Source organism: Streptomyces sp. Wb2n-11, assembly GCF_001049855.1.
GTDB lineage: Bacteria > Actinomycetota > Actinomycetes > Streptomycetales > Streptomycetaceae > Streptomyces > Streptomyces altiplanensis.
On sequence record NZ_CVPB01000001.1, the window covers coordinates 6103098 to 6332224 of the forward strand.

The 229127-nt window shown below is 70.8% G+C and carries 200 protein-coding genes, 3 rRNA genes, 17 pseudogenes and 2 riboswitches (2 of these 222 cut by a window edge); of the genes and pseudogenes, 110 read left to right on the plus strand and 110 right to left on the minus strand.

Features of this window, described 5'->3' with window-relative positions:
- The 4 genes in view from BN1555_RS27860 to BN1555_RS27875 are tightly spaced (at most 10 nt apart) and all read left to right on the plus strand, a layout consistent with a single transcriptional unit that may run on beyond the window.
- Positions 1 to 718, plus strand: partial view of a sensor histidine kinase gene (locus tag BN1555_RS27860; protein WP_093801937.1) — the end only. 1979 nt of this gene lie to the left of the window's left edge; the window shows 718 of its 2697 coding nt (coding positions 1980–2697); its start codon lies beyond the left edge, outside the window; its stop codon occupies positions 716 to 718.
- Positions 715 to 1155, plus strand: coding sequence for a roadblock/LC7 domain-containing protein (locus BN1555_RS27865; RefSeq protein WP_093801938.1), 441 nt, complete (start codon positions 715 to 717; stop codon positions 1153 to 1155). Before BN1555_RS27860 ends, BN1555_RS27865 begins: the two co-directional genes overlap by 4 nt.
- A 10-nt stretch (positions 1156 to 1165) precedes the next feature.
- Positions 1166 to 1564 (plus strand): DUF742 domain-containing protein, encoded by a 399-nt coding sequence (locus tag BN1555_RS27870; RefSeq protein ID WP_093801939.1) that lies wholly within the window; start codon positions 1166 to 1168, stop codon positions 1562 to 1564.
- On the plus strand, positions 1545 to 2150 hold the full coding sequence (locus BN1555_RS27875; protein ID WP_093801940.1) for a GTP-binding protein: 606 nt from the start codon (positions 1545 to 1547) through the stop codon (positions 2148 to 2150). The genes BN1555_RS27870 and BN1555_RS27875 overlap by 20 nt, the downstream gene beginning before the upstream one ends.
- A gap of 137 nt (positions 2151 to 2287) precedes the next feature.
- Here BN1555_RS27875 and glpK read toward each other — a convergent pair whose 3' ends face one another.
- The 4 genes and pseudogenes from glpK to BN1555_RS27895 all read right to left on the minus strand — a co-directional run bounded on the left by glpK (position 2288) and on the right by BN1555_RS27895 (position 6205).
- Positions 2288 to 3820 (minus strand): glycerol kinase GlpK, encoded by a 1533-nt coding sequence (glpK, locus tag BN1555_RS27880; RefSeq protein WP_093801941.1) that lies wholly within the window; start codon positions 3818 to 3820, stop codon positions 2288 to 2290.
- Between the two features lie 41 nt (positions 3821 to 3861).
- Positions 3862 to 4584 (minus strand): annotated as a pseudogene (locus tag BN1555_RS27885) (MIP/aquaporin family protein).
- A 339-nt stretch (positions 4585 to 4923) separates the two neighbouring features.
- Positions 4924 to 5271, minus strand: a complete 348-nt coding sequence (locus BN1555_RS27890; protein WP_093801942.1) for an Mpo1-like protein — start codon at positions 5269 to 5271, stop codon at positions 4924 to 4926.
- A gap of 127 nt (positions 5272 to 5398) precedes the next feature.
- The gene (locus tag BN1555_RS27895; protein WP_093801943.1) at positions 5399 to 6205 is read right to left on the minus strand and encodes a M15 family metallopeptidase; all 807 of its coding nucleotides are present in this window, start codon (positions 6203 to 6205) and stop codon (positions 5399 to 5401) included.
- 61 nt (positions 6206 to 6266) lie between these two features.
- Between BN1555_RS27895 and BN1555_RS27900 the strand changes: the two genes are divergently transcribed.
- On the plus strand, positions 6267 to 6800 hold the full coding sequence (locus BN1555_RS27900; protein ID WP_255306203.1) for an NUDIX domain-containing protein: 534 nt from the start codon (positions 6267 to 6269) through the stop codon (positions 6798 to 6800).
- A 20-nt stretch (positions 6801 to 6820) separates the two neighbouring features.
- On the opposite strand, the gene BN1555_RS27905 is transcribed toward BN1555_RS27900, so the two are convergent.
- Positions 6821 to 9178 carry a glycoside hydrolase family 31 protein gene (locus BN1555_RS27905; protein WP_093801945.1) on the minus strand — a complete coding sequence of 786 codons (2358 nt, stop codon included), beginning with the start codon at positions 9176 to 9178 and terminating at the stop codon, positions 6821 to 6823.
- A gap of 216 nt (positions 9179 to 9394) precedes the next feature.
- On the opposite strand from BN1555_RS27905, the gene BN1555_RS27910 reads away from it, so the two are divergent.
- Both BN1555_RS27910 and BN1555_RS27915 read left to right on the plus strand, forming a co-directional pair.
- A complete protein-coding gene (locus tag BN1555_RS27910) occupies positions 9395 to 11371 on the plus strand; it encodes an acetoacetate--CoA ligase (protein ID WP_093801946.1) in 1977 nt (658 codons plus the stop codon).
- Positions 11372 to 11482: 111 nt separating this feature from the next.
- Complete coding sequence (locus BN1555_RS27915; protein ID WP_093801947.1) at positions 11483 to 12382, plus strand: hypothetical protein; 900 nt, start codon at positions 11483 to 11485, stop codon at positions 12380 to 12382.
- 63 nt (positions 12383 to 12445) lie between these two features.
- Here BN1555_RS27915 and ptsP read toward each other — a convergent pair whose 3' ends face one another.
- Positions 12446 to 14116: a phosphoenolpyruvate--protein phosphotransferase gene (ptsP, locus tag BN1555_RS27920; RefSeq protein WP_093801948.1), complete on the minus strand. Its 1671-nt coding sequence runs from the start codon at positions 14114 to 14116 to the stop codon at positions 12446 to 12448.
- 86 nt (positions 14117 to 14202) lie between these two features.
- On the minus strand, positions 14203 to 14652 hold the full coding sequence (locus BN1555_RS27925; RefSeq protein WP_093801949.1) for a PTS sugar transporter subunit IIA: 450 nt from the start codon (positions 14650 to 14652) through the stop codon (positions 14203 to 14205).
- Positions 14653 to 15332: 680 nt separating this feature from the next.
- On the opposite strand from BN1555_RS27925, the gene BN1555_RS27935 reads away from it, so the two are divergent.
- The 13 genes and pseudogenes from BN1555_RS27935 to BN1555_RS27995 all read left to right on the plus strand — a co-directional run bounded on the left by BN1555_RS27935 (position 15333) and on the right by BN1555_RS27995 (position 30702).
- Positions 15333 to 16858 (plus strand): 16S ribosomal RNA (locus tag BN1555_RS27935).
- A 307-nt stretch (positions 16859 to 17165) separates the two neighbouring features.
- Positions 17166 to 20289, plus strand: a 23S ribosomal RNA gene (locus BN1555_RS27940).
- Positions 20290 to 20364: 75 nt separating this feature from the next.
- Positions 20365 to 20481, plus strand: a 5S ribosomal RNA gene (gene rrf, locus BN1555_RS27945).
- The 16S, 23S and 5S rRNA genes sit together here, the layout of an rRNA operon.
- A gap of 142 nt (positions 20482 to 20623) precedes the next feature.
- Complete coding sequence (locus BN1555_RS27950; RefSeq protein ID WP_093801950.1) at positions 20624 to 21232, plus strand: cardiolipin synthase ClsA; 609 nt, start codon at positions 20624 to 20626, stop codon at positions 21230 to 21232.
- Between the two features lie 118 nt (positions 21233 to 21350).
- On the plus strand, positions 21351 to 23846 hold the full coding sequence (locus tag BN1555_RS27955; RefSeq protein WP_093801951.1) for a mannose-1-phosphate guanyltransferase: 2496 nt from the start codon (positions 21351 to 21353) through the stop codon (positions 23844 to 23846).
- Between the two features lie 109 nt (positions 23847 to 23955).
- A pseudogene (locus BN1555_RS27960) lies at positions 23956 to 24875 on the plus strand (DUF881 domain-containing protein).
- Positions 24872 to 25204 (plus strand): small basic family protein, encoded by a 333-nt coding sequence (locus BN1555_RS27965; protein ID WP_023543062.1) that lies wholly within the window; start codon positions 24872 to 24874, stop codon positions 25202 to 25204. Before BN1555_RS27960 ends, BN1555_RS27965 begins: the two are co-directional and overlap by 4 nt.
- Positions 25205 to 25209: 5 nt before the next feature.
- The gene (locus BN1555_RS27970) at positions 25210 to 26001 is read left to right on the plus strand and encodes a DUF881 domain-containing protein (protein ID WP_093801952.1); all 792 of its coding nucleotides are present in this window, start codon (positions 25210 to 25212) and stop codon (positions 25999 to 26001) included.
- Between the two features lie 82 nt (positions 26002 to 26083).
- Complete coding sequence (locus BN1555_RS27975; protein ID WP_093801953.1) at positions 26084 to 27046, plus strand: double zinc ribbon and FHA domain-containing protein; 963 nt, start codon at positions 26084 to 26086, stop codon at positions 27044 to 27046.
- A 17-nt stretch (positions 27047 to 27063) separates the two neighbouring features.
- Positions 27064 to 27807 carry a transcriptional regulator FtsR gene (locus BN1555_RS27980; RefSeq protein ID WP_093801954.1) on the plus strand — a complete coding sequence of 248 codons (744 nt, stop codon included), beginning with the start codon at positions 27064 to 27066 and terminating at the stop codon, positions 27805 to 27807.
- Positions 27808 to 27860: 53 nt separating this feature from the next.
- Positions 27861 to 28334, plus strand: coding sequence for a bifunctional nuclease family protein (locus BN1555_RS27985; RefSeq protein ID WP_006123076.1), 474 nt, complete (start codon positions 27861 to 27863; stop codon positions 28332 to 28334).
- A gap of 167 nt (positions 28335 to 28501) precedes the next feature.
- On the plus strand, positions 28502 to 29122 hold the full coding sequence (locus BN1555_RS27990; protein WP_093801955.1) for a MerR family transcriptional regulator: 621 nt from the start codon (positions 28502 to 28504) through the stop codon (positions 29120 to 29122).
- A gap of 68 nt (positions 29123 to 29190) precedes the next feature.
- Positions 29191 to 30702, plus strand: coding sequence for a DNA polymerase IV (locus BN1555_RS27995; RefSeq protein WP_093803689.1), 1512 nt, complete (start codon positions 29191 to 29193; stop codon positions 30700 to 30702).
- Positions 30703 to 30766: 64 nt separating this feature from the next.
- On the opposite strand, the pseudogene BN1555_RS41690 reads toward BN1555_RS27995, so the two are convergent.
- A pseudogene (locus tag BN1555_RS41690) lies at positions 30767 to 30925 on the minus strand (PRC-barrel domain-containing protein); the annotation flags it as partial.
- Between the two features lie 115 nt (positions 30926 to 31040).
- Positions 31041 to 31137: riboswitch (glycine riboswitch) on the plus strand.
- A gap of 235 nt (positions 31138 to 31372) precedes the next feature.
- Here BN1555_RS41690 and gcvP point away from each other — a divergent pair.
- The gene (gcvP, locus tag BN1555_RS28005) at positions 31373 to 34258 is read left to right on the plus strand and encodes an aminomethyl-transferring glycine dehydrogenase (protein WP_093801956.1); all 2886 of its coding nucleotides are present in this window, start codon (positions 31373 to 31375) and stop codon (positions 34256 to 34258) included.
- Between the two features lie 114 nt (positions 34259 to 34372).
- On the opposite strand, the gene BN1555_RS28010 is transcribed toward gcvP, so the two are convergent.
- Together BN1555_RS28010 and BN1555_RS28015 are read right to left on the minus strand one after the other, a co-directional pair.
- Positions 34373 to 34570, minus strand: a complete 198-nt coding sequence (locus tag BN1555_RS28010) for a DUF5999 family protein (RefSeq protein ID WP_304364471.1) — start codon at positions 34568 to 34570, stop codon at positions 34373 to 34375.
- Between the two features lie 328 nt (positions 34571 to 34898).
- Positions 34899 to 35501 carry a hypothetical protein gene (locus tag BN1555_RS28015; RefSeq protein ID WP_093801958.1) on the minus strand — a complete coding sequence of 201 codons (603 nt, stop codon included), beginning with the start codon at positions 35499 to 35501 and terminating at the stop codon, positions 34899 to 34901.
- 496 nt (positions 35502 to 35997) lie between these two features.
- Between BN1555_RS28015 and BN1555_RS28020 the strand changes: the two genes are divergently transcribed.
- Complete coding sequence (locus BN1555_RS28020) at positions 35998 to 37506, plus strand: glutamate-cysteine ligase family protein (protein WP_093801959.1); 1509 nt, start codon at positions 35998 to 36000, stop codon at positions 37504 to 37506.
- Positions 37507 to 37749: 243 nt separating this feature from the next.
- On the plus strand, positions 37750 to 38550 hold the full coding sequence (locus tag BN1555_RS28025) for a CPBP family intramembrane glutamic endopeptidase (protein ID WP_093803690.1): 801 nt from the start codon (positions 37750 to 37752) through the stop codon (positions 38548 to 38550).
- 79 nt (positions 38551 to 38629) lie between these two features.
- Here BN1555_RS28025 and BN1555_RS28030 read toward each other — a convergent pair.
- Positions 38630 to 39444: pseudogene (locus BN1555_RS28030) on the minus strand (PhzF family phenazine biosynthesis protein).
- A 138-nt stretch (positions 39445 to 39582) separates the two neighbouring features.
- Here BN1555_RS28030 and BN1555_RS28035 point away from each other — a divergent pair.
- From BN1555_RS28035 to BN1555_RS28050, 4 genes are all read left to right on the plus strand, one after another.
- Positions 39583 to 40173: a PadR family transcriptional regulator gene (locus BN1555_RS28035; protein WP_093801960.1), complete on the plus strand. Its 591-nt coding sequence runs from the start codon at positions 39583 to 39585 to the stop codon at positions 40171 to 40173.
- Positions 40174 to 40342: 169 nt separating this feature from the next.
- Positions 40343 to 40873 carry a Clp protease N-terminal domain-containing protein gene (locus BN1555_RS28040; protein ID WP_176710149.1) on the plus strand — a complete coding sequence of 177 codons (531 nt, stop codon included), beginning with the start codon at positions 40343 to 40345 and terminating at the stop codon, positions 40871 to 40873.
- 40 nt (positions 40874 to 40913) lie between these two features.
- The gene (locus BN1555_RS28045) at positions 40914 to 41915 is read left to right on the plus strand and encodes an EamA family transporter (protein WP_093801961.1); all 1002 of its coding nucleotides are present in this window, start codon (positions 40914 to 40916) and stop codon (positions 41913 to 41915) included.
- 161 nt (positions 41916 to 42076) lie between these two features.
- Positions 42077 to 43048 (plus strand): DMT family transporter, encoded by a 972-nt coding sequence (locus BN1555_RS28050; protein WP_255306206.1) that lies wholly within the window; start codon positions 42077 to 42079, stop codon positions 43046 to 43048.
- Positions 43049 to 43209: 161 nt separating this feature from the next.
- Here the strand turns inward: BN1555_RS28050 and BN1555_RS28055 are convergent, their stop codons facing one another.
- Positions 43210 to 43872, minus strand: coding sequence for a pyridoxamine 5'-phosphate oxidase family protein (locus BN1555_RS28055; RefSeq protein ID WP_255306207.1), 663 nt, complete (start codon positions 43870 to 43872; stop codon positions 43210 to 43212).
- A gap of 35 nt (positions 43873 to 43907) precedes the next feature.
- On the opposite strand from BN1555_RS28055, the gene BN1555_RS28060 reads away from it, so the two are divergent.
- Complete coding sequence (locus tag BN1555_RS28060; RefSeq protein WP_093801963.1) at positions 43908 to 45242, plus strand: aminotransferase class I/II-fold pyridoxal phosphate-dependent enzyme; 1335 nt, start codon at positions 43908 to 43910, stop codon at positions 45240 to 45242.
- Here the strand turns inward: BN1555_RS28060 and BN1555_RS28065 are convergent.
- The gene (locus BN1555_RS28065) at positions 45233 to 46234 is read right to left on the minus strand and encodes a DMT family transporter (protein ID WP_093803694.1); all 1002 of its coding nucleotides are present in this window, start codon (positions 46232 to 46234) and stop codon (positions 45233 to 45235) included. The two genes, BN1555_RS28060 and BN1555_RS28065, sit on opposite strands and share 10 nt — an antisense overlap.
- Positions 46235 to 46308: 74 nt before the next feature.
- Between BN1555_RS28065 and BN1555_RS28070 the strand changes: the two genes are divergently transcribed.
- Entirely contained in the window at positions 46309 to 47217 is a 909-nt protein-coding gene (locus BN1555_RS28070) for a LysR family transcriptional regulator (RefSeq protein WP_093801964.1), read from the plus strand.
- Positions 47218 to 47306: 89 nt separating this feature from the next.
- Here BN1555_RS28070 and BN1555_RS28075 read toward each other — a convergent pair whose 3' ends face one another.
- Both BN1555_RS28075 and BN1555_RS28080 read right to left on the minus strand, forming a co-directional pair.
- Positions 47307 to 47771, minus strand: coding sequence for a Rieske (2Fe-2S) protein (locus BN1555_RS28075; protein WP_093801965.1), 465 nt, complete (start codon positions 47769 to 47771; stop codon positions 47307 to 47309).
- Between the two features lie 81 nt (positions 47772 to 47852).
- Positions 47853 to 49979 (minus strand): S9 family peptidase, encoded by a 2127-nt coding sequence (locus tag BN1555_RS28080; RefSeq protein WP_093801966.1) that lies wholly within the window; start codon positions 49977 to 49979, stop codon positions 47853 to 47855.
- Positions 49980 to 50385: 406 nt separating this feature from the next.
- Between BN1555_RS28080 and BN1555_RS28085 the strand changes: the two genes are divergently transcribed.
- On the plus strand, positions 50386 to 51129 hold the full coding sequence (locus tag BN1555_RS28085; protein ID WP_093801967.1) for a class I SAM-dependent methyltransferase: 744 nt from the start codon (positions 50386 to 50388) through the stop codon (positions 51127 to 51129).
- A gap of 662 nt (positions 51130 to 51791) precedes the next feature.
- Here the strand turns inward: BN1555_RS28085 and BN1555_RS28090 are convergent.
- Positions 51792 to 52763, minus strand: coding sequence for a hypothetical protein (locus BN1555_RS28090; protein WP_093801968.1), 972 nt, complete (start codon positions 52761 to 52763; stop codon positions 51792 to 51794).
- Between the two features lie 178 nt (positions 52764 to 52941).
- Here BN1555_RS28090 and BN1555_RS28095 point away from each other — a divergent pair, with 178 nt between their 5' ends.
- The 9 genes from BN1555_RS28095 to BN1555_RS28135 all read left to right on the plus strand — a co-directional run bounded on the left by BN1555_RS28095 (position 52942) and on the right by BN1555_RS28135 (position 61914).
- Entirely contained in the window at positions 52942 to 53160 is a 219-nt protein-coding gene (locus BN1555_RS28095) for a heavy-metal-associated domain-containing protein (protein WP_093801969.1), read from the plus strand.
- A 29-nt stretch (positions 53161 to 53189) separates the two neighbouring features.
- Positions 53190 to 55466, plus strand: coding sequence for a heavy metal translocating P-type ATPase (locus BN1555_RS28100; protein WP_304364472.1), 2277 nt, complete (start codon positions 53190 to 53192; stop codon positions 55464 to 55466).
- A gap of 93 nt (positions 55467 to 55559) precedes the next feature.
- Positions 55560 to 56441 (plus strand): HipA family kinase, encoded by an 882-nt coding sequence (locus BN1555_RS28105; RefSeq protein ID WP_093801970.1) that lies wholly within the window; start codon positions 55560 to 55562, stop codon positions 56439 to 56441.
- Positions 56438 to 56824 carry a DUF3037 domain-containing protein gene (locus tag BN1555_RS28110; protein ID WP_093801971.1) on the plus strand — a complete coding sequence of 129 codons (387 nt, stop codon included), beginning with the start codon at positions 56438 to 56440 and terminating at the stop codon, positions 56822 to 56824. The genes BN1555_RS28105 and BN1555_RS28110 overlap by 4 nt, the downstream gene beginning before the upstream one ends.
- A 164-nt stretch (positions 56825 to 56988) precedes the next feature.
- Positions 56989 to 57750, plus strand: a complete 762-nt coding sequence (gene fabG, locus BN1555_RS28115) for a 3-oxoacyl-ACP reductase FabG (RefSeq protein WP_093801972.1) — start codon at positions 56989 to 56991, stop codon at positions 57748 to 57750.
- 30 nt (positions 57751 to 57780) lie between these two features.
- Positions 57781 to 58548, plus strand: a complete 768-nt coding sequence (locus BN1555_RS28120) for an SDR family oxidoreductase (RefSeq protein WP_093801973.1) — start codon at positions 57781 to 57783, stop codon at positions 58546 to 58548.
- Positions 58549 to 58667: 119 nt separating this feature from the next.
- Complete coding sequence (locus BN1555_RS28125) at positions 58668 to 60248, plus strand: ABC transporter substrate-binding protein (RefSeq protein WP_093801974.1); 1581 nt, start codon at positions 58668 to 58670, stop codon at positions 60246 to 60248.
- A 68-nt stretch (positions 60249 to 60316) separates the two neighbouring features.
- Positions 60317 to 61000, plus strand: coding sequence for a uracil-DNA glycosylase (locus BN1555_RS28130; protein ID WP_093801975.1), 684 nt, complete (start codon positions 60317 to 60319; stop codon positions 60998 to 61000).
- A 440-nt stretch (positions 61001 to 61440) separates the two neighbouring features.
- Positions 61441 to 61914, plus strand: a complete 474-nt coding sequence (locus BN1555_RS28135; RefSeq protein WP_093801976.1) for a hypothetical protein — start codon at positions 61441 to 61443, stop codon at positions 61912 to 61914.
- 55 nt (positions 61915 to 61969) lie between these two features.
- On the opposite strand, the gene BN1555_RS28140 is transcribed toward BN1555_RS28135, so the two are convergent.
- The 3 genes from BN1555_RS28140 to BN1555_RS28150 all read right to left on the minus strand — a co-directional run bounded on the left by BN1555_RS28140 (position 61970) and on the right by BN1555_RS28150 (position 63844).
- Positions 61970 to 62482: a hypothetical protein gene (locus BN1555_RS28140; RefSeq protein WP_255306208.1), complete on the minus strand. Its 513-nt coding sequence runs from the start codon at positions 62480 to 62482 to the stop codon at positions 61970 to 61972.
- 173 nt (positions 62483 to 62655) lie between these two features.
- Positions 62656 to 63168: a DinB family protein gene (locus BN1555_RS28145; protein WP_093803696.1), complete on the minus strand. Its 513-nt coding sequence runs from the start codon at positions 63166 to 63168 to the stop codon at positions 62656 to 62658.
- 40 nt (positions 63169 to 63208) lie between these two features.
- Positions 63209 to 63844, minus strand: a complete 636-nt coding sequence (locus tag BN1555_RS28150) for a TetR/AcrR family transcriptional regulator (protein WP_093801978.1) — start codon at positions 63842 to 63844, stop codon at positions 63209 to 63211.
- Positions 63845 to 63922: 78 nt separating this feature from the next.
- Here BN1555_RS28150 and BN1555_RS28155 point away from each other — a divergent pair, with 78 nt between their 5' ends.
- Positions 63923 to 65179, plus strand: coding sequence for an FAD-dependent monooxygenase (locus BN1555_RS28155; protein WP_093801979.1), 1257 nt, complete (start codon positions 63923 to 63925; stop codon positions 65177 to 65179).
- A gap of 11 nt (positions 65180 to 65190) precedes the next feature.
- Positions 65191 to 66099 (plus strand): Gfo/Idh/MocA family protein, encoded by a 909-nt coding sequence (locus tag BN1555_RS28160; protein WP_093801980.1) that lies wholly within the window; start codon positions 65191 to 65193, stop codon positions 66097 to 66099.
- On the opposite strand, the gene lnt is transcribed toward BN1555_RS28160, so the two are convergent.
- A complete protein-coding gene (lnt, locus tag BN1555_RS28165; RefSeq protein WP_093801981.1) occupies positions 66020 to 67615 on the minus strand; it encodes an apolipoprotein N-acyltransferase in 1596 nt (531 codons plus the stop codon). The genes BN1555_RS28160 and lnt overlap by 80 nt on opposite strands.
- A gap of 134 nt (positions 67616 to 67749) precedes the next feature.
- A complete protein-coding gene (locus tag BN1555_RS28170) occupies positions 67750 to 68229 on the minus strand; it encodes a nuclear transport factor 2 family protein (protein ID WP_093801982.1) in 480 nt (159 codons plus the stop codon).
- A gap of 423 nt (positions 68230 to 68652) precedes the next feature.
- Here BN1555_RS28170 and BN1555_RS28175 point away from each other — a divergent pair.
- The 5 genes and pseudogenes from BN1555_RS28175 to BN1555_RS28200 all read left to right on the plus strand — a co-directional run bounded on the left by BN1555_RS28175 (position 68653) and on the right by BN1555_RS28200 (position 72819).
- Positions 68653 to 69820: pseudogene (locus tag BN1555_RS28175) on the plus strand (IS701 family transposase).
- Between the two features lie 391 nt (positions 69821 to 70211).
- Entirely contained in the window at positions 70212 to 70439 is a 228-nt protein-coding gene (locus BN1555_RS28185; protein ID WP_093801983.1) for a hypervirulence associated TUDOR domain-containing protein, read from the plus strand.
- Positions 70440 to 70445: 6 nt separating this feature from the next.
- Positions 70446 to 70778, plus strand: a complete 333-nt coding sequence (locus BN1555_RS28190; protein ID WP_093801984.1) for a DUF3140 domain-containing protein — start codon at positions 70446 to 70448, stop codon at positions 70776 to 70778.
- A gap of 409 nt (positions 70779 to 71187) precedes the next feature.
- Positions 71188 to 71397: a hypothetical protein gene (locus tag BN1555_RS28195; protein WP_176710150.1), complete on the plus strand. Its 210-nt coding sequence runs from the start codon at positions 71188 to 71190 to the stop codon at positions 71395 to 71397.
- 427 nt (positions 71398 to 71824) lie between these two features.
- Positions 71825 to 72819, plus strand: a pseudogene (locus BN1555_RS28200) (IS5 family transposase).
- Between the two features lie 19 nt (positions 72820 to 72838).
- Here the strand turns inward: BN1555_RS28200 and BN1555_RS39145 are convergent.
- A complete protein-coding gene (locus BN1555_RS39145; RefSeq protein ID WP_176710151.1) occupies positions 72839 to 73012 on the minus strand; it encodes a hypothetical protein in 174 nt (57 codons plus the stop codon).
- A gap of 123 nt (positions 73013 to 73135) precedes the next feature.
- Between BN1555_RS39145 and BN1555_RS28205 the strand changes: the two genes are divergently transcribed.
- Positions 73136 to 74026: a pentapeptide repeat-containing protein gene (locus BN1555_RS28205; protein WP_093801985.1), complete on the plus strand. Its 891-nt coding sequence runs from the start codon at positions 73136 to 73138 to the stop codon at positions 74024 to 74026.
- A 28-nt stretch (positions 74027 to 74054) separates the two neighbouring features.
- Here BN1555_RS28205 and BN1555_RS28210 read toward each other — a convergent pair whose 3' ends face one another.
- Positions 74055 to 74930 (minus strand): undecaprenyl-diphosphate phosphatase, encoded by an 876-nt coding sequence (locus BN1555_RS28210; protein WP_093801986.1) that lies wholly within the window; start codon positions 74928 to 74930, stop codon positions 74055 to 74057.
- 155 nt (positions 74931 to 75085) lie between these two features.
- A complete protein-coding gene (locus BN1555_RS28215) occupies positions 75086 to 75796 on the minus strand; it encodes a TVP38/TMEM64 family protein (RefSeq protein ID WP_093801987.1) in 711 nt (236 codons plus the stop codon).
- 384 nt (positions 75797 to 76180) lie between these two features.
- Between BN1555_RS28215 and tuf the strand changes: the two genes are divergently transcribed.
- Together tuf and BN1555_RS28225 are read left to right on the plus strand one after the other, a co-directional pair.
- Positions 76181 to 77368 (plus strand): elongation factor Tu, encoded by a 1188-nt coding sequence (gene tuf / locus BN1555_RS28220; protein WP_093801988.1) that lies wholly within the window; start codon positions 76181 to 76183, stop codon positions 77366 to 77368.
- 183 nt (positions 77369 to 77551) lie between these two features.
- A complete protein-coding gene (locus tag BN1555_RS28225) occupies positions 77552 to 78397 on the plus strand; it encodes a spermidine synthase (RefSeq protein WP_093801989.1) in 846 nt (281 codons plus the stop codon).
- Here BN1555_RS28225 and BN1555_RS28230 read toward each other — a convergent pair.
- Both BN1555_RS28230 and BN1555_RS28235 read right to left on the minus strand, forming a co-directional pair.
- Positions 78359 to 79696 carry an MFS transporter gene (locus BN1555_RS28230; protein WP_093801990.1) on the minus strand — a complete coding sequence of 446 codons (1338 nt, stop codon included), beginning with the start codon at positions 79694 to 79696 and terminating at the stop codon, positions 78359 to 78361. The genes BN1555_RS28225 and BN1555_RS28230 overlap by 39 nt on opposite strands.
- Before the next feature lie 64 nt (positions 79697 to 79760).
- Positions 79761 to 80753, minus strand: a complete 993-nt coding sequence (locus BN1555_RS28235; RefSeq protein WP_093801991.1) for a DUF8017 domain-containing protein — start codon at positions 80751 to 80753, stop codon at positions 79761 to 79763.
- Positions 80754 to 80846: 93 nt separating this feature from the next.
- Here BN1555_RS28235 and BN1555_RS28240 point away from each other — a divergent pair, with 93 nt between their 5' ends.
- Both BN1555_RS28240 and BN1555_RS28245 read left to right on the plus strand, forming a co-directional pair.
- Entirely contained in the window at positions 80847 to 81299 is a 453-nt protein-coding gene (locus BN1555_RS28240; RefSeq protein WP_255306209.1) for a DUF4442 domain-containing protein, read from the plus strand.
- Between the two features lie 140 nt (positions 81300 to 81439).
- Positions 81440 to 82123, plus strand: a complete 684-nt coding sequence (locus BN1555_RS28245) for a DedA family protein (RefSeq protein WP_093801993.1) — start codon at positions 81440 to 81442, stop codon at positions 82121 to 82123.
- A 16-nt stretch (positions 82124 to 82139) separates the two neighbouring features.
- On the opposite strand, the gene BN1555_RS28250 is transcribed toward BN1555_RS28245, so the two are convergent.
- Positions 82140 to 82670, minus strand: coding sequence for a gamma carbonic anhydrase family protein (locus tag BN1555_RS28250; protein ID WP_093801994.1), 531 nt, complete (start codon positions 82668 to 82670; stop codon positions 82140 to 82142).
- A 143-nt stretch (positions 82671 to 82813) separates the two neighbouring features.
- Here BN1555_RS28250 and BN1555_RS28255 point away from each other — a divergent pair, with 143 nt between their 5' ends.
- Positions 82814 to 83575 (plus strand): acyltransferase, encoded by a 762-nt coding sequence (locus BN1555_RS28255; protein ID WP_093803699.1) that lies wholly within the window; start codon positions 82814 to 82816, stop codon positions 83573 to 83575.
- Positions 83576 to 83597: 22 nt separating this feature from the next.
- On the opposite strand, the gene BN1555_RS28260 is transcribed toward BN1555_RS28255, so the two are convergent.
- Positions 83598 to 84464: a DMT family transporter gene (locus BN1555_RS28260; protein WP_093803700.1), complete on the minus strand. Its 867-nt coding sequence runs from the start codon at positions 84462 to 84464 to the stop codon at positions 83598 to 83600.
- A 94-nt stretch (positions 84465 to 84558) separates the two neighbouring features.
- On the opposite strand from BN1555_RS28260, the gene BN1555_RS28265 reads away from it, so the two are divergent.
- Positions 84559 to 85131: a helix-turn-helix domain-containing protein gene (locus tag BN1555_RS28265; RefSeq protein ID WP_093801995.1), complete on the plus strand. Its 573-nt coding sequence runs from the start codon at positions 84559 to 84561 to the stop codon at positions 85129 to 85131.
- 42 nt (positions 85132 to 85173) lie between these two features.
- On the plus strand, positions 85174 to 85728 hold the full coding sequence (locus tag BN1555_RS28270; protein WP_093801996.1) for a YbaK/EbsC family protein: 555 nt from the start codon (positions 85174 to 85176) through the stop codon (positions 85726 to 85728).
- Positions 85729 to 85758: 30 nt separating this feature from the next.
- On the opposite strand, the gene BN1555_RS28275 is transcribed toward BN1555_RS28270, so the two are convergent.
- Entirely contained in the window at positions 85759 to 86166 is a 408-nt protein-coding gene (locus BN1555_RS28275; RefSeq protein WP_093801997.1) for a CoA-binding protein, read from the minus strand.
- Positions 86167 to 86360: 194 nt separating this feature from the next.
- On the opposite strand from BN1555_RS28275, the gene BN1555_RS28280 reads away from it, so the two are divergent.
- The 4 genes from BN1555_RS28280 to BN1555_RS28295 all read left to right on the plus strand — a co-directional run bounded on the left by BN1555_RS28280 (position 86361) and on the right by BN1555_RS28295 (position 92824).
- Complete coding sequence (locus tag BN1555_RS28280; protein ID WP_093801998.1) at positions 86361 to 86915, plus strand: DoxX family protein; 555 nt, start codon at positions 86361 to 86363, stop codon at positions 86913 to 86915.
- 31 nt (positions 86916 to 86946) lie between these two features.
- On the plus strand, positions 86947 to 87573 hold the full coding sequence (locus BN1555_RS28285) for a YigZ family protein (RefSeq protein WP_093801999.1): 627 nt from the start codon (positions 86947 to 86949) through the stop codon (positions 87571 to 87573).
- An 884-nt stretch (positions 87574 to 88457) separates the two neighbouring features.
- Positions 88458 to 89639, plus strand: a complete 1182-nt coding sequence (locus tag BN1555_RS28290) for an exonuclease SbcCD subunit D (protein WP_093802000.1) — start codon at positions 88458 to 88460, stop codon at positions 89637 to 89639.
- On the plus strand, positions 89636 to 92824 hold the full coding sequence (locus BN1555_RS28295; protein WP_093802001.1) for an AAA family ATPase: 3189 nt from the start codon (positions 89636 to 89638) through the stop codon (positions 92822 to 92824). The genes BN1555_RS28290 and BN1555_RS28295 overlap by 4 nt, the downstream gene beginning before the upstream one ends.
- Here BN1555_RS28295 and BN1555_RS28300 read toward each other — a convergent pair.
- Complete coding sequence (locus BN1555_RS28300; RefSeq protein ID WP_093802002.1) at positions 92785 to 93231, minus strand: Lrp/AsnC family transcriptional regulator; 447 nt, start codon at positions 93229 to 93231, stop codon at positions 92785 to 92787. The genes BN1555_RS28295 and BN1555_RS28300 overlap by 40 nt on opposite strands.
- A gap of 95 nt (positions 93232 to 93326) precedes the next feature.
- Between BN1555_RS28300 and BN1555_RS28305 the strand changes: the two genes are divergently transcribed.
- Both BN1555_RS28305 and BN1555_RS28310 read left to right on the plus strand, forming a co-directional pair.
- The gene (locus BN1555_RS28305; protein WP_093802003.1) at positions 93327 to 93833 is read left to right on the plus strand and encodes a rhodanese-like domain-containing protein; all 507 of its coding nucleotides are present in this window, start codon (positions 93327 to 93329) and stop codon (positions 93831 to 93833) included.
- A gap of 77 nt (positions 93834 to 93910) precedes the next feature.
- A pseudogene (locus tag BN1555_RS28310) lies at positions 93911 to 94506 on the plus strand (SDR family oxidoreductase).
- Between the two features lie 93 nt (positions 94507 to 94599).
- Here BN1555_RS28310 and BN1555_RS28315 read toward each other — a convergent pair.
- Together BN1555_RS28315 and BN1555_RS28320 are read right to left on the minus strand one after the other, a co-directional pair.
- Positions 94600 to 96288 carry a DUF885 domain-containing protein gene (locus BN1555_RS28315; RefSeq protein WP_093802004.1) on the minus strand — a complete coding sequence of 563 codons (1689 nt, stop codon included), beginning with the start codon at positions 96286 to 96288 and terminating at the stop codon, positions 94600 to 94602.
- Between the two features lie 64 nt (positions 96289 to 96352).
- The gene (locus BN1555_RS28320; protein ID WP_093802005.1) at positions 96353 to 96835 is read right to left on the minus strand and encodes an Lrp/AsnC family transcriptional regulator; all 483 of its coding nucleotides are present in this window, start codon (positions 96833 to 96835) and stop codon (positions 96353 to 96355) included.
- 59 nt (positions 96836 to 96894) lie between these two features.
- On the opposite strand from BN1555_RS28320, the gene BN1555_RS28325 reads away from it, so the two are divergent.
- Positions 96895 to 98130: a trans-sulfuration enzyme family protein gene (locus BN1555_RS28325; protein ID WP_093802006.1), complete on the plus strand. Its 1236-nt coding sequence runs from the start codon at positions 96895 to 96897 to the stop codon at positions 98128 to 98130.
- Here BN1555_RS28325 and BN1555_RS28330 read toward each other — a convergent pair.
- Complete coding sequence (locus BN1555_RS28330) at positions 98024 to 99460, minus strand: GNAT family N-acetyltransferase (RefSeq protein WP_093802007.1); 1437 nt, start codon at positions 99458 to 99460, stop codon at positions 98024 to 98026. The genes BN1555_RS28325 and BN1555_RS28330 overlap by 107 nt on opposite strands.
- A 179-nt stretch (positions 99461 to 99639) precedes the next feature.
- Complete coding sequence (locus BN1555_RS28335; protein ID WP_093802008.1) at positions 99640 to 101268, minus strand: alkaline phosphatase D family protein; 1629 nt, start codon at positions 101266 to 101268, stop codon at positions 99640 to 99642.
- A 283-nt stretch (positions 101269 to 101551) separates the two neighbouring features.
- Here BN1555_RS28335 and BN1555_RS28340 point away from each other — a divergent pair, with 283 nt between their 5' ends.
- Positions 101552 to 102433, plus strand: coding sequence for an RNA polymerase sigma-70 factor (locus BN1555_RS28340; RefSeq protein ID WP_093803702.1), 882 nt, complete (start codon positions 101552 to 101554; stop codon positions 102431 to 102433).
- A gap of 136 nt (positions 102434 to 102569) precedes the next feature.
- Positions 102570 to 103340 carry a GntR family transcriptional regulator gene (locus BN1555_RS28345; RefSeq protein WP_093802009.1) on the plus strand — a complete coding sequence of 257 codons (771 nt, stop codon included), beginning with the start codon at positions 102570 to 102572 and terminating at the stop codon, positions 103338 to 103340.
- Positions 103341 to 103392: 52 nt separating this feature from the next.
- Here BN1555_RS28345 and BN1555_RS28350 read toward each other — a convergent pair whose 3' ends face one another.
- From BN1555_RS28350 to BN1555_RS28380, 7 genes and pseudogenes are all read right to left on the minus strand, one after another.
- Positions 103393 to 104550 (minus strand): ROK family transcriptional regulator, encoded by a 1158-nt coding sequence (locus BN1555_RS28350; RefSeq protein WP_093802010.1) that lies wholly within the window; start codon positions 104548 to 104550, stop codon positions 103393 to 103395.
- A gap of 135 nt (positions 104551 to 104685) precedes the next feature.
- Positions 104686 to 105249 carry a G/U mismatch-specific DNA glycosylase gene (mug, locus tag BN1555_RS28355; protein ID WP_093802011.1) on the minus strand — a complete coding sequence of 188 codons (564 nt, stop codon included), beginning with the start codon at positions 105247 to 105249 and terminating at the stop codon, positions 104686 to 104688.
- 10 nt (positions 105250 to 105259) lie between these two features.
- Positions 105260 to 106702, minus strand: a complete 1443-nt coding sequence (gene purB, locus BN1555_RS28360) for an adenylosuccinate lyase (RefSeq protein ID WP_093802012.1) — start codon at positions 106700 to 106702, stop codon at positions 105260 to 105262.
- An 81-nt stretch (positions 106703 to 106783) separates the two neighbouring features.
- Entirely contained in the window at positions 106784 to 107563 is a 780-nt protein-coding gene (locus BN1555_RS28365) for an SGNH/GDSL hydrolase family protein (RefSeq protein ID WP_093802013.1), read from the minus strand.
- A 78-nt stretch (positions 107564 to 107641) separates the two neighbouring features.
- Positions 107642 to 108667, minus strand: a complete 1026-nt coding sequence (locus tag BN1555_RS28370; protein ID WP_093802014.1) for a hemolysin family protein — start codon at positions 108665 to 108667, stop codon at positions 107642 to 107644.
- Positions 108664 to 110042 (minus strand): annotated as a pseudogene (locus BN1555_RS28375) (hemolysin family protein). Before BN1555_RS28375 ends, BN1555_RS28370 begins: the two are co-directional and overlap by 4 nt.
- A gap of 157 nt (positions 110043 to 110199) precedes the next feature.
- On the minus strand, positions 110200 to 110625 hold the full coding sequence (locus BN1555_RS28380; RefSeq protein ID WP_093802015.1) for a GNAT family N-acetyltransferase: 426 nt from the start codon (positions 110623 to 110625) through the stop codon (positions 110200 to 110202).
- A gap of 96 nt (positions 110626 to 110721) precedes the next feature.
- On the opposite strand from BN1555_RS28380, the gene BN1555_RS28385 reads away from it, so the two are divergent.
- Positions 110722 to 110949, plus strand: coding sequence for an antitoxin (locus BN1555_RS28385; RefSeq protein WP_093802016.1), 228 nt, complete (start codon positions 110722 to 110724; stop codon positions 110947 to 110949).
- Positions 110946 to 111317, plus strand: a complete 372-nt coding sequence (locus tag BN1555_RS28390; RefSeq protein ID WP_093802017.1) for a fic family toxin-antitoxin system, toxin component — start codon at positions 110946 to 110948, stop codon at positions 111315 to 111317. The genes BN1555_RS28385 and BN1555_RS28390 overlap by 4 nt, the downstream gene beginning before the upstream one ends.
- A gap of 30 nt (positions 111318 to 111347) precedes the next feature.
- Here the strand turns inward: BN1555_RS28390 and BN1555_RS28395 are convergent.
- From BN1555_RS28395 to bioB, 4 genes and pseudogenes are all read right to left on the minus strand, one after another.
- Positions 111348 to 111818: pseudogene (locus BN1555_RS28395) on the minus strand (class I SAM-dependent methyltransferase); the annotation flags it as partial.
- An 85-nt stretch (positions 111819 to 111903) separates the two neighbouring features.
- Positions 111904 to 112595: pseudogene (gene bioD / locus BN1555_RS28400) on the minus strand (dethiobiotin synthase).
- Between the two features lie 125 nt (positions 112596 to 112720).
- Complete coding sequence (locus tag BN1555_RS28405; protein WP_093802019.1) at positions 112721 to 114016, minus strand: adenosylmethionine--8-amino-7-oxononanoate transaminase; 1296 nt, start codon at positions 114014 to 114016, stop codon at positions 112721 to 112723.
- Positions 114009 to 115144: pseudogene (bioB, locus tag BN1555_RS28410) on the minus strand (biotin synthase BioB). The gene BN1555_RS28405 and the pseudogene bioB overlap by 8 nt, the downstream one beginning before the upstream one ends.
- A gap of 144 nt (positions 115145 to 115288) precedes the next feature.
- Here bioB and BN1555_RS28415 point away from each other — a divergent pair.
- Both BN1555_RS28415 and BN1555_RS28420 read left to right on the plus strand, forming a co-directional pair.
- A complete protein-coding gene (locus tag BN1555_RS28415) occupies positions 115289 to 116446 on the plus strand; it encodes an 8-amino-7-oxononanoate synthase (protein WP_093802020.1) in 1158 nt (385 codons plus the stop codon).
- 378 nt (positions 116447 to 116824) lie between these two features.
- On the plus strand, positions 116825 to 117256 hold the full coding sequence (locus BN1555_RS28420) for an ATP-binding protein (RefSeq protein ID WP_093802021.1): 432 nt from the start codon (positions 116825 to 116827) through the stop codon (positions 117254 to 117256).
- A gap of 3 nt (positions 117257 to 117259) precedes the next feature.
- Here BN1555_RS28420 and BN1555_RS28425 read toward each other — a convergent pair whose 3' ends face one another.
- Positions 117260 to 118174: a LysR family transcriptional regulator gene (locus BN1555_RS28425; RefSeq protein ID WP_093802022.1), complete on the minus strand. Its 915-nt coding sequence runs from the start codon at positions 118172 to 118174 to the stop codon at positions 117260 to 117262.
- 87 nt (positions 118175 to 118261) lie between these two features.
- Here BN1555_RS28425 and BN1555_RS28430 point away from each other — a divergent pair, with 87 nt between their 5' ends.
- Positions 118262 to 118918: a LysE family translocator gene (locus tag BN1555_RS28430; RefSeq protein ID WP_093802023.1), complete on the plus strand. Its 657-nt coding sequence runs from the start codon at positions 118262 to 118264 to the stop codon at positions 118916 to 118918.
- Positions 118919 to 119014: 96 nt separating this feature from the next.
- Here the strand turns inward: BN1555_RS28430 and BN1555_RS28435 are convergent, their stop codons facing one another.
- The 4 genes from BN1555_RS28435 to BN1555_RS28450 all read right to left on the minus strand — a co-directional run bounded on the left by BN1555_RS28435 (position 119015) and on the right by BN1555_RS28450 (position 121355).
- Positions 119015 to 119350, minus strand: a complete 336-nt coding sequence (locus BN1555_RS28435) for a VOC family protein (protein ID WP_093802024.1) — start codon at positions 119348 to 119350, stop codon at positions 119015 to 119017.
- A 60-nt stretch (positions 119351 to 119410) separates the two neighbouring features.
- Positions 119411 to 119884 (minus strand): C40 family peptidase, encoded by a 474-nt coding sequence (locus BN1555_RS28440; protein WP_093802025.1) that lies wholly within the window; start codon positions 119882 to 119884, stop codon positions 119411 to 119413.
- 3 nt (positions 119885 to 119887) lie between these two features.
- A riboswitch (cyclic di-AMP (ydaO/yuaA leader) is annotated at positions 119888 to 120070 on the minus strand.
- Between the two features lie 314 nt (positions 120071 to 120384).
- Positions 120385 to 120693, minus strand: a complete 309-nt coding sequence (locus BN1555_RS28445) for a hypothetical protein (protein ID WP_093802026.1) — start codon at positions 120691 to 120693, stop codon at positions 120385 to 120387.
- An 8-nt stretch (positions 120694 to 120701) separates the two neighbouring features.
- Positions 120702 to 121355 (minus strand): ATP-dependent Clp protease proteolytic subunit, encoded by a 654-nt coding sequence (locus BN1555_RS28450; protein WP_093802027.1) that lies wholly within the window; start codon positions 121353 to 121355, stop codon positions 120702 to 120704.
- Positions 121356 to 121417: 62 nt separating this feature from the next.
- Between BN1555_RS28450 and BN1555_RS28455 the strand changes: the two genes are divergently transcribed.
- The 8 genes from BN1555_RS28455 to BN1555_RS28490 all read left to right on the plus strand — a co-directional run bounded on the left by BN1555_RS28455 (position 121418) and on the right by BN1555_RS28490 (position 128357).
- A complete protein-coding gene (locus BN1555_RS28455) occupies positions 121418 to 121702 on the plus strand; it encodes a type II toxin-antitoxin system Phd/YefM family antitoxin (protein ID WP_093802028.1) in 285 nt (94 codons plus the stop codon).
- Positions 121703 to 122065: 363 nt separating this feature from the next.
- Positions 122066 to 122368 carry an urease subunit gamma gene (locus BN1555_RS28460; protein ID WP_093803703.1) on the plus strand — a complete coding sequence of 101 codons (303 nt, stop codon included), beginning with the start codon at positions 122066 to 122068 and terminating at the stop codon, positions 122366 to 122368.
- A gap of 16 nt (positions 122369 to 122384) precedes the next feature.
- The gene (locus BN1555_RS28465) at positions 122385 to 122696 is read left to right on the plus strand and encodes an urease subunit beta (protein ID WP_093802029.1); all 312 of its coding nucleotides are present in this window, start codon (positions 122385 to 122387) and stop codon (positions 122694 to 122696) included.
- Positions 122689 to 124410, plus strand: coding sequence for an urease subunit alpha (locus tag BN1555_RS28470; RefSeq protein WP_093802030.1), 1722 nt, complete (start codon positions 122689 to 122691; stop codon positions 124408 to 124410). Before BN1555_RS28465 ends, BN1555_RS28470 begins: the two co-directional genes overlap by 8 nt.
- 2 nt (positions 124411 to 124412) lie before the next feature.
- On the plus strand, positions 124413 to 125123 hold the full coding sequence (locus BN1555_RS28475; RefSeq protein ID WP_093802031.1) for an urease accessory protein UreF: 711 nt from the start codon (positions 124413 to 124415) through the stop codon (positions 125121 to 125123).
- A gap of 20 nt (positions 125124 to 125143) precedes the next feature.
- The gene (gene ureG / locus BN1555_RS28480; protein WP_093802032.1) at positions 125144 to 125821 is read left to right on the plus strand and encodes an urease accessory protein UreG; all 678 of its coding nucleotides are present in this window, start codon (positions 125144 to 125146) and stop codon (positions 125819 to 125821) included.
- A complete protein-coding gene (locus tag BN1555_RS28485; protein WP_093802033.1) occupies positions 125818 to 126600 on the plus strand; it encodes an urease accessory protein UreD in 783 nt (260 codons plus the stop codon). The genes ureG and BN1555_RS28485 overlap by 4 nt, the downstream gene beginning before the upstream one ends.
- 179 nt (positions 126601 to 126779) lie before the next feature.
- Positions 126780 to 128357 (plus strand): alpha/beta hydrolase, encoded by a 1578-nt coding sequence (locus BN1555_RS28490; protein ID WP_093802034.1) that lies wholly within the window; start codon positions 126780 to 126782, stop codon positions 128355 to 128357.
- A gap of 76 nt (positions 128358 to 128433) precedes the next feature.
- Here the strand turns inward: BN1555_RS28490 and BN1555_RS28495 are convergent, their stop codons facing one another.
- The 3 genes from BN1555_RS28495 to BN1555_RS28505 all read right to left on the minus strand — a co-directional run bounded on the left by BN1555_RS28495 (position 128434) and on the right by BN1555_RS28505 (position 131001).
- Entirely contained in the window at positions 128434 to 129477 is a 1044-nt protein-coding gene (locus tag BN1555_RS28495; RefSeq protein WP_093802035.1) for an NAD-dependent epimerase/dehydratase family protein, read from the minus strand.
- Positions 129478 to 129539: 62 nt separating this feature from the next.
- On the minus strand, positions 129540 to 130253 hold the full coding sequence (locus BN1555_RS28500; protein ID WP_093802036.1) for a lysophospholipid acyltransferase family protein: 714 nt from the start codon (positions 130251 to 130253) through the stop codon (positions 129540 to 129542).
- Between the two features lie 379 nt (positions 130254 to 130632).
- Positions 130633 to 131001 carry a hypothetical protein gene (locus BN1555_RS28505; RefSeq protein WP_093802037.1) on the minus strand — a complete coding sequence of 123 codons (369 nt, stop codon included), beginning with the start codon at positions 130999 to 131001 and terminating at the stop codon, positions 130633 to 130635.
- Positions 131002 to 131188: 187 nt separating this feature from the next.
- Between BN1555_RS28505 and BN1555_RS40680 the strand changes: the two are divergent.
- The 5 genes and pseudogenes from BN1555_RS40680 to BN1555_RS28530 all read left to right on the plus strand — a co-directional run.
- Positions 131189 to 131528: pseudogene (locus BN1555_RS40680) on the plus strand (lipase maturation factor family protein); the annotation flags it as partial.
- 163 nt (positions 131529 to 131691) lie between these two features.
- Positions 131692 to 132111 (plus strand): Hsp20/alpha crystallin family protein, encoded by a 420-nt coding sequence (locus BN1555_RS28515; protein ID WP_093802038.1) that lies wholly within the window; start codon positions 131692 to 131694, stop codon positions 132109 to 132111.
- A gap of 162 nt (positions 132112 to 132273) precedes the next feature.
- Complete coding sequence (locus BN1555_RS39150; RefSeq protein WP_176710152.1) at positions 132274 to 132438, plus strand: hypothetical protein; 165 nt, start codon at positions 132274 to 132276, stop codon at positions 132436 to 132438.
- 11 nt (positions 132439 to 132449) lie between these two features.
- A pseudogene (locus BN1555_RS28525) lies at positions 132450 to 132821 on the plus strand (arginine-ornithine antiporter); the annotation flags it as partial.
- Positions 132822 to 133026: 205 nt separating this feature from the next.
- Positions 133027 to 134139, plus strand: a pseudogene (locus BN1555_RS28530) (arginine deiminase).
- A gap of 141 nt (positions 134140 to 134280) precedes the next feature.
- Here the strand turns inward: BN1555_RS28530 and BN1555_RS28535 are convergent.
- Positions 134281 to 134766: a DUF1269 domain-containing protein gene (locus BN1555_RS28535; RefSeq protein WP_093802040.1), complete on the minus strand. Its 486-nt coding sequence runs from the start codon at positions 134764 to 134766 to the stop codon at positions 134281 to 134283.
- Between the two features lie 446 nt (positions 134767 to 135212).
- Between BN1555_RS28535 and BN1555_RS28540 the strand changes: the two genes are divergently transcribed.
- The 3 genes from BN1555_RS28540 (at position 135213) to BN1555_RS28550 (ending at position 143786) form a co-directional block, all read left to right on the plus strand.
- Complete coding sequence (locus BN1555_RS28540) at positions 135213 to 136718, plus strand: serine/threonine-protein kinase (protein WP_255306210.1); 1506 nt, start codon at positions 135213 to 135215, stop codon at positions 136716 to 136718.
- A gap of 241 nt (positions 136719 to 136959) precedes the next feature.
- Positions 136960 to 141249 carry a HAMP domain-containing protein gene (locus BN1555_RS28545; RefSeq protein WP_093802041.1) on the plus strand — a complete coding sequence of 1430 codons (4290 nt, stop codon included), beginning with the start codon at positions 136960 to 136962 and terminating at the stop codon, positions 141247 to 141249.
- An 89-nt stretch (positions 141250 to 141338) separates the two neighbouring features.
- Positions 141339 to 143786, plus strand: coding sequence for a SpoIIE family protein phosphatase (locus BN1555_RS28550; RefSeq protein WP_093802042.1), 2448 nt, complete (start codon positions 141339 to 141341; stop codon positions 143784 to 143786).
- A gap of 26 nt (positions 143787 to 143812) precedes the next feature.
- Here the strand turns inward: BN1555_RS28550 and BN1555_RS28555 are convergent, their stop codons facing one another.
- The 3 genes from BN1555_RS28555 to ppk2 all read right to left on the minus strand — a co-directional run bounded on the left by BN1555_RS28555 (position 143813) and on the right by ppk2 (position 145592).
- Positions 143813 to 144205: an STAS domain-containing protein gene (locus BN1555_RS28555; protein WP_255306211.1), complete on the minus strand. Its 393-nt coding sequence runs from the start codon at positions 144203 to 144205 to the stop codon at positions 143813 to 143815.
- Between the two features lie 159 nt (positions 144206 to 144364).
- Positions 144365 to 144535 (minus strand): hydrophobic protein, encoded by a 171-nt coding sequence (locus BN1555_RS28560; protein ID WP_093802044.1) that lies wholly within the window; start codon positions 144533 to 144535, stop codon positions 144365 to 144367.
- Positions 144536 to 144620: 85 nt separating this feature from the next.
- A complete protein-coding gene (ppk2, locus tag BN1555_RS28565; RefSeq protein WP_093802045.1) occupies positions 144621 to 145592 on the minus strand; it encodes a polyphosphate kinase 2 in 972 nt (323 codons plus the stop codon).
- 616 nt (positions 145593 to 146208) lie between these two features.
- Here ppk2 and BN1555_RS28570 point away from each other — a divergent pair.
- Complete coding sequence (locus BN1555_RS28570; protein ID WP_093802046.1) at positions 146209 to 146613, plus strand: SSI family serine proteinase inhibitor; 405 nt, start codon at positions 146209 to 146211, stop codon at positions 146611 to 146613.
- A gap of 82 nt (positions 146614 to 146695) precedes the next feature.
- Here the strand turns inward: BN1555_RS28570 and BN1555_RS39155 are convergent, their stop codons facing one another.
- From BN1555_RS39155 to BN1555_RS28595, 5 genes are all read right to left on the minus strand, one after another.
- A complete protein-coding gene (locus BN1555_RS39155) occupies positions 146696 to 146854 on the minus strand; it encodes a hypothetical protein (protein WP_176710153.1) in 159 nt (52 codons plus the stop codon).
- A gap of 79 nt (positions 146855 to 146933) precedes the next feature.
- Complete coding sequence (locus BN1555_RS28580; RefSeq protein ID WP_093802048.1) at positions 146934 to 147893, minus strand: cytochrome c oxidase assembly protein; 960 nt, start codon at positions 147891 to 147893, stop codon at positions 146934 to 146936.
- A 111-nt stretch (positions 147894 to 148004) separates the two neighbouring features.
- Positions 148005 to 149030: a 6-phosphofructokinase gene (locus BN1555_RS28585; protein WP_093802049.1), complete on the minus strand. Its 1026-nt coding sequence runs from the start codon at positions 149028 to 149030 to the stop codon at positions 148005 to 148007.
- Positions 149031 to 149174: 144 nt separating this feature from the next.
- Positions 149175 to 149903 carry a type 1 glutamine amidotransferase gene (locus tag BN1555_RS28590; protein ID WP_093802050.1) on the minus strand — a complete coding sequence of 243 codons (729 nt, stop codon included), beginning with the start codon at positions 149901 to 149903 and terminating at the stop codon, positions 149175 to 149177.
- Between the two features lie 31 nt (positions 149904 to 149934).
- The gene (locus tag BN1555_RS28595; protein ID WP_093802051.1) at positions 149935 to 151173 is read right to left on the minus strand and encodes a Mur ligase family protein; all 1239 of its coding nucleotides are present in this window, start codon (positions 151171 to 151173) and stop codon (positions 149935 to 149937) included.
- A gap of 149 nt (positions 151174 to 151322) precedes the next feature.
- Between BN1555_RS28595 and def the strand changes: the two genes are divergently transcribed.
- Positions 151323 to 151871, plus strand: a complete 549-nt coding sequence (def, locus tag BN1555_RS28600; protein WP_093803706.1) for a peptide deformylase — start codon at positions 151323 to 151325, stop codon at positions 151869 to 151871.
- Between the two features lie 91 nt (positions 151872 to 151962).
- Here the strand turns inward: def and BN1555_RS28605 are convergent, their stop codons facing one another.
- A complete protein-coding gene (locus BN1555_RS28605; protein WP_093802052.1) occupies positions 151963 to 152610 on the minus strand; it encodes a TetR/AcrR family transcriptional regulator in 648 nt (215 codons plus the stop codon).
- Positions 152611 to 152775: 165 nt separating this feature from the next.
- On the opposite strand from BN1555_RS28605, the gene BN1555_RS28610 reads away from it, so the two are divergent.
- Positions 152776 to 154002 (plus strand): acyl-CoA dehydrogenase family protein, encoded by a 1227-nt coding sequence (locus BN1555_RS28610; RefSeq protein ID WP_093802053.1) that lies wholly within the window; start codon positions 152776 to 152778, stop codon positions 154000 to 154002.
- 81 nt (positions 154003 to 154083) lie between these two features.
- Here BN1555_RS28610 and BN1555_RS28615 read toward each other — a convergent pair whose 3' ends face one another.
- From BN1555_RS28615 to BN1555_RS28630, 4 genes are all read right to left on the minus strand, one after another.
- Positions 154084 to 154572 carry a glutathione peroxidase gene (locus tag BN1555_RS28615; protein ID WP_093802054.1) on the minus strand — a complete coding sequence of 163 codons (489 nt, stop codon included), beginning with the start codon at positions 154570 to 154572 and terminating at the stop codon, positions 154084 to 154086.
- 210 nt (positions 154573 to 154782) lie between these two features.
- A complete protein-coding gene (locus tag BN1555_RS28620) occupies positions 154783 to 155229 on the minus strand; it encodes a VOC family protein (protein ID WP_093802055.1) in 447 nt (148 codons plus the stop codon).
- 412 nt (positions 155230 to 155641) lie between these two features.
- Complete coding sequence (locus BN1555_RS28625) at positions 155642 to 156520, minus strand: acyl-CoA thioesterase (RefSeq protein ID WP_093802056.1); 879 nt, start codon at positions 156518 to 156520, stop codon at positions 155642 to 155644.
- Positions 156521 to 156566: 46 nt separating this feature from the next.
- Positions 156567 to 159080 carry a DEAD/DEAH box helicase gene (locus BN1555_RS28630; RefSeq protein ID WP_093803707.1) on the minus strand — a complete coding sequence of 838 codons (2514 nt, stop codon included), beginning with the start codon at positions 159078 to 159080 and terminating at the stop codon, positions 156567 to 156569.
- 121 nt (positions 159081 to 159201) lie between these two features.
- On the opposite strand from BN1555_RS28630, the gene BN1555_RS28635 reads away from it, so the two are divergent.
- Entirely contained in the window at positions 159202 to 159993 is a 792-nt protein-coding gene (locus BN1555_RS28635) for a metal-dependent hydrolase (RefSeq protein ID WP_093802057.1), read from the plus strand.
- On the opposite strand, the gene BN1555_RS28640 is transcribed toward BN1555_RS28635, so the two are convergent.
- Genes BN1555_RS28640 through BN1555_RS28660 form a run of 5 tightly spaced genes read right to left on the minus strand, consistent with a single transcriptional unit; the run spans position 159986 to position 166563 of the window.
- A complete protein-coding gene (locus tag BN1555_RS28640) occupies positions 159986 to 161236 on the minus strand; it encodes an MDR family MFS transporter (RefSeq protein ID WP_093802058.1) in 1251 nt (416 codons plus the stop codon). The two genes, BN1555_RS28635 and BN1555_RS28640, sit on opposite strands and share 8 nt — an antisense overlap.
- Complete coding sequence (locus tag BN1555_RS28645) at positions 161233 to 161997, minus strand: ATP-binding cassette domain-containing protein (RefSeq protein WP_093802059.1); 765 nt, start codon at positions 161995 to 161997, stop codon at positions 161233 to 161235. The genes BN1555_RS28640 and BN1555_RS28645 overlap by 4 nt, the downstream gene beginning before the upstream one ends.
- Positions 161994 to 162956, minus strand: coding sequence for an ABC transporter ATP-binding protein (locus tag BN1555_RS28650; protein ID WP_093802060.1), 963 nt, complete (start codon positions 162954 to 162956; stop codon positions 161994 to 161996). The genes BN1555_RS28645 and BN1555_RS28650 overlap by 4 nt, the downstream gene beginning before the upstream one ends.
- Positions 162953 to 165076, minus strand: coding sequence for an ABC transporter permease subunit (locus BN1555_RS28655; protein ID WP_093802061.1), 2124 nt, complete (start codon positions 165074 to 165076; stop codon positions 162953 to 162955). The genes BN1555_RS28650 and BN1555_RS28655 overlap by 4 nt, the downstream gene beginning before the upstream one ends.
- Complete coding sequence (locus BN1555_RS28660; protein ID WP_093802062.1) at positions 165073 to 166563, minus strand: ABC transporter substrate-binding protein; 1491 nt, start codon at positions 166561 to 166563, stop codon at positions 165073 to 165075. Before BN1555_RS28660 ends, BN1555_RS28655 begins: the two co-directional genes overlap by 4 nt.
- A gap of 261 nt (positions 166564 to 166824) precedes the next feature.
- On the opposite strand from BN1555_RS28660, the gene BN1555_RS28665 reads away from it, so the two are divergent.
- From BN1555_RS28665 to BN1555_RS28675, 3 genes are all read left to right on the plus strand, one after another.
- A complete protein-coding gene (locus BN1555_RS28665) occupies positions 166825 to 167211 on the plus strand; it encodes a hypothetical protein (RefSeq protein ID WP_141662891.1) in 387 nt (128 codons plus the stop codon).
- Between the two features lie 85 nt (positions 167212 to 167296).
- Positions 167297 to 167911, plus strand: coding sequence for a carbonic anhydrase (locus tag BN1555_RS28670; protein WP_093802064.1), 615 nt, complete (start codon positions 167297 to 167299; stop codon positions 167909 to 167911).
- Positions 167908 to 169440 carry a SulP family inorganic anion transporter gene (locus BN1555_RS28675; protein WP_093802065.1) on the plus strand — a complete coding sequence of 511 codons (1533 nt, stop codon included), beginning with the start codon at positions 167908 to 167910 and terminating at the stop codon, positions 169438 to 169440. The genes BN1555_RS28670 and BN1555_RS28675 overlap by 4 nt, the downstream gene beginning before the upstream one ends.
- A 227-nt stretch (positions 169441 to 169667) precedes the next feature.
- Here BN1555_RS28675 and BN1555_RS28680 read toward each other — a convergent pair whose 3' ends face one another.
- Entirely contained in the window at positions 169668 to 170489 is an 822-nt protein-coding gene (locus BN1555_RS28680) for an SDR family NAD(P)-dependent oxidoreductase (protein ID WP_093802066.1), read from the minus strand.
- Between the two features lie 115 nt (positions 170490 to 170604).
- Here BN1555_RS28680 and BN1555_RS28685 point away from each other — a divergent pair.
- Positions 170605 to 171203: pseudogene (locus BN1555_RS28685) on the plus strand (TetR/AcrR family transcriptional regulator).
- 539 nt (positions 171204 to 171742) lie between these two features.
- Here the strand turns inward: BN1555_RS28685 and BN1555_RS28690 are convergent.
- Positions 171743 to 173524, minus strand: coding sequence for an ABC transporter ATP-binding protein (locus BN1555_RS28690; RefSeq protein ID WP_093802067.1), 1782 nt, complete (start codon positions 173522 to 173524; stop codon positions 171743 to 171745).
- The gene (locus BN1555_RS28695; protein WP_093802068.1) at positions 173521 to 175374 is read right to left on the minus strand and encodes an ABC transporter transmembrane domain-containing protein; all 1854 of its coding nucleotides are present in this window, start codon (positions 175372 to 175374) and stop codon (positions 173521 to 173523) included. The genes BN1555_RS28690 and BN1555_RS28695 overlap by 4 nt, the downstream gene beginning before the upstream one ends.
- A gap of 158 nt (positions 175375 to 175532) precedes the next feature.
- On the opposite strand from BN1555_RS28695, the pseudogene BN1555_RS28700 reads away from it, so the two are divergent.
- A pseudogene (locus BN1555_RS28700) lies at positions 175533 to 176375 on the plus strand (peptide-N4-asparagine amidase); the annotation flags it as partial.
- Between the two features lie 196 nt (positions 176376 to 176571).
- On the opposite strand, the gene BN1555_RS28705 reads toward BN1555_RS28700, so the two are convergent.
- The 3 genes from BN1555_RS28705 to BN1555_RS28715 all read right to left on the minus strand — a co-directional run bounded on the left by BN1555_RS28705 (position 176572) and on the right by BN1555_RS28715 (position 178979).
- A complete protein-coding gene (locus BN1555_RS28705; RefSeq protein ID WP_093802070.1) occupies positions 176572 to 177855 on the minus strand; it encodes a tyrosine-type recombinase/integrase in 1284 nt (427 codons plus the stop codon).
- The gene (locus BN1555_RS28710) at positions 177852 to 178208 is read right to left on the minus strand and encodes a helix-turn-helix transcriptional regulator (protein WP_093802071.1); all 357 of its coding nucleotides are present in this window, start codon (positions 178206 to 178208) and stop codon (positions 177852 to 177854) included. Before BN1555_RS28710 ends, BN1555_RS28705 begins: the two co-directional genes overlap by 4 nt.
- A 420-nt stretch (positions 178209 to 178628) precedes the next feature.
- A complete protein-coding gene (locus BN1555_RS28715; RefSeq protein WP_093802072.1) occupies positions 178629 to 178979 on the minus strand; it encodes a MerR family transcriptional regulator in 351 nt (116 codons plus the stop codon).
- 441 nt (positions 178980 to 179420) lie between these two features.
- Between BN1555_RS28715 and BN1555_RS28720 the strand changes: the two genes are divergently transcribed.
- Together BN1555_RS28720 and BN1555_RS28725 are read left to right on the plus strand one after the other, a co-directional pair.
- Positions 179421 to 180185, plus strand: coding sequence for a GDSL-type esterase/lipase family protein (locus tag BN1555_RS28720; RefSeq protein WP_093802073.1), 765 nt, complete (start codon positions 179421 to 179423; stop codon positions 180183 to 180185).
- A gap of 402 nt (positions 180186 to 180587) precedes the next feature.
- Complete coding sequence (locus BN1555_RS28725; protein WP_093802074.1) at positions 180588 to 181481, plus strand: glycosyltransferase family 2 protein; 894 nt, start codon at positions 180588 to 180590, stop codon at positions 181479 to 181481.
- Positions 181482 to 181506: 25 nt separating this feature from the next.
- Here the strand turns inward: BN1555_RS28725 and BN1555_RS28730 are convergent, their stop codons facing one another.
- Positions 181507 to 182793, minus strand: coding sequence for an NsdA family TPR-like regulatory protein (locus tag BN1555_RS28730; RefSeq protein ID WP_176710154.1), 1287 nt, complete (start codon positions 182791 to 182793; stop codon positions 181507 to 181509).
- Between the two features lie 231 nt (positions 182794 to 183024).
- On the opposite strand from BN1555_RS28730, the gene BN1555_RS28735 reads away from it, so the two are divergent.
- The 7 genes and pseudogenes from BN1555_RS28735 to BN1555_RS28765 all read left to right on the plus strand — a co-directional run bounded on the left by BN1555_RS28735 (position 183025) and on the right by BN1555_RS28765 (position 190473).
- A complete protein-coding gene (locus BN1555_RS28735; RefSeq protein ID WP_093802076.1) occupies positions 183025 to 183999 on the plus strand; it encodes a class I SAM-dependent methyltransferase in 975 nt (324 codons plus the stop codon).
- A gap of 30 nt (positions 184000 to 184029) precedes the next feature.
- Entirely contained in the window at positions 184030 to 185946 is a 1917-nt protein-coding gene (locus tag BN1555_RS40685; RefSeq protein WP_255306212.1) for an NAD-dependent epimerase/dehydratase family protein, read from the plus strand.
- 224 nt (positions 185947 to 186170) lie between these two features.
- Positions 186171 to 186917, plus strand: a complete 747-nt coding sequence (locus tag BN1555_RS28750) for a hypothetical protein (RefSeq protein ID WP_255306213.1) — start codon at positions 186171 to 186173, stop codon at positions 186915 to 186917.
- A 14-nt stretch (positions 186918 to 186931) separates the two neighbouring features.
- A complete protein-coding gene (locus tag BN1555_RS28755; protein ID WP_255306214.1) occupies positions 186932 to 188320 on the plus strand; it encodes a hypothetical protein in 1389 nt (462 codons plus the stop codon).
- A gap of 31 nt (positions 188321 to 188351) precedes the next feature.
- Positions 188352 to 189035 (plus strand): annotated as a pseudogene (locus tag BN1555_RS39160) (NAD-dependent epimerase/dehydratase family protein); the annotation flags it as partial.
- Between the two features lie 194 nt (positions 189036 to 189229).
- Positions 189230 to 189955 (plus strand): NsdA family TPR-like regulatory protein, encoded by a 726-nt coding sequence (locus BN1555_RS40690; RefSeq protein WP_255306487.1) that lies wholly within the window; start codon positions 189230 to 189232, stop codon positions 189953 to 189955.
- Positions 189952 to 190473, plus strand: coding sequence for a GNAT family N-acetyltransferase (locus BN1555_RS28765; RefSeq protein WP_093802078.1), 522 nt, complete (start codon positions 189952 to 189954; stop codon positions 190471 to 190473). Before BN1555_RS40690 ends, BN1555_RS28765 begins: the two co-directional genes overlap by 4 nt.
- Here BN1555_RS28765 and BN1555_RS28770 read toward each other — a convergent pair.
- From BN1555_RS28770 to BN1555_RS28800, 7 genes are all read right to left on the minus strand, one after another.
- Entirely contained in the window at positions 190462 to 191247 is a 786-nt protein-coding gene (locus BN1555_RS28770) for a PIG-L deacetylase family protein (RefSeq protein WP_093802079.1), read from the minus strand. The two genes, BN1555_RS28765 and BN1555_RS28770, sit on opposite strands and share 12 nt — an antisense overlap.
- 51 nt (positions 191248 to 191298) lie before the next feature.
- A complete protein-coding gene (locus BN1555_RS28775) occupies positions 191299 to 192456 on the minus strand; it encodes a bifunctional class I SAM-dependent methyltransferase/NUDIX hydrolase (protein ID WP_255306215.1) in 1158 nt (385 codons plus the stop codon).
- Positions 192457 to 192488: 32 nt separating this feature from the next.
- Positions 192489 to 193064: a class I SAM-dependent methyltransferase gene (locus BN1555_RS28780; RefSeq protein WP_093802081.1), complete on the minus strand. Its 576-nt coding sequence runs from the start codon at positions 193062 to 193064 to the stop codon at positions 192489 to 192491.
- Positions 193061 to 194284: an MFS transporter gene (locus BN1555_RS28785; protein WP_255306216.1), complete on the minus strand. Its 1224-nt coding sequence runs from the start codon at positions 194282 to 194284 to the stop codon at positions 193061 to 193063. Before BN1555_RS28785 ends, BN1555_RS28780 begins: the two co-directional genes overlap by 4 nt.
- A gap of 55 nt (positions 194285 to 194339) precedes the next feature.
- Positions 194340 to 194813, minus strand: a complete 474-nt coding sequence (locus BN1555_RS28790) for an NUDIX domain-containing protein (protein ID WP_255306217.1) — start codon at positions 194811 to 194813, stop codon at positions 194340 to 194342.
- Positions 194810 to 195691 (minus strand): phosphotransferase, encoded by an 882-nt coding sequence (locus BN1555_RS28795; protein ID WP_093802083.1) that lies wholly within the window; start codon positions 195689 to 195691, stop codon positions 194810 to 194812. Before BN1555_RS28795 ends, BN1555_RS28790 begins: the two co-directional genes overlap by 4 nt.
- A 204-nt stretch (positions 195692 to 195895) precedes the next feature.
- Positions 195896 to 197860 (minus strand): ATP-binding cassette domain-containing protein, encoded by a 1965-nt coding sequence (locus tag BN1555_RS28800; RefSeq protein WP_255306218.1) that lies wholly within the window; start codon positions 197858 to 197860, stop codon positions 195896 to 195898.
- 344 nt (positions 197861 to 198204) lie between these two features.
- On the opposite strand from BN1555_RS28800, the gene BN1555_RS40695 reads away from it, so the two are divergent.
- The 4 genes from BN1555_RS40695 (at position 198205) to BN1555_RS38565 (ending at position 202433) form a co-directional block, all read left to right on the plus strand.
- The gene (locus tag BN1555_RS40695) at positions 198205 to 198651 is read left to right on the plus strand and encodes an NUDIX hydrolase (RefSeq protein WP_255306219.1); all 447 of its coding nucleotides are present in this window, start codon (positions 198205 to 198207) and stop codon (positions 198649 to 198651) included.
- 31 nt (positions 198652 to 198682) lie between these two features.
- Positions 198683 to 199768, plus strand: a complete 1086-nt coding sequence (locus BN1555_RS28815; RefSeq protein WP_369689037.1) for a site-specific integrase — start codon at positions 198683 to 198685, stop codon at positions 199766 to 199768.
- Complete coding sequence (locus BN1555_RS28820) at positions 199765 to 200100, plus strand: helix-turn-helix domain-containing protein (protein ID WP_093802085.1); 336 nt, start codon at positions 199765 to 199767, stop codon at positions 200098 to 200100. The genes BN1555_RS28815 and BN1555_RS28820 overlap by 4 nt, the downstream gene beginning before the upstream one ends.
- Before the next feature lie 164 nt (positions 200101 to 200264).
- On the plus strand, positions 200265 to 202433 hold the full coding sequence (locus BN1555_RS38565; protein ID WP_141662892.1) for a hypothetical protein: 2169 nt from the start codon (positions 200265 to 200267) through the stop codon (positions 202431 to 202433).
- Between the two features lie 87 nt (positions 202434 to 202520).
- Here the strand turns inward: BN1555_RS38565 and BN1555_RS28830 are convergent, their stop codons facing one another.
- Complete coding sequence (locus BN1555_RS28830; RefSeq protein WP_093802087.1) at positions 202521 to 203423, minus strand: aminoglycoside phosphotransferase family protein; 903 nt, start codon at positions 203421 to 203423, stop codon at positions 202521 to 202523.
- 215 nt (positions 203424 to 203638) lie between these two features.
- Between BN1555_RS28830 and BN1555_RS28835 the strand changes: the two genes are divergently transcribed.
- Together BN1555_RS28835 and BN1555_RS28840 are read left to right on the plus strand one after the other, a co-directional pair.
- Entirely contained in the window at positions 203639 to 204022 is a 384-nt protein-coding gene (locus BN1555_RS28835; protein WP_255306220.1) for an NUDIX domain-containing protein, read from the plus strand.
- Between the two features lie 236 nt (positions 204023 to 204258).
- Entirely contained in the window at positions 204259 to 204780 is a 522-nt protein-coding gene (locus tag BN1555_RS28840; protein WP_093802089.1) for an NUDIX hydrolase, read from the plus strand.
- 172 nt (positions 204781 to 204952) lie between these two features.
- Here the strand turns inward: BN1555_RS28840 and BN1555_RS28845 are convergent, their stop codons facing one another.
- The gene (locus BN1555_RS28845) at positions 204953 to 206197 is read right to left on the minus strand and encodes a phosphotransferase enzyme family protein (RefSeq protein ID WP_255306221.1); all 1245 of its coding nucleotides are present in this window, start codon (positions 206195 to 206197) and stop codon (positions 204953 to 204955) included.
- Positions 206198 to 206577: 380 nt separating this feature from the next.
- Between BN1555_RS28845 and BN1555_RS28850 the strand changes: the two genes are divergently transcribed.
- Positions 206578 to 206967 (plus strand): hypothetical protein, encoded by a 390-nt coding sequence (locus BN1555_RS28850; RefSeq protein ID WP_093802090.1) that lies wholly within the window; start codon positions 206578 to 206580, stop codon positions 206965 to 206967.
- A 65-nt stretch (positions 206968 to 207032) separates the two neighbouring features.
- Here the strand turns inward: BN1555_RS28850 and BN1555_RS28855 are convergent, their stop codons facing one another.
- From BN1555_RS28855 to BN1555_RS28885, 7 genes are all read right to left on the minus strand, one after another.
- Entirely contained in the window at positions 207033 to 208034 is a 1002-nt protein-coding gene (locus BN1555_RS28855; RefSeq protein WP_093802091.1) for a thioesterase domain-containing protein, read from the minus strand.
- Positions 208031 to 209044 carry a beta-ketoacyl synthase N-terminal-like domain-containing protein gene (locus BN1555_RS28860; RefSeq protein ID WP_093802092.1) on the minus strand — a complete coding sequence of 338 codons (1014 nt, stop codon included), beginning with the start codon at positions 209042 to 209044 and terminating at the stop codon, positions 208031 to 208033. Before BN1555_RS28860 ends, BN1555_RS28855 begins: the two co-directional genes overlap by 4 nt.
- A complete protein-coding gene (locus BN1555_RS28865) occupies positions 209041 to 210177 on the minus strand; it encodes a beta-ketoacyl synthase N-terminal-like domain-containing protein (RefSeq protein ID WP_093802093.1) in 1137 nt (378 codons plus the stop codon). The genes BN1555_RS28860 and BN1555_RS28865 overlap by 4 nt, the downstream gene beginning before the upstream one ends.
- Complete coding sequence (locus BN1555_RS28870; protein ID WP_255306222.1) at positions 210174 to 211952, minus strand: AMP-binding protein; 1779 nt, start codon at positions 211950 to 211952, stop codon at positions 210174 to 210176. The genes BN1555_RS28865 and BN1555_RS28870 overlap by 4 nt, the downstream gene beginning before the upstream one ends.
- Positions 211953 to 212028: 76 nt before the next feature.
- Positions 212029 to 212805, minus strand: a complete 777-nt coding sequence (locus BN1555_RS28875; protein ID WP_141662893.1) for a nucleoside 2-deoxyribosyltransferase — start codon at positions 212803 to 212805, stop codon at positions 212029 to 212031.
- A 60-nt stretch (positions 212806 to 212865) separates the two neighbouring features.
- The gene (locus BN1555_RS28880) at positions 212866 to 213615 is read right to left on the minus strand and encodes a uracil-DNA glycosylase family protein (protein ID WP_218058206.1); all 750 of its coding nucleotides are present in this window, start codon (positions 213613 to 213615) and stop codon (positions 212866 to 212868) included.
- A gap of 84 nt (positions 213616 to 213699) precedes the next feature.
- Complete coding sequence (locus BN1555_RS28885) at positions 213700 to 215094, minus strand: class I SAM-dependent methyltransferase (RefSeq protein WP_141662894.1); 1395 nt, start codon at positions 215092 to 215094, stop codon at positions 213700 to 213702.
- 122 nt (positions 215095 to 215216) lie between these two features.
- On the opposite strand from BN1555_RS28885, the gene BN1555_RS28890 reads away from it, so the two are divergent.
- Complete coding sequence (locus BN1555_RS28890) at positions 215217 to 216683, plus strand: peptide deformylase (protein WP_093802096.1); 1467 nt, start codon at positions 215217 to 215219, stop codon at positions 216681 to 216683.
- A 532-nt stretch (positions 216684 to 217215) separates the two neighbouring features.
- Here BN1555_RS28890 and BN1555_RS28895 read toward each other — a convergent pair.
- The 15 genes from BN1555_RS28895 to BN1555_RS28965 all read right to left on the minus strand — a co-directional run.
- Entirely contained in the window at positions 217216 to 217659 is a 444-nt protein-coding gene (locus BN1555_RS28895) for a hypothetical protein (protein ID WP_093802097.1), read from the minus strand.
- Positions 217660 to 217716: 57 nt separating this feature from the next.
- Entirely contained in the window at positions 217717 to 218223 is a 507-nt protein-coding gene (locus tag BN1555_RS28900) for a hypothetical protein (RefSeq protein ID WP_093802098.1), read from the minus strand.
- Positions 218220 to 219149, minus strand: a complete 930-nt coding sequence (locus tag BN1555_RS28905) for a Scr1 family TA system antitoxin-like transcriptional regulator (protein ID WP_093802099.1) — start codon at positions 219147 to 219149, stop codon at positions 218220 to 218222. The genes BN1555_RS28900 and BN1555_RS28905 overlap by 4 nt, the downstream gene beginning before the upstream one ends.
- A 338-nt stretch (positions 219150 to 219487) precedes the next feature.
- Positions 219488 to 220114, minus strand: coding sequence for a hypothetical protein (locus BN1555_RS28910; RefSeq protein ID WP_255306223.1), 627 nt, complete (start codon positions 220112 to 220114; stop codon positions 219488 to 219490).
- Between the two features lie 5 nt (positions 220115 to 220119).
- Positions 220120 to 220620, minus strand: a complete 501-nt coding sequence (locus tag BN1555_RS28915) for a LuxR C-terminal-related transcriptional regulator (protein ID WP_093802101.1) — start codon at positions 220618 to 220620, stop codon at positions 220120 to 220122.
- Between the two features lie 76 nt (positions 220621 to 220696).
- Entirely contained in the window at positions 220697 to 221905 is a 1209-nt protein-coding gene (locus BN1555_RS28920) for an acyl-CoA dehydrogenase family protein (protein ID WP_093802102.1), read from the minus strand.
- Positions 221906 to 221962: 57 nt separating this feature from the next.
- Complete coding sequence (locus tag BN1555_RS28925) at positions 221963 to 222490, minus strand: GAF domain-containing protein (protein ID WP_093802103.1); 528 nt, start codon at positions 222488 to 222490, stop codon at positions 221963 to 221965.
- Positions 222487 to 223104 carry a GTP-binding protein gene (locus BN1555_RS28930; protein ID WP_093802104.1) on the minus strand — a complete coding sequence of 206 codons (618 nt, stop codon included), beginning with the start codon at positions 223102 to 223104 and terminating at the stop codon, positions 222487 to 222489. The genes BN1555_RS28925 and BN1555_RS28930 overlap by 4 nt, the downstream gene beginning before the upstream one ends.
- Positions 223082 to 223444 (minus strand): DUF742 domain-containing protein, encoded by a 363-nt coding sequence (locus BN1555_RS28935; RefSeq protein WP_093802105.1) that lies wholly within the window; start codon positions 223442 to 223444, stop codon positions 223082 to 223084. Before BN1555_RS28935 ends, BN1555_RS28930 begins: the two co-directional genes overlap by 23 nt.
- Positions 223445 to 223448: 4 nt before the next feature.
- Positions 223449 to 223895, minus strand: coding sequence for a roadblock/LC7 domain-containing protein (locus BN1555_RS28940; RefSeq protein ID WP_093802106.1), 447 nt, complete (start codon positions 223893 to 223895; stop codon positions 223449 to 223451).
- Positions 223896 to 223942: 47 nt separating this feature from the next.
- Complete coding sequence (locus tag BN1555_RS28945; RefSeq protein ID WP_141662895.1) at positions 223943 to 225475, minus strand: ATP-binding protein; 1533 nt, start codon at positions 225473 to 225475, stop codon at positions 223943 to 223945.
- A 138-nt stretch (positions 225476 to 225613) separates the two neighbouring features.
- Positions 225614 to 227470 (minus strand): glycoside hydrolase family 15 protein, encoded by a 1857-nt coding sequence (locus BN1555_RS28950; protein ID WP_093802108.1) that lies wholly within the window; start codon positions 227468 to 227470, stop codon positions 225614 to 225616.
- Entirely contained in the window at positions 227467 to 228282 is an 816-nt protein-coding gene (locus tag BN1555_RS28955; RefSeq protein WP_093802109.1) for an SAM-dependent methyltransferase, read from the minus strand. Before BN1555_RS28955 ends, BN1555_RS28950 begins: the two co-directional genes overlap by 4 nt.
- Positions 228279 to 228476 carry a hypothetical protein gene (locus tag BN1555_RS28960; protein WP_093802110.1) on the minus strand — a complete coding sequence of 66 codons (198 nt, stop codon included), beginning with the start codon at positions 228474 to 228476 and terminating at the stop codon, positions 228279 to 228281. The genes BN1555_RS28955 and BN1555_RS28960 overlap by 4 nt, the downstream gene beginning before the upstream one ends.
- A protein-coding gene (locus tag BN1555_RS28965) for a Scr1 family TA system antitoxin-like transcriptional regulator (protein ID WP_176710155.1) crosses the window boundary here: on the minus strand, positions 228473 to 229127 show its 3' portion. It continues 269 nt past the right edge of the window; only the last 655 of its 924 coding nucleotides appear in the window; its start codon lies beyond the right edge, outside the window; the stop codon is at positions 228473 to 228475. The genes BN1555_RS28960 and BN1555_RS28965 overlap by 4 nt, the downstream gene beginning before the upstream one ends.

A 229127-nucleotide genomic window follows, 5' to 3' on the forward strand; every position in this document is an offset into this window, starting at 1 on the left:
ACGCCGCAAGTCCCTGACGACGCTCTCGCGGCTGCCCGCCGAGCTCGCCGCTCAGGCGATACTGGACGGCCCGGTCGAACTCGAGCCGCCTCTGGGCGCACTGGGCCTCGAAGAGGCCTCATTCGACGGCGTCACCGACATCGAGGACACGGAGAGCGAGCGCGGCGGTCTGTTCCGCCCCCGGGAAGGCTCCGGGGAGCACTTCCGCGGTCGTTCCGGGGAGCGCTTCCGCGACCGTTCCCGGGAAGCCGCCGGCGAACAGCACCAGCAGGCCTCCGACCACGTCCCCGGGAACGGCGAAAGCGCGCGCCCCGGAGCCCCCGTTCCGCTGCCCCGCCGTAAGGCCCCGACCCTCGTCGCCGATCACGGCCGACGTGTCGGCGGTCGCGACCAGACCCCCGCCGCGCCCACCACACCGCCCGCACGGGAACCGTTCCCCGAGGGCGGGGATCCGGGCCCCCCGCCGGGCGGACTGCCCCGCCGCGTCCGTCAGGCCAACCTCGCCCCGCAGCTGCGCGAGGCCGCCGCCGACCGCACCGGACTCGCGAGCGAGGCACCGGTCACCGAGCAGGAGGCCGAGCGCGAAGCGGAGGAAGTACGCAGCCGGATGGCTTCGCTCCAACGCGGCTGGCAGCGCGGCCGTCGGCAGAACGCCGAGGACGAGCCGGGCCCGGGCGAGACAGCACCAGGAACGACACCAGAGAGGGACGGTCGATGACCGCACCGAACGCCACAGCACACAACACCACGGGCCGGGGCTCCGGGGAGCTCAACTGGCTCCTCGACGAACTCGTCGACCGCGTCGGCAGCATCCGCAAGGCCCTGGTGCTCTCCAGCGACGGGCTTCCCACCGGTGCCTCCAAGGACCTGACACGCGAGGACGGCGAACACCTCGCCGCCGTCGCCTCCGGCTTCCACAGCCTCGCCAAGGGCGTCGGCCGCCACTTCGACGCGGGCCGTGTCCGGCAGACCGTGGTGGAGCTGGACGACGCCTTCCTCTTCGTCACCGCCGCGGGCGACGGCAGCTGCCTCGCCGTCCTGTCGGACTCCGACTCCGACGTCGGCCAGGTCGCGTACGAGATGACGCTGATGGTCAAGCGGGTCGGCGCCCACCTGAAGACCGCGCCCCGCTCCGGTCTGCCCGCCGGAGGGTGAGCGGGCTGACATGAGCGAAGCAGGCCAGCAGGGATCGCCGCACTGGTTCGACGACGACGCGGGCCCGGTGGTGCGCCCGTACGCGATGACGCGTGGCCGTACGAGCAGTGCGAGCCGGCACCGGCTCGACCTGATCGCGCTCGTCGTCCCGGAGCCCGCGGCCGACGATCCCGGGCGTGACCAGACGCTCGCTCCCGAGCACGTCGAGATCGTCGAACTCTGCAGTGAGACGCCGCAGTCGATCGCCGAGCTCGCCGCGGGCCTCGACCTCCCCGTGGGGGTGGTCAGAGTCCTCGTCGGCGACCTCGTCGAGGACGAGCTGGTACATGTGACCCGACCCGTACCGCCGGCGGAGCTGCCGGACGAGAGCATCCTTCGCGAGGTAATCAATGGTCTTCGGGCGCTCTAGCCGCAAGAAGCGACCGGTCGAACCGGTGACGCTCAAAATCCTCGTCGCGGGTGGCTTCGGGGTGGGCAAGACCACCCTGGTGGGCGCGGTCAGCGAGATCAGGCCGCTGCGCACCGAGGAGGCGCTCACCGAAGCGGGCCGTCCCGTCGACGACACCGCCGGCGTCGAGAGCAAGAAAACCACCACGGTGGCCATGGACTTCGGCCGGATCACGCTCCGCGAAGACCTGGTGCTCTATCTCTTCGGTACGCCCGGCCAGGACCGTTTCTGGTTCCTTTGGGACGAACTGGCCCAGGGGGCGCTCGGCGCGGTCGTGCTCGCCGACACCCGCCGGCTGGAGGACTGCTTCGCCGGCATCGACTACTTCGAGCGCCGGGGCATCCCCTTCGCCGTTGCCGTCAACTGCTTCGACGGTGCCGCCCGTTATCCGGCGGAGACGGTGCGTACGGCACTCGATCTCGACGAGGGCGTGCCCCTGCTGCTGTGCGACGCGCGGGACCGGGAGGCCGTCAAGGAGGTGCTCATCGCGGTGGTCGAGCACGCGCTGGCCCGCTCCGCCGACCGACGGCAGACAGCGACGACCTGAGCCTTCCCGGGAACGAACTCCGAGCGGTCCGCGGAACGAACCGAAGCGTCGGCCCGTAGTGCCACGCGGCCCCGAGCGGCCCGTACCCCCATCGACAGGGGTGTACGGCGCGGTCAGGGGGCCCGGGACCGGCTCTGTCAGCCCTGGCCACCCTCCTCCTCCCAGCCGAAGCTCCGCTCCACGGCTTTGCGCCAGTTGTGGTACTCCCGGTCGCGCTCCCGGGCCTCCATGCGCGGCGACCATTCGACGTCGCGCCGCCAGTGCGACTTCAGCTCGTCCAGGTCCGACCAGACGCCGGTCGCCAGCCCGGCGGCGTACGCCGCGCCCAGGCACGTCGTCTCGGAGACCTTCGGCCGGACGACGGGAACGCCCAGAACATCGGCCTGGTGCTGCATCAGCAGACGGTTCCCGGTCATGCCGCCGTCCACCCTGAGCGTCGTGATCGCCACGCCCGAGTCCTGGTACATCGCGTCGACGACCTCCCTGGTCTGCCAGCTGGTGGCCTCCAGGACCGCCCGCGCCAGATGCGCCCTGGTGACGTACCGGGTGAGGCCGGTGATCACACCGCGTGCGTCGGAGCGCCGGTAGGGCGCGTACAGCCCCGAGAAGGCCGGCACGATGTACGCCCCGCCGTTGTCGTCGACGCTTCCCGCGAGCGTCTCTATCTCGTCCGCGGAACGGATGATCCCCAGCTGGTCCCGGAACCACTGGACCAGCGCCCCGGTGATCGCGATCGATCCCTCCAGGCAGTAGACCGGCGCCTCGCCGCCGATCTTGTAGCCCATGGTGGTGAGCAGACCGTTCCTCGAGGGAACCGGCCGGCCACCGGTGTTGAGAAGCAGGAAGCTTCCTGTCCCGTACGTGTTCTTCGCTGTTCCCACGTCGTAACAGGCCTGCCCGAAGACAGCGGTCTGCTGGTCACCGAGCGCGGAGGCGACCGGCACACCCGCGAGCTGCCCGACGGCCGTCCCGTACACCTCGGCCGACGACCTGATCTCCGGCAGCACGGCCTCGGGCACGTTCATCGCGGAGAGGATCGCCGGGTCCCACTGGAGCGTTCGCAGGTTCATCAGCATGGTGCGCCCGGCGTTCGTCACGTCCGTGACGTGCACGCCGCCGTCCGTGCCGCCGGTGAGGTTCCAGATCAGCCACGAGTCGATGGTCCCGAAGGCGATGTGACCCCGCTCGGCGCGAGTGCGCAGCCCGGGAACGTTGTCGAGGAGCCAGGCGGCCTTGGGCCCGGAGAAGTAACTGGCGAGCGGTAGTCCGGTCGTTTCCCTGAAGCGGTCCTGGCCGTCCGTGCCGCCCAGTTCGTGGCAGAGGGCGGTGGTACGCGTGTCCTGCCAGACGATCGCGTTGTGCACCGGCTTGCCCGTTGCCCGGTCCCACAGCACCGTCGTCTCGTGCTGGTTGGTGATGCCGAGCGCGCTGAGCTGCCCGGCGCGCAGGCCGGCCTTGGTGAGCGCGCCCGCCACCACGGCCTGCACCTTGGACCAGATCTCGGTCGCGTCGTGTTCCACCCACCCCGGCCTGGGGAAGATCTGGCGGTGCTCACGCTGGTCGACGGCGACGATCGCGCCACTGTGATCGAAGACGATGCAGCGGCTGGAGGTGGTGCCCTGGTCGATTGCGGCGACGTACTTCTCGGCGTGCCCCGTTTGTTCCGTCATGACGTCCCCTTCGTCCGAACTCGGCTGAAAGCTCTCAGTGCTCAGAAGGCTGCGTTGCAGACGAGGCCCGACAGCGCCCCGCCGATCAGCGGCCCCACCACCGGCACCCAGGCGTATCCCCAGTCGGACGTGGCCTTGTTCGGGATCGGCAGCACGGCGTGGACGATGCGCGGTCCGAGGTCGCGGGCCGGATTGATGGCGTACCCCGTGGGACCGTCGAGCGAGAGACCGATGCCGACGACCAGGAGCGCCACGATCAGCACCAGGATGCCGGATTCCCCGAGCCCCTTGGTCATCCCGAACGCCAGGACGGGCAGCACCAGGCCGACCGTCGCGATGATCCCGGTGAGGAGGTTGGCGACAGGGTTGCGCACCTCCGGAACGGTGGAGAAGACACCCAGCGTCGGCAGCGCCGTCTCTTTGTCCTTGTGGCGGCGAACTGGGCGTAGTAGGCCAGGTAGGCGAGTACGGCCCCGAGCATCGCACCGGCCATCTGCCCGAGCACGCAGACCCAGACCTTCCCCCACTCGCCGGTGTCGACGGCGATGCCCACGGTCACAGCGGGGTTGAGGTGCCCGCCGGACAACGGGGCGGCGGTGTACGCCCCGGCCAGCACGGCCATGCCCCACCCGAAGGAGATGACGACCACCCCGAGGCCCTCGCCTTGGAGTGGTGGAGAGTGACTGCGCGTACACACCGGCGCCGAAAAGGATCAGGATGGCGGTGCCGATGACCTCACCGGCGAAGATGTCCCCGTTGCTCATGGCAGCTCCTGGGCCCTCGCCCGGAGCCGGGCCCCGGCCCTGAAGTGCAGGGTGCGTTTCCCCTGGCTGGTGAGCCGGGGGCAGGGCTTGCCGTGCCCTGCCCGGCGTCCGTGACGAGCATGCCGAGCCGGTGGAATCGCCCGTGGGGGATGCCCCTGAACCGCACCAGGGGGGACCCCGGGAACAGACGCGTTCTCCGCGTTCCCGGGAGCCGTCGTACGGCGACGCCGACTGACAACGGGAAGTGTTCACCGGCGGTGATGGAGCGTCAAGGTCATGGACGGCAACGACTTCCGGGAACGCCGCGCCCGGAACCGGCCGGCAGGACGGGCCCCGGCGTCAGCGGTTCTCCGCGAGCCACTTGGCGGCGGTCTCCGCGAGCTCCCGGTCGCGGCCCGCCAGCATCGTCCGGATCATCTGTACGTCGCCCCGCAGCGACCAGGCAGGGTGCCCGAAGGTGGCCGGATTGTTCTTCTCGATCAGGAAATGAGCGGGCCAGGCGGCGCCGTACCCGATGAGCGGCAGCGCGGCGGCATACCGTTTCCGGCCGCGCGCCAGGCCGTACGCGCTGACCGCGAGACCGGTGAGGGTGCCGGTGAGGTGGACCCACCGGGTCGCGGCCCTGGAGTGCATCGCGACGTAGTAGGGCCAGAATTCCTCGTACGAATCAAAAGTCCGCTGCTCCATACGCGCACGGTAGTGGCCCGGCGGAGAACCGGATACGGCTGTACCGCGTCCGAAAGAAGAGAACAGGGCGGACGGCCGGGACCCACGGGAGTGGCTCCGGTCGCCCGTCCTGTCAGGAGGCCACGTGTCAGTGCCCGGCGACTGACCGCCGGGTGACCGGGAAGTCGAAGTAGGTGTCCGGGAACGGCTCCGGCTTGTAGGTGAAGTGCCACCACTCCTCGGCGAGATTCACGAAACCGAGTTCACCGAGCAGTCCCTTCAGCAACTGGCGGTTGGCACGCTGCGCGCCCTGGATACGAGGGTCCTCGGTGTGGGACAGCGTGTCGAAGCAGTCAAAACCAGTCCCCATGTCGACCGAGCTGTCCGGGAACCGCTCACCCTCGGGCGCGTAGCAGGGAACGAGTTCCTCACCGGGGACGTACGGCCTGGTGGCCTTCGCGGGGAGCCTCACGATCGTCACGTCGACGGTGCTGCCCCGGCTGTGCCCGGACTTCTCCGCGATGTAACCGTCCGCGAACAGCCGCGACTTGTCGACATCGGGATAGAACTCCTCCTTCATGGCCTCGTCGTCGAGGTCCTTCGCCCACCGCACGAAGTGGTCGACGGCCCCCTGCGGCCGGTAGCAGTCGTACACCTTGAGGGAGTAGCCGCGGCCCAGCAGCTTCGTCTGCGCCTCGTGCAGGGCTTTCGCGGCAGGCCTGGTGAGGATGCAGACCGGCTGGCGGTAACCGTCCACCGGCACGCCCATGAAATTGTGCGCGGTGGTGTAGCGCATCTCCTGGATGATCGTCGGGTCCACGGACCGCAGGGACACGAACTCCCCGGGGGCCTTCGGTTCGGGATCGGCCCGCGCCGTGGACGGGGCGGCTGTGGCCGCGAGCAGAGCGACGGCGGCAGCGGCCAGGATGCGCAGCGCGGAAGCGAGTCGTGTCATGGGCCCTCCGTCTACCAGCTCGACGACCCCGGAGGGAAGGGCGCCCCGGTACAGTCCGCCCGTGTCCGCACCCACGAAGAAGCCCGTCAGGCACTCCCACTGCTCCAGCTGCGGAGCGCCGTACCGGCCGGCCGGTGACTGGCCCCGCACCTGCGCCGTCTGCGGCGACACGGCCTATCGCAACCCCCTGCCCGTCGCCGTCGCCCTGCTGCCCGTACGCGACGCACAGGGCGGCGGACTCGTCGTCATCACCCGTGCCGTCGAGCCACGGCTCGGCGGGACCGCACTGCCCGGCGGTTTCATCGACCACGCGGAGGACTGGCAGCAGGCCGTCGTACGCGAACTGGGCGAGGAGACCGGCATCGGGGCCGCGGCGGAGCAGGTACGTCTCGCCGACGCGCTGAGCTCCGCGACCGGCCACCTTCTCCTCTTCGGACTGCTCCCCGAACGCGACGCCGCCGGCCTGCCGCCGTCCGCGCCCACTGACGAAACAACCGGCTGGCACCTCTTGCGCGAGCCCGCCGAGCTGGCCTTCCCCCTGCACACCGAAGCGGTGCGCCGATGGTTCGCGGGAAGCTACCGCCACGCGGAATGAACGTTCCCCGGTACGCCGCCTCAACAGCCCCGCATCCGCACCGGAAGCCCCACCTCTCCGCCGCCTTCCCGCTCCACCAGTACCCGGCCGCTGTCCACCCGGGTCGTGAACCGCTCGACCTCCGCCCGCTCCCAGCCGTCACCCGCGTCCCTCACGAGCAGCCCCCCTCCGGTACGCCCGGCAGCCGGTGCCCACACCTCAAGCACCAGCCCGCCGTCGTCATCCCGCACGGGAATCACGGCGCCGGCCCGCGCCAGCACAGGGACACGTGACAGGGGCGCCTCGAGCAGCACCCGGCCCTGCCCTTCGTACGCCTCACCGGTCGCCGTGTCGTACCACCGCCCGCGCGGCAGCCGCACCGCTCTGCGATCCGCACCGTGCTCCAGTACGGGAGCGACCAGCAGACAGTCCCCGAGAAGAAAAGCGTCCTCACAGTCCCGCAGCGCCCGGTCCTCGGGCGTACCCCACCACACGGGACGCACATAGGGCGCACCGGTGAGGTGGGCCAGATGGGACAGCGTCACGAAATACGGCTGCAGCCGCTCCCTTTCGGCGAACACGGCCTTTGCGTGTTCGAGCACCTGCGGACCGAACTCCCAGGGCTCCCCGCCGCCCACGGCGGCCGCCGCATGCGTACCGAACAGCGGAAGGTGGGCGCTCAGCTGCAACCAGCGCAGATACAGCTCGGGGGAAGACGTACCGCCGAACCCGCCGGCAGCGGAGCCCGAGTACGGCACGCCGCACAACCCGAGACCGAGCGCAAGGGAGAGCGAGGCGCGCAGTCCCGGCCAGCCCGTCGCCGTACCCCCGGAACAGATGCCGCCGTACCTCTGTACGCCTGCCCACCCGGAGCGCGAGAAGAGGAACGGCCGTTCCCCGGAACGCGCTTTCCGCAGCCCTTCGTAACCGGCGCGCGCCATCCCCAGCCCATAGACGTTGCGCGCCTCCCGATGATCACCGCCGCGGCCCTCCAGGCTGTGCCGTGCGGAGCGCGGCAACGACGGATCACCGAAGGGAGAGAAGGCCACCGGTTCGTTCGTCTCGTGCCCCACCCCACAGAAGACCCGGGCGAACGGCTCCTCGTACAGCGACGCCCACCAGGCACGCACACACGGATCGGTGAAATCCGGGTAGACACGCTCCCCGGACCCGCCCGCCCCGCGCACCTCGTCACCCCGCGCGTCCCGTACGAACGCCCCCACGGCCTTTCCGCTGTCGTACAGCGCGGCGCCGGGCTCAGCCCTGACGGCGGGACCGGCCAACGAGACCAGCCGCACCCCCGACGCCCTGAGATCCGCGGCGAGCCGGGGAAGGTCGGGGAAACGCCCGCGGTCGACAGCGAAGGCCTGACGCCGGTCGCAGTGGTCCACGCCCAGTTCCGGCCCCGTCCCCAAGTGCAGTACGGACAACGGAAGCCCCCGCTCCTGATAACCGGCGACGGTCCGCCGAACCTCCCCTTCACCGCCCGGACCCCGCTGTGCGTGCTGCGGACCGAGCGCCCACGACGGCGGAAGCGCGGGAGCACCCGTGAGCGCGGTCCAGCCCTGCAGCACGCGCGCCGGAGTGCCGGCCACGACCCAGCAGCGCAACGGCCCGCCGTCCATGCGCAGCTCACTCGTCCCCGGCCGGTCATGGCCCGACCCCGCCCCCTCCTCGCCCTCCCGCAACGTCACCCTGCCCTCCCACGTGTTGTCGTGGAAGGCGAGATGCGTCCCCGCGTCGGAGACGACCAACTGCACCGGCATGGTGACGGAGAGCGGCTCGTCGCCCGGGGCGCGGCTCTCGCCCGGACCGGCGTTCCACAGGCGGTACGGGCCGCCCCGCAGCCGCAGCCCCGAAGACCGCCCGCCAAGACCGAAGAACCGCGCGTCCGCCGGCACCTCGCTGCGCTGCAGCCAGCGCGCGGGACCGCCGGCGGCCGGCTCCCACCAGCGCGGCGGCAGCTCCCGGCGGAGCACCACACCGCCCGGCGTACGGACCTCCACAGCACCGTGCCGCGAAACGGCGACCGTGAGCCGCTCCGACACCACCTGCCAGCCGCCGTCCTTGTCGGGCTCCAGCTCCGCCCTGGGGTCCGGCTCCGGGCACGCACCCGCGAGCGCGTACGAGGGCTCCGGACCCGCACCGTCCCAGCCCCAGAACACCGCGCCGCCCACCGCGACCAGCACCCGCAGCTCCGAGCGGGCGAAACGGACCACCCCGCCGCCCCGCTGCGGCTCCGCGCCGGTCACCGCACCGGGCACCCGGGCCCGCTCGGCTCCCCGCGGCTCCAGTCCCCAGGCGTCCGTACGACGCCGCCGCCACGCGGAGCGCGCGACGCGCAGCCCCTGCACCGTGCCGACCAGTTTTACCGAGTGCACCAGGTCACGACCGTCCATGCGGCTCACCCTGCCATCCGGACGCACGCGCACGGGTGGCGTTCAACTGCCGTTCACCCGTGGTGCGCGCACATGACCGGACGCCCGGCTGTGGGCGGTCCGCTCTGGTGCGCAAGACGATCACGTGGCATCGTCCCTCTCAGCCGCCTCGTGCGCACACCCTTCGCACGTGCGCGCGACACACGCACACCACGCGTACAGCCCGGGAGCCGCCCCATGTCCTCAGCAGCGAACACCGCGCCCCTCTGGCAGCCGGACGCGGACCGCATCGCCGCCGCAGCCGTCACCCGCTTCCAGAGCTGGGCGGCCGAGCGGTACGGAGCACCGGCCGGCGGTGGATACGCGGCGCTGCACCGCTGGTCCGTCGACGAGCTCGACACCTTCTGGAAGGCCGTCGCCGACTGGTTCGACGTGCGCTTCTCCACGCCGTACGAAACGGTCCTCGCCGACCGTTCCATGCCGGGCGCCCAGTGGTTCCCGGGAGCCACCCTCAACTACGCGGAACACGCCCTGCGCACGGCCGAGGACCCCTCCCGCGCGGACGACCCCGCCCTCCTCCACGTCGACGAGACCCACGAACCCGTCCCGGTGAGCTGGTCCGAGCTGCGCCGCCAGGTGGGCTCCCTCGCCGCGGAACTCCGCGCCCTGGGCGTACGCCCGGGAGACCGCGTCAGCGGATACCTCCCCAACGTCCCCCAGGCCACCGTCGCCCTGCTCGCCACCGCCGCCGTCGGCGGAGTCTGGACCTCCTGCGCCCCCGACTTCGGCGCCCGCAGCGTCCTCGACCGCTTCCAGCAGGTCGAGCCCGTCGTCCTGTTCGCCGTCGACGGCTACCGCTACGGCGGCAAGGAGCACGACCGTACGGACACCGTCGCCGAGCTCCGCCGCGAGCTCCCCACCCTGCGCGCCGTGATCCACATCCCCCTCCTCGGCACCGAGGCCCCCGAAGGCGCCACGGACTGGTCCGCGCTCATCTCCTCGGACACGGAACCGGTCTTCGAGCAGGTTCCCTTCGAACACCCCCTGTGGGTCCTGTACTCCTCGGGAACCACGGGCCTGCCCAAGGCCATCGTCCAGTCCCAGGGCGGCATCCTCCTGGAGCACTTCAAGCAGATCGGCCTGCACTGCGACCTCGGTCCCGAGGACCGCTTCTTCTGGTACACCTCCACCGGCTGGATGATGTGGAACTTCCTCGTCTCCGGTCTCCTCACGGGCACCACGGTCGTCCTGTACGACGGCAGCCCCGGCTACCCCGGGACCGGCGCCCAGTGGCGCATCGCGGAGCGCACCGGAGCCACCCTCTTCGGAACCTCGGCGGCGTACGTCATGGCCTGCGCCAAGGCAGAGGTCCACCCCGCACGCGACTACGACCTCTCCCGCATCAAATGCGTGGCCACCACCGGATCCCCGCTCCCGCCCGACGGTTTCCGCTGGCTCCACGACGAAGTCGCCTCCGACCTCTGGATCGCATCGGTCAGCGGCGGCACGGACGTCTGCAGCTGCTTCGCCGGCGCGGTCCCCACCCTCCCCGTCCACATCGGAGAGCTCCAGGCAGCCTGCCTCGGCACCGACCTCCAGGCCTGGGACCCCCAGGGCAAGCCGCTCATCAACGAGGTCGGCGAACTGGTCGTCACCAACCCCATGCCGTCCATGCCGGTCCACTTCTGGAACGACCCCGACGGCAGCCGCTACCACGGCAGTTACTTCGACACCTACCCCGGCGTGTGGCGGCACGGCGACTGGATCACCATCACCGGCCATGGCTCGGTGGTCATCCACGGCCGCTCCGACTCCACCCTCAACCGTCAGGGCGTCCGCATGGGCTCGGCCGACATCTACGAGGTGGTCGAGCGCCTTCCCGAGATCAGGGAATCCCTCGTCATCGGCCTCGAAGAGCCCGACGGCGGCTACTGGATGCCGCTCTTCGTCCACCTCGCCGAGGGCGCCACCCTCGACGACGCCCTGCGCACCCGCGTCAAGCAGGCCATCCGCACCGAGCTCTCCCCGCGCCACGTCCCGGACGAGATCATCGAGGTCCCCGGCGTCCCGCACACTCTCACCGGCAAGCGCATCGAGGTGCCCGTCAAACGTCTCCTCCAGGGAGCGGCCCTCGCCGAGGCCGTCAATCCGGGCTCGGTCGACAACCTCGACCTCCTCCGTTTCTACGAAACCCTCGCCCGCACCCGTCACTGAAGGCCTCGCCCGCCCCGCATCGGACCGTGGGCGGCCATCTCACGGAGCGTACGTTGTCAGTGCCGCCGGTTACGGTGAGTGAGCAATGATCGACTGCGCTCAGGGGGAATCATGGCGCACACCAAGTCCACGAAGCACCACAAGAGCAAGGCCATGCGGCGCACACTCCGCCGCGAAGCGCCCAGCACGGTAGGCCTGTTGGCCGACGAGCAGGACTTCGCGGCCATGACGGGCTACGAGACCTTCGTCTTCGACGACCACACGGCCTACCTCAAGGAGGTCGAAGGGCTGCTGCGGGCCCTCGCGGCGCAAGGAGTGCACACCACCGTCGCGCTCTTCGACCCCGAAGACTTCCTGGAGTTCTGCCGGGCGACCGGAATCGATCCCGACACGGCGCAGAGCCGCACCCGCTTCACCGCGGAAGTCGCGGTCTGCGGCGCCTCCCTCCCGTACACCGGCCAGCCCATCGACAGCCTCGTGCCCCTGCTCGTCAACGAAGCCGTCCGGCAGACCACTTGGGAGTACGCGACCCTGCTCCTGGCTCGGCTGGGCAACTGCGCCGAGTGCGGCGAGGACATCGGGCGCGAGGCCCTCGACCGGGCCTCGCGCCTCGTCACGCGCCTGCTCGAGCAGGCGGGCCCCGGCAGCCATCACCTCGTCTGCAGCGTCCCGGCCGAAGAGGAACAACTCCTCGCGGTGCTCCACGCGGAGCGCACCGCGAACGAGCCGGTCCGCCTGACCGAGATCGGAGGCGCGGAGTTCGTGACGGTCCTGGCGGCGGGCATCGCCGTGGAAAGCCCCGGGGGAGTGGTACTGAGGACCACCGGGCCCGGGGCACCCGACCGGCTCCACGGCTGGCGGCTCCAGCAGGGCCGACTGGTCGCGCTCACAGCGGGGGAGGTCTTCAGCGCCTACTGCACGGACGCGGAGACCGGTGATCCCGTATCCCCCGAGCCCGGCGTCGAGTACTGCCCGGGCTTCGACATCGAAGAGCCCGACATCCACCACTGATACGCCCGAGGGCTCCCGGCCGTTTCGGCCGGGAGCCCTCGGATCCACACAAAGACCGTCCGGTCACTCGCCGGACAGCACCGCCTGCGCGGCCGCCCGCGCCTCGTCGGCGGTGTCCGTGGCACGCGCCGCCGCAGCAGCACGCTCGCACTGGGCGAGCGTGTGCTTCGCCAGCGTCGCGCGGACATAAGGAATGGCCTTCGCGCCCATCGACAAGGAGGTCACGCCCAGACCGGTCAGGACACAGGCGAGCAGCGGATCGGCCGCAGCCTCACCACACACGCCACAGCTCTTGCCCTCGGCCTTCGCGGCGTCGGCCGAGGCCGCCACCAGGTCGAGCAGCGCCGGCTGCCACGGGTCCTGGAGCCGCGACACCGCACCGACCTGTCGGTCAGCGGCGAAGGTGTACTGCGCCAGGTCGTTCGTCCCCAGCGAGAGGAATTCGACCTCCTGGAGAATCGAGCGCGCCCGCAGTGCGGCGGACGGAATCTCGACCATCGCGCCGAACTTCGCTTGCAGCCCGGCCGCCCGGCACGCGTCCGCGAACGCCTTGGCGTCCGTACGGTCCGCGACCATCGGCGCCATGACCTCCAGGTACACCGGCAGGCCCTCGACGGCCTTCGCCAGCGCGGTCAGCTGCGTACGCAGCACGTCCGGGTGGTCGAGCAGAGACCGCAGGCCCCGCACACCGAGCGCCGGGTTCGGCTCCTCGGCCGGTGTCAGGAAATCGAGCGGCTTGTCCGCGCCCGCGTCCAGCACCCGCACGACCACGCGGCCCTCGGGGAAGGCCTCGAGAACCTTGCGGTACGCCTCGACCTGCTTCTCCTCCGACGGCGCCTGCTTGCTGTCGTCGAGGAAGAGGAACTCCGTACGGAACAGACCCACGCCCTCAGCGCCGGCCTCGACCGCGGCCGGCACATCGGCGGGACCGCCGATGTTGGCGAGCAGCGGTACCTTGTGGCCGTCGGACGTCGCACCAGGCCCAGTAGAAGCCGACAAGGCCGCCCTGCGAGCAGCGGCAGCCGCCTCGAGTTCGGCACGCTTCTCCGCACTCGGATCGACAAAGATCTCGCCGGTGCTGCCGTCCACCGCGACGACCGTGCCCTCGGCCAGCTCGCCGGCGCCCGGCAGAGCCACCACGGCCGGCACACCCAGCGCACGCGCCAGAATCGCACTGTGGCTGGTCGGCCCGCCCTCTTCGGTCACGAAACCGAGCACCAGCGCGGGGTCCAGCAGCGCCGTGTCGGCGGGAGCGAGATCCCGCGCGATCAGCACGTAGGGCTCGTCACTGTCCGGGACACCCGGCATCGGCACGCCCAGCAGACGGGCGACGATACGATTCCGCACGTCGTCCAGGTCCGCGACCCGGCCGGCCAGGTACTCACCGGCATTCGCCAGCAGAGCCCGGTAGGCGGCAAAGGCGTCGTACACGCCACGCTCGGCCGTACTCCCGACGGCGATGCGCCGGTCCACATCAGCCATGAGCTCGGGATCCTGCGCCATCATGGCCTGCGCCTCGAGCACGTGCTGTGCCTCGCCGCCGGCCAGGTTGCCGCGCGCAATCAGGTCGGCAGCCACAGCTTCCACGGCCTGACGGGCACGCCCCTGTTCGCGCTCCGCCTCCTCCGCGGGAATCTGCTTGGCCGGCGGCTCCAGAACCGCCGTGCCCATGTGCCGAACCTCGCCGATCGCCACACCGTGGCTCACGCCGACGCCTCGCAGCGTTGTCTCCATTTCACCGTCTCCGATAGTTGCGGCGGCACCCTGTCCCGTCCACCGCGATGGATGTCGTACCCGCGGCCGTTATCACGGCGTCGGCGTCACTGCCAGCTGAAAAGCGCGTCGCCGGGCTTCACGTCGCCGTCCTCGACCAGGTCGACAAGAGAGTCGGCCGTGGCCTCGAGCGCCACGACAGGGCATACAGGCGACTTGCCGGCCTCTTCGACGGCTGCCGGGTTCCACCGCACGACCGCCTGGCCGCGCGTCACCGTGTCCCCCTTGTTCACGAGCAGCTCGAAGCCTTCACCATTGAGCTGCACGGTGTCGATACCCAGGTGCGTCAGAACGCCGTGCCCGTCGGCGTCGACGACTACGAAGGCGTGCGGGTGCAGGGAGACAATGACACCGTCAACGGGGGCCACGGCCTCCGACGGCTCACGTACGGGGTCGATGGCGGTGCCGGGACCGACCATCGCACCGGAGAACACCGGGTCGGGGACTGCGGCAAGTCCGATGGCGCGTCCAGCAAGTGGCGACGTCACGCTGGTCATGGGGGCCTCCCAGGGGGCGGAGAGATTCGTGTGCCGCCGTCACTACCTGTCCAGGACGGCGTACTGTTCAGAAGGGTAAGTCACGAGAAGTCCCGGTTCCGCATGAGAGCTACCGCTTGGCGGACCTAGGGGGTGCACCGGAAGGATTTGCCTCGTCTACCGGAGCGATGTAGTCTCGTACTCCTGCCTGACACCAGCACCCACCCTTGAGTGGGTCGCAGGTCGGCAGCCTCCATCAAGTCCAGACCCTATCTCGAATCTGATATTCCGCATGTTCGCGGAACGACGGTAAGAGAAACGGAAAAGCACTGATAGAGTCGGAATCGCCGGAAAGGGAAACGCGGAAGCGGGGAACTTGAAGGTGCCGAGGAAGTCGGACCGGAAAGGGTCTGATAGAGTCGGGAACACGAAATGCCGAACGAAAGCCCGGAGGAAAGCCCGCGAGGGTGAGTACGAAGGAAGCGTCCGTTCCTTGAGAACTCAACAGCGTGCCAAAAGTCAACGCCAGATATGTTGATACCCCGGCCCACCTGTGGTGGGCCGAGGTTCCTTTGAAGAAGTCCCGGCCGCCCGTGCGGTGGCCGGGCGAATCACAGCGAGGACGCTGAGGACAGCGGGTCTTATTCCGGCCCGTTCTGTTCCGCTCTTTCGTGATGTGTGGTCCCGATCACGGGAAAACATTCATGGAGAGTTTGATCCTGGCTCAGGACGAACGCTGGCGGCGTGCTTAACACATGCAAGTCGAACGATGAAGCCCTTCGGGGTGGATTAGTGGCGAACGGGTGAGTAACACGTGGGCAATCTGCCCTTCACTCCGGGACAAGCCCTGGAAACGGGGTCTAATACCGGATAACACTTCTTCGGGCATCCGGAGAGGTTGAAAGCTCCGGCGGTGAAGGATGAGCCCGCGGCCTATCAGCTTGTTGGTGGGGTAGTGGCCCACCAAGGCGACGACGGGTAGCCGGCCTGAGAGGGCGACCGGCCACACTGGGACTGAGACACGGCCCAGACTCCTACGGGAGGCAGCAGTGGGGAATATTGCACAATGGGCGAAAGCCTGATGCAGCGACGCCGCGTGAGGGATGACGGCCTTCGGGTTGTAAACCTCTTTCAGCAGGGAAGAAGCGCAAGTGACGGTACCTGCAGAAGAAGCGCCGGCTAACTACGTGCCAGCAGCCGCGGTAATACGTAGGGCGCAAGCGTTGTCCGGAATTATTGGGCGTAAAGAGCTCGTAGGCGGCCTGTCGCGTCGGATGTGAAAGCCCGGGGCTTAACCCCGGGTCTGCATTCGATACGGGCAGGCTAGAGTGTGGTAGGGGAGATCGGAATTCCTGGTGTAGCGGTGAAATGCGCAGATATCAGGAGGAACACCGGTGGCGAAGGCGGATCTCTGGGCCATTACTGACGCTGAGGAGCGAAAGCGTGGGGAGCGAACAGGATTAGATACCCTGGTAGTCCACGCCGTAAACGTTGGGAACTAGGTGTTGGCGACATTCCACGTCGTCGGTGCCGCAGCTAACGCATTAAGTTCCCCGCCTGGGGAGTACGGCCGCAAGGCTAAAACTCAAAGGAATTGACGGGGGCCCGCACAAGCAGCGGAGCATGTGGCTTAATTCGACGCAACGCGAAGAACCTTACCAAGGCTTGACATATACCGGAAACATCCAGAGATGGGTGCCCCCTTGTGGTCGGTATACAGGTGGTGCATGGCTGTCGTCAGCTCGTGTCGTGAGATGTTGGGTTAAGTCCCGCAACGAGCGCAACCCTTGTCCTGTGTTGCCAGCATGCCCTTCGGGGTGATGGGGACTCACAGGAGACCGCCGGGGTCAACTCGGAGGAAGGTGGGGACGACGTCAAGTCATCATGCCCCTTATGTCTTGGGCTGCACACGTGCTACAATGGCCGGTACAATGAGCTGCGATGCCGCGAGGCGGAGCGAATCTCAAAAAGCCGGTCTCAGTTCGGATTGGGGTCTGCAACTCGACCCCATGAAGTCGGAGTTGCTAGTAATCGCAGATCAGCATTGCTGCGGTGAATACGTTCCCGGGCCTTGTACACACCGCCCGTCACGTCACGAAAGTCGGTAACACCCGAAGCCGGTGGCCCAACCCCTTGTGGGAGGGAGCTGTCGAAGGTGGGACTGGCGATTGGGACGAAGTCGTAACAAGGTAGCCGTACCGGAAGGTGCGGCTGGATCACCTCCTTTCTAAGGAGCACTTCCAGGCCGGCTCTGCCGGTCCAGGGGCCAGTTCATCGGCGAACGTCCGGTGCTGGTTGCTCATGGGTGGAACGTTGACTACTCGGCACGGTTCGCAAGGTTTGCCAGTACTGCCCTTCGGGGTGTGGAACGTGAGGCCGGGTGGATCGGGTCGGGCACGCTGTTGGGTGTCTGAGGGCACGGACCGTTTGGTCTGTGGCTTCGCGATGCCGGCCCCAGTGCACTCACCTGTAAGGGTGGGGTGATGGGTGGCTGGTCGTTGCTTGAGAACTGCACAGTGGACGCGAGCATCTGTGGCCAAGTTTTTAAGGGCGCACGGTGGATGCCTTGGCACCAGGAACCGATGAAGGACGTGGGAGGCCACGATAGTCCCCGGGGAGCCGTCAACCAGGCTTTGATCCGGGGGTTTCCGAATGGGGAAACCCGGCAGTCGTCATGGGCTGTCACCCGTACCTGAACACATAGGGTGCGTGGAGGGAACGCGGGGAAGTGAAACATCTCAGTACCCGCAGGAAGAGAAAACAACCGTGATTCCGGGAGTAGTGGCGAGCGAAACCGGATGAGGCCAAACCGTATGCGTGTGATACCCGGCAGGGGTTGCGCATGCGGGGTTGTGGGATTGCACTTCAACAGTCTGCCGGCTGTTGGGCGAGTCAGAAACCGTTGGTGTAGGCGAAGGACATGCGAAAGGTCCGGCGTAGAGGGTAAGACCCCCGTAGCTGAAACATCAACGGCTTGCTTGTGCAACACCCAAGTAGCACGGGGCCCGAGAAATCCCGTGTGAATCTGGCGGGACCACCCGTTAAGCCTAAATATTCCCTGGTGACCGATAGCGGATAGTACCGTGAGGGAATGGTGAAAAGTACCGCGGGAGCGGAGTGAAATAGTACCTGAAACCGTGTGCCTACAAGCCGTGGGAGCGTCGCTGTATGTGCTTGCACATGCGGTCGTGACTGCGTGCCTTTTGAAGAATGAGCCTGCGAGTTAGCGGTGTGTAGCGAGGTTAACCCGTGTGGGGAAGCCGTAGCGAAAGCGAGTCCGAACAGGGCGGTTGAGTTGCACGCTCTAGACCCGAAGCGGAGTGATCTAGCCATGGGCAGGTTGAAGCGGAGGTAAGACTTCGTGGAGGACCGAACCCACCAGGGTTGAAAACCTGGGGATGACCTGTGGTTAGGGGTGAAAGGCCAATCAAACTCCGTGATAGCTGGTTCTCCCCGAAATGCATTTAGGTGCAGCGTCGTGTGTTTCTTGCCGGAGGTAGAGCACTGGATAGGCGATGGGCCCTACCGGGTTACTGACCTTAGCCAAACTCCGAATGCCGGTAAGTGAGAGCACGGCAGTGAGACTGTGGGGGATAAGCTCCATGGTCGAGAGGGAAACAGCCCAGAGCATCGACTAAGGCCCCTAAGCGTACGCTAAGTGGGAAAGGATGTGGAGTCGCAGAGACAACCAGGAGGTTGGCTTAGAAGCAGCCACCCTTGAAAGAGTGCGTAATAGCTCACTGGTCAAGTGATTCCGCGCCGACAATGTAGCGGGGCTCAAGCGTACCGCCGAAGTCGTGTCATTCCAGCATGAAGGGCCAACGCCCGCTGGGATGGGTAGGGGAGCGTCGTGTGCCGGGTGAAGCCGCGCCGGAAGGCAGTGGTGGACGGTACACGAGTGAGAATGCAGGCATGAGTAGCGATACACACGTGAGAAACGTGTGCGCCGATTGACTAAGGGTTCCTGGGTCAAGCTGATCTGCCCAGGGTAAGTCGGGACCTAAGGCGAGGCCGACAGGCGTAGTCGATGGACAACCGGTTGATATTCCGGTACCCGCTTTGAAACGCCCAGTATCGAATCCTCTGATGCTAAGGCCGTGAAGCCGTCCCGGAGCCTTCGGGCAAAGGGAAGTGGTGGAGCCGCCGGCCCAAGGTGGTAGTAGGTAAGCGATGGGGTGACGCAGGAAGGTAGTCCAGCCCGGGCGGTGGTTGTCCCGGGGTAAGGGTGTAGGCCGAGGGGTAGGCAAATCCGTCCCTCATCAAGGCTGAGACCTGATGCCGAGCCGATTGTGGTGAAGTGGATGATCCTATGCTGTCGAGAAAAGCCTCTAGCGAGTTTCATGGCGGCCCGTACCCTAAACCGACTCAGGTGGTCAGGTAGAGAATACCGAGGCGTTCGGGTGAACTATGGTTAAGGAACTCGGCAAAATGCCCCCGTAACTTCGGGAGAAGGGGGGCCATCACCGGTGACGAGTCTTGCACTCCGAGCTGGGGGTGGCCGCAGAGACCAGCGAGAAGCGACTGTTTACTAAAAACACAGGTCCGTGCGAAGCCGTAAGGCGATGTATACGGACTGACGCCTGCCCGGTGCTGGAACGTTAAGGGGACCGGTTAGTGACCTTTCAGGGTTGCGAAGCTGAGAACTTAAGCGCCAGTAAACGGCGGTGGTAACTATAACCATCCTAAGGTAGCGAAATTCCTTGTCGGGTAAGTTCCGACCTGCACGAATGGCGTAACGACTTCTCGACTGTCTCAACCATAGGCCCGGTGAAATTGCACTACGAGTAAAGATGCTCGTTTCGCGCAGAAGGACGGAAAGACCCCGGGACCTTTACTACAGTTTGATATTGGTGTTCGGTTCGGCTTGTGTAGGATAGGTGGGAGACTTTGAAGCATGCACGCCAGTGTGTGTGGAGTCAATCTTGAAATACCACTCTGGTCGTGCTGGATGTCTAACCTCGGTCCGTGATCCGGATCAGGGACAGTGTCTGATGGGTAGTTTAACTGGGGCGGTTGCCTCCTAAAGAGTAACGGAGGCGCCCAAAGGTTCCCTCAGCCTGGTTGGCAATCAGGTGTTGAGTGTAAGTGCACAAGGGAGCTTGACTGTGAGACCGACGGGTCGAGCAGGGACGAAAGTCGGGACTAGTGATCCGGCAGTGGCTTGTGGAAGCGCTGTCGCTCAACGGATAAAAGGTACCCCGGGGATAACAGGCTGATCTTCCCCAAGAGTCCATATCGACGGGATGGTTTGGCACCTCGATGTCGGCTCGTCGCATCCTGGGGCTGGAGTCGGTCCCAAGGGTTGGGCTGTTCGCCCATTAAAGCGGTACGCGAGCTGGGTTTAGAACGTCGTGAGACAGTTCGGTCCCTATCCTCTGCGCGCGTAGGAATATTGAGAAGGGCTGTCCCTAGTACGAGAGGACCGGGACGGACGAACCTCTGGTGTGCCAGTTGTCCTGCCAAGGGCATGGCTGGTTGGCTACGTTCGGAAAGGATAACCGCTGAAAGCATCTAAGCGGGAAGCCTGCTTCGAGATGAGTGTTCCCACCCCCTTCGAGGGGTTAAGGCTCCCAGTAGACGACTGGGTTGATAGGCCAGATGTGGAAGCCCGGCAACGGGTGGAGCTGACTGGTACTAATAGGCCGAGGGCTTGTCCTCAGTTGCTCGCGTCCACTGTGTTTGTTCTGAAGTAACGAACCGTGCCCATGTCCGGTTGGTTCAACTTCACAGTGTTTCGGTGGTCATAGCGTTAGGGAAACGCCCGGTTACATTCCGAACCCGGAAGCTAAGCCTTTCAGCGCCGATGGTACTGCAGGGGGGACCCTGTGGGAGAGTAGGACACCGCCGAACAATTCTTGTGGGAGAGCCCCGCACCTTCTGGTGCGGGGCCTTTCCGCGTTCCTGAACCGTCTGTACCCCTCCGCATCTGCCGGCTGTGGGTGCGGGTAAGGTCAGGGAGCATCATTGGCACGTTTCCACAGGAGGCCCCCGGGTGGAGGTCCAGGAGACCCGCGTTCAGACGGACCGGGTGCTCACCATCCCGAACATCCTCAGCATGGCTCGCCTCGTCGGCGTGCCGTTGTTTCTGTGGCTGATTCTCCTGCCCGTGTTCGGTGGGCCCAAGAGCGACGGCTGGGCATTGCTGGTGTTGATGCTCAGCGGTATCAGTGACTATCTCGACGGGAAGCTCGCCCGCCGCTGGAATCAGATCAGCAAGCTCGGGCGACTGCTCGACCCGGCTGCCGACCGGCTGTACATCCTTTCCACCCTGCTCGGCCTCACTTGGCGCGAAATCCTGCCACTGTGGCTCACCGCTGCCCTATTGGCCCGTGAGCTGATGCTTCTGGTGATGGTGGGCGTCCTTCGCAAGCACGGCTATCCGCCGCCACAGGTCAACTTCCTGGGGAAGGCCGCCACCTTCAACCTCATGTACGCGTTCCCGTTGCTGCTTCTCAGTGACGGAAACGGGTGGCTGCCGTCACTGGCTGCTATTTTCGGATGGGCGTTCGCCGGATGGGGTACAACCCTGTATTGGTGGGCAGGAATCCTCTACGTGGTTCAGGTCCGCCGACTGGTGAAGGCGGAGACCGCGGCTGATTGAGCCTGCCGATTACGGCGCAGCCCAAGTGCCTGATTGTCTGTGCATGATGCCTCTCGGGCAGCCCCGGCTGGGCGAAGTCGGCTAGACCGTCCGTCTCTTCGAGGAGGAATTTTCCGACATGAAGGCCGTCGTGATGGCTGGTGGCGAGGGCACTCGCCTTCGCCCCATGACCTCGAGCATGCCCAAGCCGCTCCTGCCGGTTGCCAATCGGCCGATCATGGAGCATGTGCTACGGCTGCTCAAGCGGCATGGGCTCAATGAGACCGTCGTGACCGTGCAGTTCCTGGCTTCGCTCGTCAAGAACTACTTCGGTGACGGCGAAGAGCTTGGTATGGAGCTCACCTATGCCAATGAGGAGAAGCCACTCGGCACTGCAGGCAGTGTGAAGAATGCCGAGGAAGCATTGAAGGACGATGCGTTCCTTGTCATTTCGGGTGATGCCCTCACCGACTTCGACCTCACCGACCTGATCAGATTCCACAAGGAGAAGGGCGCACTGGTCACGGTGTGCCTGACCCGGGTGCCGAACCCTCTGGAGTTCGGCATCACGATCGTGGACGAGGAAGGGAAGGTCGAACGGTTCCTGGAGAAGCCCACATGGGGGCAGGTCTTCTCGGACACCGTGAATACGGGCATTTATGTCATGGAGCCCGAGGTGTTCGACTACGTCGAGGCCGACGTCTCTGTCGACTGGTCGGGTGACGTCTTCCCTCAGCTGATGAAGGAGGGCAAGCCGGTCTACGGCTACGTCGCCGAGGGCTACTGGGAGGACGTGGGCACGCACGAGAGCTACGTCAAGGCCCAGGCCGATGTCCTGGAGGGCAAGGTCGATGTAGATCTCGACGGGTTCGAGATCTCTCCCGGAGTCTGGGTGGCGGAGGGTGCCGAAGTGCACCCGGACGCCGTGCTGCGGGGACCGCTCTACATCGGTGACTACGCCAAGGTCGAGGCCGGCGTGGAACTCCGGGAACACACGGTCGTGGGGTCCAATGTCGTCGTCAAGAGCGGGGCGTTCCTCCATCGGGCCGTCGTGCACGACAACGTCTACATCGGTCAGCACAGCAACCTGCGCGGCTGTGTGATCGGAAAGAACACCGACATCATGCGGGCCGCGCGGATCGAGGACGGCGCCGTCATCGGGGACGAGTGCCTCGTCGGTGAGGAATCGATTGTTCAGGGCAATGTGCGGGTCTACCCGTTCAAGACCATCGAGGCCGGCGCCTTCGTCAATACCTCGGTGATCTGGGAGTCGCGAGGGCAGGCACATCTCTTCGGAGCGCGCGGTGTCTCTGGCATCCTGAACGTGGAGATCACCCCCGAGCTGGCGGTGCGCCTCGCGGGGGCCTATGCCACCACGCTCAAGAAGGGCGCGACGGTCACCACCGCGCGTGACCACTCACGCGGTGCGCGTGCGCTGAAGCGGGCGGTGATCTCGGCGCTTCAGGCGAGCGCCATCGACGTACGCGATCTGGAGAATGTGCCGCTGCCGGTGGCGCGTCAGCAGACGGCGCGTGGCAGCGCCGGCGGAATCATGATCCGTACGACTCCGGGTGTGCCGGACTCCGTCGACATCATGTTCTTCGACGAGCGTGGCGCGGACCTGTCGCAGGCCGGACAGCGCAAGCTCGACCGGGTGTTTGCCCGGCAGGAGTACCGGCGGGCCTTTCCCGGTGAGATCGGGGACCTGCACTTCCCGGCCAGTGTCTTCGACTCCTATACCGGGTCGTTGTTGCGGAACCTGGATGTCACGGGTATCGCCGAATCGGGGCTCAAGGTCGTCGTCGACGCTTCCAACGGAAGTGCCGGTCTTGTGCTGCCGAGCTTGCTGGGACGGCTCGGGGTCGACGCGCTGACCATCAATCCCGGACTCGACGAGTCCAGGCCGACAGAGACAGCGGACTCTCGCCGTTCCGGCCTTGTGCGGCTCGGTGAGATCGTCGCTTCGGCGCGGGCCGCTTTCGGAGTGCGGTTCGACCCGGTGGGTGAGCGCTTGTCGCTCGTCGACGAGCGCGGACGGATCATCGAGGACGACCGGGCGCTTCTGGTGATGCTCGATCTGGTCGCAGCTGAACGTCGCAGTGGGCGGGTCGCGCTGCCCGTGACCACCACGAGGATCGCCGAACAGGTCGCGGCGTACCACGGAACGCAGGTGGACTGGACGACCACGTCACCGGACGACCTGACACGAGTGGGCCGTGAAGAGTCCACCATCTTCGGTGGCGACGGGCGTGGCGGCTTCATCGTTCCCGAGTTCAGCAGCGTCTTCGACGGCTCCGCCGCCTTCGTGCGGCTGATCGGGCTGGTGGCCCGAACCCAGCTCACGCTGAGCCAGATCGACGCGCGGATACCGCGAGCCCATGTGCTGCGACGGGACCTGGCCACCCCATGGGCGGTGAAGGGCCTCGTCATGCGCCGTGTGGTCGAAGCCGCGGGAGAGCGGTTCGTGGACACGACCGACGGTGTACGCGTGGTCGAGGCGGACGGCCGATGGGTGATGGTGCTGCCCGATCCGGCGGAGGCTGTCACTCATCTGTGGGCCGAGGGGCCTGATGACGATTCGGCCCAGGCGTTGCTCGACGAGTGGTCCGCGGTCGTGGACAGCGCAGGTCACTGAGGTGTGACCGGTGTGCCGGACGGGGTTGTCACACACCGTCCGGCACGCCGTCCGGCACACCGGTGGGGCCATTCGGCGGTAACAGCTCCGACGTGCGACGATGTGCGGCATGTCGCAGCAGTCCCCTGATCGGAGCAGCTCTCCTCCACCTCCGCGCCCCGACGCGTCCATGTCACTGCTGACGAATGTGATGGACCACAGCCTCGACGACGGATACGCGGAGGCGGCGGCCCGCAGGAGAGCCGACGGCAGCGCGGGCATGCCACGCACGCTGCGCGCGAAGCTCGGGCTGGCCGCAGGCCTGGTGCTGGCGGCGCTGGTCGTCACCGTTGGTGCCACACAGGCGCGGATCGCGGCACCGGTCGTCGCGAAGGAACGTGAAGAGCTCATCGACCGTGTCGAGGCGGAGACCTCCGCGGCCGACGAGCTGGAGCGGAACGTCGAAAAGCTCCGGGCCGATGTGGGAGAACGGCAGCGGAAGGCACTTCAGGAACACGGTGGTGACCAAGGCGGGCCGGTCACTCTGCTGTCCGGAGCGACGGCTCTGCAGGGCCCGGGCGTGAAGCTCGTCGTGGACGATGCCAAGGACACCGACCAGGGCGGCGGCGGTCCTCGGGGGAGCACGAGCTTCTCCGACACGGGCCGGCTGCGGGACCGGGACATGCAGAGGGTCGTCAATGGTCTGTGGTCCTCGGGCGCCGAGGCGGTGGCCATCAACGGGCAGCGACTGACCTCGCTGTCGGCGATCCGCGCCGCCGGCGACGCCATACTGGTCGACAACAGACCGCTGGTGCCTCCGTACACGGTGCTGGCGGTGGGGGACGGGCGGCGGTTGAGTACCGATTTCCAGAACAGTGCCGATGGTCAGTACCTGCATGTGCTGCAGGAGGACTACGGCATCAGGACAAGCATTTCCGCTCAGGACGAGGTCCGGCTTCCTGCCGCGCCGAGCCTGATCATACGTACAGCAGAGCCGCTGGCCGGGGCGCCGGGAAAGGCGTGGCCAACACAGGGAAGGGCACATCGTGATCGCCGTACTGGGCCTCGTCGTGGGAGTCGTGGTCGGACTGTTGGTCCGGCCCGAGGTGCCGGCGGTCGTCGAGCCGTACCTGCCGATCGCCGTCGTCGCGGCTCTCGACGCGGTCTTCGGTGGTCTGCGGGCCATGCTTGACGGAATTTTCGTCGACAAGGTCTTCGTGGTGTCCTTCCTGTCGAACGTCGTGGTGGCGGCGTTGATCGTGTTCCTGGGGGACAAGTTGGGCGTCGGCGCACAGCTGTCCACGGGTGTGGTCGTGGTGTTCGGCATCCGGATCTTCTCCAACGCGGCGGCGATTCGCCGTCACGTGTTCCGGGCGTGAGGCAGATGAGTACAGAAGACGGCCCCCAGCAGGGCGAAGAGGAAGTGCGGGCTCAGGAGCCGGTGGCGCAGCGGCCCTCGACAGGGCGTCAGCGATTGATCGCGGGTCTGTGGCCGCCGCGCGTCACGCGGGCGCAACTCGTCGTCGCGCTGCTGCTGTTCGTGCTCGGGCTCGGGCTCGCGATCCAGGTCAGGTCGAACAGCGACGACAGCGCGCTGCGGGGAGCGCGCCAGGAGGACCTGGTGCGCATCCTGGACGAACTGGACGATCGTACGCAGCGGCTCGAGGACGAGAAGCAGAAGCTCGACGACCAGAAGACGGAACTGGAGAACAGTTCGGACCAGGCGGAAGAGGCCCGCAAGCAGACGCTGGAGAAGGAACGTCAGCTCGGTGTACTGGCCGGCACGGTGGCGGCGCAGGGGCCCGGGATCACGCTGACGATCACGGACCCGCACTCCACGGTCGAGGCCGACATGCTGCTGGACGCGATCCAGGAACTGCGGGCGGCAGGCGCGGAAGCGATCCAGATCAATGACGTCAGGGTGGTCGCGGACACGTACTTCTCCGACAGCGACGGCGGCATCCAGGTGGACGGACGAAAGGTCGGCGCGCCGTACCGCTTCGAGGTGATCGGCAAGCCGCAGGACCTGGAACCCGCGCTCAACATCCCCGGCGGTGTGGTGCAGACGCTGGAGAAGGAGCAGGCCATCGCTACTGTCGCCCGCTCGGAGAAGATCGTCGTGGATGCCTTGCGACCGGCGAAGCGGCCTGACTACGCTCGGTCGTCACCGCGGTGAGGCGGGGGCGAATGGGAGTACCGGGACAAGGGCATGAGGTTGCGGGGGGTCGGCGCACCGAAGGCATGGTGCGTGGTGGAAACTGTTTGGTGGATACGGACGTTGTGAAGATGTCCGGTTCGGCAGGTGTGTTCATTCAGGGTTCGTCCTGCCCCACGGGCGGGTCTGTTTCAGTCAAGGGGAATCGCCCGTGAAGTTGTTTGCGAAGTTGTTCGGCAAGAGTGCACGCGAGGACAGTGCGAACAGCACCGCCCGCCACCGCGCTCCGCGTGGTGGAGAAGCTGACGAGCAGGGCGGTGAGCGCCCGCTCTTCCGGGACGAGGCCACTGGTCCAGGTGGTGACATTTCGGGCGGTCGGGGCGCGTCGGCTGTTGACCCCGCCGGTCCTGGCCGCATAGGTTTCGGGGAATCATCAGCCTCAAGTACGGGTGGAGAGTTTGCCCCCGATCCGTACGCATCCCATGCCCATGCCCATGCGGGGCAGCCGCGGCAGGAGGGTCCGCCCATGTCGGCCGTGCCGGTTTGTACGAGGTGCGGGCATCGCAATGCCGAGGCCAGCCGTTTCTGTTCCAACTGCGGAGCACCGTTGCGGCCCGGAGCCGCCGCCGAGCGTCCCTCGGAGACGACATCGACGATCTCCATTTCAGGGCTCGAGGCGTACGAGGCGGAAGTGACGGGGCAGACTGCTCTTCCCTCGCTCTCGCCCGAGGCCCAGGCGGCCGTCGACGCCCTTCCGCTGGGTGCGGCGCTGCTGGTGGTGCGACGCGGTCCGAATTCGGGCAGCCGCTTCCTCCTGGACGGTGAGCTGACCACGGCCGGCAGGCACCCGCAGAGCGACATCTTCCTCGACGACGTGACCGTCTCACGGCGTCATGTGGAGTTCCGTCGGGGTGCTGACGGCGGATTCACCGTCTCGGACGTCGGCAGTCTCAACGGCACCTACGTCAATCGCGAGCGGATCGACTCGGTTCCGCTGTCGAACGGCGACGAGGTGCAGATCGGTAAGTACCGGCTGGTCTTCTACGCGAGCCAGCGGGCCATCTGACCCGTACGGGAAGGTCCATGCTGCGAACACTGACGGGCGGTGCCGGAGACGGCACCGCCGCCGCAGGCGGTCGGCTGGTGAGCATCGGCACCGTGCTGAACCTGTTGCGCGACGAGTTTCCCGAGGTCACCATCTCCAAAATTCGTTTTCTGGAGACCGAGGGACTCGTCGAACCGCAGCGGACACCCTCCGGATACCGCAAATTCAGCCCGGACGACATCGAGCGGCTGGCCCAGGTGCTGCGTATGCAGCGCGACTACTATCTTCCGCTCAAGGTCATCCGCGAGCATCTCGAAGCGCTGGCACGCGGTGAGCAGGTGCAGCTTCCGTCTGCCGGCGGACCGCGTGACGTGCACGACGGCTCGCCGGAGGGCGAGGCCGACCGCCCGGCCACGGTGCGGATCGGCCGCGCGGAGTTCCTGGCCGCCGCCGAGGTCGGCGAGAAGGAACTCGAGGAGTGGGAGTCGTACGGCCTGATCTCACCCCTGCCGGATGGCGGGTACGACGCCGATGCCGTCACGGTGGCCCAGCTCGTCGCCGACCTGGGACGTTTCGGCCTGGAGCCGCGGCATCTGCGAGCGGTGAAAGCGGCGGCGGACCGGGAGGCCAGCCTGGTCGAGCAGGTCGTCGCTCCACTGCGCCGACACCGGAATCCGCAGACCAGAGCGCATGCGGAGGCCACGACCAAGGAGCTCGCGGAGCTGTCCGTCCGGCTCCATTCGGCCCTCATTCAGGCGGCTCTCGGCGTACGGCTGCACTGAGCACGGGGGAGCCCGACTACCCAAACCTGCCAGGCACGTCCTAGGGTTGCTGTGTGAACGAGCTCGACGTCGTAGGTGTCCGGGTGGAAATGCCCTCGAACCAACCGATCGTGCTCCTGCGCGAAGTGGGAGGCGATCGGTACCTCCCCATCTGGATCGGGCCGGGGGAGGCGACCGCGATCGCCTTTGCCCAGCAGGGGATGGCCCCTGCCAGGCCGCTGACCCATGATCTCTTCAAGGATGTACTCGAAGCGGTCGGCCAGGAGCTCACAGAAGTCCGCATCACCGACCTGCGGGAAGGAGTCTTCTACGCTGAACTGGTCTTTGCCAGTGGAGTCGAGGTCAGTGCGAGGCCTTCGGACGCCATAGCGCTGGCGCTGCGCACCGGAACGCCGATCTACGGCAGTGATGGCGTGCTGGACGACGCCGGTATCGCGATTCCCGACGAGCAGGAGGACGAGGTGGAGAAGTTCCGTGAGTTCCTCGACCAGATCTCTCCTGAGGACTTCGGGACCAACAGCCAGTGAGCCGTGCACCAGGGGCCGTCCGCGCATTCGAGTAGCCTTTCCCCGAAGTGGGGCACGGGAAACCACTCTCAGGGTGATTATCACTCGGCGTGCCGAGTGTGGCGATCGTTGACGCACCCCGGGTGACTGCCTACCGTCGACAGGGCAGGTCAAGGACGGAGGTCGGCGTGAGAAGCAGCGGCGACGGTACGGTGGCGGGCGGACCGTATCCGCTTCACGGCAGTGCGGTCGGCCCTCTGGCGGGGCGGCAGAGCGTGACGTCGGCCATGGGCGGGACAGCGGCGGCCGACAGCACGGAGAGCATCGGGTACCGGGGGCCGACCGCGTGCGCGGCGGCTGGGATCACGTACCGGCAGCTTGACTACTGGGCACGCACGGGGCTGGTCGAGCCGAGCGTGCGGCCCGCTTACGGGTCGGGTACGCAGCGTCTCTACAGCTTTCGCGACGTCGTCGTCCTCAAGATCGTCAAGCGGTTCCTGGACACCGGTGTCGCACTGCAGAACATTCGCGCCGCCGTCCAGCACCTGCGGGCCCGCGGGTTCCAGGACCTCGAGCGGATGACGCTCATGAGTGACGGTGCGACGGTGTACGAGTGCTCGTCGCCCGACGAGGTCGTCGAACTCCTCCAGGGCGGGCAGGGCGTGTTCGGAATCGCCGTGGGCGTGGTCTGGCGGGACGTGGAGAGTGCGCTGTCCCAGCTGCACGGCGAGCGCGTCGACACGGGCGAGACGCTGGTGGGCCACAACCCCACCGACGAGCTCGCCCGGCGCCGCAACAAGGCGGTCTGACGGGCGGTCCGGCCTCCTGCCGTGCTGCCGGCCGCCGATTGTCAGTGCCGTACGGCAGCATCGGTGGTGTGAGATCCGCGCCCACCATCCTGCATCTCGACATGGATGCCTTCTACGCCGCCGCAGAGCAGGCGGCGAAGCCGAGTCTGCGCGGAAAGCCGGTGGTGGTCGGCGGTATCGGAACCCGCGGGGTCGTCGCCACCGCCTCGTACGAAGCCAGGCGCTTCGGGGTGCACTCCGCGATGCCGGTGGCCCAGGCCCGTCGGCTGTGCCCGAACGCCGCCTATCTGATGCCGCGCTTCTCCCTCTACCGTGCCGTGAGCGAACAGGTCATGGAGCTCCTTGGCCGGCTCTCCCCGCTGGTGGAGCCGCTGAGTCTCGACGAGGCCTTCGTCGACCTGGAGGCGGGCGGGGTGGCCGACGACTCGGCCTCCGCCCGCAGGGCCGGAGAGCGGCTGCGGGCGGACATCCGGGCGGTCACGGGGCTGACGGGGTCAGTGGGGCTCGCGGGCTCCAAGATGCTCGCGAAGATCGCGTCGGAGCAGGCCAAGCCGGACGGCCTGACGCTCATAGAGCCGGGCACCGAACGCGAGCTGCTGGGGCCGATGCCCGTACGGACACTGCCGGGGGTCGGGCCTGCCACCGGGGAGCACCTTCGGCGGGCGGGGATGACGGCCGTCGTCGACCTGGTGGAAGCGGGCGAGGACGAGCTCGTACGGCTGCTGGGGAAGGCGCACGGGGTCTCGCTGTACCGGATGGCCGTCGGGCACGACGACCGGCCCGTGGTGGCCGAGCGGGACGCGAAATCGGTGTCGGTCGAGGACACCTTCGAGGTGGACCTGCATGACCGGGTCAGGATCAGGGCCGAAGTGGTCCGGCTGTCCGACCGGTGTGTGCAGCGGTTGCGGGCGGCCGGGCGGTCGGGCAGGACGGTGGTCCTCAAGGTGCGGAGGTACGACTTCTCGACGCTGACGCGTTCCGAGACGCTGCGTGGGCCGACGGACGATCCGGCAGTGGTGCGGGAGGCCGCAGGCCGGCTGCTGGAGTCCGTGGACACCACGGGCGGGGTGCGGCTGCTCGGGGTGGGGGTCACCGGGCTCGCCGACTTCACGCAGGAAGACCTTTTCGCCCAGGCGGCCGGTGAGCGGGCGCACGCGGAGTCGCAGTCGGCGGAAGAAGCCGTGGAGGCGGATCCGGGCGGCGGTGGGGTGCTGACGGCGCCGGTGCCCGAGGCGCCGCCGGAGCGCCGGTGGCTGGCCGGGCAGGACGTGCGGCACGCCGCGCACGGAGCGGGCTGGGTGCAGGGCAGCGGGGTCGGGAGGGTCACCGTGCGGTTCGAGGAGCCGACGTCGGCGCCCGGGCGGGTGCGGACCTTCAAGATGGACGATCCGGATCTGGTGCCGTCGGATCCGCTCCCGCTGGTGAGGGCGGCAGGGGATCAGGCGGGGTCGTCTCCGGCCAGCCGGCCGAAGTCCCGGTCGGGGCGGGGGAGGAGACGTCGAGTCCGTAGTGGTGGTAGAGCTGGAGTTCCTGCTCCGGGGAGAGGTGGCGGCCGACGCCGAAGTCCGGGGCGTCCTTGATCAGCGCGCGGTCGTAGGGAACGCGGAGGGAGTCGTTCACGACCGTGCTGGGTTCCAGGGGGACGAAGGCGTCGCGGCCGAAGAGGCCGGTGCGTACGGCTGCCCATTCGGGCACTCCCGTGGCGTCGTCGAGGTACACCTCGTCCACCGTTCCGATCTTGTTGCCATTGCGGTCGAACGCCTTGCGGCCGATCAGACTGCGCGGATCGATGTCGGTCTGCACGGTCCCTCCAACTGATCGCAGCTGCTCCGTAAGACCCTACGAAAGTGCACAACTGTGGACTCGGCCACTCGAGGGATCCGCGACGGGGCTCGCTGGTAGGCTGGCAAATGGCTGCTGACCCCGTGCGGGAGAGTCTCCGGCGAACATGCCGGGGACGCCGAAGGAGCAAATCCTCCCCGGAATCTCTCAGGCCCCCGTACCGCACGGACGAGGTCACTCTGGAAAGCAGGACGGGCGTCGGACGGGCAAGTGCTGGAGAAGAGCACAGCACCTGTTGCGGCTCCCTTCCTCACCGACGGTGAAAGCCGGAACGACCCTCGGCGTCAGCGACGTCCGTACGGTCTTCCGGTGAAGCTCTCAGGTTGAGATGACAGAGGGGGAGGCCGTCCGGGTACCCGTGCCGTGGTGCCCCTCGCAGGTCGCGTCAGACCAGGAGGCCTTCCGCAGATGACCGCAAACCGCATTCCGCTCTCACAGCTTGAGCGTGGCATCCCCTTCGAGCAGCGCCACATCGGGCCCGATGCCGAAGCTCAGGCCAAGATGCTCGCCCAGGTCGGTTACGGCTCGCTCGACGAGCTGACCGCGGCCGCGGTGCCGGACGTCATCAAGAGCGCCGAGGCGCTCGGGCTGCCCGACGCCCGCACCGAGGCCGAGGTCCTGGCCGAGCTGCGTACGCTCGCGGACCGCAACCAGGTGCTCGCCCCGATGATCGGGCTCGGCTACTACGGCACCTTCACGCCGCCGGTGATCCTGCGCAACGTCATGGAGAACCCGGCCTGGTACACGGCGTACACGCCCTACCAGCCGGAGATCTCGCAGGGCCGGCTGGAGGCGCTGCTCAACTTCCAGACGATGGTCGCCGACCTGACCGGCCTGCCGACCTCGGGCGCCTCGCTGCTCGACGAGGGCACCGCGGCCGCCGAGGCCATGGCGCTCTCGCGCCGCGTCGGCAAGGTCAGGAACGGCGTCTTCCTGATCGACTCCGACACGCTGCCGCAGACCGTGGCCGTCATCCGGACACGTGCGGAGCCGACCGGTGTCGACGTCGTCGTCGCTGATCTGTCCGGAGGCATTCCGGCCGAGGCCGCCGAGCGCGGTGTCTTCGGTGTGCTGCTTCAGTACCCGGGCGCCTCGGGCGCCGTACGGGACCTCAAGCCCGTCATCGAACAGGCGCACGAGCTCGGTGCGATCGTCACCGTCGCCGCCGACCTACTGGCGCTGACGCTGCTGGCCTCGCCCGGCGAGCTCGGCGCGGACATCGCGGTGGGCACCACCCAGCGCTTCGGTGTGCCGATGGGCTTCGGCGGCCCGCACGCCGGGTTCATGGCCGTACGCGAGAAGTTCGCGCGCAGCCTGCCGGGGCGGCTCGTGGGTGTCTCCGTCGACGCCGACGGCAACAAGGCGTACCGGCTGGCGCTCCAGACGCGTGAGCAGCACATCCGCCGGGAGAAGGCCACCAGCAACATCTGCACCGCGCAGGTGCTGCTCGCGGTCATGGCCGGGATGTACGCCGTCTACCACGGCCCCGACGGGCTGCGCGGCATCGCGCGCCGCACGCACCGCTACGCGACGCTGCTCGCCGAGGGCCTGCGGGCCGGCGGGGTCGAGGTCGTGCACGGCTCGTACTTCGACACGCTGACCGCGCGGGTCCCGGGCCGGGCGGCCGACGTCGTCGCCGCGGCCCGTGAAGGCGGGGTCAACCTGTACCTGGCCGACGCCGACCACGTCTCCATGGCCTGTGACGAGACGACGGGCCGCGCGCAGATCGCCGCGGTCTGGGCGGCCTTCGGGGTCGACGCCGACATCGAGGCGCTCGACGCGCAGGCGGCCGACGCGCTGCCCGAGGGGCTGCTGCGGACCGACGAGGTCCTCACGCACCCCGTCTTCCACCAGCACCGCTCCGAGACCGCGATGCTGCGCTACCTGCGTAAGCTCGCCGACCGCGACTACGCGCTCGACCGCGGCATGATCCCGCTCGGCTCCTGCACGATGAAGCTGAACGCGACCACCGAGATGGAGCCGGTCACCTGGCCCGAGTTCGGGGCGGTCCACCCCTTCGCGCCGGTCGAGCAGGCGCAGGGGTACCTGACGCTCATCCGGGAGCTCGAGGAGCGGCTGGCCGAGGTCACCGGGTACGACGCGGTGTCGATCCAGCCGAACGCCGGTTCGCAGGGCGAGCTCGCGGGCCTGCTGGCGGTACGGGCGTACCACCGGGCCAACGGCGACGACCAGCGCACGGTGTGCCTGATCCCGTCGTCCGCGCACGGGACCAACGCGGCGAGCGCGGTCATGGCCGGCATGAAGGTCGTCGTCGTCAAGACCCGTGAGGACGGCGAGGTCGACGTCGAGGACCTGCACGCCAGGATCGAGCAGTACCGCGACGAGCTGTCGGTGCTGATGATCACCTACCCGTCCACGCACGGGGTGTTCGAGGAGCATGTCGCCGACATCTGCGCGACGGTGCACGAGGCCGGCGGCCAGGTCTACGTCGACGGCGCCAACCTCAACGCGCTGGTCGGGCTCGCCAAGCCGGGCAAGTTCGGCGGCGACGTCTCGCACCTGAACCTGCACAAGACCTTCTGCATCCCGCACGGCGGCGGCGGCCCCGGCGTCGGTCCGGTCGGTGTCCGGGCCCACCTGGCGCCGTACCTGCCGAACCACCCGCTCCAGCCGACGGCCGGTCCGGAGACGGGCGTGGGGCCCATCTCGGCCGCCCCGTGGGGCTCGGCGGGTATCCTGCCGATCTCGTGGGCGTACGTCCGCCTGATGGGCGGCGAGGGGCTCAAGCGCGCCACGCAGGTCGCCGTGCTCGCGGCGAACTACATCGCCAAGCGGCTGGAGCCGCACTACCCCGTGCTCTACACCGGTCCCAACGGGCTGGTGGCGCACGAGGCCATCGTCGACCTGCGGCCGCTGTCGAAGGCGACGGGCGTCAGTGTCGACGACATCGCCAAGCGCCTCATCGACTACGGCTTCCACGCGCCGACCATGTCGTTCCCGGTGGCGGGGACGCTGATGATCGAGCCGACCGAGAGCGAGGACCTGGCGGAGATCGACCGGTTCTGCGACACGATGATCGCCATTCGCGCGGAGATCGAGAAGGTCGCGTCGGGCGAGTGGCCCGCGGACGACAACCCGCTGCGCAACGCGCCGCACACGGCGGCCGCGCTGGGCGGCGAGTGGGAGCACGCCTACAGCCGCGAGGTGGCGGTCTTCCCGGCCGGGGTGTCGGCCTCGGACAAGTACTGGCCGCCGGTGCGCCGGATCGACGGCGCGTTCGGTGACCGCAACCTCGTCTGCTCGTGCCCGCCGCTGGACGCGTACGACAACTGACGGACGCGGTAACGGCGCAGGGGCGCGGACATGCGCCGGGGCCGGTTCGGAGATTCCTCCGGGCCGGCCCCTCGTCGTATCACCGTACGGCCGTGATCCGGCGTACGGGCCGGGCTACGCGGCCCTGACGACGTCCAGTGGGCGGTGCGGGGCGATGATCTGGCCGTCCGGCAGCAGCTCACCGGTGTCCTCGAAGACGAGAACTCCGTTGCACAGCAGGCTCCAGCCCTGCTCCGGATGGTGCGCCACGAGACGGGCGGCTTCCCGATCGGCGGATTCGGCGGTCGGGCAGGCTGGCTGGTGCTGGCACATGGAAGGGTTCTTTCGCTGTGTTGTGATGAGTGTCCTGCGGCTCGATGCGGTGCTCATGGCCGCCCCCCGTATCAGTCGGTCCGGTCCCAGTGTTGCCCTACGGGCGTCGATCCGCAGGGATTTCACGGCAGCTCTCCTTACTGATTAATGACGCATCACCCGTGCGGGCGGTTCAGCTCAACCGGGGCGTATCTTCGGGTGGTTCGGGGTGGCCGGTACGGGCTAGTCCGGATGGGCCAGCACTGTGCCCCGTGCCGGGGCGGGCACGGGGCACAGTGGAGGTGGAAGGCGTCGTGAGGAGCTCGCGGGGGCCGGTGTGGTGCTGTCGTCAGGCGGACTGGCTGAGGAGCGGGGCGTCCGCCGGCGGCGTGAGCCGGTGGGTCAGCAGCGGCAGCAGGTCGGCGACCCGGTGCGGGCGGTGCGAGGCGATGCCGGGCGGCGCGGGCGCCAGGGGCACGAGCAGGTCCGCCGGCAACGGCATCGCGTCGGAGGCGTCGGTGTGTGCTTCAGGGCCGTCGTGCAGCCACAGGGTGAGCATGTAGAGCTCCGGCACGGACAGCAGGCGGGGCTGGTAGCGCGTCGTCATCGTCTCGGCCTGACGCAGCGCGCGCTCGCTGGAGGCGATGTACGGGCCCTCGCAGAAATGGGAGAAGGCCCACCCGTCGGGGGTGAGCATGCTGTCGGCGGCGGCCACCGTGCGGTCGCCGCTGCGGATCAGGAACCGCCAGCCGGTCAGCCGGGTGCGCAGCGGCATGCCGGAGGGAATGATCCCGTCCAGGACGTGGACGGGAAGAGGGAACTCGGGGCTCAGGGGTCCCTGGGCCGTACGGAGGGCCGCAGGACGGGCCTCCCGGACGGTGGTGGGGGAACCGAGTGCCGCGAGGACGCTGCGCAGGGCGGGCGCGGGAGCCGAGGGGACAAGCAGCGGCATGGTGGGTCGCCTCTCACTTGGGAGACACGGTGATGCGTGGGCAGTGCGGACGGCGCTGTCTGCGTGTGATGCGGGTGCGGGGTCAGAGGGGGGCCGTGGGGCGATGGCCGGGGCGCCAACTCTCTGCCTCGTCTGCGGAGTTTATACGAGACGTGTTCACATGGTGTTTCAGCTAGCGGTCCTCGTTATTGCAGGCAAGGCCGTATCCAGACCTTTTCCTGGGGAAAATCTACCCATTCAGCGGGAGCGCAGGCCTGTGGCCTGGAAAGTTCCGGCAGAAGCGGTAGGCCGGAAAACATCGGATTTTTTCACCGGCAGTGGAGGGCTGGTATCTGCTTTCTGCCGCATGCCGAGTGAATGTGCCGCTAGGCTTCTCCGCCGAGAGTACCCGGTCCTCGGCAGCCGCGGGACGTTACGGATCAGCATGTCTGGGCATCATCGATCGTGACATGAATGCCCGATGCTGTGAGCCGCCCACTCGAGGAGGGGTACTTCGATGGGGGAGAAGGTCGTAGCAGGCGGGTTCGACCTGTCGGACCGGCAGCGGTACCGGAGGAAACTCCAGCAGTGCCTGGAGGGGCTGGGGCGGCTGCTGGCGGAGAAGCGCTTCGACCGCCCCAGGAACCTCATGGGGCTGGAGATCGAGCTCAATCTCGCCGGGGCCGACGGGATGCCAGCGATGGTGAACACGGAGGTCCTCGACCGGATCGCCAGCAGTGATTTCCAGACCGAACTCGGAATGTTCAATCTGGAAGTGAATATTGTTCCGCACCGGCTGGGAGGGCACGTCTTCGATCAGCTGGCAGAGGAGTTGCGCACCAGCCTGGGGTATGCCGACAGAAAAGCGCGAGAGGTCGCCGCGGGCATTGTGATGATCGGAATTCTGCCGACACTCGGGCGTCATGATCTGGTTTCGGCGAACCTCTCCGACATCGACCGCTACCAGCTGCTCAATGATCAGATCGTCGCCGCGCGGGGCGAGGACTTCACGCTCGATATCGCCGGCGTGGAGCGTTTGACCTGTACCTTCGCCTCCATTACGCCCGAAGCGGCCTGCACCTCCGTGCAGTTGCACCTCCAGGTCACGCCGAACCGGTTCGCGGACGTGTGGAACGCGGCCCAGGCGGTCGCGGCGGTGCAGATAGCCGTGGGCGCCAACTCGCCGTTCCTCTTCGGGCGCGAGCTGTGGCGCGAGTCGCGGCCGCCCCTCTTCCAGCAGGCCACCGACACCCGCCCGCCGGAGCTGGAGGCCCAGGGCGTACGGCCCAGGACGTGGTTCGGCGAGCGGTGGGTGGATTCGGCGTACGAGCTCTTCGAGGAGAACGTGCGCTACTTCCCGGCCCTCCTGCCGATATGCGACGACGAGGACCCGCTCCTGGTGCTCGACGAAGGCGGGGTGCCGCGGCTTCAGGAGCTGGTGCTGCACAACGGAACGGTCTACCGCTGGAACCGGCCCGTGTACGGGCTGGCCGACGGCGTACCGCATCTGCGGGTCGAGAACAGGGTGCTGCCCGCGGGGCCGACGGTGACCGATGTGATCGCCAACGCGGCCTTCTACTACGGGTTGGTCCGGGCTCTCGCCGAGGACGCGCGGCCGGTGTGGAAGCGGCTTCCCTTCGAGACCGCGGAGGAGAACTTCGACGCGGCCTGCCGCCACGGCATCGACGCGGAGATCGTCTGGCCGAAGCCGGGGCGTGCGAACGGGACCGCGCGGGTGCCGGCCGTCAGGCTCGTACGGGAGGAGCTGCTGCCGCTGGCCGCGGCCGGGCTCGACGCCTGGGGCATCGAGCCCGCGGACCGCGACTACTACCTCGGCATCATCGAGCAGCGGTGCAGGCGACGCGTGAACGGCGCTTCCTGGCAGGTGGACACGTACCACCGCGCCCTGGAGGCCGGCCTGGAGCGCGAAGCCGCGCTGGCCGCCACGACCCGCCGCTACAGCGAGCTGATGCACCGGGGCGATCCGGTGCACACCTGGCCGGCGGGATTCCCGGGACGGGCCTGAGGGGCTGCCCGGCCGCCCCGGCCCGCCTCATCGCCGGCCGGGTGCCGGGTGGGTTGTCGCCGCCGCCCGGGGCGCGCCGGGCGGCGGTACGGGGCCGGGTCCTGGACCTGGTGCCGTCCGCCGCCGCGTCGTCGGGCAAGCTGTGACGTCCCAGGGCCTGTCACGCGCGGTCTCCGTGCCCGCGTCCGAGGCTCTGGCGGGCGGAGCCGGTGATGCGGCGGGATGGCCGAACTGGAGGCTGGTGTGCAGGCAGGGGCGGGGCGGGTGGCCGGTTCTCATCCCGGGCAGGGGGTGACGCCGCGGATCCTCCGTACCGAGGTTCTGGTCGTTCTCGCGCTCTCGCTGGGCGCGAGCGCGGTGTCGTCCCTGATCAGTTTTGTCGGAGCGCTCACGAAACCGGGCGGGCTCAAGGACCAGGCGGCGCAGCTCAACGGGTCGTACACACCGGGGCGGCCGTGGCTGGACCTCGCCTGGCAGCTGTTCGGGATCACGTCGGCGCTGGTGCCCGTGGCGCTGGTCGCGTACCTGCTGATGCGGGAGGGCGCGGGGCTGCGCGTGATCGGGTTCGACCGTACGCGGCCGTGGCCGGACCTGGGGCGGGGTGTGCTGGTCGCGGCGGGCATCGGCAGCGCGGGGCTCGCCTTCTACCTGGCCGCCACCGAGTCGGGGTTCAACCTCACGGTGGTGCCGGAGTCGCTGCCCTCGGTGTGGTGGAAGTTTCCCGTGCTGATCCTGTCCGCGATGCAGAACTCCGTGCTGGAGGAAGTCGTCGTCGTCGGATATCTGCTGCGCAGGCTCGATCAGCTGGGGTGGTCGCCGGTGGCGGCTCTGGCGGCGAGTTCGGTGCTGCGCGGCTCGTACCACCTGTATCAGGGGGTCGGCGGTTTCATCGGCAACGTGGTGATGGGCGCGGTCTTCGTGCTGCTGTACCGGCGCTGGGGGCGGGTCGGACCGCTGGTCGTGGCTCACACGCTGCTCGATGTCGGGGCCTTCGTCGGGTACGCGCTGCTGGCGGGCAGAGTGGGATGGCTGCCGACTGCTTGAGGACGTGAGGAGGGGGGCGTACCGGGTTTCCGTTCCGTACGGGAAGTTCCGGGGCGCCCCCTCCGGGCTGCCGGCGCTGTCAGGCGAGCAGCTCGCCGTCGACGACGGTGACGGCCCCGCCGGTCAGCAGGGTGCGGTCGCCGCGCAGTGACGTGGCGACCAGGCCGGCGCGGGCGGAGGCCTGGAGGCCGGTCAGCTCGTCGCGGCCGAGGCGGGCCGACCAGAACGGGGCGAGGGCCGTGTGCGCGCTGCCGGTCACCGGGTCCTCGTCGATGCCGACCCGGGGAAGAAGCAGCGCGAGACGAAGTCGTAGCCGCGGGAGGGGTCTTCGGCGGCGGCCGTGGCGATGATGCCGCGCCTGGAGCGGGCCGCGAGGGCGGCGAAGTCGGGTGCGAGCGCCCGTACGGCCGACTCGTCGGCCAGCTCGACCAGCAGGTCGCCGATGTGCGGCCCGGTGTCGTGGGCCGAGAGGACCTCGGCGCCCAGAGCCTTGCTCACACCGTCGGGGACGGGCGTCCCGGTGAGCGGCGCGGTCGGGAAGTCGAGGGTGTAGGCGCCGCTCTCCCGCACGGTGGTGGTCAGGATGCCGCAGCGTGCCGAGAAGCGAACGGTGCCGGTCGCGGCGCCCGTGGTGTGCAGGACGTGGGCGGTGGCCAGGGTGGCGTGGCCGCACATGTCCACCTCGGTGGCGGGGGTGAACCAGCGCAGCGCCCAGTCGGCGTCGCCGCCTGCGGGGAGCGGGTGGGCGAAGGCGGTCTCGGGATGGTTCACCTCGGCCGCCACCCGCTGGAGCCAGGCGTCGTCGGGGAAGCCGCCGGAGTCCAGCAGCAGGACTCCGGCCGGATTTCCGGCGAAGGGACGGTCGGTGAAGGCGTCGACGATTCGAATCCGCATGGTCATGAACGTAGCGGCGGGGCAAAGCCGCAGGCCAAGTCCAATTTCGTACGAATGGCTTTTTGACGCTCGACGGAAGAGTCCTTCCGATATATCGTTGAAGTATCGCGACAGGTCACCGATGGAAGGAGCGCGGCGATGCGTTCGCATGGACACGGACATGGGGACTGCGGGCCCGGTCATCGCGGCCGGGGCGACTTCGAGGGGCGGCGCGCGGCGTTCGGTCCCTTCGGGCCGCCGTTCGGCGGGCCGTGGGGCGGCGGACGCGGCCGGGGCGGACCCCGGGGCCGGGCGCGGCGCGGCGACGTACGCGCGTCGATCCTGGCGCTGCTGGCGGACCGGCCCATGCACGGCTACGAGATGATCCAGGAGATCGGCGAGCGCAGCGGCGGGGCCTGGCGGCCGAGCCCCGGCTCGGTCTACCCGACGCTCCAGCTGCTCGAGGACGAAGGGCTGATCGTCAGCGAGAGTGAGGGCGGCAAGAAGCTGTTCACCCTCACCGACGCGGGGCGCACCGAGGCGGAGGCCGGGCCGCGGGCTCCGTGGGAGGAAGCGGGGCGCGGCGTCGACTGGGAGAACGTGAACGAGATCCGGCAGGCCGGGTTCGGGCTGATGGAGGCGTTCGGCCAGGTCTGGAAGACCGGATCGGCCGAGCAGCGGCAGAAGGCTCTCGCCGTCATCAACGAGTCCCGCAAGAAGCTCTACCTGATCCTTGCCGACGAGGACTGAGGGGACGGGGACCCCGGCGCCCCGCATCGGGTTGTCCGGGTTTCCCTGTTCTCATCCGTTCTCATCCGTAAGGAGGAGGGCTCGCAGGGGGTTGCCCACCTTCTGTCGGATGTGCAAATGCTCCCCGCCGAGGATGCCGCCGACGGCGGCGGCTGATGAGGTGGGAGGTGTGCAAAGTCGTACCCCACGGGTTCCTCGGGAGTCCGCCCCCTCCTGTGCAGACATCGAAGCCGGGCTCACCGCGGAGCTCGCCTCGGTGGTCGCGGGTGCGCGCAGGCGGGCGCTGCGGGACGGCGACCGGCAGATCGACACCGCGCATCTGCTGCACTCGGTGATCGAGACCGACCCGGATGTCAGGGCCGCGTTCGACGGCGGCCCGCAGGTCGCCAGGGTGCTCGGTTACCTCGTGCAGCGCAGCATCGGTTACGGGCTGCGCTGGCAGGGAGCGGTGGAGGACTCCGGCGCGGTGCCCGTGGCGGGGGGCGCCGGCGTGGCGGGCTGGTCGCCCGCCGCCGTCGCGGCCATGGAGGGGGCGCTGGGACGTGCCGCGGCGCGCGGCGACCGGCGCGCCTGCGGCCTCGACCTGCTCGCCGTGCTCGCCGCGGAGCCCGGCTGCCGCGCGGTCGAAGTGCTCCGGCGGGCCGGTGTCGACACGGAGCTGCTGGCGGAGCGCCTCCACGGAGGATCTCGACAGGTGTGACCGGGATGAGGCTCCTGACGTCACCTGGCATGATGTGCCGATGCAAGCGTCTCAGGGGAGGAGCGCCGGCCTGGGACTCGCCCTGGCATCGGCGTTCGCATTCGGTGGTTCGGGTGTCGCGGCCAAGCCGCTGATCGAAGCGGGGCTCGACCCGTTGCATGTGGTGTGGCTGCGCGTGACCGGTGCCGCGCTCGTCATGCTGCCCGTGGCCTGGCGCCACCGCGCCCTGCTGCTGCGCAGACCCGCCCTGCTCGCCGGTTTCGGCCTGCTCGCGGTCGCCGGTGTGCAGGCCTTCTACTTCGCGTCGCTGTCCCGGATCCCCGTCGGCGTCGCCCTGCTCATCGAATACCTCGCCCCCGCGCTCGTGCTCGGCTGGGTCCGCTTCGTGCAGCGCAGGCCGGTGACGCGCGCCGCGGCGGTGGGTGTGGTGCTGGCCGTCGGGGGGCTGGCCTGCGTCGTCGAGGTGTGGGCGGGGCTGAGTTTCGACGCGCTCGGGCTGCTGTTCGCGCTCGGCGCCGCCTGCTGCCAGGTCGGTTACTTCGTCCTGTCCGACCAGGGCAGCACCGGCGACGACGCGGCCGACCCGCTCGGCGTCATCGCGTACGGACTGCTCATCGGCGCCGCGGTGCTGACCGTCGTGGCGCGTCCCTGGGGCATGGACTGGTCCCTGCTCGCGGGGAGCGCGGAGATGGGCGGGACGGACGTGCCGGCCGCGCTGCTGCTCGGCTGGATCGTACTGATCGCCACCGTCCTCGCGTACGTCACGGGCGTGGTCTCGGTGCGCAGGCTGTCGCCGCAGGTGGCCGGTGTGGTCGCCTGCCTGGAGGCGGTCATCGCGACCGTGCTGGCGTGGGTGCTGCTGCGTGAGCACCTGTCCGCGCCGCAGATCATCGGCGGAGCCGTGGTGCTCGTCGGTGCCTTCATCGCCCAGTCCTCGGCACCCAAGGCGCCGGGCGGGCCCGTCGCGGGCGGGCCCGCCCGGGCGGGCACGGATCTCCACCGAGCGGACGGGGAGTTGTCCGCCGAGCGGTCCGCGTCATAGGGTGACGATCATGCATTCGACTGTGCTTTCGCCCCCCGCCGCGTAACGCGGGCGGCACTTCCCAAGACGAAGACCGGGCTCGGGCAGTCCCCGAGCGGTTTGTCGCTGCCCGCGTGCGAAGTCGAGCGACCACCTGTCCCGTCTTCACGCGGAGAAGTCACGTGTCGAAATCTTTCTGTTCTTCCCCTGCCCTGCCCGTCCGGCGCGGCCTGATCTATCTGATCGTCGCCGGAACGGCCTGGGGCACCGCGGGAGCGGCCGCCTCACTGACCTTCCTGGCCAGTGACCTCGGGCCGCTCGCGCTGTCCTTCTGGCGCTGCGCCGGCGGGCTGGTGCTGCTCGTGGCCGTCCGCGCGCTGCGCCGCCGCCCGCCCGTCGCGGCGACCGCTCCCGTGGAGGCCGGCAGGCGGCGGCTGACGCGCGTCCTCGTCACCGGTCTGGGGCTCACGGTCTTCCAGAGCGCGTACTTCGCGGCCGTCCAGGCGACCGGGCTCGCCGTCGGCACCGTCGTCACCATGGGCGCGGCGCCGGTACTGGTCGCGCTGGGGGCGCGGCTGACCATGGGGGAGCGGCTGGGACGCGCCGGGACGCTCACCGTGGCGGGTGCGCTCGCCGGGCTCGCCGTGATGGTGCTGGGCAGTGGCGGTACGTCGGTGCGGCCCGTCGGCGTGCTTTTCGCGCTGCTGTCCGCTGCCGGGTACGCCGCCATGACGCTGCTGACCCGCCGGCTCGGGCGTGACGGGGGCGGGGCCGACCCGTTCGCGACGACCGCGTGGGCGTTCGCGATCTGCTCGCTGTGCCTGCTGCCGTTCGCGGCCGCCGAAGGCCTGTTGCCGCACACCGCCGATCCGGTGCGGGTGCTGTGGCTGCTGGTGTATGTGGCGGCGGTGCCGACGGCGCTCGCGTACGCCCTGTACTTCGCGGGGGCGGCCGTCGTCCGGTCCGCGACCGTTTCGGTGATCACGCTGCTCGAACCGGTGAGCGCCGCCGTCATCGCGGTCGTCCTGCTGGGTGAGCACCTGGCGCCGGCCACCGTGGCGGGGACGCTGCTGCTACTCGCCGCGGTGGTGGGGCTCGCGGTCGCGGAGGCCAGGACCGCCGCACTGGGCCGCAGGGCCGCCGTCCTCGCGTAGGGGACGGCGGACGGACAGCGCCGAGGGCGGGGCGGAATCTTCCCGCTCCGCCCTCGGACCCGCCCGTCGCCCCTGGTCGCGGGGACGCTCGGCCCCTCCGGCGCGCCCGTCGGCTCCCGCACGCGGCGGACGGCTCCTCGGCCGGCTCCCCGGACGGTTCCTCAGAGGGTGGTGAGGTAGGCGGGCAGGGCGACGGCCGGATCGAGGTCGTCCGCCGGAACCGGCGCGCCGTAGCCGCGGACGAGCGGGACGACACCCGCCCAGTGGGGGAGCGAGGCGTCCTCGGGGTCGTCGTCGGGGCCGCCGGTGCGGATCTTCGCGGAGACCTCCTCCAGGTCGAGGCGGATCACGGCGGTCGCGGCGAGCTCCTTGGCGTCGGCCGGGCGCGAGTCGTGGGAGCGGCCGGGGACGACGTGGTCGACCAGCGCGTCCAGGGCGGTGCGGCGCTCCTCCTCGTCCACGACCTCGCGGGCGATGCCGTGGACCACCACGGACCGGTAGTTGATGGAGTGGTGGAAGGCGGAGCGGGCCAGGACGAGGCCGTCGACGTGGGTGACGGTCAGGCAGACGGCGAGGCCGGGATCGCTTCGGCGGGCCGTGCGCAGGGGGCGGGAGCCGGTGGAGCCGTGCACGTAGAGGCGGTCGCCGATCCGGCCGTAGAGCGTCGGCAGGACGACGGGGGCGCCGTCGCGGACGAAGCCGAGGTGGCAGACGTAACCCTCGTCGAGTATCGCGTGCACCAGCTCGCGGTCGTAGGAGGCACGCTCCCGTGAACGCGTCGGGACGGTGCGTTCGGAAGGCGTGTAGGAGCCGGTGTCCGGCATTGCTTCCTCCATTGCACTAGTGCATAGTTGTCTTTGTGCTAGGAGAATATCGGATCAGTGGGCGGCGCGCATCGGAGATTGCCGCGAGTGTGGAGCGCGCGGTGGGCACGGGGGAGCTTTCCCCCGGGCAACTCCTCCCGCCGATGCGGGAGTTGGCGGGCCAGCTCGGAGTCAATCCGAATACGGTCGCGGCCGCGTACCGCACCCTGCGCGAGCGCGGAGTGATCGAGACGTCCGGCCGCCGCGGCAGCCGGGTGCGTTCCCGCCCGGCCAGTACGGCGCGCGATTCCCCCAGGCTCGACGTGCCGCCCGGCGTGCGCGACCTGAGTCAGGGGAATCCCGATCCCGCGCTGCTGCCGCCGCTCCACGACGCGTTCGCCGCCGCGGCGCGGTACGACGCGCGGCGGCCCGGACTGTACGGGCAGGAGCCCGTGGACCCGGAGTTCGCGCGGCTCGCGCGGGCCGCGTTCGACGCGGACGGAGTGCCGGAGGGCCCGGTCGCCGTCACCTCGGGGTCGCTGGACGCGATCGAGCGCGTACTGGCCGCGCATCTGAAACCGGGGGACGCGGTCGCGGTCGAGGACCCGGGGTGGGGCAGTCTGCTCGACCTCGTCCCCGCGCTCGGGCTGAGCGCCGTACCGGTCGCGCTCGACGACGACGGGCCGCTGCCCGGCGAGGTCGAGCGGGCGCTCCGGAGCGGGGCCCGGGCGCTCGTCGTCACCGACCGGGCGCAGAATCCGACCGGTGCGGCGGTGGGCGCGGCGCGCGCCGAGGAGCTGCGCGCGGTCCTGGCGGCGTACCCCGGAGTGCTGCTCATCGAGGACGACCACGGGCATGCCATCGTCGACCTGCCGCTGCATCCGCTCGCGGGCGTGACGGACCACTGGGCGTTCGTGCGGTCCGTCGCGAAGGCGTACGGGCCGGACCTGCGGCTCGCGATGGCGACCGGCGACCCGGTCACGGTGGACCGGGTGGCGGGGCGGCAGCGGCTCGGCCCCGGCTGGGTCAGCCGGCTGCTGCAGCGTGCCGTCGTGGACCTGTGGGAGACGGGCGCCGTGGACGTCCGCGCCGTCTCGCGTGCGTACGCCGAGCGACGGGACGCGCTGGTGCGGGCGCTGGCGGAGCGGGGGATCGAGGCGCACGGGCGCAGCGGCCTGAACGTCTGGGTGCCGGTGGCGGACGAGACGGGGGTGGTGGCGCGGCTGCTGCACTCGGGGTGGGCGGTCGCACCGGGCGCGCGGTTCCGGATGTCCGCGCCGCCCGGCGTACGCCTGACCGTCTCGGCGATGTCGGCGCGTGACGTCGGTCCGGTGGCCGACGCCGTCGCGTCGGCGGCCGGACCCTCGCCGGCGGCCAGGCGCTACGTCTGACGTGCGGCGCCCCCGCGCCGGCCCCGGCCGCCCCGGGCCCGGCTCTGGGTGAGTGCGGCGCCCGCGAGGACGACGAGGGCGCCGACCGGAGTGTTCCAGCTGAGGTGCTCGCCCAGCAGCGTGACGCCCGCGACGGTGGCGATCACGGGGACGAAGTACGTGACCATCTGCGCGGTCGTCGGGCCGACCTCGGCGACCAGGCCGTACTGGATGAGCATCGCGAGGCCGGTCCCGAGAGCGCCGAGGGACACCACCGCGAGCAGCGGAACGACCGGGAACGACCGGGGCATGGTCGTGAACAGCGGCGTGACCACGGCCAGTTGGGCGGTGCCGAGGAGAAGCTGCGCGCCGGTCATGGAGAGGGCGGAGCCGCCACTGCCCGCGAGGGTGCGGCGCAGGTAGATCCAGCCGACCGGGTAGCTGAGGGAGGCCAGCAGGGCCATCGCCGTTCCTCCGAAGTCCAGTCCCGAGAATCCCTGCCAGGCGCCGAGCACGGTCAGTACGCCGATGAAGCCGATGCCGAGTCCCGCGACGCGGCGGCGGTTCGGGCGGTCCTCCGAGAGCGCGACCACCGAGAGCGCCATGCCCCACAGCGGTGATGTGGCGTTGCAGATGCCGGCGAGCGTCGAGGGGATCGTCAGCTCGGAGTAGGCGAAGAGCGAGAACGGCAGGGCGTTGAGGAAGAACGCGGCGACGGTGAGGTGACCCCAGGTCCGGGCACCGCGCGGCAGTCCCACCCGCTTCACGGCCATCGCGACGGCGAGGACGGCCGTACCGAACACCAGGCGGCCGAGAGTGACCTGGAAGGGGGCGTACGCCTGCGTGCCGACCTTGATGAGCAGGAAGCTGAAGCCCCAGATGAGCGCGAGCACCGCGAAACGGATGCGCCAGTCCAGGGCGGGGCGGCGGGCGGGCGCGGCAGGGGTGCCGGGCGCGGCGGGGGTGCCGGCGGCGGTGGGCGGTGCGGCGCGGGGTGTGGAGGCGGGGCTCATGGTGTTCACCTTGGCCCGCCCATCCTCTTAGGGCAAGCGAGATTTAATGGATCTTATCGCTTAGCATTGCTTACATGTTGAATCTGGAGCGGCTGCGTACGCTCGACGCCCTGGCCCGGCACGGTTCGGTCAGCGGTGCGGCCGAGGGCCTGCATGTGACCACCTCCGCGGTCTCCCAGCAGATGGCCAAGCTGGAACGCGAGGTCGGCCAGCCCCTGCTCGCCAAGAACGGCCGGGGCGTCCGCCTCACCGACGCCGGACGGCTGCTCGCCGATCACGCCGCCCGCATCCTCTCCCAGGTCGAACTGGCCCAGTCGGACATCGAGGCGCAGCGGGGCCGCGTCGTCGGTGAACTCGCGGTGGCCGCCTTCCCCACGGCCGCCCGCGGTCTGCTGCCGGCGGCCCTCGCGGCGCTGCGTACCGAACATCCGCAGCTGCGGGCGCGGATGCGGGAGATGGAGCCCGACGAGTCGGTGCGCGCCGTCCTGCGGGGCGACTTCGACCTGGCCGTCGTACTCGACTGGTACAACAAGCCGCTCTCCATGCCCGAAGGGCTCGCGAAACAGGAACTGCTCCACGATCCCGCCGACGTCGCCGTGCACGTCGACCACCCCCTCGCCGGCCGGACCGCGGTGGACCTGGAGGAGTTCGCCGACGACGAGTGGGTCACCTGGGCGGAGGGGGAGTTCTGCCACGAGTGGCTGATGTTCACGCTGCGCGGCAAGGGCATCGAACCCCGGATCGCGCACGTCGCGGAGGAGCACGCCACCCAGCTCGCACTGATCGCCGAGGGGCTCGGGGTGTGCGTGGCGCCCCGGCTGGGGCGCGGGCCCGTGCCGGACCGGGTGCGCGTCGTACCGGTGCGGCACGCGATGCGGCGGCACGTGTACGCCGTCTGGCGCGCCGACGCCGACCGGCGGCCTTCCATCCGTGCGGCGGTCGATGCGCTGGTCACGGCGGGCGCGGCGGTGGTGGGGCAGTGACGTGACCGGCCGGACCGGGCCGGTCGCTGCCGACGGCCACGACCGGCCGGGCGTCCTTCCGCGGCTGCGCCGGGCGGAGTCCGCCCGGGTCAGGCGAGGGTGATCGTGTCGCCCTCGACCTTGATGGCGGCGGCGGGCAGCGGCTGTTTCGCCGGGCCGCCCTTCACGCTGCCGTCCGAAGCGTCGAACATGCTGTTGTGGCAGGGGCAGTTGATCGTCCCGTTCGAGACGTCCTTGACCGCGCAGCCCTGATGGGTGCACTTCGACGAGAACGCCTTGAACCGCCCCGCGGTGGGCTGCGTGACGACCAGACCCTGGTCGGCGAAGACCTTGCCGCCGCCCTCCGGGATGTCGGTGGTCTTCGCGAGCACGGCGCCCGCGTCACCGCCCCCCGCGCCACTGCCGCCCGCCGGTTCCTCGACCGCGGTGCCGGCCGGACTGTCACTGCCGGAGCCGCCGCACGCCGTCAGCGCCGCGGCGGCTCCCACGGCGCCCACCGCGGCGACGACCGTACGGCGGCCGATCAGTCGCGCTTCCACCTGAGACCTCGCCATGCCGGCACTCCCCTTCGACGACGGGCCGCGCGTTGTCGGACGCGGTTGTACGGGGTTGTACGGGGGAGCGGGCCGCGCTGTTCAGCACCCGAGCGATTTCTTCAGGAAGTCGAGTTCCAGCAGCAGCAGTCTGTCCGCGACGCCCTCCTCGGTGACCAGGTGGCCCGACCCGGGCAGCGGCAGGACGGTGTGCGGCCGCCCGGCGGCGAGCAGCGCCGCCGAGAAGCGCAGCATGTGGGCCGGCAGCACGTTGTCGTCCGCCATGCCGTGGACCAGCATCAGCGGCCGCGTCAGCTTGCCGGCGTGCTCGACCAGTGAGCAGCGTTCGTAGTTCTCGGGCAGTACGCCGGGGTGTCCGAGGTAGCGCTCCTTCCAGTGCGTGTCGTAGAGCCGCAGATCGGTGGGCGCCGCGCCCGCGACGGCCGCGTGGAAGACGTCGGGACGGTGCAGTACGGCGCCCGCCGCCAGATAACCGCCGAAGGACCAGCCCCGGATCCCCACCCGCTCCAGGTCGAGGTCGGCACAGTGCCCGGCCGCCGCGTGCAACGCGTCGACCTGGTCCTCCAGCACCGGTGTCAGCTGATCGCCGTGGATGCTCTTCTCCCACGCGACGCCGCGCCCCGGCGTACCGCGCCCGTCCGTCATCAGCACGGCGAACCCCTGCTCGGCCCACCACTGGCCCACGGCCGTCCACCACGTGCGGGCCCTGACGGCCAGTTGCACCCCGGGGCCGCCGTACGGGCTGAGCAGGACGGGCAGGCTGCCCGACCCCGGGTCGTGCCACGACGGGAGGAAGAGCAGGCTGCGCAGCTCGCGCTCGCCGAGCGAGAGACGGGCCGGCCGGGGCGTGACCAGCGGTTCCTCGGCGCGTACGGCGATGTGTCCGGCGGGTCTGCCGTCGCGCAGCACGGTCACGGTGTGCCCCTCGGGCGTCATGCTGTCGAGTACGACCGTGCCGCCCCCGGCGGCGGCCGTGTGGACGCCGGGGCCCTCGCTCAGCCGGACGAACCCCGAGTCCGGTCCGTACGACCAGACGTGCACCTCCGTCGGCTCGTCGCTCGCGGTGAAGAGGACCCGTTCGCCGAGGGTGCACAGCACTTCGCGCACGTTCAGTCCGGGGGGCGTGACCGCAGCGCGCCCGGCCGTCCTCAGGCCCCGGACGTCACCTCCCGGCGGCACGAACGCCAGGACGGGGGAGCCGGCGGCCGTGCGCGTCGGAGTGCCGGGGACGAGCTCCAGCCATGCCCCGTCGCGCTGCGTGTGCAGCGGAGAGGTCTCACCGGTCGCCGGGTCGACGCCCATCAGAGACGCCGTGCGCTGGTCCCTCGTCTGTAGGTTCACGAACGGGCCGGCGGCGTCCCATCCGGCCGCGACGACGTACTCGAAGGCCGTGTCCGTCCACCGGCCTTGCGCGTGGTGCTCCGGGTCGGCGCCGGCGGGTATCCGTACCGCGACACGTTCGCCGTCCACTCGTACGACGTGCATCGTGGTTTCGGCATTGGCCGTTCCCGCCGCCGGATACGGGAAGGCCCGCGGTGCGTTCCCGGGACGCGCGGGATCACCGATGTACCACCGTTGCACCATCGACGTGTCCACGCGCGCAACGAGCAGCGCATCGCTGTCCGGCGACCACCAGTAGCCGCGCGTCCGGCCGATCGACTCCGCCGCCACATGGTCCGCGAGCCCGTATGTCACTTCGGCGTTCTCGGGAGCGGCCAGCAGCCGGTCCCCGGTGCCGTCGGTGCGCACGACCCGCAGGGCGCCCCCGGTGACGTACGCGACGAGTGTTCCGTCCGGGGAGGGCCGCGGATCGACGGCCGGGCCCGCCGTCGGGATGCGGCGCGGGGCGGCTCCGTCCGCGTCCCCCTCCCCGTCCGCCCGTACGGTCCAGACCTCGCCCCCCAGGGTGTACGCCACGACGCGGACCTCGCGGTCGGTCGCGTACGCCACCACGCCCCGGGACGTTTCGCGGGCCCGTTCCCTGCGGATCCGCTCCGCCTCGGGAACGTCGCCGGCGCCCCGGGGCCCGGCCAGGACCCGCTCGTTCCCGTCCTGGTACAGCCACAGCCTGCTGACCGGGTCGTCGCCCGCGTCCGACCGTACGAACAGCACGCGCCCGCCGTCGGGAGAGACGGTGAAACGACGGGGGACGCCGAGCGAGAAGCGGCGTGTACGGGCGAACTGGCGAGGAAAACCCTGGGTGTTCATCCGGGCACTCCAAGAGCCGTCCCGTACGGATCTCCGACAGCATGGCTTCGTCCGCGATGGTGCACGAGAAACGGCAGCGCGGGCGGGCACACGGCGCGCCGGGCCCGTCCGGCAGGCGCCGGTGAACTTCTGGGAGTTGGGAGAAGGCGCAGGAGGGCGCGAGGGGGAGGGAGAGGGAGGGAGAGAGGGAGAAGAACGTTGAATTGTGAAAGATGGGGGTTGCGGGTGGTTCACGGGGCGGTGTTGGTCGATAGGAGAGTCGCCCGGTCAACTTCTTTGTGTCATCTGCCGGTACGGCGGCCAGACAGGGCGGAGGAGACTTTCCGTCACGATCGCGCCCCGGCAAGCCTCTGAAGCCGGAGGGCCGGCGTGGCACGTACAGGACGAAGCACAGGAGGGGCAGCACATGAGCGTGCAGCAGTACGACGGGATCGGCGAGGCCTTCGAGGGGTTCAAGTCCCTGCCGCTGATGCGTTACGGGGAGGTGCCGAGCTTCCTGGGCATGGTCGGGGACGTGAGCGGCACGTCGGTTCTCGACCTGGCGTGCGGCACCGGTTTCTACAGCAGGGAGTTCAAGCGGCGCGGCGCCACGGATGTCCCCGGTGTCGACATATCCGTCGAGATGGTCGCCGCCGCGCAGAGGATCGAGCAGCGAGAACCGCTCGACGTGCGCTACGAGGTCGGTGACGTGGCCGAGCTGCGGCCTCTCGACCGGCGCTTCGGCATCGCGGTGGGAGTGCAGTGCCTCAACTACGCCGAGGACATCGCGGCGATGGAGCGGATGTGCCGCAACATCCACCGGAGCCTGGTGCCGGGCGGAGAGTTCTTCGTGCTCGCCCAGAAGCCCGACTACCGGTTCGACTGTCCGTCCCTGGACACGTACGGGTTCCTCTGCGAGCCGACCGGCGAGGAAGACGAGACGGGCCCGCGGGTGCGGGTCACGGCCCTCCTCGACCCGCAGCCGATCAGCATCGTCACCACGGCCCCGCGCCGCGAGGTCTACGAGGAGTGTCTGCGGGCGGCCGGGTTCGGTGAGGTGGAGTGGGTTCCGCTGCAGGTGTCCGAAGCCGGTATCCGTGAGTTCGGCGAGGACTTCTGGGCGGATCTCCTCGCGAACCCGCCGCTGGAGATGCTGCGCTGCCGTGCCTGACCGGCCGGTCGGCCGGGCCTGGAGTGCGGTTCCGCCCCGCGGAACACCTCGGGCCCTCGCGCAGCCCGCTGGAGCGGCCTCCGGTCCGGCGGGCAGCCGCCTGAGCAGGCTTCGGCGGGTCGCCGGCCGGAGCGTGCGGGGGGCCGGACGGCCCTGACGGGCGCTCCGGCCCGGTCCCGCAGGTGACGACGATCAGTACCTTCTTGTCTGCCTTGTCCGCGACGGTCCGGCACGTTGGCGACCGCGCTGCGGCGTCAGGGCGTGGACCCGGTCCGTAAGGCGGGCTCCGGGACTGCCGCTGGAGGGCCGGGTCCTGCCGGCCGTCGCGCACCGGCGCACGTACCTGACGCCGCGGCAGCCGGTCCCGCTGTACGGGGACCCGGAGTCCGCGGCCGACCGCATCGCCGGGCGCTTCGGCCCCCTGCTCGCGCTCCGGCCCCGTGAACGGTTCCGCACGCTCGCCGTGCTCGCCGTGCTCGCCGTGCTCGCCGTGGACGGCGTCCTGGCGCCCTGGTGCCCACCCGTGGCCACGCGGTCGCAGAACGATCCGAGGAGCGCCGGTACTTGGCGGGCCACCAGGCCGCCCTCGACGCCGACAGCCGTCTGATCGTCGTGGCCGGCCGAACCGCGGCACGGCTTGTGAGCCGGAGCCGCGTGACCGGTCAGTGCTCGTGCCCCGGGGCTTCCTGCCCGTGCTGGTCGGCGGCCGGCTCGGCATCCCCGGCCCCCTTCCCCTTCCCGGCCTCGACGGTGAAGGCGGCGGTGCGGACCCCGCCCTCGTGCCGGAACTCGAGGAAGAGCCGGTACGTCCCCGGGCTCGGCGCTGTCGCCGTGAAGGAGATCTCCGGGCCGGGCTTGGTGGCGCCGTCGCCGGGCTCGCCGTTGGGGTGGACGTGGAGGTAGGCGAGGTCGCCGGAGCGCAGGGCGACGAGATGGCCGTACGCGCCGAGGTGGGGCTGGAGGTCGGTGACCGGCTTGCCGTCCTTGGCGACGTTCAGCCGGAGCTCGCCGCTCCTTCCGGGGCGCAGTCCGCCGGTGAGGGTGACCTCGTACCCGTCGACCTCGGCGGTGGCGTCGGGGGCGGGCAGGGGAGCGGGGGTGTACTTGCCCGGGACGGCGAGGTCGGCGCCGAGCGTCACTCCCGCAGCGCCCTTCTTCGCGGGCTTGAAGTCGGCGAAGGCCCGGTAGTCGCCGGCCGCGGGCAGACCGGCGGATGTGCTCCAGGTGCCGTCCGCGGCGCGCGTCGGGTGGAGGTGGCGGTAGACGGTCAGGTCGCGCGAGACGACGATGAAGTGCAGCTCCTTGCCGTGTTCGCGCTCGTACGCGGTGACCTTCCGGCCGTTCTCGTCCTGGATGGAGAAGCGGAGCTTCGTGCGGTCTCCGGCGGCGACCCGGGGAGTTTCGAGGGCGAGGGTGTAGCCGCCCTCGGAGATCTGCAGGCCACCGGCCGGCGCGGTCCGGTGCCTCCCGTGCCCGCCGCCTTCGGTGGCTCCCTTCTTCTCCTCGTGCCCGCCGTGCGCCGCGGGCTGCTCGCCCCCGACGACGGGATCGACGCCCTGGCCCACGCCGTACGCGGTGCCGAACGTCGCGGCGAGCGCGGCGGCGAAGGCGCTGATCTTCAGGCCCGTGTTCATGACGGTCTCCTCGGGTGATACGGGCCGCCGATGAAAGCGGCTTACGCATCTCAAGATACCCCTAGGGGGTATTAAGTCAACCGGGGCCGGCGCTTGCGCGGCATGGGGGAGGGGGGTATACATGGAGTTGTTGAATATACCCCCCTGGGGTATTAGGTTTCTCGGAGAGGAGGACGTCATGTCGTCGTACACGACCGTCTGCAAGATCGACGGTGCCCACAGCGGCCACTGCAGGGCCGTCGTCAGCAAGGCGCTCGGGGAGCTGGAGAGCACCGTGGCGGTCCGGTTCGACCTCTCCACCGGCCGGGCCGCGGTCACCACCACCGCCGAACCCGACGACGCCCTGATCGCGGAGAAGACCGACGACGCCGGATACGACTTCGTCGGCCGCGCCTGACCCCCCACCCACCATTCCGAGGAGCAGACGTGACTACCACCACCGCGGCCACCACCGGTGCCGGAGCCGAGGTCGAACTCGCCATCGGCGGCATGACCTGCGCCTCGTGCGCGGCGCGCATCGAGAAGAAGCTGAACCGGATGGACGGTGTCGAGGCCACCGTGAACTACACCACCGAGAAGGCGAAGGTCACCTACCGGGGCGAGGACGTCTCCGTGCGGGACCTGATCGCGACGGTGGAGGCCACCGGCTACACGGCGAAGGAGCCGGCCCCGGTACGGGCGGCCGGGGAGGCCGGCGCCGGGGAGGCGTCGGCGGCGGACGAGGACGAGCTGCGGCCGCTTCGGCAGAGGCTGGTCACCGCGACCGTCCTCGCCGTGCCGGTCGTCGCGATGGCGATGGTCCCCGCGCTGCAGATCGAGTTCTGGCAGTGGCTGTCGCTGACGCTGGCCGCCCCGGTCGTCACGTACGCCGCCTGGCCCTTCCACCGCGCCGCGTGGACCAACGCCAAGCACGGCGCGGCGACGATGGACACGCTGATCTCGGTCGGCACGTCGGCGGCGTTCCTGTGGTCGCTGTGGGCGTTGTTCTTCGGTACGGCCGGCACCCCCGGCATGACGCACCCCTTCGAGTTCACGATCGCCCGCAGCGACGGCGCCGGGAACATCTACCTGGAGGCGGCGGCCGGCGTCACCGCGTTCATCCTGGCCGGGCGGTACTTCGAGGCCCGCTCCAAGCGCAAGGCGGGCGCCGCCCTCAAGGCCCTGCTGGAGCTCGGCGCGAAGGAGGTCACCGTCCTGCGTGACGGCCGCGAGCACCTGATGGCCACGGCGGACCTGCAGGCCGGGGACCGCTTCCTGGTCCGCCCGGGCGAGAAGATCGCCACCGACGGCACGGTCGTCGAGGGCACCTCCGCCGTCGACGCCGCGATGCTCACCGGCGAGTCCGTGCCCGTCGAGGTCGCCCCCGGCGACACCGTCACCGGCGCCACCCTCAACGCCGGGGGCCGCCTGGTCGTCGAAGCCACCCGCGTCGGCGCCGACACCCAGCTCGCCCGGATGGCCAAGCTGGTGGAGGACGCCCAGAACGGCAAGGCCGCCGCCCAGCGCCTCGCCGACAAGATCTCCGCCGTCTTCGTCCCGGTCGTCATCGCCCTGGCGCTGGGCACGCTCGGTTTCTGGCTCGGCAACGGCTCCGGCCTGACCGCCGCGTTCACCGCCGCCGTGGCCGTCCTGATCATCGCCTGCCCCTGCGCGCTGGGCCTGGCCACGCCGACCGCTCTCATGGTCGGCACCGGCCGCGGCGCCCAGCTCGGCATCCTGATCAAGGGACCGGAGGTCCTGGAGACCACCCGCAAGGTCGACACGATCGTCCTCGACAAGACCGGCACCGTCACCACCGGCAAGATGACCCTGCTCGCCGTCCACACCGCCCCCACCACCACCGAGGCCGAGGTGCTGCGCCTGGCGGGCGCCCTGGAGCACGCCTCCGAGCACCCCATCGCCCGGGCCGTCGCCGCCGGAGCCGCCGCCCGCACCGGCGCCCTGCCCACCCCCGAGGACTTCGCGAACGTACCCGGACTCGGCGTCCAGGGCGTCGTCGAGGGCCACGCGGTCCTCGTCGGCCGCACCCAGCTGCTCACCGAGTGGGCCATGACCCTGCCCGTGGAACTGGAGCGCGCCAAGGCGGCGGCCGAGACGGCCGGGCGGACCGCGATCGCGGTGGCCTGGGACGGCCAGGCCCGTGCCGTCCTGGAGGTCGCCGACGCGGTCAAGGACACCAGCGCGGAAGCCATCCGCCGGCTGCGCGCCCTGGGGCTCACCCCGATCCTGCTCACCGGCGACAACCAGGCGGTCGCCCGGTCCGTCGCCGCCGAGGTCGGCATCGACGAAGTGATCGCCGAGGTCATGCCCGAGGACAAGGTCGACGTCGTCAGGAAGCTCCAGGACCGGGGCCGCAGTGTGGCCATGGTCGGCGACGGCGTCAACGACGCCGCCGCACTCGCCCGGGCCGACCTCGGCCTGGCCATGGGCACCGGAACCGACGCCGCCATCGAAGCCGGCGACCTCACCCTCGTACGGGGCGACCTGCTCGCCGCCGCCGACGCCATCCGCCTCTCCCGCAAGACCCTGTCCACCATCAAGTCGAACCTCTTCTGGGCCTTCGCCTACAACATCGCCGCCCTGCCGCTGGCTGCCTCCGGCCTCCTCAACCCGATGATCGCCGGAGCCGCCATGGCCTTCTCCTCCGTCTTCGTCGTCGGCAACTCCCTGCGCCTGCGCGGCTTCAAGGCCGCCACCGGCTGAGGAGCACTCGGCGGCCGGTCACAGGCGGGGCGCGGTACGGCCCTGCTCCCGATCCATGGATCTCCAGGGAGCCAAGCCGTATAGCCTGGGGAAATGCTCACCGAAGTCACCGCGACCCGCTATGTCACGCCCCTGCGGGAGGGGGGATCGCTGCCCGGGATCGTCGAGGCCGACGATCTCGGTACGTACGTCATGAAATTCACCGGCGCGGGACAGGGCCGCAAGACCCTGGTCGCCGAAGTCGTCTGCGGGGAACTGGCCCGCAGGCTCGGGCTGCGCGTCCCCGAACTGGTCACCATCCAGCTCGATCCGGTCATCGGTCTGGCCGAGCCGGACCAGGAGGTCCAGGAACTGCTCAAGGCGAGCGGCGGGCTGAACCTAGGAATGGACTACCTGCCCGGCTCGATCGGCTTCGACCCGCTCGCGTACGAGGTGGATCCGGCCGAGGCGGGCCGGGTGGTGTGGTTCGACGCGCTGATCAACAACGTCGACCGCTCCTGGCGCAACCCCAACATGCTCGTCTGGCACGGGGACCTCTGGCTCATCGACCACGGCGCCACCATGATCTGGCACCACAACTGGCCGACCGCCCGGAGCGCGTCCGCGAAGCCGTACAACGCCTCGGACCATGTCCTCGCACCCTTCGGCCCCGACATCGCGGCCGCGGCCGCCGAACTCGCGCCGCTGGTCACCGAGGAACTGCTGACCGAGGTCGCCGCCGAGGTGCCGGCCGAGTGGCTGGTCGACGAGCCCGGCTTCGAGAGCACCGAGGAGCTCCGCCGCGCGTACGTCGACGCGCTGCTGCCGCGTGCCGCGACGATCCACGACCGGATCACCCTCGGCGCGCCGACCAAGGACAGGCCTTCGCAGGCTCCCGGCTGGCTGGCGGACCGCCTGGCGCCGCGGCCGCACCCGGCCGAGCAGGGTGAGAAGACCGAGCGGGCCGAGCAGGGCGAGAAGGACGGCGGCAAGTGAGCACCGAGCGGGACGTCTTCGAATACGCGCTGGTGCGCGTCGTGCCGCGCGTGGAGCGCGGCGAAATGTTCAACGCGGGCGTGCTCGTCTACTGCCGCGCCAAGTCCTTCGTCGCGGCCAGGACGCACCTGGACGAGGTCAAGCTGAAGGCGCTGGATCCCGGCGCCGACGTAGCGGGCGTACGGGCCGCCCTGCGTGCCGTGGAAGGCGTCTGCGGAGGCGGGGACGGGGCCGGGCAGGCGGCGGGCGACGACGCGGGCCGGCGCTTTCGCTGGCTGATCGCGCCGCGCAGCACCGTCGTGCAGCCGGGGCCCGTGCACACGGGGCTGACGACCGATCCCGAGGCCGAGGTCGAGCGTCTGCTCGATCTGCTGGTGCGGTGATCTGCGCTACTGATTCGCCGGGTGGTTCCCCGGGCCGTTGACACCGCGTGCCATCGCTTCTAGCGTCACGTCTGCTGAAGCTACTAAGCGGTTGCTCAGTGATCGGGAGATCACTCCTGGTCGACCTGGCTGCGCGGCCGCACCCGAGGGCGAGGAGAACCAGCATGTCCACCACCGAGCAGCGCGTCGCGATCGTGACCGGGGCGGCGCGCGGCATTGGCGCCGCCACCGCGGTCCGTCTGGCGGCAGAGGGTCGCGCCGTCGCCGTACTCGACCTCGACGAGGCCGCGTGCAAGGACACCGTCGAGAAGATCACCGCGGCGGGCGGCACCGCCCTCGCCGTCGGCTGTGACGTCTCCGACAGCGCCCAGGTCGAGGCCGCCGTCGCCCGTGTCGTCACCGAGCTCGGTGCACCGACGATCCTCGTGAACAACGCGGGCGTCCTGCGCGACAACCTGCTTTTCAAGATGAGCGAATCCGACTGGGACACCGTGGTGAACGTGCACCTCAAGGGCGCGTTCCTGATGGCCAAGGCCTGCCAGAAGCACATGGTGGACGCCAAGTTCGGGCGTATCGTCAGCCTCTCCAGCTCCTCGGCGCTCGGCAACCGGGGCCAGGCGAACTACTCCGCCGTCAAGGCCGGCCTGCAGGGCTTCACCAAGACCCTCGCCAAGGAGCTCGGCAAGTTCGGCGTCACGGCCAACGCCGTCGCGCCCGGCTTCATCGTCACCGAGATGACCGCGCAGACCGCCGCCCGTGTGGGCATGGGCTTCGAGGAGTTCCAGGCCGCGGCCGCCACCCAGATCCCGGTGCAGCGCGTGGGCAGGCCGGAGGACATCGCCAACGCCATCGCCTTCTTCACGGGCGAGGACGCCGGCTTCGTCTCCGGTCAGGTCATGTATGTCGCCGGCGGCCCGCTCAACTGACGCCGCCCAACGGACGAGGGACTGAGGAACATGGCTGCTGAGGCAGAGGTACGGGACAGCGGGAAGGTCGCACTCATCACGGGCGCGAGCCGCGGCATCGGTTACGGCGTCGCCGAGGCGCTCGTCGCCCGCGGCGACCGGGTGTGCATCACCGGCCGGAACGAGGACGCGCTCAAGGAGGCCGTGGAGAGGCTCGGCGGGGACCGGGTGATCGGCGTCGCGGGCAAGGCCCACGACGAGGCGCACCAGGCGGTCGCCGTCGAGCGCACCATGGAGGCGTTCGGCCGGGTCGACTTCCTGATCAACAACGCTGGCACGAACCCGGTCTTCGGACCGATCGCGGAGCTGGACCTCGGGGTCGCCCGCAAGACGTACGAGACCAATGTGATCTCCGCGCTCGGGTTCGCGCAACAGACCTGGAAGGCGTGGCAGAAGGAGAACGGCGGGGCGATCGTCAACATCGCCTCGGTCGCCGGAATCTCCGCCTCGCCCTTCATCGGCGCGTACGGTATGAGCAAGGCGGCGATGGTCAACCTGACCCTCCAGCTGGCGCACGAGTTCGCGCCGGCCGTACGGGTCAACGCGATCGCGCCCGCCGTGGTGAAGACCAAGTTCGCCCAGGCGCTCTACGAGGGCCGCGAGGCGGAGGCCGCCGCGGCGTACCCGCTGGGACGGCTCGGCGTTCCCGAGGACATCGGGGGTGCCGCCGCCTTCCTCACCTCGGACCAGTCGGACTGGATCACGGGGCAGACCCTGGTGGTCGACGGCGGGATCTTCCTGAACGCCGGCGTCGGCTGAGTCGCTTTACTCCGCTTTTACTCTGGATTGTTCCCAAGTGCCCTGCCGGGTCCGCGCGTTGGCCCGGCGGGGCACTGCGGTATGGTCTGCCGACCCATGGCTGATCGAGGAGCGTGCACGTGTTCAACCGGACCAGACGTCTGCAGTCCACTGCGGCCCTTGCGTCCATATCCCTGCTGACCGGATGCGGGGTGCTGTCCGGTGACCGGTCCGATACGGAGCAGAAGCTCGCTGTCGGTACGACGAGCACGCCCAGCACGCTCGACCCGGCCGGCGCGTGGGACGGCTCCTGGGAGCTGTACCGGAACGTCTTCCAGACGCTGGTCAGCTACCCCGTGGGCAGCGCCGCACCGGAACCCGACGCCGCCGAGAAGTGCTCCTTCACGGACGGCTCGAGCAAGGTGTACAGCTGCACGCTCCGAAAGGGCCTCACCTTCTCCGACGGGACCGAGCTCGACGCCGCGGCCGTGAAACACTCGATCGACCGTATTTCCGCCATCGGCGCGGAGGGCGGTCCCAGCGGGCTCCTGACCAGCCTGGACAGGGTCGAGACGAGCGGCGACCGGAAGGTCACCTTCCACCTCAACAAGCCGGACGCCACCTTCCCGTTCGTCCTCGCGACGCCCGCGATGTCCCTCGTGAGCCCCGCGGACTACCCGAAGAACAAGCTCCGCGAGGGCAGCGGGCTGACCGGCTCGGGTCCGTACAACCTCGCGTCGTACGAGCCGGACAAGACCGCCGAGCTGGTGAAGAACCCCAAGTACGACGGGTTCGCCGAACTCAAGAACGATGCCGTCACGATCCGCTACTTCAAGGACTCCGCCCTGATGGTGGAAGCGTTGAAGAAGAAGGAGATCGACGCGACGTTCCGCGGTCTGACCGCGGAGCAGGTCATCGACCTGCAGGACCAGCCGAAGGAGAAGGCGCTCCAGGTCGTCGAGGCCGTCGGCGCCGAGATCCGCTACCTGGTGTTCAACCCCGAGGACTCGGCCGCGCGCAATCCCGCGGTCCGCCGGGCCATCGCCCAGGTGATCGACCGGGGCGCTCTCGTCGACAAGGTCTACAAGGGCACCGCGGAGCCCCTCTACTCGATGATTCCGAGCGGTGTCGCGGGACACGCGACCAGCTTCTTCGACACCTACGGCGAACCGAACGTGCCGAAGGCGCGGAACATGCTGGCCGAGGCGGGCATCACCGAGCCCGTCCCGCTCACCTTCTGGTACACCTCCGACCGGTACGGATCGGCCACCGCGCTGGAGTTCGCCGAGCTGAAGCGGCAGCTGGACGCGTCCGGACTGTTCCGGATCACGCTCAAGCACCGTCCCTGGAACACGTTCCAGAAGGGGTACCAGAAGGGCGAGTTCCCGGTCTTCGGCCGCGGCTGGTCCCCCGACTTCCCGGACCCGGACAACTTCGTCGCTCCCTTCGTCGGCGAGAACAACGCCGTCGGCACGCCGTACGAGACGCCCGAGATCACGGCCAGCCTGCTGCCGAAGACGCGGCAGGAGAGCGACCGCGCCGCGGTGGGGGAGCAGTTCGGTCGCGCCCAGGAGATCCTGCTCAAGGACGTCCGCCTGCTGCCGCTGTGGCAGGGCAAGCTGTACGTCGCGGCCTCCGACGACATCGCGGGTGCCGAACGGGCGCTGGACCCGCAGACGATCATGCAGGTGTGGCAGTTGCACAGAAAGACCAGCTGGTAACGGCCGCTGTCAGTGGCCGCGGGTAAGTTCTCCGGTGAAGAGCTGATCGCTTACCGGAGGTTGTTCACGTGACCGACACCGACATGCTGCCCGAGTCCTGGCGCGGCGTCCTCGGAGACGAGCTGCAGAAGCCCTACTTCAAGGAGCTCACCGAGTTCGTCGAGAAGGAGCGGGAGAACGGGCCGGTCTACCCGCCGCGCGAAGAGGTCTTCGCCGCCCTGGACGCCACGCCGTACGACCGGGTGAAGGTCCTGATCCTCGGACAGGACCCCTACCACGGCGAGGGGCAGGGCCACGGCCTGTGCTTCTCGGTGCGGCCGGGCGTCAAGGTGCCGCCGTCCCTGCGGAACATCTTCAAGGAGATGAACGCGGAGCTGGGCACCCCGATCCCGGACAACGGGTATCTGATGCCGTGGGCGGAGCAGGGCGTCCTGCTGCTCAACGCCGTACTGACGGTGCGGGCCGGCGAGGCCAATTCCCACAAGGGCAAGGGATGGGAGAAGTTCACGGACGCGGTGATCCGCGCCGTGGCCTCGCGGCCCGACCCGGCGGTCTTCGTGCTCTGGGGCAATTACGCGCAGAAGAAGCTTCCGCTGATCGACGAGGAGCGGCACGCGGTGGTGAAGGGCGCGCACCCCTCGCCGCTGTCGGCGAAGAAGTTCTTCGGGTCCCGCCCCTTCACGCAGATCAACGAGGCGGTCGCCGCCCAGGGCCACCAGCCCATCGACTGGACCCTGCCGCACCTGGGCTGACCGGCCCGGCCGGCCCAGGTCGCGGGTGAAGGTGTACGGGGCGGCCGGCTCGCCGGGGCGAGCGGCGCGGCCCGCCCGTCCCGCTCAGCCCGGCCGGTCCGCCGGTGCCCGAGCCAGGCGCCATCTCGAAGGTGTACTGGACCACGCCGTCGTCGCCGAAAGCGGCCGTTCCCCGACGGCGAACGTTCCCTCGCGGCCGGCCGGGACCGTACGCGTACCGCGCGTCGAGGCGCTGCCCGTGGTGCTGGGGGCCTGCTGGGACTGGAGGCCGAGGTGCCGGGCCCGCCGGAACCGCGTGCGGAGGCGGCCCGCACGGTCACCGGCCTGGCTCAGCGGGACCGGGGCGCCGCCCGAGCCTGAGCCCGATCGCCGGTGACGGGGTCTAGCGTCGGGACCGTCGGTATTGGCTGTGCGTGTGCGGGCGACAGGAGAACACGGCGATGGAGCGGCAGGAGATGTCCGAGGACGTCACGATGGTGCGGATCGGGCAGGCGGTCATGCTTCTCCACGCCGGCGACCGCGAGGAGGCGCGCAACCGCCTCGGCGAGCTGTGGGCGGAGATCGGTGAGGACGGCGACGCCTTCCACCGCTGCACACTGGCGCACTACATGGCGGACACGCAGGACGACGCCGGTGACGAACTGGCGTGGGACCTGAGGGCACTGGCCGCCGCCGACGGGCTGACCGACGAGCGGGTGGCCCGGCACGACTCCTCGGTCGCGGTGCGCGGGTTCTATCCCTCGCTCCATCTCAACCTCGCCGCCGACTACCTGAAACTGCGCCGTCCGGACGCCGCGCGCACCCATCTGATGCGGGCGCGGGCGGTGTCCGACGCGCTGGGGGACGACGGTTACGGGGACGGTGTGCGAGCGGCTATCGACCGCCTTGAGCGGAGGCTCTCGGAGGAGGGATGAACGGGTGAACGGGGGAGCGGGGGAGAGGCGGTGGGGGCGGGACGGCGGAGTCCGGTCAACGCCCGTACGTCTCACGGCAGATGCGGGCCTCGGCGCTACCGGGACGCCAGCCGCCGTACTCCTTGCCGAGCGCGCACGCGTCCGTGCCCGCGCCCGCGGCGGGAGCGGGCAGGGTGGGCAGGACGCGCGGCACCGCCGGTACGGCGGTCCTGGGGGGCGCGGGGACGGCGGGAGGTGCGGGAGCGGGCCGCGCGGGGGCGGGCGCCGGCGCCGGGGCCGCGCGGCGGGACGGCACGGGCGCCCCGGCGCGGCGGGCCGCGGGGGCCTCGCGCGGCGCGGCCCGGGGCGCGGTCTTCCGCGAGGGATCGAGCGCGGCGTCCAGGGCCTCGCGGGCGGGGGCCCGCACGATCTGCGGTTTCACATTCTGGGAGGACGGCGGCGCGTCCGCGGCGGGCACGGGCACAGGAGCGGGCCGTGGTTCCACCGCCACGCATCCGGTGGCGGAGACGGAGGCGGCCGAGACCGCCACCCCCATGAGGAACTTCGCTGTGGTTCTCGTTCGGTGCACCCGCGCAACTCTGCTGGACGCGAGGCGGTTTGGGGAGATCGTCGGCGGAGATTGGCCCGCACGAGTGATCCGGAACGGTGGTGTCCGGCGGACGTCACGCTCCTGCTCCCCACCCCTCCCCGAAGTCCCGGCCGGCGCGGCCCCGCGCGGGGCGGAGCCGCGAGCACCCCGGACTACTCGCCGGTGGCGCCGTCGATGCGCTGGCGGAGGAGATCGGCGTGGCCGTTGTGGCGGGCGTACTCCTCGATCATGTGGACGTAGATCCAGCGGAGGTTGTACGTCCTTCCGCTGCGGTGCCTGCCCTCCATCAGGTCGTCGAGCGAGCGCGTCGCGGCCAGCTCGCGCGACCGGCCGATCGCCTCGCGCCAGGCGGTGTGCGCCTGCTCCCAGGTGTCCCGGCCGGTGAAGTGGAAGTCCCCGTCCGGGTTCTCGTCGCTGGTGTAGGGCCGCGGCACGTCCTCGTCGGCGAGCACCCGGTGGAACCAGCCCTGCTCGACCTCCGTCAGGTGCCGTACGAGACCGAGCAGCGACATGTCCGAAGGCTCCACGGCGGTCTCCCGCAGCTGCTCCTCGCTCAGGCCCGCGCACTTGAGGGCCAGCGTCTCGCGGTGGAAATCCAGCCAGCTGTCCAGCATCTCGCGTTCACCGGCGGTGGTGGAGGGGTGGATGCGCTCAGGATTCGTCATGGTGATCATCGTCGTTCACCGGCCCGCCCGACGCCATCGTTTATGCGTCGGGCGTACCAGGGGTGCCGGGGGCGCAGTGCGTGCCGAGCATGCCGCGCAGCAACTCGCCGAACCCCCGGCGCAGTTCCTCCTCGCCGGGTACCGCGGAGTGGTACGAACCGGCCGCGCAGGAGAACATCAGCCCCTCGCACCAGGCCACCAGCGACAGGGTGTGCCGTTCCGGCTCCCGGGAACCGGCCGCCGCCATCAGCGCGTTGAGCGGCTCCCGGAACCGGTGCCGGCCGGTCGTGTCGTAGAACTCGCGCAACTCGGGCCGGCGTGTCGCTTCGAGCCCCAGCTCGTAGCGGGCCACGAGCAGTTCGCGATGGTGGGTCAGGTAGCGGTGGAGGGCGGCTGCGAAGGCCCCGACGACGCCGTCGAGGCCGGCCGACGGGGCGGGCGTCCCGTCGAGGGCGAGCACCTGCGCCTCGCGTTCGGCCAGTCGGCGCACCGTCGCCTCCAGCAGTGCCTGGCGCGTACGGGCGTAGTTGGACGTGGAGCCCTGGGGGAGCCCGGCGCGTTCGTCCACCGCCCGGTGGGTGAGTCCGCGCATGCCGCGCTCCACGAGCAGGGTCAGGGCGGTGTCGGCGATCAGCTCGGGCCGGGAGCGGCCCGTGGCGGCGGCGCGTGCGGTCATGGGAACAGCCTACCGCCCGCAACTACACCTGTAGTACGGTGAGGGAGTCACTACAGGTGTAGTTGCCGAGGAGGAGCCATGGTCATCACTGCCCACTCCCAGCCCAAGCCCCGGACGCGGCCCCGCGCCGTCGTCGTGGGAAGCGGGATCGGCGGGCTGACCGCCGCCGTCGCCCTGCACCAGCGCGGCTGGCAGGTCACCGTCCTGGAACGCGCGGCCGCCGTGGAAGCGGTCGGCGCCGGAATCGGCCTGGCCCCCAACGGGCACCACGCCCTCGACGTCATCGGTCTCGGCGAGGAGATCCGCGAGCTGGCCGCCTGGCAGGGCGACGGCGGCATGCGCTCGCCGGGCGGCCGCTGGCTCTGCCGTACGAACAGTTCCGCCGCCGCCGAGCGCTTCGGCGGTCCCCTCGTCCTCGTCCACCGCGCCACCCTGATCGACCGCATCGCCGCCCGGCTGCCCGGCGGGGTGCTGCGCACCGGATCGCCCGCGACGCTCACCGACCCCGGAGTGGCGGGCAGGCGCGCCGCCGTCGTCACCACCCCCGACGGGGACATCGAGGCCGACCTCGTCGTCGGCGCCGACGGGGTCGACTCCGCGATGCGCCGCGCCCTCTTCCCGGACCACCCCGGCCCCGTCTATGCCGGGATCACCACCTGGCGCATGGTGGTGCCGGCCACCGTCGCCGCCCCCTTCGCGCCGCACGAGACCTGGGGCCGCGGCGCCCTCTGGGGCAGCCAGCCGCTCCTGGACGGCCGGATCTACGCGTACGCCGCCGCAGCGGTCCCCGCCGGAGGCCACTCGGCCGACGGCGAGAAGGCCGAACTCCTGCGCAGGTTCGGCGACTGGCACAGCCCCGTCCCCGAGATCGTCGCCGCGGCCGGGCCCGACGAGGTCCTGCGGCACGACGTGCGCCACCTCGTCACGCCGCTGCCCGCCTTCCACCGCGGCAGGACCGCGCTGCTAGGCGACGCCGCGCACGCCATGGCCCCCACCCTGGGCCAGGGCGGCAACCAGGCCATCGAGGACGGCATCGTCCTCGCCCACCACCTCCCGGACGCGGGCGACGTCGGGACCGGCCTGGCGGCGTACTCCGCCGAGCGGCTGCCGCGCACCACCGGCATCGTCCGCAAGTCCGCGAGGGTCACCAGGCTGATGTCGGTCCGCAGCGCCCCGGGCGCCGCCCTGCGCGACACCCTGATGACGCTCGCCGGCTTCGGCCCCGGACTGGCCCTGCGCGCCTTCGACGGCATCGCCGACTGGCTGCCGCCGCAGCGCACGTATGCTGCCGGGGCACCGGACCCGCAGATCCGGGACCATCAGGCACAGCGTTAGGGAGACCCTCAGTGAAGGTCGGCGTCATCGGGCTCGGGGACATCGCACAGAAGGCGTACCTGCCGGTACTGACCGCCGTGCCGGGGCTCGAACTGCACCTGCAGACCCGTACCCCCGCCACCCTCGCGCGGGTCGCCGCGTCCCACCGCATCCCCGGCGCACAGTGCCACACCGGCCTCGGCGCACTGCTCGGGCAGGGCCTGGACGCCGCCTTCGTGCACGCGCCCACCGCCGTGCATCCCGAGATCGTGACCCGGCTCCTGGAGGCCGGCGTGCCGACGTACGTCGACAAGCCGCTCGCGTACGAACTCGCCGAGTCCGAGCGGCTGGTGCGGCTCGCCGAGGAACGCGGCGTCAGCCTCGCCGTCGGCTTCAACCGCCGTCTCGCACCCGGCTACGCGCAGTGCGCCGAGCACCCGCGCGACCTGATCATCATGCAGAAGAACCGCGTCGGCCTGCCCGAGGACCCGCGCACCCTCGTCCTCGACGACTTCATCCACGTCGTCGACACCCTGCGCTTCCTGGTCCCCGGCACGGTCGACCACATCGACGTACGCGCCCGGGTCGTGGAGGGCCTAGTGCACCACGTCGTCCTCCAGCTCTCCGGCGACGGGTTCACCGCCATCGGCACCATGAACCGGATGAACGGCTCCACCGAGGAGATCCTCGAAGTCTCCGGCCAGGACACCAAGCGCCAGGTCCTCAACCTCGCCGAGGTGGTCGACCACAAGGGGCAGCCGACCGTCCGCCGCCGCGGCGACTGGGTACCGGTGGCCCACCAGCGCGGCATCGAGCAGTGCGTCGATTCCTTCCTCGGCGCCGTACGGGCCGGAAAGCTGCTCAGCGCCCGGGACGCGCTGCTGACTCACGAACTGTGCGAGCGGGTGGTGCGGGCGGCCGAGGAGCAGCGGGCCGCCTGAGGGCCCGTACGCCCTCGGCCGCGCACAGCAGGACCAGCACGGCGAGTGCGCCGTGGACGGCCCAGTCGCCGAGCCCGGCGTACGCCGTCGTACCCCGGGCCAGCGGGACGTCGTACACCGCGGAAGCGCTCCGGTCCGTCCCCAGCGGCGAGCCGGCCCGCTCGCCGTCGGGGCCGAACACCGCGCTGACGCCGGTGAGCGTGGCGTGCGCCACCGGGCGCCCGTTCTCGGCGGCCCGCAGCGCCGCGAGCGAGGCGTGCTGCTCGGGCGCCCAGCTGTTCTGGAACGTCGAGGTCGCCGACTGGGTGACCAGCACCTGCGCGCCGCTTCGGGCCAGCTCCCTGCTCATGTCGGGAAAAGCCGACTCGAAGCACACCAGAGGACCGACGCGCAGTCCGTCGGCCGCGCCGCTTCCGGAGAGCGTCATGACCACGGGGCTCGTGCCACGCCTGCGGTCCTCGCCCGCCGCCTTGCCCACCGAGGTCGCCCAGCCGAGCACGGAACGCGCCGGGACGTACTCGCCGAAGGGGACCAGGCGCATCTTGTCGTAGTGCTGACCGGTGACGCCCTCCGGGCCGATCAGGACCGAGCTCTTGAAGATGCCGGGCCGGTCGGAGCGCCGTGCGTCCACATTGACCAGCACTTCGGCGCCGACCGCCCGGGAGAGGGCGGCGAGCCTGGCCGCGAGGTCGGGGCGTTCGGTCAGGTCCGCGCTGACGCTGCTCTCGCCCCACACCACCAGGTCGACATCCCGCCCCGCCAGGTCGCGGGTGAGCGCCTCGCCGAGCGCGAAGCGCCGCTCGGGGGCCCCGGCGCCGTCGACGACACCGGGCTGGACGACCGCGACACGCACCCGGCCCGACGGTTCGGGGCGCGGCGCCCACGCCCACACGGCGCCCACCCCGACAGCGCAGGCCGCCACCGCGGCCACCACGGGCGTACGGGCCCGGCGCACGGACACCAGCACGACGACGCCGGTGTTGACCGCGACCACCAGCAGGCTCACCAGCCAGACACCGCCGACCGAAGCCAGCCGCAGCGCGGGGGCGACCTCCCACTGGCTCGAACCGAGCAGCCCCCACGGGCCGCCCAGGCCCTGCCAGGACCTGACCAGTTCGGCCATCAGCCAGCCGGAGGGGACGACGGCGAGCGCGGCCGTCGCGCGGCGGGCCGACGGTTCCCCGCCCAGCATGGATCTGACCAGCCACCCCCAGGGCAGCCACAGCAGCGCGAGGAGCGCCGCCAGGACCACGATGAACACATGCAGGCTCGGCACCAGCCAGTGATGTACGGCGATCATGAAGCCGGTGGCGCCGAGCCAGCCGTCCAGCGCCGCCCGCCGGCCCGTCGGGGCGGAGCGGATCAGCAGCATCCACGGCACCAGGGCGACGTACGCGAACCACCAGAGGGAGGGCGCGGGGAAGGCGAGCGCGGGCAGTGCCCCGAGCGCCACCGCGGCGGCGCCGCGCCACCAGGGCGATGACAGCCACTCCTGCCGGCCGGCCGGAATCCGCATGCGGCGCCTCCTCGTCCTGCCGCTCTGCCCCCCGCGAGGAGCCCGGGAGCAGTCCCTGCCACCAGTGTGGGGGAGTGCGGCGATCGCGGACAGTGTGCCCGCAGCGGCCCGGACGTAACGGGCTTTCCCGCACGTCAGCGCGTGGTGCGCCGCCATTTCTCCCGCACGGCCACGGAGTGCAGCCGCCAGCCCTCCTCCGTACGCAGCAGGCCGAACGCGCAGCGTCCGCCGGACACGAGGACGGGCCCGGCCGTCGGCTCGGACCCGCCGCTGTCGCCGGGCGCGGCTTCCGGCCGCATCGGGTTCACATAGTCGGCCTGAAGCTCCGCACGGTCCCCGGTGTCGCCGTTGCGGTCTTCGAGCCGCAGCTGCCTGTTGACGATGAGGTGCTGACGTACGGGAAAGAGCCGCGACGTCTGTGCCAGCCAGTCCGCGACTTCGGCGGCCGACCCCTCGATGCCGCCCGCCGTGCGGTAGTCGGCCCGGCCGTCCGGGGTGAACAGGGAGCGGTAGGCGGGCCAGTCGGCGTCGTCCACGGCCACGGCGTATCCGGTGATCACTGCGTCGATGGCCAGTCTGTCCATCACGGTCGCGAGCTCTGTGCGCTGCGTCATCGGTCCAGTCTCCGGCAGTGCGCGCCCCGGGCCAAGAGCCCCGCATGCCAAGAACTCCGCACCCAAGAGCCCCGCACACCGCGAGAGGCGCACCGGCGCGGAACGGAGCGCCTTGGTGGCGCGCACAGCCCGGCGGGGCGGGCTCGAGACGAAGACCCCGGAAGCCGCGTGACGTATTCGACCGCGGCTTACGAACGCGTCGGAGGCGAGCCCGGCGCAGCCGCGGCGGTCCCAGGCGTCCCGGCGGATCACGTCACGGAGAGCCGGTGCGGGTCCGGGACAGGATTTCGCTGATCACCGTGCGGTGGCCGCTCCACGAACCAACGGGCGATCGGCCGGAAGGCCGTATGAACCGCCGGGCGGTGCCTAGTACTGCAACCGTGTTTGGCGTGTCGGTGTGTTGTGGTGGTCGTTGTTCCTGTCATGGGTGGGGACCTCGAAGCTGGTGATGGGTGGCGGTGGGTGGCGGGGCTGGAGGAGGTGCATGAGCGGTTCCTGCACCGGTTTCAGCGCTCGGAGCCCCGGGAGTCGGCGCTGGCCTATCTGCGGGGGCTGGTGTCGTCGCTGGAGCGGAAGGAACGCGTGGACGGTCGCCGAGCATGCGGGTCATGGCCGGCCGGACCGTTTGCGGCGGCTGCTCAACACGTGCGGCTGGGAGGCGGACGAAGTCCGTGACGACATCCGGGAGTTCGTGATCGAACACCTCGGTGACCGGCAGGCGGTGCTGGTCGTGGACGACACGGGGTTCCTGAAGAAGGGGGTTCGCTCGGCCGGGGTCCAGCGCCAGTACACCGGCACGGCGGGCCGGGTCGAGAACAGCCAGGTCGGCACGTTCCTGGCCTATGCCACCGATGCCGGTCACACGCTGATCGACCGGGAGCTGTACCTGCCCGCGTCCTGGACCGGGGACCGGGAACGCTGCCGCGCGGCCGCGGTCCCCGACGAGATCGCCTTCGCCACGAAGAACGAACACGCCAAGAGCATGATCGAGCGGGCCCTCGCCGCGCGGGTGCCGTTCGCATGGCTGACCGCCGACGAGGCATACGGGCAGGTCAAAGGCCTGCGGTACTGGCTCGAACAGCGCGGGGTGTTCCACGTGCTGGCGACCCGCCGCACCGACACCGTCGTCACCGCCTCACGCATGGACCACCCCGTGGAAGAGCTGGTCGCCACTCTGCCCCGGCAGGCGTGGAAACGCCGCTCCCACGGACGGGGCTCCCACGGCGAGCGCGTCTACGACTGGGCCCGGGCCCCCATCCGCCCCCGGCGCGAGGAGGGCGTCGAGCACTGGGTACTGGCCCGCCGCAGCATCACCGATCCCACCGAGATCGCCTCCTACGTCTGCTTCGCACCTCAGGACACCACCCTGAACACCCTCCTGGCCGTGGCCGGCCGCCGCTGGACGATCGGGGAGTGCTTCCAGAGCGCGAAGAACGAATGCGGCCTCGACCACTACCAGGTCCGCAAGTACCACGCCTGGTACCGGCACATCACCCTCGCCATGGCAGCCCACGCCTACCTCACAACCGTGCGTGCACAGGAGTTCAAAAAAGGGGATCCAAACCCGGTGAGCAGCACCTTGTCCCGCTGAGCCCGCCCGAGATCCGCCGCCTGACCGCCCACCTCACAGCACGGCTCCTCCCACCGATCACCCAGGTCCTGCACGGATCCAGATGGCGACGACAGGCACAGCACCGAGCACGCATCAGCCACTACAGACGACGAGGCCACAGCCCGCAAACTAAACCACCGCCACATCAGACACGGTTGCAGTACTAGCTCACTGGCCTCGTCCCTCACAACGCCGACGACGTCGCCGTACCAGCTTTCCGGCTTCCCCGGTCCCATCGGTGACCGCTGTCGCCGGCTGTACTCGCTTCTGCCCGCAGCTGCGCCTGTTCACGAGCTGCGACGAGACCGGAAAGCCCGCACTCTGGAGGAGGAAGGCCGGGTCGTCCGGCGCGCGCAGCGAGGGAGAACGCATGACGAAGAAGCGCAGCGGAAGCAAGGGGCTGCAGAAGGGCGACAAGGTCACCTGGAGCAGTCACGGCAGTGAAGCCGAAGGCAAGGTAGAGAAAAAGATCACTGAGCGGACAAAAGCCGCAGGGCGGACGGTGGACGCCTCGTCCGAGGATCCGCAGTACCAGGTCCGCAGTGAGAAGTCCGGCAAGTCCGCGGTGCACAAGCCGTCAGCGCTGAAGAAGAAGTGAGGTCGCGTGGACGACAGTGAGCGGAAAGAGACCTGGGACGAGTTCCACGAGCTGGTGAACATGAAGCCGGCCGAACTGGAGAAGTGGCTGGAATCCGAGCAGTCGCAGAGTGCCGGACAGCACAAGGACGGCGGCGAGTCCACGGGTCACGCCTCCGGCCGCCGGATCGTGGACCTCCTGCGCGCGAAGAAGGGCGACCTCTCGGACGACGACTACCAGCACATGCGGAAGGTCACCGGCTACGTCCGGCGGCACCTGGCCCAGCGGCCCTCGGGCGATGTACGGGACACCCGATGGAGGCATTCGCTCATGAACTGGGGCCATGACCCGCTGGCATGAACACGCGGCGGAATCGCTCGCCGTGTCCCCGGCCGCCCTGTCCCTGGCCGTGTCCGGCATCCGCCGTGCCGCCCGTCCCGTCAGGGGGCGGAGGGCCAAAGGCGGCGTGCCGAGCTGTGGTCCCTGCCCACCGCCGTCCAACGGCGGCTCACGAATCCTCTCCTCGGCTCCAGCGACGGGGGACACCTCGGAGCTTGAACAATCGTTGGGAAAGAGTACGGCCCGCAGACGGCCCGGTGGTGTGCGAACGGCCCCTGACCTGCACATATGCGCAGGTCAGGGGCCGTTCCTTCGATAGAACCCTCTGAAGTCGCTCAAGTGTGCTTTGCCTTCCGGGAGGCGGGGGCATCTCCCACCCATGTGAGAAGCGAGCGCCTCGCTTCGGGGGACTGGAAGGACGGTGAGAGCCGTGAGGATCTTGGCTTTCGGCCTGGTGGTGATCGTGGTGCTGCTGATCGTGGGGCTCGTGGCGGCCGCTGGAAGCCGCAGCGACCGCCAGCCGGTCAAGAGCGGGGGCGGCTGGTGGGAGGGAAACCACCGGGGTGGCTCGTCCTGGGGCGGCGGTTGCGGGGGTGGCGGCGGCTGTGGGGGTGGCGGCGGCTGTGGCGGAGGCAGCTGATCCGGGCGGGCCTTTCCACCTGAATCGCGCGGCGTCCTCAGCCGCAGAGCTGTCCGGGCCCGACGGCTACGTGGCGGGCTGACGGGGCCGGCTACGACGGACCGCTGCCCACATCGATGTCAACGGGCCCGCTGACGTCCTTCTGGGCGGACATTTCATTTCCTTGCGGACGGACATGTGATCTCCCTGTCCGATGTGACTATTTGTCTACTGTCTGGAGGATCGTATGGTTCGGCGGCAGGCATGACGCCTGTGCCGTCGGTGATGTCAGTGGTGGCTGCAAGGGTGGCGCCATGCGTCCTTGGAATCTGCTCGAACTCGACAAGGCCCTGCGAGCCGGCTGGGCTGCTAGGGCATGTTCCAGGTTCAGATCATTGGTTTGGAGATTCGCCGGTGCTGGGCGGTCTGGGCCTGGTAGTTGCCGAGGGTGGCGCGTGGTGATCTCTCGGATGCCGAGTGGGAGTTGGTCGAGCCGTTCTTGCCGGTGGGTGAGTGTGGCCCGGTCCCTGACCTGCGGCGGCTGTTCAACGCTGTGATGTGGCGGTTCAGGGTCGGGTGTCCCTGGCGGGACGTGCCTGAGGAGTACGGCTCCTGGTCGACCGTCTACGGCGCGTTCCGGCGCTGGGCGGTGGCTGGGACCTTCCGGACGCTGCTGGAGGGGATGATCGCCGAGGCGGCGGCCCGCGGACAGGTCGATCTCGACCTGGTCAGCGTGGATTCCACGGTCGCCCGCGCTCATCATCACGCGGCGGGAATGGCTGTCGATCCCGAACTGCTGGACGAGCTGGAGAAGGCCGTCACCGAGGAAAAGGGGCTCCTCGAAAGGGGCAAAGCACGTCAATAGTGCCGCCGGACAAGGACGGCGATGAAATGGCGCGTGAGGAACGGCGGCGTTTACGGCGGCGGCGCAGAGCCCGGCTCCGCGCGGCTGAACTGGGCCGTTCCCGGGGCGGACTGACCACCAAGACCCACCTCGCGGCCGAACGCCGGTGCCGGCCACTGTCGTTCATCGTCACACCGGGACAGGCGGCCGACAGCCCCCGCTTCATCCCGGTGCTGGAGGGCATCAGGGTGCGTGGTCCGGCCGGACGCCCGCGCACCCGGCCCGGCGCCGTCGCGGCGGACAAGGCGTACTCCTCCCGCGCCAACCGTGCCTACCTGCGGCGACGCCGCATCCGCGGTGTCATCCCGGAGAAGGCCGACCAGGCCGCCAACCGCAAGAAGAAGGGCTCGCGCGGCGGCCGCCCGGCCGGTCACGATCCGAACCTGTACAAGGACCGCAACACCGTCGAACGCTGCATCAACAAGATCAAGGAGTGGCGGGGCCTGGCCACCCGCTACGACAAGACCTCCACCAGCCACCTCGCCGGACTCCACCTACGCGGTGCCGTGATCTGGATCCGCAGTCTCCGACCAACATGATCCAAACCCGGAACAGGCCCTAGGCCACTTCGACGACCTCGCCGCGCACGGCCGCGTCCCACTGCAGAAGCAGAAGTTCGTACTCGTCCGCAGGCCATGACCCGTCCGTGCGCGACTCGACCAGGGCGCGGATCGCCTCGTTCGCCTCGGTCAGGGGCCGCACGGAACCAGACGGCGGGGGTGAGCGGTACATGCGACAAGACTACGGCGAGGCACTGACAGCGAGCACCAGTACGGCAGTGGCTTTCCTCGCACTAGGGTGGAACGCCGGGTGCCGGGCGGCGGTGCCCGCTACCCCGCCAGGAGGTCGCACACCTTGTCCGAGCAGCGCGTTCACACCACATCCGTCCCCGGCCGAGGCGGCCTCGACCTGCGGGCCGACTGTGCGAACTGCTTCGGTCTGTGTTGTGTCGCACTCGCCTTCACGGCCTCCGCGGACTTCGCGATCGACAAGGACGCCGGGCAGCCCTGCCCGAACCTCCAGGACGATTTCCGCTGCGGTGTCCACCAGCGCCTGAGGCCGCAGGGTTTCCAGGGCTGCACCGTGTACGACTGCTTCGGCGCGGGGCAGCGGATATCCCAGGTCACCTACGCCGGACAGGACTGGCGGCAGGCCCCGGACACCGCGCGGCAGATGTTCGCCCTCCTCCCCGTCGTGCGGCAGCTCCACGAACTGCTCTGGTACCTGAACGAGGCACTGGAGCTGGGGCCGGCCCGTGCCCTCCACGGCGACCTCCGCACCGCCCTCGCCACCGTCGAACGCCTCTCGCAGGGCAGCCCGGACGAGCTGCTGGCGCTGGATGTGGCAGCGCACCGGCAGGACGTCAACGCTCTCCTCCTGCGTACGAGCGAACTCGTGCGCGCCGGCGTCACGGGCGACGGGAAAGGGCAGCGGGGGCAGAGGGCCGGCAAGGGGAAGAAGGGGCGCCGGACCAAGGACCGCAGGGGCGCCGACCTCATCGGTGCGAAACTCCAGGGCGCCGACCTGCACGGCGCCGACCTGCGGGGGGCGTACCTCATAGGCGCCGATCTCCGGGGCGCCGACCTGCGGGTGGCCGACCTGATCGGGGCCGACTTCCGCGACGCCGACCTCTCGGGCGCCGACCTCACCGGAAGTTTCTTCCTCACCCAGTCACAGCTGAACGCGGCGAAGGGCGACGCCGGCACCAGGCTCCCGCCCGCGCTGACGCGCCCTTCGCATTGGTGAGACCGGTGGGACCGGCGAGAGGCGCGGGTCAGCCCGCCGACTCGCCCGCGTGCGGGCTCAGCGTGTCGGTGCCGACCAGGATGAACAGTGCGATGCCGAGCAGGACCCGGTAGATCACGAACGGCATGAAGCTCTTCGTCGTGATGAAACGCATGAACCACGCGATCACGGCATAGCCGACGACGAAGGCGATGATCGTCGCGAAGATCGTCGGGCCCCACGACACGTGGCCGCCCTCACTCGCGTCCTTGAGCTCGAAGACACCGGAAGCCAGCACCGCGGGGATGGCGAGCAGGAACGAATAGCGTGCCGCCGCCTCGCGGGTGTAGCCCATCAGCAGGCCGCCGCTGATCGTCGCGCCGGAGCGCGAGACGCCCGGGATCAGTGCCATAGCCTGGCAGACGCCGAAGATCAGGCCGTCCCTGACGCCCAGTTCCCTGAGCGTCTTGCGTTCCCTGACCGCGCGGTGCTTGCCGCCGGCCTCGTCGCGGGCCGCGAGGCGGTCGGCGATGCCGAGGACGATGCCCATGACGATCAGCGTGGTGGCGATCAGCCGCAGGTCGCGGAACGGGCCCTCGATCTGGTCCTTGAAGGTGACGCCGAGCACGCCGATGGGGATGGAGCCGACGATGACGAGCCAGCCCATCTGGGCGTCGTGGTCACCGCGCATCGACTTGTCGACGAGGGACTTGCACCAGGCGGAGACGATCCGGGCGATGTCCTTGCGGAAGTAGATGAGGACGGCCGCCTCGGTGCCGATCTGGGTGATCGCAGTGAAGGCCGCACCCGGGTCGTGCCAGCCCGCGAAGGCGGCTGTCAGCCGAAGGTGGGCGCTCGACGAGATCGGCAGAAACTCGGTGAGCCCCTGGACGAGTCCGAGGATGAATGATTCGAACCAACTCATGGGGCTAATGCCGTCCCGGATGTGAGTGTGCAGCAGCGTGCAGATGCGGTCAGGTCCGTCGCTGGGCAGAGTATCGTCCGCGGCGACAGCCCCCGCGGGAAGCCCCCGTCTGAGTGCCCGGCCGGGCAGGAACCGGATCCGGCGGCCCCGCTCGGCTACTTGCCGGTCTTGCCGCGCAGCCGGTGGCGCTTGCGCCAGGCGACCACCGCCGCGCCGAGTCCGGACAGCGCGATGAACCCCATGGCGATCAGGAACGCGGGAGACGTCGGGGACGAGGCGCTGCTTCCCGCGATGACGTACGCCGCCGTGTTGGGGACCGACCCGATCCCCGTCGCCAGGAGGAACGGAAGCCACCCCATGCGGGAGACCGCGGCGCAGTAGTTGGCGGCGGCGAAGGGCACACCGGGGAACAGCCGGACGGCCAGCATCGTGCGGAAACCGTGCCGGCTCAGCTGGCCGTCCGCCGCGAGCAGCGCCCGCCCGCGCAGCAGCGGACGCAGCGCCTCCTGGCCCAGCACCCGGCCGAGGCCGAAGGCGATTCCGGCGCCGACGACCGTTCCCGCGACGGCGGAGACGAGCCCCGCCTGCGAGCCGAACAGGGCGCCCGCGGCGAGATTGAGGATCGGCCGCGGTACGAACGCCGCTGTGCACAGCCCGTACGCGAGACCGAACAGCACGACGGCCGCCGCACCGCTCAGCTGGGGCGGCCAGCCCGCGCTCAGCAACCGCTGCGGTTCGAGGACCAGCACCGTCGTCACCGCTGCCGCGAGCATCACCACGAGCAGCGACAGCCGGGACCAGGGGGAGAGCAGCGCCCTGGTGCACCGGACGGTGAAACCTGCGGGCGAAGCGGCGGGCTCGAGCATCCGGGGAGACTAACCGAGAACCGCGTGTGATCGCTGTAATGCGCACCGCACCGCCTCGTGACAGCTTCGTGAACCTCCTCTCCCCGCCTCGGTCGCCGAAGGGCCGGAGAGGGAGGAAAACCGTTCGACGCGAGGGCGGCCGTCGGCGAGGATCGACGACATGTCCAGGCACGCCTTCCTCGCAGCGCAGACCGCAGTAGCGGACGCGCCGAAGGCTGCCGTGAACATCCCCGCAGCACTCACCTCCGCGGCATCCGCTGCCGCAGCGCCCTTCGGCGGCGCCCGAAGCTGACCCTTCCCGGATCGTCCGGCGGACCCCGCAGGGGGAGGGTCGGCAAGGCCCGGGGGTCCCTCCCACGCTTCGACCTTCCGAGGAAGATCACCATGCCCAAGACGGCATACGTGCGCACCAAGCCGCACCTGAACATCGGCACCATGGGCCACGTCGACCACGGCAAGACCACCCTGACCGCCGCCATCACCAGGGTCCTGAGCGAGCGCGGGACCGGCACTTTCGTGCCGTTCGACCGCATCGACCGGGCCCCCGAGGAGGCGCTGCGCGGCATCACCATCAACATCGCGCACGTCGAGTACGAGACCGACACCCGGCACTACGCGCACGTCGACATGCCGGGCCACGCCGACTACGTCAAGAACATGGTGACCGGAGCAGCGCAGCTCGACGGGGCGATCCTCGTGGTGTCCGCGCTCGACGGGATCATGCCGCAGACGGCCGAGCACGTCCTGCTCGCCCGCCAGGTCGGCGTCGACCACATCGTCGTCGCCCTCAACAAGGCCGACGCGGGCGACGAGGAGCTCACCGACCTGGTCGAGCTGGAGGTGCGCGACCTGCTGTCCGCGCACGGTTACGGCGGCGACGCCGTGCCCGTCGTGCGGGTGTCCGGGCTCAGGGCGCTGGAGGGCGACCCGCGCTGGACCGCGGCGATCGAGGCGCTGCTGGACGCGGTGGACACGTACGTACCGATCCCGGAGCGCTACACGGACGCGCCGTTCCTCATGCCGGTCGAGAACGTGCTGACCATCACCGGGCGCGGAACGGTCGTCACCGGCGCCGTCGAGCGAGGCACGGTCAGAGTCGGCGACCGGGTGGAGGTGCTGGGCGCGACTGCGACGTTGAAAGCGGGCGAAACGGTGGTCACCGGCCTGGAGACCTTCGGGAAGCCGATGGAGTCCGCCGAGGCCGGGGACAACGTCGCGCTGCTGCTGCGCGGCGTGCCGCGCGACGCCGTGCGCCGCGGCCACGTCGTGGCGGCGCCGGGCAGCGTGGTGCCCAGCAGGCGCTTCACCGCGCAGGTGTACGTCCTGTCGGCGCGGGAGGGCGGCCGTACGACGCCCGTCACGAGCGGCTACCGGCCGCAGTTCTACATCCGTACCGCGGACGTGGTCGGCGACATCGACCTCGGCGAAACGGCTGTCGCGCGCCCCGGCGACACGGTCACGGTGACCGTCGAGCTGGGACGTGAGGTACCGCTGGAGCCGGGGCTGGGCTTCGCGATCCGCGAGGGCGGACGCACGGTCGGCGCCGGCACGGTGACGGGCATCGTGGCCTGAGCGGCGCCTGAGCGGCGCCTGAGCGGCGGCCGGGGCGGGGCGGTCCGGAAGTTGTTCCCGGACCCGCCCCGCCCCTTCCCGCCGTGACACCTCACGGCTCCACCGCGGGGAGTTCCTCCGAGGACACGGCACGGAACCGCTCCCCGGCGCGGGGCGGGCCGACCGGCGCCGCACAATGGTGGGGTGGACGAGCCGATACCCGTGATCCGGGACGTGGACCGGGGCACAGCCAAGCTGATGCCCGACGTGGACCGGGAGCGGGCCTGGCTGCTCACGGTCGACGGCGCGCCCCAGTCGTACGTCGACCTGGACGATCCCGCCCACCTGGAGTTCGAGTACGCGCGGCGCCTCGCCCATGTCGTCGACTGCGCCGCGGAGCGGGGCGCACCCCTCGACGTGCTGCACCTCGGCGGCGGCGGCCTCTCGCTGCCCCGCTACACGGCGGCCACCAGGCCGGGCTCGCGCCAGGACGTGGTGGAGGCCGACCGGGGCCTGCTGGCGCTGGTCGCCGAACACCTGCCGCTGGCCGAAGGGTCCGGGATACGGGTGCACGGCGCCGACGCGCGCCAGTGGCTCGAAAACGCCCCGGCCGCCTCCGCCGACGTACTCGTCGCCGACGTCTTCGGCGGTTCCCGGGTGCCCGCGCACCTCACGTCCGTCGCGTACGCACGGCTGGCCGGACGCGTCCTGCGCCCCGGCGGCATCTACGCGGCCAACCTCGCGGACGGCGCGCCGTTCGCCTTCCTCCGCTCCCAGCTGGCCACCTTCGCGGCCGTCTTCGAGGAGCTCGCCCTGATCGCCGAACCGGGCGTGCTGCGCGGCCGCCGCTTCGGCAACGCGGTGCTGATCGCCTCGCACGTCCCCGTCGACACGGCGGCCCTGGCCCGCAGGGCCGCCGGGGACGCCTTCCCCGCGCGCGTGGAGAGCGGTCCTTCGCTGGCGCGCTTCATCGGTGGCGCGACGGCGGTACGGGACGAGGACGCGGTGGAGTCACCCGAGCCGCCCGGTGGTGCCTTCGGCATCGGCTGACGGCACGGCGGGGGCGGACGAGGACGCGGGGGAGGGGACGGACACGTCCGTCTTCGGCGTCCCGTGCGTACGGCGGGTCAGGTTCCGCACGTCGGGCACGAACAGCACCGCGGCGGTGACGAGCACCACCAGAGCCGCGCAGCCCCACAGCGCCTCATGGCGCCCGACGAGGCTTTCGACGGGTCCGGCCACCGCCGTGGCCAGCGGCAGCATCGCGACCGAACCGAACCAGTCGTACGCCGACACGCGTGAGAACTTCTCCTCCGGGATCTCCTGGTGGAGCGCCGTCATCCAGGCGACACCGAACACCTCGATCGCGACACCGCTGAAGAACATCACCGCGGCGAGACCCGCCGCCGGCAGCGGCACGGCCAGCGCCGCCGACGGCAGGGCGAGCGGGAAGACGCACAGGGTTCCGACGAACAGCAGACGCCGGGGCTTCCACCGCATCATCACCAGCGCGCCGCCGACCGTGCCGACACCGAAGGCGGCCAGGGCCAGGCCCCAGGGCGCGGCGCCGCCCAGTTCCTCCTCGGCGACCAGTGGCCCGTAGACCGCCTCGGCGGCTCCCACGACGGCGACGACCACCGAGAACTGCGCCACGATGCTCCACAGCCAGGGCCGGCCGACGACCTCGTGCCAGCCTTCGCGCAGGTCGGCCAGCATCCCGCCGCCGGATTCGCGGGGCTTGATGTGGCTCACGTCGAGGAAGGCCCGCAGCGCGCCGGCGAAGGCGAACGCCGCGGCGTCGACGGCGAGGACCCAGCCGGGTCCCACCGCGGCGACCAGCGCGCCGCCGAGCGCCGCGCCGCCGATGCCGGCGCCGTTCATGGCCATCCGGAAGAGCGCGAAGGCGCGGTTGGCCTGTTCGCCGCTGACGCTGGACAGGAGCATGCCCTCGGCCGCCGGGTTGAAGAACGCCTGGCCCGTGCCGCACAGGGCGGTCAGGACCATCATCTGCCACAGCTGGGGATCGCCCGTCAGGACCAGCAGGGCGAAGGCTCCCTGGGAGAGGCAGTTGAGCGCGTTGGCGGCGACCATCACGTGGTGGCGCGGCATCCGGTCGGCTATCGCACCGCCCACGAGGAGGAACAGAACGAGCGGCAGGGTACGGGCCGCGGCCACCATGCCCACGTCACCGCCGTCGCCGCCGGCCTGGAGGACGGCGAACGCCGCCGCGATCAGCGCACCGTGGGTGCCCAGGTTCGTCACGACCGCGGCGGCGGTCAGCAGGGTGTAGTTACGGCCGGCCCATTCGGGGCGGCGGGCTCGGCGGGGAGCGGCGGCAGGAGATGTCACTTCCGGACTATCGCTGGCGTCGGCCGCCGTTGCCAAACCGATTCGGCGCCGGCGGCAGGTCTGCTCAGGACTCGATCAGCCGGACCGTTTTGAGGATCTTCCGGATGGTCGCGTCGGGGAGTTCGTCCTTGACGCCCGTGGAGGTGTACAGGCTCCAGACGGCGAAGTCGCCGTCGGTGTCCTTGAAGGCGAAGGCGATCGACTTGCCGTCGGTGTCGCACTTGTCCTTCTTGGCGACGCCCGTGACGGAGGCGACGGACACGCTGCCCCTGAGCCCGGACGCGGAGGTGAACGGCGTGGCCCTGGAGACCTTGAACGTGCCGGTCTCCTTCTGGTCGTACGCGGCGAACACCCAGTTGTCGGCCACGTTCTCGGCCTCGGTGGTCGTGGTGCGGGCCCCGTTCGCGCCCCGGGTCCCGGCCGCTCCGAGCAGCGCGTTCTTGCCGCACCACCCGCTCTTGAAGTACGCCGGCGCCGACATCCCGATGAGGGGCTTGTCTCCCGGGTTCACGCTGTCCGCGATGCTGAGGGTGATGCCGGACGCCTGTACCTCCCACTCCGGCGGTACGTCGAAGCGGGTTCCGTGCTTCGGGTTGGTGACGACCTTCCAGCCGGGGATCGTCGGCTTGGCCTTCTCGACCGAGCCGCCGCGCGGATTCTCGACGGGAGGGGTGGGGGCGGAGGGGGCCTCGGAGGTGGCGGAAGGCGACGAGGTCTTCCTGCCGCCCGCCCGGGTGCCGCCGCCCTCGTCGTCCTTCCCCAGGACCACCGCGCCGGTGATCACGGCCGCCGCGACGACGGCGGTGGCCGCGACGATCGCGACGATCGCGGTCTTCTTCCGGTTGCCGTCCGGCGGCTGCGGGCCGCCCGGCGGCGTCAAGGGCGCGTACGGCTGCTGCTGGTAGGGATTGGGCTGCTGGTACCCCGACTGCTGGTAGCCCGGCTGCCGGTAGCCAGGTGACGGGTACCCCGGCTGCTGATAGCCCGGCTGCCGGTACGGGTCCTGCGGGTCCTGCGGGTTCTGCTCGCCCCCGGGCGGCTGCTGTCCTGGCCACATGACCGGTAACGATAGAGGTGCGCGGCCGGAGCCGTTGCTTCCGCCCCCGAGGGGATGGCCAAGCGTGCCTACTCGTGGGTAACCTGGCGCCGCATGAGCGCAGATCAGATGTCCGTCGGCGACATGCTCGCGGCGACGGTTCCCATGGCCCGTACCCTCAACCTCGAATTCCTGGAGACCACGGAGGAGCGCGCCGTGGTCCGCCTTCCGGACCAGGCCGACTACCACAACCACGTGGGCGGCCCGCACGCCGGCGCGATGTTCACCCTCGCCGAGTCGGCGAGCGGCGCGATCGTCCTCGCCGCCTTCGGCGACCAGCTGTCGCGTGCCGTGCCGCTCGCCGTCAGGGCGGAGATCGGCTACAAGAAGCTCGCCATGGGGCCGGTCACCGCGACCGCGACGCTCGGCCGCCCGGCGGCGGACGTGGTCGCGGAGCTCGACGCCGGACAGCGCCCCGAATTCCCCGTCGAGATCGCCATCCGGCGCGAGGACGGCGCCGTGACGGGCGAGATGACCGTCGTGTGGACTCTGCGTCCCCACAGCTGACCCCAGCCGACCGCGCCCCGTGTGACGGGAGCGACCTCCCGGACGCCGCCGCGCCGCGGTGAGGTGCGGGTAGGCTGCCCGCCGTGCGCCACGGGGGCGCACGGCGGGCAGCCGCCCTCCCACGACGACAGGAACCGGCGTTGCACATCACGGAGTGGCTCGAGACCATCCCGGCGGTCAGCATTTACCTCCTGGTGGGGGTTGTCATCGGGCTGGAAAGTCTGGGCATTCCGCTGCCGGGCGAGATCGTTCTCGTCAGCTCGGCCCTGCTGGCCTCCCAGCACGGCGACATCGACCCGTACGTCCTCGGCGCGTGCGCCACGGCGGGCGCCATCATCGGTGACTCGATCGGTTACGCGATCGGACGCAAGGGCGGCAGGCCGCTGCTCGCGAAACTGGGCCGCAAGTTCCCCAAGCACTTCTGCGAGAGCAACATCGCCATGGCGGAGCGCTCGTTCGAGAAGTGGGGCATGTGGGCGGTCTTCTTCGGCCGCTTCGTCGCCCTGCTGCGGATCTTCGCGGGACCGCTCGCGGGCGTCCTGCGCATGCCGTACTGGAAGTTCCTCATCGCCAACGTCTTCGGCGGCATCCTGTGGGCGGGCGGCACCACCGCCGTCATCTACTCGGTGGGGGTGGTCGCGGAGGCGTGGCTCAAGCGCTTCTCGTGGCTGGGCCTGGTGCTCGCCGTGCTGTTCGGTGTCACCTCGATGCTCGTGCTCAAGGGCCGCGCGAAGAAGGCCGCGGCCCAGTCCGGGGCGCGGTCGCAGGCCGGGGAGGAGCCGGTGGCCGCCGCGCCGGAGAAAGCAGCGGCGACCGCCGACTGACGGCGTCGCCCCGTCCTTAGTCCGCGTGCGCCTCGCGGTGGCTCCTGGCCAGCTCCACGTACATCGCGGCGTTCAGCTTGATGCCCTCGCGCTCCTCGTCCGTCAGCTCCCGCCTCACCTTGGCGGGTACGCCGGCGACCAGCGAGCCCGGGGGCACTCGCATGCCCTGCGGCACGAGCGCCTGCGCGGCGACCAGCGAACCGGCGCCGATGTGCGCGCCGTTGAGCACCGTGGCGCCCATGCCCACCAGTACGTCGTCCTCGACGGTGCACCCGTGCAGTACGGCGTTGTGCCCCACGGAGACGCGGTCGCCGACCGTGACGGGGAAGCCCGGGTCCACATGGACCGTGCAGTTGTCCTGGATGTTGCTGTCGACGCCGAGGACGATCGGCCCGCAGTCGGCGCGCAGCACGGCGTGGTACCAGACGCTGGCGCCCGCGCCCAGCGTGACGTCCCCGATCACGACGGACGTCGGCGCGGCGAAGGCCGACGGGTCGGTCCGCGGCTCCTTGCCGCCGACGCCGGTGATCAAAGCCTGCTGTGCCATCGCGTGCTCCCTGGTGCTTCGTCGCTGGTCGGTCGCGCCAGGGGAACCGTAAGTGACGCTCCCGGTCTTCGGGGCGTCGGGTGGGGCGAACATCACAGCAGGCCGCTCCGGGCCGCCCGCGTCCCGCCGACTACCGTGTGCGGGTGCCGAAGAACAGAAACACGTTCTCATCGTTGTCTGCGCTGGCCGCTTGGCGCCGCCGTCTGGTGACCGGCGCCGTGCACGCCGGATGGCGCTGGGTGCAGCAGGCCGGAGCGGTCAGCGCGGAGCGTCCGGGGCGGCTGCGCTTCGGTGCGATCGGCACCGGAACGAAGCTCGCCTTCCCGCAGGGCACCGTGTTCGGCGAGGAGTGGATCCGCCTCGGCGACCACTGCGTCATCGGCGAGCAGGTCACCCTGACCGCCGGAATGATGCCCGGCCTCGACCTCGGCCCCGACCCGATCCTGCGGCTCGGCAACGGTGTGGTCCTCGGCCGCGGCAGCCATGTCATCGCCGATACGGCGGTGACCATCGCGGACGACTGCTACTTCGGTCCGTTCGTGTACGTGACGTCCACGAACCACAGTTACGACGACCCCGACGTCCCCGTCGGCAAGCAGTGGCCCCGCACGGACCCGGTGGAGATCGGCCCCGGCTGCTGGATCGGCACCGGCGCCGTGATCCTCCCGGGTGCCCGGCTCGGCCGCAACGTCGTCGTCGCGGCGGGCGCGGTCGTACGGGGCGAGGTTCCCGACCACGCGGTGGTGGCCGGGGCGCCCGCCCGGGTCGTACGCAGCTGGGACGCGGTGAAGGGCTGGCAGCCGCCGCTGCGCACGCCCGCGCCCGTACCGATCCCGGAGGGCGTCACTCCGGAGCAGCTGCTGGCGCTGGCCGAGCTGGAGACGGAGGCCGGGGCCGCCGAATGAGCCGCGGTGGATGCCGGTCCGCTCACCCCGCGGCGAGCAGCACCGTGCCCACCACCGCCAGCCCGGCGCCCGCCGCCTGCACCGCGCGCAGCCGTTCCTTGAGGAGGGCGAGGGCGCACAGCGCCGTGACGACCGGGTAGAGGTTGGCCAGTACGGCGGCGACGGTGACGGGCCCGCTCTGAGCGGCGAGGGAGTACGTGCCGTTCGCCGCGACGTCGGCGAGACCGACGAACGCCAGGGCGGGCAGCGCGGACCGGACCACGCGCATCCCGCCGTCCTCGGGAAGGGCCTTCGCGCCGCGCCTGACCGACACGTACAGCGCCGCGCCGCCGACCGCCACGTTGGTCACGCGCTGGACGAAGAGCGCGAGGAACAGCCCCACCAGAGTGGTGGACGCCTCGGCGATCAGGGCCAGCACCGCACCGAAGCCGACCGCCGCGACCAGCGTCAGCACGACCGCCTGCCGCTGCACCGGCGCCCCGCGCAGCTGCGGACCGCTCGCCAGCACCACTCCGGCGATCGCGACCGCGATGCCGGCGAACTGCAGCAGTCCGGGACGCTCGCCGAGGACCAGGCCGACCGTGACGGGCACGGCGACGCCCACCGACCCCAGCGGCGAGACGACACCCATCGGGCCCAGCGCGAGGGCCTTGTAGAAGCACAGCATCGCGACGGGGCCGACCGCGCCCGCGGCCACCGCGAACCACAGCTGCGGCCCGGCCTCGCTCCAGCCGCCGGTCGCGACGACGACCGCACCCAGCACCACCACGGCGATGGTCTGGGACACGACGACGACGGTCAGCGCGGGCGTACGCCGGGTGAGCAGTCCACCGCCGAAGTCGGCCAGCCCCCAGAGCAGACTGGTGGCCAGGGCGAAGAGTGCGGTCATGGCGGTGCCTCGCAGTACAGTGCGGTGAACGGTCTGGTGCACCAGACCGTAGTGCGGTTCATTGAACTCTGTCATCCAAAATATTGGACGTAATGTGACGGACCTCGACCAGCTCACGCACTCGCTCGCCCGCAACCTCAAGCGCTGGAGGGGTGAGCGAGGCTTCACGCTGGACGCGCTGGCCGCCCGCGCCGGTGTCAGCCGCGGCATGATCATCCAGATCGAGCAGGCGCGTACGAATCCGAGCGTCGGCACCACGGTGAAGCTCGCCGACGCACTCGGCGTCAGCATCACCACCCTGCTCGACCACGAACAGGGCAAGCAGGTCCGGCTCGTGCCGCGGGAGCAGGCGGTCCGCATGCGGTCCACGGACGCGGGCAGCCACACCACGCTGCTCGTCGGCACCGAGACCCGTGGCCCGCTGGAGCTGTGGGCCTGGCGGCTGGTGCCGGGCGACAGCAGCGCGTCCGACCCGCACCCCGCCGGGACCACCGAACTGCTGCACGTCACCGCGGGAGAGCTGACCCTCGTGGTCGACGGCGAGCCGCACTCCGTGCCGGCGGGGACTTCCGCGACGTTCGAGGCGAACGTGCCGCACGCGTACCGCAACGAAGGCACCGAGACGGTCGAGATGACGATGGCCGTATCGATTCCGCCCGTACGCTGAGACGGTCAACGCGCTCCCAGGGGCGGCTGTTAGCGTCTGCCCATGCGCGCGCCCCTCGGAGACTTCGACAATGCCACGCCCGCTCCCGACTGCCTCGGCCTGCTGACCGCGCCGGTCGCGGAGGCCGTGCGCGCGTGGAGCAACGACGTACCCGCGGACCAGCTGGTCTACGTCGACACCGACCCGGAGATCGCCGACACGGCGGCCTTCGCCGAGCACTACGGCACCGGACTCCTCGACGCCTCGGCGAACTGCGTGGTCGTCGCGGGCAAGCGGGGCGGCGAGACCACCCTGGCCGCCTGCGTGGTCCTCTCCTGTACGCGCGTGGACGTGAACGGCGCGGTCCGCAAGCACCTCGGCGCGCGCAAGGCGTCGTTCGCCCCGATGGACACGGCCGTCGGCGGGGCCGGCATGGAGTACGGCGGCATCACGCCGGTCGGGCTGCCCGCCGGCTGGCCGCTGCTCGTGGACTCCGCCGTCACCGGCGTCCCGTGGGTCCTGATCGACAGCGGCCGCCGCAGGGGCAAGCTCATCCTGCCCGGCAAGGCCTTCGCGGGGCTGCCGGGCGCGGTCGTCGTCGACGGACTCGGGGTCTGACCCCCTCCGGCAGTGCGCCCCGGCCGGCCGTCAGCCGAGCCGGGGGATCTCGATCGCCGGGCAGCGGTCCATGACCACGTCCAGTCCGGCGGCGCGGGTGCGTTCGCGGGCGGCTTCGTCGACGACCCCCAGCTGGAACCACACGGCCTTGGCGCCGGCCGCCACCGCCTCGTCCGCGATGCCGCCCGCGAGGTCGCTGTTGACGAACACGTCCACGACGTCGACCGGGAACGGGATGTCGGCCAGTGACGCGTACCCCTGTTCGCCGTGGACGGTCTCGGCCTTGGGGTGGACCGGCACGACGCGCTTGCCGTAGCGCTGGAGCACCTCGGCGACGCCGTACGCCGCCCGCGACCGGTTGCCGGACAGGCCCACCACCGCCCAGGTGTCGCCGGACTGCGTGAGGATCTTGCGGATCGTTGCCGGGTCGCCGTACACGCCCTGCCTCCTGGGGTCGGAAGGTCACTTGTGGTGGCCAACGGGCGACGTCCTGCGGGCATTCCCGGGGCGGCGCGCCGGTCCGTTCCCCGGCGCGCTGTTGTTCAAAGTTGTACCGCTGTGTATCGTCGCGACGTGTGACTTGAAGTTTCAAGTAACTTCGGACCGGTCCGACCCACAGGAGAGCCCCTCACATGACTCCCCCCACCAGCACCCTCGGCGTCCCCGTCATCAGCGGCACCGCTGCCCGCCGCACCCCCTCGCCCCACGGCTACGACACCGGCCTGCTCGTCCTCCGTCTCGCCCTCGGCCTGACCATGGCCGCGCACGGCGTGCAGAAGCTCTTCGGCTGGTTCGGCGGCGGCGGACTCGAAGGAACCGGCCAGTTCTTCACCGCGAGCGGCTACCCGGCCGGCGAGGCGATGGCGGTCGTGGCCGGCCTCACCGAGACGCTCGGCGGCCTCGGGCTCGTCCTCGGGCTGCTCACCCCACTGGCCGGCGCGGCCCTCGTGGGCACCATGGTCAACGTGCTCGCGGTGAAGTGGGGCGGCGGTTTCTTCGCCCCCGAGGGCATCGAGTACGAAATGCTCCTCACGGCGGCCGCGGTCGCGCTCACGCTGACCGGTCCCGGCCGGTACGCCGCCGACCGCTTCCTGCCCGGCCTGCGCGCCCACCGGCTCGCCTACGGCGCCGCCGCCGTGGCCGTCGGGCTGGTGGTCGCCGCCGTCATCCTGCTGCTCCGGAAGTAGCGCCCTCCGGTCTGCGCATAGGGTGGGCCGAATGCAGGAGCAGTACCGGACCGTCGCCCGCGCGGGTGTGCACGAAGCCGAGATCGGCCGATCGCGCTTCCTCTGCGCGCTCGCACCCGCCGCGACCGAGCGGGAGGCGCAGGACTTCGTCGCGCGCGTCCGCAGGGAACACCCGACGGCGTCGCACAACTGCTACGCGTACGTCATCGGCGCGGACGCCTCCGTGCAGAAGGCGAGCGACGACGGCGAACCGGGCGGCACGGCCGGTGTGCCGATGCTCCAGATGCTGATGCGCCGCGAGGTGCGGTACACCGTCGCCGTGGTCACCCGCTACTACGGTGGCGTGAAACTCGGCGCGGGCGGGCTGATCAGGGCGTACGGCGGAGTGGTCGGCGAAGCCCTGGACGCCCTCGGCACGATCACCCGGCAGCGCTTCCGGCTCGTCACCGTCACCGTCGACCACCAGCGGGCCGGAAGGCTGGAGAACGACCTGCGGACGACCGGACGCGCGGTGCGCGAAGTGCGGTACGCCGACGCGGTCGCGATCGAGGTCGGGCTGCCGGAGGCGGACGTCGAGCCCTTCCGCGCCTGGCTGGCCGACGCCACGGCGGGCACGGCGGGGTTCGAACTCGGCGGAGAGGCGTACGGCGACGCCTGAGGGCGGACGCCGGCGTGCCTCGCGGCCCCGGTGTGCCACGTGGCCCCGGTACGCCGGGTGCGGCGCACCGCCGGACGACCGGGGCGACCACAACCTCGCGTGACTGGTCGTCATGGCGGGCCGGAAGCCCCGCTGTGCTCCGGGGCGCGGTCGGCCGGACCGCGGAAACGTCACGCGGACGGCTTCGCGGGCGGCACGCCCCCGGCACCTCGCGGGCGCGTCAGGATCCGGCGCCGGACCCCGGGGCCGCACGGCGGCGCCGGCGCGAGCGGAGGCACCCTGGCGCGGGACACCGGCAGGGCCGCGCGACGCGAGTGCGGTCGGGGTGCTCGCGGACATACGCGCGGCCGGCGGCGGCCGCTCCCGCCCGTGCACGGCCACCGCGCGTAGGCCGACGATCCGCCCCTCGCCGACGTCACCTTCCCGTTGCCGACTCCGACCCCGGCAGCGGCGGCGCGGCGGGCGGGCGCCCTGGTCGGTGGCAGACCGCCGGCCCCGCCCCGGACGACCGCCGCGCTCCGGCCCGTACCCGGCTCCGGAGGCGGGCGGGAGGCGTGGCCGGGATCACGTTGCGGACCAGGTCTGATGTGATCCCCAACTCCTGCGGTGGCCACCGGAGTCACCCCGGCGGCATCTTCGGCCCCCCCATCCGGGCCGGCGTCACCCCCCGACGCGCGGCCCGGTCCCCGCACGGACCGACGCCGCCGTCGGCGCACCGGCGGACCGGGCACTGGGCCGGCTCCCTTCCCCGGGTGAAAACAGAGGTCTGTGACAGCCCGGGCGCCGACCGGCGCTAACGTGGTCCGTGCTGACAGTCGGGCCGCGCCGGGACGGCGCCGGCCAAGGGGGCGGAGGAAGGTACACATGCAGGTCGGAGCCGTCTCTTGAGGATTCTGCATACGTCGGACTGGCACCTGGGGCGTTCCTTCCACCGAGTGAACCTCCTCGACGCCCAGGCGGCGTTCCTCGACCACCTGGTGACGACGGTGCGCGAGCGGGACGTGGACGCGGTGCTGGTGGCGGGGGACGTGTACGACCGTGCCGTGCCGCCGCTCGCCGCCGTCGAACTCTTCGACCGGGCCCTGCACCGGCTCGCCGCCGAGGGCGTTCCGACCGTCATGATCTCCGGGAACCACGACTCGGCCCGCAGGCTCGGCGTCGGCGCCGGACTCTTCGACCGGGCCGGGATCCATCTGCGTACCGACCCGGCGGTGTGCGCCACGCCCGTCGTCCTCTCCGACGCGCACGGGGACGTGGCCTTCTACGGGCTGCCGTACCTGGAACCCGCCCTGGTGCGCGAGGAGTTCAAGACGGCCAGGGCCGGGCACGAGGCCGTCGTCGGGGCGGCGATGGAGCGGATACGCGCCGACCTCGCCGGACGGCCCGCCGGTACCCGCTCGGTCGTTCTCGCGCACGCCTTCGTCGCGGGCGGCGAACCGAGCGACAGCGAACGGGACATCACGGTCGGCGGCGTGGCCTCCGTCCCCGCCGGTGTCTTCGACGGCGTCGACTACGTGGCCCTCGGGCACCTCCACGGCTGCCAGGCCATCACCGGGCGCGTCCGCTATTCGGGCTCCCCGCTCGCGTACTCCTTCTCCGAGGCGGACCACCGCAAGACGATGTGGCTGATCGACCTCGGGCCCGGCGGCGAGGTCGAGGGCGAGCGGATCGACTGCCCCGTACCCAGGCGCGTCGCCCGGATCCGCGGACGCCTGGAGGAACTCGTCGAGGACCCCGCCCTCGCGCGCCACGAGGACTCCTGGATCGAGGCGACGCTCACCGACCCCGTACGCCCCCCGGAACCCATGGCGCGGCTCAGCGCGCGCTTCCCGCACACCGTCAGCCTCGTCTTCGACCCCGAGCGGGCGCCCGAGGACCCCCTGGCGTCCTACGCCCAGCGACTCAAGGGGCGCAACGACCAGCAGATCGCGGAGGACTTCGTGGCCCATGTGCGCGGTGGCAGCGGCCCCGACGACCGGGAGCGCACCGTGCTCCAGGACGTCTTCGACGACGTACGCGTCGACACCGCGCTCGCGCAGGACGGTGTGCGCGGGGCCGCCCGATGAGGCTGCACACCCTGCACATCACGGCCTTCGGGCCCTTCGGCACCACCCAGGAAGTCGACTTCGACGCGCTCAGCGCCGCCGGGGTCTTCCTGCTGCACGGAGCGACCGGCGCCGGCAAGACCTCCGTCCTCGACGCCGTCTGCTACGCGCTGTACGGCGCGGTGCCGGGCGCCCGGCAGAGCCCGGGCGCCTCGCTGCGCAGCGACCACGCCCCGCACGGCCTCCCGACCGAGGTGCGTCTCGAACTGACCGTGGGCGGACGGCGCCTGGAGATCACCCGGCGCCCCGCGCAGCCGCGCCCCAAGAAGAAGGGCACCGGCTTCACCACGGAGAAGGCGCAGAGCTGGCTGCGCGAGCACCGGCCCGACACCGGGTGGAAGGCGCTCAGCCGCTCCCATCAGGAGATCGGTGAGGAGATCACCCAGCTCGTCGGCATGAGCCGGGAGCAGTTCTGCCAAGTGGTGCTGTTGCCCCAAGGGGACTTCGCACGCTTCCTGCGCGCCGACGCGGAGGCACGCGGCAAGCTCCTCGGACGGCTCTTCGACACCCGCCGCTTCGCCGCCGTCGAAGAGCGTCTCGCCGAACTGCGCCGCTCGGCGGAGCAGCAGGTGCGGGCCGGGGACGAGCGGCTGCTCGCCGTCGCGCAGCGGATGGCGCAGGCCGCGGGCGACAGCGCGGACACGCGCGAGTGGCCGCTGCCCGACGCGCAGCCCGGCGAGCCCGGACTCACCGAGGCCGTACGGGAATGGGCCGCGATCGCGCGCAGCGGTGCGCGCGAACGGCTCGCCGTCGCGGAGTCGGCGGTCGCCGCGGCGGAGAGCCGGCGGGCAGCGGCCCGCACCGCCCTGGAGGCCGAACGCGAACTGGCCGCCCTCCAGCAGCGTCACGCCGACGCGCGCCGGCGCGCCGACGCACTCGAAGCGCGCCGCCCCGAGTACGAGCGGCTGCGCGCGCTGCAGGACCGTGCCCGCCGGGCCGACCGCGTCGCCCCCGCCCTGTCGCTGCGCGACGACGCCGAGCGGGATCACCGCGCGGCGAGCGCGGCCCGCGAACGCGCGCGGGCCGAACTGCCGCCGGAGCTCGCCGACACCGGTGCCGAGCACCTCGCCGCACTGGAACGCGGGCTCCGCCAGGACCTCGGCGGCCTCGAAGCCGCACGCAGGGCGGAGCGGCGCAGCGAGGAGATCGGCCGGGAGCAGGCGGCGCTGGAGCGGCAGGCCCGTGCCGACGACGAACTGCTGCGGGACGCCGCCGACTGGCTGGACGGCTGGGACACGGCCCGCCGCCGCTGCCAGGAGCGCATCGAAGCGGCCCAGGACGCGGTGACCCGCGCCGAGCACCTGGCGGGCCGGCTCGAACCGGCCCGCCGCAGACTCGACGCCGCACGCCGGCGCGACGCGCTCGGCGAACAGGTCACGGCCGCCGAGGACCGGCTGCGGACGGCCCGGGAGAAGGCCGCCTCGGCCCACGAGAGGTGGCTGGACCTGAAGGAACGCCGGCTGCTGGGCATCGCGGCCGAACTGGCTGCGGGCCTGCGCGACGGTCAGGAGTGCGCGGTCTGCGGCTCGACCGAGCACCCGGCGCCCGCCCGGGCGGCGGCGGACCAGGTGGACCGTGCGGCGGAAGAAGCGGCGTACGCCGCCCATGCGGACGCCGAGGCGGTGCGCTCCGGGGCGGAGCGCGCGCTGGCGGCGGTACGTGAGGACCACGCGGCGGCGCGCGCGGAGGCGGGCGGCCGCGCCGACGGCGACGGGCCGTCCGGAGCGGGGACCGCCGGAGCGGGGACCGCCGGAGCGGGGACCGCCGGAGCGGGGACCGCCGGGGCGGCGCCCGCACCGGCGGAAGCCCTCCGGGACGCCGGATCCGGCCGCCCGCGTGAGGTGAGCGTCGGCGAACTTGCCTCCCTCGTAGAGGAGTTGCGGCAGGAGCATGCCGAGGCGCACGCCATGGCCGCCGGTCTGCACGCGGCCCGCGAGGCGCTGGACCGCGCCGAGCGCGAGTACGCGGGACGCGTCGACGCGCAGCGGCAGGCCGAGCGGCGTGCCGCCGCCCGCACCTCGCAGCGCGAAGCACTCGACCGCGAACAGGCGTCCCTCGAAGCCGGACTGACCCGGGCCCGCGGCGAAGCACGCAGCGTCGCCGAGCACGCCGCGCTGCTGGAGCGCCGTGTCCGGGTGCTCGATGAGGCGTCCGAAGCCGTACGGGCGGTCGAGATCACCGCTCAGCGCCTCAAGGAGGCCGACGACCGGCTCGCCGACGCCGCGTTCAAAGCCGGCTTCGACACTCCGCGGGCGGCGGCCGAAGCGCTGCTCGCGGAGGCGGAGCAGCGCGGCCTCCAGCACCGGATCGACGACTGGCAGCGCGAACAGGCCGCCGTCGCCGACCGGCTGGCGGAGCCCGCGACCGCCGCGGCCGCCACCCGGCCCCCGGCCGAACCGCAGCGAGCCCAGGCCGGGTTCGACGCCGCCGAGCGCGGGCTGCTCGACGCCGCTTCCGTCCTCGACGCCGCGAGCGGGCGCTGCGCCGCTCTCGCCCGGCTGTCGCAGCAGGCCGCCGAGGAGGCGCGCCGCCTCGGCCCGCTGCGCGAGCAGTACGAGCGGGTCGCGCGCCTCGCCTCGCTCACCGCCGGCACCTCCGCCGACAACGAACGCAAGATGCGCCTGGAGTCGTACGTCCTGGCAGCCCGCCTGGAGCAGGTCGCGGCCGCCGCCACCGCCCGCCTCCAGCTCATGTCCTCCGGCCGCTACACCCTGGTCCACTCCGACGCCAGGGCCGGCGGCCGGGGCCGGTCGGGACTCGGCCTCCACGTCGTCGACGCCTGGACCGGCATCGAACGCGACACGGCGACCCTCTCCGGCGGCGAGACGTTCTTCGCCTCGCTCGCCCTCGCGCTCGGCCTCGCCGACGTGGTCACCGACGAGGCCGGCGGCGTACGGCTCGACACCCTCTTCATCGACGAGGGCTTCGGCAGCCTCGACGACCAGACCCTGGACGAGGTCCTCGACGTACTGGACTCCCTGCGCGAACGCGACCGCAGCGTCGGCATCGTGAGCCACGTCGCGGACCTGCGGCGCCGCGTCACCACCCGGCTGGAGGTCGTCAAGGACCGGCACGGCTCCGTGGTGCGCCACCACACGGCCTTCGATCAGCGGCTGAGCGCGCGCCGGGGAAGGGGCGAGGAGTAGACGACGCTGGTGGTGACCGAGCCGAGCGTGCCGAACCGGCCCGAGACCTCTTCCAGGTGCTTCATCGAACGGGCCGCGACCTTCATGACGAAGCAGTCGTCGCCCGTGACGTGATGTGCTTCGAGCACCTCGGTCGTCGCTTCGAGCAGGTCGTGGAACGGCTTGTAGTTGCCGTGCGGATAGCGCAGCCGTACGAACGCCAGGATGGGCATCCCCAGCTGCTCCTGCTCGACGACGGCCGTATAGCCCGAGATCACCCCGGCCTCTTCGAGCCGCCGCACCCGCTCCGTCACGGCGCTCGCGGACATGGACACGGTGCGCGCCAGTTCGGCGAACGTGGCCCGCCCCTCGCGTTGCAGGGCTTCCAGGATGCGCCAGTCGGTGGCGTCCGGTGAATATCCGTTCATGCCCCTGAGACAACCGGGGATCCACCGGCAGATCAAGACAAGAGCCGGGGAATCTCACTTCAATCGGATGATCGTTCGCCGTAGATTTTTTGTCCATGACGACGACACGGCCCACCACCGCCCAGACCTCCGCCACCCGCGCGAACGCCGTTCTCCGCGTCCCGCCGGCCGCCCCCGCCGCGGCCGCCGCGTACTTCGGCGCCAGCCTCGCCTTCCACACCGACCCGTTCGACGTCGCCGCGGCCCTCGCGGCGGGTGAGGACCCCGGCTTCGCCCTGGTCGACCCCCGCTCCACGGAGGCATGGGAACAGGGGCACATCCCCGGTGCCCTGCACCTCCCCACGGCGGAGATCCCCGCCCGGGCGGAGCGGCTCCTGGACGAGTCCGTGCCGGTCGTCACGTACTGCTGGGGGCCCGGCTGCAACGGCGGTACCCGCGCGGCTCTCGCCCTCGCCGAACTCGGTTACCAGGTCAAGGAGATGCTCGGCGGCATCGAGTACTGGATCCGCGAGGGCTTCGAGACCGAGACGGGCAGGGGCCGGGAGCGGCGCGACGCCGACCCGCTCACCGCGCTCGTCGGCCCCGGCAACTGCGGCTGCTGACCGGTCGGTCCGCCGTACGGCAGGGGGCCGGGGAAACCGGATGACACCGGCGGTCCGGCCCACCAGGACGGTGGGCCGTGCCCAGGATTCCAGGACCTTCCGCGGCCGGACTCCGCCGCGCCCCCTGCCCCTGCGCGGCCGCAGCGCCCTCGTCACCGGAGCCAGCCGCCGCGGTGGCATCGGTGACGCGGCGGCCCGCCGTCTCGCCGCCTGCGGTGCGAGCGTCTACCTCCACCACCACGTACCGCACGACGCGGCGCAGCCCTGGGGCGCCGAGCCCGAAGGCCCGGAAGCGGTCGTCGCGGGGGTGCGGGAAGCGAGCGCCGACCCGGCCGCCACCGTCGCCCACGGCCCCGGTGACCCGGCGGACCCCGAGGCCCCCGCCGAGCTGATCGCCACCGCCGCCGAGGCGCTCGGCGGACGGATCGACATCCTCGTCGCCAACCACGCCCTCAGCGGCTCCGACGGCACGCTGGACACCATCGACGCGGCCATGGTCGACACGGACCACCTGAGCGGTGACGACTACGACGCGATCGCCGCGATGTTCCCCGCCGGGCGGTGGGGCATGCCGGACGATCCGGCCCGGCTCATCGCCTGGCTCGCCACGGACGGGGCCGCGTGGATCACGGGGCAGGTCATCGGCTCCGAGGGCGGGTTCCGGCGCGGGTGAGCGGTTGAAGTGTCCGAAGGGTCCGGGGGCGACGGCGGCCGGGTGCACGAATCCGGGGCGGACCCGGCCGCCGTACCCGCGCAACCCGGGCCGTCAGAGCTTCGACAGCTCTTCCACCAGGTCGTCGAGGCCCAGCGAGCCCTGCGACAGCGCCGCCATGTGCCACGCCTTCGCGTCGAAGGCGTCGCCGTGCGCCTTGCGCGCGTTCTCGCGGCCCAGCAGCCACGCCCGTTCGCCCAGCTTGTAGCCGATCGCCTGGCCGGGCATCGACAGGTAGCGGGTCAGCTCGCTCTCCACGAAGTCCGCGGGCCGCCCGCTGTGCATGCCGAAGAACTCCTGCGCCAGCTCCGGCGTCCAGCGCTCGCCCGGGTGGAACGGCGAGTCCGCCGGGATCTCCAGCTCCAGGTGCATGCCGATGTCGACGATGATCCGGGTGGAGCGCATCATCTGCGCGTCCAGGTAGCCGATCCTGCGCTCCGCGTCGCCGAGGAAGCCCAGCTCGTCCATCAGCCGCTCCGCGTACAGCGCCCAGCCCTCGGCGTTGGCGCTGACCATGCCGACCGACGCCTGGTAGCGGGACAGCCGGTCCGCGACGTGCACCCACTGCGCGAGCTGCAGGTGGTGCCCGGGAACACCCTCGTGGTACCAGGTCGACGCCAGGTCGTACACCGGGAAGCGGGTCTCGCCCATCGTCGGCAGCCAGGTGATGCCCGGGCGTGAGAAGTCCTCGGAGGGGGTGGTGTAGTACGGCGCCGCCGCACCGCCGGGGGGCGCGATGCGGGACTCCACCCTCCGTACCCGCTCGGCGAGTTCGAAGTGCGTGCCGTCCAGTGCCTCGATGGCCTCGTCCATCAGGCCCTGGAGCCAGGCCCTGGTCTCCTCGACCCCCTCGATGTGCGTGCCGTGCTCGTCGAGCCAGGCCAGCGCCTCCCACGGAGTGGCCGCGCCCGGCAGGATCTTCTCCGCCTCGGTCCTCATCTCGCCGAGCAGGCGGTGGTACTCGGACCAGCCGTACGCGTACGCCTCGTCGAGGTCGAGGTCGGTGCCGTTGAAGTAGCGCGACCAGCGGGCGTACCGCTCGCGGCCCACCGTGTCGGGCGCGTCCTTCACGGCCGGGGCGTACACGTCGCGCATCCAGTCGCGCAGCGAGGCGACGGCTTCGGTGGCGCCGCGGGCCGCCGCGTCCAGCTCGGCGCGCAGCGAACCGGGCCCCGCCGCCGCGAACTCCTCGAACCAGCCGCGTCCGGTGCCCGCCCACTCGGTCAGCTGGCCGACGAAGGTCTCCGTGGCGCGTGGGCCGCCCAGGAGCCCCCGTTCCAGACCGAGCGCGAGCGACGCCCGGTAGCCCTCCAGGGCGCCGGGCACCGCGCGCAGCCGTTCGGCCACCGCCGCCCAGTCCTCGTCTGTCCCGGTGGGCGTCACGGTGAAGACGCCGCGGATGCTGTGCGCGGGCGAGTGGATGTTGCTGACGGCGCGCAGGCTCTCGTCGGCCCCGTGCACGGCGAGTTCGGCGTTCAGCCGCTCGCGCAGCAGCCGGCCGCAGCGCCGCTCGACGTCACTGTCCGCACCGGGCAGGCCCTCCGCCCCGTCCAGCTCCGTGAGCGTGGTGCGGGCCAGCGCGGCGAGCGCCTCCTGCCCCGCGGGGGAGAAGTCCGGCAGGCTGCGGGAGCTCTCCCCGACTCCCAAGTACGTGCCGGTGATCGGGTCGAGGGCGATGAGTGCGTCGACGTACGCGTCGGCTACCTGCCGGGGGAGGAGCGCGCTGCTCGAAGTGACTGACATGCGGCCATCCTCGTACGGGAGAGGGCTCCGCGTCACCACTGTCGGAGTTGACGGCAGCTTGTTGTCAGCGCCCCGCTACGGGCGGCAGCAGCGGCCCGCAGTCCCACGCCTGGAAGATCAGCCGGGTCTCCACGCGGGCGACTTCGCGCCGCGAGGTGAACTCGTCCAGGACCAGCCGCTGCAGGTCCGCCGTGTCCGCCACCGCCACGTGGACGAGGTAGTCGTCGGGCCCGGTCAGGTGGAAGAGCGCCCGGGACTCGGGCAGCGCCCTGATGCGCTCCACGAAAGGGCCGATGAGCTCGCGCCGGTGCGGGCGTACCTGCACCGAGAGCAGGGCTTCGAGACCCCGGCCGAGCTTGGCGGGGTCGAGGCGCAGCTGGTGGCCGAGGATCACGCCGGAGCGGCGCAGCCGCGCCACCCGGTCCAGGCAGGTCGAGGGCGCCACCCCGACCTCGGCGGCCAGATCGCGGTAGGTGGTCCGCGCGTCGTTCTGCAGAAGGCGCAGGATGTGCAGATCTACCGGGTCGAGTACGACGGATTCGGCCATGTGCCGAACGTAACACGGCCATCCGTCCGTACTTCCCGGTAGCTGTTCAGAGTCATGTCATGAACACCGACGCCTCGACCACACCCCGGGCCCTGGCCACCGAAGCCGTCCACGCCGGCCGCGAAGACCTCGCGGCGCTGGGACTGCACGCCGTGCCGCTCGACCTGTCGACCACCTACCCGTCGTACGACAGCCGGGGGGAGGCGGCCAGGATCGACGAGTTCGCCGCCACCGGCGCGCGGCCCCAGGGCCCGCCCGTCTACTCACGGCTCGACAACCCGACCACCGCCCGCTTCGAGGACGCCCTGGCACGGCTGGAGGGCGCCGGGAGCGCCGTCGCGTTCGCCAGCGGCATGGCGGCGCTCACCGCCGTACTCCTCGTACGGGCGAGCGCGGGCCTGCGCCACGTCGTCGCCGTACGGCCGCTGTACGGATGCAGCGACCACCTGCTGAACGCCGGACTGCTCGGCACCGAGGTGACCTGGGTGGACCCGGCCGGCATCGAGGACGCGATCCGCTCCGACACCGGCCTCGTGATCGTCGAGACCCCCGCCAACCCGACCCTCGCGGAGATCGACGTCCGGGCGGTCGCGCGCTCCTGCGGGGCGGTGCCGCTGCTCGTCGACAACACCTTCGCGACGCCGGTGCTCCAGCGTCCGCTGGAGGACGGCGCACGGCTCGTCCTGCACAGCGCGACCAAGTACCTGGGCGGGCACGGCGACGTACTGGGCGGGGTGGTGGCGTGCGACGAGGAGCTCGCCCGCGCGCTGCGCCAGGTGCGGTTCGCGACCGGCGGCGTACTCCATCCGCTGGCCGGATACCTGCTGCTGCGCGGGCTCTCCACACTGCCCGTACGGATGCGTGCGGCGTCGGCGTCCGCGGCCGAACTCGCCCGGCGGCTGTCCGTCGACCCGCGGGTGGCGCGGGTGCACTATCCGAAGCTCGGCGGCGCGATGGTGGCCTTCGAGGTGTACGGCGACCCGCACGCGGTGATCGGGGGCGTACGGCTGATCACGCCCGCTGTCAGCCTCGGCAGCGTGGACTCGCTCATCCAGCACCCGGCCTCCATCAGCCACCGCATCGTGGCCGAGGGAGACCGGCGGTCCTCGGGGGTCAGCGACCGGCTGCTGCGGATGTCGGTCGGGCTCGAGGACGTGGAGGACCTGTGGCGGGACCTGTGCGAGGCCCTCAGTGCTGCCGGGGCCGCTGCGGCCGTGCGTCAGCCGGTGTCTGTGCCGGCTCCTGCGCGTGAGCGGGGCGCGGACGTACGGCTGTCGCACCCAGCCGCGCGGTGACCACCAGGGTGCCTTCCTCGATCTGGTAGTCGAGGGGCAGGCCGAGGCCGCGCATGGCCGCGACCATGCCGGTGTTGGACGACTGGGTGACGGCGTAGACGCTCTCGCAGCCCGCCTCGGCCGCGAGAGCCACCAGGCGGCCCAGCAGTTCGGAGCCGATGCCGCGCCGCTGCCACGCGTCCTCGACGAGCAGCGCCACCTCCGTCTCGTCGCCGTCCCAGAGGAGGTGGCCGAGGCCGACGAGGCGGCCGGACGCCGTCGAGGCGGCGAGGGTGCGGCCGAAACGCGGGCTGAGGAGGTGGCCGAGGTAGCGGTCGGCGTCGCCCACCGGGCCGTGGTAGCGCAGGCGCAGGGTGCGGTCGCCGCAGCGGTCGTGCATGGCGCGGGCGGCTTCGAGGTCGTCGGGTCCGGCCCTGCGGACGGTGATCTCGTTGCCCTCGGGGAGGGTCAGAACCTGTTCGCCGCGCGGGATGCGCGGGCCGAGGCGGGCGTCGAGCTCCACGAGGGCGCGGGCGCGCGCGAACTCCGTCGGAGTGAAGGGCAGGTAGTGGCGCTCGACGGTGATCGCCCCGCCGGACGGGTCGCGCAGCTTCATGACCGTGCCGTCGAGTACGCCTTCGACCGGAGCGGCGTCACCGGTGGGCCGGCCGGTGAGGCTGGTGGCGGGCAGCGAATGGATGGTGCAGCGTCCGAGCAACTGACGCAGCGCCAGCGGGAGTTCCGCGGCGTCGAGCGCGGTGCGGGTGGCGAGACCGAGCACCCGGGTGGGGGCGTCGACCAGGTCGTGGGCGTCGGCCCGCTCCAGCCACGTGTCGCTGCCGCCGGCCGCGGAGACCTCACGGCTCAGCGCGGCGGCCTGGAGGGTGGCGGGGGCGCGCAGCAGCAGTTCGTCGACGGTGCCCTCGGCGAGCGGGTGGGTCTGCAGGGTGAGGATGTCCACCTGGTGGCGGGCCAGGGCGGTGCACAGCAGCGCCAGGCTCCCGGGCTCGTCCCTGACGGTGGTGCGCATCCGCCAGAGCGCGGTCTCGGAGACGGACGGCGTACCGTCACCGGCCGTACGGGGGCGGGGGCCGGGAGGGGGCGGCGGCGGGGAATGGCTGTGCCGCCGCGCCCACCAGGTGTGGAATCCGGCCGTGGCGGCCAGGACCACGGCCGAGGCCACGAGGAGGTACGGTCCGTCGGGGCCGTGCGCGATCGTGTTCGCGATCGCGTCGGCGACGGCCACGGCGGTGAACAGGGCGGCGAGCTCGACGAGGTCCCGCCGCCAGTGGTGGGCGCGGCGGGGACGCTTCGGCGATGCCGTGCCGGTCGTGTCGGTCGTATGGGGCATGCCAGTCACATCCGTCATGGCACCACTGTGACCGACCGTTGTTGCGTGATCAGGAACGCTTTGTGACTGATGGGTTAAGCGTGCTTCTGGGGCTTAGCGGCCGTTTTCAGCCATGTCGGTCACGGAGGCCGGCCCCTCCGCATTCCCGGATCCCCTCTCCGGCGCCTCGGCTCCTCCGGCTACTGGCCGACGAGGCCGGGCTGCAGCACCTTGCTGAACAGCACCGTCCCGCCCTCGGCACGCAACCGCACCGTCAGCTCGCCGCTCCCGCCGTCGATGTCGACCTCGCCGAAGTACTGCGGGGACTCCATGGGCGACACGTTGGCGCGGGCCGGTGCCTTCACGAAGACCTGGTCCGGCCCGAAGGTGGCGTCGAGCCGGCTCGACGGGAAGCCGCCCGCGGCCAGCGGGCCGGACACGAACTCCCAGAAGGGCGCGAAGTCCTTGAAGGCCGCGCGGGACGGATCGTAGTGCTGGGCGGAGGTGTAGTGCACGTCCGCCGTGAGCCACACCGTGCCGGTGATACGGGCGTGCTTGATGTGGCGCAGGAGCTCCGCGATCTGGAGCTCCCTGCCCAGCGGCGCCCCAGGATCGCCCTGCGCGACCGCCTCGAAGTCGGCCGGTCCGTCCGGGACGACGATCCCCAGCGGCATGTCGGAGGCGATCACCTTCCACACCGCGCGGGAGCGCGACAGCTCCTTCTTCAGCCAGGCGAGCTGCTCGGCGCCGAGGATGCCGGTCGCGTCGTCGGGCTGCCGGCCGGGGGAGTTGGCGTTGCGGTACGTCCGCATGTCGAGGACGAAGACGTCGAGCAGGGGGCCCTGCCCGACCACCCGGTAGACCCGGCCGCCGTCCTTTCCGCGCCTCCCGTCCTTTCCGCCCGCCCCGCGCGCGGGGAGCGTCGAAATCGGGAAGTACTCGCTGAACGCGCGCATCGACCGCGCCGCCAGTACGTCGATGTTCTTCTCCGTGTAGCGGGCGTCGTCGAGGATCTGGCCCGGATACCAGTTGTTGCGTACCTCGTGATCGTCCCACTGCACGATCGAGGGCACCTGCGCGTTGAAACGGCGCGCGTTCTCGTCCAGCAGGTTGTAGCGGAAGTTCCCGCGGTACTCGTCCAGGGTCTCGGCGACCTTCGACTTCTCCGGGGTGGTGATGTTCCGCCACACGCGCCCGTCGGGCAGCGTCACGCTCGGCTGGATCACGCCGTCCGCGTAGACGGTGTCGCCACTGCACAGGAAGAAGTCCGGGTCGAGGCGGCGCATCTCGTCGTACACCCGGTAGCCGCCGATGTCCGGGTTGATGCCCCACCCCTGCCCCGCGATGTCACCCGACCACAGGAAGCGCACGCCCCCGCGCCGCTTCGCGGACGCCGTACGGAACGTTCCCCGGACCGGTTCCCCGGTGCGACGGGGATCGTCGGGATCGGCGAGGGTCACCCGGTAGTACACCTGCTCGCCCGGGGGCAGGCCACGCAGCGGCGTCGTTCCCGTGAAGTCCGTACCGGGCCCGAGCAGGGGGCCGTGCCATCTGCGGGAGTGGCGGAAGGACTCCGTCGCGGACGTCTCCACGATCATCCGGGCCGGGCGGTCGGACCGTACCCACACCAGACCCGACGAGGAGGTGACGTCACCCGTCTGCACGCCCCACGCGGCGCGCGGCCGGCCGGAGAGCGCCTGGGCGGGCGCGGCGGCCGCGCCGACGGCGGTGGCACCGACGGCGGGCAGGGCGAGCGCGGCCGAGGCGGCCAGCGAGCCGCGCAGGAGGGAACGTCGGTCGGGGGACTGGCTCTGCGGTCGGTGCGGCATCGATGCGCCTCCAGTGACGGCTCGGTCGTTCTGTGGATCGGACTGCACGTCGGAGTGTCCACCCTGCGGACACTCCGACGTGTGAGGCCATGCCTAATGCCCGGTCACGGCAACCACACGAACCACAAGTGAACAGCCGGCCACCGTTCCCGGGAACCGGTTCGGCACGTTCCGGGCTGTCCGGGCCCCGGCCCCCCACGAGGCCGCCCGGCCCCGTTCCCGCCGGGCGGAGCCGAGCGGCGTCATGCTGGACAGGGCGGGAACGGTCGGCTGGGATGGGGGAGTGACCGCCGACACCGTGACTGACGTCTTCGAAGAGCACCGGCCCGTTCTGACCGGAGTGGCGTACCGGATGCTCGGCCGGGTCGCCGACGCCGAGGACGTCGTGCAGGAGGCGTGGCTGCGCTGGTCCGCGCAGACGCGTGAGGACGTGCGCGAACCGCGCGCCTACCTGGTGCGGATCACCACCCGGCTCGCCGTCGACCGGCTGCGCCACGTACAGGCCCGGCGTGAGGCGTACGTCGGGCCGTGGCTGCCCGAGCCGCTCGTGACGGACTACGGCGCGACCGTCGAGGACACCGCGCAGCGCGCGGTGCTCGCCGACTCCGTCTCGCTCGCGGTTCTCGTCGTTCTCGAGTCGCTCTCCCCGCTGGAGCGCGCGGTGTTCGTCCTGCGGGAGGCTTTCGGCTTCCCGTACGGAGAAATCGCAGCCACCCTGGAACGCTCGGAATCGGCCGTACGGCAGCTCTCGGGGCGCGCCCGGCGGCATGTGGCGGAACGCAGGCCGCGGTTCGACGTGGACCCGGCCGAACGCCGCGACCTCACCGAACGGTTCCTCGCGGCGGCGTCGGGAGGCGACCTCGACGCGTTGCTCGCACTGCTCGCGCCGGACGTCCGGCTCGTCGGTGACAGCGGCGGCAAGGCCAAGGCGCCGCTGCGCGTCATGGAGAGCGCCGACAAGGTGGGGCGCTTCCTGTTCGTCGCGGCCAAGCAGCCGGTCGCCGAGAGCGAGTTCCGCTTCCTGGAGCTCAACGGCGGGCCGGCCCTGCTGGTCCTGTCCGGCTCGAAGCCCGACGCGGTCCTCCAGCTGGACGTCGCGGACGGCCTCATCCAGTGCGTCTACATCGTCCGCAACCCCGACAAGCTCACCGCGATCGCCCCGTAGAAGCGACGCCTGTCCCGCGCCGATTGGTCTTGACCAAGGGGGGCCACGGACTTATGGTCGCAGAGTTAGTGCAGGAACCTTTAATAAACAAGGGCGCGGAAACTCGCCGGGGACAGGCTGATTGCGGAGGATCAGGGTGGGGACCACGCAGCTCGAAACGGTGCCGGAGCCGAAGTACTGGCACCTCAAGACCGTGCTCAGCGAGGCACTCGACTCCGATTTCGCGGTCGGGGAGATCCTGCCCAACGAGCGTGAACTCGCCTCGCGCTTCGGCGTCGCGCGCGCCACGCTCCGCCAGGCCCTCGAACAGCTCGAGCTGGAAGGCCGCCTGCAGCGCCGTCGCGGCGTGGGCACCACGGTCGCCCCGCCGCGCGTGGGTGTGGACGTCGGCACCTCGCGGCACGGATGGCCGGGCGCGGCCGGCGACGCCTGGCAGCCGGTCGACTGCACGAGCGCCGTGCCCCCCGTCGCGGTGGCCCGCATGCTCGACGAGGACTTCGATGCCGAGGACGAGGTGCACGTGGTGCGCCGGATCCGGGTGACGAACGGCCAGCCGGTCGCAGCCGAACTGCTGTACGTACCGGACGCGTCCGTACCGGATCTCGCGGCCATCGAAGCGCCCTCGGGCGCGGCCCGCGCGCGCAGTGTGCTCCGGGAGCTGCAGCGCCTCGCGATGGACGGCCAGGACCGTGCCGTCGAGCTCGGTTCGGCCCGCGCGGACGACGCGAAGGAACTCGACCGGCTGCCCGGTGCGCCCGTCCTCGTCGTCACCACGCGTTACTTCGCCGAGGGCAGGACCGCCGCGGTCTCCGTGGCCACCTACCGGGCGGACACCTGCCGGCTCACCTTCGGCGACTCGGGCGACGTGGAGGTAAGCCACCACACGCAGGAGCGCAGGGCCTCCTGATCCCACCCGCCTTTACGGCACTTGGAGTGCTTGCGGTACGGCCCGTCGCGACTCAGCGGCGGGCCGTCACCGTTCCCTCGACGGCGAAGAGCTGTTCCTCGACATGGTCGAGGGCCAGGCGCAGCGCACCGGTCGCCACCGCCGCCTCACCGAGCAGTGACAGCGCCACCCGCGGCGGACGCAGGCAGTAGCGCGCCAACTGGCCGCGCAGCGGCTCCAGTACGCCGTCGATGCCGGCCGCCCACCCGCCGACCACGACCAGCTCGGGGTCGAGCGCCAGGACCAGCGCCGCCACGTCGTGCACCAGCCGCTGGATGAACCTCTCGACGGCCTCCTGCGCCCCCGGGTCGCCCTGTCTGGCGCGCCGGAAGACCGTGGCCACCGCCTGCTCGTCCAGCGGGAGCAGCGGCTCGTCCGTCGTCGACAGCAGCGTCTCCGGCGTGACCTCGCGGCCCAGCAGGTGCAGCGCTCCGATCTCGCCGGCCGCGCCCCCGTATCCGCGGTGCAGCCGGCCGCCGATCAGTGAACCCGCGCCGGGACTCAGCCCGGCCAGGACGAACACGATGTCGTCGGAGTCGACGGCGGCGCCCTTCCAGTGCTCGGCGACCGCCGCCGCGTTGGCGTCGTTCTCCACCAGTACGGGGCAGCGGAAGGAACGGCGGAGCCGCTCACCGAGGGGCAGCCCGGTCCACTCCGGGAGGGCCGTGCCCAGCCGTACGGTTCCGTCGGCCTCCACGATGCCGGGTGAGCCGACGCCGACGGCGCGCAGCGAGCTGCGGGCGACCCCGGCGCGGCGCAGTACGTCGGCGACCATGGCGCGTACCCGGTCGAGCCGCTCGTCCGCCGAGGCGGTCTCGGACACCTCGCGGGAGCCCGCGCCGATGACACGGCCGTCGAGGCCGGACAGCAGGGCGGCGATGCGGTGCGGGCCGATCTCGACGCCCAGCAAGTGCCCCGCCTCGGCCCGGAACCGGAACCTCCGCGCGGGCCGCCCCTGCCGCCGCGTCTCGCCGTCCTCGGCCGGGGCCTCGACGACGAGCCCGGTCTCCATGAGCCCTTCGACCACACCCTCGACCGTCGGCCGGGAGAGGCCCGTGATGCGGGTCAGGTCGGTGAGGGTGGGGGAGCCGGCGCCCCGCAGAGCGTGCAGCACCACGGCGGAATTGATCCGCCGCAGCAGTGAGGGATCTCCGCCGGTCAGCCGCCCCACGGTGTGCCCTCCCAGCTCGCGCGCTTGTTCTGCCGGATCGTACTCGCTGGTCGGAGGAGCGGCGAGGGCGGTCCGGCGGTGTGCGGCCTCCGCAGCGCCCCAGCGGTACGCCGGAGGGCCGGAGGTCTTCCGTGCCTACCGGGTGGCTTCGGGCTCCCGGCCGTCGTCGTGCGACGCGGCCCGCAGTCTGGCGTACTCCTCGGCCATGGTCTGCGCGGTCCAGTGGGCGTTGAGTCCGCTGGGGTTGGGCAGGGCCCAGATCCGGGTCCCGCCGATCGTCCGCTCCTGCGGTCCGATCACCGCTTTCTTCTCACCGAACGCCGTGCGGTAGGCGGTGATGCCGACCACCGCGAGCCACTTCGGCCGCAGCAGTTCGACCTTCGCCGTCAGGAGCCGTCCGCCCTCGCGGAACTCCTCGTCACTGATCTCGTCGGCCCGCGCGCTCGCCCTGGCCACCACGTTGGTGATGCCCAGACCGTAGGACAGGAGCTCGTCCTGCTCCGACGGCTTCAGCTGCCGGGGCGTGAAGCCCGAGAGGTGCAGCACCGGCCAGAAACGGTTGCCGGGGCGGGCGAAGTGGTGGCCCGTCGCGGCCGACATCAGCCCCGGGTTGATGCCGCAGAAAAGCACCCGCAGACCGCCCGCGACCACATCGGGAACGAGGCGGTCGCGGGCGGCCAGGAGTTCTTCGGGCGTCATGGCGTGCGGATCAGAGGATCGATCCGGGGGTGTACGCGGCGGCGTCGGGGTGCTGCTTGGCGATCTCCTCGATACGGGAGACCACGGCCCCGACCTGCTGCGCCGCCGCACCGGTGAAGGACAGCTTGTCGGCCATCAGCTCGTCCAGCCGAGCCCGGTCCAGCGGGATCCGCTCGTCGGCCGCGAGCTTGTCCAGCAGCTCGTTGCGCTCGGCGCCCCGCTCGCGCATCGCCAGCGCGGAGGCGACGGCGTTCTCCTTGATCGCCTCGTGCGCGACCTCGCGGCCGACCCCGGCCCGTACCGAAGCCATGAGCACCTTGGTGGTGGCGAGGAAGGGGAGGTAGCGGTCCAGCTCGCGGGAGACGACCGCCGGGAAGGCACCGAACTCGTCCAGCACCGTCAGGAAGGTCTCCAGCAGGCCGTCGAAGGCGAAGAACGCGTCGGGCAGCGCGACACGGCGCACCACCGAGCAGGACACGTCGCCCTCGTTCCACTGGTCGCCCGCCAGCTCGCCCGTCATCGAGGCGTAGCCGCGCAGGATCACCATGAGGCCGTTCACACGCTCGCAGGAGCGGGTGTTCATCTTGTGCGGCATCGCGGACGAGCCGACCTGGCCGGGCTTGAAGCCCTCCGTCACCAGCTCGTGTCCGGCCATCAGCCGGATCGTCTTCGCCACCGACGACGGTGCGCCCGCCAGCTGCACCAGCGCGGTGACGACCTCGTAGTCCAGCGAGCGCGGGTACACCTGGCCCACCGAGGTGAAGGCCTGCGAGAAACCGAGGTGAGCGGCGATCCGCTGCTCCAGGTCGGCCAGCTTGCCGGCGTCACCGCCCAGCAGGTCGAGCATGTCCTGGGCCGTGCCGACCGGGCCCTTGATCCCGCGCAGCGGGTAGCGGCCCAGCAGCTCCTCAAGACGTCCGTACGCCACCAGCAGCTCGTCGGCCGCCGTCGCGAAACGCTTGCCGAGCGTCGTCGCCTGGGCCGCGACGTTGTGCGAGCGGCCCGCCATGACGAGCTCCGCGTACTCGGCGGACAGCTTGCCGAGGCGGGCGAGCACGGCGACCGTACGGTCGCGCATCAGCTCCAGCGAGAGCCGGATCTGAAGCTGCTCGACGTTTTCGGTGAGGTCGCGGGACGTCATGCCCTTGTGGACCTGCTCGTGGCCCGCGAGCGCGTTGAACTCCTCGATCCGCGCCTTCACGTCGTGGCGCGTGACCTTCTCGCGCTCGGCGATCGACGCCAGGTCGACCTGGTCGAGCACACGCTCGTAGTCGGAGAGGGCCTCGTCCGGCACCTCGATGCCGAGGTCCTTCTGGGCGCGGAGCACGGCGAGCCACAGTCGGCGCTCCAGCTTCACCTTCTCCTCGGGGGACCACAGGACGGCGAGTTGCGTGGAGGCGTAGCGGCCGGCCAGGACATTGGGGATGCGGGGCTTCGCAGGAGCAGCAGTCACGTGACCAGATTCTACTGGCGGTTCCTGCAGGTCGGCGCCGCGCCCCCGTTTGTGGCTTGCTACGAGGAAGGGGCGGGAGCGCTACGGCAGGGGACCGTCGTACGGCAGCAGCTCCGGGCGCTTGGGCGGCCGCCCGTCGCCCGAGGACCGTCCCGTGACGCGCCGTCCGATCCACGGCACCAAGTGCTCGCGCGCGAACCGCAGGTCGCTGCCGCGGCGGGTCGCCCAGCCGGGAGTCGCGCCCGGGGCCAGCGGCGAGCGCCAGTCGTCCTCCGCCGCGAGCCCGAGCGCCTGCCACACCGCCTCGGCGACCCGCCGGTGCCCCTCCGCCGTGAGGTGCAGCCGGTCGACGTGCCACAACCGGGGGTCGGCGAGCACGGGAGCACCGTACAGGTCGACCACCAGGGCGCCGTGCCGCGCCGCCAGGCCGTCGACGAAGTCGAACAGCTGCTCCATGCGCGGCCGGAAGCGCTCCATCACCGGACCGTTCCGGCCGGGGCTGCGCATCAGCACCAGCTGCCCGCAGGACGGCGCCAGCTTCCCGGCGGCCTCTTCGAGGAGCCCGCACACCCTGCCCATGTCGACCTTCGGCCGCAGCGTGTCGTTGAGCCCGCCCACCAGCGTCACGAGGTCCGGCCGCATGGCGGCCGCGACATCGACCTGCTCGTCGACGATCTGGCCGATCAGCTTTCCGCGTACGGCGAGATTGGCGTACTGGAAGCCCGGTGTGCTCGCCGCGAGCCGCGCGGCGAGCAGGTCCGCCCAGCCGCGGTACGAGCCGTCGGGCAACGCGTCCGACATGCCCTCGGTGAACGAGTCGCCGACCGCGACGAAACTGGTGTAGACAGCATTCATTTTCATGGCGGAGCGATCGTATCCCGGCCGTCCGCACCACCGCGGCCGGGGCGGCGCTCCTCGCCGCCCCGGCCGCGCCGGCGGCTAGGACTGCTGCTTCTGGTCCGGCCGGCCCACCAGTTCCCGCAGTACGTCCTCCATGGTGACGAGCCCCGCCGGACTGCCGTCCTCGTCCAGCACCGCCGCCAGGTGCGTCCGGCTGCGCCGCATCGCCGTCAGTACGTCGTCGAGCGGTGCGGCAGCCCGCACCCGGGCGATCGGCCGCAGCGCGGACACCGGGAACGGCACATCGCGCGGTACGGCGTCCAACGCGTCCTTGACGTGCAGGTAACCCAGGATCCGCAGGCCCTCCAGCACCGGGAAGCGGGAGAAACCCGACTCGGCCGACAGCCGCTCCAGGTCCTCCGGGGTCGTCCCCACCTGGGCGTACACCACACGCTCCACCGGCATGACCACGTCCCGCACCGGGCGCCGGCCCAGCTCCAGGGCATCGTGCAGCCGCTCGGCCGCGCGGTCGTCGAGCAGGCCGGCGTCGCCCGCGTCGGTGACCAGCCGCGCCAGTTCGTCGTCCGAGAACGTCGCGGACACCTCGTTCTTGACCTCCACCCGCAACAGCTTGAGCAGCGCGTTGGCGAAGGCGTTGATCGCGAAGATCACCGGGCGCAACGCGCGGGCCAGCGCCACCAGCGGCGGCCCCAGCAGCAGCGCGGCCCGCACCGGCTCGGCCAGCGCGATGTTCTTCGGCACCATCTCGCCGAAGAGCATGTGCAGGTACGTCGCCACGGCGAGCGCGATGACGAACGAGACGAGGTGCGTCAGCCCGTCCGGCACACCGAGGGCGTGGAAGACCGGCTCCAGCAGGTGCGCGATGGCCGGCTCGGCGACCACACCCAGCACCAGGGTGCACAGCGTGATGCCCAGCTGGGCCGCCGCGAGCAGCGCCGAGACGTGTTCGAGGCCCCACAGGACGCTGTGCGCCCGCCGGTTCCCGCGCTCGGCCTCCGGCTCGATCTGACTGCGGCGTACGGAGATCAGCGCGAACTCCGCGCCGACGAAGAAGGCGTTGACGACCAGCGTGAGCAGGCCGATGAGCAGTTGGACCGCGGTCATCGCCCGGCCTCCCTTTCCCCGGAACGAGTGGATCCGGCGGAGCCGTAGGAGCCCGCGGCCTCTTCTTCCCCGGGCGGCGGGGCGTGCAGCAGCACGCGCGCCGCGCGGCGGCCCGCCGCGTCCACCACGTCCAGCTGCCATCCGGCCAGTTCGATGCGGTCGCCCACGACCGGGATGCGGCCCAGCTCACTGGCGATCAGCCCGGCGAGCGTCTCGTACGGGCCGTCGTGCAGTCGCAGTCCGACCCGCTCCAGCTGGTCCGTCCTGGCCGCGCCGTCCGCCGACCACAGCGTCCGCCCGTCGGCGTCCTCGCCCGCCGGGGCGAGGTCCGGCGTCTCGTGCGGGTCGTGCTCGTCGCGTACTTCCCCGACGACCTCCTCGACGATGTCCTCCAGCGTCACGACACCCGCCGTGCCGCCGTACTCGTCGATGACGACGGCCATGGTGCGCTTGCCCGACAGCCGGTCGAGGAGCCGGTCCACGGTCAGCGTCTCCGGTACGAGCAGGGGCTCGCGCAGCAGGGGGAGACGGGATGCGACGGCCTGCGTCCGGCGGGCACGGTCAGCACGTCCTTGATGTGCACGATGCCGACGACCGAGTCGAGGCTGCCCCGGTAGACGGGGAAGCGGGACAGGCCGGTCGCGCGGGTGGCGTTCGCGACGTCCTCCGCGGTGGCCTGCACGTCGAGCGCGGTGACCTGCACGCGCGGGGTCATCACGTTCTCCGCGGTCAGTTCGGCCAGATTGAGGGTTCGTACGAACAGCTCCGCCGTGTCGGCCTCCAGCGCGCCCTCCCGCGCGGAGTGCCGCGCCAGGGCGACAAGCTCCTGCGGGCTGCGGGCGGAGGCCAGCTCCTCGGCCGGTTCCATGCCCAGGCGCCGCACGATCCGGTTCGCCGAACCGTTGAGGTGGCTGATGAGCGGGCGGAAGGCCACGCTGAACATCCGTTGCGGGGCGGCGACCACCCTGGCCACGGCCAGTGGTGACGAGATCGCCCAGTTCTTGGGCACCAGCTCGCCGACGACCATCAGGACGACGGTGGACAGGGCCGTACCGATGACCAGAGCCACCGACGAGGACGTCGAGCGGGGGAGGCCGACGTCTTCGAGCGGGCCGCGGATCAGCTTGCCGATGGAAGGCTCGGCGAGCATGCCGACGAGGAGGTTGGTGACGGTGATGCCGAGCTGGGCGCCGGAGAGCTGGAACGTGAGGCTGCGTACGGCCTTGAGGGCGCTCGCCGCACCCCGTTCGCCGCGCTCCACGGACCGTTCGAGGTCTCCGCGCTCGATCGTGGTCAGCGAGAACTCGGCTGCGACGAAGGCTCCGCAGGCGAGCGAGAGCAGCACGGCCACGGCGAGCAGAAGCACTTCGGTCATCGGTTCACCTCCGTCCCATGATCGGGCAGGGCGGGGAGGAGTGCGCGATGTCGACTGCTGGTACTGGGAGGCTCGCCCATGGGCGGACGCTCACACCTTTCAAAAAGGGGGATGAATGATCCGCCCATGGTAAAGGACCAGCAAACTGGGGCAGAAGTCAGTCCGCGAGCGGCTTGACCCACCGCTGCCACTGCGGCTCCGGGGCGTAGCCCGCGGCGCGCCAGGCGTGGTGCGCGCGCTCGTTGCGTGTGAGGACCATCGCGTCGCCGCGCCGCCCGCCCAGCTCCACGAACCGCTCCTCAGCCGCCGCGAGCAGCGCGGAGCCGATGCCGCGCCGCCGCCGGTCCCGGTGCACGGCCAGCCGGTACAGGTGGCAGCGCCAGCCGTCGAAGCCCGCGACGACCGTGCCGACGAGCTCGCCGCCGAGTTCCGCGAGGAGCAGCGAACCGGGGTCCCGGGCGACGAGCCGCTCGACGCCCGCGCGGTCGTCGCTGATGCTCGTCCCCTCGGCGGCTTCCTTCCAGAAGGCCAGTACCGCGTCGAGGTCGCCGGGATCCGCGGCCCGTATTCGAAGATCGTCCATGGCGTCATCCCAGCACCCGGGAACCGCCGCGTCGACCGCTTTCCGTATGCCGGACACCCCTTGCCGGTGCTAGCGCCACCGCGCTAGCTTGAAAGCGTGGCGAAGACCCAGCTGAACGTACGCGTGGACGAGACCACCGCGGAGGCCGCCCGGCAGCGCGCCCTCCAGCGCGGGATGAGCGTGAACCGCTACATCGAGGAGCTGGTCAGACAGGACGTGGGCGAGGTGGGGCGCACCTTCGTCGAGGCCGCGTCCGACTTCATGAAGCAGTACGAATCGGTGTTCGCGGAAGAGTTCGGCACGGAGCGCGAAGGCAAGCGTTGACTCTCAGGATCGACCTGGCCTGGCTCCTCATGGTCGCCGAGCACAAGACCCCCGGAGACCCGCAGGTCGTCGACTGGGGCGCGCTCGTCGCCGCCGTGGCCCGGCACGAGGCGGAGATCTTCGGCATCCCCGTCTACGGCGACGCGCCGGCCCGCGCCGCCGCGCTGCTCCAGCTGCTCCTCCAGGTGCCCGCGCTGGAACGCTCCAACGCGATGTTCGCCTCGGCCGTCGCGTACGGCTATCTCGTCGCCTGCGGCCTGAAGATCGCGACCTCGCCCGAACAGGTGAGGGACCTGGCCAGGCTGGTCAAGGAGGGCAAGGCGGACGTGCACGCGATCGCCGAAGAGCTGCGCCGGTGGAGTCTGTGAGGGGGTGAGCCGCGGCCGGGCCGCGCGGCCTCAGCCGCCGGACGGTCCCGTCCCCTCCGGGGGCCGGCGCGCCGCGCCCAGCACGCGGGGTGACGACGGCAGCTTCGGTCCCTTCTCCGGTACGGACGGCCGCCGGTGGGCACCGATGTCGAAGCCCGCCGCCGCGATGCCCGCCAGCGGATCGCGCGCCGTGTGACACCCGCCGAAGAGCAGGGGCCACACGGTGCGGTCCAGCGCCCGCCGGGCCGTCACCATGGCCCGGCCCTCGCCCCGGCCGTGCTCGAAGAAGCGCAGCTCGCCACCCGGCCGCAGCACGCGCCTGATCTCGGACGGGGCGCGCGGGACGTCCCGCACGCTGCACAGCACCAGCGACACCACCGCCGCGTCGAACGCCTCGCTCCTGACCGGCAGCGCCTCCGCGGCGCCCGGCACCACGTCCACCGGGACGCCGGCGTCCAGGGCCGCCTTCACGGCCAGCTGCCGCAGGCTGCGCTCCGGTTCGCCAGAACCGGACCAGTGCGGCCGGATCCGCGCAGTCGAAGACGATCTCGTCGATACGTGCTCGCATGACGACGACCGTAAGGGTTTACGGGCGCCAGGTGCCGCCGAGCCGGGGCGCGAGCCACGCCGTGGCGCGGCTGCGGAATTCGACGGGATCCAGGGCCCCCGCGCCCTCGGGGACGACGCCGAGCAGGGGCGCCCCCGCGGCCTCGGGGAGGTCCGTCAGATTGCACCGCTCGGCGAGGCCGGGGTCTGCGGGCCAGCTGCCGACGACGACTCCGAGCATCTCGATCCCGCGGGCGCGCAGGGCCTCGGCGGTCAGCGCGGTCGAGTTGAGCGTCCCGAGGGCGGCCGGGGTGACGACGAGTACGGGTGCTTCGAGCAGGCGGGCGGCGTCGGCGAGGGTGGCGCCGTCGTCGTCGAAGCGGACGAGGAGGCCGCCGGCGCCTTCGACGAGCACGAGGTCGTACTCCACGGCGAGCTTGGCGGCCGCCGTGGCGACGTCGTGCGGCCGTACGGGGGCAGACCGGCGCGGCGGGCGGCCGTCGCGGGCGCCAACGGCTCGGGGAACCGCGTGAGTTCGACCCCCGTGACCGCCTCGCCCGCGAGCCGCACGACTTCGTCGGCGTCCCCCGGCTCCCCGTGCGCGAGTCCGGTCTGTGCGGGCTTGAGCACGGCGACGGTACGTCCCTGAGCGCGGGCGGCGGCTGCGAGGGCCGCCGTGACGACGGTCTTCCCGATCTCGGTGCCGGTGCCGCTGACGACGATGACGGTCATGGGTTGTGCTCCTGCGTAGTAGTTCGTCCGTGCCCGGGCGGGGGCTCCCGCCTGTCCGTCCCCTCCTGAACCGGGGCGGGATCCCGGGTGCGGGGAGGGGCGGGCAGAGGGGGGGGAAGACCTGCTCATGCGCCGGCCGAGGCCGCCGCCCGCACCGCCCGGCAGATGCGGGCCAGGTCCTCGTCGTTCGTCACGTACGGCGGCATCGTGTAGATCAGGTCACGGAACGGGCGCAGCCACACGCCCTCCCGTACCGCCGCCTCCGTCGCCGCCGCCATGTCGACCTCACGGTCCAGCTGTACGACGCCGATCGCCCCCAGCACCCGCACGTCCCGCACCCCCGGCAGCCGCGCCGTCTCCGCCAGCCCTTCGCCCAGGCCCGCTTCGACGCGCTTGACCTCGCCCTGCCAGTCCTGGCCGAGCAGCAGGTCGACCGAGGCGCACGCCACCGCCGACGCCAGCGGGTTGCCCATGAACGTCGGACCGTGGGCCAGGACCGGTACCTCGCCGCGCGAGATGCCGTCGGCCACCCCGGACGTGCACAGCGTCGCCGCCATCGTCAGGTAACCACCGGTCAGCGCCTTGCCGAGGCACAGGACATCGGGTGAGACGGACGCGTGCTCCGAGGCGAAAAGGGTTCCCGTACGGCCGAAACCCGTCGCGATCTCGTCGAAGACCAGCAGCACGTCGTGCGCGTCGCAGGCCTCCCGCAGCACCCGCAGGTACGCGGGGGAGTGGAAACGCATCCCGCCCGCGCCCTGCACCACCGGCTCCACGATCACCGCGGCCAGTTCACCGGCGTGACGGGCGATCAGCGCGCGCAGGTGGTCGGCGTACGCCGCGTCGTACCCGGCCGGCGGCGCGTCCGCGAAGACCTGGCGCGGCAGCGCCCCCTGCCACAGCTCGTGCATCCCGCCCTCGGGGTCGCACACCGACATCGGCTGCCAGGTGTCCCCGTGGTAGCCGCCGCGCCAGGTCAGCAGCCGCTGCTTGCCGGGACGGCCGGCCGAACGCCAGTACTGGAGGCACATCTTGACCGCGACCTCGACCGACACCGACCCGGAGTCGGCCAGGAAGACATGGCGCAGCGGTTCCGGAGTGATTTCCACCAGCTTGGCGGCCAGGCGCACGGCGGGCTCATGGGTGAGCCCGCCGAACATCACGTGGCTCATCCGGTCGAGCTGACCGCGCGCCGCCTCGTTGAGGACCGGGTGGTTGTAGCCGTGGACCGCCGACCACCAGGACGACATGCCGTCGATCAGCTCGTCCTGGCCGTGGGCGGCCCGCGCGAGCCGCAGCCGGACGCCGGACGCGGACTCCACCAGCAGCGGCTCGGCCCGGCCCGGCATCGGGCCGTACGGATGCCAGACGTGCTCCCGGTCGAGCCGGAGCAGCTCGGCGGGGGAGAGCGGCTCAGGCATTGGGCGCGAGGTCCGTCCCGGCGCCCCGACGGCGTACCGACACCAGGTCCGTACGGGCGGCCGGGATCTCCGGTGCGTCCGCTTCGGCCGCCGGCTCGCCACAGGCCGACGCGCAGCCGCCACCGCCCCGGCGCTCCGGCAGCGTCGTCGTGTCCGCCCCCTCCACCTCGAAACCGGCGTCGGCGATCATCTCCAGGTCGGCCTGTCCGGCCTGGCCCTCACTGGTCAGGTAGTCGCCGAGGAAGATCGAGTTGGCCAGGTGCAGCGCGAGCGGCTGCATGGTGCGCAGGTGCACCTCGCGCCCGCCCGCGAGCCGCACCTCCACGTCCGGGCAGACGAACCGCACCATCGCGAGGATGCGCAGCGCCCGCTGCGGGGTGAGGTTCCACTCCTTGGCGAGCGGCGTCCCCTCGAACGGGATCAGGAAGTTCACCGGCACCGAGTCCGGGTCCAGCTCGCGCAGCGCGAAGACGACGTCCACCAGATCGGCGTCGCTCTCGCCCATGCCGCGATCAGCCCGGAGCACGCGGACATGCCCGCGGCCTGCGCCTGCTGGACGGTTTCCACGCGGTCGGCGTAGGTGTGGGTGGTGGTGATGGCGCCGTACGTCGCCTCGGACGTGTTCAGGTTGTGGTTGTACGCGTCGGCGCCCGCCGCCCGCAGCCGCTCCGCCTGCCCGTCGGACAGCAGCCCGAGGCAGGCGCACACCTCGACGTCCTCGTTCTGGTCCTTGATCGCCTCGATCGTCTTCGAGACCCGGTCGACGTCCTTGTCCGTCGGCCCGCGCCCGCTCGCGACCAGGCACACCCGCTTCGCGCCGCCGGCGACCCCCGCGGCCGCCGCCCTGGACGCCTCGTCGGGCTTCAGCCAGGTGTACTTGAGGATCCCGGCCTTGGAGCCGAGCCGTTGCGAGCAGTACGAACAGTCCTCGGGGCACAGACCCGACTTGAGGTTGACGAGGTAGTTCAGTTTCACCCGCCGTCCGAACCACTGACGGCGTACCTTTCCGGCCGCGGCCACCACATCGAGCAGCTCGTCGTCGGACGTCGCCAGCACGGCGAGCGCTTCTTCGCGGGTCGGCAGCTCACGCCGCAACCCTTTCTCCACCAGTGTGTTCAGCAGGTCCATGGCGCCGATCCTGGCCTACGGCGCAGCCTGCCGCCAGGGAGGAACCGCACAAGAGAGGTCCGACGAGGTGTGGGTATTGCCACACCCTGACCGCGCATGACCCCGGCTAGTGTCTGTTCGCTGCCTACAAAAAGGGACTCACTCATGCCCCAGGGACCGTTCGACCCGTTCGGCTGGATCGAGGAGCAGGCGGCGGTGCGCGCCACGGCCGGACTCGTCAGGACCCTGCGCCCGCGACCTGCCGAGTCCGCTCTGCTCGACCTCGCGAGCAACGACTACCTCGGCCTCACCCGCCGCCCGGAGATCACCTCCGCCGCCGCGGAGGCCGCCCGCCTCTGGGGCGCGGGCGCCACCGGGTCGCGGCTCGTCACCGGCTCCACGCGGCTGCACGCCGAACTGGAACGGGAACTGGCCGACTTCTGCGGATTCGAGGCGGCCCTCGTCCTCTCCTCCGGTTACGCCGCCAACCTCGCCGCTCTCACCGCGCTCACCGGTCACGGTGCGCTGATCGTGTCCGACGCCCTCAACCACGCCTCGATCGTCGACGGCTGCCGGCTCGCGCGCGCCACGACCGCGGTGGTGCCGCACGCCGACCCCGACGCCGTACGCAAGGCGCTCGACGCGCACGAGGGCCGCGCCCTGGCCGTCACCGACTCGGTGTTCTCGGTGGACGGCGACGCGGCGCCCCTGCCGGAACTGGCGGCGGCCTGCCGTGCGTACGGAGCGGCCCTCCTCGTCGACGACGCGCACGGGCTCGGCGTCCTGGGCGACGGCGGCAGGGGCGCACTGGACGCGGCGGGCCTCGCGGGAGCGGACGGCGTCGTCACCACCCTCACCCTGTCGAAGTCGCTCGGCAGTCAGGGCGGAGCGGTCCTCGGCCCGGCCCGTGTCATCGATCACCTCGTCAACACGGCCCGTACGTTCATCTTCGACACCGGACTGGCGCCGGCCGCCGCGGGCGCGGCGCTGGCGAGCGTACGGCTGCTGCGCCGTGAACCGGAGCTGGCGGGCAGGGCCCGGAGCGTCGCCCTCTCGCTGCACCGCGGACTGACGGACGCCGGCCTGAGCGCCGTACGCCCGGACGCCGCCGTGGTGTCGGTCCTGGCACCCTCGCCGGAGGCGGCGGTGCGGTGGGCGGCCGACTGCCGGGCGGCCGGTCTCGTGGTGGGCTGTTTCCGGCCCCCTTCGGTGCCGGACGGGATCTCCCGGCTCAGGCTGACCGCGCGGGCTGACCTGACGGGCCGGCAGATGGTGGAGGCGGTGGACACGGTCGTGCGGACCGCGCCCACCACCGCCTTCTGAGAGCCGGCGGCCAATTCACCGGACGGGGTCCGGAGATCTGCGTGGGGGAATTCCGGCGTCGGCGGCAGCTTCCGCAACCGCTGTCCCCTGCCGACGGTCGGCCGGCCGAACTCGCCCGCGAATCAAGGCGGATGAGCGCCGTCTCGCGACGCGGCCTTCACGGCTTCTCCACGACTTTGCACAAGGCCTGGGTCAAACGGACCACCGCGCAGCAGAGTTCACCGCTTCGAGCGACAGACATCTGCGTATCTCGGAGGATCACGCCCGGTAGCGGCACTGTGAGTGGCACTCTGGCGCGGAGCACAGTCCGAGGCCGTCCTCGAAGTTCATCCGCTACGAGTCGGAGTCCGGCCCCGGTGGGAAAGGGACAGCGTCGCCATGGCAGACCACCAGGAAGTATCCGTCACTCTGCCGAGCGAGCCAGCCTCGGTTTCCGCGGCCAGGAGATATGTCGCGGAGATTCTCGGCGAATGGGGCATGCCCCCGGGATCCGACGCCGCCGATACCGTCCGGCTGATCGTTTCGGAACTTGCGACCAACGCCGTTCAGCACACCTTCGGGCAGTCGCCGACGTTCACCGTGGACGTACAGCTGGAGCGGGACGAGCAGCTGCGCATCGGCGTCACCGACAGTCACCCGCGCTGGCCGAAACGGCTGCTCGCCGCCGTCCAGCAGGACAACGGGCGCGGCATGGTGATCATCCGCTGGCTCACCGCCGAGTACGGCGGACGGGTGTTCGTCCAGCCCACCGGGGACGGCGGCAAGACCGTGTGGATCGCCCTGCCCTGGACCGTACCCGTCCAGCAGTAGGGCTCAGACCGCACAGGCCCGGCCGAAGGCACCGCGCAGCAGCGCGCGCAGGGTGTCCGCCGCCGGGCTCGCCTCACCGGGCCGGTACGCCACCGAGATCGTGCGTCGCAGCCCGGCCGGTTCCAGCGACCGTACGCCCACCGGCGTCATCGCCGTCGCGGCGACCATCTCGGGCACCACGGCCACCCCGAGCCCCGCGCTGACCAGCGCGCACACCAGCGCGTAACCGGGCGACTCGCACACGACCGCCGGTGTCGCCCCCGCCGCGGCCAGCGCCGCCTCCACTGCCTGCCGGGGCGGATGCGAGGGCGCACTGCTGATCAGCGGCTGTCCGGCGAGTTCGGCGACCGGCAGCCGCCCCGAGCCCGTGGCCAGCGCGTGCCCCGGTGCCGTCACCAGGACGAGCTCCTCGTGGAGCAGGGGGTCCGCCGCCACGCCGGGAGGCATCGGCACGGCCGGCGCGGGCTCGTACGCGTGTGTCAGCGCCAGGTCGACCGCGCCGGACGCCACGGCCGAGACACCGTCCGGCGGTTCGTAGTCGGCGACCGCGAGCTCCACGTCGGGGTGGGCGCGGCGGAAGGCGCTGAGCACGGGCGGCAGCAGGTGGATGCCGGCCGTGGTGAACGTACCGACACGCAACTGCCCGCCGGACAGGCCCGCGAGCCGCGCCAGTTCGTGCCGCGCCCGGTCCATCTCGTCGAGTACGCGGCGGGCCCGCGCCGCCAGCAGTTCGCCCGCGGCCGTCAGGCGGGCACCGCGGTGGTGACGCACCAGCAGGGCCGCCCCCGCCTCCCGCTCCAGCTTGGCCAGCTGCTGGGACAAGGCGGGCGCGGTGTAACCGAGCCGCGCGGCGGCGCGGGTGATCGAGCCGGCCTCGGCGACCGCCACCAACGCCGCGAGCCGCGTCGGGTCGTACACCGGCCCTCCCCCCTTAAGCGTTTCTTCAGGCAGACCCAGAAGATCACAAGTACATGCTGAAGCCCCGGAAGGTCCAGGCTGAGGGGCATGGACGCACAACTGGTCGCCTTCACGGGCGTCGCCGCCGGCATGGTCGCCATGCCCGGCGCGGATTTCACCGTCGTCGTACGCAACGCGCTCGTCTCCCGCCGGGACGGGGTCGCCTGCGCGGTGGGTGTCGCGGGCGGGCTCCTCGTCCACACGGCGCTGGCCGTGGCGGGACTGGCGGCCGTACTCGTCGCCGTACCGGCGCTCTTTCGCACGGTCCAACTGCTCGGTGGGGCCTACCTCCTCCACCTCGGCTGCCGGGCACTGAGGTCCGCGCTGCGCCCGGCGACGCGGAAGGGGCCGGAGCCCGAGCCCGGCGGACCGACGGCGACCGCGGCCCGCGGCATCGGCCGCAGTCTGCGCCGGGGCTTCCTCACCAACGCGCTCAACCCCAAGGCGCCGGTGCTCTTCCTCAGCCTGCTGCCCCAGTTCGTCCCGGCGGACCAGCAGCCGCTGCCCAGGACGCTGCTGCTCGCCACCGTCGTCGTCGTTCTCGCACTGCTGTGGTTCCCCGCCGTGGCCCTGCTCGTGGACGGGCTCGGCAGGTGGCTGCGGCGGCCGGGCGCGGTCCGCGCCGTGGAAGCGGTCAGCGGGACCGCGCTCACCGTACTGGGAGTGGTCCTGCTGACAGGCCCGGTGGCGGCGGCCACCGTGTAACGCGCCCGCCCACCGCCCGCACCGCGGTGTCGGCCCACCGCCCGCACCGCCGCGTCAGACGGGCTTGATCTCCTCCGCGCCGCGCTCCACGCAGAATTAGTTGCCCTCGGGGTCGGCCATGACGACCCAGCCCCGGCCGTCCTCGGTGCGGCGGTCGTCGACGATCCGCGCACCGAGCGCGCCGAGCCGCTCCACCTCGGCATCCCGCGTACCGTGCGGCGGCTGGATGTCGAGGTGAACGCGCTTCTTGCCGGCCTCGTCCCCGGGAACCCGTATGAACAGCAGTCCGGGCACACCGGGCCGCTCCGGATCGATCAGCACCTCGTCGTCACCCGGCTCGTCCAGCAGCTTGTAACCGGTCAGGCGGGACCAGAACTCGGCGATCGCGTACGGGTCGTGGGCGTCGAAGGTGGTGTGACGTACCGGATTCAGGAAGGTCCTGGTAGGGAACGTATCTCCCCGGACCGGCAGCCGGCAGCCGGCAGGGAAATATCAGCGCACGCGGCCGTACCAGACGCTCTTGGACCAGATCTTCTCCAGCTTCACCACGGAGCCGGACTTGGGCGAGTGCCAGATCTTGCCGCTCCCGGCGTAGATGCCCACGTGGTAGACGTTCCGCCCGGAGTGGAAGAAGACCAGGTCTCCGCGCTGACGGCTGGAGGCGGAGATGTGCCGGGTCTTGTTGTACTGGGACTGGGCGGTGCGTGGCAGGCTCTTGCCGGCCTTCTTGTACGAATAGAGCGTCAGCCCTGAGCAGTCGAACCGGCTCGGGCCCGCCGCCCCGTACTTGTACGGGGCCCCCTTCTTCGACGCGGCGACGTTGAGCGCCTTCGTCGAATGCGATGCGGCCTGCGCCTCGGTGACGGCACCGGGCGCCAGCATCGTGGCGCCGATCGCGGCGAGGGTGAGAGCCGAAGCGGCTCCGGCCCGGGACAGCACGGACGGAACATTCTTGTGCGCGGTCATGCGCAACCCTTCGTCAGCCGCCTGTGAAGGATGACCTGTCGGGTTCGGACAGGCGAAGATGCCCGGCCGCGGTGTGCGGCTTCACCCCGAGGGACGACCGTCTCCGGCCACCCCGTACTGCTTGGGTCCTCCACTCCTGCCGATGCACTCCTGTCGACCAGTCATCCGGAGCGGCGGCAGGACTCAGCGTCCGCCCGGACCGCCCCGCCGCGGTGGCGGGGGCTTGTCGTCCCAGGGATCTTGACTCATGAACGGCCGGATTTCCGAGCCGAAACGGCATTTTGTGAGGCTGATCACCGCTGACCCGTTCGGGTGGACAGGGGTGTTTTCGGCACCGGGCGCCGGTGTCCGACGACCGCCGTACCAGCGGCGGAATGTCCAATTCCGCCAAACGTGCAGGTGTGTTGCGCAAGCGGGGTCATACCGCTGTTCAGGTATTTCCTACGCCTTTTGAGTGAGTTCCTCTCGTACGCCAATGGGGGGAGCCGACCGCGTGTTCCTCAACTCGCGGACGCGGCTGGCAGGGTGACCCGGTCCGCCCGCCGCTCCCCGTCGAGCACGCGCAGGGCCCGCGTGAGCGTGGCGGCGTGCACGCGCGTCTCGCCCCGCTCGTGCATCAGGGCGAGAGCGTCCCGCAGTCCGGCGGCCTTCCCGGCGAGCGCCTGGGCGGCCCGCAGCGCGCCATAGGTGTCGGTGCCGCGTGCGGGGTTGATCCGTCCCATCAGATCGAGCACTTCGAGATAGCGGTCGACGAACTCGCACTCGGCGCGCGTCAGTGCGGGCAGCGGCGGCAGTTCGGGCGGCAGCATGCGCGGGTTCACCTCGGAGCCGGGGAGGCGGGCGCGGCCTTGCGGCTCTGCACGACGTGGTCCACCAGGCCGTACGCCATCGCGGCCTCGGCCGTGAGCACCTTGTCGCGCTCGATGTCGTCGTCGACGCGCTCCGCGCTCTGGCCGGTGTGCAGTGCGAGCAGTTGAGTGAGCGTCTGCCGCATGCGCGTCAGCTCCCGCGCCTCGATCTCCAGGTCCGAAGGCCGGCCGCGTACGGGCCGGTCGGTGGACGGCTGGCTGAGCAGCATCCGGGCGCCCGGCAGGGCGAGGCGCTTGCCCGGCGTGCCGGCCGCGAGCAGTACGGCGGCGGAGGCGGCGGCCTGGCCCAGGCAGATCGTCTCCACGTCGCAGCACACGAACTGGATGGTGTCGTAGATCGCGGACATCGCGGTGTGCGAGCCGCCGGGGGAGTTGATGTAGAGCGAGATGGTCCGGTCGGGGGCGGCGTGTTCGAGGTACATGAACTGCGCCGTCACGTCGTTGGCCGCGGCGTCGTCGACGGCCGTTCCCAGGAAGACGATCCGCTCCGCGAGCAGTTTCGCGTACGGATCGACCGTGCGGGTCCCGGTGTCGGTGCGCTCGGTGAACTCGGGCAGTACGTAGCGGGCGCTGTAGGTGCTGCGGGCGGTGGATCGGTTCATGGCGGTGCCTCCGAAGCCTCTGTAAAAAATGTACAGGACGTACAGCTCGTACTATGGGGAGCATGGCCTACGAGATTCCGGTGACGCAAGCCCGGGCAGAGCTGGCGGAGCTGATCAACCGCGTCGTGTACGGCGGCGAGCGGGTGGTCGTGACGCGGCACGGGAAGCCGCTGGTGGCGCTGGTTTCCGCCGCTGACCTGGCACGACTTGAAGGTGAGCAGCAGGAGGCGGCCGAGGACCCGGTCGTCAGCTCGGTCTCCGCGATCGGCTCGGCACCGTCCGCTCCGGGCGAACGGCGCCGCTTCGGAATCGCCGCCGAGCACCGCGGCGAAACCCCCGGCGGCTGACGCCGCGCACGGCCGGGGCCGTGCGCGGCCCCGGCCCCGCGGGTGTGACCGCCGCGGCGCTGTGTACGACGTGGCCCCCGGCCGCGGTGCGGGCCTCGGCCCCGTGGGCGGGGGCGGGCTGAACGCGCTGATGACCATGGACGCGCAAAGGCCCAGTTAACGCGTTGGAAAAACTTCCGCTCTAACGTGCAATGTCTGGCCGCACGGCCGGAAAACGCAGGTCAACAGAGTGTTGAAGTTGGATATGGTCCCGCTGCGCCCGAGGTGGAAGCCGTGGTTCCGTACCCCCTCGGCCTCGCAGACGCGCTGGACTCCGTCTGCCCCCGTACGGGCGGCGCGGCGGTACAACTGGAGGTGGCACGCGTGCAACTGACCCCGCACGAGCAGGAAAGACTGCTCATCCATGTGGCGGCGGACGTGGCGGAGAAACGACGCGCACGCGGCGTGAAACTCAATCACCCCGAAACGATCGCCCTCATCACCTCGCACATCCTCGAAGGCGCCCGCGACGGCCGCAGCGTCGCCGAACTCATGTCGTCGGGCCGCAAGGTGCTCACCCGTGACGACGTCATGGAGGGCATCCCGGAGATGATCCACGACGTACAGGTCGAGGCGACCTTCCCGGACGGCACCAAGCTCGTCACCGTCCACGAGCCGATCGCCTGACGGGGAACGGCAGCCGATGATCCCCGGAGAAATCCTGTACGCCGACGCCCCCGTCGCTCTCAACGACGGCCTGCCCGTCGCCCGCCTCACCGTCCTGAACGCCGCCGACCGGCCCGTCCAGGTCGGCTCCCACTACCACTTCGCCGAGGCCAACCCCGGTCTCTACTTCGACCGCGCCGCCGCCCGCGGCCTGCGGCTGAACATCGCCGCGGGCACCGCCGTGCGCTTCGAGCCCGGCATCCCCGTCGACGTCGAACTCGTCCCCGTCGGAGGCCGGCGCATCGTCGCCGGTCTGCGCGGGGAGACCGGAGGTGCCCTCGATGCCTGAGCTCCTGCGCCCTGTGTACGCCGACCTGTTCGGCCCCACCACCGGCGACCGCATCCGGCTCGCCGACACCGACCTGCTGATCGAAATCGAGGAGGACCGCTGCGGCGGACCCGGACGCGCCGGCGACGAGGCGGTGTTCGGGGGCGGCAAGGTGATCCGCGAGTCCATGGGCCAGGCCCGTACGGCCCGGGCCGACGGCGCACCCGACACCGTCGTCACCGGCGCGGTGATCCTCGACCACTGGGGCGTCGTCAAGGCCGACATCGGCCTGCGCGACGGGCGGATCACCGGCATCGGCAAGGCCGGCAACCCCGACACCATGGACGGCGTGCACCCCGACCTGGTCATCGGGCCCGAGACCGAGATCATCGCGGGCAATGGCAAAATCCTCACCGCCGGTACCATCGACGCGCACGTCCACTTCATCTCTCCGACCGTCGTCGAGCAAGCGCTCTCCTCCGGGATCACCACGCTCGTCGGCGGCGGCACCGGGCCCGCCGAGGGCACCAAGGCCACCACCGTCACGCCCGGCGGCTGGCACCTGGCCCGGATGTTCGAGGCGCTGGAGCACTACCCCGTCAACATCGGACTGCTCGGCAAGGGCAACACGATGTCGCGCGAGGCGATGCACGCCCAACTCAGGGGCGGCGCACTGGGATTCAAGATCCACGAGGACTGGGGCGCGACGCCCGCCGTCATCGACGCCTGCCTCGGCGTGTGCGAGGAGACGGGCGCCCAGCTCGCCATCCACACCGACACGCTGAACGAGGCCGGGTTCGTCGGCGACACCCTCGCCGCCATCGCCGGGCGCACCATCCACGCGTACCACACCGAGGGTGCGGGCGGCGGGCACGCGCCGGACATCATCACGGTCGTCTCCGAGCCGCACGTCCTGCCCAGCTCCACCAACCCGACCCGGCCGCACACCGTCAACACGATCGAGGAACACCTCGACATGCTGATGGTCTGCCACCACCTCAACCCGGCCGTGCCGGAGGACCTGGCCTTCGCCGAGTCCCGGATCCGGCCCTCGACCATCGCGGCCGAGGACATCCTCCACGACCTCGGCGCCATCTCGATCATCTCCTCCGACTCGCAGGCGATGGGCCGTGTCGGCGAGGTCGCGCTGCGCACCTGGCAGACCGCGCACGTCATGAGGAAGCGCCGGGGAGCGCTGCCGGGCGACGGACGCGCCGACAACCACCGTGCGCGTCGCTATGTCGCCAAGTACACGATCAATCCGGCCGTCGCGCAGGGTCTCGACCACGAGATCGGCTCCGTCGAGAGCGGGAAGCTCGCCGACCTCGTGCTGTGGGACCCCGCCTTCTTCGGTGTCAAGCCGCAGCTCGTCATCAAGGGCGGGCAGATCGCGTACGCGCAGATGGGCGACGCCAACGCCTCCATCCCGACCCCGCAGCCGGTGCTGCCCCGGCCGATGTTCGGCGCGCTCGGCAGGGCCCCCGCCGCCAATTCGTTCAACTTCGTCGCCGAGGCGGCGATCGAGGACGGGCTGCCGGAACGCCTGGGCCTCGGCAAGCGGTTCGTACCCATCAGGAACACGCGGCGGGTCACCAAGGCCGACATGCGCGAGAACGACGCCCTCCCGCGCGTCGAGGTCGACCCGGACACCTTCACGGTGACGATCGACGGCGACGCGGTCGAGCCGGCGCCGGCCGCGGAACTGCCCATGGCCCAGCGTTACTTCCTCTTCTGACCATGGGCATCTCCACTCACGGCGAGCACGCCTCGCCCGGCGCGCGGGCCGCCCTCCTCGTTCTCGCGGACGGGCGGTTCCCCGCCGGGGGCCACGCCCACTCGGGTGGTGCCGAAGCGGCCGTCAAGGCGGGGCGCATCCGCGACGCCGCGGACCTCGCCGCCTTCTGCCGGGGCCGCCTGCACACCACCGGGCTCACCGCGGCGGCGCTCGCCGCCGCGGCGGCCCTCGGCGCCGACGCCCTCGAACTCGACGAGGCCGCCGACGCCCGTACGCCCTCACCCGCCCTGCGGGCGACGGCGCGCAAGCTGGGCCGGCAGCTGATGCGCGCCGCCTGTGCCACCTGGCCGTGCGAGGCGCTCGACGCGCTGGCCGCCGCGCGTCCGCGCGGTGCGCACCAGCCCGTCGTCCTCGGCGTCACCGCCCGCGCGGCGGGGCTCGGGCCCGAGGACGCCGCGCACTGCGTCGTGTACGAGACCGTCAGCGGCCCCGCCACCGCGGCGGTACGCCTGCTCGGCCTGGACCCCTTCGAGGCCACCGCCGTCCTCGCCCGCCTCACACCCGAACTCGACCAGGTCGCGCGGCGCGCCGCCGAAGCCGCCCGCCGCGCCCAGGGCGAGGGCACCGGCGCGCTGCCCGCCGCCTCCGCCCCGCTGCTGGACATCACGGCACAGGCACACGCGGGCTGGCCCGTACGCCTCTTCGCCTCGTAACACCGCATAGGAGCCGCACCATGCACCTCGACCACACCCACGGCCACGCCACGGCGGTCAGTGCCGACGCCGCCCGCCCCGACGGCACGAAGCGCGCCCTGCGCATCGGGCTCGGCGGTCCCGTCGGCTCCGGCAAGACCGCGACCGTCGCCGCCCTCTGCCGGGAACTGCGCGACGAGCTGTCCATCGCCGTCGTCACCAACGACATCTACACGTGCGAGGACGCCGAATTCCTGCTCCGCAACGCCGTCCTGCCGCCCGAGCGCATCCAGGCCGTCGAGACCGGTGCCTGTCCGCACACCGCCATCCGTGACGACATCTCCGCCAATCTCGAAGCGGTCGAGGACCTGGAGGACGCGGTCGGGCCGCTCGACCTGATCCTGGTCGAGTCGGGCGGCGACAACCTCACCGCCACCTTCTCCAAGGGGCTCGTCGACGCGCAGGTCTTCGTCATCGACGTGGCCGGCGGCGACGACATCCCGCGCAAGGGCGGCCCCGGTGTCACCACGGCCGATCTCCTCGTCGTCAACAAGACCGACCTCGCGCCGTACGTCGGCTCCGACCTCGGCCGCATGGCGCGCGACGCCGAGGCGCAGCGCGGTGAACTCCCGGTCGCCTTCACCTCGTTGGCGTCCGAAGGCGGAGTGAAGCCGGTGGCCGACTGGGTCCGGGATCGGCTCGCCGCCTGGTCCGCATGACCACCGTGGCGCCGGCGGGCACCGGCGTGGCGGGCATCGGGGCGACGGCCAGGATCACCGCCGTCCCCGACGGCCGGGGCGGCACGCGGCTGCCCGTCCTGGAGAGCGACGGGCCGTTCGCCCTGCGCCGCACGCGCGGCACGGGTGGGTACGCCCGTGTCACCGTCGTCGGCGCGATGAGCGCGCCGCTGGGCGGCGACCGGCTGGCCGTCGAGGCCGGCGTGCGGGGCGGTGCCGCGCTCACCGTCGACTCGGCCGCGGCCACCGTCGCCCTGCCCGGCCGCGGCGGCCTGCCCGCCCGTTACGACGTACGGCTGACGGCCGGAGCGGACGCGGACCTGCGCTGGCTGCCCGAACCGCTCATCTCGGCCCGCGGCAGCGACCTGCGCATGACCACCCGCGTCGAGCTCGCCGCCTCCGCCCGCCTGGTCCTGCGCGAGGAGCAGATCCTCGGCAGGTACGGCGAGGAGCCCGGCACGCTCACCACCCGCCTCACCGTCCAGCGGGCCGGCCGCCCGCTGCTGGACCAGGAGCTGTCGTACGGCCCGGGGGCGCCCGGCGGCTGGGACGGGGGAGCGGTGCTCGGCGGGCACCGGGCGACCGGCCAACTCCTCGTCGTGCGCCCCGACTTTGAGGACAGAAAGCCTGAAAGTCGTCTTCTTGGTGACAATGCGGTCCTCACCGTGCTCGCCGGGCCCGCCGTGCTGGTCACGGCGGTGGCGGCCGACGCGCTGCGGCTGCGGCGCGTACTGGACGGGGCACTTCGGACATTCGGGTGACCGCCATGTGCACCGCTCAGCGGGACACGGGTCTCCGGTTATGGGATTGGTAAAGAAACACCAGTACGGCCTGTTGCTGAGGGCTCTTCAGACGACAGGATGCGCCCGTACACCCACGACCACTGATCACTGATCGCTGCCGTCACCCACGGCACCACACTCACAGGGGGAGGCACCACTTGAGGCGCACAGCAGCTCTCGGCTCGGCCGGCACTCTCATGGCGGGCACCTTGCTGGCCGGCGCGATAGCCGCGCCGACGGCCGGTGCCCAGGACCGCCACACCGGCACGTCCGAGGCGCGGGGCGTGCAGATCGCCGCCGACCGCGCGGCGAAGGCGGGCATCGACTGGCGCGACTGCCCGGCCGACTGGGGCCTCGAGAAGCCCATCCAGTGCGGCTGGGTCACCGTCCCGGTCGACTACGCCAAGCCCAACGGCCGGAAGATAAAGATCGCCGTCGACCGCATCGGGAACACCGGCTCCGCGGAGGACCGCCAGGGCGCGCTGCTCTACAACCCGGGCGGTCCCGGCGGTTCGGGCCTGCGGTTCCCGACCCGGGTCACCAAGAAGAACCCGGTCTACGCGAAGATGGCCCAGGCGTACGACTTCGTGGGCTTCGACCCGCGTGGCGTCGGGCACTCCTCGCCCATCTCCTGCGTCGACCCGCAGGAGTTCGTCAAGGCGCCGAAGCTCGACCCGGTGCCCGACAGCGAGGCCGACAAGCGCGCCCAGCGCAAGCTCGCCGCCGAGTACGCGGACGGCTGCCAGGAGCGCAGCGGCTGGCTGCTGCCGCACATGACCACGCCCAACACCGCGCGTGACGTGGACGTCGTCCGTGCCGCGCTCGGTGAGAAGAAGCTGAACTTCCTCGGCGTCTCGTACGGCACCTACCTCGGCGCGGTCTACGGAACGCTGTTCCCGGGCCACGTCCGCCGCATGGTCGTCGACAGCGTGGTCAACCCGTCGAAGGAGAAGATCTGGTACCAGGCCAACCTGGACCAGGACGTCGCCTTCCAGATGCGCTGGAACGACTGGAAGGCGTGGGTCGCCGGGAACGACGCCACCTACCACCTCGGCGACACCCCCGAGGAGGTCGAGCAGCAGTGGGTGAAGCTGCGCGCCACCGCCAAGAAGAGCCCGCTCGGCGGCGTCGTCGGCCCCGCCGAGCTCATCGGCTTCTTCCAGAGCGCGCCGTACTACGACTCCGCCTGGGCGTCCACCGCCAAGACCTGGAGCAAGTACGTCGCGGGTGACACGCAGGCACTCGTCGACGCGATCGCCCCCGACCTGTCGGACACCGCGGGCAACGCCGCGTCGGAGAACGGTAACGCCGTCTACACGGCCGTCGAGTGCGCGGACGCCAAGTGGCCCACCAACTGGAAGACCTGGGACCGGGACAACACCAGGCTGCACCGGGACCACCCGTTCATGACGTGGGCCAACGCCTGGATGAACCTGCCCTGCGCCACCTGGTCGTCGAAGCAGCAGACCCCGCTCGAGGTCAAGTCCGGCAAGGGGCTGCCGCCGGTCCTGATCGTGCAGGCCGAGCGTGACGCCGCCACTCCGTACGAGGGCGCCGTCGAGCTGCACAAGCGCTTCAAGGGCTCGCGTCTGATCACGGAGAAGGGCGCCGGCTCGCACGGCGTCACCGGGATCGTCAACCCGTGCGTCAACGACCGGGTCGACACCTACCTGCTCACCAGGAAGACCGGCAGCCGCGATGTGACGTGCGCCCCGCACGCCACACCGAAGCCGTAGGGACCGACGGGCCGGAACAGGTGAGAGAGGGGGGCGGCCGGAATCCCGGCCGCCCCCCTTCTCGCGTTCCCCGCGCCTACCGGTGGGCGAGCCAGGCGTCCTCCGCCGCGTAGTCGAAGGGACCGTCGCCGGGGCCGTACCTGGCCGACAGCTTCGGGAACGCCTCCCGCCAGTCCCGGGCGCGCAGCTGGGCGGCCAGCCAGTCCACGGTGGCGGGCAGCGACTCGGTGTACGTCGTCACCGGCCGGTACCCCAGCTCGCGCTCGGCGGCCGACATGGCGTAGACGATGGGGCGGTCGGGCCCCCAGGGGGTCTCGCCGATGCCGTCGTGCGGCGGGGGCCCGTCCACGATCACCAGCTCGCTCTCCACCCCCATGACCGCGTCGATCGCCGTACTGATCTCCGCGGCCGTCGGCACGTCCGGATCGCCCCCGTTGAACACCCGGGAGCCGGGCCGCGCCGCCGCCAGCCGGATCAGCTCCCCGAGGTTGGAGACGTGCACCGGGTGGAACTGACTGAGCCCGCCGTACGCCAGGACCCGCACCGGCCGCCCGTCCAGCGCCCGTTTGACGAAGTGGATCTCGCGCGGAGTCCGGCAGTACGGCCCGTGGACCGCGCCCGCGCGCAGCAGGGTCGTCGGCATCCGGTCGCCGGCGGCCAGCAGGTGCCGCTCGACGGCGACCTTCCTGGTGCCGTACGTCGCGTCGCCCGGTGCCACGGTCGCCTGGGTCTCGCGGATCGGCACCGGGTACTGCGGGAACCCGTCGGGCTCGTCCTGCGTGTCGAAGCTGCGGCCCTCGTCGTCCTCGTAGACGGCGCCACTGGAGATGACGACCGCGGAACCGATCCGGTCCGCCAGCCCCGTCAGCTGCGCCGCGTGCCTCTCCTCGAACGCAACCATGTCCACCAGTACGTCGCAGCCGTCGCCGAGCGCCGCCGCCAGCGCCGCGTCGTCCTCCCGGTCGACCGCCACCGCCCGTACCTCCTGCGGCCAGGTCTCGTCACGGCCGCCGCCGCGCGATCCGGCTCTCACGTCCCAGCCGTCCCCGGCGAGCGCCCGCACGGCCGCCCGCCCGATCTGTCCTGTCGCTCCGATGACGAACGCGCTTCCCTTGGTCATACGAGGGACGCTACGTGCGGGGGCCCGTCGGCGGGGACCGTTCGCCGTCCGCTGATTCGCCGTCAGCGGAGCTTCCGCGGGAACTTCTTCGCCCGTTCCTGTGCCTGCTCCGCCTTGGCCTCGGCCGCGTACCGGTCGACGTACTCCTGCCCGGACAGGCCGAGGATCGCGTACATGATCTCGTCGGTGACCGCGCGGAGCACCGCCTTCTCGTTCTCCATGCCCGCGTACCGCGAGAAGTCCAGCGGCTCCCCGAACCGGATGGTGACGCGCTTGATGCGCGGCACGACCTGTCCCGGCGGCTGGATCTCGAACGTACCCACCATCGCGCACGGCACCACGGGCACCTGTGCCTCGAGCGCCATCGCGGCGACCCCGACCTTGCCCTTGTAGAGCCGGCCGTCGTGCGAGCGGGTGCCTTCCGGATAAATGCCCAGCAGCTCGCCCTTGCTCAGCACTCCGAGGCCCTCGCGGATCGCCGCCCTCCCCGCGTCCTTGCCGGACCTGTCGACGGGGATCTGTCCCGCGCTGCGGAAGAACGCGGCGGTCAGCCGGCCCTTGAGCCCGGGCCCTGTGAAGTACTCCGCCTTGGCGAGGAAGGTGATGCGCCGCTTGATGATCGCGGGCATCAGGAAGTGGTCGGAGAACGACAGGTGGTTCCCCGCCACGATCGCGGCCCCGTCGTCGGGGACGTGGTCGAGCCCCTCGATTTTCGGCCGGAAGAGCAGCCTCAGCAGCGGCCCCAGAAGGACGTACTTGAGCACGTAGTAGAACACGGGGCGGCTCCTAGCTCTGCCGGATCGGCTCCAGGGCTGCGTACTGCCAGGTCAGCGGAGATCCCGGTGAGGACAGCCTATGTGCAGCCGTTGTTGCGTGTAACCGTCTTCGGGCGGATCGATGCCGGCTCCGTGCCGACTTTACTGACTGGTCATCAGTCCGGCCGCCTCGCGTCGGGGCTGATGCGGGCCGGGCGCGGTCCGCCTCCTGCCGCTCGGCCGCGGCGGGCTGTGCCCTGCAAGGGCACACGGAGGTGACCGACGCCGGAGCGGGTCCGCGCCGGCCTGCGGCCGCCGTCACCCGCCGACCGCATCACCGGCAGGAGCGTGGCCGATGACAGTCCCACCCTTGCCACGGGTGGGGCCGCACAGGCGACGTTCAGCTCAGGCGGTCGCGAGGTACCAGGGGCTGCAGCGCTCGCATCGCCTCCTCGGGGTGGGGATCGGACACGGCCAGGCGGCCGAAGGGGGCCCGGCGGCGCAGTTCGACACACAGGACCGGCCGGCCGGCCCGGATCGCCACGAAGTCCCTGCCGTCGCGAAGACGCCGGATTCCCACGCACCGCCGCGCGGGGATCCAGGCGCCCTCGCCGGCCACGCCGCGCAGTGCCCGCCACCAGTCGGGCTGGACGGAGACCGCACGCAGCGCGGAGACGGGGACGCGCACCCCGCGGCGGCGCGCGGCCAGTTTTTCGAACCAGGACAGGCGGACGACGATGTCGCTGCCCTCCAGCACCACCCGTGCCATGGTGCCTCCTTCGGGGAACCGAACCTTGGAGTGCGGTGCCGGTGGCACCGGCCGCGGACGCAGTGTGCCGCGAACGTGCGAGGGGACCCGGGCGCCGGCGGCTCACGGGACGACGGGCGGCAGGGGTCCATACACCCGAATACACCGGGGGTGGCCGGCTCGCCACCGGGAGAAGCGGACCGGCCACTGGCCACTGTTCCGCCCCGAGTTCGGCGCCGGGCTGATCGGACTGCGAGGTGATCCCCGCCGACGCGACCTGACCTGCCTGTACTACCACGGGACCCGGCCGGTGCCGGGCCCGCTCAGCTGGTTCCTCCCCCACCTGCCCCAACCGCTGCACCGGGTGGAGGCGGCGGCCGACCAACGTCGCGCAGCTCGGCGCCCCGGTGCCGCTGTTCGCCCCGCAACCGGCCGCGAGCGTGGCCGCCGGGTTCATCGTCGTCACGCAGCTGTGGCTCATCGCGTCGGGCAACTTCGCGTGGTTCGACTGGCCGGCCGCCGTGCTCGCCCTGCCCGCGGTCGACGGTGTGCGGACCGCCCCGCCCCTCAGGGCCGGCCGGCCGCCCAGAGGCGCGGGCAGACCAAAAAAAGTTGAGTCTGAGCTTGTCAACATGTCTGGTGCGAGCTATATAAGAAGTGTCGGAAGTGACCAGACCTCGACGACGAATGACACGAGGAGGCGATGATCAGATGCTGATGCGGACCGATCCCTTCCGTGAACTGGACCGACTCACGCAGCAGCTCTTCAACGGAGTGCAGCGCCCTGCGGCGATGCCCATGGACGCCTGGCGCGAGGACGGCTCGGTCTGGGTCAAGCTCGACCTGCCGGGCGTCGACCCCGACTCCGTGGACCTGAAGGTCGAGCGGGATGTGCTGACCGTCCAGGCCGAACGCGAGCCGCTGGCCAAGGAAGGTGCTGAGGTCCTGATCTCCGAGCGGCCCACCGGCACGTTCACCAGGCAGCTCTTCCTCGGCGAGACCCTGGACACGGAGCACATCGAGGCGACGTACGACGCGGGCGTGCTGAGCCTGCGCATCCCGGTCGCCGAGCAGGCCAAGGCCCGCAGGATCGAGATCAGCGGCGGCAGCCGCAAGGAACTGCAGTCCTGACTCGTCAAGGGGCGCCGTCCCGGGAGCGGGGCGCTCATGGCATGGCACGGGCCCTGCGGCCGCCATCGAGTCGTAGGGCCCACCGCTGCCGCCGTTCACTTCTGCTTCCGCCCGGCGCACCGGGCGGACCACCCTCCGGAAGCGATGCGAAGGGAGATCACTGTGGCTGCACTGACCTGGCTGCTCATACCGCTGATGGCCGGCCTTGGCGCCGGCGTCTGGGCCTGGTACGTCTCACGCCCGCACCCCACGGACGTATGGACCGACGTCGAGCGCCACGACCGGATCCGAACAGCCTTCGGCCGCATGGTGCCCCGGCGGGGATGAAGGCCGGTCCAAAGGACGACGACACGCCCCGCTTCCTGCGCCGCTCCACCGCCGCCGACGTACCCGTCCCCGCCCTGCTGATGACCACGGCACTGAGCCAGGCCGTCCTCGTCGTGACGATGTTCTCCGACGGCGCGTTCGACTTCGCCCCCGACCTGACCAGCTCGCTCAGTCTCATCCCGTTCCTGCTCTACGCGGCCGGACTCGAATTCGTCCTGGTCTCCTTCATCCTCTGCGCACCGGCCACCCCCCTGTTCGTCAAGGCCCGCCGCGAACAGAACAGGCGCCTGTTCTCACCGGCCGAAGGCGTCATCCGCGCTGTCTCGGTCATCGGTGCCGTCGCGGGTGTCACCGCCCTGGCCGCCGGCCGGATCGAGCTGTGAGACCCGGCCCGACAGCCCTGTCCCGCTTCGCCGCACCCTCCGGAAAGGCGCCCCCACCATGACGAGCAACGACACCACCACTCCCGGGGCCGGCCCCGGCGTCCACTCCGAGGCCGGCAAGTTGCGGAAGGCCCTGGTGTGCGAACCCGGGCTCGCACACCGCCGTCTCACCCCCACCAACTCCGACGACCTGCTGTTCGACGTGATGCGGGTCGACAACGCCCAGCGCGACCACGCCGACTTCGTCAACAAGCTCCGTCGGCGGGACGTCGAAGTCGTCGAACTGCACGACCTGCTGGCCGAGACCGTGGCCATTCCCGAGGCCAGGTCGTGGCTCCTCGACCGCAAAATCACCGCCAACCAGGTCGGCATCGGCCCCATGGACGGCACCGCGCGTTCCTGGAGACACTCGAACCGCGAGAACTGGCCGAGTACCTGATCGGCGGCCTGGCCACCACCGACCTCCCGCAGGAGTACCGCTCCGGCTGTGTGGCGCTCTCCCGCGAGTCGACGGGTGTCCGCGAGTACCTGATGCCGCCGCTGCCGAACACCCTCTACACCCGTGACACCACGTGCTGGCTGTACGGGGGCGTCACGCTCAACCCGCTGTACTGGCCGGCCCGTCACGACGAGACACCGCTGATGAAGGCCGTATACCGGTTCCCTCCCGACTTCGCGGGCAGCACCGTGTGGTGGGGTGACCCCGAACAGGACTGGGCCGGGCCACCTTCGAAGGCGGCGACGTCATGCCGGTCGGCAACGGTGTCGTCCTCATGGGCATGAGCGAGCGCACCTCACGCCAGGCGATCACCCGGGTGGCCGCGTCATTGTTCGACAACGGCGCGGCCCAGCACGTCGTCGTCGCGGGCATGCCCAAACTCCGGGCCGCGATGCACCTCGACACCGTCTTCACCTTCGCCGACCGCGACGTCGTCACCCTCCACCCGAAAATCATGGACGCCGTGCACACCTTCTCGCTGCGTCCCAGTGACAGGTCACCCGGCATCGAGATCACCGACGAGGGCTCCCGCGGTTTCGTCGATGCCGTCACCAAGGCCCTCGGCCTGGCCACGATGCGGGTGATCGAGACCGGTGGCGACGTGTACGCGTCCGAGCGGCAGCAGTGGGACAGCGGCAACAACGCCGTCGCGCTCGAACCGGGCGTCGTCTTCACCTACGACCGCAACACGCAGACGAACGCCCCCTGCGCAGGGCGGGCATCGAAGTCATCACCGTCGTCGGCGCCGAACTCGGCCGCGGCCGAGGCGGCGGACACTGCATGACCTGCCCGCTCGTCCGCGATCCCGTGGACTTCTGACGCGGTGTGACCGGCCCCTGGAGGCGACACCGTTGCTGGCGGGCACCGGGGCGCCCGCGCCCCGGCCCGGCGCCCCCCGCGGCGACCGCCGCGCCGGTTTCCGAGCCGGCCCGCGCCGAGTGGTACGCCGTGCAGGCGCCTCTACTCGGAGAAAAGTTCCCGCAGCTTCGTCTCCGTCTGCGCGTCCGGGTTGCTGTGGATGAGCTCCGCCGTGTGCTCGGGCAGGGCTTCTTTGACGCGGTCCGTCTTCGCCTCCTGCGTCATCAGGAACAGAGCCGAGGTGCCCGGAGTGATCTGTTCCTTGACTTTTTTGATGAAGTCGTCGTCGATGCCGATGTCGGTGAACTTCCCACCGGGGGCTCCCGCGGCCGCTCCGATCGCCGCGCCCAGCAGGGAGGCGAGAAACAGCAGGCCGAAGAGCATGCCCCAGAAGGTGCCGGTCAGCGCTCCAGCACCGACGAGGTTGTGCAATTGTTTCGTGGCCGGCTTGGGCTTGTCCTGGGGCCGGTTGACGACAGCGGTATCGAGAATCCTCACCAGCTGCTGCTTCTGGAGGGACTGCGGAGTCGACTCGACGTCACCTGCCGCTTCAGGGGAAGTGAACTTCCACACAGTGGGAGTGGCCACGAAAGCCTCCGGATAGAGGAATGAAGCGGATAAATCTGATCAAAATACCCCCAAAAGTCGGTTTCGTGCCGCCCTCGCCTCGCGACGAAGAAAGAAGGCGACAACCGGCCGGACCGGGGGCGAATCCGTCCACAACCGCTGGTCTACCCTTCAGTTCCGCCACGACGTCAGCGTGACATCGGAAGGCGGTCCGGAGCTCGGCCCGGCTTCTGCCGGCCGTCTCCGGACGCAGGCGCTCCACACGAAAAGCCAAAAGCCGACGGAAGTCCGCGGGACACACGCCGGCGTGTCGGACCGCCACGATTCCGGACTGCGGACGCACCGGTCCGGACCCGGCACCGTTGACCTGTCCGTCCATGGATGCGGGATGGCGCGAGGGGTAGCCGGAGAAGCGTGCTGGACGTCCGTGCGCGCACATTGGTGTCGCCTCACCCGCAGGAGTCTCGATGACGAGCCGTACGCCGGCCGACATGGCCGGCACAAAGAGTGCCCACGGCACTCTCGCCGACCGCTACCGGCTCGACGAGCTGTTGGGCAGAGGCGGTACGGCGGACGTGTACCAGGGGACCGACCTGCGTCTCGGGCGGTCCGTGGCGGTGAAGATGTTCCGGCCCGGCGCCGACGCGGTCTTCGAGGAACGATTCCGTGACGAGGCCGTGCTGCTCGCACGTCTGCACCATCCGGGGCTCGTCACCGTCTACGACGCCGGACGGCACGAGAACCGTCCGTACCTGGTCATGCAGCTGGTCCGGGGCGCCACCTTGCGGCAGCAGATCGCGACCGCCCCCATGACACCGCAGTCCGCCGTTCGGCTCGGCGTCCGCCTGGCCGGCGCCCTCGCCCACGTGCACGCCGCAGGCATCGTGCACCGGGACGTCAAACCCTCCAACATCCTGCTGGAGGACGACGGCAGGCCCTACCTCACGGACTTCGGCATATCCTGCCTCGTCGACGCCACGTCCCACACCGTCCCCGGTGCCCTCATCGGTACGGCCGCCTACCTCGCACCCGAGCAGGTCCTCGGCACAGGGGCCGGTCCTGCGGCGGACGTGTACGCACTCGGGCTCGTTCTCCTCGAATGCCTCAAAGGCGAACTCGAATACAGCGGCCCGCCCCTGGAAGCGGCGATAGCCCGCCTGCACCGGCCGCCGGTCGTCCCCTCCCGCGTGCCCCCCGCCCTGGCCGGCCTTCTGCGTGACATGACGTCCAAGGACGAGGCCGCCCGGCCGGACGCACAGGCATGCGCCGCCGCCCTGACGGACCTCGCCCTCGACCCCGCCACCGCGTCGGCCGGATCCGTGCACCGCCTGGCGGGCGAAGGGGACGAGGCGGGAGGCGGCCGGCTCCCTCCCGGCCCGGCCACCACGAGGGAGGAGAGGCCGCGGCAGCCCGCGAAGGCACCACGGGCCCGGCGTACGCGCACGCTGCTCGTCAGCGGCACCGCGCTCACGGCTCTGCTCGGTGCCGTCCTCACCACCACCGCCCTCCTGCCCGGTGGCACGAGCGGGCAGGAGGCGCCGACTCCCCGTGTGCCCGAGTCCGCGCCGCACACCGCGAGGGGGCCCTCCGCCGGCTCCTCGGCGCCCGGGCCCGTACGGCACACCACCGCCAGGCCGTCCGCCGGTGCGCCGGCAGGCACCGCCTCCTCCGGTGCGTCCCGCGGCCAGGACGGCCCGGAAAGCCGTGGAAGTCAGGGGAGCCGGGCCGGCCAGGACGGTCCGGAGCCCGGCGAGAACGCGGGCCGGCGCAGCGAGGAGCAGGCCCGGAACGGCCGTGTCCCCCACAGGCCGCCCGGAGGCGCCGGAGGCGAGCGCCCGCAAGGCGGTGACGCCAAGGAAGGCGGAAGCCGGGAAGACAGCCCGAAGAAGGACAGGGCCGACATGGATGTGGTTCCTCCCGGCGACGGAAAACAGCAAGGGGGGAAAGGGCCGGAGAAATCCAAGCGCCGCTGACGCGCAGGCGTACCCGCCGACGGGGAGGAAACGGCCCGGATCCGCCCGGCGCCGTGCCCCGGAGATCAGCGCCGCTTCTCCGGCGAGCGGTGTCGGGGTACTCTGCTTCGTACTTTTGTCGCACGGCAACGCTTCCTGATCGGGGACGTGCGGCGCAGAGGGAGGGCGGCCCTGAGCGAGGGCCGTGACGGTGTCCTGTCCCTTCGGCGGGGGTGCCCGGTGAGCGCAACGAGGATTGGTCATGGCTGAGACGACAGTCGGGAACTCGCGTCCAGTACAGCGGACACAGTCACGCGGGATCGGCAAGGTGGGGGAGCCGGAGCTGCGGCAGCTGCTGGACGGGCTCACCGCGGTACGCGACGGGGACTTCGGCACGCGCCTGCCCGACGAGGCGGACGGCCTGCTCGGTGAGATCGCCACCGTGTTCAACGGCATGGTCGACCAGTTGTCGCTGTTCACGTCCGAGGTGACCCGGGTCGCCCGCGAGGTCGGCACCGAAGGAACACTGGGCGGTCAGGCCGAGGTTCCGGGCGTATCCGGCACCTGGGCGGACCTGACCGACTCGGTGAACGCGATGGCGGGCAATCTCACGACGCAGGTCCGCGACATCGCCCATGTGGCCACCGCGGTGGCCCGGGGCGACCTGTCGCAGAAGATCGACGTGGACGCGCGGGGCGAGATCCTGGAGCTGAAGGAGACCATCAACACGATGGTCGACCAGTTGTCCGCGTTCGCCGACGAGGTGACGCGTGTGGCGCGTGAGGTCGGTACGGAGGGGCGGCTCGGCGGCCAGGCCGACGTCAAGGGAGTCTCCGGCACCTGGCGTGACCTGACGGACTCCGTGAACTTCATGGCGGGCAACCTGACCGCCCAGGTGCGCTCCATCGCCCAGGTCGCCACGGCGGTCGCCCAGGGCGACCTGTCGCAGAAGATCGGCGTCGACGCGCGGGGCGAGATCCTTCAGTTGAAGGAGACCATCAACACGATGGTCGACCAGTTGTCCGCGTTCGCCGACGAGGTGACGCGTGTGGCGCGTGAGGTCGGTACGGAGGGGCGGCTCGGCGGCCAGGCCGACGTCAAGGGAGTCTCCGGCACCTGGAAGGACCTCACCGAGTCGGTCAACGTCATGGGCGACAACCTGACCGCCCAGGTGCGTTCCATCGCCGAGGTCACGACGGCCGTCGCGCAGGGAGACCTCACCCAGAAGATCCGGGTGGACGCCCGCGGCGAGATCCTGGAGCTGAAGGAGACCATCAACACGATGGTCGACCAGCTGTCCGCGTTCGCCGACGAGGTCACCCGCGTCGCCCGCGAGGTGGGCACCGAGGGGAACCTCGGTGGACAGGCGACCGTACGGGGTGCCTCCGGCACCTGGAAGGACCTCACCGACAACGTCAACGTGATGGCCTCCAACCTGACGGGCCAGGTGCGCTCCATCGCCGACGTGGCCAACGCCGTGGCGCGCGGTGACCTGTCGCGGAAGATCACGGTCGAGGCCAAGGGCGAGGTCGCCGCGCTGGCCGAGGTCATCAACACGATGGTGGACACCCTGTCCGCGTTCGCCGACGAGGTCACCCGCGTGGCGCGCGAGGTCGGCACCGAAGGGCAGCTCGGTGGCCAGGCCCGCGTGCCGAACGTCGCCGGCACCTGGAAGGACCTCACCGACAACGTCAACTCCATGGCGAACAACCTGACCGGGCAGGTCCGCAACATCGCCCTGGTCACCACCGCCGTCGCCAACGGCGACCTGTCCAAGAAGATCGACGTCGACGCACGCGGCGAGATCCTGGAGCTGAAGACCACCATCAACACGATGGTCGACCAGCTGTCGTCCTTCGCCGCCGAAGTCACCCGCGTCGCCCGCGAGGTGGGCAGTGAGGGCCGCCTCGGCGGCCAGGCCGAGGTCGAGGGCGTCTCCGGCACCTGGAAGCGTCTCACCGAGAACGTGAACGAGCTGGCCGGCAACCTCACCCGCCAGGTGCGGGCCATCGCCGAGGTCACCAGCGCCGTCGCGGAGGGCGACCTGACGAGGTCGATCACCGTCGACGCCTCCGGTGAGGTCGCGGAGCTGAAGGACAACATCAACTCGATGGTCGGCTCCCTGCGCGAGACCACCCGGGCCAACCAGGAACAGGACTGGCTGAAGTCCAACCTGGCCCGGATCTCCGGCCTGATGCAGGGCCATCGCGACCTGGCCCTGGTCGGCGAGCTGATCATGGACGAGCTCACCCCGCTGGTCTGCGCCCAGTACGGCGCCTTCTACCTCGCGGAGGAGGCTCCGGACGGTACCGAGCTCAGGCTCGTCGGCTCGTACGGGCGCCCCGCCGGCGTCGGCCACGACCGCTTCAGGCTGGGCGAATCCCTCGTCGGCCAGGCGGCGCGCAGCCGCCGTACCATCGCCGCCGAAGGGGTGCCCGGCGACTACGTCAGCATCTCCTCCGGACTCGGCCGGACGACACCGGGCAGCCTGATCGTGCTGCCGATCGCCGTCGACGACCAGGTCCTCGGCGTCATCGAACTCGCCTCGTTCACCGCCTTCACCCCCGTCCACCGGGATTTCCTGGAACAGCTCATGGAGATGGTGGGCGTCAACGTCAACACCATCGTCGCCAACGCCCGTACCGACGAGCTGCTCGGCGAATCGCAGCGGCTCGCCGCCGAACTGCAGTCGCGTTCCGAGGAGCTGCAGGTCCAGCAGGAGGAACTCCAGCGCTCCAACGCGGAACTGGAGGAGAAGGCCGCCCTGCTGGCCGCTCAGAACAGCGACATCGAGGGCAAGAACCTGGAGATCGAGCAGGCGCGGCAGGAGCTCGAGGACCGTGCCCAGCAGCTCTCGCTGGCCTCCAAGTACAAGTCCGAGTTCCTGGCCAACATGAGCCACGAACTGCGGACCCCGCTCAACAGCCTGCTGATCCTCGCCCAGTTGCTCGCCCAGAACCCGAACCGCAACCTCACGGCCAAGCAGGTCGAGTACGCGGGCATCATCCACTCGGCGGGGTCCGACCTGCTGCAGCTGATCAACGACATCCTCGACCTGTCGAAGGTCGAGGCGGGAAAGATGGACGTCCACCCGGAACGCGTCGCGCTGCGGCAGCTCCTCGAATACGTCGAGGCCACCTTCCGGCCCATGACCACGCAGAAGAGCCTCGACTTCACGATCACCACCGCACCCGGCGTACCGGTCGACCTGTTCACCGACGACTCACGGCTCCGCCAGGTCCTGCGGAACCTGCTGTCCAACGCGGTCAAGTTCACCGAGCGCGGCAGTGTGGAGCTGCGCATCGAACAGGCAGCCGGCGGCGAGATCCCCGGCTCCGTCCGCCGGGGCGGCCCCGTGGTGGCCTTCCGCGTCCAGGACACCGGCGTGGGCATCGCCGAGCAGCAGCTCGAGGTCATCTTCGGGGCCTTCCAGCAGGCGGACGGCACCACCAGCCGCAAGTACGGGGGCACGGGGCTGGGGCTGTCCATCAGCCGCGAGATCGCGCACCTGCTCGGCGGCGCCCTCACGGTCGAGAGCACTCCCGGCCAGGGCAGTGTCTTCACCCTCTACATGCCCGTCGCACGCACCGACCTCCAGGAGCAGACGGCCGGCACGGTGGAGACCGGTCAGGACGCCGGGGCGGCAGCCGGGAGCGGGCAGCGCGCCCGGACCGCTGCGCCCCCGCAGCCGCGCCGGCCGCGCCGCCTGCTCGTGATCGAGAAGCGCCCGCGCGGACTGCTCTCCCTCGTCGCCGAAAGCGCGGTGGCCGAACTCGCCGGCGGTTACGACCTCGCCGACCGCGAGGACATCGAGGTCATCGCGGCGATGGGCCCCCAGGAAGCCGCCGGCGCCCTTGCCACCGAGCCGTTCCACTGCGTGGTCCTGGAACTGGACATGGCCGACGGCGAAGCCCTGCGATTCCTGGACGCGATGGACGGCGACACCGCGCTCAGGAACGTCCCCGTACTCGCACACAACAACCGCCGTCTGGACGCGGCGCACGAGCGGGCACTCCAGTCGCGAGCCGGCCGGAGGCCGCTGGAGCTGCTCTCCAGCCTGGACGAACTGCGCGAACGCATCGCACTGCACCTGTCGGCCGAGCAGCCGGGGGCCGTCGTGCCCCTGGTGCGGACCGAGGAAACCCGCCAGCGCGCCCCGCAGGCCGTCGACGCCGCTCTGCACGGCCGTACCGTGCTCGTCGTCGACGACGACGCCCGCAACCTCTACGCCCTCAGCGGCATCCTGGAACTCCACGGCATCAAGGTCCTGCACGCGGAGAACGGCCGGAAGGGGATCGAGGCACTCGCCGAACACCCGGACATCGACTTGATCCTGATGGATGTGATGATGCCGGAGATGGACGGCTACGAGGCGACCGCCGAGATCCGGCAGATGCCCGCGCACGCGAGCATGCCCATCATCGCGGTCACCGCGAAGGCGATGCCGGGGGACCGGGAGAAGAGCCTCGCCGCCGGCGCCAGCGACTACGTCACCAAGCCGGTGGACGCCAACGACCTCATCGCATGCGTGCGCCGATGGCTGGACACTTAGACAGAAGTGGCCTTCGCCGACTGCCGGCAGCCACCCCCTCGCGCCCACCCTGAGGTACCCAGCTGAAGCCCCGAGGAGTCAGCAACACCATGAGTACTCCTACTTCTGAACACCCTGCGGATCCCGGCGCGGAAGACATTGCCCCGCAGTCGTCCGCCGGGCTCCTCGCCGGGCCCGGCGAGGAGCCTCTGCCCGGCCGGTCCTCCGCGGTCGGCCGGCTGGCCGCCACCGTCGAACGGCTCCGCGGGGAGGTACAGGCGGCGCACGCCGCGGCCGACGGCCGCGCCCTGGTCGAACTCGCCAAGGGCATCTTGATCGAGCGGCTCGGGTGCGGCCCGGCCCAGGCGGCGAGACAGCTCGGAGAACTCGCCGACCAGGCCGGTCTGTCCCAGCTGGAGCTGGCCGCGGACATCATCAACCAGTCGGCCCGGGACCATGTCGTCGGCATCACCGGTGACTTCGTCCGGCGGACGAGCGGCGACGACCCGTACGGCGGGGGAGCCGGCCCGTCCGTCGCCGTGCGCCTGCGCACCGCCGAAAGCGCCGCGCTGGCCGCCGGGGACACCCAGACCGTGGCCGGATCGCTGCTCGAACACGCGCTGGCCCCGCTGGGAGCCACAGCCGTCGCCGTCTGGACCGTCGGCTCGGACGCTTCCCTCACCCTCTGCGGCCACGCCGGGTTCAGCGCCGACGAAGCGGGACGCTGGCGGTACGTACCGCCCGGTGTGGCGACCGTCGCCCGTCAGGCCCTCGACGAACGCCGTACCGTCCGGATCCCGTCCCTCGCCGAGGCCGGCGTTCCCTCCATCGGCCACAAGCAGACCCCGAACGGCGGCCGTGTCGCGCTGCCTGCCGGAACCGGCGGCCGCATACACGGCGTACTGGAGATCTGCTGGCCCCAGCAGCTCCCCCCGCAGCCACCGGCCATCGCGCGCCAGATCGAAGCCCTGGCCGAGCTGTGCGCCCACACACTCGAAAGCCTGCCCGCCACCGGTATGCACCTTCCCTCCGCGCGGGAACTGGCCGACGTCTCCGAGCTGGTGGACCTCTCCGACGGCCTGTACGACCCCGCGCTCGTCCTCACGCCGCACCTCGGTGCGGAAGGCCACCTCAGCGACTTCCGGATCCGTCATGTGAACGGCAACTTCGTGGACCCGGCGGGGCGGCCCCGCAGCGCCGTCAACGGAGCCCTGCTGCTGGAGGCCTACCCCATGGCCGCCGACGACAGCGAACTCTTCGGGAAGATCGAACGCGTCTACGCCACCGGCGAGCCGTTCCGTGCGCAGCGGATGACGCTGACCGCCCTCGTCGACCAGGTGCCGCTCGCGTCCGTCGCCGACCTCAGCATCAGCCGGCACGGCGGCAGCGTCCTGCTCATCTGGCGCATCGAGGACGAGACGGCCCGGCTTGCCAGCCTGCTGCAGCACGCGCAGCGCCTCGGCCGCATCGGCGGCTTCGAGGAGAACCTGGTGACGGGCGAGATCACCTGGAACGGGCAGCTCTTCGCCCTGTACGGGCGGCCGGCCACCGGAGAGCCGGTGCCCCTGCAGGACCTCACCGACCACGCGCACCCGGACGACGCCGTCACCATCAGCCGCTTCCTGCAGGCAGTCCTCCACCACCGGCGCCCGGCCTCGACGGCCTTCCGCCTGATGCGTCCCGACGGAGTGACCCGCCACATCCGGGTCATCGCCGAACCCGTCCTCGACGCCGACGACCGGCTCCTCGCGGTACGCGGCGCCTACCAGGACATCTCCTCGCAGCACTGGACCGAGGTGGCGCTCGCCGCCACCCGCGACCAACTCGCCCACACCGAGCAGGAGTCGGCCGAGCGCAACCGGCTGGCCCTCCAGCTCCAGCACGCCATCATGCCGCCGGCCCGGGCGCCGCTCGACGCCCCCGGCCTGCAGATCGCCGTACGCTACCGGCCGGCGGAGACGGAGTCCCTGGTGGGCGGTGACTGGTACGACGCCGTCGTCCTGCCGTCCAAGCGGATACTGCTCTGCGTCGGAGACATCGCCGGCCACGGCATCGACGCGGCCACAGGCATGGTGGTCCTGCGCAACGCCATGCGCGGTCTCGCCGTCACCGGGGCGGGACCGGGCCAGCTGCTGTCCTGGCTGAACATCGTGGCGCACCACCTCACCGGGCAGGTCACCGCCACCGCGGTGTGCGGCCTCTTCGACCCGGAGACCCGCGTTCTGCGCTGGGCCAGGGCAGGCCACCTGCCGCCCGTGCTGGTACGGGAGCGCGAGGCCACCACACTGCCCCTGCCGCGAGGGCTCCTCCTGGGCGCCCTCGCGGAAGCCGAGTACGAAGAGGCCGAGCTCCAGCTCGAACCGCACGACACCCTGCTGATGTACACCGACGGCCTCATCGAACGCAGGGACACCGCCGTCCACGAGTCCCTCACCCAGCTGCTCGTCACGGCGCAGGCACCGGCCCAGACCCTGGAGCGCCGGCTCGACCGCCTGCTCACCCACAGCAGTTCGGACACCGACGACGACACCTGTCTCATCGGTATCGAAGTGTCGTGACCTCGGCGGTCTCCACGGGACCGGCTCTATTGCCGGCTTCTGTCGTCCCTGCCCGTGGCGGGCGTCTGCGCGGGGATCCCGGGCCGGCGGAGTGCCTCTTCGAGATCGGCGTGGATCGGTGTCATCAGGCTCAGCCCCGTGAGTTCGAGAAGGCGCCGGACCGCAGGGGCGGGTGCGACGAGGCGCAGGTCGCCCCCTCCTTCCCGGGCTTCCCGAGCGGCTTTGATCAGCACGTTCATCCCCGACGAGTCCACGAACTGCAAGGACGAGAGGTCCAGCACGAGATGGTGCCGGCCGTGAAGGAACTGATTCGCCAAGTGGTGATGCAGGAAGGTCGCGGTATCGATGTCCAGTTCACCGCCGATGGCCAGAACGGCCGTACCGGGGTCGTGGATTTCGACCTCGACGTTCAGGTTCACTTCTTGAGAGGGCATGTTCTCGGCTTTCTGGCTGAAGGGGCGGTTCGAGAGGTGCCGGCGGCGCGTTCTTCACGGCGCATGCCGGTCACGGGCGGCGGCAGGACACGCGAGGAGGCTCAGCCGGCGCATGCCGGCTGAGCCTCCTCGCGTACCGCCGGCCTACCAGCGGTACCAACGTCCCTTGCGGCCGCCGCTGCCGGCGGACCGCATGACGAAGCCGAGCAGCCAGATCGCCAGAACGATGACGGCAATCCACCACAGGGCCTTCAGGGCGAATCCGGCGCCGAAGAGGATCAGCGCGAGAAGCAGGACGAGTAGCAGGGGAACCATGATTATCAACCTCCGAGCACTCGTATGCCCTGCCGGATCCCGGCTATGCAGACAGCGATCCGCGGGCCGCGGCCGAGCAGTCGGCTCACCGCGAGGTGCCCTTCGCAGGTCCGGGGTGGTCACCCGGCCCCTGGGGGCGGCCGGCGAGAGGGGTCGGGGAGAGGACGGTGCTCTCCTCGCCGGGTTCCAGGAGGGTGTCCGCAGGGCCGACGATCAGCGGGTCGGGTTCACCGACCGCCCTGTCGTCCTTGTTCGCGTAGTCGAATCGCGACAGCAGGCTGCGCATCGCTTCCAGCCGTCCGCGCTTCTTGTCGTTGTTCTTCACGACGGTCCACGGCGCGTGAACCGTGTCGGTGGCCCGGAACATGTCGACCTTCGCCGCCGTGTAGGCGTCCCACAGATCCAGCGAAGCCAGATCGGTCGGCGAGAGTTTCCACTGCCTCACCGGGTCCACCTGCCGGATGGCGAACCGGGTGCGCTGCTCGTTGCGGGAGACGGAGAACCAGAATTTCACCAGCAGGATTCCGTCCTCGGTGAGCATCCGCTCGAACATCGGAGTCTGCTGGAGGAAGTGCCGGCACTCGGCCGGAGTGCAGAAGCCCATGACGCGCTCGACCCCCGCCCGGTTGTACCAGGAGCGGTCGAAGAAGACGATTTCCCCGGCGGACGGGAGGTGGGCGACGTACCGCTGGAAATACCACTGGCCCGCCTCGTGTTCGGTGGGCTTGTCCAGAGCCACCACGCGGGCGCCCCGGGGATTGAGCCGCTCGGTGAAGCGCTGGATGGTGCCGCCCTTCCCCGCCGCGTCACGCCCCTCGCAGATCACCACGAGCCGCTGCCCCGTGTCCTTCACCCACCGCTGCAGTTTGAGCAGTTCGATCTGGAGCAACCGTTTGCTCTGCTCGTACTCCTGGCGTCGGACCTTGTGGTCGTACGGGTGGTTCTCCCGCCACGTCTGCAGCGGCCGGCCGTCGTCATCGAGCAGGACGGGCCGCTCGGGGTGGCGGTTGTCGACCGTCAGCCCTTCGAGAAGGGCCTCGTCCTCGGCGTCGGTCATGCTGCCGCTCGGCCGTCGGCGTACCGGGTGAAGCCGCCGGTCACGGCCACCGGTCCGAGAGCCGCGTCGGAGAGGACAAGACCGAAACGGAGGGCCGCGGCGGATGCGCTCCCGTAATTCTTCACCACGTTCTCCTGTCGAGCCGTAGGTGTGTTCTTTCGGGATGTTTTTTCTGGAAGCCATGTGCCCGCGCCCCGTCCTTCTACTCACCGGAGAGAAGGAGCTTTGAAGTCCGGTGCTGTCCGGAGGGGAATCCCGAAGCGCACGGTGGCGGCACCAGGGCCGTGCTCACCCGTCGTACGGGCGTCGAACACCTCCTGGACGCGGGCGACCTCGTCGAGCAGGGGCCGGCGCCCGAGATGCCGGCCGGGCCGCGGCACCCGTTCACCGTCTCCCTCATGAAAACCTCGGCGCGCTCCACTGCGGGGGCACCGGCCGCAGTCGGGCGGGGCGAGGGGTCCGGGGAGCGGACCGTACGGCTTCCCGCCGTACGGAGCAGCGTACGTACCCGTGTGTGCGACGCCGTCGCGTGGTCGCTTGCCGGAGGCGGTGACAGGAGGTGGCCTGGCCTCTCCCGGCACTCAGTCGCCGAGCTGCCCAGCCCCAGGAGGTCCGGATGCGCTCCTCAGCCACCCTCACCGCAGTCGCTCTGCTCACCCTCGCGAGTGCGGCCGTGCCCGCCAGGGCCGCCGTGGACGTCCCCGACGAGCCGAAACCGTCCCACGGCCTGTTCCTCACCGTTTCGGGCGCGGAGAACACCTGGATCCGGGGCGTACTGCTGAAGTGTCCTCCCGGCTTCCCGGGGCCGCACCCGGACGCCGTCGGCGCGTGCGCGGCGCTCGACAAGGCGGACGGCGACCTCGACCGGCTGCCCGGGAACCCGCGTGCGTGCACCAAGCAGTACGAGCCGGTGACCGTGAGCGCCAAGGGCAGCTGGCGCGGGCGTTCGGCGGCGTGGCAGAAGACCTATCCGAACGCGTGTGTGCTCGATGCCGCGACCGGGCCGGTCTTCCGCTTCTGAGCGCTCCGGGCCCGCGCTCCGCGCTCGGGGCCACTCCCGAGCGCTTCGCGCAGTGACGTTTCAGCAGCTGCTCACGGGCTGCTCACCGGCTGCGCGACGCGGCCAGTCCGACCGTGACCAGACCGAGCACGATCCAGCCGAACCACAGCCAGCCGTTGCTTCCCAGTGCCACCGTGTACGCCGAGATCACGACCAGCGTCCCTACGGTGAGCACTCCCATCGACTTCACAGAACCGGGCATGCGCACCCCCTTCTCCTGATGGAGGGCCATCGTCGCCCCTGAAGGGCTCCCGCGCTACCGTGCCGACGTTACCGGCGACCTAGCGGCCGCGCGCCTGGAGCGAGGCGAGGTAGGCGTTGTACGCCTCCAGCTCCTTGTCCCCGTCGCGGTCCGCCGCCCGGTCCGCACGCCGTGCGACCCGCTGCTCGGACCGGTACCACTGGAACACCAGCGCGATCAGCACCAGCACCGACGGGATCTCCGAGAAGGCCCAGGCGATGCCGCCCGCCGCGTGCTGGTCGCTCAGCGCGTCGATGCCGAGCGACGCGGGCGGGTTCGCGTACGTACCGATCATCGGCTGGGACGCCATCATCAGCGCGATGCCGAAGAACGCGTGGAACGGCATCCCGGCGAAGAGCTCCAGCATCCGCATCACATAACCCGGGCGGTGCGGCCCCGGATCGATGCCCATGATCGGCCAGAAGAAGACCAGGCCGACGGCGAGGAAGTGGACCATCATGCCCAGGTGGCCCGGCTTGCTCCCCATCAGGAAGTCAAAGGCGGGTGTGAAGTAGAGCGCGTACAGGGACGCGATGAACAGCGGGATCGTGAAGGCCGGATGGGTGACGATCTTCATGTAGCGGCTGTGCAGCAGCATCAGCAGCACCTCGCGCGGCCCCTTGCGGTTACCGCGCCCCGCCACCGGCAGCGCCCGCAGCGCCAGCGTCACCGGCGCGCCGAGCAGCAGCAGGATCGGCGAGAGCATGCTGATCACCATGTGCTGCACCATGTGCACGCTGAACATGACCATGCCGTAGTCGTTGAGCTTGGTGCACATCACCAGCGCCACGCTCAGCACGCCTATGACGAAGAAGACCGTCCGGCCGGCCGGCCAGCCGTCGCCGCGCCGGCGCAGCCGCACCACGCCCCACCCGTACAGGGCGAGCGCCAGCACGCACCCCACCAGGAAGAAGAGGTCGGGGGAGAACTCCAGCCCCCGTCCCAGCGTGAACGGCGGCAGATCCATGTCCATGCCGCTGCCGTGCCCGCTGTGATCCATCTGCGTACTCCCGTGGGGATGCCCATTCGTGCCGGTTGTCCGCTACAGACTAGAACTGCCCCCGGCCGCGTCCGCGGCCGGGGGCAGTCACTCAGACAACCGTCAGGAACGTCACAGCACGCACTCGGCCTCGGCGTACCGCTCGCTGGGCACCGTCTTGAGGGTCTCCACGGCCTCGGCCAGCGGCACCATCACGATGTCCGTGCCGCGCAGCGCCGTCATCATGCCGAATTCGCCGCGGTGCGCCGCCTCCACCGCGTGCCAGCCGAAGCGGGTCGCGAGGACACGGTCGTACGCCGTCGGGGTGCCGCCGCGCTGGACGTGGCCGAGGATGACCGGCCGGGCCTCCTTGCCGAGGCGCTCCTCCAGCTCGACGGACAGCTGCCGGGCGACGCCCGCGAAGCGCTCGTGGCCGTACATGTCCTTGCCGCCGATGTCGAACTCCATGGAGCCCTCGCGCGGCTTGGCGCCCTCGGCGACCACGACGATCGCGAAGCGCTTGCCGGCCGAGAAGCGCTTGCCGACCAGCTCGGTCAGCTCACCGATGTCGAAGGGGCGCTCGGGCACGACGATGGCGTGCGCGCCGGCCGCCATGCCGGAGTGGAGCGCGATCCAGCCGGTGTGCCGCCCCATGACCTCGACGATCAGCACCCGCTGGTGCGACTCGGCGGTGGTCTTGAGCCGGTCGAGCGCCTCGGTCGCGACCCCGACGGCCGTGTCGAAGCCGAAGGTGACGTCGGTCGACGCGATGTCGTTGTCGATGGTCTTCGGTACGCCGACGATCGGCAGCCCCGCCTCGGACAGCAGGTTCGCCGCCTTCAGCGTGCCTTCGCCGCCGATCGGGATGATCGCGTCGAGCCCGAGGTCCGCGACATGGCCGCGGGCCGTCTCGACGCCGCCGCGCAGATGCGCGGGCTGGACCCTGGAAGAGCCGAGAATCGTGCCGCCGCGAGCCAGGATGCCGCCTACCGCGTCGAGGTCGAGCTTGCGGTAGTCGCCTTCCAGAAGACCCTTCCAGCCGTCGTGGAAGCCGATGACCTCGTCGCCGTGGTCGACAACGGCGCGGTGCACGACGGAACGGATGACAGCGTTCAGGCCGGGGCAGTCGCCGCCGGAAGTGAGTACACCAATGCGCATGCCCGGAATACCTTTGCAACGTGGGCCGAGGACCGGACCACGTCGTCCGGCTGGATCCCCGTCACCCTACTCGCGCAGAGTGACGGGGCCGAAACCGGCGTCCGCCAGCTGGACACCCCAAAACGTACGAACCGCGACAGTCCGTCAGGCGGGCTGCGTCGCCGACGCGATGCGCTCGGCGCGCAGCGCCTCGTACCACCGGTCGTCGGTGGGCGGCAGCGCGTTGACGTCGAGGGCCAGTTTCAGCAGCAGGTCCGCGATGAGCGGGTTGCGGGCGAGCACGGGGCCGTGCATGTACGTACCGAAGACGGTGTCGTTGTACGCGCCCTCCGTGCCGTCGCCGGTTCCGTTGCCCTTGCCGATCCGTGTCCGGGCGAACGGCCGCGCCGTCGGGCCCAGGTGCGTGACGCCCTGGTGGTTCTCGAACCCCGTCAGCGGCGGCAGACCGAGACGCTCGTCGATGTCCCCGAGGACGTCGCCGACGCACCGCTCGCCCTCGCCGCGCGTGCTGACCACGTCGAGCAGCCCGAGGCCCTGCTCGCGCTCGCCGAGGTCGTTGATGAACTCGTGGCCGAGGATCTGGTAGCCGGCGCAGACCGAGAAGACGATCGCACCGTTGGACACGGCGCGCTCCAGGCCGCCGTCGCGGCGCAGCCGCTCGGCCGCGAGGCGCTGCGGACGGTCCTCACCGCCGCCGATCAGGTAGATGTCGCCCGACGTGGGGATCTGCTGGTCGCTGCGTACGTCCACGCGGTGGACGTCGAGGCCGCGCTGGCGGGCCCGGCGCTCCACGACGAGGGCGTTGCCCTGGTCGCCGTACGTGCTCAGCAGGTCCGGGTAGATCCACACCAGGCGCAGGCTGTTGTCGCTCATGCTTGCTCGTCCTTTTTTGGTGTACACGGGCCTAGTTGCCGACACGGCGGCGCAGGTCCTGGAACGCGGTGTAGTTGGCGATCGTCTCGATCAGCCCGGGCGGCGCGAGCTGCACGGCCTCGTCGAGGGTCTCGCAGACCCGGAAGTCCAGGTTCGCGACCTCCAGGCGCACGGCGAGGTCCAGCTTGCGGTCACCGAGCACGAAGATCGGGTGGCCGGCGAGCCGGGTGTAGTCGACGTCCCACAGCCAGGAGGTGTCCGTGCCGTCCGCGCCGCGCGCGTTGACGGCCAGGACCACCGGGGTGGGCGGCGGGTTGATGAGGGAGAACGTTTCGAGCCAGCCCGCCGGGTTCTTCGCGAGCAGCAGCCGCAGCTCGCGCTCCTGGAACCGCACCACGTCGTACCGGCCGGCGACCGCCTGGACCTCGTACATCCGCTCCAGCGCCACCTGCGGCGGCACGCCGAACACGGCCGCGACCGCGGCGGAGGTGGCGGCGTTCGCCTTGTTGGCGCGGCCGGGCAGCTGGAGGTGGATCGGCCAGGCCGAGCCGTGCGGGTCCAGGACGTGGTCGCCGCTCAGCACCCAGCTCGGGGACGGGCGGCGGAAGCCGCACTCGCCGCAGAACCAGTCGTCGCCGGGGCGCTGCATCACACCGCCGCAGGACGGGCAGGACCAGGCGTCGTCCTTCCACTCCTGGCCCGCCGCCACCCACACCACGCTGGGGGAGGAGGAAGCGGCCCAGACGATCAGCGGGTCGTCGGCGTTCGCGATGACGACGGCCTTCGTGCCGGACAGGCCCTCGCGCCACTTCTCGGCGAGCATCCGGGTCTCCGCGGCCCGGTCGAGCTGGTCGCGGGAGAGGTTGAGCAGGGCGATCGCCTTCGGCGTCACGTCCCGTGCGACTCCGGAGAGGTACTTCTCGTCGACCTCGATCACGCCGTACTTCGCGTCCGAGCCGCCCGCCAGGGCGGAGGTGATGCCCGCCGGCATGTTGGCGCCGAGCGCGTTGGAGACGACCGGGCCGCTGGCCCGCAGCGCCTCGGCGATGAGCCGGGTCGTCGTCGTCTTGCCGTTCGTCGCGGAGACGAGCACGACGTCGAGATGCTGGGCGAGCCGCCCGAGCAGGTCGGGGTCGAGCTTGAGCGCCACCTTGCCGCCGATCACGGATCCGCTGCCGCGTCCCGCGGCGCGGGACACCGCCGCCGCGGCCTTGCCTGCCGTCACGGCCAGCTTGGCCCGCGGCGACAACGGCTCCGTGTTGCCTGCCATCGTCACTGATCCTCCTTGCATCCGGCGCCGCATTTGCCCCAGGTCCACCGGTCAACGTCGGGGCTCAGCCTATCGAGATCCAGTCGCGCCCCCGCACCCCGGCACCACCGGGGGCTCTGGAGCACCCGGTGGAACGTACGCTTGCCGCCATGCGACACCGCCCGATTCCCGGCAGTTCCGGGTTCGTACGCCCCATGACACTGCTCGGTGACCCGGCGCTGCACGCGCCCTGCGAGGCGGTGACCGATTTCGCTCCCTCGCTGGTCCGGCTCGTCGAGGACATGTACGCGACGATGTACGCCGCCGAGGGAGTCGGCCTCGCGGCCAACCAGGTCGGCGTACCGCTGCGCGTCTTCGTCTACGACTGCCCGGACGACGAGGACGTCCGGCACGTGGGGCACATCGTCAACCCCCGACTGGTCGAGGCCGACGGCATCACCGTACGCGGTCCGGAGGGGTGTCTGTCCCTGCCGGGCATCGAGGCGGGCACCGAACGCTTCGACCGGGCGGTGGTGGAGGGCGTTTCGGTGACGGGCTCGCCGGTACGTGTCGAAGGCACCGGCTTCTTCGCCCGCTGCCTCCAGCACGAGTGCGACCACCTGGACGGCCTGGTCTATACGGACCGCCTCACCGGCTGGCGCCGGGGCAGGGCGCTGCGGGCGGCGCGGCGGACACCGTGGGGGCGGCGCGAGGCGTAGGACGGGCCGGGACCCGGGCTCCGCCCCGGCCCCCGCTCCCCGGACACCGGAGGAGCGGAGCGGGGAAAGGCTCCGCGCGGCGACCGGGCGGCTAGAAGCCGGAGCCGCCCGCGCGGTCGCTCGCGGCGGCCAGGCGGCCCCACAGCAGGTCCGCGAGACTGGACACCAACTGATCGCGCGAGCAGGGGCGTTCGCCCAGCCACCAGTCGCCCGCCGCGTGCATCATGCCGACGATGCCGTGCCCCCACACCCGGGCCAGCTGTGCGCTGTCGGGCCCGAGGTCCACGCGTTCGGCGATCACCGTGGCTAGTTCCTCGCCGAGCCTGCGCAGCAGCGGCGCCGAGTGGCGGCCGACGTCGAAGCCCTGCTCCGGCTGGTGCGCGTCCTCGGAGGGGTGCATCAGGAACCGGTAGACCTGCGGGCGGGCCTCTATCGCGGCGAGGTAGGTGTCGAGTGTCGCCTCGACCCGCTCACGCCGCTCGGCGGGCGCGTCGAGCGCCGCCCGCAGGGCCGCGAGCAGCGCGTCGGTGTGGCGTTTGGCCAGGGCGCGGTAGAGCCCACCCTTGTCGCCGAAGTGCCGGTAGAGGATCGGCTTCGTGATCCCGGCCTCGGCGGCTATGGCGTTCATGGAAGCCTGCGGACCGTCCCGCAGTACCACGCGGTCCGCCGCCTCCAGCAGCTCCCGCCGTCGCCGTGCGGCAGCGGAGCGCTGCTGCCCGTCCTGCTGTGTGGTTTCCATGGTGTGTCTCCCCGCCCAAAGCGATTCCGTGACGCCTGCGCAACGTAACACCATGGTCGTGGCCCGCGCCGGTCCGTACTGCGGCAGTTGACACTGCCCACCGGGCGACAACAGACTCGCGTTACCGCAAGTAACGTAAGAAATGAACGCAGTGCTGGAGGGGACATGGCCGAGTTCACGCTCGAACTCAACGATGACCAGAAGCAGGTCCGCGACTGGATCCACGGGTTCGCCGCCGATGTGATGCGCCCGGCCGCCGCCGAATGGGACGAGCGCGAGGAGACGCCCTGGCCCGTCATCCAGGAAGCGGCCAAACTCGGCATCTACTCCCTCGATTTCTACGCACAGCAGTTCTTCGACCCGACGGGCCTGGGAATCCCGATGGCGATGGAGGAGCTCTTCTGGGGCGACGCGGGCATCGGCCTGTCCATAGCCGGTACGGGCCTGGCCGCCGTCGGCGTCCTCGCGAACGGCACCGAGGAGCAGATCGGCACCTGGATCCCGCAGATGTACGGCGACGCCTCCGACGTCAAGGTCGCCGCCTTCTGCTCCTCCGAGCCGGATGCGGGCTCCGACGTCTCCGCGATGCGCACGCGCGCCGTGTACGACGAGGCCAAGGACGAGTGGGTGCTGAACGGCACCAAGACGTGGGCGACCAACGGCGGCATCGCCAACGTCCATGTCGTCGTGGCGCTCGTGGACCCGGAACTCGGCTCCAAGGGCCACGCCTCCTTCATCGTGCCGCCCGCCACCGAAGGCCTGTCCCAGGGACAGAAGTTCAAGAAGCACGGCATCCGCGCCTCGCACACCGCCGAGGTCGTACTGGAGAACGTGCGGGTGCCCGGCCACTGCCTGCTCGGCGGCAGGGAGAAGCTCGACGAGCGCCTCGCCCGGGCCCGCGAGCGCGCCAGGAAGGGCGGCGAGCGGGTGAAGAACGCGGCGATGGCCACCTTCGAGGCGTCGCGCCCGGCCGTCGGCGCCATGGCGGTGGGCACCGCCCGCGCCGCGTACGAGGTCGCGCTCGACTACGCGAAGACGCGGGAGCAGTTCGGCCGCCCGATCATCGACAACCAGGGCGTCGCCTTCCAGCTCGCCGACATGCGCACCCGGATCGACGCGGCGCGGCTGCTGGTGTGGCGCGCTTCCTGGATGGCGGCCACGGGCAAGCCGTTCACCGCCGCCGAGGGTTCGATGTCGAAGCTGTACGCCAGCGAGACGGCCAAGAAGGTCACGGCGCAGGCCGTGCAGATCCTCGGCGGCAACGGCTTCACGCGGGAGTACCCGGTGGAGCGCATGCACCGCGACAGCGCGATCTACACGATCTTCGAGGGCACGAGCGAGATCCAGCGCCTCGTGATCGCCCGCACCCTGTCGGGCATGCCGATCCGCTGACGCCCGGCGGAGCCCACAGGGGCGCGTACGCGAAGGCGCCGGAACCGCCGGGGCGGGGCCGGCGCCTTCGCGCGTGCCGGGTCAGGCCGAGAGCTGCGCCTCGATGGCCGCGACGACCTCGGTGGCCTCCGGCCCGGTACGCGGACGGAACCGCCCGACGACCTCGCCCTTGCCGCTGACCAGGAACTTCTCGAAGTTCCACTGGACATCCCCGGCCTCGCCGTCCGCGTCCTTCACCTGGGTCAGCTCGTCGTACAGCGGGTGCCGGTGATCACCGTTGACCTCGATCTTCTCCAGCAGCGGGAACGTCACGCCGTAGCTCGCCGAGCAGAACGTCCCGATCTCCTCCGCGCTGCCCGGCTCCTGGCCCGCGAACTGGTTGCACGGCACACCGATCACCGTGAAGCCCCGGTCCGCGTACGTCTGCTGGAGCCGCTCCAGACCGGCGTACTGCGGCGTCAGCCCGCACTTGGACGCCACGTTCACCACCAGCACCACCTTGCCCTTGTGGGCCTCCAGCGTGGTCGGCTCGCCGGTCAGGGTGCGCAGAGGGATGTCGTACAGGCTCATCGGTGTCTCCCAGGGCTACGGGTGGCCGGGCGCTGCCGGCCGTCGGTTGCTGGTCCGTACTGTTCCAGAGACCGGAGGCGGCGTGCCGCGCGGGCACGCGGACCCATGGACCGCGAGCTCCCGAAGCCGGCCGCCGCCCCCCCCGGAACGGCCCCGTGAACGCGCGTTCCGCCGGGGACGGCAGTCGGCCGCGGCGGGGAAGGGAACCCGTCACACCGAACGCACCGGCACCGGATCCTCTCCGAACACCCATGGCGCGAGCACCACGAGCCAGCCGTCCGGGTCGGCGAAGAGGACCGCACCCCGCTCCGGCCAGTACGCGTTGGCGGCTTCCACCGGTTCGTGACCACGCTCCCGCAGCCGGCGCACGGCCATTTCCACCGCCTCCGCGCCCCGCAGATACAGGACCAGCTGGTTCTCCGGATGCGGCTCCGGGACCAGGGGCGGCGCACCGTGCTGTGTGATCTCCATGTGCACCGGGGCTCCCGGCAGCCCGAACAGCAGGCCGTCGTACCCCCCGTGGTCGCGCCACTGCCCGAGGACCGGAAGTCCCACGTCGTCGCGGTAGAAGGCGAGGACGTCGTCGTAACGGGCGGTGGGCCGCGCGAACCGCACGGCTCCCACGTCGAGGTGTTCCGGCCACGAGGGAGAAGTCATGGCCCGATTCCTCTTCCCGCGACGCGCACGCACGACCGCCGCAGGTCGTAGACCGCCTGGGCCGTACGGCCCAGGACCTGCGGGTGCCTCCCCACCGGTCCCGGCGCGGGCATCGCAGTGCTCGTCGGCAACGGGCGCACGTCGAAGGCTACTTGACGCGGAAGTCCCGCACGCCGGGCGGGCGCTCGGGCGGACCGTACCGCGGCGCCTCGACCGGGGCGGGGGAGGGGCGGGTACGCCCCGAGCCCGGGCCGGCCCGCCGCAGGGTCCGCCCAGCCGCTTCCCCGCCCACCTGCGCCACACCGGCATCTCGTTCCGTCACCCTCTGCGACCGGCTGTACGGCGTCCCGCCCGCCCCGGGCCGCATGCTGCTCCTCCCCGATTGTCCGCCTCACGAGGAGCAGCAGGGCGGTCAGGCGGCCGGCAGCGGGCGGAACAGTCCCTCCTGCACCACCGACACCAGCAGGTTGCCGTCCCGGTCGTAGATCCGGCCGCGCGCCAGCCCCCGCGCGCCCGTCGCGACGGGGGACTCCTGGTCGTACAGGAACCACTCGTCGGCCCGGAACGGCCGGTGGAACCACATCGCGTGGTCCAGCGACGCGATGTCGAAGTTACGCGGCCCCCACAGCGGCTCCACCGGGATGCGGACCGCGTCGAGCAGCGTCATGTCGGACGCGTACGCCAGCGCGCACGTGTGCACGAGCTGGTCGTCGCCCAGCGGCCCGACCGCGCGCATCCACACCGCGCTGCGCGGGTCCGCCTCCTTGATCTCCTCGGCGGTCCAGCGCAGCCGGTCGACGTAACGGATGTCGAAGGGCATCCGGCGGGCCGTCCGGTCCAGCGCCTCGGGCAGTCCCCCCAGGTGCTCGCGGATCTCGTCCGCCACCGGCGGCAGCGAGTCCGGGTCCGGGAAGTCCAGGCGCGGCGGCAACTGGTGCTCGAACGCGGCCTCCTCCGGCCGGTGGAAGGAGGCGGTCAGGTTGAAGATCGTCCGGCCCTCCTGGACGGCCGTGACCCGCCGGGTGGTGAAGGAGCGTCCGTCCCTCACCCGCTCCACCTGGTAGACGATCGGCACACCGGGGCGGCCGGGCCGCAGGAAGTACGCGTGCAGGGAGTGCACGGGCCGGTCGCCCTCGGTCGTACGGCCGGCCGCGACCAGGGCCTGACCGGCGACCTGACCTCCGAAGACCCGTTGCAGGGACTCCTGGGGGCTGCGGCCCCGGAAGATGTTGACCTCGATCCGCTCCAGGTCGAGCAGGTCGACGAGGCGTTCGGCGGGGTTGGTCGTCACGGGGGTTCTTCTCCTTGGTTGTGCGGCCGGGCTGGGCAGCCGGCTTCTACAGCTGGCCGACCGAGGTGACGCGGACCACGGCCCGTCCCTCCTCGTCGGAGGCGGCGAGATCGACCTCCGCGCTGATGCCCCAGTCGTGGTCGCCGTTCGGGTCGGCGAAGGTCTGGCGGACGCGCCACAGGCCGTGCTCGGCGTCCTCCTCGATCATCAGCAGCTTGGGTCCGCGGGCGTCGGGCCCGGTGCCCAGGTCCTCGTACTCGTCCCAGTACGCGTCCATGGCCTCGCCCCACTTGTCCTCGTCCCAGCCGGACTCGCCGTCCATCTCGCCCAGCTCCCGGACGTTGTCCAGGGCGGCGAGCTCGACGCGGCGGAACATGGCGTTGCGTACGAGGACCCGGAAGGCGCGCGCGTTCGCCGTGACCGGCTTGACCTGGTCGGCGCGCTCCTGGGCCTGCTCGGCCGTCTCCACCTCGGGGTTGGCGAGCTGCTCCCACTCGTCGAGGAGGCTGGAGTCGACCTGGCGCACCAGCTCGCCGAGCCAGGCGATCAGGTCCTCCAGGTCCTCGGACTTGATGTCGTCCGGGATGGTGTGCTCCAGCGCCTTGTACGCGCCCGCCAGGTAGCGCAGCACGATGCCCTCGGTGCGGGCCAGCTCGTAGTGCGAGGTGAACTCCGAGAAGGTCATGGCCCGCTCGTACATGTCGCGGACCACGGACTTCGGGGACACCGGGTGGTCGCCGACCCACGGGTGGCTCTTGCGGTAGACGTTGTACCCGTGCCAGAGCAGCTCCTCCAGCGGCTTCGGGTACGTGATCTCCTGGAGCCGCTCCATGCGCTCCTCGTACTCGACGCGGTCCGCCTTCATCTGGCCGACCGCCTCGCCGCGCGCCTTGTTCTGCTGGGCGGCGAGGATCTGGCGCGGGTCGTCCAGCGTCGACTCGACCACCGAGACCATGTCCAGGGCGTACGAGGGGGACTCCGGGTCCAGCAGCTCGTACGCGGCCAGCGCGAACGTCGACAGCGGCTGGTTGAGCGCGAAGTCCTGCTGGAGGTCGACGGTCAGCCGTACGGTACGGCCGTCGGCCTCCGGGGTGTCCAGCATCTCCACCACGCCGCCGTCGAGCAGCGAGCGGAAGATGGCGATGGCCCGGCGGATGTGCCGCAGCTGCGCCTTGCGCGGCTCGTGGTTGTCCTCCAGGAGGTGGCGCATGGCGGCGAAGGGGTTGCCGGGACGGGCGATGACCGAGAGCAGCATGGTGTGCGTGACACGGAAGCGGCTGGTCAGCGGCTCGGGGTCGGACGTGATGAGCTTGTCGAAGGTCGACTCGGACCAGGCGACGAAGCCCTCGGGGGCCTTCTTGCGGACCACCTTGCGGCGCTTCTTCGGGTCGTCGCCCGCCTTGGCGAGCGCCTTCTCGTTCTCGACGACGTGCTCGGGCGCCTGCGCGACGACCAGACCCGCCGTGTCGAAACCGGCCCGGCCGGCGCGGCCCGCGATCTGGTGGAACTCGCGGGCGCGGAGCGTGCGGACGCGCGTGCCGTCGTACTTCGTGAGCGCGGTGAACAGCACCGTGCGGATGGGGACGTTGACGCCGACGCCCAGGGTGTCCGTACCGCAGATGACCTTCAGCAGGCCCGCCTGCGCGAGCTTCTCGACGAGCCTGCGGTACTTGGGCAGCATGCCCGCGTGGTGCACGCCGATCCCGTGCCGCACGTACCGGGAGAGGTTCTTGCCGAACTTGGTGGTGAAGCGGAAGTTGCCGATCAGCTCGGCGATCCGGTCCTTCTCCTCGCGCGAGCACATGTTGATGCTCATCAGCGACTGCGCCCGCTCGACGGCCGCCGCCTGCGTGAAGTGCACGATGTAGACGGGAGCCTGCTTGGTCTCCAGCAGCTCGGTCAGGGTCTCGGTGATGGGGGTCAGGCGGTACTCGTACGACAGCGGGACCGGCCGGGTCGCGGAGCGCACGACGGAGGTCGGGCGGCCGGTGCGGCGGGTCAGGTCCTTCTCGAACATCGAGACGTCGCCGAGCGTCGCCGACATGAGGACGAACTGGGCCTGCGGCAGTTCCAGGAGCGGGATCTGCCAGGCCCAGCCGCGGTCCGGCTCGGCGTAGAAGTGGAACTCGTCCATCACGACCTGGCCGATGTCGGCGTGCTTGCCGTCGCGCAGCGCGATGGAGGCGAGCACCTCCGCCGTGCAGGCGATGACCGGGGCGTCGGCGTTGACGGACGCGTCGCCCGTCAGCATGCCGACGTTCTCGGTGCCGAAGAGCTTGCACAGGTCGAAGAACTTCTCCGAGACCAGCGCCTTGATCGGCGCGGTGTAGAAGGTGACCTTGTCCTGGGCCAGGGCGGCGAAGTGAGCACCCGCCGCGACCAGGCTCTTTCCGGACCCGGTGGGTGTGGACAAGATCACATTCGCACCGGAGACCACCTCGATCAGCGCCTCCTCCTGAGCGGGGTAGAGGCTGATGCCCTGGCCCTCGGCCCATGAGGAGAAAGCCTCGAAGAGGGCATCGGGGTCGTCGGTCGGGGGCAGCTGATCGATAAGGGTCACGCCCCCCATCTTGCCTGGCTTCCCCCCTCGAGAGGGAACCGGACGGCCCCATGAAGATCGCGAGCGATACGCTGCCGTGTCAACGGGGCACACCACAAGAGCAAATGGGGCGGGAACGACCATGATGGGACCGGCACACTCCCTGTCAGGAGCAGCGGCCTGGCTGGGGGTGGGGGCGGCGACGGCCGCGGCCGGACATCCGATGCCCTGGCCCGTACTCGCCGTCGGAGCGCTGATCTGCGCGGGCGCGGCCCTCGCCCCCGACCTCGACCACAAGTCCGCGACCATCTCGCGCGCCTTCGGGCCGGTGTCGAAGGGCCTGTGCGAGATCGTCGACAAACTGTCGTACGCCGTCTACAAGGCGACCAGGAAGCCCGGTGACCCGCGCAGGACCGGCGGCCACCGCACCCTCACCCACACCTGGCTGTGGGCGGTCATGACCGGCGGCGGCGCGTCGCTCCTGGCGTTCGCCGGCGGCCGCTGGGCGGTCCTCATGATCCTCTTCGTCCACCTGGTGCTGGCCGTGGAGGGCCTGCTGTGGCGGGCCGCCCGGATGTCCAGCGACGTCCTGGTGTGGCTGCTCGGCGCGACGAGCGCGTGGATGCTGGCGGACATACTCGACAAACCGGGCAACGGTGCCGACTGGCTGTTCACCGGTGCCGGCCAGGAGTACCTGTGGCTCGGCCTGCCGATCGTCCTGGGCGCGCTGGTGCACGACATCGGCGACGCGCTCACCGTCTCCGGCTGCCCGATCCTGTGGCCGATCCCGGTCGGCCGCAAGCGCTGGTACCCGATCGGCCCGCCCAAGGCGCTGCGGTTCCGCGCGGGCAGCTGGGTGGAGCTGAAGGTGCTGATGCCGGCCTTCATGCTGCTCGGGGGAGTGGGCGGCGCGGCGGCGCTCAACTTCATCTGACGGGTGCGCCGGGCACGGCCGCCGGTGCCGCCGCACGGGCCGTACGCGGCACCAGCGCCAGCCCCGCCAGCGGCACCGCCGCCAGCACCAGCCACGGCAGCGCCCCGCCCGCCTCCAGCAGCGCCCCGGCCGGAGCGCTGCCCGCCAGCACCACCAGGCCCGACACGGACGACAGCGCACCGGTGAACAGGCCGAGGCTGCGGTCGCCGACGAGATCCGGCACCCACGCCCGGGTCGCGGGGACGACCAGCATCTGCCCCAGCGTCAACAGCACCACGAAGGCCAGTGACGGCCACAGTCCGCCCGCCTCCAGCAGCGCCCCGGCCACCGCGAAGGACGCGGCGATCAGCAGCAGCCCGCCGAGCACGGAGCCCCGCCACGACAGCCGCTCCGCCGCCCACCGCGACAGCGGCACCTGCCCGGCGACCACCAGCACGGACGACAGCGCGAAGAGCCAGCCGAGCGCGGCCTGCGACCCCGTGGCGCGTTGCAGCTCGCCGGGCAGCGCGAGGTAGAGCTGGTTGTAGGCGAGCAGGTAGGTGCTGTAGGCGAGGCACAGGCCGAGGAAAGCGCGGTTGCGCAGCAGCAGCCGCACTCCGTCCCGCACCGGCACGTGCTCCCGGCCGTCCTGACCGCGCTCCCCGGGCCCGGCCGGCGGGCGGCCCGGCAGCAGGCGCCAGTGCGCCGCCGTGACGACGGCGAAGACCGCGGCGCCCGTCAGACACGCGGCCCGGAACCCGCCGTACAGCAGCAGCGCCCCCAGTACGGGGCCGATCAGCGCTCCCGCCTGTCCGCCCGCCGAGAACCGCGCCAGCATCCGGGTGCGGGGCAGTCCCGTCTCCTCCTCGTGCCGCACCGCCTGCCGGGCGATCTCCGTCTCCACCGCGGGCGAGAACAGCGCCGCGGCGAACCCCACCAGCAGGACCGCCCCGATCACCGACCACGTCGCGCCCGCGAACCCGAGCCACCCGAACCCGGCCACGCGCAGGACACACCCCGCCAGGACCACCGGCCGGGCGCCGTACCGGTCGGTGAGCGCCCCGCCGACCACGAACAGTCCCTGCTGGCTGAAGGTGCGCAGCCCCAGTACGAGGCCCACCAGCCACCCCGCGAGCCCGAGCGCCCCGCTCAGGTGCTCGGCGAGATAGGGCAGGACGGCGAAGAACCCGACGTTGAAGGCGAACTGGCTGGAGATCAGCAATCGGGGCAGCGGGGGCAGCCGGGACGGATCGGCGGCGTTCATCGCGCACCCCCGACGGACGGGACCGCGGCGAGCAGTTCGCGCGTGTACGGATGCTCGGCCGTCCCGTACAGCAGGCGGGCGGGCCCCGTCTCCACCACCCGGCCGTGACGCATCACCGCGACCCGGTGCGCCACGTGACGCACCAGGGCCAGATCGTGGCAGATGAAGAGGTACGCGAGGCCGAACCGTTCCTGGAGGTCCGTGAGGAGGTTGAGCACCCCGGCCCGTACCGACGGGTCCAGCGCCGACACCGGCTCGTCGAGCACCAGCAGCCGCGGCCCGCTCGCCAGCGCCCGCGCGATGCCGACGCGCTGGCACTGCCCGCCGGACAGTTCGTGCGGCCGGCGCCCGCCGGCCGCGGCGTCCAGACCGACCATCTCCAGGAGTTCGGCCACCCGCCGCGGACCGCCGTCCCGGTCCCACCGGCCCTGTACGCGCAAGGGCTCGGCCACCGCGTCGCGCACCCGCTGCCGGGGGCTCAGCGAACCGTACGGATCCTGGAACACCGGTTGCAGGGCGGGCCGCAGCGCCCGCAGCGTCCGCTCGTCCAGCGCGGTCAGCTCACGCCCGTCGAACCACACCTCGCCGCTGTCGGGGCGGCGCAGCCCGAGCACGGCCGCCGCCGTACTCGACTTGCCGGAGCCCGACGCGCCGATCAGGGCGAGCGTCTCGCCCGCGGCCAGCTCGAAGGAGACGCCGTCGACGGCCGTGCGGCCCGGGTAGCGGACCACCAGGTCCCGTACCTCCAGCAGTGCGCTCATACGGCGGCCTCCAGGGCGTGGTGGCAGGACACCAGGTGCGCGTCGCCCACGGCTTCGGGGGCCTCGGCGCCGCAGCGGTCGTCCGCCAGTGGACAGCGGGGCGCGAAGGCGCACCCCGCAGGGACGTCGGCGGGCGTCGGCGGAGCGCCGCCGAGCGCCGGAAGCCTGCGGTCGGCCGTCGGTTCGCCGGGCGGCAGCGAGGCGAGCAGCGCGGCGGTGTACGGGGCGCGCGGCTGCCCGAACACCCGGCCCACGGGCCCGGATTCTGTGTGCCGCCCGGCGTACATCACCAGCACGCGGTCGGCGTACCGGGCCACCACGCCCAGGTCGTGCGTGACCAGCATCAGCGCCGCGCCCGTCTCCGCGCGCCGCTCGGCGAGTACGCCGAGCACCTGCGCCTGCACGGTCGGGTCGAGCGCGGTGGTCGGCTCGTCCGCGACGACCAGGTCGGGGTCGTTGACGGTCGCCATCGCGATCACCGCGCGCTGGCGCATCCCGCCGGAGAACTCGTGCGGATACGCCTTCGCCCGCCGCGCCGCGTCCGCGATCCCCACCCGGTCGAGCGCGGCGACGGCCCTGGCCCGCGCCTGCGCGCGCCCGCACCCCGACGACCGTACGGCGGCGGCGATCTGGTCCCCGACGGTGTGCACGGGCGACAGCACGGCCAGCGCGTCCTGCGGTACGTACGCCATGCGCCGCCCCCACAGCCCCGCGTACGCGCGGTGGTCCGCGCCGGCCAACTCGCGGCCGTCGAACCGCACGCTGCCGGTGATCTCCGCCCCGTACGGCGCCATGCCGAGCACGGCCCGCGCGGTCAGCGACTTGCCGGCTCCCGACTCGCCGACCAGGCCCAGCGTTTCGCCGCGCCGGATGTCGAAGGAGAGGGAACGGACGGGGGTGACGGTCCGCTCCCCGTCCCGGACGCGGACGCGCAGATCTCGAACGGACAGCAAAGTCATGGGCGTCGGGCCTTCGGGGAGGTGAGTGACGACAGGGACACGGCGAGTCCCGCCAGCAGGGCGAGCGCCGTCGCGGGCGCGAGCGCGGCCCACGGGGCGCGCTCGACGTACATCCGCGACTCGTCGAGGAGCAGCCCCCACTCCGGCGCGGGCGGCTGTACGCCGAGTCCGAGGAAGCCGAGCGAGGCGAGCGCCAGGGCGATCGCGGGCAGCCGGAGTACCGCGTGGCGGGCGACCGGTCCGGCGACGGCGGGCAGGACGTGCCGGGTCAGGATCCGGTACGGGGTGGAACCGATGGCGCGCTGCGCGGTGAGGAAGCCGGACGCGCGTACCTCCTGCACCAGGGCGGCGGCGTGTGCGGCGAGCGGCGGCCAGGAGACCAGTGCGACGGCCAGCGAGGCGCCCGCCGTACCGGGGCCGAGCACGGCGGCGACGAGGATGCCGACGACGACGGGTGGCAGGGCGTTGGCGACATCGCTGACGCCGGCTGTGAAGTCCGGCAGGAACCCCAGGACCAGGGCGACGGCGTAGCTGACCGCGCACACGGCCAGTGCCACCCCCACCGTGGAGGCCGCCCCGTGCCCGAGCCGCGCCAGCACGTCCCGCCCGAGCCCGTCTGTGCCCAGCGGATGCGCCCCCGACGGCGCGGCGAGCCGGGCGGCGGTGTCCACGGCGTACGGATCCCGCAGCAGCCCCCAGGCGACGACTCCCAGCAGCACCCCGCCCAGCACGACGGGCACGGCCCGCCGGAGCGGTCCCGCGGGCGCGGGCAGCGGAGCGGGCAACGCCAGTGAGGCGCCGCTCGCCCCTGCCGTCCGGCCTCGCGCCGGGCGCCGCCCCGCACCGTGCATGAGGCTCCGCCCCGGGCCCCGGTCCTCAATCGCCGGACGGGTCTGTTCTTGACCTGATGCCCCGGGCGTCGGACGGGCTTGTCCGTGGCTCGGCGTCTCCCTCGCCGGGCGGGCCGGCTCTCCCGGTTCTTCCGTCCCGGGCCGGGAAAGCGGGCCCGTCCGGCGATGGAGGACTTCGGGAAGAGGCGGGACGGGGGAAGAGACCGACGCGCCGGCCGGCACCGCCACCGCCAAACCGCTCCGCGGCCGCGGCCCCGGCCTCGGGCCGAACAGCCGGCGGCGTACGGCAAAGACCGCCAGCCGTGCCGCGCCCTTCGGCCCCGTCGGCCCCGACCGTGCCGCGGAGACGTTTCGCAGCGCCGGTCCGAGCAGCCGGCGGCGTACGACGTGCGCCACCGCTCCCGCCACCAGCCCCAGCGCCAGCAGGGCCAGTACCGCGCCCTGGAGCAGCGGCAGGTCCTGGGACTTGGCCGCGCCCAGCGCCGTACGCCCGATGCCCGGCACCGCGAACACCGTCTCCACCGCGACCGCGCCACCCGTGAGCCCCACCGCGACCAGCCCGAACTGCGGCACCAGCGCGGGCATCGCACGACGTGTCGCCGCGCCCGCGATCCGCCACGGCGTGACGCCGGACGCCCGCCACAGCACCGCCCACCGCTCACCGAAGGCCGCGGGCAGCGCGTCGTCGACGAGCCGCCCGACGAGGCCGCCCGCCGGTACGCCCATGGCCAGCGCGGGCAGCACCAGGTGCGCGGGGCCGGCCCAGCCGGACGTCGGCAGCCAGCCGCACCACACGCCCAGCACGATCAGCCCCACCGTCGCCAGCAGGAACTCCGGTACGGAGGCGAGCATCGCGCCCGGCGCACCGGCCGCATGCCCCCGCAGCGTGCCCCGCGCCCCGCGCACCACCGTCCGGGCGCACAGCGCGACGGCGACCAGTACGGCCACCACCAGCGACGCGCCCATCAGCAGCAGCGACACCCCGAGCCCGGACAGCACGGACGGCAGCACCTCCGCCCCCGAGACCCACGAGGTGCCGAGGTCGCCGCGCACCAGCCCGCCCGCCCAGTCGCCGAGCAGCGCGAGCGGCCCGCCGCCGAGACCGAGGTCGTCGCGGATCGAGTCCAACGCCTCGGCGGTGGGCTCCTGCTCGGCGGACCTGGCCCGCAGCACGGTGAGCGCCGGGTCCTTGCCGGACAGCCAGGGCAGCAGCCCGACCCCCGCCGTGACGGCGAGCAGACCGGCGGCCCGCGTCAGCGCCGCCTTCACTTGATGTGGGTGTCGACGGTGACGAGTTCCCGCTCGCGCGGGTCCTTCGCCGAGCCGACGACGTGCGTCGCGTCACCCTGGACGACCCGCTCATGCAGCATCGGGATCGCGGCGTCCGTGTTCAGTACGGCGGTCTCGGCCGCCAGGACGGCCGCACGCCGCGCGTCGCCCGACGCCGTACCGGCCGCCTTGCGCAGCGCCTTGTCCACGGCCGGGTCGCTCAGCTGCGCGATGTTGAAGGACCCGTCGCTCGCGAAGTCGCTGTAGAGGTACGCGGCCGGGTCGCCGGAGTCGAGGACGGTCGCCCGGGAGAGGACGAACGCGTCGAACTTGCCCGCCAGCGCGTCGGATTCGATGTTCGCGTACTCCCGCACCTCCAGCTTTACCTTGAACCCGGCCTTCTGGAGCTGCTGTTGGAGCGTCGCGGCGACCTCGGGCAGCTCGGCCCGGTCCGTGAACGTGCCGATGGTGACCGAAGCGCCGTCCGGCTTTCCGGGAGCGGTGGCCGAGGTCCGTCCCTTCCGCTCCTTCGCCCACGGCAGGGCGGGGCCGAGCAGCCCCTCGGCGACATCGGCGCGGCCCTCGTAGACCCCGTCCACGAGCGCCCGCGCGTCGATGGCCCGGCGTGCGGCGGCCCGCAGGGAAGCGTCCTTGAAGGTGCCCTTGGACGTGTTGAGGTAGAGGGTGTTGGTGCGCGGCATCGGCACCTCGGTGATCTGCTTCTCGTCCAGCAGCGACGCCTGCGACACCGGTACGGCCTCGACGATGTCGGCCTCGCCGCTGCGCAGCGCGGCGGCGCGGGCGGTGCTGTCGGGCACGAACGTCACGTCGATGCCGGGGGCCTTGGCGGCGCCGCCCCAGTAGTGCTCGTTGCGGTCCAGTGCGGCGGAGCTGGTGCCGTTCACCTCGGTCAGGACGAACGCGCCCGTGCCGGCGCCCACCGGGTTCACCACCTTGCCCCGGTACGCCTTCGCGGCGAGGACCGACAACTGCGGCGAGGACATCCGCTCGGGCACCAGCGGATCCGCCTCGGCGGTGGAGACGGCGACGGTGTCGCCCCGCGCCTCGACCGTGAGGCCGACTCCGTCCAGGATGCGCGGCTTGGGCGAAGCGGTGGCGGCCGCGGTGAGCGAGCGGGCCACGGCGGCGGCGGTCAGCGGTGTGCCGTCGTGGAAGCGCACGCCGTCCCTGACGGTGAATTCCCAGGTCAGGTCGGTCGTACGCCGCCACTTCTCGGCGAGCGCGGGACGCGCGTTTCCCTCCGCGTCGAGCGTCACCAGTGTTTCGGCGGTGCTCCAGCGGGACAGCTTGAAGGCGTCGTCGCTCAGCGGTGAGAGGCCGGACCGGGGCGGCTGCATCATCGCCACCCTGATGCGCTTGTCCCCGGAGGCGGCGGTACCGGTGGCACCGGAGGCGAAACATCCGGTGAGCAGCAGGGAGGACGCGACGGCTATGGCCGCGACGGGCAGGACCTTGGGCACAGGCACGGGGACTCTTCCGGGGCATGGAGCAAACGGTTTGCGACCAGAACATAGCTCATGAAAATCATATTCAACAAATACTCGTCCCTGCTCCTACGCTCGGCAGTCCGGCCGTCGCCATCCACGGGGCGATGGCATGTGCGAAGGGTGGGGCGACCTGTTCGCGGAGAGTTAACACGGTTGTAAATTGCCGAGTTGCTGTCCGGTGTCTGTTCCTGAACAGAATGGTGTCGACTTCCGGCACGACGTCACAGGGAGGGGGGAACCGTGTTGCGGATCACCGCAGCCGCCAAGGCGCTGCTGTTGGCGGTGTTCGCGCTGCTCTCCCTCACGGCCGCGACCGGCGACGCCGTCGCGGTGTCCGTGTCCGGCAACTCCGTGACCGCCGCCGGCCCGGAGGCGGCGCCGCCGGTGGCCGCGGGAGGTTCCTGCTCGGCCCCGCTCCCCGAGGGCGAAACGCACCCGGGCCACGTGCGCCGGGCCCACCGGCCCGAGACGGCTGCCCCGCAGACGGCCGTCCGTACCGTCTGCGCCCTGTCGTCCCCGCCCGCGGAACTCCCGCTGCGCTCCGCTGCGGCCGTCGCCGTGCCGTACTGCCACGCACCCTTCAGATCCGGGGACTTCCCCGTCGCCCTCCAAGTCTTCCGCTGCTGACACGGCCGTACGGGCCGATTCCGGGCCCCGTACACACCGATCCGTCATCTCGGCACTGTCATCGCTCTTGGAGGCGATCCCCCCCATGCAGACCTTCATCGACCATGCCCGCTCCCTGGGGGAGCGGATAGCGGCCGGCGACGAGCAGCGCGAGTGGTTCGGGCGGCTGGCGGCCGGCCAGTCGCCGCAGGCGCTCTTCATCACCTGCTCCGACTCCCGCGTCGTCCCTTCCCTGATCACCGGCGCACGCCCCGGCGACCTCTTCGAGCTGCGCACGGCGGGCAACGCGGTGCCCCCCTACCGCGTGGAGCGGCCCAGCGGCGAGGCCGCGACCATCGAGTACGCGGTGAGCGTGCTGCAAGTCCCCGACATCGTGGTCTGCGGGCACTCCCACTGCGGGGCGATCGGCGCGCGGGTGCGCGGTGAGGACCTCCGCGCCGTACCGGCGGTCGCCGGGTGGCTGAACAGCCAGCTGCCGGACGACCTGGGCGCACTCCGCTCGGACGCGGAGGCGGACACCGGGGTGGCGGCGGCCGTCCAGCGCAACGTCCGGGAGCAGATGGACCGGCTGCGCGCCTATCCCTGTGTGGCCGAGCGCATCGACGCCGGACAACTGAGGCTCCACGGCTGGTTCTACGCCGTGGACACCGGGCTCGTCCTGGCCCACCAGCCCGCCGTCGACGCCTTCCTTCCGCTGTGAGCGCCGGCGCGAACACCCTCGTCCAGGCCGTCAGGAACGGCCTCGCGCGGCGGGGCACGGGCGACCTCCGTGCCGACTTCACCGCCTCGCTCGTCGTCTTCCTCGTGGCGGTGCCGCTGTGCGTGGGCGTGGCCGTCGCCTCCGGGGTGCCCGCCGAACTCGGCCTGGTCACCGGCATCGTGGGCGGCCTCGTCACCGGGCTGCTGCCCGGCAGCAGCCTCCAGGTCAGCGGACCCGCGGCCGGGATGACGGTGCTCGTGTACGAGGCCGTGCAGGAGTACGGGATCAGCGCACTCGGCGTCGTCGTGCTGGGCGCCGGAGTGCTCCAGCTCGCGATGGGCGCCCTCCGGCTGGGCCGGTGGTTCCGGGCGATCTCGATCGCGGTGGTGCAGGGCATGCTCGCCGGTATCGGCCTGGTGCTGATCGCCGGCCAGCTGTACGCGCTGGTCGACGCCGAGGCGCCCGCCGGCGGGCTCGCGAAGATCGGCGGCCTGCCGGGGCTGGCCTTCGACACCCTGGGGTCGGGCCCGGCCCTGGCGGCGTTCGCCATCGGGGCCGGCACGGTGGCGGTGCTGCTGCTGTGGCCGAAGATCCCGGCCGCGGCGCGCGTGCTGCCCGCCCCGCTCGCCGCGGTCGCACTCGCCACCGTGGCGGCGTTCGCCTTCGACGCGCCGGTCGCGCGGGTGGAGGTGCAGGGGCTGCTCGACGCCGTACAGCCGCCCGGCACGGGCGACTTCGCGCGCCTCGCCGAGGTGGGCGTGCTGGGCACGGTGATCGCCTTCACCCTGATCGCGTCGGCCGAGAGCCTGTTCAGCGCGGCCGCGGTGGACCGGCTGCACGACGGTCCCAGGACCGACTACGACAAGGAGCTCGTCGCCCAGGGCGCGGGCAACACGGTGTGCGGGATGCTCGGCGCGCTGCCGATGACGGCGGTGATCGTCCGCAGCTCGGCCAACCTGCAGGCGGGGGCGCGCACCAAGGCGTCCCGGGTGCTGCACGGGGTGTGGCTGCTCGTCTTCGCCGCGGTGTTCCCGGCGGCCCTCGGCGTGATCCCGGTGGCGGCGCTGGCCGGTGTGCTGGTGCACGCGGGCTGGAAGCTGATCCCGGTGAAGGAGTTCGCCCCGCTGTGGCGCGAACACCGCGGTGAGGCGGTGGTGCTGGGCGCCACGGCACTGTCGATCGTGGTGACCAACATGTTCGAAGGGGTACTGATCGGCCTGTTGCTGGCGGTCGCGAAGTCGGCGTGGGAGACGTCCCACGTCCACGTGGAGGTCTCCGGCGCCGACGGCACCGGGGACGACCGGACCGGGGACGACCTGGGGCCGCTGCGGGTCCGGGTGCTGGGCAACGCGACCTTCCTGCGGCTGCCGAAACTCCTCGACGAACTGGAGGCGCTGCCCCGCGACCGGGCGATCGAGCTGGACCTCACGGGCCTGCGCCACGTGGACCACGCGTGCGGTGCGGCGCTGACGGCGTGGACGGACCGGCACAACGACGAGGGGGTGAAAGCGGTGAAGGTCGCGGCCTGACCGCCGCGAGGCGTGGACCGGCCCCGGCCGGGCACCGCCGGAACCGCGCTCACCCGCCCCGCCCCGCACGGAACGGTCCGTGCGGGGCGGGGCCGCCCGTACTCCTGCCGCGCCCGTGCCCTTCTCGACCGCAGGTCAGGCCCCCGCCCTCGGACGTACGGAGGTACGCCTTCGACGCGCCAGCCCGCCGCGGGACCGGCCGCGTGCACGTCGTGGCGCGGGCCCGGCTAGCCCGGGGCGATGCGGCTGAGGTGCTCCCAGGACCGGTACAGGTCCGCTTGGGCCCGGCCCATCTCCACGACGTGGTCGAAGGACTGACTGCCGACGATCAGGCGCCGGGGCGGATCCGGCAGTGCGGCCAGCTCCATGACGACCGGAGCGGCGGTGTCCGGCTCCGGGGCGACGGCGTCGCCCCACATCGCCTCCATCTCGGCGCGCAGGGGCTGGTACTGCGCCAGAGGTTCGGTGGCCGTGGTGCCGGTGGTGAACAGGCCGGTGTTGTAGCCGCCCATCTGCACGATGGTGACCTTGACGCCGAACCCCTCGACCTCCATCGCCAGTGCCTCGCTGACCGAGTCCAGCGCGGCCTTGCCCGCGCCGTAGAAGCCGACGGTGGCCATGCCGCCGCCGCTGCCCATCGAGGTGACCTGGAGGAGCCGTCCCCCGCCCTGGGCGCGCAAGTGGGGAAGGACCGCCTGGGCCACCCACACGGCGCCGAAGAAGTTCACATCCATATGCGCCCGGATCTGCTCCTCCGTGGCTTCCTCCACCATGCCGTAGAGCATTCCGCCGGCGTTGTTGACGACGACGTCCAGCCTGCCGAACGCGGCCGCCGCCCGCTCCACCCCGTCGAACACGGCCCGGCGGTCGGTGACATCCAACGGAAGCGGGACCAGGCGGCCGGGGTACTTCTCGGTCAGCTCCTCCAAGGGCTCGACGTCGCGGGCAGCGGCCACCACGCGGTCGCCGCCCGCCAGGGCGGCCTCGGCGAAGGCCCTGCCCAGGCCGCGGGACGCGCCGGTGACGAGCCAGACTCTTGTGTTCGCCATGGTGTCCCACCTCAGTAAACGAAACGGTTCGTATCGGTTCGCTGCGAATCTAGGGCACCTCCTTTGGTTTCGCAATACGGATCGTCTCGTTTCGTTTCGGGGCTGGACTGAACGCATGCCCAACGAGAAGGGGCCGGACCACTCCCGGCGCAGGGAGCGGTCCCGGCAGGCAGTCCTCGCGGCCACCCGCGCCCTGGTCGCAGAGGAGGCGTACGGGAAGGTCACCGTCGAAGCCGTCGCCGCCCGTGCCGGCGTCGGCAAGCAGGTGATCTGCCGGCGGTGGCCGTCGAAGAGCGCAGTCGTCTTCGCTGCCCTTCTGGCGCTGAGCGAGGATGCGGACGGGCAGTCGGTCGCACTGCCGGACACGGGCGACCTCGAAGCCGACCTCAAGCTCGTCATGCGTGCCACGGCGGAGGAGTTCGCCGACCCGGCCTTCGACAGGCTGATCCGGGCCCTCAACACCGAGATCGCCAACGACGCCGCGCTGGCGGCCGAGTACCGGGAGAAGCTGGCCCAGCCGCTGGAAGAGGCGGAGAAGGCGCGTTTGCGCAGCGCCCAGGAGGCCGGCCAGCTCGACGCCGACGCCGATCTCGACCTGGCCCTCGAAGTGCTCTACGCCCCCTCTTCCAGCGGTGGCTGCACCGCAGCGGTCCGCTGACCACCGCCTACGCCGACGCACTTGTCGACGCGACCCTCAGAGCTTTCGGCTCCTGAACGGGAAAGGTCACCTCCGCGCCGGCCTTCGCGGCCGGCCCCGCCTCGGTGAGGCGCTCCCTCATCAGCCGCCGGCCCGCACCGAGCGCTCGCGCCAGCTCCGCCAAGTGCTCCTCGGCGGGCATGCCCGGGCTCGGGCCCGCCAGGACGTCCCCGCTGTACGGCCCCACTCCTTGCGGCCCGGCAGCCGCGCCCCGGGAGTCGGACCGGCGATGCGAGGGCGCGGCGAGAACGTGGCCACCGGACCGCCGGGCAGTGCCGGGTCCGCCCGGCGGGCGGCTCTCGCGGCCGTGGCGTGCAGCCGCTCCTCCGCCACCGTGCGGGCCTCGGGCACCTGCCGGCCGGCGCCGGCACCCCGGGCAGCGGCACCCGGTGACGGTGTGGCCGGCCCGCCGCCCGGGTGAACAGCGCCACCAACCCCCGGCCTGCGTCCACGCCGGGCTCCGTACCACCACGCCAGGGCGGTACGGAGCGCGGAAGTGCGCCCCGGCGGATCGCTGCCGGACGCAGCGGCCGCCGTCACGCACCGCGGAGAACGGTCAGCCGTGCCAGGACCGCCACAGCGCCGCGTACGCCCCGCCGGCCGCCACCAGCTCGTCGTGGCTGCCCAGTTCGCTGATCCGGCCGTTCTCCACCACCGCGATCACGTCCGCGTCGTGCGCGGTGTGCAACCGGTGCGCGATCGCCACGACCGTACGCCCGTCCAGCACCCGCGCCAGCGACCGCTCCAGATGCCGCGCGGCCCGCGGGTCGAGCAGGGACGTCGCCTCGTCGAGCACCAGGGTGTGCGGGTCGGCGAGCACCAGCCGGGCCAGCGCGATCTGCTGCGCCTGCGCCGGGGTGAGCGCGTGGCCGCCCGAGCCGACCTCGGTGTCCAGGGCGTCGTCCAGCGTCCGCGCCCAGCCGTCCGCGTCGACCGCGCCGAGCGCCGCCCACAGCTCCGCGTCGTCCGCGCCCGTGCGGGCCAGCAGCAGGTTGTCGCGCAGGGAGCCCACGAAGACGTGGTGCTCCTGGTTGACCAGTGCCACGTGCGTACGCACCCGTTCGGCCGGCATCCGTGACAACTCGGCCCCGCCGAGCTTCACTTCGCCCGTACGCGGTGCGTAGATCCCGGCGAGCAGCCGCCCCAGCGTGGACTTGCCGGCGCCCGAAGGGCCGACCAGGGCCATCCGTGTGCCAGGAGCCACGTCCAGCGTCACCTCGTGCAGCACGTCGACGTCCGCCCGGTACCCGAAGCGCACCGCGTCGGCGCGTACCGCGTGCCCGTCGGGCACGACCTCCGGGTCACCCGCGTCCGGCTCGATCTCCCGTACGCCGACGAGCCGGGCCAGCGACACCTGGGCGACCTGGAGTTCGTCGTACCAGCGCAGGATCAGGTTGACCGGGTCGACGAGCATCTGCGCGAGCAGGGCGCCCGTGGTCAGCTGGCCGACACTGATCCAGCCCTCCAGGACGAAGACGCCACCGATCACCAGCACCGAGCACAGGATCGTCATGTGCGTGACGCTGATGACGGGGAAGAGCACCGACCGCAGCCACAACGTGTACCGCTCCCACGCCGTCCACTGGCTGATCCGCTGCTCGGAGAGGGCCACCCGGCGGTCGCCGAGGCGGTGGGCCTCGATGGTCCGCCCGGCGTCCACCGTCTCGGCGAGCATCGCCGCGACCGCCGCGTAGCCCGCCGCCTCCGAGCGGTACGCCGACGGCGCCCGCCTGAAGTACCAGCGGCAGCCGATGACCAGGACCGGAACGGCCACCAGCACGGCCAGCGCCAGGGGCGGCGCGGTGACGGTCAGGCCGCCGATCAGCAGACCCGCCCACACCACACCGATGGCGAGCTGCGGCACGGCCTCGCGCATCGCGTTCGCCAGCCGGTCGATGTCGGTGGTGATGCGCGCCAGCAGATCGCCGGTGCCCGCCCGCTCCAGCACGCCCGGCGGCAGGCCGACCGACCGCACGAGGAAGTCCTCGCGCAGGTCGGCCAGCATCTCCTCGCCGAGCATCGCGGCCCGCAGCCGCATCTGCCGGGTGAAGAGGGTCTGGACGACGAGCGCGATCGCGAACACCGCTGCCGTGCGCTCCAGATGGAGCTCGCGCGCCCCGTTCGCCAGGTCCTCGACGAGCGAACCCAGCAGGTAGGGGCCCACCATCGAGGCGACGACCGCGGCCGCGTTGAACGACACGAGCACGGCGAACGCCCCGCGGTGCCGTCTCATCAGCTCGCGCACATAGGTCCGTACGGTCGCGGGACCGCCGACGGGCAGGGTCGTCGCCGACTCCGGTGCCGCCGGGTCGTACGCCGGTGGCGCCACGCCGATCATGCCGATTCCTCAATCTCTTGAAGTTCCCGTGTCCGGGCGGCCGCGGTGCCCGCGGTGTTCCCGTCGTGCTCGTCGTGCTCGTCGTGCTCGTCGTCGGGTTCGCGGGTGACGACCGCGCGGTAGCGCGGGTCGGTGCGCAGCAGCTCGTGGTGCACGCCCACCGCGGCGACCTCGCCCTCATGGACGAGCACCACCCGGTCGGCCCGGTCGAGCAGCAGCGGCGACGACGCGAAGACGACGGTCGTACGTCCCGTGCGCAGCCCCTTCACGCCCGCCGCCACCCGCGCCTCGGTGTGCGAGTCGACCGCCGAGGTCGGCTCGTCCAGGACGAGCACCTCGGGGTCGGTCACCAGTGAGCGGGCCAGCGCCAGGCGCTGGCGCTGGCCGCCGGAGAGCGAACGCCCGCGCTCCGTGATCCGGGTGCGCATCGGGTCGCCCGTGCTGCCCGCCGACGCCTGGGCGAGCGCGGCCAGTACGTCGCCGCACTGCGCCGCGTCCAGGGCGTCCGCCGCGGTCACCTTCCCCGAAGCCGGTACGTCGAGCAGCTCGCCCAGCGTGCCGGAGAGCAGCACCGGGTCCTTGTCCTGGACCAGGACGGCGCCCCGCGCGGTGATCAGCGGCAGGTCGTCGAGCGCCACCCCGCCCAGCAGCGCCGACGGCGGCTTCTCCTCGTCGGTGTCCGAGGTGGCGTGACCGCCGAGGCGCTCCGCGAGCAGGCCCGCCAGGTCGGGATCGCCGCACACCACGGCGGTGAACCGGCCGGCGGGTGCGAGGAGCCCGGTGGCCGGGTCGTACAGGTCGCCGCCCGGAGCCTCCTGACCGCCGGAAGCCGCCGTGTCGTCCGGCGCGCAGGCCGTGCGCTCCAGCGAGAGCACCCGCACGGCCCGCTTGGCGGAGGGCCGTGAGAAGGAGTACGCCATGGCGATCTCCTCCACGTGCCGCAGAGGGTAGAGCAGCAGTGTCACCGCGCTGTAGACGGTGACCAGTTCACCGACCGCGATCCGCCCGTCGAGGGAGAGCCTCGCGCCGTACAGCACGACCGTGATCAACAGCAGGCCCGGCAGCAGCACCTGGATGGCGGAGATCAGCGACCACATGCGGGCGCTGCGCACGGCGGCCTTGCGGACCTCCTGCGAGGCGCTGCGGTAGCGGTCGAGGAACAGGTCCTCGCCGCCGATGCCGCGCAGTACGCGCAGGCCCGCGACGGTGTCGGACGCCAGCTCGGTGGCCTTGCCGGCCTTCTCGCGCTGGACATCGGCCCGCCGGGTCGCCTTCGGCAGCAACGGCAGGACGGCCAGGGCCAGTACGGGCACCCCGATCGCCACGACGATGCCGAGCGCGGGCTGGTAGACGAGCAGGCCCACGCAGACGACGACGAGCGCGAGGGCGGCGGCCACGAAGCGCGAGAGCGCCTCGACGAACCAGCCGATCTTCTCGACGTCGCCCGTGGAGACCGCGACGACCTCGCCCGCCGCGACCCGGCGGGTCAGCGCCGAGCCCAGCTCCGCGGTCTTGCGGGCCAGCAACTGCTGCACCCGCGCGGCGGCGGTGATCCAGTTGGTGACCGCGGTCCTGTGCAGCATGGTGTCGCCGAGGGCCACCGCCACGCCGAGCAGCGCGATCAGCCCGGCGGCGAGCGCCAGCCGGCCGCCGGATCTGTCGACCACGGCCTGTACGGCGAGACCCACGCCCAGCGGCAGGCCGGCGACGCCGCACTGGTGCAGCAGGCCCCAGGAGAGGGACTTCAGCTGCCCGCCGAGCTGGTTCCGCCCGAGCCAGTAGAGGAATCGGGGCCCGGACCGGACGTCGGGGACGCCCGGATCGGGATACGGAAGATCGCGAATCTGCATGATGTCCCACGGCTCGGTGCGGCTGGATGAAACCGTGCAAGGCTCGCTTTTTTCCACCGGAAAACGCAATCGATTTATGGGCGCCGAGGCACAGAACACGCCAAGATCGAACATCGGGCTCTGGTGTTCCGGGCCCTCCCACGCTTCACTCCTGACGCATGGGAAGACGACCTGGAGTCATGCGCGTGCTCGCCGGTCTGGTCCTGGCCGCGGGAACGGTGTTCGGGGCGGGGCAGGCCGGAGCGGCCACCGCCGGGGACGGGCCGCCCGCCGAGTTCGGCCGGGACTGGCACGATCCCGTCACCGCGGCGCCGCCCGTCGAGGTCCCCGGCGGCCGGTCCTGCGAAGTGACGGTCGCGCGGGCCCAGTTCCGCGACTTCACGCCGTACAAAGGCGGGTACGCGCCCCCGGAGGGCTGCGGCGACCGCTGGAGCAAGGTGGTGCTCCGGCTCGAGGGCGAGGTGGCGGGGCGGCAGTACGACCGCCTCGGGTACCTCCGCATCGGCGGGGTCGAGGTGCTCCGCACCTCCACCCCGCAGCCCTCGCCCGAAGGCATCACCTGGTCCGTGGAGAAGGACGTCACGCGCTACAGCGACACGCTCCGCCGCGAGCAGCCCGTCGAGATGCTCATCGGCAATGTCGTCAATGAGACGTACACCGGCGTCATCGACGTCAGGGCGTCCCTGACCTTCTACGCCGCCGAGGGACGCGCGAAGCGGGCCGACCCCGTCCCCGACCGCGTCCTCACCCTCGACGGGGACTCCCTCACCACCCCGCGCAACTCCGAGCGGATCCTCGCCGAGGTGTACGCGACCGGCTCGGGCGGCGGCTGCGAGGAGTACTGGTACCTGTCCGTCCCCGAGGAGGCGCCGTACTCCTGCAAGGCGCCGGACGGCCCCTACCGCGAGGTGCAGATCAAGGTCGACGGACGGCTCGCGGGAATCGCCGCCCCGTTCCCGACGGTCTGGACGGGCGGCTGGTCCAACCCCTTCCTCTGGTACGGGTTGGGGAAAAACGTTCCCGCAGGTGAAAGGCTCGCAGCACGCGCAGTCGGGCACTGATCGGGCACATGGGCGCACCGGGTGCTCGCCGAAGTGATATTTGCAGGCCCGAAGCCGATCAGCTGAGTCGTCATTGCCCGATAGCCTGGCACAACCGGAGCCACCACCACACCTTCCGCGGTCAGTTGAGACATGATCATGCCACCGTCATGAAGTTGCCCATGGCCTCCAGTCCCCGGCCGCCGACGTCGGGGATGAAATGCGCGTAGGTCTCCAGCACGGTCTCCACGGTGTCGCCCATGTACTCCGCCACCGTCACGGGCGTCTCGCCTGCGCCGAGCTGAACCGAGGCGTAGGTGTGCCGCAAAGCGTGGAATGTGAACGGCTCCGTGCCATTCCAGGCATCCCGAGGCGTCCCGTCGGCCCGGTATAGCCGCTTCACTAGCCCGGCTTCCTCCAGAGCCGGATTCCAGTTGTCGGTCCGGAAGATGTTGCTGGTGATCGGGTTGCCGTACGCCGTAGTGGTGAGCAACCGGACCGTCACCTGCGGCCTCTGCTCCCATGCCATGGTGGGTTCGCTCGCGTCGACCCAGGGCAGCGTCACCTCTACGGATGGGAATTCCTCCATGTGGGCGAGCAGGGCCTCCTCCAACTTCGTTGGCACGGGAAGACGGCGGGTCTTGTCCCTCTTCGGCAGCTTGAACCAGTGCCGCGCCCCGATGCTCTGGAGCTGCCGGTCGACATACAGCCAGCCGTCCCGCAGATCGTCGGGGCTCCATGCGAACGCCTCGCCGGGGCGCAGGCCAGCGGCGACGCCGAGATCAGCGAGGGCGCGGTACCGCGGGTGGAGGGCCACACGTACATCCCGGAACACCGAGGGGCCCCACGCCTCCTTGTTCGTCGGTGGCCTTTTCGGCGGTCGAGCAGAATCCAGCCCCCGGCAGGGATTGAGGGGGATGCGGTTTGCCTCGTACGCGGCCTGGAGGATCTTCGAAAGGTTCTGCCACGCTGTGCGGACTGTCCCCGACGCGACCTGCTTGCGCAGGGCGAGCTTCCAGGCGTTCAGTTCTTCCGTGCCGATGTCGAGCAGCCGCTTCTCCCCGAGGTAGGGCAAGATGCAGGACTTCACACGCTGTTCGGTGCGCTCCCGGGTACCGGGCAGGATCTCCGCATTCGGCCACCATACGGTTTCGTAGTATGCCGTCAGGGTGATCTCACCTCGCTGCTGCTGCCGGAGCCTGCCTGAGATGACGTCCGTAGTTAGTTCCCGGGCTCGGTTCTCCGCCTCGTCGTACGACTCCCAGTTCTCCTTGGGCAGTGCGTCGCCCTGGTCGTCGTAACCGCGAACCTGCCATTGCGCGCCGGCTCCGTGGGCCGCACTGCGGTAGCGCTTGGCCCCTTTGTGGCGGCGGCAGTACTCGGTCGGCTTGCCGTTCTTCTTGTGCCAGAGGTCTTCGACCCATGCCTTGGCCATGCTCATCCTTTTGGTCGTGGACGCTTCAAACGTCCGGCGGGCGGACTCTCATGTCTCCCGCTGTCCTCGGTCGCGACGGTCGCGACGGTCACCTGCGTTCCCTCCTGGAAGGCGGAGACGTCGGCTGCGGCATAGCGGACACGTCCACCGACGGCGCCAAGGCGGTGGAACCGCGGCCCCGTCCGGGCAGTGCGCCACTTCTGGAGCGTCTTCTGGGAGACCCCGAGAAGCTCGGCGACGTCCTTGGCGGTCAGCCACGCGTCGGGGGCGATCGGGATGCTCAGTCGATCACCTGCGCGGACGGGATACCGATCCTTTCGGCCATGGTCAGGTCCCGGGGTGGATATTGATGCGTACATAGATGTCCCCTTGACGGAGCAACAGAATGAGTTTCAAGCCGTGTCATTCGGTTTGGGTGTTTTGTTCACCGCTTCCAACCCTCTAGTGGGCGAGAGCTTCACTGGTCCCTTGTCGGACTCGCGTTGGAACTGCCACTGGACGCGCAACGCGGCCAGTGCCGTTGGCCCCGTAGCGCTCCAGGGCTTCTTCCGCCGCTCAAGGTCGGGGTCTGAGGCTGGCCAGTTCGGGTGGCGGAACTCGCGGCACAGGGCGTAGAGCTCGCAGGCCGCATGACCGTGACCGGCATCGTCAGGAAAAAGTCCGGGAGTTTTCTCACGTCAGGGCGGGTCTGGCACATCCAGCCGACCTCTGCGCTCCGTCGTCCGTGAGGAGCAAGTCGGAGTGAGGCTGCCGGTCGCGGCATACCCTTAGGGGTCGCCTCACGCAACGGGCTTCAGGGGGGGGCGTGTAGCCGGGCCGCTGCCAGTGGGCTTACGTGGAGTGGCCTTGCGGCGGCGGGCCTTGGCCAGTGCCGACGGCCGGCCCTTCTCGCGGTTCATCTCCCGGATTTCGCGGCAGTCCTGGAGGCTGAACCGTAGAAAATTGGCGAAGCGGTGGTGAGGGAAGCCGCGATGGTTGACCACCTCTCGAAGCCACCTCTCGTCGCAGCCGATGACGCGGGCCGCTTCCCGCAGGGTGAGCATCACCTCGCCCTGCTCAAGGACCTGAATGGTTGCCTCGATTATGGCCTTGCGCTCGGCACTGGTGCGGTTTGCCTCCGGACTAGTCATGGCACCTCTCTTCCATCCAGGGCTGGTTGGGTGCTTCGTCAGCTGGTAGGCACTCGGACTTGAAGCGGGCGCCGGAACTTGTACGAACTCGTAGACGGATGGCCCTCGCGTGTCAGCGCGGAGCGCACCTCAAGCTGCGGCACTGCCGACGCTGTGCTGCAGCGATGTTGTCGAGTCGGTTCCCGGTGTGTGTCAAGTCCTCATGAGTGGCACTCCAGTTCGCCTATCAAAGCTCACTCTGAAAGCCTAACGACTGACTTATCGACTCGTCAATCAGGATCTCCTGCTATTCGGTGGTGGGTTCCGACTCGCTTGCCCAGCCGATCGCTATCAGATTTCTGTCGAATCCCTCGGATTGGGCTGTCTGTAGCTGGCCATGCATGTGAGCCTCGGTCACATGCTGGTGGGGACGGCGCGCCGGAGTAGACCTTTGGGGTCTGTGTGATCGCACCCTGTACGCGTGTTAGTCAGGAGCTGGGGCCAGCTGGCGGCCTGGGCTTAAGTCGCCGGGGCCGGGACGCTCGAAGCTCTGACCAAGGGGCAGGTCACGCGATTCTGAGGTCGCGGACCCAGGCCCCTTCGCGCCGGAGCGTCACCGCGAAGAGGTGGCACTCCGACTGCGCCCCGGCATGGCGCCGCCCCCTCACCAGCGGCCTCCGCATCGTCGAAGGCGACCGGGCCGCCACCGGCACCGACTACGACCTGGCCTTCCTCGGCGCGGGGATCAACGACGTCTGGCGCCGCCTCCAGAACCGGATGCCGGAGGCGGTCGACCTCGACGAGTACACCCGCCACTTCGACGCGATGCTCGACCGGCTCGGCGGCTACACCCGCACGATCATCGTCGTGAGCGAGACTCCGTTCGGGCCCGTCGAGGACCCCGGCACCGTGGCCGCCATGAACACCGAACTCGCCCTCTACAACGACGCCGCCCGCGCGGCCGCCGCCGCGTACTGCGCGCTGTTCCCGGACGTCTGGACGCCCTTCACCGCAGCTGCCCGGCACCTTGCCGGCCAGCGGTCACCACAGGCCGAGGGCTTCCAGGAGAGCTGGCGCTCTGGGCAGCGATGGCGTCAGCAGACCGGTGAGGAGGTCCTCGGGCAGCTCCGTCTTCGTGTCCAGCTTGATCATCTCGCACCACTGTTGGACTTGCGGCCACTGCGCTTTCCACGCAGGGAGGAGTTCGCCGCCCGGGATGGTCTTTAGGCACCTTCCGTCGACCAGGAGCGCGGCCGTTTTGGGGCCGACGCCGTCGGTGACCGTCGCTTTCCCCTCTGCCCCCATCGAGCGCTTGCCGGTGATCGTCTTCAGGGCAGCGATTCAATCACTTGCTGGTCGAGTCCCAGGGGCCGCGTAAGGATGGGGAGCCTGGCCGCCGCCCGGGGCGCGCACGCCCCGGGCGCCGATGCGTCTCGATCTGTTCAGCGGATGTTATGGATTGCGCCACGGTCCCAACCCGCGGAGTTATTCCAGAGGCGCTTCGGGCGTTACGCTGCGTTGGGCCGTGCAGTCAGGGCAACGTCCGAGACCCCGCCACGTCCCTTCCGCATCGGCGCGTGCCCGCACGGGAGCGGTGCGGCAGGCCCAGCGAATGAAGGACAGGTCAAGGTGAGCAGGGAAGAGCCCGCGGCCAAGCGCACGGTCGACGTCGTCGTGCTCACTATGAACGACCGGGACGCGGAGTTCCGCACCGCGATGACCTCGGTGCTCGCCCAGCAGGGTGTCGACCTGTGTGTCGTGATTGTCGGGAATGGCGTAGAACCCGACTACGTCCCCGATGGCGTGCAAAGCGTCACTCTTGCCGCAAACACCGGCATTCCCGAGGGGCGCAACGTCGGAGCGGACGCTCTGGCTGCCCATGGCGCCGAGTTTGTGCTGTTCTTCGACAACGACGCAGTCCTGCCGGACCCGCACACCCTCACCCGACTGATCGCCGAGTTTGACCGGCACCCGCAGGCTGCCTACGTCCAGCCCCGCATCGCCGACCCCGCCACCGGCCAGACGCTGGGCCGGTGGGTTCCCCGGCTGCGGTCCGGCGACGCCCGGCGCTCGGGGGTCGTCACCGTCATGGCCGAGGGCATCGTCCTCGTTCGCCGCGCGGACTTCGAGGCGGTGGGCGGTTGGCCCGGGCACTTCTTTCTCTTCCACGAGGGAGTTGATCTGTCCTGGCGGCTGTGGGACCTCGGCCGGGTCGGCTGGTACGCCGGGGACATCGAGGTGCATCACCCGACGACGAACCCGGCCCGGCACAAGCCGTTCTACCGGATGGTGGCCCGCAACCGGGTGTGGGTCGCACGCCGCCGCCTGCCGGCTCCGCTCATCCCCGTCTACCTGGCCGCCTGGATCCTGATCAGCATCTGGCGCTTCCGGTCCTCGGGAAATCTCGGGGTGTGGTTCAAGGGGTTCACCGAGGGGCTGCGCGGGGACGCGGGGGAGCGGCGGGCGATGTCGTGGCGCACGGTGTGGCGGCTGACGCGCGCCGGCCGCCCACCGATCGTCTGACCCGCCCCACGCCCCGTCGGGATCATCAGCCGACAGCGGCGATCCGTTCGCGAAGGTCCCGTACGGCCGGCATGGTCTTGTGCGAGGCCATGGTGGCGAGGAGATCCTGGAGGGGGCCGACGGTGCGCTGCGAGCTGATCTGGTCGGTGAGGTCCAGGGCCTGGTGCGCGGTGCCGCACGCCTGTTCGTGGTGGCCTTGGAGCCACTGCGCGCCGGCCATGCGGGTCAGGTAGAGGGCGTGGGTGCGTACCGCGCCGCCGTCGAAGGCGCGGGCGGCGGCCGCGAAGGTGGCTTCGGCGTCGCCCGGGCGCCCCATGGCCAGCTGGGTGGAGGCCCGCGAGCCCTGGAACTCGGCGAGGTTCATCCAGTACGCCCACTCAGGCTCCCGCTCGTCCGGGCTCTGCTCCGCGCGGTGAAGGTGGCGCTCGGCTTGGTCGAGATCGGACCAGCAGCGCTCGTCACCGAGATGGGAGCGGGCGCGGGCGCGGCGAGCGTGGACCAGTGCTTGCACCCGGGGTGAGGCCTTGCCGCGTACGGCGCTTAGGGCCGCGCTGGCGATCGACTCGGCCTCCGCGGGCCGGTCGCAGTTGTAGGCGGCGGCGGCCCAGAAGGTGAGGATGTGGGCGCCCAGGGCCTGGCCGTCGGCGCTGTGCGCGGAGTGCAGAGCGGACTTGAAGATCCGGTCGTCGCAGGTGCCATGAACGTCGAAGATGGCCCAGGCGCGCATCCGTTCCAGGTCGGCCGCCGCGGCGTAGAGGCGGCGGCCGTGGTCGAGGGAGTAGCTGCGGTGGGCCAGAAGGTCAGCGACCATGTCGTTGGCCGCTGCGGTCTCGCGGATCAGGGTGCCGCCGCCGTCCTCGTCGTCGGTGCGGCGCAGCGCACGGACCTTGCGCTCGATGTGGGTGACGGCGGCCTCGCCGATGCGCCGGCCGCTGGTGATCTCGCCCGCGGCCGCCGGGTCAGCGGTGAGCCAGGAGAACAGGCCCGCGGTCAGGGCCGACGAGCCGAAGATGAAGGACCGGCGATGCATGTCACTCCCGACTGAGTCTCTGAGCGCGTCCAGCGCGCCTTGGGGGGTCCACGGGAAGTCGCTGTACTGCTGAAGCGGGTCGAACTCGAGCCACAGGGACCAGGGATGGGTGTCGACGAGGTGCGGGTCGATGTCGAACAGCTCGGCCAGCAGCTTCTGTGTCTCCAACTCGGGTTCGCGGCCGTCCTCCCAGCGTAGGACTCCGGACGGTGCGGTTCCCAGAGGGCGTTTACGCTCGGCGCTCAGTCTGCGCAGTTCGCGGGCGAGATCAGGCCGGTTCATGTTCCGGGCCTGACGTGCGATGACTAACCGGTGGATCTTCCCCACTGTTCCTCCTGCAAGGGCCCCGCACGGGCGGATATCCGGGCGACGCTAGCGGTTCGGCACCCGGGGTGGAAGAGCATCGGGCGGTGCTCCGATGGTGCTCCTTGACGCACCCCAACGGCACCACCGGAGTGTCTTCCGCCCGTGGCCGGGCGGCAGCGAGGGTGAGTTCAGCCCGAGGTTGCGGCAGTGGATCTGCCACCGGGCACCGACGCCCCGGACGGCCACGAACGGAGCACCGCCTTGTCGTTCACCGAGACGCCCTTGGACTTCAGCACCCCAGAGCTGGAGGCTCTGGCCCTGGAGGTCATTCCCGAGCAGCACTTCGAGCTGCGAGCTGAGGACGCCCGCGACAGCTACTTCACCGACACCAGCAAGCTGGACGCCAAGCAGCTGGCCCACGACCGGTTCCGCACCAACCCGCTGGCCCTGCACGACCACTTGATCAGAGCCCTGGACCTGCGCAGCACCGAGGAACTGCTGGACCTGGGCTGCGGCAACGGCGAGATCCTGGCCCGGATCCGCCCCTACCTGGCCGCCGGCCACCTCACCGCCTTCGACATCGCTCCCGCCGCCCTGGAGGCAGCCCGGCAGCGGCTGGACGGAGTAGCCACCCCGTGCGAGTTCGTCGAGGGCAGCGCGGACGACCTGAGCGCCTTCGCCACCGACAGCTTCGACCGGATCATGGCCGTCTACATGGCGCACTACGTCACCGACCTGGACGCCTGCTTCGCCGAGGTACGCCGGGTCCTGCGCCCCGGGGGCCGGTTCGTGCTCGCCACCGACCGCACGGACTCCATGGTCGAGATGTGGAACACCCACTTCGCCGCGCTGCGCGAGATGAACGCCCCCCAGAGGCTGTTCCGCGCCACCCCCAAGGCCCGGATCTCCCTGAGCAACGGCGCCGAGCAGCTCGCCCCGCACTTCGCGTCCGTCGAACGCGTGGACTGGCATGACCAGCTGCAGTTCGGCAAGGCCGAGCACTTCATGGCCTTCTACCGCAGCTGCAACCACTGCTGCGCCGGCTCCAAGCCGGGCGACAGGCTGCCGTCGGCGTTCTTCACCGAGCTCGAGGAGCGCGTGCACGCCCACGTCCAGGCCGCCATCGAGACCACCGGCTACTTCGCCCTGACCAAGTACACCGGCCACTTCATCTGCTCCTGACCCCTCCTCACCTCCACCCGGGAGACCTCTGTGCCTGCCCCGCTGCACAACGACCTGACCGGCGCCCGCGTTCTGATCACCGGCGGCGCCGGGTTCATCGGCGCCGCGCTGCGCGCCACCCTGACCCGCGCCGGCGCACGCCCGGCCCTGCTGGACGACCTGAGCGCCTACGGGCCCACGACCCTGACCTTGCTGGGCACCGGCCCCACCGACCCGACCCTGACCATCGGCGACATCAACGACGAGCAACTGGTGCGCCGCATGGTCGCCGACGCCGACTACGTCGTCCACGCCGCCGCCCACTCCTCCGTCCACGGCTGCACCACCGACCCGGACAAGGCCTTCCGCTCCAACCTCGCGGGCACCGACACCGTGCTGCGGGCCGTGGCCGCCGCCCCCCACGTCCGCCGCTTCGTCCTGCTGTCCACCGCCCAGGTCTACGGCCACGGCGCCCCGCACGCACCCCGCGGCGAGCGGGCCGGCTACTTCACCGAGGACCAGCCGCTGGACCCGCTGAACATCTACGCCAACTCCAAGCTGTGGGCCGAGGGGCACACGCGGCAGATCCTGGACCTCGCCGGACGGGACTACACGATCCTGCGCCCGTTCAGCGTCTACGGGCCCGGACAGGTCCCCAAGCAGGGCGCCGCGTCGTGGGTGGTGGCGCAGTTCACCATGTACGCGGCCCTGGACCAGCAGCTGCTGCTCAACAACGGCGGCCGGCAGGTCCGCGACTTCATCCACCGCGACGACGTCGCCGAAGCCCTGCGGCTCTGCCTCACCGCGCCCGCGGCATCCGGGCAGACCCTCAACCTCGGCACCGGCATCCAGACTTCCGTCCGCCAGGTCGCCGAGCACGTGGCCCGTCACATCCCCGGCGCCCGGATCGTCGATGCCCCCCGCGTCGCCCAGGACCCGCTCGGCGCCTGCGCCGACACCACCCGCATGCGCACTGTCCTGGACTGGCAGCCGGCCACCGGCGTCGCGGACGGCATCGCCGGCTACGTCGACTGGGTGCGCACGACCCCCAACGCGATCCCCGACTGGATGCGCGCCGAGACCAGCACCAGCCGCATCGCCGCCTGGAGCGCCCCCGCCCCCCCGGTGACCCGCCGCCCCCGTTCCGAAGGAGAGAGCCCCGTGACGAAGCTGCGTACCGGTGTGGTGGGCCTGGGCTGGGCGGGCACCGTCCACGCCCGCACCATGGCCGCCTTGCCCGGCGTCGACCTGGTCGCCGTCAGCGACCTCGACCCCGCCAAGCACACCGCCTTCCCCGACATCCCCCTGTACAGCGACGTGGAGGAGATGCTGCGCCTGGAGCTGGACTACTGCGTCATCGCCACTCCGAGCGCGACCCACGAGCACTACGCCCTGGCCCTCGCTGCGGCCGGCGTACCCGCGCTGATCGAGAAGCCGCTGGCGCCCACCGGCGCGGCGGCCCGCCGCATCCACGACGCCTTCGCCCGCACCGGGACCTTCGCCGCCGTCGGGCACACCGAACGCCACCAGGCGCCGCTGACCGAACTCGCCCGGCTCCTTCACGGCGGGGACTTCGGCGAACTGTGGCAGATGGAGACCCGACGCCAGGGCCCCTACTCCGGCCGCATCCTGGACGTCGGCGTCGCCCTGGACCTGCTGGTCCACGACGTCGACCTGGTCTCCTGGCTCGCCGGACAGCCCATCGAGTCGGTCACCGCCGCCACCCGCACGCTGGCCGGCCCGTACGAGGACACGGCCACCGCCACCACGCTCCTGCGCGGCGGGGTCCTTGCCCACCACCACGCCGACTGGATCACCCCGTTCAAGCACCGCCAGGTCCAGGTCCACACCGCGGCGGGGGTCCTGACCGCCAACACCGTCGCGGGCACCCTCACCCACCACCCCAACACCGCCTCCCCGCCCCAGCGGGGTCCTTCCCCGGCGTCCAGGGGGGCGAGGCACGGCTGATCACGCTGCCCGCGCAGGAGCCCCCCTTCACCGTCGAGCACCGGCTGATGCGCGACGCCCTCCTCGGGGCCGGCCCCGCGGCCTGGTGACCCTGGCCGAAGGCGCGCACGCCGTGGCGGCGACCGAGGCGCTGCTGACGGCGGCGGGCTCCGGACAGGCCACCGCAGTGACCGCCCGCGAGCCCGCCCTCACCTGACCGCCCACCCTCGGAGGGGAGAGACCCTGTGCCTGTTCAGCCTGAGCGCTCTCTGCGCGAGTTGGCCGCCGCCCGAACGCTGCCGGAGCACCCGAGGATGGACGCCGCCACCCTCGACTGGATCGCCGGCAACCCGCCCCCGCCCGCCGCCGACACCCCCCGCCTCGCGGCGGACGACATCCCCGTGCTGACCCCCGACCCGGCGTGGTTCACCAGCCCCGTGCAGGCCGAGGGCCTGCACGGCATCAGCCACGGGGCCCGCACCAGTGTCCTCGCCTTCCTCCTCGCGCGCGCCCACAAGCTCGACGGGCCGCACACCGCCGCGCTGTGCACCGCGGCCGCCCTCCACGACTGCCGCCGCCACGACGACCGCGCCGACCCCGAGCACGGCCGGCGCGCGGCCGACTGGTTCACCGAGCATGCCGAGCACGTCCTTCCCGCCCTGGGACAGGACGTCCCCCCAGCCCTGCGCGAAGAGGCGGCCTCGGCGATCGCCGTGCACAACCTGCCCTACGACGCCTTCACCCCCGCCCAGCACACCGCCTACCAGCGAGCCCCGCACCTGACCGACCTGCTCAAGGCCGCCGACTGCCTGGACCGCTACCGCCTACCGCTGGAGCGCTGGTGGCCCAACCTCACCCACCTGCGCATGGCGGTCCCCGACTGGCTACCGCCTCTCGCACACGGCCTGGTCGTCCACAGCGAGCAAGCCCGCTTCCACGGCGCCGGACACCGCGACGCGCTCACCGACGCCCTGACTGCCCTGACCCGATAGAAGAGAGAGGGGGGATGACCCTCGTGTACGCCGCCTGGGACCCCGTCCACACCGACTACGCCGCCGACACCGCACTCCCCGGCCCCCGCGGGCTCGCCGAGAGCACCGACGACTGGCTCGCCATCCACCGCGGCGCCCCGAACGGACACCTGCTGCACCCCGACACCAACCAGATGCTCGCCTCCCTCACCAGCGGCGGGCCCGTCCACCTGATGCACACCACGCCCTACCTGGACGCCATCCGCGCCTCGGGCGAGCTCCACGGCTCCGGCGGCTGCCTGGTCGGCGCCCTGTACTGCGCCCCGCTCACCGCCACCCCCGACGGACTGCGCCCGCACAACCTCGGCACCTACCTGCTGCAGACCAAAGCCGACACCAAGACCCTCGTCTTCGAGGTCCGCCCCGAAACACCCGCGCCGCCCAAGGGCTTGAACTACCTCCACCTCGGCGGCATCCACCTGGACACCTACCTGACCCACTGCGGATTCCTGACCGCGGGCGAGGACGACCACCTCCGGCAGAGCGCCGTAGGAAGGCTCCGTGAGGCTTCCGGCTTCCTGGACCTGCTGCTCGCCGACGCCCGCGGCGAGCGCACCGCCTCCACGACCGCGTTCTTCCACCAGCTGGCCGCGACCGTCCCGCACATGCCGTTCTTGGGCTACCTGTACTTCGAGGTCCTGTCCGAGTACCTCCTGTTGCACTCCAGCAGTCCCGAGACCAAGACGTACGCGTTCGCCGGAGAGATGAACAACCGCCTCTACAAGGAGGTCGCGTTCTCCGCTGTCAAGACGATGGGCCGCCTGTTCGACCTCGCCCTGTTCAACCCCGACCGCACCCAGCTCACCGAGCTGATCGACCGGATCGACCCCGCGCTCGCCCTGGGCGCCGACGCCTACGTACGCCGGCGCCTGCCGCACCTGTTCGCCTGCGCCGCACTCGGCCCCGACCGCGACGCGGGCGCGGTGTCCTTCCGGCACGCGGGCACCGACTTCGACACCCTGGCCACCATGGCGCCGCACCTGGCCGGACAGCTCGTCTTCCGCGAGATGCGGGCCCTGCCCCGCTACCCAGCGCTCTTCCCGGTGTTCGAGCAAGCCAAGGCGACCTCCGTGTACGCGTACTGGAACAGCCAGAACATCGCCGTTCCCTTCAACGGAGTGCTGCCCAAGGGTGAGCTCGGCCTCAACCTCGCCTTCCCCCGAGCCTCGTGCACCGCGTGGGTGGCCGAGACCTGCGAACGCGGGCTGCTGCACCCCACCGAACAGCTCAACCTCCTGCCCGTCCCGCGCCTGGCCGACCTGCGCGGCACCGCCCTGGGCCGCGCGGCCTTCCCCGGCCCGCCCGCGCCCCCGGCTGGCCCGTCCACGCGCCCGGCTCTGGTCGGCGCGACCTCCGCCGCCTGACCACCCCCTTCCCATCCACGAGGAGCACCTGATGCGTATCGTCCTGCTCGGCGGCGCCGGTTACCTGGGCACCGTCGCCGCCCGTCACCTGACCGAACTGGGCCACCACGTCACCGTCGTCGACGGCCTGATCTACAGCCGCGGCGACGACCCTGCCCGTCTCCTGCCGCCGACGAGCACCTTCGTGAACGCCGATCTGCGGGATGCGGACGCGTTGCGCCGGGCGGCCACCGGCGCCGACGCCGTCGTCCACCTCGGCGGGCTGGTCGGCGAGCCCGCCTGCGCCCTCGACGAAGTCCTAGCCGTCGAGCTCAACTACGCCTCGCCCGTCCTGGCCGCCGAGGCGGCCCGAGCGGCCGGCGTCGAGCACTACGTCTTCTTCTCCTCCTGCAGCGTCTACGGCCGCCACGCCGGCACCGTCGACGAGGACACCGCCCCCAACCCGCTCGGCATCTACGCCCGCACCAAGGTCCTGGCCGAACGCACCCTGACCGGCCTGCTGGAGGACCGGGCACTGAGCGTGCTGCGGCTGGCCACCGTGCACGGACGCTCCCCGCGCCAGCGCCTGGACTCCGTCGCCAACCGCATGACCGCCCAGGCCGTCGCCACCGGGCACATCCCGCTCAACGGCGGCGGTCAGCGCCGCCCCCTCGTCCACGTCGCGGATGTCGCCGACGTCCTCGCCAAGGTCCTCGCCACCCCGGCCGGCCACCGGATCTTCAACGTGGGCGCCGAGGAGGAGAACTACACCATCGCCCAGATCGCCGCCGTCGTGGAGCAGGCCGTCCCTGGAACCCGCATCGACGCCGGGCCCGAGCGCGACGAAGCGGACGCCCGGGACTACCGCACCAGCTTCGCCCGCCTGGCCGCCGCCTTCCCCGGCGCCTGCCCCACCCCCTGGCCCACGGCGTGCGCGAGGTCGCCGCCGCCTACACCAGCGCCTTCGCCCACCTGCCGGGCCTGGCAACACCCGCTGTCGTGGCCGGCGTTGAGCACGGCTGGTTCCTCTACGCCATCCTCATCGACCCCGCCGCCGCGCCCCTGGACCGCGACCAGCTCGCCGCCGCCCTGCGCTACGCGGAAGCCGCCGTTGAGCACACCGCCCGCAGTAGCCCTCTCGCCCGCGCTCGCGCCTGGGGCCGCATGGCCACCGCCCACGCCGCAGCCGGCGACATCAGCGCCTTCCGGGATGCCACCGACCGCTGCCGGAACCTCCTGGAACACCGTCGCGACGACGACCCTCCTTCCCTGTACTACTTCACCCCCGAACAGGTCTCCGCCGAGGCTGGCCATGCCCTCGTCGAACTCGCCGCCACCAACCCCGCCCACACCAGGCGGCTGCTCGCTGAGGCGACCACGCTTCTGTCTCCCCTCACCGACCACGGCCCCACCAGCGGGTTCCCCCGCTCCGCCCTCCTGCACGGCATCCACCTCGCGCACGCCCACCTCCTCGCCCGCGACCCTGAAGCCACCGCAGCGACCCTTCTGCAACTCGCCGACCGGGTACCCGACGTGCAGTCCATCCGCTGCCGCAACCTCCTGCGCCGGATCCGTCGTTCAGCAGGCGCCCGTATGCGCGCCCCGGACGCCGCCCGTGCGCTCACCGCCGTCGACAGGGCACTATCGGCTTCATGACCTCCGTGCCCACCGCCTCCGACGCCCCGGCCGCGATACGCCTGACGCCTTCCGTGACCGCCGCGCCCTACGATCACCCGGACGCCCGCCGCCTGACCCAGGCCCTCCGCGCCGAACAGCACACGTTGTACGGCTTCGCCGATGACCCGGACGCCACCCCCGAGGCGGACTTCGACCCGCCCGCCGGCCTGTTCCTCGTCGCCCACGTCGGCGGCGAGGCGATCGGGTGCGGAGGCGTACGCCTTCTCGACGAGCACACCGCGGAGATCAAACGCATGTACGTCTCCGGTGACGCCCGTGGCCACGGAATCGGCCGGTACCTCCTCCAACGTCTCGAACGGCATGCAGTCAGCCGCGGGGCCACGCGGATCATGCTGGAGACCGGACGGCGCAACACCGCCGCCCTTGCTCTCTACCAACGGGCCGGTTACCTGCCCTGCCCCTCCTACGTGGTCGGACGCGACCCCCGAGTCAACCGGGCCCTGACCAAGCCCCTCAGCAGCAGTTCACCGCGATAGCCGGGGGACCGCCCCGCCCGGCGCCGGCTTCCTGCCAAGGAGGGTGAAGTGCTCTGTCGCGATGATCGACTGGCGCTCCGCTGCGGGAAGTCGGGAGAGGATTCCGGGAAGGGGCCGCTCCCTCGCTGCTTCGCTGCGGTGTGCCAAGATCGCGGTCATCTTCCGGTCCGTGCAGTCGCTTACGTCGACCGTCTCGGTGACGTGCTCGTCCGGCACGCTGAGCACCTTCTTGCCGACCCGCGTCAACAGCACACCCAGTTCGCCCACCCCTGAATCCGGGTGTGTCGCGGCGTACAACGCATCAGGCTGCCACGGCGCCCCGGCCTGCGGGTAGAGGTGTTCCAGGCCCGCGGCGTGAAACGCCAGCAGGGTCACCTGGTGGGTGCGGAGGTGGTCCGGGTGACCGGTCAGCTGGCCGTAGGCGTCGTGGGTGACGACGACCTGTGGCCGTACGGCACGGATGTGTTCGACGATCAGCCCCGCCACCTCCTCCAGCGGAGCGTCGCAGAGCCGGGGCCTGTTGGGCGCGGAGTCGGGGATGCGGGCATCGGCGAATCCCAGCATTCGCGGCCTGCCCGCTCCCAGGATGTCCAGAGCGTCGGCGAGTTCACCGGCCCGGTGGCTGTCGGGCGCCCAGGTAGCGGTGACCACGGCCGTCGCGGCTCCCGCGGCGGCGTGCTGCGCGAGGACGCCGCTGGCCAGGAGGGACTCGTCGTCCGGATGACCGAAGACGCCCAGCAGGGAAGTCCGGGATGCAGAAGAGGACGGAGGCACGGGTAAGACCCTTTCTCTTGAACGCGGTCGCGGGAGGTGGTCGGTGCCGGCCTACCTGCCGGGGGAGGCGTACGGCTGGAAGTGGGCGCGGGGGTGATCGAGCGGGAGGGCGGGGTTCCAGGCGGTCAGGCACTGGGCGCTGGGCACGAACAGCGGCTGGGGCAACGCGTCGAGGCGCCAGAACCGCCAGGATCCGATGGCTTCCTCTCGTTGCTGGGGAGTGCCGGACCAGCGGGTGATCAGGATGGGCACCGTCAGCCGTACGACGTCGCCCACCCGGTCCAGGAGTGTGCCCAGCACCTGTACGTCGTCGGGCCGAGCCACGAGGCCGGCCTCCTCGTGGAGCTCGCGGACGGCGGCCTCGGCGAAGGTCTCGTCGGGTTCGACGGTCCCGCCGGCGAGCTCCCAGGTGCGGCGCCGGTGTCGGCCGAGCAGGACGCCGTCCGGGCCGTGCACGATCACACCCACCCCGAGGGCCGTGTTCGGCGGGGGAGGTGCGTTGGTGCGGGGGCGGCTCGGCACGCGCTCCGGACGGCGCGCCGTGTACAGCCGGTAGGAGACTGCGTTGTCCGTCGTCGGGGAGTCGACCGCTGTGACCGCTTCCAGGGTGAGGCCGTGTTGGACCAGGAGGTCTTCCCACAGCTGCACGCTGAGGACCCACATGTTGACAGGGTGGTCCTGGGTTGTGCCGGGCAGTCGCAGGTTCTCGGGGCGGGGGGTCACTTCGTTCGAGGGCCCGGCGCCGTCGGAGTTGGTGTGCAGCGCGGAGAAGATGAGGCGTCCGCCCGGTTTGAGGCCGTTGGCCAGGGCGGGCAGCAGCCGGTTGGGGTCCAGGTACGGCACGGAGCCGACGGAGTAGATCAGGTCGTACGGGTCGGCGGCGCGCAGGTGGTCTACCGCGTCGGCGCACACCAGGTGCAGGCCGGGGTGGTCTGGGTAGCGGGTGAGAGCGCGCTGGTGCTGGGTGGGTGAGGCGTCGACGGCGGTGACCTTGGCGCCCAGGGTGGCCAGGTTCGCGGCGTGCCGGCCGAGGCCGCTGCCGAGGTCGAGGACGCGTAGCCCCGCTACCTCGCCGAGGGCGTTGATGCCGGGGCCGACCTCCGGAACTCCCCAGTCCCACTGGTCCAGCTCGGGAAGCTGCAGTCCTCTGGTGAACTGGTGGGTGCCGTAGGTGTTCCAGATTTCAAGGGTGTCCTTCTCGGTGGTCACCGAGTCCTCCATCAGCAAGGGGTGAGTGGGGGTCAGGGGTGCAGGGCGTAGCAGCGGAGCACGTCGAGGTCGGCGGTGTGGACGGCGGACCAGCCGGAGGTGAGGGTTTCGGTCTCGGCGGGGCTGATCCCGAGACCTTGGAGGGGGTCGGTGTCCTCGCGGCGCCCAGCGATCTCGGTGACCACCCAGAACGTCCCGCCAGGGACGAGGAGGCGGCGGACGCGGTCGAGGAAGGCCGCCTTATCGTCCATCCACCGGTAGACCAGGCGACAGGTGATGACGGCGTACGCGGGCTCCGGCAGGCCCGTGAGGTCGCTGGTGGTGATGTCGGCGCACCGCCACGCCGGACCGGGGGCGAGGCCTTCGTCGTAGGCGGCGGCGAGTGCGACGGCACTGGGAGAGATGTCGATGCCGGTGGTGCGGTATCCGAGCTCGTGGTGAAGGTGGCGGGCCAGGGTGCCGTCGCCACAGCCGATTTCGAGGGCCGGGCGTCCACGCCCGGGACCGAGGCATTCGTCCATCAGCCGACTCTCGGGGCCGTCGAGCTGCCGGTACCGGCGGCCACCTGCCCAGAGCGGTTCCCAGTACGCGGCGGTCGAGGTCGTCATGCGGCTCCTTCACGGGCGCGTGGGACGGCGGTGCGCGAGGGCGGGACGGGCATGTCCCGCAGGGCGCGGACGGGGGAGAAGAGCAGGAGGATCACGGGGACGATCTGGAGGGCCGCGCCGATGGCGAGGGTGCTGCGGACGCCGAGGCAGAGGACCAGGGCGCCGGCGGCCGCGGCGGCCAGGGGCCGGGCTCCGGCGGTCACCGTCGTGCTCGCGGCCTGCATGCGGGGCTCGCACAGGATCTGCCTGAGGGGCCTCTGGCTCGCCCCGGAGGCTGTGGCCCAGAACAGCTGGACGGCCAGCGTCCCGGCGAGCGCGATCTGCCAGCGCAACCCGGGTCCGGCGAGAAGGAGAGGGACTTGGGCCAGCGGGCTGACCGCGAATCCGATGATGATCGTCGGCCCGAGGCCGATCCGGGAGGCGATGCGCGGGGCGAGGAGCGCCCCGGCCAGGCTGCCCGCACCGCCGATGCCCATGATCACGCCGAACGCCGTCGGGGATACGTGCAGGCCCACGAAAAGGTGGTACGCCCAGTACGTGTTCATGATCGCCAGGCCGAAGCTGAGCGTGGACAGGGCGCCGATCACCGTGCGGATCATGGGCTGGCCTGCTACGTAGCGCAGGCCTTCCCAGATGTCCCGCACGAGGCTGCGGCGGCCTTCGGCCGGCGCAGCGACCGGCTCGGGGGTGCGGATGCGCCACACGAGCAGCGCGGAGATGAGGTAGGAGAGGACGTCGGCGAGGAGCGAGCGGGCGGTGCCGACGGCGCCGACCAGCGCGGCGCCCGCGTTGCTGCCCGCACTGTCGGCCACGGATGAGGCCGCGCCGAGCCTCGAGTTCGCGCCCTGCAGCAGGTGAGGTTCGACGAGGACGGGCAGGTAGCTGATGGCGGCCGCGCCGTGCACGATCTTGGTGATGCCCAGGATGACGGCGACCGCGTACAGCTGGCCGATGCCGAGCACCCCGGCGAAGGCGGCGGCCGGGATGGTGGAGAGGGCCGCGGCGGCGGTGAGGTCCGCGGTGATCATCTGGGGGCGCTTGGCGTGGCGGTCCGAGAGCGCGCCGGCCGGGAGCGCCACGACGGCGTTCGGCAGTTGGCCGAGGAAGGCGAGCGTGGCGATCTGGGTGGTGGAGGCGTGGAGTTCCAGTACGGCCAGGGTGGGGAGGGCGACGGTGCTGACCGCGGATCCGGACAGGCTCGCGCATTCGCTGGCGACCAAGCGGCGAAGATCCGGAGAGGTGACCGTTGCGGGCTTGCCGTGTGGGTGGAGGTCGTCATCCGGCCTCACCGCCCAGCAGTTCCGGGGCGATCACGTTGGCGTAGAGTCGGCCGGTGGCGAAGTGGGTGAGGACCGCGTGGGTGAAGGGGTGGCAGTCGGGCGGCGGGGCGGCCGGGTCGACCCACACCAGCTCGGTGTGCGTGCCCGGCTCGCGGTTGTACGGGGTGCCCTCCCACTCCCGCACCGTGAAGGCGGCGCCGATCACCCGCTCACCGTCCGCCGCGTGGAAGTGGAGCAGCTGGCACAAACGCAGGCGGTCCGGGCTGATGTGGATGCCGACTTCCTCGGCGAGCTCGCGCGCCGCTCCCTCGTCGAGGAACTCGCCGTCCTCAAGGCGTCCTCCGACGACTGTAAGCATCCGGGGGGAGTGCCAGGACGTCGCCTGGTGCCGGACGGTCAGGATCTGGCCGTCGGCGGGACGCTGGAGCAGGACCATGACGTTCCCGATACTCCGGTGGGCGGCGCTCACGGCTGGTCCTCCCTCATGAGCCGGTCCAAGGTCCGCAGGCCCCGGGTGGTGACCTCGGCGTCGCCGTTGTCCGGGCCCCAGGCCAGGCAGTTGACCGCGTCCAGCGCGCTCAGGCAGCGCAGCGCGTGCCGCTCGGCGTCCGTCAGCTCCCTCCCGTAGGACTGGAGGAAGGCCTTTTCGCGGTCCGGATGGTCGGCCCACTGGGTGGTGGCGAGGATGACGAAGTCCTGGATACGGCCGGCCGGTCGGCACCGTTCGAAGTCGATGAGGGCGAGCCCGTGGCGGGACCACAGCCAGTTCCTCGGCTGGTTGTCGCCATGGACATATCCGACGGGCACCGGGCCGACGCGGCGAAGACGGGCAGCGTGGTCCCGGATCAGCTGCTGCTCGTCCTGGTTGAGACGGTCCCCGGCGCGAGCCAGGTACTTCTCCGCTCCGTCAGCGGCGGCGGCCAGGGAGGCTTCGGCCTCCCCCCGGTCGTTGCGGTCGAGTGGCCCGGCCTCGTGGAGCCGGGCGCAGAGCGCTCCGGCCTGTTGGTGCACGGTCCGCCACTGGGTGGCGTCCAAACCGAGTTCCTTGACCGGGGCGCCTGGGACCGCGGTGAGCAGCAGGGCCAGGTCCTGGGCGCGGCTGTCGATGAGGTGGGGTGCCCGGTGTCCGAGGGCGGGGATGACGTGGCGGTAGGCCCGGCTCTCGCGGGTGAAGAACTTCACCGAGGGTGAGACCTTCAGGTAGTGGTGCACCTGGCGTTCGCCCTCCAGGTCCCACACCCGGGAGCGGTCCCAGTCGTGCGAGGCGTCGCAGACGGACACGACGGGGCCGATCCGTCGTTCCGCCCAGCGCTTCAGGGCCGCAGGCAGCGGCTTGATCGGGCTCATCCGGCAGACCTCGTGCCCGGGCGCGGGACGGTGGAGCGGCAGGGCCCACCGCCATCAGGTTCGGTGCGGTCGGGGAACACGGTTCCTCCCGGAGGTGTCGGTCGCGTGGGTCTTCGGGGGCCGGATCAGCCGGACAGGTCGGCGGATCGAGGGGCCCCGGCCGTTGCCGGACGGCCGGGGCCGGCTCGGAACTGCGTTGAGGGCTCAGGTGGGACCGGGCGCACCGCCGGTGCGCTGCTCCAGTTCCCACAAGGTCCGAAAGAGCCCGGGCTCGCGGGTGAGCTGCGCGTACGTGCCCTCTTGGACCAGGCGGCCTTGGTCGAGGACGACGATCCGGTCGGCCACGGCAACGTTGGCGAGCCGGTGCGTGATCAGGAGGATGGCCCTGTTCTTGGCCAGGTCCCGCAGGCCGGTGAAGACATGGTGCTCTGCCCGGGCGTCGAGGGCGGCCGTGGGCTCATCCATCACCAGCAGGCTGGCCTTGCGGTGAAATGCCCTGGTCAGGATGACGCGTTGCCACTGTCCGCCGGACAGTTGGTGGCCGCCGAACCATTCGCTGGTCAGGAGGGTGTCGAGGCCGGAACGGAGGGCGGGCAGCATGTCCGCGGCTCCGGAGGCTTCGCATGCCGCCATGAGCGCGGCGTCACTGGTGTCGCCCTGCCCCAGGGTGACGTTGTCGCGCAGGGTCAGCGGCAGGTAGGTGAACCGCTGCGGTGCCACCGCTACGTGCTTCCACGCCTCCCACGGATCCAGCCGCGCGGTGCTCGTGTGCTCCCAGGCCACTTCCCCGGAGGTCGGCAGCAGCAGCCCGCAGATCAGCCGGGACAGCGTCGTCTTCCCCGACCCGTTCTCCCCGACCAGTGCCACGATCTCCCCGCGCCGTACCTTCAGCGACACCCCGGCCAGGCTGTCCTTGTCCGCGCCGTCGTACCGGTAGGTGACGTCGCGGACCTCGAACCGCTCCGGAGGCGCCGACAGTACCTCGGAGCCGCGTGAGGCCACCATCGCCTGCCCGTGCGCGTTGTCGATGAAGTTCTGCCAGTCCTGCACGTACCAGCCGGTGCGCACCAGCCTCGCGCCTCCGTTGATGATGCCGCGTACGGAGCCGGTTGCCGTCTGCAGGGCGAAGACCGCGCCGCCGCCGGCCGCCAGGTCCATCCGGCCGGAGACCAGCAGCCACAGCAGGGTCGCCCAGACCGCCGCCGAGGCGACTCCACCGGCCGCCGCACCGGCCAGGCCCATCCAGGCCCCGGTGTTCGCGGCCTCGCGCTCAGAGACGTTGACGGAGGCGGCCAGGCGCCGGTAACGGCCCAGGAGAAACGGGCCGGCCAGGCAGGCGCGCATCTCCTCGCTGGACTCCATGTAGGACATGTGCCAGCGCAGCTTGTGCAGCATCCGCCGGCGCCCCGACGTCTCCAGGCCCGCGAGGTACACCACGCGGGCCGCACGCACGTATGCGGCGGCCTGCGGCAGGCACGCCAGGAGAAGCAGAGGCAAAAGAACCGGGTGAATCACGGTCAGGACCGTGGCGCCGGCGGCGAGGGTCGCGGTGGCGGCCAGCACGTCCTGGGCTTCCTCCACGAGGTCGGGGGTGACCTGCGCGCCGCGGTCGGCGATGTCGTACTGGTCGTTGTACCCCGGCTTGTTGTTCGCCGCGGCCTCCGCGCCGAGAGCCGCCTCGACCATGCTGACTTCCGCGGCCCGGGCGAGCACCGGCCGCAGCCGCCCGGTCAGCCAGGTCACCGTGACCCCCAGCAGGGCGCGCAGCCCGGCGGCCACGGCAATGACGGCCAGCTGCGGAGCCGCCTCCCGCAGCCGTTCGGTGATGTCGCCGGAGGAGATCAGCGCGGTGAGGGTCCCGGTGACGGCGAACAGACCCAGCGCGGCCAGCACGCCGGTACCGATCTGGCACGCGAGCAGCCCGGCCGTCGCGCCCCGGTCCACCTGCCACGCCATCCGCAGTGACCGGCGAACCAGCACGGGCAGGCGCCGCGCCATCGTGGTCGTCGTCATCTGCGCGCCGGCCTGGAGCCGGGACTCGTCCCGGTACTGGAACTCCTCCTCCTGCGCCGTGCCCCCGCTGTCCGGTGGAGTCCCCTCCGCTTCGTCCGTGCTCGGCTGTGCGGCTGTGCTGCCCGAGGTCAAGTCGATCCCCCTGTCGGTCGTCACGGCTGGTTCGTGAGGCTCAACGACGCAGCCCTGATATCGAACACACGTTTTTCAGACGGTCCCGAAGCCCCGGGATAGAGCGTTCGAGGAACCGTGGAAGCTGCACCGACCCAACTCCCGCAACGGCACTGCCACCAACGGCTGTTGGCCGAATCGCCGAGGTTCCCAGGCGCCGTACGCCAAAGGGCGCGTTGGTGCGTATGGGGCCCGGTGGACTTGTAGAGTGCGGGGCTTCCGGTACGCCACGACCCCTGTGGAGCTGACTGTGCACGTGCTTGGTGGCCGCCTTCGAGCGGCCGGTCCCGGCGGAACCCCTCCTCGGGCCGAAGGGAGGGCGATGACCTGTGGCGATCGCTGACTCCGACATCGCGGCCGTGCTGGACGCCTACCTTGAGCGCTACCCGCAGGAGGCCGGACAGCTCGCTGAGCCGCTGCGGCTCCTGGCCGAAGGCCGGGGGTTCGCCTCGCGGCGGACCTTCCCGATGCACGTCACCGCCGGCGCGCTGCTGGTTCGCGACGGCGCAGAGATCCTGCTGATCGAACACCTTGCGTACGGGATCACTCTGCAAACTGGAGTACGCGCGGGTTCGAAGAAGACCTCAGTCAGCATGCCGACGTGTAGCGGCAGGTCAGACGTGCAGGTGCCGCCACATCGACGCCGTACTGGAATCTCGGCCGAACTCCTGAAATCCAGGAGTCACTCCTGTAATCTCACCGTCTGTGTCGGAATCCAGGAGTCCCCTCACCCTCGTGCCGCCCACGGCTGGACAGGCCACCGCAGCCGGGCCTGATCTTGGCGCGACCGGTCCTGGCTTGGCCGATGTGGTGCTACTGCAGCGGCGTGCGGATGCGCAGGTTTCCACAGAGGACGAGGAGCGGTTCTTCATCGACACGCTGGCGGAGTACCAGTGGTCTCGCGACGTGGCGGGGCTTGCGGCCTCCACGCTGGAGAACTTGATCCGACCCGTCGTCGAAGTCTGCGACTACTACCACCTGCCGCCGTGGCGGATCACGCCGCGGCATGTAGATCAGTATTTCGCCGGGCCTGGCAAGCGGGCGGGCGCGACGGTGCGCCAGAAGATGACGCGGATCGATCACTACTACGCGTTCCTGGAACAGCGCTATGGCGGGGAGGTGTTCCGGCGGTTCGGCGCGGTCGTCGAATCGCCCGTCGATCCGTTCAACCGGCCGGCACACCGCGGTGACTACACCCAGCGGATCCCGCCGTCGGCCCGTGCGATGCGTGAGTTCTTCGCGACCTGGCGCGCGGATCTGCCGAACGCCAGGAAGTTCGCGGTGGCCTGCCGCGACTACGCGATGGCGAAGCTGGCGTACATATCCGGGGTGCGGGCCTCGGAGTTGTGCGGGATGACGATGAGCGACTTGCACTGGGAAGCCGGATCGTTCGGGCGGTTCGAGGTCATGGGCAAGGGGGCCCGTCGTTCCGGGCCGCGGCCCCGGGAGGCGTATATGTTCGCCACCGGCCGCGAACTGCTGTGGTGGTACGTCGAGGAGGTTCGCGGCTCCTTCTGCGACGACCCGGAACACCCGTTGGCGCCGGTGTGGCCATCGGAGCGGCTGCCGGGGAACGTCGCGATGCTCAATGTGAAGGTGGCCCCCACAGTGACGCCGTCGACCTTCCGCAAGGCCGTGGGCCGGGCCTCCGACCGGTATCTGACCGGCCCGGTGTCCGGACTGCATCCGCATCTTCTACGGCATGCCTGCGCGACGCACTACTACGAGTCGGGCATGTCGCTGTGGGAGGTTCAAAAGGTCCTTGGACACGAATGGACCACGACCACGGTTCGATACGTAAGAACGGCTCAGGGAGATCCCGAGCTGGCCAGCATGCAGGCGGCTAACCGTGCGGTACAGCGTCTGCAGGTGGACAAGGGGAGTCTGCGGTGAAGTGGAAGCTGCGCTGGGCGGCAGCGGAACGCGATATTTGGCGTCCGTCGGATCTGCTGGTGGCGTTCCGGCAGGTCGGGTTCAGCCCGTCGCTGAGCAAGGTCGCGGCGATGTGGAGTGGGAAGCCGGTCACGGTGCGTCTGGATGACCTGGATCGGATGTGTGCCGCGCTGGGCTGCCAGGTCTCCGACCTCCTGGAGGCCGAGCCGCACGAGGTGCAGTTGCCGGCCGATGTCGAGCAGACACCGAAGGCGGTCGGCTCGGAGAGCTCCGGTGCAGTGCGTCCGGTGCCTCGCGCCGGACGCTCGCCGCGGTCACTGCCGCCCAACTGAGGATGGGGACACGGCCGAAGCGTCCGAAGCGACCGGGACGCGTGGGGCACTGCTCTGGCTGCCTGGGGTGGGGCTGGCTGGTGCAGCCGCCGTACTGTTCGCCGTGCCACCAGACCAGGTCGAAGCCGGGTCGTCGCAAAGGCGCCTGTCGACGCTGTGACCGGGTGTGGTTCGTCAATCCGGAAGACCTGTGCCGGCCCTGCGTCGAGGAGGTCGTTGCCACTGACGCCGACTGGTACTTCAGCCCACCCTCAAGCCCCCGGCCGGTGCAGCTCACTCTGATCTTCCATGGGCTGCCCAAGCGTCCGGCGACGCCGTTCGGACCGCATCGGAAGCACTCCGACGGCCGTTATCAGCTTCCGACGTGGGCAAAGGCACAGCGGCCCGCTCCGATCGCCGACGATCCACGCGTCCTGCCACCGGCCGTTCCCGGGCAGATTGCCCTGTTCGAGTGCCGTGGACGTATCAGCATCGACTTCGCGAGCCGAATCCGTGACCGTCCGAGCCTTGGCCTGGACGCCGTCGAGCCGGCACTGGCCGAGTTCGTCGCAGAGCGCAGCTACACCGGCTGGTGGCTCCCAGTCGCCCGCGATGTCGTGCGTCTTGCCCTTGCACTGGCCGCGGCGGAGGGCAAGACGCTGGTCGACGACGCCGTCCTGGCCTGCATGCCGCGGTTCGCCGGCGCCGCCGCCGAGGCCCTGCGCCGCTCAGGACTGCTCGACCCGGATTGCGAGCTGCGTCCCGCCCCACGCGGGCCAACCGTCGTCGCGGGGCGCGAACCGCGAAGCTGCGCGCTCTGCGGCGCCTTCGGCGGCACCGCAGAGATGTGTGGGGCCTGCCGGGTTTGGGCACTGAGCCGCCCTGACTCCGCCGGCGTCTGTGGGCGCTGTCAGCATCCTGCACTGGCTATACGCGATGGCTGGTGCCGCACCTGCCTCGTGCACGTCCAGGAGCAGGGCATCGACGCTCACGGCACCGACTGGTGCCAGCTATGGCTCGCCGACAGCGCCGTCGGGCTGTCCGAACGTCCCATCCAGCTGAGCTGGCGACGCACCGAGCCCTCTTCCCCCACCGACAGGAAGGCGATCGCCGCCCGCACGTCCGTCGGCCTCTCGCCCCACCTGCTCGTTTCTGGACAAGGCGAACTGTTCAAGGTCCGGCGGGACTGGGTGAACGCGCGGACGACGCTGGAGAGCTATGCCTTGTCACCAGCGGCAGCCAGCATGCTGGATCGGTTCAAGTGCCACGGCCAGGAGCACGGTTGGAGCAGCGAGAACCTCTCCACAGCCGCCAGAACCCTTCGCATCCTGTTCGGATGGCTCGGCAACGCGGCCCCGATCCCCGAGCAGGACATCAGGCTCCTTAACGAAGTGGGACTGCGGACCCGCAGGGTGCTGCGATTCTTGGCCGACAACAGCCTGGTCATCCCCGATACCGCGCGCCAGAGCGAGCCACGTGAACATGCCTCGCACCGCATCATCGCCAGCCTGCCGTCCAGCATCGTCCCAGAGATCGAAGAGTGGGTCGTGCTGCTGCGAAGGGAAGACCGCAACGGCCGGCCCCACGCCCGCTACGCCACCATCAGGAACTACCTCACCTATGCCCACCCGGCCCTGGTCGAGTGGGGGCGACGCTACCGGACACTGCGCGAGGTGACCCCGGCCGACGTCGACGCCGCAATCGAAGCCCAAACGGGAGAGGCAGCACGCCACATGGGGATCGCGCTCCGCAGTATCTTCCGCACGCTCAAGCGCAACAAGACCATCTTTCGCGACCCCACCCGCGGCATCGTCGTGCCTCACGGCCCCACACGGCCGCCGCGCACGCTCCCCAGCGATATGGTCTCCGGGCTCATCGACCGCGCGACCGGAGCCGCTGATCGCCTGGCCGTGGCTCTCGTCGCGATCCACGCGGTCGGCCAACGCGAACTCACGCGCATCCTCGTCGACGACCTGTCCGTGAGCTGCAGCCGCTTGCTCATCCGGCGCCGCCACGGCCTTCGCGTCATCCACCTCGACGAGGTCACCGTCAGCCTCCTCAACCTGTGGCTGCACGAACGACACCGGCGCTGGTCCGCAACGCGCAATCCGCACCTGTTCATCAGCCAACAGACCGCCGCAGAGACCGGACCTGTCGACGCCTTCTACCTATGGCGCATATTCAAGCCGCTGGGCATCAACCTCACCCAGCTGCGACGCGATCGCATCGTCGACGAAGCCCGCGCCACCGTCGATCCAGTCCACCTCATGCGGGTGTTCGGCATCACCGCCGACACTGCGCTGACCTACATCTATGCCGCCCATCCGGATAAGCGCCCCGACCGGCTTCACTGACAGCAACGGCCCCGGGCCTACAACCTGCTGCGCATGTTCGGACGCGACGGCCGCGTGGCACGAGACCGGTTGAGGCCGACGAAGTACTCAATCATCGGCTAGAGCCATGAGGAATCGAGTCTCTGCGTCGTCCCGCCCCGCACACATTCTGGGTACCGCGATGAGGGCGGCCAGGGCTCGGCACCAACCCAGCACACGACGAGGAGACATGCCAGGAACCAGCGCCGCCAGCTCCTCGACCCTCTGCTCCAGCACGGCTGGATCCGCAACCCCTTCAAGCACCCAGTCCACAGCGTCGAAGTCCGGGTCGCCCCACGTCGGCCTCGGATCAATTGCCACCATGCGGGCGCCCGGACCAGACAGCACGTTGGCCGGATGGAGATCACCATGCACGAGTCCCACAGGCCCATTGCCCGCGAGTTCCAGGGCAGCCGATCGCGCCTGCCGAAGCACCCCGGAGGCAGCCGGATCGTTCACGTCGCCCGCTGCCAGCCTGCGGTCGGTCAAATCAAACACGAAGTCGACGCGGTGTGAGAGAAGCCCCAGTGCCGAGTGCTCACCCGGCGCGGGAGCAGAGGCCCGCAGGTCCCGCAGCAGCACCGCGACCTCGGCCAAATTCCATGCACGCTGGCTCACTTGAACTCCCGGCTGCACGTCCTCCAGCAGCAGGGCCCCGACGGCCAGATCCTGCGCCAGCAGCGTGACAACCGAGGGCGTCTTCGCCCAGGCCCGCAGAGCTTCGGCTTCCTCCCGGGCAATCAGGGGCTCCGGCGTGAGTTTCAGCCACGCCGAGGCGCCGGTGTCCCGCGTGAAGCAACGGAACACCCGCGAGGTGCCTCCTCCGCCTGCCGCGACAAGCGTCAGATCCCAGCGGGCAGCGAGTTCGTCCACGAGAGCCGGCAGCTCATCACACCAGGCCAGCACATCAGCTCCGAACCGAACGGCGAGCCGGTCCCGAACCTCTGGAGCGACGCAGACCAGCTCTTTCAACTTGTCTCCCGCGGGTAGTAGATGCAGTCTTCGCGCATCCTAAGACCACGGTCCGTGCACGTCCCACAACATTGCAATCGTCACAGAGCGTGAAGAGTGATCTCGTCGAACCATCCCGCACAGCACTCAGGACTATCGACGGTGACCAGCTGACCGCCGCCATAAGCCCAGAGGAACCCACCGCAGACTCGACTACTCTGCAGAACCTGACGCGCGTGTTTCTCGCTCACACCCGCCAAGATTCCGCGAACCCGCGCGGGGGGCCGGGCGGTCATCTCGAGCCGACCGATACGACGCTGGTCGGCGCAGCCTTGCGGGAGCTGTCCGAGGAGACCGGCATCGACCCCGAACAGGTCGTTCCCGTCTCGATGCACCCCGCCTACGTCGAGTTCGGCCAGGTGCCGGCCAGGCCCGCGAAGGACGAGCCGGACCACTACCACCTGGACATCGGCTATGCCTTCGCGACGGCCGACGCCGAGGTCGGGCGTATCCAGGAGTCCGAGGTGACCGGCGCCGCCTGGTACCCACTTGAAGTGGCGGAGCGCCTCGTCGGACCCCGGATCGCGCGGGCGGTCACCACATCGACCGGAATCAGGTAACCCCTGCGCTACCGGAACCTTTCGTGGCGGCCAGCCAACGGGCAGGGAGCATCCCGTCGTAGAGAGCACTGAGGTGGGCGCGATCGGCGTCACGCCTCCTCCGGGAGCTCGGCGACGATCACGAGCCAACTCGTCACCGTGACGTCGTCTGGCTTGGTCCCGGCGGTGGCCTCGGCCAGGATCGCCATCCTCTGCTCGTAGCCGCCTGACCTCCAGCGCCCACGGGGAACGAGACCATGAAGACCTGCGACAACACCTCGGTCGGCATCATCATCACCGATCACCAGAGCCGCTACCTGATGTTCGACCGCGCCACCTTCCCGCCCGGCACGGCACCTGCCGCCGGCCACATCGACGACCACGGGACCGCCGAGGACGCGGGCCGCGCCGAGGTTGAGGAAGAACTCGGCCTCACCGTTACCGGCCTCACGCACGTCACCGGCTCCTGGCGGGACAACCCATGCCGCCGCCTTCCCGGCGCACGCGGCACCGGCCACGACTGGACCGTCTACCAGGCCACCGTCACTGGCCACCTCACCCCGAGTGCCCGCGAGACGAAGAACGTCCGCTGGATCGCTCCCGACGCTCTCCAGGAGCTGGCAGACCGGACGGTCGCCTACGCCCAGGGACGCATCACAGACGCCGAGTTCGAGGCCGCCCCCGGCATTGAGCCGGTGTGGATGCAGTGGCTCGCCAACATCGCCGCGATCCACATCAGCCCCGACGACCTGCTTCGGGTGGACCAACTCACCAGATGATCGCCGCCCCGCTCTCCTAGCCGCGGCCGCCGCCCGGTTCCACCCCGGGCTCGGCGCGCCGGCCTCTGCGCTCTTGGCCGACCCTGAGTGCCCTACTGCTACAGCAGGCCCAGACAGGCGAGTTCGCTGTCCGGGGTTGCGTCTTGCTACGACGCCCATGGAGGTCATGAACTCAGCGAAGAGCCTCATGCAGGGCCTCCTCCATCACAGGTAGCCGGTCCAGCAGCATCAGAGCCGCCTCGTGCCGCACCTGCCCATATGCCTCAAGCGCGGCGTCGACGATGTGCGGCCTTTCCACCGGTACCGACAGCGGAAAGGCCGAGCAGAGCATGGCTGCACAGCCGACACGAAGCGAGAACAAGAGGTCGTCCGCGGACGCCTTCGGGTTGGCCTCCCGGTAGGCCAGGGTGAGATCGGTGTACCCGGTGAGCCAGCTCTCCGCACTGTTGTCCAGCACGCTCTTGGGGTCGCACCCAAGACGTGCGATCTCCCAGGCGAGGTACCCGGGTGCGGGCGGTCGAAAGTCCACGATCGCGGCTACCCCGTCGTTGTTGAACAGCACGTTGGGGCCGGCCATGTCGCCCTGCAGGATCTGAACGGTCAGCCGTGGAAGCGAAGCGAGGGTGCGCTCGACGTCCCCCAGAATGGCTTGCCGCTCACGCGCCGCCTGCAGCGCCCACGTTTCGAACTCACCAAGCCGTGGTTTCTGCTGGTACGCATGGATCAGACGCTCGAAGCGGTCCCGTGAGGCGGCCACGTCGCACACCGCGGCGCCAGGTTTCAGGGTGCGTGAGGCGGCGGGGTGAGCGGCGAGCCGACTGTGGAGGCGGCCCATCGCTGTGCCGACGGCTGCCCACCGTGCACCCCTCAGGCCGCCTTCGGCGGTCGCGGTGTGCGGCACGTACGACCACAGGGACATTGGCAGGGGGCCGCGGGTCGCGATGAGGTCGTGCTCGCGCGTGCGGGTTGCCCGCGCGGTCGCGACACCTCCGTCGGCGCAGTACTCGGACAGTGCGACCGACGCCCGCTCCAGATCCAGGTGTTCTCGAGTGCGGTAGACCTTGGCGAAGTGCCGCCGGCCCGCCTGGTCCACGACGGCGTAGTTGTCCGTCGCGGTGCCCTCCGGGATACGCGTGATGTCTGCCGGGTGCAGTCCGTACGCGAGCACCAGCGTGTCGGCGACCGCCATGATCAGCTCCTCCTCTGCGGCGCGGCCGGGTGCGGAAGAGGCGGCAGGGTTGGTGGCGGGTTGGTGAGATGCGGTGGACATGGTCTCCTCGTCGAAGCGCAGCGAAGTGCTCAGATGGTGAGCGGGCAGCGGGCGGTCGGTTCGATTCGGACTCGGGCATGAATCGCGGCCGCCAGTTGCGGCGGACCGCGCCAAGTGCAGCTCGGCCGCAAGGTCGCCGGCGGACACCGCCCCGTCAACGCGGTCATCTGATTGCGCCACCCTCGTTCGGGTTGTGGCAATACCCGAGCCCGACCCGGCACCACCACCAACTGCCGACGGGGAACCGGTCGGCCAAGCCGACACCGCGGAGCCCTGCCGCATAAATCGGCTGATCGAGGTGCCGAACGCGGCAACCGACACCGGCTTCTCGTGGCGAGAGTGACCGGTCTGGCATCGCGTAGGCGAGGCGTAGGGCTGGCCAGCGGGCGGCGCGGCACCACGTTGGCGTGCTCGTCACATAGAGTGCGGGCGCGCGGGTGTCCACGTCGTTCACCAAAAGATGATCTTGGACGCCTTCGTTCTCGTCTCCGCAGGCACCCCTCGGGCCGCATCACCAGGAGGAACCAGTGTCGTCCCCGCAAGTCACCATCCCCGAGGAGAAGCTCGCCGAGGCGAAGAGGCAACTGAGCTTCCCGCCTATCGTCGCGATCTGCGGCTCCACTCGCTTCATGGCCGAGATGGCTGAGGCCGATGTGCGAGAAACGAAGGCCGGGAGGATTGTCGTCAAGCCGGGTTGCGACCTGAAGTCGCCGCACGAGCTTTGGTCCGATCCTGTCGAGGCTGAGGCGCTGAAGGTTCGACTCGACGAGCTGCACCGGTCGAAGATCCTGCTCGCCGACGAGGTGCTCGTGGTCGGCGACTACATCGGAGACAGCACCCGCTCCGAAATCGCCTACGCCCGGTCCCTGGGCAGGCCCGTGCGGTTCACGCACCCCGAAGTCGACCCCGGCGCCTGAGGGCCCGCCGCAGGCACCCTCTTGGACTTGATCACCCAGCGGGCGGCGTGGTGATGAAGGCGAGCTCATGCAGCGGCGGAACGCATCGCGGCCGTGATGGCGGCAGCGAGAGGCTGCCGGTGGTCCATCACGTAGAAGTGGTCACCCTCGTACCTCTCGAGTCCGCGGAAGTGCGTGGTGAACGTCTGCCAGGAGAGCAGTCGGTCCTCGCTGATCAGCCTGTCGCGGCGGCCCCCGAACACCGAGAGCGGAACGGGCAGCGGCTCGGGGTCGAGGGGAGGCGCCCAGGTGTCCAGGAGTTTGAAGTCGCTGCGGAACACCGGGGCGAACGTGGGCCAGACGGCGTCGTTGTCGAGGAGCTGCGGCTGGCTGCCGCCCACGTTCCGCAGCCAGCCGCGCAGTTCGTCGTCGGACATCAGGTGAGGACGGCCGTCGGCGCCGGCCTCGACTCGGGGGGCGCCGTAGGCGGACACACCCAGCCAGGTGGGCAGCGGGTCCCCCTCGTGATGGAGCCGGCGGGTGAGCTGGTAGGCGATGAGGGCGCCCAGGCTGTGGCCGAAGAACCCGAAGGGCCGGTCGAGCAGGGAAGCGATGGCGTTGTGGAAGTAGTCGACCAGCCGGTCGCAGTCGTCGATCAGCGGGAGTGTCTGCAGGTGGCCTCGGCCGGGGGCCTCCAGGAGGCAGAGTTCCCAGTCCTGGGGGAAGTGCTTCGCCCAGCCTCGGTAGAGCAGGTGTGAGCCGCCGGCGTGGTGGAACAGGAACAGGCGCGCCGCTGGGTCGCTCAGCGGCCTCGGGCGGATGACCGGCCCGGCCGACGTCTTGCCGACGAGCTTCGAGATGACGAAGGCGTGCAGCTCGGCGAGGGTCCTGGCACCGCTGATGACCACGGTGTTCTCCGGGACATCGTACGCGTTCTCCACGCGGGTTGAGATCTCGAGCATCAGCAGCGAGTCGATGTCGAGCTCGTCGGTGAAGTGCGCCTCGTCGGTGACCTCCTCGGGTTCGATCTCCAGTACGCCGGCTATCAGGGCACGGAGATCCTCGATGTTCACGGTCGCACTGGTCATGGGTGTTCCCCCGGCTCCTGCGTGGATGGACGAGTGGTCGGTCGTGGGGTCAGCAGCAGGACGGCTGCCGCGTCGTGGCGAGGGCCTCCGGCCGCGGCGAGCACGTTCCCGGTGGCGCCGCCCTGGAAGTGGGCAACCGCGGCGGCGCACTGCAGGACGCCCAGCGCCCCGGACAGCGGGCCCAGCTGGGCTTCCAGGTCGATCCGGCGCGTGCCTGCGAGCAGCTGGCCCGCCCCGGCACCCGCCTCGTCCCCGAGCCACAGTCCGACGGATTCCTCCTCCGCCACACCGGCGCAGGCCAGCGCCGCGGCGAGGTCCCCGGCCCGTGCGTACCCGGCGATCGTGGCGCGCGGCCGTGCGCCACGGCAAGCGACTGCGTCCGCCGGTTCGAGGACGACGGCGACCGCCGCGTCGGTGGACTGCTCGCCGAGCAACTTCGCCGTCACGTCGTTGGCTGGTTCGACGCCGACGACAACGGCCGCTTCGGCGCGCCCGGCCACGATGAGATTCCGGGCCCAGGCCAGGGCATCCAGACCGCTCGTGACGCCGTTGCAGACCGTGAGGTTGGGGCCACGCAGCCCGTATCGGATGGCCACCCAGCCGGCGATGACGTTGCTTGATGTCTGAGGCAGGCCCAGCGGGCTGAGGCCCCTGACGCCTTCTCTGGCGATCGTGTCGGTGGCTGCGCAGACGCTGTCCGCGTTGCCCAGGTTGGTGCTGACCACGACAGCGGTCGCATCAGCCGCGCCCGTGAACGTGGCGTCGGCGTCGGTCAGGTTCGCGTCGTGGAGGGCGAACTCGGCGGCGCGCAGGGCGAGCCGGGACGCGCGGTCCTTGTGGCGCAGCTCGCGTCCGCTGAGTCCAGTAGCCGGGTCGAAGCCGCCCTCGCCGGGCAGGGGTCCGAGAAGGTCGCCGTACGTCGCGACACCGGGGAGCGCCAGTCCGATGCCCGTGACGGCGACCTCCCGGAGGTTCGGGTTCCTCATCCGTGTGGTGCTCGTCGTGCTCATCTGGCTGCCTCCACGATCGCGACGGCGTTGATGCCTCCGAAGCCGAAGGCGTCGATCTGCGCGATGGCCAGGTCGCCAGGGGCGGGGGAGCCCTGCACCAGGCCCAGCCCGGTGGCCTCGGGGATCGGGTCGGTGAGTCCCAGGACCGGGGGGACCGTTCCTTCCTTCATGGCGAGCACCGCCATCACGAGGCTGAGCAGTCCCGAGCCGCCCAAGGTGTGGCCGGTCATCGCCTTGATGGCGGTCATCCGCGGGCCGGGTCCGGCGCCGTCGAAGATGCGGCGCAGGACGCTCGACTCCGTCGCGTCGTTGAGGGGGGTGCCGCTGCCGTGCAGCATCACCAGGTCGATGTCGCGGGCCCGCACCCCAGCTCTGCGGTAGGCGTCGAGCACCGCGCGGGTGATGCCGTCGGGGTCGGGCGCGGTGGCGTGGTGGGCGTCGCAGTTCATGGACACACCGCGCACCCGGGCGTGCACGGGCCGACTCTCGGTGCTGGCGCGCTGGACGACGACGGCCGCCGCGCCCTCACCCATCAGCATGCCCTTGTCCCTGGCGTCGAAGGGGCGCAGCGCGTCGGGGATGTCGCTCTGCACCCGGTCGAGCGTGCCGAAGCCGCTCTCGGTGGCGGCGTCGGTGCCCGCGACGACGACCGTGTCGGCCATGCCTGCCTCGATCATGTCGGTGGCCAGGCCGAGTGCGTACAGCGTGGCGGAGCAGGCGTTGGCGAAGGTGTAGGTGGTGGACGCCCCGAAGGCCGCCTTCAGGGCGGTGCCGAAGTGCAGGTCTTCGAGGGCGACGTCCGCGTCGTCACGCCACCACAGTTCGAGGCTGCGCTGCTCGCGCATGGTGGTCCCGACCAGCACGGGTATTTGCGACAGGTCCTCGCCCAGGCCCGCGTCAGCGACCGCCTGACTGACCACGGTGGTGAGCCAGCGCGTGGCGCGCCGCGGGATGTCGCCGCCGCCCTCGGGCCGGTCGTCGATCTCGTAGGCGTAGGCCGCCCTGTACTTGTCGGGGTCGAACGCTCGCAGAGGCTTGCGGCTCTCCTGGCCCGCGCACAACGCGGCGAATATCTCCTCGGGGCTGGCACCGATGTTGGCGACGGCGGCCATGCCCGTGATGTCCCAGGTCACGGTTGTGCAGCCGCCTTCCGGAGCTCGAAGGCTGCCAACTTGCCGGTCGACGTGGTCGGGAGCTCGTCGCGGAACTCCAGACGGGCGGGCCGCTTGTAGGCGGCGAGGTTGCCACGGATCGCGGCGAGCACCGCGCGCCGCACCACGGCCAAGTCGGATCCCGGCCGGGCCACCAGGTACGCCACAGCCTGCTCCAGGCCGTCGGCGTCGCGGCCGCCGACCACCACACAGTCCTGAATTCCTTCCACGACGCGCAGGACGCCCTCGATCTCGCTCGGCACGACCTTGTAGCCGCCCAGGTTGAGCACGTCATCGACGCGGCACAGATGGGTGAACGTGCCGTCCGGCGCACGGCGCACCACGTCGCCGGTGTAGGCACCGCCGTCGGCGAAGGTGAGCGCTGCGGCCTCCGGTCGGCCGATGTAGCCGAGGGCGACGGTCGGCCCGGCGATGTGCAGCCGGCCCTCGTGGCTGTCGGCGACGGGCGCGCCGTCCGCGGCGCGGACGGTCGCGGTGATCCCGGGCATCGGGATTCCGAAGGTGCCCGGGCGCCCGGTCCCCGGTGGTGTGCCGACGACGATGTGGAGGACCTCGGTGGCGCCGAGGCCGTTGAGCAGTTCGGCCTGGAAGGCGGTGCGGATCCGCTCGCTGAGCGGGCCCGGGAGATTCTCGCCCGCCGCCACGCACAGCCGCACGGAGCCGGTGGCGAGCGCCGTCGTCTCGGAGGAGTTCAGCAGCGCGGCGTACAGCCGTGGGACGGAGAACAGCACGGTGGGCCGGTGGCGTTGCATCGCGGCGGTGAGGGAGTGGACGTCGACCGGGCCGCGGATGAGCGCGACGCGGGAGCCGGCCGCCAGCGGGCACAGGACGGAGTTGCCGAAGCCGTAGCCGAAGCTCATCCGGGCGCTGGACAGCACGGTGTCCTCGGGAGTCAGCGCCAGTACGGTGCCGATGCCGTCGGCCATGGCCGCGATCGCTCCCGCCGAGTGCCGCACCCCCTTGGGCATGCCAGTGCTTCCGGAGGTGTACTGCACGAGCGCCTCACGGCCCACGCTCCACGCGGCGGGGAGCCCGGCCTCCTGCGGGAGGTGCGCGAGGCCGGCCTTGGCCGTCGCCAGAGCAGCGCGGACGTCAGCGCCGGAGAACCGGGGGGTCGTGGCGAACAGCTCCTCGAGGGCGCGTTGCCGCGCGGAGGCCGCGTCCAGGTGCACCATCGCGGCGGCGCAGTCGTCGGCGATGTAGCGGACTTCGTCGTCCGTGAGCGCCGGACTGATCACCACCGGGACGCAGCCGTGCCACCACAGACCGAGGACGGCGACGACGGTTGCCACGGAGTCGTCGGCGACCAGGAGCCCGCGGGCGCCTTCGGGTATGCCGGCGACCCGCAGGGCGCCCGCGTACCCGCGGGCTGCCTCCAGGAGGCCCGCGTAGGTGATCTCCCCGGCCTGGGGGTCGAGGTAGCTGGCCCGGTCACCCCGGCCGGCGCGGACATGGCCCGCCACCAAGCGGTCGATCAGATCGACGTCCCGGAGGGTCCTCGCCCGCTCGCCGAGCACGGCCGCCGCGGCGTCCAAGCTGGTGAAGGCTGCCGCTTCCTGCGCGGACAGGGCTCCGAACTCGCGCTCGACCGCGACCACGACCTCGACCTTCTCCAGGGAGCTCATGCCGAGTTCCTCATAGAACTGGGCACCAGGCGCGATGGCTTCTTTTTCCACCTCAAGGACAGACGCCACGATCTCTCGCAGTCTGTCGCGCGCTATGTCGATGTGTTCCACCGGCGGGAGTCCTTTCCGAATCTTCGTAGCCGAGAAGCGGGAGCGGGGTGAGGCGCGGCAGCCCTCCGCGGGTTGCTCAGGCGCCCAGGCCCACCTCGCAGGGAAAGGAGACAGACACGCCCATGGGCTCCTCCGTGAAGATGACCCGCTTACCGAGCGCGGACATGAAGCCGAGCTCGAAGACGGTGCCGCTTCCGACGCGACCGCCCGGGTTGCACACGACGACAGCGTCGGCCTGCCTGAAGGCGTCCATGTGCACGTACTTGTGCCGCCACGTGTCGCGTTCGTTCTTCAGCAAGTCCTGGTAGTCGAAGAGGATGAAGTCGGTGCCCTCGGTCTCCGGCTTGATCCTGGTGCTGCGGGGGCTGAGCACCTGGGTGCCGGTTTCGCGCAGCTGGGTGATGGTGCCCTCGATGTGCCCCAGGGACTGTTGGAAGCTGCCGCAGACGACTGCCGTCCGAAACTCCCGCCGGATCAGGCCTGCCACCATGTCGCTCGAGCCGCAGGCGGACATGCCCGTGTCCAGGTAGAACCGTTCCAGGTCGGGCCTCACGATGTTGAAGTAAAGGCCGGTGTCGACGTAGAAGCTGTTGACCAGCGTGGCCGCTTCCGGCTGCGGGAGCTGCTGGAAGACCCCGGTGGCGTGCACCCGCGTGCTCTTGTTGTCAACGGCCTCGGTGAACTCCTTGAGTCCGGCGCAGAACTCGCCGACGCTGTCCGCGAGCGCCACGCCGGTGAGGCCGGCTCCGAAGGGAAGCCGCTCCCTCGCGAGCAGCTGCAGCTCGCCGCTCTGGAGGCGGTGGACGCTGACGCGTTCCGAACCGAAGTGGACCAGGACCCTGCCTTCTGTCACCACTGTGCTGTTCTCCTTCTTTTCGATCCGTCGCGTTGGGAGTCGTCAGCCTGCGGGTAATCAGCCGAGAGAGGCGCTGTGGAGGGCGGCGCAGCTAGTCGCCTTCTCCGCGGAAAGCGCTGAGGTACTTCTCGGCGAATTCTTCTGTTCTCGCCCCGTTGTATTGCGTGATGAAGCGCGGGTGCTCCAGGGGCACGATCTTTTTGAAGAAGCGCTGCCCTCGTTCACCTTCGAGAGGAACTTGTAGTTCTCGCCGCTGCCGATGCAGTAGCACACCGAGGTGTCGGTTCCAAATGTGACCTGACGCTCCAGAGCGTCCACGAGGAATGTATGAAGAAGCTCCAGCAACTTCTTGTTTTCGTAGAAGTTGCAGTTGACCTCCCTTTTCTGGGGGTTCGTTCTCACCAGTCCGAGAGGGCACACGAAGCTCATGACGAAGTCGGCGTAGAACCTTGTCCGGCCCCCGTAGCGACTGATGACGTCGTGCAGGAATCCGGCGGAGGGCCGGTTCACCGCATAGCCGTCGACATCGACTCCCGTTTCGCTTTCGAGGAGCTTGGCGTCTTCGAACGGGACTCCGGTCACGGCCGTGCCCCGTCGGGCGGGCGAGCTTCCCAGCACCAGGCGGCGCGGCCTGTCGTCGTCGTAGTACTTGCGGTAGAACGCGGTCGTCACTTCGTGGACGCGCTCCTTCTGGGGGCCGCTGAACGGGTTGAGGACCGCGAATCCGGGCGGCAGTTCAAGCGTCGTCTCCGCAAGTTCCTGGTTGAACTGCAGGATCCGATCGGCAACGGTCGTTTGCCCGCTCATTGCAGAAGTCCTTCCTTCTCACTGGTCACTCTGGACAGTCCGGTCGCTCCCGGCCCTCGCCGGGAGCGACCGACTGGGGAAGCGTCAGGCGGCGACAGCCGACAGATAGATCTCGGTGCTTGTCGGGCGCATTCGAATGTCTTTGAACCCGGCACTTTCGAACTCCGCGCCAATCAGATTGGCCGTGTCCATTCCGCGATAGAGGTCGACGAACTCGGTACCGGGGATGATCAATCCTGGGACGACGCAGCCCCGCTGAGTATATAAGAATCCGTTGGCTACGGAGACGATAATCACCGCGCCGGGTTTCAATACCCTGTGGGCTTCTGAGGCTGCCGCGAACGTGTCGAAGAACGAGGAGTTGTACGTCCTCAAGGAGACGTAAAGATCGTAGCTCCTTTCCGATAGTGCGGACAGATCTTCGGCGCTGGAGACGACCGTTCTGGACGCGGGAATGCGTCGGCTTATGTTTGCAAGGCCGCTTTCTGCGATGTCAACGAATGTTATTTGCGGGCAATCAGAAAACAGGGCGACCGCTTCGTGGCCGGCCCCGACGCCGACGTTGAGGATGTTGACGCTGGGCAGCGTATGTGGGGACGACTGCCTGTAAACCGACATGAAGTCGTCCATCCACCTCGCGTTGGCGGCGCGAGCGTCGTACGCGTGGTCATAGGCGCCGTACTTTGCATCGAACGCTTCGGACAGTGCGGCGCCTACGGCGTGATCAGCCTCTTCAGGCTCGATCCCGTACCTCTGGTGAATGAGAGAAGCGAGCGCAGACCTTCCCCTGTTCGCGTTGACATCGCTCCTGGTGAGGGCGAACCCCCTCGACGTCAACCGGGTGGAGACGGCTTCACTGATGCGGTGTGTGGAGTAGTGGGGGTTGCAGTCGATACTTTGCTCGCTCGTTGCGTAGAGGTCGTGGTTATGCTTGAGAATCTGACGCTGGAAATCGTCGGAGAAGCGGTGGATATGGCCTCGCGCAGTGACGGGATCGTCGTCGAGGTACGTCGTCAGCGCAGGGTCTGGCAGGCCGACGTAGACCCTGTCGATACGCACTTCCTTCAGGAGTTCGCCGAGCTCGAACGAGCCGTCTGCTGACAGGGTGTTGACGGTCAGATATGCGCTGTGAACGCTGGGCGTTCCGAGCTCCTGAATCTTGCTCCGCAGAGTGCGGTACCAGGATCCGCCGGCTGCTTCGCCCTCGAAGGCGGAGCAGATCAACTCATTGTGTTCCGAAACGAGGGCGACGCCGATTCGCCGACCTCGGTACGGAGCCCTTTCTGCGGCGCCAATGGCGTAGTTCATCCAGTAGGTACTGTTCGGGCTCATGTGGGCCTCTGTCCGTCGGCGGAACGGCGCGTCCTGTTGGCTGGCAGAACCGAGCAGGTGATCACCATCACCGGCACCCTTCGCGGTGACATGAAACGTGAACCTCGGGTGAGGTCGCTGCGGCAACGGTCGGAGGACGATGACCACGACGTCCGGGATCCTTGCCGGGACCGCTGCCTAGCACCATTGGGCTTCAACCGGGCAGGATGAGGCGACCATGAGGAGCGCTCACTCACGATCGTCAGCAACTCGCGGAGGGGAGAGCCACCTTGGAGAGGGAGGAGCGGGCGACGTTCGCTGCGGAACTCACGCACTGGCGCAGCGTGCGGGGCCTGTCGAAGGCAGCTCTCGCCCAGCGCCTGAACATCGACCCCTCGTACGTGAGCCACCTTGAGGCCGGCCGGGAACACGGCAGCTCCCAGCTCGCCCGCCGGGCGGACACCGAACTGGACGCCGGCGGAGCGCTGTGGCGGGCATGGCAGCGCACCGACGCCTCCCCGCACGCGGCCGAGCATAACGACCCGCCGTCCGGCAGCGGCCTGCTGGTCCTGGAGGACGAGGCGGCGCTTCGCTACGACGACGGACGTTTCCACCTCAGCATGCGCAGGCTCCTGCACAACAACGGCACCGAGCCCGTCACCCGATACCTCGTACGAATCGCCGTCGACCGATACCCCTCCGAGCCGGAACGGTCCAACGCCCTCTACCGCCGCGACCCTCTGACATGGGAAGAGCTCCAGCTCACGGCGCATTGCGCGGACGAGCCGATGGGCTGGACCGTCAAACACGACCGGGACGCGTTCAAGGAGGTGTGGCTCCAGTTCCAGAACCCAACGAGCCGCTTCCCTCTCTACCCCGGCCAGGAAGCCGAGATCTCCTACTCGTACTGCGTCGGCGCCGAGAAATGGGGCCCTTGGTTCCAGCGAGCTGTCCGGCTCCCCACCCGCGAGCTCACCGTCAGCCTGTCCTTCCCCACTGACTTCCAGCCCACCGTCTGGGGCACCGAGACCTCCCTCAGCGCCAGCTTCGCGCCCCTGCGCACGCCCCCCACCCAAGCCATCGACGCAGACCACACCGTTTACACCTGGACGACCCTTGACCCGCCCCTCCACGCCCGGTACCGGATGGAGTGGCGGCTGAAGACCGCACACCTTCCAGAGAGCGAGCCCGTGAACACCCCCACCCCCAGCGCCCTCATGGCCGCCGCCGGCATCGTCCAGGAAGGCGACGTCCTCCTCCAGACAATCGCCCAACCTTTCAACCTGCCTGCCGAGGCCGACGAAGCCCGCCGCATCGTCCACGAACTCCACGACGCGATCGCGCGCGTCAAGAGGCTCCACGACTTCGGCAAGGGCATGGGCATCGCCGCGCCCCAGATCGGCCTCGGCCGCGCCGCCGCCGTCGTTGTCCCACCTGGCGACGACTCCAGTCCGATCGTCCTGCTCAACCCCACCATCGTGGAAACCTCGACCGAGACCGATCGCCAGTACGAGGGGTGCCTCAGCTTCTTCGACGTACGGGGCCTCGTCCCCAGGCCCCTCCACATCGTCATCAGCCACACGGACATCGACGGAACGCCCCGCCTGACCCGCTTCGAACATGGCCTGGCCCGCCTGGTCCTGCACGAAGTCGACCACCTCAACGGCAGGCTCTACCGCACCCGCATGGACCCAGGCACCCAGCCGATCCCCGTTGAGGAATACCGCGGCACCGGACAGAACTGGACCTACCAATAAGCCCTGGACAAGGGCGGAATTCTGGCAGGCCGTCCTGGCATTGCGGAGGCGGCCCCCAGCAGCCTCCAGCCGTCGGGGCAGGCGCTGTTCCTCCAAGAGGCTGATGATTGCGTACTTCAGGGCGTGGGTGTAGAGGGAGTGTGCGTCCGCGGTCTGACTGAGCACTTCCAGGCTGCCGGCGATCCACTGGCAGAAGCCGATCTCCACCAACTCGCGCCTCGCGGTGAGAACGAACCGCTTGGCCTCGTCGTGGTGGCCGGGTGTGGCGTCGAGGTAGAGGACCGTGAGGGCGGGGAGGGCAACCTTGTGGACGGCAGACCCCGCATAGCCGATGCCTTCGCCCGCCAGCAGAAAGGCGAGGGGCTGTCCCTTGGGTCTGCCGCCGGATCGTCCCGACGGGCTGCGGGTCTCGGATGCCGTTGTCACAGAGGGTGCTTCGGGAGAGAGAAGGGGGGAGACGTATGGAGGGCGCCAGCCAGATGAGGGCCGGGCGCGGGAAGGGGGCCGGGCGTGCTGGTGAAGGCGCGGGTGGTCACCGGCTGGCCCTGATGGAGCGCGGGGTGCCGGTGCTGCCGGGGGGAGCGGTGAGGGCCTCGGCGAGCAGCTCGGCGGAGGTGTAACCGATGCCGGGCGGGGTGTGCCAGTGCAGATCGGTGCCGGCGGTGACATGGGCGGCCGGGACCGTGAGGCGGGTCCCGGACCGCAGAAGGCGTATCCCGTGACGGGCCCAGGGCCCGGGCCGGACGGTGTCCGGGTTGAGCAGGATGTGCCAGCTGCCGCTGTAGGGGTCGGCCAGGACCGGCCCGCGTCCGCCGGCGGCCTGCAGCACGGCGATCAGCGGGGGCGCGAGGGCGGCCGGGAGCCGTACGGCGTCGAAATACTCACCGCACCCCCAGGTACGCAGGCCGCCGGGCGGCGGTACCCAGGACGGCAGGGCGAGGTAGGGGTCCCCGTACGGGGAGGAGGCGCGGCGCATGCGTGTCCTTGTCGGATCGGGACGGCAGGAGCGCAACAGCGGCATGACTGCTCCTGGTCAGAGTTGGGTTTCATCAAGGGCGAGGTGCAGGAAGCCGCCTGCTGCGTGCAGCCGGTGGAGCTCCTGCTCGTACACGGAGCTGCACGAGGAGATGTCCACCTGCGAGGCGGCGACGAGGCCGTGGAACCCGCTGCGCCGCAGCGCCGCATAGGCACGGGCCAGGACGGGTCGGCCCTCGGGGTCGCTCTTCCAGGCGTCGTCGACGAAGGTCTCGGTGACCTCAAAGCCCGCCCGCTCGGCATGGGCGAGCGCCACCACACGCCGCTCACCTGGATCACCGCCGTCCCTGACCAGGACATACAGCGCAACCTTGGGGCGGCCAGTGACACCTGCGGTGAGCGACCGCAGGATGCTCAGCCGCAGGGCGCGCAGCCGGCGGGATCGCTCGGCACGCGAGAGCGGCCAGTCCTCGTCAGCCAGGGCGCGGGCTGGTGCCGTTGTGGAGCGCCGGGCAAGGGGAGGAAGCGCGTGGGCGGTAGGGGCGGTCTCCAGGAGCTGGCTCATGCCGACCTCCTTGTGCGGCCGCCCGACGCCGGAGCAGGACCCGGGGTCACCGGCCGGACGGTGCGGGGGCCGCCGGTCGAGGTGGAGGGCTGCTGCTGGGCACGGACGGCTTGGCGCAGCTGGTGGAGACTCCACCGGGACGGCAGCGCTGTGCGGGCGGCCTCGGCCAGCAACTGGTGCTCGGCCGTCGCCGCAAGGCCGTTGCGTACGCTGCTTCGCGTGCCGCAGGGGTGATGGGCGAGGTAGACCTGGCGGCGCAGGAGTTCTGCGTGGCTTCCGGCCCAGCCCCATGCTGTACACGTGAACTCGACCAGCGGTGCGGCGGGCGCGGCGAGTTGTCCCGGCACCAGGCGAACGGTGATGACCCCGTCTTCCGCCAGGCGGACGAGCTGGGACAAGTGGGCGACGGCCGCAGGCCCGCCGGGTGCCCGGTCCAGCACGCTCTCGTGCAGGAGCAGCACCGTGCGGCACCGGGCCGGTGCCGCTGGTCGTTGGCCGGGGGCGGCGGGCCTTGGTGAAGCTGCCGGGGTGAGCAAGGACGCCGGCAGAGGTCCGGCACTGTAGACGAGGACGGACCGGGAGCTGGCTCTGAGCGCGTCCAGCCACACCTGGGACGGAGTGAAGTCGTCGAGCTGGTGCTGGTGGCCGACGTGGGCCAGGAGCGCGAGTGCCTGCTGCACCTCGCAGGCGGGCGCGCCGTAGGAGGTCAGGAGGCTGCGCGCGGTCGTGGCGGACACCGGGCAGCGGGCCTTCTCCAGTTCGCCGATCCTGCCGGCCGATGCCCCGACGACGTCCCCGGCCTTCTGGCAGCTCAGCCCGGCGCGCGTTCGGTGGTGGCGCATCAGCGCGCCGACCAGGAAGGGCGGCAGGGAGGGGGTGCTGCAGTGCGGTGCGCACGGTGAGGGGACGGGGGTGCCGGTGGTCATGGGCACACCGCTGCGGGCGCCGTCGGGAGAAGGCTGGTGGGCTCCTGGTAGCCCAGGAACAGGGCCTGTGCCGTCTGGGCTCCAGGTACGCGGGCCGCCGGACGGCGGTACCCAGGACGGCAGGGTGAGGCAGGACTCCCCGTACGGGAGGAGGTGCGGAGCATGGGTGTCCTTGTCGGATCGGGACGGCAGATGTGCAACAGCGGGAAGGAAGACCTCAAAGTCGCGTGGCCGAGGAGGCCGGTGGTGGCCTTGTGACCGGCGCCGGTGAGCAGGAACAGACGGTCGGCGCCCGGGATGCGCGTGCTCGGCCGAGGGCGGGAGACGGTGGAGTGCCCTCATGGCGTCCTCACCGCCGCAGGCGCGCCGGCGGGTGGAGTGGAGATCGCTGCGGCCAGCGCGGGCCTGGCCTCGGCGCCCAGCCGCAGACGGGCGACGCGGCCACCGGCCGGGCTCAGGACGGCCGGAGTACGGGTCTGCCACCCGAGGCCGCGCAAGTGCTTCAGCAGCCACTCGCTCGCTGCGTCGACGGATCCGGGGCGGGACGGCACTTCGCACCAGACCCACATCAGATGGTTGTCGGCCGCGTGGTCGGCGAGCCACAGGGTGAGCAGCCGCCCGACCTGGCTGGAGCCGACCGTCGCGGGGTCGAGGGAGACCAGAAGCCCCGGCTCGCGGCCGTCGGCACCCCAGTGGCGCATATCGGGATCTTCGTGCAGGACGAGAGCGCCGGCGAGGATGCCGTCCTCGTACAGCCCCAGGGCGCCGGGTTCCTGGAGAAGGGCCCTGGTGGGGTCGGCGGAGACGGTGATGCCCTGGCCGGCGAGCAGGCGGGCGCGGTCTTCCGCCAGGGCCGCGGCTTCGGCACGGGCAGCGTCGGTGTCGATCGGCAGCAGCACGTAGACCGGCGCGGCGCACCTGCCGCCCGCCGGCGGCCGCCGGTCGCCGTCAATGAGGTTGCTCATGTTGCTCATCGGGCCGGGCCTGCCGTGGCCGTTGCCGTGGGTGCGGGCTGAGAGTTTGAGGTGTCGCCGAGAATGCCCCATGCATGTGCCAGGCCCACCAGATGGGCGGCGTTGTCCGCCCCGGTCTTCTTCACCAGGCCGGCCAGTTTCGCCCGCACCTCTGTGCGGTGGATGCGGGCGGTGCGGGCAATGTCCTGGTTCTCCGAGTGCTCGGCGACCGCCTTGAGGAGCAGCAGGTCGTCCTCGCAGAGGCTGGGGCGTTCCAGCGACGTGACGGGCGGGTCGATCTGCCCGCTGCTGAGAACCGCGTGGGCGCGGGCCGGGCGGCTGGTCGCCTGCAGTTTCCAGCCGATCCTGGTCAGGTGTCGCCTAAACGTTCCCGGCTGCATGCCCAGCGCCTCAGCTGCCTGGTCATTGGACTGCCCGGTCACCAATTGCTCGGCAACGCGCATCTCGGTCGGCGTCATCAGGGTGTGGTCGGCAGCGGATACGGAACTGACGGTCATTGATGTTCCAGAGGTCGAAGCGGGCAGGAAGCAGACAGCGGCGTGGGTGGGCGGTTCAGGCGTCCTGACACCGCCGTCAGGTCAGGGCGGCTGGTGCAGGAGCAGGGGAGAGCACGGCGGACAGGCGCTGCGACCACTGGCCCTTGGCCTGGCCGAGCGCAACCTCGGCGAGGCGCAGCAGCTGGATGTCGGAGGTGCCGGCAGGGGCGAAGATGTGGTGTGCGTCGCGCAGGTAGCGGCCGATGGGGACGTCGTCCATCAGTCCGGCCGCGGCGTGGATTTCCATCGCGGCCCGAGCGGAGTCCAGGGTGGATTCGACGTTGATCAGCTTCGCGTTCATCAGCTCGGCGTCGCAGGCGGCACCGGTGTCCAGCAAGTGGGCGGCGTGGTACGCGGCGAGGCGGGACGTCATCACCCGCGACTTGATCTGGCCGACCTTCAGCTTGATGTGGAGCATGTCGTGCAGCGGCTTGCCGCCACGGTGGCGCTCGGCGGTGAACCGGGTGACTTCTTCCAGAATGGCCTGGTGCAGGCCGAGGGCCACGGCGGTGAGATTGGGACGCCCGTACAGGATGCTGGAGGAGTAGGCGACGTCGCGTCCTTCTCCTTCCTCGCCCAGACGGTTGGCTGCCGGTATGCGGCAGTTGTCGAAGATGAGTTCGCCGAAGCTGAAGCCGTGCAGGCCGAGGGTGTCCTTGTGCGGGGCGAGGGAAAGGCCGGGCCGGTCAGCTTCGACGAGGAACGCGGACAGGCCTTTGGAACCCGGCCCGGTACGGGCGACGACGCCGTGCAGATGGGCGATGTGGCTGTTGCCGATGTAGATCTTCCGGCCGTTGAGGACATAGCTGTCGCCGTCGCGGTGTGCGGTGGCCTGCATGCCCAGGACGTGGCTGCCGGAGTCGGGCTCGGTGACCGCGATGGTGGGCAGACAGGAACCGTCGGCGAACTTCGGCAGCCAGGTGCGTTTTTGCTGCTCGTTTCCAAAATGGATGATCTTGGCGGCGCCGAGCTGGGAAGCCTGGACGGCGGCACCCATCGCGCCACTGACCCGGGACAGCTCTTCAATGGTGATGGTCTTGGCGAGGTGGCCGGCCCCCATACCGCCGTAGGCCTTGTCGACGGTGACGCCAACCCACCCCTGACGGGCGATCTCCGACACGAGTTCGGTCTCGATCTCTTCGGTGCGCTCCATGTCCGCCATGCGCGGCGCGACCTTGGACTCCGCGAACGCGCGTACTTCCGAGCGGAGCTGGTGGTGGCGTTCTTCGAGATAGACGTCGGGCATTGTGTGGGCTTCCCTCTCTGTTGGTCGCTTTGACGTACGAGGTGGTGTGAACGCGGGCTACGGCTGGATGCCGGCACGCTGGCAGAGGAAGGTCATGACGTCGTCGCGTCGCTGCTTGATGAGAGCCAGGGAGCTGCGGCCGGTGCTCAGGTCACGTTGCTCGGGGCCCACGAAGCACACGGTGCCCAGCACTGTGTCGCCGTGGAGAAGCGGAGCGCCGGCGTAGGTGCGGATCCCGATGAGGTCGACGACGGAGTTGCCCGCGAACCGCGGGGAGGCGAACACGTCGGGCAGGACCAGGGCCATCTTGCGGTCGACGACTTCGGGGCAGAAGCCATGACCGAGGGGCATGCTGCGGCCGACGGTCGGCAGGTCGCTCTCCTCGCCGGGGGTGTGCAGCCCGAAGAGCTGCTGCTCGGCTCCGAAGATGTTGACCATGGCGTAGGGGACGTCGGCCTCCTGGGCCAGCTGGGTGGCGAACGCGTCGAGCTCCGCCTGGGGGGCGACCAGACCGAGGGCACGCAGTAGGTCATCGCGCTCCGTCTGGGGGGCACGGGGACGTGGGAGGTCAGCGGAGAAGGTCATGCGAGGGCTCCGGGGGTGAGGTGACGGCGATACCGAAGGCTGTGTTCGACGAGTCGGATCAAAACGGTCATGGCGGATGCACGCTCTCGGACATCGCAGGTGAGCACGGGGACGCCGGGGTCCAGCTCGAGGGCCTGGCGCACCTCCTCGGGCGGGTAGCGGTAGGCGCCGTCGAACTCGTTGATGGCGACGACGAACGGTGTCTTCAGCTGCTCGAAGTAGCTCACCGCGGTGAAGGAGTCCCCCAGGCGACGGGTATCGGCGAGGACGACCGCCCCGACCGCTCCGTACGAGAGGTCGGGCCAGGCGGACCAGAAGCGCTCCTGTCCCGGTGTGCCGAACAAAAAAAGGATCATGGGGCGTGGTGGGTCGGTGAACGTGATCCGGCCGAAGTCCATGGCCACGGTGGTGGTGGTCTTCTTCGCGACTCCGGTGAGGTCGTCGATGCCCCGGCCGGCGTCGGTGAGGACTTCTTCGGTCGTCAACGGCGCTATCTCGCTCAGCGTGGCCACCATCGTGGTCTTGCCGACACCGAAGCCGCCGGCCACCACGATCTTCAGCTCCGCCAGGGGAGCCGCCGCGCTCCCCGCCTCAGAGCCGAGTGCGTAGACCATGAATCAGTGCCTCCAATAGCTCTACATCGTCATCAGGCGTGGCTCGGTAGGCAGGGGCCAAAGCCAGCGCGTCACAGTCGAGAAGGTCTCCGATCAGGACCTTCGCCACCTGCACGGGCTGGCCCAGACGGGCGGCGAGCTCGGCAACGGAGCGGGGGACTCCGCTGCAGTGCAGCAGCAGCGCCTCGCCCTCGGGGCCTGGTTGGACCGCCCCTGGGGCGGCCGGCCGGGTGATGAGGCAGGTGGTGAGGTGGAGTGTGTGATGGGAGTGGGTGCGACCCCCGGTGATCGTGTAGGGGCGGACATCCTCTAAGGAGCTGTCGTTCCAGCCGCCGGTCACCGCCTCACCGCCCCGACCCGCCGAAGGAGTTGGGTCGGGCCTGCACGACCAGGTGCTCAGCCAGACCGCCGATGAAGGTCTCCATCTCGTAGCCGACCTGACCCGGGTCCGCGTCCGCAGCGGCCACGACGGCCAAGACGGTGTTCACCGCCCTGTCATCCGTGAACCTCGCACCGGCACTCATCACGAAGAGGCTGCCGGCGTCGTGCTCGACGACCACCTGGCGGATCCCGCCCGCGGCGTCCTTGAACTGCTGCCGCCCGAGCGAGTACAAGCCGGAGATGACGGCCGCCAGACTGTCGGCGTGATCGTTCGACTGCTGGGTGAAGGCCAGTTTCAGTCCGTCACCGGAGCCCAGGAGAGCTCCTGTAGTGCCGGGCGCCTTTTTGAGGAGGCCCTCAAGCAGGTTGCTGAGCTGCTGGCGTGCGGTCGAAGTGCCGTCGGTGTGCATGGATCTCTCCTGGCCAGGGTGGGAAGTACGAGAGGGCGAGGGGTGTCTCAGGCGTCGTGCGACTGGGAGGTGGGGGTGTCCTTGGACGGTCTGCGGGAGCTGAAGTGCGCCATCAGGCCACCCGTTGCATTTCCCGCCGGCGCCTGCGGAGCAGACGGCAAAACACGGCGCCTCGCCTCGCCGCGACGCGGCAGGGCCGGCCGGCCTTCGCTCTGGTCACGCAAGGCCGCCGCGACCGCTTCGTCTCCCGGCAACGCAGGCTGGATGCGCCGGGGCAGCTCGGCGGTGTCGTCCGGGCGCGGCCTTGTGCGTGGCCCCAGCGCAGGGCCGGACGGCATGGAAGGACGCGGATCTTGGGTAGGAGGCCTGTTGTTCAGGCTCTGCATGTCGGGGGAGACCAGCAGATCCTGGGGGATGACCACGACGGCCTGGGTCCCGCCGACGATGTTGGGCGCCAGCCGGATGGTGATCTTGTGGCGCTTCGCGAGGAGAGCGGCGACCAGGAGGCCGATCCGCCCCTCCCGCAGGCGGGCCCGGAGATCTTGCGTCTCGGGGGCGGCCAGCAGACGGTTGAGTGCTTCCCGCTTCGGCTGCGACATGCCGGTACCACGGTCGAGCAGTTCGATGGCTATCCCGCTGCCGGCCTGGTGGGTGAAGACCTCCACCTTGTCGCTGCTGAACCTGGTCGCGTTCTCCATCAGGGCAGCGAGCAAGTGCACCACGTTCGGACTGACGTAACCCGGAAGTGCGACAGATGTGTGCTGGGACGCTGCCACGCGCACGCGCTGATACTCGGGGATCTCCGCAACGGCACGCCGGATCGCCGTGGCCAGCAGGACGGGCGCGCTGTCACGCGAAGGAGTGCTGCCGCCCAGCACTGCGAGGCTTTCGACCACGCGCCGGATCTGGGTCTGAAGGTGGTCCACGCGAAATACCATGGCCATCAGTTCCGGGTCTTCGATGGTCCTCTCGACCTCGGAGATTTCGGTGATGCTGCGGTTGACCAGACTCTGCAGCCGAGGAGCGATCGACTTGAAGATCTCGGCCAGTTCGGCCTGGGCGTTGAGCTTTTGGTGCTGGCGGGCCGCGGCCGCCAGCACCGTTCTCCACGACTCCTCGAAGGCCGCCTGCAAAAGGGTCACCGCGTCGGTGCGGACATCCCCAGTGCGCGCCGGGGCGACAGGCGGAGAAAAACTGGTGTGCGTGGCGCCCTGTTCAGCCTGCTCGGCTGCCCAACGGACCTTCTGACGCCCCTCATTGACAGCAGCAATGACTGCTTCCAAAGCCCGGAGGGCTTCATCGCGATCCTTGCGGGCTTCACCTTCCCGCAGCAGGTTCCGACGGGCACCGAGCACACGAGCTCCGGTCCACCACAGCACACATCCGGCCGCAGCGACCGCAGTCGCGATACCGAGAGGAGCAGGCAGCACCTCGAAGCCGTCGAGCATCCACCCGCCCGCCACTGCCGCCCCTGTGAGGGCGCTGGATATCAACGCAGGTGGAAGCACCACGGCGTCGCCGGCGTGCGCACGCCGGCGACGGCCGGACGGCCCCCCAACCTGAGCTGCCTGATCAGACATGGCATTCCTCCTGCCGTCGAGATCCGACGGGGGACCGGTCGGCGTTCCGCAGCTGTATGCGCAACAGACTGAGCTGGCCGTGCCGTATCAATGCGTCGATGAAGAGGGCGGTGGGCAACGGCCGGGACGAGGCGCGGTTCATGCCGTCACCGGTGTCTTCATTCGCGCCAGCTCGTGCAGCAGGACGGCGCTGTCCACGAGACCGAGCATCGAGTACGCCTGCGGAAAGTTCCCCAACTGCCGCCCGGTGGCCGGGTCGTACTCCTCGGCGAGCAGGCCCATGTCACTGCGCAGCGTCAGCAGCTGCTCGAACAGCTCCTCGGCCTCGGCCAGCCGGCCGGTGAGCGCCAGGGCGTCGACCAGCCAGAAGGAACACAGGAGGAACGAGCCCTCGTCGCCCGGCAGTCCGTCCATGCCCTCACGCCGGCCGGCCGTCGGGTACCGGTGGACCAGGACACCGTCGGTGCTCAGCTCCCTGCGGACGGCGTCCACGGTGCCGACCACCCGCGGGTCGTCGGCCGGCAGGAACCCGGTGCGCGGCAACAGCAGGAGCGAGGCGTCCAGCTCCCGGGAGCCGTAGGACTGCGTGAAGGTGTTGCGGACCGGGTCGTAGGACTGCTCGCACACCTCGGCATGGATCTCTTCGCGCAGGCGCACCAACTCGTCCAGGTCGGCGCCGAGCACCCCCTGCTCGACGAGACGGACCGCACGGTCGACCGCCACCCAGCACATGAACTTGGAGTGTGTGAAGTGCCGGGGTTTGCCGCGGACCTCCCAGATGCCGTCGTCGGGCTCGCGCCAGTGCCGGCGCACGTACTCGACGAGCTTCAGGATCAGACCCTCGGTGCTCTGGCACCGTGCGACACCGAACTTGTGGGCCAAGGCGAGCGTCTCGATGACCTCGCCGGGCACATCCAGCTGCAGCTGGTGCACCGCGCCGTTGCCGATCCGGACCGGGCGTGAGCCCTCGTATCCGGGCAGCCAGCCCAGCTCCCGCTCGGGCAGCTCCCGGCGGCCGTCCAGGCGGTACATGATCTGCAGGTTCTGCGGATCACCGCCGAGCGTGCGCAGCAGCCACCGCCGCCACGCGACGGCCTCCTCGCGGTAGCCGGTACGCAGCAGCGCGGACAGGGTGACCGAGGCATCGCGCAGCCAACAGGCCCGGTAGTCCCAGTTCCGTACCCCGCCGAGCTCCTCGGGCAGCGAGGTGGTGGGCGCAGCGACGATCCCGCCGGTGGGGGCGTAGGTGAGCGCCTTGAGCGTGATCAGGGCACGCACGACCGGCTCGCGGAACCGGCCGTCGTAGGCCAGCTGCTGGACCCACTGCTGCCAGAAGTCGCTGGTCTGTGCGAGCGCCGCCCCTGCGTCGGGGACCTCGGGAGCGGGGGCGTGCGAAGGCTGCCAGGTCAGGGCGAAGGCCACACACGCGCCGGCCGTGACCGTGAAGGTGTGGCTGATGGTGCCGTCCTTCTCCCGGCCGGGCACCGAGGTATCGAGCCACAGTGCGTCGGGCCCGCAGACCGCGGCCGTCCGCCCGCCCTCGTCGTAGATCCACGGCATCGTCCGGCCGTAGTCGAACCGCGGGGACAGCGTCGATGTCATGTCCACCGTGCCGGTGACGCCCTCGACGATCCGGATCACCTGCGGGCCGTGCCCGTCCCGGGGCGGCATGAGGTCCAGGACGCGGACCGTGCCGCTCTTTGTGTCCCACTCGGACTCGACGATGAGCGTGTCCCCCCGGTACTGGCGCCGGTCTGCGTACGGGGCGGGCGCGCCCGCGGGGATGGCGGGGCCTATCCGCCAGAACCCGTGCGTGTCCGTACCGAGCAGCCCGGCGAATGCGGCGGCCGAGTCGAAGCGGGGCAGGCACAGCCAGTCGACCGATCCGTCCCGGCCGACCAGAGCAGCGGTCTGCATGTCGCCGATGAGCGCGTAGTCCTCGATGAGCCGGGGGCTGTCCACGGTGAGCGGCGTGTTCAAGGTGGGCGTGTTCATGTGGTCTGGTCTCCGGTCGTGGCGAGTGCGGCGTAGGCATGGGAATGGTCGAAGAGGGTGTGCGGGCCGGGCGGCCGGACGGTGGTGGTGCTGGGGAGCCGCCAGGTGGCGGTGGTCACCAGCCCGCAGCCGTCCAGCAGCGTCCACGAGCCGAGCAAGGACTTGATGCCCTCACTGGTCCGGGGCCGGAAGGCGATTCCGGCCTTCTCATAGACCCCGCTCAGCCGCACCAGCTGCCCCTGGCGGGCGAAGTCGCCGGTGGCGTGGGTGAGCGAGAGCACGGACCCCGGCGGGAGCCAGTCATGCAGCGCCGTCAGGACGGTGCGGGCCGTGTCGGCGCCGATCCACGGCAGGACGTCGTGCAGCAGCACCCCGATCGGACGGCCACGGTCGAGCCGCTCGATCGGCGCAGCGGCGAGAAGGGCGGGCATGTCCGCCAGGTCCGCGAGCAGCGAGGCGGTGCCGGTGCGCTCGGCCAGACTCATCCGCGCGTGAGCCTCCACCATGGGGTCGCTGTCGACGTAGACGATGTGCCGTACGGCATCCGGCAGGCTCAAGTGGTCGTCGTGCGGCAGGCCGCAGCCCAGATCGATGACCTGGTCGATGCCGAGCTGCTGGGTGAAGCAGTCCAGGATTCGGGGGCCGTGGGCGCGGTTGATGCGCACGCTGGCCGGCAGCCAGGGCGCGACGGCGAGAAGCTCCCGGGTCAGCTCCCGGTCGACGGTGTAATTGTCCCTCCCGCCGTCGAGATGGTCCTGCACCCGGGCAACCGTCGGCCTGAGGAAGATCTCTGAAGGGGTCCAGCCACTCATCGCGCGTCGGCCTCCTTGCTCTGCCGCGTGCACACGGCGCACGGGACAACACCCCGCTGGGTGCTGATGGCGCCGGTGTCGCGCACGGCTCGGACACGGCGGTTGAACTCCCCCTGATCGAGGTCGAGCAGCCGCGCCATGGGAACCTCGCGAGGCGGCCCGAGCAGGCAGGCCAGGAACCGGGCCAGGGTCATGAGGCGGCCCTCCGCTCCATCGTGTGTGCGGCGCGCACGAGCAGCTGGTGTGTCTCCTCGCGGCCGCAGGCGGCGGACAGGGCCTCGCGCAGACCGGCGCTCACCGTCCGCGCAGCGCGCGAGCCGCTCTCGTAGCTGGGGAAGAGGCCCAGGCCCGTCACCAGGCGGTGCCCATGGAGAGTTACTTCGGCCGGCCAGTGGAGCGTGTGCACGAACAGGATCTGGCTCATCGGCAGGATGCGGATGACCAGTCCCCCGGCATCCGCATCCTCACCGCTCACCAGCTCGGCCAGATGCCGCAGCTGGCCTCCCATCACCTCGTAGCCGCCGGCCGGCTTGGTCAGCACGGTCTCGTCCAGCAGCACCGTCCGCCGCTGCCCCTGGGCCCACGTGATGGTGTGCACCCACCGGGGCAGCCCGAGCACCGGTTCATCCGCGGTGACGCAGACCGCGGGGTCCAGCACCGCCTCCTGGTACGCCTGCGTGCGTAGGCCCGCGGGCACCTGCACGCAGAACTGGAGGATCTCGCTCGCCGTCCGCATCACAGCGATGTAGCGCGCCATCGCCTCCTCGCCCGCCACGTCCGCCCAGTGGTCGAACGGGGCGCGTTTCGCATACCCCTGCTCCTCGTGCTCGCTGCGGGTGTAGTCC

Bases quoted from the DNA above. Each gene is read 5' to 3' on its own strand.
- BN1555_RS27865 (WP_093801938.1), top strand. From the start codon at position 715: ATGACCGCACCGAACGCCACAGCACACAACACCACGGGCCGGGGCTCC.
- BN1555_RS27870 (WP_093801939.1), top strand. From the start codon at position 1,166: ATGAGCGAAGCAGGCCAGCAGGGATCGCCGCACTGGTTCGACGACGAC.
- BN1555_RS27875 (WP_093801940.1), top strand. From the start codon at position 1,545: ATGGTCTTCGGGCGCTCTAGCCGCAAGAAGCGACCGGTCGAACCGGTG.
- glpK (WP_093801941.1), bottom strand. From the start codon at position 3,820: ATGACGGAACAAACGGGGCACGCCGAGAAGTACGTCGCCGCAATCGAC.
- BN1555_RS27890 (WP_093801942.1), bottom strand. From the start codon at position 5,271: ATGGAGCAGCGGACTTTTGATTCGTACGAGGAATTCTGGCCCTACTAC.
- BN1555_RS27895 (WP_093801943.1), bottom strand. From the start codon at position 6,205: ATGACACGACTCGCTTCCGCGCTGCGCATCCTGGCCGCTGCCGCCGTC.
- BN1555_RS27905 (WP_093801945.1), bottom strand. From the start codon at position 9,178: ATGGACGGTCGTGACCTGGTGCACTCGGTAAAACTGGTCGGCACGGTG.
- BN1555_RS27910 (WP_093801946.1), top strand. From the start codon at position 9,395: ATGTCCTCAGCAGCGAACACCGCGCCCCTCTGGCAGCCGGACGCGGAC.
- BN1555_RS27915 (WP_093801947.1), top strand. From the start codon at position 11,483: ATGGCGCACACCAAGTCCACGAAGCACCACAAGAGCAAGGCCATGCGG.
- ptsP (WP_093801948.1), bottom strand. From the start codon at position 14,116: ATGGAGACAACGCTGCGAGGCGTCGGCGTGAGCCACGGTGTGGCGATC.
- BN1555_RS27925 (WP_093801949.1), bottom strand. From the start codon at position 14,652: ATGACCAGCGTGACGTCGCCACTTGCTGGACGCGCCATCGGACTTGCC.
- BN1555_RS27955 (WP_093801951.1), top strand. From the start codon at position 21,351: ATGAAGGCCGTCGTGATGGCTGGTGGCGAGGGCACTCGCCTTCGCCCC.
- BN1555_RS27970 (WP_093801952.1), top strand. From the start codon at position 25,210: ATGAGTACAGAAGACGGCCCCCAGCAGGGCGAAGAGGAAGTGCGGGCT.
- BN1555_RS27980 (WP_093801954.1), top strand. From the start codon at position 27,064: ATGCTGCGAACACTGACGGGCGGTGCCGGAGACGGCACCGCCGCCGCA.
- gcvP (WP_093801956.1), top strand. From the start codon at position 31,373: ATGACCGCAAACCGCATTCCGCTCTCACAGCTTGAGCGTGGCATCCCC.
- BN1555_RS28010 (WP_304364471.1), bottom strand. From the start codon at position 34,570: ATGTGCCAGCACCAGCCAGCCTGCCCGACCGCCGAATCCGCCGATCGG.
- BN1555_RS28015 (WP_093801958.1), bottom strand. From the start codon at position 35,501: ATGCCGCTGCTTGTCCCCTCGGCTCCCGCGCCCGCCCTGCGCAGCGTC.
- BN1555_RS28020 (WP_093801959.1), top strand. From the start codon at position 35,998: ATGGGGGAGAAGGTCGTAGCAGGCGGGTTCGACCTGTCGGACCGGCAG.
- BN1555_RS28035 (WP_093801960.1), top strand. From the start codon at position 39,583: ATGCGTTCGCATGGACACGGACATGGGGACTGCGGGCCCGGTCATCGC.
- BN1555_RS28045 (WP_093801961.1), top strand. From the start codon at position 40,914: ATGCAAGCGTCTCAGGGGAGGAGCGCCGGCCTGGGACTCGCCCTGGCA.
- BN1555_RS28055 (WP_255306207.1), bottom strand. From the start codon at position 43,872: ATGCCGGACACCGGCTCCTACACGCCTTCCGAACGCACCGTCCCGACG.
- BN1555_RS28065 (WP_093803694.1), bottom strand. From the start codon at position 46,234: ATGAGCCCCGCCTCCACACCCCGCGCCGCACCGCCCACCGCCGCCGGC.
- BN1555_RS28070 (WP_093801964.1), top strand. From the start codon at position 46,309: ATGTTGAATCTGGAGCGGCTGCGTACGCTCGACGCCCTGGCCCGGCAC.
- BN1555_RS28075 (WP_093801965.1), bottom strand. From the start codon at position 47,771: ATGGCGAGGTCTCAGGTGGAAGCGCGACTGATCGGCCGCCGTACGGTC.
- BN1555_RS28080 (WP_093801966.1), bottom strand. From the start codon at position 49,979: ATGAACACCCAGGGTTTTCCTCGCCAGTTCGCCCGTACACGCCGCTTC.
- BN1555_RS28085 (WP_093801967.1), top strand. From the start codon at position 50,386: ATGAGCGTGCAGCAGTACGACGGGATCGGCGAGGCCTTCGAGGGGTTC.
- BN1555_RS28090 (WP_093801968.1), bottom strand. From the start codon at position 52,763: ATGAACACGGGCCTGAAGATCAGCGCCTTCGCCGCCGCGCTCGCCGCG.
- BN1555_RS28095 (WP_093801969.1), top strand. From the start codon at position 52,942: ATGTCGTCGTACACGACCGTCTGCAAGATCGACGGTGCCCACAGCGGC.
- BN1555_RS28105 (WP_093801970.1), top strand. From the start codon at position 55,560: ATGCTCACCGAAGTCACCGCGACCCGCTATGTCACGCCCCTGCGGGAG.
- fabG (WP_093801972.1), top strand. From the start codon at position 56,989: ATGTCCACCACCGAGCAGCGCGTCGCGATCGTGACCGGGGCGGCGCGC.
- BN1555_RS28120 (WP_093801973.1), top strand. From the start codon at position 57,781: ATGGCTGCTGAGGCAGAGGTACGGGACAGCGGGAAGGTCGCACTCATC.
- BN1555_RS28135 (WP_093801976.1), top strand. From the start codon at position 61,441: ATGGAGCGGCAGGAGATGTCCGAGGACGTCACGATGGTGCGGATCGGG.
- BN1555_RS28145 (WP_093803696.1), bottom strand. From the start codon at position 63,168: ATGACGAATCCTGAGCGCATCCACCCCTCCACCACCGCCGGTGAACGC.
- BN1555_RS28150 (WP_093801978.1), bottom strand. From the start codon at position 63,844: ATGACCGCACGCGCCGCCGCCACGGGCCGCTCCCGGCCCGAGCTGATC.
- BN1555_RS28155 (WP_093801979.1), top strand. From the start codon at position 63,923: ATGGTCATCACTGCCCACTCCCAGCCCAAGCCCCGGACGCGGCCCCGC.
- lnt (WP_093801981.1), bottom strand. From the start codon at position 67,615: ATGCGGATTCCGGCCGGCCGGCAGGAGTGGCTGTCATCGCCCTGGTGG.
- BN1555_RS28170 (WP_093801982.1), bottom strand. From the start codon at position 68,229: ATGACGCAGCGCACAGAGCTCGCGACCGTGATGGACAGACTGGCCATC.
- BN1555_RS28185 (WP_093801983.1), top strand. From the start codon at position 70,212: ATGACGAAGAAGCGCAGCGGAAGCAAGGGGCTGCAGAAGGGCGACAAG.
- BN1555_RS39145 (WP_176710151.1), bottom strand. From the start codon at position 73,012: ATGTACCGCTCACCCCCGCCGTCTGGTTCCGTGCGGCCCCTGACCGAG.
- BN1555_RS28210 (WP_093801986.1), bottom strand. From the start codon at position 74,930: ATGAGTTGGTTCGAATCATTCATCCTCGGACTCGTCCAGGGGCTCACC.
- BN1555_RS28215 (WP_093801987.1), bottom strand. From the start codon at position 75,796: ATGCTCGAGCCCGCCGCTTCGCCCGCAGGTTTCACCGTCCGGTGCACC.
- tuf (WP_093801988.1), top strand. From the start codon at position 76,181: ATGCCCAAGACGGCATACGTGCGCACCAAGCCGCACCTGAACATCGGC.
- BN1555_RS28235 (WP_093801991.1), bottom strand. From the start codon at position 80,753: ATGTGGCCAGGACAGCAGCCGCCCGGGGGCGAGCAGAACCCGCAGGAC.
- BN1555_RS28240 (WP_255306209.1), top strand. From the start codon at position 80,847: ATGAGCGCAGATCAGATGTCCGTCGGCGACATGCTCGCGGCGACGGTT.
- BN1555_RS28250 (WP_093801994.1), bottom strand. From the start codon at position 82,670: ATGGCACAGCAGGCTTTGATCACCGGCGTCGGCGGCAAGGAGCCGCGG.
- BN1555_RS28260 (WP_093803700.1), bottom strand. From the start codon at position 84,464: ATGACCGCACTCTTCGCCCTGGCCACCAGTCTGCTCTGGGGGCTGGCC.
- BN1555_RS28270 (WP_093801996.1), top strand. From the start codon at position 85,174: ATGCGCGCGCCCCTCGGAGACTTCGACAATGCCACGCCCGCTCCCGAC.
- BN1555_RS28280 (WP_093801998.1), top strand. From the start codon at position 86,361: ATGACTCCCCCCACCAGCACCCTCGGCGTCCCCGTCATCAGCGGCACC.
- BN1555_RS28285 (WP_093801999.1), top strand. From the start codon at position 86,947: ATGCAGGAGCAGTACCGGACCGTCGCCCGCGCGGGTGTGCACGAAGCC.
- BN1555_RS28295 (WP_093802001.1), top strand. From the start codon at position 89,636: ATGAGGCTGCACACCCTGCACATCACGGCCTTCGGGCCCTTCGGCACC.
- BN1555_RS28300 (WP_093802002.1), bottom strand. From the start codon at position 93,231: ATGAACGGATATTCACCGGACGCCACCGACTGGCGCATCCTGGAAGCC.
- BN1555_RS28305 (WP_093802003.1), top strand. From the start codon at position 93,327: ATGACGACGACACGGCCCACCACCGCCCAGACCTCCGCCACCCGCGCG.
- BN1555_RS28315 (WP_093802004.1), bottom strand. From the start codon at position 96,288: ATGTCAGTCACTTCGAGCAGCGCGCTCCTCCCCCGGCAGGTAGCCGAC.
- BN1555_RS28320 (WP_093802005.1), bottom strand. From the start codon at position 96,835: ATGGCCGAATCCGTCGTACTCGACCCGGTAGATCTGCACATCCTGCGC.
- BN1555_RS28325 (WP_093802006.1), top strand. From the start codon at position 96,895: ATGAACACCGACGCCTCGACCACACCCCGGGCCCTGGCCACCGAAGCC.
- BN1555_RS28330 (WP_093802007.1), bottom strand. From the start codon at position 99,460: ATGCCCCATACGACCGACACGACCGGCACGGCATCGCCGAAGCGTCCC.
- BN1555_RS28335 (WP_093802008.1), bottom strand. From the start codon at position 101,268: ATGCCGCACCGACCGCAGAGCCAGTCCCCCGACCGACGTTCCCTCCTG.
- mug (WP_093802011.1), bottom strand. From the start codon at position 105,249: ATGACGCCCGAAGAACTCCTGGCCGCCCGCGACCGCCTCGTTCCCGAT.
- BN1555_RS28365 (WP_093802013.1), bottom strand. From the start codon at position 107,563: ATGAAAATGAATGCTGTCTACACCAGTTTCGTCGCGGTCGGCGACTCG.
- BN1555_RS28370 (WP_093802014.1), bottom strand. From the start codon at position 108,667: ATGACCGCGGTCCAACTGCTCATCGGCCTGCTCACGCTGGTCGTCAAC.
- BN1555_RS28380 (WP_093802015.1), bottom strand. From the start codon at position 110,625: ATGGACGATCTTCGAATACGGGCCGCGGATCCCGGCGACCTCGACGCG.
- BN1555_RS28405 (WP_093802019.1), bottom strand. From the start codon at position 114,016: ATGCCTGAGCCGCTCTCCCCCGCCGAGCTGCTCCGGCTCGACCGGGAG.
- BN1555_RS28415 (WP_093802020.1), top strand. From the start codon at position 115,289: ATGCCCCAGGGACCGTTCGACCCGTTCGGCTGGATCGAGGAGCAGGCG.
- BN1555_RS28420 (WP_093802021.1), top strand. From the start codon at position 116,825: ATGGCAGACCACCAGGAAGTATCCGTCACTCTGCCGAGCGAGCCAGCC.
- BN1555_RS28430 (WP_093802023.1), top strand. From the start codon at position 118,262: ATGGACGCACAACTGGTCGCCTTCACGGGCGTCGCCGCCGGCATGGTC.
- BN1555_RS28440 (WP_093802025.1), bottom strand. From the start codon at position 119,884: ATGACCGCGCACAAGAATGTTCCGTCCGTGCTGTCCCGGGCCGGAGCC.
- BN1555_RS28445 (WP_093802026.1), bottom strand. From the start codon at position 120,693: ATGCTGCCGCCCGAACTGCCGCCGCTGCCCGCACTGACGCGCGCCGAG.
- BN1555_RS28450 (WP_093802027.1), bottom strand. From the start codon at position 121,355: ATGAACCGATCCACCGCCCGCAGCACCTACAGCGCCCGCTACGTACTG.
- BN1555_RS28455 (WP_093802028.1), top strand. From the start codon at position 121,418: ATGGCCTACGAGATTCCGGTGACGCAAGCCCGGGCAGAGCTGGCGGAG.
- BN1555_RS28465 (WP_093802029.1), top strand. From the start codon at position 122,385: ATGATCCCCGGAGAAATCCTGTACGCCGACGCCCCCGTCGCTCTCAAC.
- BN1555_RS28470 (WP_093802030.1), top strand. From the start codon at position 122,689: ATGCCTGAGCTCCTGCGCCCTGTGTACGCCGACCTGTTCGGCCCCACC.
- BN1555_RS28475 (WP_093802031.1), top strand. From the start codon at position 124,413: ATGGGCATCTCCACTCACGGCGAGCACGCCTCGCCCGGCGCGCGGGCC.
- ureG (WP_093802032.1), top strand. From the start codon at position 125,144: ATGCACCTCGACCACACCCACGGCCACGCCACGGCGGTCAGTGCCGAC.
- BN1555_RS28485 (WP_093802033.1), top strand. From the start codon at position 125,818: ATGACCACCGTGGCGCCGGCGGGCACCGGCGTGGCGGGCATCGGGGCG.
- BN1555_RS28495 (WP_093802035.1), bottom strand. From the start codon at position 129,477: ATGACCAAGGGAAGCGCGTTCGTCATCGGAGCGACAGGACAGATCGGG.
- BN1555_RS28505 (WP_093802037.1), bottom strand. From the start codon at position 131,001: ATGGCACGGGTGGTGCTGGAGGGCAGCGACATCGTCGTCCGCCTGTCC.
- BN1555_RS28515 (WP_093802038.1), top strand. From the start codon at position 131,692: ATGCTGATGCGGACCGATCCCTTCCGTGAACTGGACCGACTCACGCAG.
- BN1555_RS28540 (WP_255306210.1), top strand. From the start codon at position 135,213: ATGACGAGCCGTACGCCGGCCGACATGGCCGGCACAAAGAGTGCCCAC.
- BN1555_RS28545 (WP_093802041.1), top strand. From the start codon at position 136,960: ATGGCTGAGACGACAGTCGGGAACTCGCGTCCAGTACAGCGGACACAG.
- BN1555_RS28550 (WP_093802042.1), top strand. From the start codon at position 141,339: ATGAGTACTCCTACTTCTGAACACCCTGCGGATCCCGGCGCGGAAGAC.
- BN1555_RS28560 (WP_093802044.1), bottom strand. From the start codon at position 144,535: ATGGTTCCCCTGCTACTCGTCCTGCTTCTCGCGCTGATCCTCTTCGGC.
- ppk2 (WP_093802045.1), bottom strand. From the start codon at position 145,592: ATGACCGACGCCGAGGACGAGGCCCTTCTCGAAGGGCTGACGGTCGAC.
- BN1555_RS28570 (WP_093802046.1), top strand. From the start codon at position 146,209: ATGCGCTCCTCAGCCACCCTCACCGCAGTCGCTCTGCTCACCCTCGCG.
- BN1555_RS39155 (WP_176710153.1), bottom strand. From the start codon at position 146,854: ATGCCCGGTTCTGTGAAGTCGATGGGAGTGCTCACCGTAGGGACGCTG.
- BN1555_RS28580 (WP_093802048.1), bottom strand. From the start codon at position 147,893: ATGGATCACAGCGGGCACGGCAGCGGCATGGACATGGATCTGCCGCCG.
- BN1555_RS28585 (WP_093802049.1), bottom strand. From the start codon at position 149,030: ATGCGCATTGGTGTACTCACTTCCGGCGGCGACTGCCCCGGCCTGAAC.
- BN1555_RS28590 (WP_093802050.1), bottom strand. From the start codon at position 149,903: ATGAGCGACAACAGCCTGCGCCTGGTGTGGATCTACCCGGACCTGCTG.
- BN1555_RS28595 (WP_093802051.1), bottom strand. From the start codon at position 151,173: ATGGCAGGCAACACGGAGCCGTTGTCGCCGCGGGCCAAGCTGGCCGTG.
- def (WP_093803706.1), top strand. From the start codon at position 151,323: ATGCGACACCGCCCGATTCCCGGCAGTTCCGGGTTCGTACGCCCCATG.
- BN1555_RS28605 (WP_093802052.1), bottom strand. From the start codon at position 152,610: ATGGAAACCACACAGCAGGACGGGCAGCAGCGCTCCGCTGCCGCACGG.
- BN1555_RS28610 (WP_093802053.1), top strand. From the start codon at position 152,776: ATGGCCGAGTTCACGCTCGAACTCAACGATGACCAGAAGCAGGTCCGC.
- BN1555_RS28615 (WP_093802054.1), bottom strand. From the start codon at position 154,572: ATGAGCCTGTACGACATCCCTCTGCGCACCCTGACCGGCGAGCCGACC.
- BN1555_RS28620 (WP_093802055.1), bottom strand. From the start codon at position 155,229: ATGACTTCTCCCTCGTGGCCGGAACACCTCGACGTGGGAGCCGTGCGG.
- BN1555_RS28635 (WP_093802057.1), top strand. From the start codon at position 159,202: ATGATGGGACCGGCACACTCCCTGTCAGGAGCAGCGGCCTGGCTGGGG.
- BN1555_RS28640 (WP_093802058.1), bottom strand. From the start codon at position 161,236: ATGAACGCCGCCGATCCGTCCCGGCTGCCCCCGCTGCCCCGATTGCTG.
- BN1555_RS28645 (WP_093802059.1), bottom strand. From the start codon at position 161,997: ATGAGCGCACTGCTGGAGGTACGGGACCTGGTGGTCCGCTACCCGGGC.
- BN1555_RS28650 (WP_093802060.1), bottom strand. From the start codon at position 162,956: ATGACTTTGCTGTCCGTTCGAGATCTGCGCGTCCGCGTCCGGGACGGG.
- BN1555_RS28670 (WP_093802064.1), top strand. From the start codon at position 167,297: ATGCAGACCTTCATCGACCATGCCCGCTCCCTGGGGGAGCGGATAGCG.
- BN1555_RS28680 (WP_093802066.1), bottom strand. From the start codon at position 170,489: ATGGCGAACACAAGAGTCTGGCTCGTCACCGGCGCGTCCCGCGGCCTG.
- BN1555_RS28690 (WP_093802067.1), bottom strand. From the start codon at position 173,524: ATGATCGGCGTGGCGCCACCGGCGTACGACCCGGCGGCACCGGAGTCG.
- BN1555_RS28695 (WP_093802068.1), bottom strand. From the start codon at position 175,374: ATGCAGATTCGCGATCTTCCGTATCCCGATCCGGGCGTCCCCGACGTC.
- BN1555_RS28705 (WP_093802070.1), bottom strand. From the start codon at position 177,855: ATGAGCATGGCCAAGGCATGGGTCGAAGACCTCTGGCACAAGAAGAAC.
- BN1555_RS28710 (WP_093802071.1), bottom strand. From the start codon at position 178,208: ATGTACGCATCAATATCCACCCCGGGACCTGACCATGGCCGAAAGGAT.
- BN1555_RS28715 (WP_093802072.1), bottom strand. From the start codon at position 178,979: ATGACTAGTCCGGAGGCAAACCGCACCAGTGCCGAGCGCAAGGCCATA.
- BN1555_RS28730 (WP_176710154.1), bottom strand. From the start codon at position 182,793: ATGAACCGGCCTGATCTCGCCCGCGAACTGCGCAGACTGAGCGCCGAG.
- BN1555_RS28755 (WP_255306214.1), top strand. From the start codon at position 186,932: ATGACCCTCGTGTACGCCGCCTGGGACCCCGTCCACACCGACTACGCC.
- BN1555_RS28765 (WP_093802078.1), top strand. From the start codon at position 189,952: ATGACCTCCGTGCCCACCGCCTCCGACGCCCCGGCCGCGATACGCCTG.
- BN1555_RS28780 (WP_093802081.1), bottom strand. From the start codon at position 193,064: ATGACGACCTCGACCGCCGCGTACTGGGAACCGCTCTGGGCAGGTGGC.
- BN1555_RS28795 (WP_093802083.1), bottom strand. From the start codon at position 195,691: ATGAGCCCGATCAAGCCGCTGCCTGCGGCCCTGAAGCGCTGGGCGGAA.
- BN1555_RS28840 (WP_093802089.1), top strand. From the start codon at position 204,259: ATGAAGACCTGCGACAACACCTCGGTCGGCATCATCATCACCGATCAC.
- BN1555_RS28855 (WP_093802091.1), bottom strand. From the start codon at position 208,034: ATGACCAGTGCGACCGTGAACATCGAGGATCTCCGTGCCCTGATAGCC.
- BN1555_RS28860 (WP_093802092.1), bottom strand. From the start codon at position 209,044: ATGAGCACGACGAGCACCACACGGATGAGGAACCCGAACCTCCGGGAG.
- BN1555_RS28880 (WP_218058206.1), bottom strand. From the start codon at position 213,615: ATGAGCGGGCAAACGACCGTTGCCGATCGGATCCTGCAGTTCAACCAG.
- BN1555_RS28895 (WP_093802097.1), bottom strand. From the start codon at position 217,659: ATGCGCCGCGCCTCCTCCCCGTACGGGGACCCCTACCTCGCCCTGCCG.
- BN1555_RS28900 (WP_093802098.1), bottom strand. From the start codon at position 218,223: ATGAGCCAGCTCCTGGAGACCGCCCCTACCGCCCACGCGCTTCCTCCC.
- BN1555_RS28905 (WP_093802099.1), bottom strand. From the start codon at position 219,149: ATGACCACCGGCACCCCCGTCCCCTCACCGTGCGCACCGCACTGCAGC.
- BN1555_RS28910 (WP_255306223.1), bottom strand. From the start codon at position 220,114: ATGAGCAACCTCATTGACGGCGACCGGCGGCCGCCGGCGGGCGGCAGG.
- BN1555_RS28915 (WP_093802101.1), bottom strand. From the start codon at position 220,620: ATGACCGTCAGTTCCGTATCCGCTGCCGACCACACCCTGATGACGCCG.
- BN1555_RS28920 (WP_093802102.1), bottom strand. From the start codon at position 221,905: ATGCCCGACGTCTATCTCGAAGAACGCCACCACCAGCTCCGCTCGGAA.
- BN1555_RS28925 (WP_093802103.1), bottom strand. From the start codon at position 222,490: ATGACCTTCTCCGCTGACCTCCCACGTCCCCGTGCCCCCCAGACGGAG.
- BN1555_RS28930 (WP_093802104.1), bottom strand. From the start codon at position 223,104: ATGGTCTACGCACTCGGCTCTGAGGCGGGGAGCGCGGCGGCTCCCCTG.
- BN1555_RS28940 (WP_093802106.1), bottom strand. From the start codon at position 223,895: ATGCACACCGACGGCACTTCGACCGCACGCCAGCAGCTCAGCAACCTG.
- BN1555_RS28945 (WP_141662895.1), bottom strand. From the start codon at position 225,475: ATGTCTGATCAGGCAGCTCAGGTTGGGGGGCCGTCCGGCCGTCGCCGG.
- BN1555_RS28950 (WP_093802108.1), bottom strand. From the start codon at position 227,470: ATGAACACGCCCACCTTGAACACGCCGCTCACCGTGGACAGCCCCCGG.
- BN1555_RS28955 (WP_093802109.1), bottom strand. From the start codon at position 228,282: ATGAGTGGCTGGACCCCTTCAGAGATCTTCCTCAGGCCGACGGTTGCC.
- BN1555_RS28960 (WP_093802110.1), bottom strand. From the start codon at position 228,476: ATGACCCTGGCCCGGTTCCTGGCCTGCCTGCTCGGGCCGCCTCGCGAG.